The sequence below is a fragment of the Streptomyces fradiae ATCC 10745 = DSM 40063 genome (assembly GCF_008704425.1).
GTDB classification, from domain to species: Bacteria; Actinomycetota; Actinomycetes; order Streptomycetales; family Streptomycetaceae; genus Streptomyces; species Streptomyces fradiae.
In genome coordinates, this window is record NZ_CP023696.1 from 792,501 (window position 1) to 1,021,391 (window position 228,891).

The window sequence follows — 228,891 nt, forward strand, 5'->3', positions numbered from 1 at the left end:
AGGAGGCGGAGCGGGAGCAGGGTCGCGCCCGCAAGGCGGTCGAGGCGGTGGCCGCCGACCTCATAGCGCGGGGCAACCTCGCCGGCGGTGAGGCCCAGCACGTGCTGGAGGCCCAGGCCATGATGGCGCAGGACCCCGAGCTGATGGCCGACGTGGAGCGTCGTATCGCCGTGGGGTCCACCGCCGAGCGGGCCGTGTACGACGCGTTCGCCGCGTACCGGGCGCTGCTGGCGAGTGCCGGGGAGTACCTGGCGGGGCGGGTCGCGGACCTCGACGACGTGCGCAACCGGATCGTGGCGCGGCTGCTGGGTGTGCCGATGCCGGGTGTGCCGGACAGTGACGAGCCGTACGTGCTGATCGCCAGGGACCTGGCGCCGGCGGACACGGCGCTGCTGGACCCCTCCCTGGTGCTCGGTTTCGTCACCGAGGAGGGCGGGCCGACCAGTCACAGCGCGATCCTCGCGCGGGCGCTGGGCGTGCCGGCCGTGGTGGCGCTGCCCGGTGCGTGCGAACTGGCCGAGGGCACCGTGATCGCGGTGGACGGCAGCACGGGCGAGGTGTTCGTCGAGCCGGGCGAGGAGCGGCGGACCGAGATGGAGCGTGCCGCGCGGGAGCGGAAGGCGGCGCTGGCGGCCTCGACCGGTCCGGGTGCCACGTCGGACGGTCACCGGGTGCCGCTGCTGGCCAATGTCGGCGGGCCCTCGGACGTGCCGGCGGCTGTCGAGGCCGGGGCCGAGGGCGTCGGGCTGTTCCGTACGGAGTTCCTGTTCCTCGACGACAGTGAGCGGGCGCCGTCGGAGGAGAAGCAGGTCGAGGCGTACCGCAAGGTCCTGGAGGCGTTCCCGGAGGGCCGGGTCGTGGTGCGGGTGCTGGACGCGGGGGCGGACAAGCCGCTGGCGTTCCTGACACCGGCGGACGAGCCGAATCCCGCGCTGGGCGTGCGGGGGCTGCGGACGCTGCTGGACCACCCCGAGGTGCTGCGGACGCAGCTGACCGCGCTGGCGAAGGCGGCCGAGGGGCTGCCGGTGTACCTCGAGGTCATGGCGCCGATGGTGGCGGACCGGGCCGACGCGAAGGCGTTCGCGGACGCGTGCCGCGAGGCGGGGCTGCGGGCGAAGTTCGGCGCGATGGTGGAGATCCCGTCGGCGGCGCTGCGGGCGCGGTCGATCCTGCGGGAGGTGGAGTTCCTCTCGCTGGGGACGAACGATCTCGCGCAGTACACGTTCGCGGCGGACCGGCAGGTGGGGGCGGTGTCGCGGTTGCAGGACCCGTGGCAGCCGGCGCTCCTCGACCTGGTGGCGATGGCCGCCGAGGCGGCGCGGGCCGAGGGCAAGAGCTGCGGGGTGTGCGGTGAGGCCGCGGCGGATCCGCTGCTGGCGTGTGTGCTGACGGGTCTGGGGGTCACCTCCCTCTCGATGGGTGCGGCGTCGATTCCGTATGTGCGGGCGACGCTGGCGAAGTACACGCTGGCGCAGTGCGAGCGCGCCGCCGCCGCCGCGCGGGCCGCGGACTCGGCCCAGGAGGCGCGGGTCGCCGCGCAGGCGGTGCTGTCCGGCGAGTGAGGCCGGTGTGCCGCCGCTGAGCCGGTGGTGAGTGGGGCGTGAGGGGCCTTCCCGGCGGGAGGGCCCCTTCGCCGTGTCCGCGGGTCAGTGGTGGGTGGGGTGGCCGTCGTCGGGGGTGAGGTCGAAGCCGGGGCGGTACTCGACGCCGGGCTCGGGTGGCAGTGGTTCGCCGGTGCGGGCGTCGGTGCAGTACGCGTCGAAGACCTCGGCCTCGGTGAGGGGGACGAGGCGGCCGTGGTCGAGGCGCCATCCGCGAAGGCGGTCGGGGTGGCCGGGCGTGCTGGTGCGCAGGACGAGGCCGCCGGGGGTGGTGCGGGCGATGCCGGCGGCGAGGACGGTGAGGAACTCCGTGCCCTCGGCGGAGTCGAGGGGTGCGGAGCCGGTGGGTGCCGTGTCCGGGTGGTCCGGGTCGGCCGTCTCCGGGTGGTCGGGGTGCGGGGTGTCGGTGCGCAGGGCTGCCAGCAGGTGCTCGTCGGCGGCGGGGACGCTGCAGACGAGCTGGTGCCTGCCGGGTCCGGCGAGGTGGAGGATGCGCAGGACCGTGTCGGCGGCCTGGTCGAGGGCGGCGCGGCCGATGTCCTGGCCGCAGTCGGCGCACGGGCCGGCTTCGTCGAGGAGGAGCGTGGCGTACGCCCGGGTGGTGTGGCGGACGGCGGCGTCGACGAGGAGCGCGAGCAGTCGGCCCATGGGCTGGCCGGTGTAGGGGACGCGGGCGCCTCGGGCGGCGGACTCGGCGGTGTAGCGGGTGCGGCTGGTGCGCGAGTCGGGGTCGATTCCGGTGTCCGCGCAGTACGCGGCGTAGTCCTCGGGGTCGAAGAGGGTGACCGTCGTGTGGATGCCGTCGGCGGCGAGGGTGCGCAGGAGGCGCTCGGTCGCGCGGAGGTAGGCGGGGTGGTCGTCGAAGGGGAAGCTGGCGTAGCGGCGCATGGCCGCGAAGTCCTGCTCGTCGGCGAGGACGCCGAGGGTGGCCGGGACTTCGCGGCGCAGGGCGTGCCGCAGCGCCGTGGTGTTCCTGGTCGGGTGTGCCATGGGTCCCCCTGGTGATCGGCTGGTGCTCGATGCTCACTCAGCGTAATCAGGGGGACTGACAGTGGCGGTGGGCCGGTCAGTCGGCGCGCTTGCGCGCCCGGTCGTGGGCGAGGTTCTCGTAGAAGCGCAGCAGGTCGAGGTTGTCGACGGAGCCGGGGTTGACGGCCTTGTCGAGGGGGGTGCCCTGGAGGAGGCGCTTGACGGGGACCTCGATGCGCTTGCCGGTGAGGGTGTGGGGGACGCCGGGGACTTCGATGATCTCGTCGGGGACGTGGCGGGGGGAGAGTTCGGCGCGGATGGTGCGCTTGACGCGGTCGACGAGCGCGTCGTCGAGGGTGGCGCCGTCGGCGAGGTGGACGAAGAGCGGCATCCAGTAGCCGCCGTCGGGCTCCTCCAGGCCGATGACGAGGGATTCCCTGATCTCGGGGAGGCGCTCGACGGCTTCGTAGATGTCGGCGCTGCCCATGCGGACGCCCTGGCGGTTGAGGGTGGAGTCGGAGCGGCCGTGGATGACGACGGAGCCGTGGTCGGTGACGGTGATCCAGTCGCCGTGGCGCCAGACGCCGGGGTAGGTGTCGAAGTAGCTGTCGTGGTAGCGGCTGCCGTCGGGGTCGTTCCAGAAGCGGATCGGCATGGACGGCATGGGGTTGGTGACGACGAGTTCGCCCACCTCGCCGACGAGGGCCTTGCCGTTCGGGTCCCAGGACTGGAGGTCGGTGCCCAGGCAGGGGGCCTGGAGTTCGCCGATGTGGACGGGGAGGGTGGGGACGGCTCCGGCGAAGCAGCTGCAGACGTCGGTGCCGCCGCTGACGGAGGCGATCCACAGGTCGTGGCCGGCGTCGGCGAACTCGTCGTGGAGCCAGCGGAAGCCGTCGGGCGGCAGTGGCGAGCCGGTGGTGGCGACGCAGGTGACCTTGGACAGGTCGTGGTCGCGGGCCGGGTGGACGCCCGCCTTGCGGCAGGCCATCACGTAGGCGGCCGAGGTGCCGAAGAGGGTGGCGCCGGTGCGTTCGGCGACGCGCCACTGGGCGTCGACGGACGGGTGGCCGGGGCTGCCGTCGTAGAGGACGACGGTGGTGCCGGTGAGGAGGCCGGACACCAGGAAGTTCCACATCATCCAGCCGGTGGAGGTGTACCAGAAGAACACGTCGTCGGGGCCGAGGTCGCAGTGGAGGCCGAGCTGCTTGAAGTGCTCCAGGAGGATGCCGCCCTGGGACTGGACGATGGCCTTGGGCAGGCCGGTGGTCCCGGAGGAGTAGAGGATCCACAGGGGGTGGTCGAAGGGGACCTGCTCGTAGCGGGGCTCGGCGTCGGTGGAGGTGAGGGCGTCCCAGGAGAGGGCGCCCTCGGGGGCGTCGGTGCCGAGGAGGGGGATGTGGACGACGGCGCGGAGGGTGGGCAGTTCGCGGCGGAGTTCGGCGACGGTGTCGCGGCGGTCGTGCTCCTTGCCGCCGTAGCGGTAGCCGTCGACGGCGAACAGGACGACGGGCTCGACCTGCTGGAAGCGGTCGAGGACGCTGCGCGCCCCGAAGTCGGGGGCGCAGCTGGTCCAGACGCCGCCGACGGCCGCGGTGGCGAGGAGGGCGGTGACGGCCTGCGGGACGTTGGGCAGGTAGCCGCTGACGCGGTCGCCGGGGCGTACGCCGATGGCGCGCAGCTCGGCGGCGAGGGAGGCGACCTGGCGGCGCAGTTCGGCCCAGGTGACGGGGGTCGGCTCGTGGGTCTCGTCGACGTGGAGGAGGGCGGGGGCGTCCGCCCGCTGGTCGGCGGCGCGCAGGGCGTGCTCGGCGTAGTTGAGGGTGGCGCCGGGGAACCACTGGGCGCCGGGCATGGCGCGGTCGCCGAGTACGCGTGTGGAGGGGGTGGCGAAGCGGACGTCGAACCATTCGGTGACGGCCTGCCAGAAGGTGTCGAGGTGGTCGGTGGACCAGCGGTGGAGTGCCGGGTATCCGCCGTTCGCGGGGGCCCCGTGGCGCTCCGCGGCCCAGGCCTGGAAGCGGGTGACCGCGGCGGAGGCGATGCGGTCCTGGTCCGGCTGCCAGAGCGGCTCGGCTGGCTCGGAGTGCGCTGTCGCTGACGTCGATGTCATGGGGGTGTGCTCCCTGGCTGTACGCGGATCTGCGTGTGGTCCGCGCACGTGCTGGGTGTGCGCGGACGCGGCTCACAGGGACGATGCCACGGGGAGGGGTTTCGCACCAGGTCTGCCCACCCATGGTCGGCTTGTTGAACATGTGGTGTCACCACGGGTGAACGGTTGCTGAACGCCTCCCGCCGGCGGCTCGGCGGGTGGCAGGGTGAGCGCCATGAGCGGTCGTGAGCTGGTGCGTTCCATGTGGGTGTTCGGCAGGGTGCGGGGTCCTCGGGCGCTGCGCTCGGTGTGGCGTCAGCGGCGGGCGGATGCCGCGGGGCTGCCGCGGCGGGGGCCCGAGCGGGCGCGGGTGCCGGGTCGGGTGGTGGGGGCGGAGCCGCTGCCGGGCGGGGGGATCGTGCGGTTCGCGCGGTCGGAGCTGCGGGTGTGCGTGACGGCGGGGGCGGCGGTGTTCTGGGGGTGGGACGGGGCGGAGCCGCTGCCGTCGTACGCGCTGGCGGGTGAGGTGCCGGAGCCGGACGGGCGCGTGGTGCTGGAGCCGGACACGGAGGGCGGCTGGCGGGTGGTGGCCGAGCGGGTGACGGTGGCGGTGTCGCGCAACGGCGCGGTGGAGGTGCGGACGCCGGGCGGGGTGGTGCTGCGGCGGGAGCTGCCGCCGCGCTGGTGGGAGCCGGTGGGCGGGGGCGGGGCGCGGTGGGTGCAGCGGTCGGAGGTCCCGGCGGACGCCCGGTTCTTCGGGCTGGGCGGGCGGGCGGCGGGGCCCCGGCTGCCGGAGGGGACGTACCGGCTGTGGAACTCCGATCCGCGGGGGGCGTTCGGGCCGGGGACCGATCCGCTGTACCTCACGATGCCGGTGCAGTGGGTGGTGGCGGACGCGGGGACGCACCTGGCGTTCTACGACAGCACGTGGGACGGGCGGGTGTCGCTGCGGGAGGGCGGTGAGGGCGCGGGGTCGGGGCACGACCGGCCGGGGCTGAGCGAGGTGCGGATGGACGGGGGGCCGCTGCGCTGCTGGGTGGTGGTGGGGTCGCCGGCGCGGATCGCGCACGGGTGGGCGCAGCTCACGGGTGCTCCGGCGGTGCCGCCGTCGTGGGCGCTGGGGCCGCAGCACGCGCGGTGGGGGTTCGGGAGCGCCGAGGAGGTGCGGCGGGTGGTGGCCGGGTACCGGGAGCGGGGGCTGCCGTTGTCGGCGGTGCACCTGGACATCGACCACTACGAGGGGCACCGGGTGTTCACGGTGGACCGGGAGCGGTTCCCGGATCTGCCGGGGCTGGCGGCCGAGCTGCGGGAGCGGGGGGTGCGGCTGGTGTCGATCGTGGACCCGGCGGTGAAGGCGGAGCCGGGCGGGGCGGTGTACGGGAGCGGCGCGCGGGTGGGGGCGCGGGGGGCCTTCGTGCGGGACGCGCGCGGGGAGGTGGTGCGGGGGGTGGTGTGGCCGGGTGAGTGCGTGTATCCGGACTTCACCGACCCTCAGGTGCGCCGGTGGTGGGGCGGGCTGTACGCGGAGCGGCTGGAGCAGGGCTTCTCGGGGGTGTGGCACGACATGAACGAGCCGGTGTCGTTCACGCCGTTCGGGGACATGACGCTGCCGCGGTCGGCCCGGCACTCCCTGGAGGGCCGGGGCGGTGACCACCGGGAGGCGCACAACGTGTACGGGCTGGCGATGGCGCGCGCCGGATACGAGGGGCTGGCGCGGCTGCGGCCGGAGGAGCGGCCGTTCCTGTTCTCCCGGTCCGGCTGGGCGGGGATGCAGCGGTACGGCGGCACGTGGTCGGGGGACGTGGCGACGGGGTGGCCGGGGCTGCGGGCGTCGCTGGCCCTGGTGCTGGGGCTGGGGCTGTGCGGGGTGCCGTACTCGGGTCCCGACGTGGGCGGTTTCGACGGCCATCCGTCGCCCGAGCTGTATCTGCGGTGGCTGCAGCTGGGGGCGTGGCTGCCGCTGTTCCGTACGCACTCGGCGATCGACGCGGGGCGGCGGGAGCCGTGGGAGTTCGGCGCGGAGGCGCTGGAGCACGCGCGCGAGGCGATGGCGGAGCGGGAGCGGTTGCGGCCGTACTTCGTGACGCTGGCGCGGCTGGCCCGGCTGACGGGGGCGCCGTACGCGCGCCCGCTGTGGTGGGCGGCGCCGGAGGACCGGCGCCTGCGGGACTGCGGGGACGCGTTCCTGCTGGGGGACGCGCTGCTGGTGGCGCCGGTGCTGGCGCGGGGCGCGCGGCGGCGGGTGGTGCGGCTGCCGCGGGGCCGCTGGTACGACGTGGCGACGGAGCGGGCGTACGAGGGGCCGGGGCTGGTGCTGGTGGACGCGCCGCTGTCGCGGGTGCCGGTGCTGGCGCGGGCGGGGGCGGTGGTTCCGGTGCGGGGTGCCGGCGGGGCGGTGGAGCTGGAGGTGTGGGCGCCGGCTTCCGACCGGGCGGGGGGCGGTCTCCTCGTGCGGGACACCGGTGACGGGTGGGACCCGGCGGAGGTGGAGCGGTACGTGTCGCGGTGGAAGGGCGGCGAGGTGCGGGTGGAGCGTGTGACGGGCGAGGGGACGGTGGCCGTGGGGCCGGAGGGGGTGCGGGTGCGGGGGCTGGGCGGGGCGGGGTAGCGGGGCGGGCGGTGCCGGGCGGGCGGCGCGGGTGTGGGGGCTGCGGGGGGCTGGAACGGTGCGGGTGCGGTGGTTGCGGGGGGGGGGCGGTGCGGGTGTGGGGCGGTCGCTCGTGCGTCGTCGGGCGTTCGTACCGGGCGGGTGGCCGTTCCCGCTTTCCAGGCGGGCGACCGTGCTGGGCGGGCGCTCCTACCGGCTCGGGTGTGCGTAGTGGCCGGCGAACCACTTGCGGGCGGCCTCGGTGTGGAGGGGGAAGGCGAGGCGGGCCGGTGCGTACAGGATGTGGTGGCCGCTGGTCTCGGCGGTCGGCGCGGAGGGCGGCAGCGCGCTCGCGGGGCGCTCCGGGAGCAGGCCGAAGAGGAGGAGGTGCCCGCCGGGCGAGCTCATGGCGTCGGCCAGGCGGACGTCGTGGGCGGGCGCCTCGATGCCGGTCTCCTCGCACAGCTCGCGGACGACGGCGCCGCGCCAGTCCTCGGCGTGGTCGATGAAGCCGCCGGGGAGGGCGACTCCGCCGCGCTCGGGCTCGATGGTGCGGGTGATGACGACGAGGCCGGTGCCGCGCGGTCCGGTGACGGGCAGGAGGGCGACCGCCACGGGGAGGGGGTTGCGGTAGGTGGGGATGGCGCAGGAGGGGCAGGTGCGGGGCCAGGGGCCGTCGGGGTCGGCGAACGGGGTGCCGCAGTGGGCGCAATGGGTGGGGTGCACGGGGCGCACTGTACCGAGGGCCGGGCCGGGGGTAGACGGGGTGGCATGAAGGGAACTGCCGCCGGTGCGCGGGGTGCGGTCGCCGCTGTCGTCCTGGGGGCCCTGGCCCTCGCTCCCCCGGCGGCCGGGACGGTGGCGGGTCCGGCGGCGGTCCGTGAGGCCGCGTCGGGTGGGGGCGTGCTCGGCGGTCGCGCGCTTGGCGGGGACGTGGGCGGTGGGGACGTGGGCGGTGGGAGCGGGCTCGCGGGGGCGGCGGGGAGTGGGGCGGTGCGCGGGGGGACGGCGGGTGGGGTCGTGGCGGAGGGTGCGGGGGCGGGCACGTTCGTGGAGTTGCGGGCGGTGGACCCGACGGTCCTCCAGGAGATGCGGTACGCCACGGCGCACACCTTCGTGGGGACCCCGGTGGACGGGTACCGGGCACCGGTGTGCCTGCTGACGCGGCCCGCCGCCCGTGCGCTGCACCGGGCGCAGGCGCGGCTGCTGCGGCGCGGCCTGTCGCTGAAGGTGTACGACTGCTACCGGCCGCAGCGGGCCGTGGACCACTTCGTGCGGTGGGCGCGGGACCCGGCGGACCAGCGGATGAAGGCCGCCTTCTATCCGCGCGTGGACAAGGCGCGGCTGTTCGCGGACGGGTACGTCGCCGAGCGGTCCGGGCACAGCCGCGGCTCGACGGTGGACGTCACGCTGGTGCGGCTGCCGAGGGAGCCGGCGCGTCCGTACGTACCGGGAGAGCCGCTGGTGGACTGTACGGCGCCGCGGGAGGCGCGGTTCCCGGACGACTCGGTGGACATGGGTACGGCCTTCGACTGCTTCGACCCGCTGTCGCACACCGACGACCCGCGCGTGCGGGGCGCGGCGCGGGCGAACCGGGACCTGCTGCGGGGCGTGCTCGCGGCGGAGGGGTTCGTGAACCTGCCGGAGGAGTGGTGGCACTTCACGTACCGGCCGGAGCCGTTCCCCGACACCTACTTCGACTTTCCCGTCGAGGCGGTCAGGTCGCGGCCGGCTCCGGCGTGGGCTCGGTGAACGTCATCGCGTGCCGCACCACCGCGACGAGGACCTCCTTGACGGCCTCGCGCCGCCGGGCGTCCGTCATCAGCAGCGGTACCTCCGGGTCGAGGTCGAGCGCGGCCCGGACGGCCTCCGGGGGGTGCGCGTCGGCGCCCTCGAAACAGTTGACGGCGACCGCGAAGGGTATGCCGCGCCGCTCGAAGTAGTCGATGCACGCGAAGGAGTCCTCCAGGCGGCGGGTGTCGACCAGGACCACCGCCCCGAGGGCGCCCTGCGCCAGTTCGTCCCAGAGGAACCAGAAGCGGTCCTGCCCCGGCGTGCCGAACAGGTACAGCACCAGGTCGTCGCGGAGGGTGATCCGGCCGAAGTCCATGGCCACGGTCGTCGTGGACTTGGACTCGACACCGGCCAGGTCGTCGACCGGCCGGCTCGCCTCGGTCAGGTTCTCCTCGGTGCGCAGCGGCCGGATCTCGCTCACCGACCCGACCAGCGTGGTCTTGCCCACCCCGAACCCGCCCGCGACCAGGATCTTCAGCGTCACCGGCTCGACCGGCGGCGGACCCTTGCGGCTAGAGCGCCCGAAGGCCATTGATCACCTCACGCAGAATGCTCACGTCCGGCAGCTCGGCCGGCGGAACGGGACGGGTTACGTGGACCAGTTCGTCCTCGACGAGGTCGCCGACCAGGACACGGACCACCCCGACGGGCAGGTCCATCCCGGCGGCGAGCTCGGCGATCGACTGGGGGTACTCGCCGCAGCGCTCGACGATCTCCACGTGTTCCGGGGAGAGTGTCTCGTCGCGGCCCGGGTCGTCGGCGGCGGGCTCGGGCACGACCAGCGCGATCAGGTCGAGCCGGTGACGGGTGGGGCTGGTGGTGCGTCCGCGGGTCATCGCGTACGGGCGCACCACCGGCCCCGCCTCGTCGTCGAACCAGTGGTGCGCGTCGCCGGTGCGGCGTGCGCGTCTCAGCTGTCCGGCCGATGCGTCGCTCACGGCATCCCCCCTCACCCGCCGGTGGTCAGGCCGGAGCGGGGGGCGGTCGCCAGGTGGGCGCCGACGCGCTTCACCATGAGCGTCATCTCGTAGGCGACGAGGCCCACGTCGGAGTCGGCGTCGGCGAGGACGGCGAGGCAGCTTCCGTCACCCGCGGCGGTGACGAAGAGGAACGCCTCGTCCAGTTCGACGACGGTCTGGCGGACCTGGCCCGCGTCGAAGTGGCGGCCCACGCCCTTGGCGAGGCTGTGGAAGCCGGAGGCGACGGCGGCCAGGTGCTCGCTGTCCTCGCGGCTGAGGTCCTTGGAACCGCCCGTGGGCAGGCCGTCGCTGGAGAGGACCAGGGCCTTGCGGATGGAGCCGACCCGCTCGACCAGTTCGTCGAGGAGCCAGTTCAGCTCGCCGGTTGAGTTGGATGCTGCGGTGTTCGGTGCGGTCATCGACCGTCCCCCTCCGGTGTCGTTCCTGGTGCTGTCTCGGTACGGGCGCGCTGCCAGCCTCGCTGCATCGCGGCCATGCGGTTGCGGACCTGCTGGGCGTCGCGCTCCGTGCCGCGGGGCTCCGCCGGGGCGGAGCGCCCCGCGGCCGGTTCGGCCTGTTCCCTGAGCTGCGGGACGAGACTGGCCTGGCGTACGCGGCGGGGCAGGCCGCCGGAAGGCGGGGCGGTCTCGTCGGACGGGGGCGCGGGGGCGGGTGCGGGGGCGCCGGTGTCCGGGGGGCGGCGGTCGCCTCGGCCGGCGGCTCGGGGCGCGGCCGGGGCCGGGGCCGGGGCGCCGTCGGGGGCCTCGCCGGGGCGGTCGCCGCCGTGGTCGGCGCGGTCGCCGGGGACGGGGCGGTCGGCGCCGTTCGGCTGGCGGGTGGCGCGGGCGTCGCGCAGGGGCCCGCCGGGACCGGGGGCGCCGTCGGCGTCCGGGGAGTCCGGAGTGTCCGCGGTGTCCACGCGGCGGCCGTGGCGGGCCACGAGGGCGGGCTTGCGGCGGGGCAGCGGTACCGGCTGGGCGAGGTGCTCGGCCGTGCCGTCGGGCGTCTGCTCCCGCTCGGCGTGGCGCAGGTGCCGGGCGGGCCGGCCGGGCTCCTCGTGGTGGTCCTGGCCCTCGCCGTGCGGGGCGTCGGCGGGCCGCAGCGGCGGGCGGGGGCGGAAGAGTCCGTGGCCGGGATCCTCGTCGTCCCGCCGGTCGTGGCCGAGGGCGGCGGGCAGGTCGTCGAGGAGGTCGAGCGGTCCGTCCAGTTCGATCGGGCCGTCGAGGAGGGAGGACACCTGCGTGAGCGCGGTCCGCCGGTTGGGCGCGTCGGCGGCGCGGCGGTCGGGCGTCTTGCGGTCCAGCCGGAAGCCGGACCCCTGTGTCTCGGGGGCCTCGGTGAGCAGGTCGGCCGGGATGAACACGACGGCCGTCGTCCCGCCGTACGGGGAGGGCTGGAGCGAGACCTTCACGTGCTGGCGCCGGGCGAGGCGGCTGACCACGAAGAGGCCCAGCCGGTCGGTGTCGGACAGCTCGAACTCGGGTGTCTCGGCGAGGCGGAGGTTCGCGTCGAGCAGGTCCTCCTGGGACATGCCGAGCCCCCGGTCGTGGATCTCCAGGGTGAAGCCGTTGGTGACGCGTTCCCCCTGCACCTGGACGGCCGTGTGGGGCGGCGAGAAGACCGTCGCGTTCTCGAGGAGTTCGGCGACGAGGTGGGTGAGGTCCGCGACGGCGGGCCCGGCCACGCCGATGCGCGGCAGGCGCCGCACCTCGATGCGCTCGTAGTCCTCGACCTCCGCGACGGCCGCGCGGACCACGTCCATCAGCTGGACGGGTTTGCGCCACTGCCGGGAGGGCGCGGCGCCGGAGAGGATGACCAGGCCCTCGGCGTGGCGGCGCATGCGCGTGGTGAGGTGGTCGAGCCGGAACAGGTCGGCCAGTTCCCCGGTGTCCTCGGTCCGGCGTTCCATCGCGTCGAGGAGGGTGAGCTGGCGGTGGAGGAGGACCTGGTTGCGGCGGGCGAGGTTGACGAACACCTCGGAGACGCCGCGGCGCATGTCGGCCTGCTTGACGGCGGCTTCCACGGCGGCCCGCTGGAGGGTGTTGAGGGCCTGGCCGACCTGGCCGATCTCGTCCTTGTCGTACTCGAGCCGGGGCACCTCCGTCTCCACGTCGACGTGCTCCCCCGCGGCGAGGCGGCGCATCACGCTCGGGAGCCGGGTGCCGGAGACCTCCTGCGCCTCCTTGCGGAGCCGGCCGAGGTCGCGGACGAGGCCGCGGCCGACGCGTACGGAGACGACCAGGGAGGACAGGACGGCGAGGAAGCCGAGAACGCCCGCGACGCCCGCCTTGAGCAGGACGCTGTACGCGGCGGGTTCGACGCGCTCCTGGTAGCGGTCGCCGGCCAGCCGGTTCTCTGCGGCGAGGCCGCCGAGGACGGTGGTGGTGGCGTCCTCCCAGCGGGCGACGTCGGTGGCCCGGGGGTCGTCGGTGGCCCCGGCGGCGATGAGGGCCTCCTCCGCCTGGCGCAGCGGCTGCGTCTCGGGGCTGTTCCAGTACGCGTGGAAGGTGTCGCGCTCGGACAGCGGCAGGACCTCGAGGCTGGTCTCGTAGAACTGCCGGCGGCGGGCCACCAGGTCGGAGACGAGGCGGACCTCTTCGGCGGTGAGGCGGTCGCTGACCAGTGAGGAGACCACGAGCGCGTCTTCACGGGCGAGCATCTCGCGGGCCCGCGCGAGGCCGACGAGGGCGCGTCCCTGCCGTTCCATCTCGACGTTGTCGATGGCGTGGACGTGGACGAGGAAGCTGTAGCCGGGGTCGATCAGCCGGTTGTAGAACTCCAGCGCCTGGAGGCGGCCGACGGCTCCCGTGTCGACGGAGTGGCGCAGTGTCGCCAGGCCGTCGAAGGCGGTGAGCAGCGACGTGAGCTGCTTCGCGGCGGTTTCGTGCAGGGCGTCCTGCACCCGCTGGTCGCCTGCCTGGGCGCGCAGGGCGGTCAGGGCGCGGTCGGTGGCCTCGCGGTCGCGGCGCAGGGTGGTGAGGGCGTCCGCGGTGCGCGGGTCGGCCAGGTAGAGGAGGCTCTGCCGGCGTTCGCGCTGGATGACGTGGACGGCCTCTTCGAGCGGGTAGCCGACCCTCTGCATGATCTGGGAGACGTCGAGGAGGTGGGTGGCCTCGCGGCCGGTGATGAAGGTGGCGAAACCCCAGAGTCCGGTGAGGGACAGGAGCGGGACGAGCAGCAGCGCCACGATCTTCCTGCGGATCGACCTTCCGCGAAAGCCCATGGCCTCCCCCAGCTCGCCCGGCCGCCCGGCGCGGCGCGAGGTGCACACATCAACTCGGCAACAAACGGCGCGAGCCTACTACTGTCACCAGGCCGACTCGAAGGTGAGCCCAGTCGCTTTTCGGCCGCCTCCCTCGTTCTTGATCATGACTTGTCCTGCTATCAAAGGAGTTGGCGAAGGCGGCCGCGCCGGGCTATGCCTGGCGGTGCGTCATTTTCGGCGATGTGCCGGATGGCTGGAACTGAACCTTCCGGGAATCTTCCCGGGCGGTGGCGCGTCTAGGTGGGTACGGGGGGCGACGGCATCGGCCGGCGCGGGGCGGCGGGCGCCGTCCGCGTGAATCCGTCCAAGGCGGGCAGTCACCCTGGTGTCGGTCGAGTGGTGGGGAGTGACGGTGGATGAGCACGGGGCGGCGTGAGCTGTGGGTGGAGGAGCCGGTCGGGCGGCGCAGACTGCCCGATCCGGTGCGCACGGCGGCGGTGCGGGCCTGGTTGATCGCCGCGCTGACGCTCATACAGGCGGTCGTGGCCTACCTGTTCACGCTCGCCGGGTCCTGGCTGGCGTTCCCGCTGGTGCTGAGCACCATCGCGGGCACGGTGGTGGCGACCTGGTCGGTGCTCGACGTGTGGGTGACGCGGCAGGTGTGGAAGCAGCGCAACGGGGTCGTGTCGGAGCCGAGCAGCACGGCGCGCCAGTTGCGGCGGGAGCGGCGCATGGCCCGGCGGGCCGCGCGGGAGGCGGGCCGGATACGGAAACAGCGGGCGCGGGCGGCCAGGCGGTCGGCGCGGCGCGGTGAGACCGTGCCGGAGGCGGCGCCGGAGACGGCGGGGGACGCTCCGGCGCAGGCGCCCGCCGGGGAACTGGGGGCCACCGGGACGGGTCGGCAGGGCGCGCCCGCCGCGCGTGCGGGGCGGGGTGAGCTCTCCCGGGCTTGAGGGTCGCCGGGCGTGGGACAACCCTGCGCCTGAGGTCCACCGGGCGTGAGGTCCACCGGGCGTGGGTGCCTCTGGTGTGGGGGGGTCCTGGTGTGGAGCCCCGGTGTGTGGCGTCCTGGGCGTGAGGTGCCTTGCGCTGCAGGGCCGCCGGGTGTGCAGCGCGGTCCGGTGTGGCCCCGCTGCTCCGGGGGCTCGGTTCCGGGGGCGGTGGTGCGGCTCGTGCCGGTGGTCGGTCACGGGCCTCGGGTCGGGGGGCCGGGACGGGCGGCGGTCGGCCCGTCGCTGGGTTCGATGGCCGGGACTGGCGGGCGGTGCGCGCCGGGGCGGTGGGTGGCGGCCGCTCGGTGGGGCGGCCGCCACCTCGGGGTCAGCCGGCGTTCTGCCGCTGCGGGACCGGAGTCGTATCGCGTGTGAACACACGGGTCGCCTTGATCTCGCCGTGCACCGCCGGCTCCCCCTCGCGGGCGGGCTGCGGCAGGCCCGGCCGCAGGTGCTCCTCGACGCTGATGTACTTCAGGCCGGCCCGCAGGTCCGCGTCGTTGCGCAAGCGGATGACCAGCGGGAACTCGGCGAGTGCCGTCGTGTCGAACAGGCCCGTCGTGTACAGCAGCTGGACTCCGAGGGCGTCCGAGACGGCCCGCTGCAGCTCCAGCAGGTACGTGGCGTTGGCGCGGCCGATCGGGTTGTCGAGGAACAGCGTGCCCGCGTGCCGGTGCTTGTCGCGGCCCCGGTCGTTGCTGCGGAGCGCCGCCATCGTGCAGTACAGGGCGATGGCGGCGGTGAGCAGCTGGCCGCCGGAGAACACGTCGCCCATCTGCCCCACGGGGACGCGCTCGGCGCGCAGGACCGCGTCCGGCTTGAGGATCTCGACGGCGACGCCCTTCGGCTGGAGGGCCGCGTGGACGCCGCGCAGCAGCAGCGACATGCCGTCGCGGCGCAGGTCCGAGTTCTTCCTGACGGCGGCGCGGGTCGCCTCGTCCACGACCTCGCCGAGCCGCTCGACCAGGGTGGCCTGGTCCGGCTCCTCGAAGCGGATGCGCAGGAACTCCTGGCCGGACCACTCGCCGAGCCCCTCGGGGAGGCGGGACAGCCGCTGGGCCGAGCGGAGCGTGGTCAGCGCGGACTCGACCAGGCCCCGCAGGCGGTCCACGATCGAGTCGCGGTTGCGCTCCAGCTGGGCCAGCTCGTCGGTGAGGACGCGCAGGCGCGGGGCGAACGCCTCGGCCCACCTGGCGGCGTGCTCCGGCAGGGCGGACGCGGGCAGTTCGCGGATCTGCTGCCGGGCCGGGGTGCGGACCTGCTCGTAGCGGGTGGAGTTGGCGTGCCGTACGAGCACGTCGCACGCCTCGCGCACGGCGGCGTCGGCGGCGGACAGGTCGGCGGCGCAGCCGCGCAGGGACCGCCGGGCCTCGGCCGCGGCACGGCGGGCCTCCTCCAGCGAGTCGGCGTAGGGCTGCGGGTCCTGCGGGTCGTCGTCGGCCTGGTCGCGCAGCAGGTCGCGCAGGAGCGCGGCCAGCTCGCCGAAGGCACTGGCGGCGTCCTCGGCGGCGCGGTGGGCGCGCACCAGGTGCGCGTGGGTGGCGCGGGCGGTCTCCAGGTCGTCGGTGCGGGCCGCCAGGTCGCCGGTGGCGGTGCGCAGCAGGGTCTGGGCCTGCTCGGCGCCGGCCGGGACCAGCTCCTCGGGCAGCTCGGTGTGCGCGTCGCCGTCCGCAGGGGCGAGCCGTTCGGCCTCGCCCCGCAGGCGACCCAGCTTCTCGCTGGCCTCCGACGCCCTGGACTCCAATAGCTGGACGTGGGCCTCGGCGCGGGCCACGGCCGCCTGGCGGGACGGCCCGTCGGCGCCCTCGGGGCCGTCGAGGAGCTGTGCGGCGCGGGTGCGGACCTTGTTGGTGAGGCGGTCCAGCTCGGCGAGGGCGGCGCTCTCGTCGGACTCGGCGCGGGCCTGCTCGGCGCGCAGGTCGGCGCCGACGCCGACCTTCTCGTACAGCCGCGAGGCGGCGCGGTACGCCTCGCGGAGGGCCGGGAGGGAGGGGCGGGGGACGCCGCCGTCGAGGAGGGCGGTTCCGTCCGGCTTCTCCTCGGGCAGGTTCTCGGGGGCTCCGGCGATCTCCGCGCGTTCGGCGCGCAGGGCGCGGGCGGTGCGGTGGGCGTCGTCGGCGGCGCGCTGGGCGGCGCGGCGGTCCTCGTCGGCGGCGCGGGCCCGTTCGAGGCAGGTCTGGGCGCGGGCCTCGGCTTCGGCGGCCTCGTCGGCGAGTTCGCGGAGGCGGACCTGCCATCCGGCGCGTTCCCTGAGGCGGTGGGCGAGGCCGGCGAGGGCGTCGGCGGCGCGGCGGGCGCGCTGGGCGGTCTCCTGCCGCTCGTCCCGCACGCGGGCGGTCTCGGCTGCCGTCTCGTCGGCTTCGGCGCGGGCGGTGCGGGCCTCGGCGAGGGCGGTCTCGGCGGCTTCGGCGGCCTCGCGTGCGGTGGTGGCCGCCTCGGCGAGTTCGGCGAGCATGCCGGGCGGGCAGTCGGCCCGCCAGGAGCCGATGCGGGCGGCCAGGGAGCGGTCGCCCGCGAGGCGGGCCGCGAGGGCGCGGATCTCCTCGTCGCGGGCGGCGGCCCGGGCGCGGAGGGCCTGGCGCTCCTCGTCGGCGGCGTGCTCGTCGTGCATGGCCGGGTTCGGCGGGACGAGGAACACCTCGCCGCGCGGGCCGTCCTCGCCGTCGCCGTCGTCGCCGCTCCGGCCGCTGTGGCCGTCGCCGGGTCGGGGCACCGGGGCGAGGAGGGCCGCCGCGGTGCCGACCGCGACGGCGGAGCGCGGGAGGAGGGCGGCGCCGGACAGGGCCTCGCGGGCGCGCGCGTAGGACTGGGGGTCGGTGACGACGACGCCGTCGACCAGCTCGGGGCGGGCGGCGAGGACGGCCGCGTGCTCGGCAGGGTCGACCGACTGGGCGAGGTAGCGCCAGCCGGGCAGTGCGGGGATGCCGTGCTCGCCGAGGAACTCGACGGTGGCGAGGACGTCGGGGCCGGGCGGCAGGAGGCCGCCGTCGCCGAGGGCGCCGAGGATGCGGGCGTCGTCGGCGGCGGCGGTGCGCAGGTCGAACAGCTTGCGTTCGGCGGAGGCGATCTGCTGGTCGAGCAGTTCCCGCAGCTCGTCGGCGTACCGGTCGAGGTCCTCGGCGGTCAGCGCGTCCCGGACGGCGGGGCGGGGGGCCGGCGCCGCGGGCGCCGGGGTGTCCTCGCCGGTGTTCTGCCGGGGCAGCTGGGGGACCCGGGGGGCGGACGGCAGGCCGAGGAGCTCGGTGAGCCGTTCGTCGGCGGCGATGGCCTCGGCGGCGCGGCGCTCCGCCTGGTAGGCGTGGTCGGCGGCCTGGGCGGCGTCGGCGGCGCGGGCGGCGGCCAGCTCGGCGCGGGACTCCTCGCCGGCCGCCTCGCGGGCGCGTTCCGCGGCGGCTCGTGCGGCCTCGCGGGCGGTGTCCCAGGCCGCGACGGCGGTCTTCTCCGCGTCGCTGGCGGCGAGGGCGGCGCGCGCGGGGTCGGCGTCCGGGGCGGTGTCGTCGAGCCAGCCCGCCCGTACGGCCTCGGCGGTCTCCTGTTCGACCTCGGCGAGGCGCTGGCGCAGGTGGCCGGATTCGCTGCGGGCGCGCTGGGCCTCGGTGGCGGCGGTGGTGGCGTCGCGGTGCGCGGTCTCCGCTGTGGCCTGGAGGGTGGCGGAGCGCCGCTCCTCCTCGTCGGCGTGGCGTTCGCCGTCCTCGGCGGCGGCGTGCAGGGCGCGTACGAGGTCGGCGGCGGCCTTGGCGCGGGCGGCCAGGGCGGGCGCGGCGTCCCGTTCGGCCTCCTGGATGGCGGCGGCCACGCGCGCGGAGCGGTCGGCTGCGGCGCGGTGCCGCAGGACGGCTTCGGTGGCCTGCCAGGCGGCGTGGAGGGTGCGGGCGTCGGTCAGCTCGCGGCGCTGGGCGGCGGAGCCCTTCTCGGCGGCGGCGAGGGCCAGCGAGGCGTGCCGGTAGGCGAGCTCGGCGGCGACGAGGGAGCTGCGGGCGCGGGCGCGTTCGGCGTCCGTGACGGTGTCGGCGGCGGCGGCGACCTGTTCGGCCAGGTCGGCGGTGCGGGCGCGTTCCTCGTCGGCGCGGGCGGAGAGGCGGCGGGCGAGGGTGCGGGTGCGGCGCTCCGCGGCGGCGTGGACGTCCCGTGCGCGGGAGCGGGCGTCGGCGGCCTCGACGATGCGGCCGAGGAGGTCGACGGAGCCGGCGGTGAAGTCGCGTTCGGCGGTCAGCTCGGCGCGGCGGCCGAGCTTGCTGCCGAAGCCGCTGACGAGGTCGGCGAGGCCGTCCGTGTCACGGGTGTCGGTGACGGCGCGCAGCAGGAGGTCGGTGAAGTCGGAGTCCTTCTTGACCGCGAAGAGGCCGGCGGCCTCGCCCTCGTCGGCGTTCATCTCCCGCTGGTAGCGGAAGAGTTCGGGGTCGAGGCCCAGGTCGCCGAGGTGCTCGTTCCAGCGGTCGTGGATCTCCTCCCAGTACACCTCCAGGTGCGGGTAGGCCCGGCCCGCCTCGGTCAGGGCGTCGCGGAAGCCCTTCATGGTGCGGCGGCGGCCCTGGGCGCCCGAGGCGCCCTCGGCCTGCGGGCGGACGGCGGTGGACTCGGCGACGGGCAGGTTGTCCAGGCTGAGGCCGGGGCCGGGGCGGAAGGAGTACCACGCCTCGGCGAACTTGCGCGGGTCGTTGGAGACCTGGCGGCCGCGCCACTCGCTGACCTTGCCGACGACGACGAGTTCTCCGGTGAGGGTGTGCTGCCACTCCAGGGCGACGTGTCCGCAGTCGTCGGCGAGGAGGAACTTGCGGAGCACGCCGGAGCTGGCGCCGCCGAGGGTGTTGCGGTGGCCGGGGAGCATCACCGAGAAGATCAGCTTCAGCAGGACGGACTTGCCGCCGCCGTTCTCCAGGAACAGCACGCCTGCGGGGGCGGGGCGGCGCGGCGGGCCGACCGGCTCGTCCTCGAAGAACTCCGCCTGGGTGGGGGCGGGATGGGGCACGGGGGCGCCCACTCCACGCAGGTCCAGGACGGTGTCGGCGTAGCGCGCACCGGCGGGTCCGATGGAGTAGAGGCGGACCCGGGACAGCTCGTACATGGCGGCGGACTCTCGTCGGTGGGGGTGGATCGGAGGGGGCTGGGGGTTCGGTTGCGGGGTCTGGGGCTGGGGCTGGAGTTCGGGGGCGGGGGTCGGTGAGTCGGTGGGGCGGGGTGCTGTGGTGGGCGGGGTGCTGTGGCGGGCGGGTCAGGGGGCCCGTCGGCACGGTGTCCCGGCCGGGCGGTGGGTGCGTGCGGCGGTGCGGAGGGCGGTCGGGTGCGGCTCGGGGCGGGCGTTCCGCGGGGCCCGGGCCGGGGCGGTCCTGCTGCCCGTGGGCGGGCGGCCCGGGGAGCGGGGCCTCCTCCGGTGGGCGGGCTCAGCTGTGGAACGGCAGGCCCGCGTCGGCGGCCAGCTCCAGGTCGTCGCCCTCCGGCGGTGGCAGGAGGGTGGCGGAGCCGTCCGTGACGGGGACGACGCCCAGGTCGAGGAGTTCGGCCATGGCAGCGCTGCCCGCCATGTCGCGGACCTGGAGCTGGTAGCGGGCGGTGGTGCGGTACGTGCCCCCGGCGTCGTCTCCCGTGCGCTGCAGGAACCCGGAGTCGGTGAGGAACGCGGCGGCCTTGCCGATGATGCCGGTGGTGGAACCGGCGAGACGGCGGGCGTCCTTGGTGGCGCCTGTGGCGCTGCGGCGGGTGTAGGTCCGCCAGGCGGCCTCCAGTCCGGGCGCGTCGGAGGCGGGGTCGGTGTTCTCGCCCTCCCGCTCGGCGCGCTCCTCCAGGCGGCGGCAGGCCTGCCGTACGAAGGCGTCGACGCCGTTGACGGTGATCCGGCCGATGTAGCCGTCGTCGGCGAGGTCCTCGGGCCGGGGGAACGCCAGCGCGGCGATGGCCAGGTGGGCCAGGCCGTGCAGGAAGCGGTCGGCCGAGTCGGCGGACGCACGGCGCGCGTAGTCGCCCATGCGGACGGCGAACACGGAGTCCTCGGCCGCCGTGACGGCCATCCCCGCGCGCGGGGACACCTCGAGCACGATCAGGCCGAGGCCGGTGGCGACGGCGTCGGCGAGCCGGGCGAAGGCGGGGTCGTCGCGGTAGCGGCGGAGCAGCTCGGCGTATTCGGCGTCGCGTGCGGGGAGCAGCTTGGGCTGGAGCCCGAAGGAGACGAGCCGGGCGGCGTCGGCCGCGTCGGCGGGGGTGACGCCGCCGGCGGACGGGGCGGCGGGCTCGGGGGCCCGCTCGGCTTCGGGCTCGCTCCACGCGTCGGCGTACTCGGCGTGGTGGTCGCTCACGGCTGGTGCTCCTCGATGCTGCGGGTCGGTGCGGTGGGGGTGGGGGTGGCGGTGGGGGTCTGTGGGCGGGTGCCCGCGGAGGCGCGGGGCCGGGAGGGGGCCGGCGGGTGCCCGCGCGTGCCGGCCGGGACTGCGGGCCGGCAGGCGGCCGGGGGGTGCGGGCGGATGCCCGCGGGGGCGCGCCGGGCGGGCCCGGCCGGGGGGTGCGGGCGGGCGGCGCGGGGGCGGGGCGCGTACGACGGGTGCGGGCGGGTCATGACGCGTCCGCGCGGTCGGCGGCCATGCCCGCGGCGTCGAGCAGGGCCGTACCGACGATCAGGTCGGCGCCGCCGAACTCCGGGTCGTCCAGTTCCACGCCGTCGTCGACGGCGAACAGCAGGCGCTCCTCGCCCTGGCGGTAGGCCGTGCCGACCGGGGGGCTGGCCGCGTGGACGGCGAGCAGGGCGACCAGGTACGGCAGTTCGGTACCGGGGGCGCGGCGGCGGGCTTCGGCGAGGAGGCCGGAGAGGCGGCGGGGCGCGTCGTGCTCCAGGTCCAGCAGCTCCATGGCCATGGCCAGCTGCTCCTCGCTGAAGCGGCTGTCGTCGGGGGTGGCGATCAGGTCGGGCTCGGGCATCTCGGCACCGAGGTGTTCGCGCTCCACGGGCGGGGTGAGGAGCAGGTCGACCAGGTCGCCGACGCGGACGGCGGTGGGCGTGCGCAGCCCCGTGCCGTGCGCGAAGTACGTGTCGGTGACGCGGATGGCCTGCTCGACGGGGAGCGGCAGCAGCGGTGCGAGGAGCTGCCCGTACAGGTCGAGGCCGGTGCGGGCGGCCGGCTGCGCGAACGCCTGCCGGTCCTGCTCGGCTCGGAAGAGGGGGCCGGCCTCCAGGAGGCGGGACTGGAGCTGCGTGTGGCGGCGGATGCAGTCCTTGACTATGTCGACCAGCTCGGCGGCGCGGCGCTTGTTCTCCGGCTCCTCGGCCTCGTCGCGGGCCTTGCGGATGTTGGTGAGGATCGCGTTCTCGTGGCGGTAGCGGTCCGCCACGTGCGCGAGGGCCTCCTCGATCATGTCGGGGACCGTCTGGAGCCAGTCGACGGCGCGGACGTTGCGCCGGGTGGCCTCCAGCGTCTTGCGGAGGGTCTCGGCGTACTGGACCGTGCGGTAGCGGGCCTGCTCCGCCGCGAGCTGGGCGTCCGCGAGGCGGCCCCGGCTGATCAGCACCTCCAGTTTGACCTCGGCGGCGATCTGGGCGCTGGTGACGTCCGTGTCGAGGGCGCCCACCAGGACGTTCACCGCCTCGTCGGTGGTGCGGAGGTAGACGCCGCCGCCGTACCCGGGGACCTCCTCGACGAGCTTGAAGTCGTAGTCCCTGCGCACGTACACGCCGTCGGGGCCGAAGGTGCCGTACACGGCCCGGAAGCCCCGGTCGACGCTGCCGACGTTGATGAGGTTCTCCAGCACCCAGCGGGCGACGCGCTCGTGCTCGGCGGCGGGGCGCTCCGGGGCCTGGGCGGCGACGCGGGGCACGAGGCGGGCGACGATCTGCTCGTGGTCGGCGCCCGTGTCGAAGTCCATGTTGAGGGTGACGAGGTCGATCGCGGCGAGGGCGACCTCGGCCATCGCGTACACCGAGAACTCGCCGGCCAGGTTCGCCTTGCGGACGTCCAGGTCGTGCAGGGGCGCGGTGCAGGCGAGCGCGCGCAGGCGCCGCGCCAGCCCTTCGTCGGCGGCCGGGCCCTGCGCGGGCCGCGGCGCCGCGCTGAGCTGGGGCGACGCGAGTTCCGTCGGTTCCGTCGGGGCAGGCGAAGTCACGTTGCACAGAGTAGGTCCTCGCGGTGACAGCGGTCGAAACGGCGCGGGGTGGTGGGGGTCGTGCGGGCCGGCGGGGCGGGTCGGACGGGTCGGCCCGTGCCCGGTGGCCGGAGGGGCTCGGTGGGCGCAGGGGAAGGGGGCCCGGTCAGGCGCGAGGAGCGGCCGGGCCCGTCAGACGGCGGGTGTACGCCTCGACGAGCCGGGCGCGGGAGTCGTCGAGGTAGGCCGCGAGGAGGCGTTCGGCCGCGGTGCGCTCGCCCGCCCTGAGGGCGTCCAGGATCTCGCGGTTGCGCACGAGGTACGGCTCGTGCAGGGTGCGCGGGTCGTCCACCACGTGGAAGGCGAGGCGGAGTTCGGCGAGGACCCCGCGCATCAGTTCGTCGGTGCGCTCGCTGCCCGCCAGGGCGACGAGCTCCCGGTGGAAGTGGATGTTGGCGGTCGAGACGCCCCTCCAGTCGCTGGCGCGGGCGTGCCGCTCCCCCTCCGCGACGGCGGCGGCCAGGCCGTCGAGGCGGAAAGGCGGATCGCCCAGGTCGTGCAGGACCGCGCACTCGACCAGCTGCCGGGTGCGGTAGATGTCGACGACGTCACCGACGGCCAGCACCCTGACGAAGACGCCCCGGTTGAGTTCGTGGACGAGCAGGCGTTCGTGGGTGAGCAGGCGGAACGCTTCGCGCAGGGTGTTGCGGGAGACGCCGAGGGCGCCGCCGATGGCGTCCTCGGGAAGCCGCGTGCCGGGCGGGAAGTAGCCCTCGGCGATACGGGTGCGCAGGATGTCCGCGACGCGCTCGGCCGTGCTCGTGCGCCCCAGCAGGGGCCGGTCGGCGGCCAGGCCGTCGGCCACGCCCCCGCCTTCGTCCGCTTCCGTTCGCCTGCCGCCCGCACTCACGCGGTCGCCTCGCGCTCGCGGCACGTCGCCGCCTCCCTCCGGTGGATTCCCGCCCCCGCTCGGCGGACGGTCGTCCGCGCCTCCGCTCTCCGTCACCGCCGGCACCTCTCCCCTCGTCCGCGGCCACCGCGTCCGCCCCGCCGCACCGGGACGCCGGGACGCCATGCCGGGACGCCGGAACGCCGGAACGCTCGGCATCGCCCGCGTCGCCGACGGGTCGTGGAGGCCGTCGCGGACATCGTAGAGAACGGGTTATCCACAGGCCTTGTCGGATCGTTCAACGATCCTCTACCTTCGTCGTCACCGAACGTCCCCACTCGAGCACGCTCCTCACCCACTGCGAGGTGCAGATGAGTACGGCCCGGACCGAACCGGCCTCGACGGGGCAGCCGCCGGACCGCGAGCGCCCCTTCGCCTGGCTGCGCGCCCTGGGGCCGCGCGGGAGGCGCGCCTTCGCCGGCGCCTTCGGCGGCTACGCCCTGGACTCCTACGACTTCTTCACGCTGCCGCTGGGCATGGTGGCCATCGCCGCCCACTTCGGGCTGGACAGCGGCCGGACCGGGCTGCTCACCACGGTCACCCTGGTCGTGTCGGCGGTCGGAGGGGCGCTCGCGGGCATACTCGCCGACCGGATCGGGCGCGTCAGGGCGCTGATGGCGACGGTGGTCACCTACGCGGTCTTCACCGTCGCGTGCGGTTTCGCGCCGAACTACGAGACGCTGCTGGTCTTCCGCGCCCTGCAGGGGCTGGGCTTCGGCGGGGAGTGGGCGGTGGGCGCGATCCTGGTCGCCGAGTACGCCTCGGCCCGGCACCGGGGGCGCACGCTCGGTGGTGTCCAGAGCGCTTGGGCGGCGGGCTGGGCGCTGGCCGTGGTCGTCTACACGCTGGTGTTCCACTTCCTGGACGCCGACACGGCGTGGCGGGTGATGTTCTGGACGGGCGCGCTGCCGGCGCTGCTGGTCCTCTACGTCCGGCGGCACGTCCAGGACGCCCCGGAAGCGGCCCGGGTACGGCGGGAGAGCGCCGAGCGCGGCTCCTTCACCGGGATCTTCCGGGCGGGGCTGCTGCGGACGACGCTCTTCGCGGTACTGCTGTCGACCGGTGTGCAGGGCGGCTACTACACCCTCGCCACCTGGGTGCCGACGTACCTCAAGGCGGAGCGGGGCCTGACGGTCGTGGGGACCGGCGGCTATCTCGCGTTCCTGATATCCGGGGCGTTCCTGGGGTACCTGACCGGCGGGTACCTCACGGACCGGGTGGGCCGGAAGGGCAACATCGTGCTGTTCGCCGTCCTGTCCGCGGTGTGCGTGGTGGCGTACACCCACATCCCGGCCGGTGCGAACGGGCTGGTGCTCGTGCTCGGCTTTCCCCTGGGGTTCTGCATGTCGGCCATCTTCAGCGGTTTCGGGTCGTTCCTGGCGGAGCTCTATCCGACGGCGGTGCGCGGCACCGGACAGGGGTTCACGTACAACACGGGGCGGGCGGTGGGAGCCTTCTTCCCGGCGCTCGTCGGCTTCCTGGCGGACGGCTGGGGCGTGGGCGGGGCCCTGGTCTTCGGGGCGGTGGCGTACGGCATCGCCGTGGTGGCCCTCCTCGGGCTGCCGGAGACACGTGGACGGGAGCTGTGGTGAACGGCGGGAGTGACGGGGCCGGCTCCGGCGGCGGGCCGGAGCGGGTGGCATCGGAGGAGACGACGGACGTGACCGGGGTGTCGATCGATCTGAACGCCGACCTCGGTGAGGGCTTCGGCCGCTGGACGCTGACCGACGACGAGCGGCTGCTGTCCGTCATCACCAGCGCCAACGTGGCGTGCGGCTTCCACGCGGGGGACGCGGTCACCATGCGTCGGGTGTGCGCCCTCGCCGTGGAGCAGGACGTCCGCATCGGAGCCCAGGTCTCCTACCGGGACCTGGCGGGCTTCGGGCGGCGCGCCATGGACGTCCCGGCGGACGAGCTCGCGGCCGAGGTGGCGTACCAGATCGGCGCTCTGGAGGTGTTCGCGCGGGCCGCCGGGGCCCGGGTGGCGTACGTGAAGCCGCACGGCGCCCTGTACAACCGGGTCGTCGGCGACGAGGAGCAGGCGCGCGCCGTGGTGGAGGGGGTGCTGCTGGCCGGCGGGCCGCTGCCCGTGCTCGGACTGCCGGGGTCGCGCCTGCACGCGTGCGCCGTGGAGGCCGGGCTGCCGGTCGTGGCGGAGGCCTTCGCGGATCGCGCGTACACGGCGGACGGCACACTCGTGCCGCGGGGGCGGGAGAGCGCGGTCATCCACGACCCGGACACGGTCGTGGAACGGTCCCTGGCCATGGCCCGCTCCAGGACGGTGACCTCCCACTGCGGGCGGACGCTGTCCGTGCGGGCCGCCTCGCTGTGCCTGCACGGGGACACCCCGGGGTCGGTGGAGCTGGCCCGCCGGGTGCGGGCCCGGCTGGAGGAGGCGGGCGTGCGGGTGGAGGCGTTCACATGAGGGCCCTGGAGGTGGGCGAGCGGGCGCTGCTGCTGGAGTTCGAGCGCGGTGAGGAGGCGCGGGCGTTCCACGCCGAGCTGCTGCGCAGGCGCGCCGCGGGCGCGCTGCCGCGCATACGGGAGATCGTTCCGGCCGAGCGGACGGTGCTGCTCGACGGGGTGACCGACCCGGCGCGGCTCGCGGCCCGGGTGGCGGGCTGGGCGGCCCCGCCGCTGGACGCCCGGGAGGGCCCGTTGGTGGAGGTCCCGGTCCGGTACGACGGCCCGGACCTGGACGAGGTCGCGGCGCTGTGGGGCGTGGCCCCCGCGGAGGTCGGCCGGGTCCACGCGGCGATCGAGTACCGGGTGGGCTTCTGCGGGTTCGCGCCGGGCTTCGGGTACCTGACCGGCCTGCCGGAGCGGTTCGCCGTGCCGCGCAGGGCCGCACCGCGGACGGCCGTGCCCGCGGGTTCCGTCGCCCTGGCCGGGCCTTACACGGGCGTGTACCCGCGGGCTTCGCCCGGCGGGTGGCAGCTCATCGGGACGACCCGCGCCGTCCTGTGGGACCCGGCGCGGGAGCCGGCGGCGCTGCTGTCGCCGGGCCTGCGGGTGCGGTTCACCGAGGAGGGGGTGTGACGGACCGGGCGTTCGTCGTCGTACGGGCCGGGGCGCTGACCACGGTGCAGGACCGGGGCCGGTCCGGGCACGCGCACATGGGGGTGCCCCGGTCGGGGGCGCTCGACCCGGACGCGGCCGCGCTGGCCAACCGGCTGGTCGGCAACGGCGTGGAGGCGGCCGTGCTGGAGACGACGCTCGCCGGATGCGCGGTGCGGCCGCGGTGCGCGGTGACGGTGGCGGTGGGCGGGGCGCCGTGCCGGGTTTCCGTGGACGGGCGGCCCGTGGCGTGGGGCGCGGCGGTGCGGGTCGAGGCGGGCGCCGTGCTGGAGGTGGGCGGGGCGGAGCGGGGCGTCCGCTCGTACGTGGCGTTCGCGGGCGGTGTGGCAGCGGGCCCGGTGCTGGGCAGCCGCTCCACGGACCTGCTGTCCGGGCTGGGGCCCGCGCCGCTCGCGGACGGCATGGTGCTGCCGCTCGGGGCGGCGCCGCCGCCGGGCACCGCCCGGTACGAGGTGGCGCCGTGGCGGGGCGTGCCCGAGGAGGTCGTGCTGCGGGTGCGGCTGGGGCCGCGGGACGACTGGTTCACCGCCGGGGCGCTGCGGACGTTCGGCACGGGGGCGTACCGGGTGTCGTCGGCGTCCAACCGGGTGGGGCTGCGGCTGGAGGGGCCGCCGCTGGAGCGGGCCCGTGCGGGCGAGCTGCCCAGTGAGGGCATGGTGCTGGGGGCGGTGCAGGTGCCGCCCGACGGACGGCCGGTGGTCTTCCTGGCGGACCACCCGACGACCGGCGGGTACCCGGTGGTGGGCGTGGTCCGCGAGGCGGACCTGGCGGTGGCGGCGCAGGCGGCACCGGGGACGCGGGTGCGGTTCGTGCGGGTGGGGTGAGCATGGACGGCCGGTACCGCAGGGAGGGGCGGGGGCCGGGCCGGTCGGGCCTGAGCCGATCGGACGGCCGCCGGTCCGCCGAGGCGGGGCGGCTCCGGCCCGGTGAGCGCCGGAGCCGAGCGAAGCCCGGCCGCCCGGCGGCCCGGCCGCCCGGCGGCCTGCGCGCCGGACGCCGGTGCGGCACCGGCCTCCTTTGAACCGTTCCGGGCCGAGCCGGGCCGAGCTCGGGCCGAGCCGAGCCGGACCGAGCCGGACCGAGCCGGACCGAGCCGAGCCGGACCATTGGCCCGGCGATCGGCCGGGGCCGAGCCAAGGCGGTCGGGGCCGGGCCGGGGACCCGGCCGTCGGGGCAGCCGCGCCCGCGGACCCGGCCGTCGGCGTGGTGGGGCGGGGGACGGGCCCCGGCCGGGGAGCCGGCCGTCGGGCGGTGCGGCGGGGCGGGCGGGGCCGGGCTCCGGCGGGGGGGGGGGGGGCAGCCGAGCCCGCGGACCCGGCCGCCGGGCGGTGCGGCGGGGCCGGACCCCGCCCGGCGGGTCAGGTGGACGGGCTGTCGGGGCCCATCCGGCTGCGCACGGCGGTCTGCACCTCGTCCTCCTCCACCGGGTCGGCCGCGAGCCTGCGCAGCCGGTCGGCGACCCGTACGTCCCCGGTCTCGGCGTGCCGGGCGGCGATCTCCCGCGTCGTCTCCTCGCAGTCCCAGAGGCACTCGACGGCGAAGCCCGTCGGGAAGGTCGGGTCGGTCGCGGCGAGGGCGCGCGCCGTGCGGCCCCGCAGCTCCGAGGAGGCGGTCTCGCGGTAGACGTGCCGCAGCACGGGGGCGGCGCAGGCGATGCCGAGCCGGCCGGCGCCGTCGACGAGCGGGTACAGCGACCGCGCGTCCGGGCCGTCCGTCCGCACCGCCTGCCGCAGCGCCCCGAGGACCAGCGGGGCGTCCTGCGCGGCGCCGCGCGAGGCCAGGACCCCGCCGGCGGAGGTGCCGAGCGCGTCCGGCCGGTGCACCCAGCCCCGGGCGCGGTCGACGGCCGCGTCGCCGCACATGCGCTCGAAGGCGGCGACGGCCGCCTCGGCGACGGTGGCGGACGGACTGCTCGCGGCCGCCTCGATCAGGTCGAGGACGGCGGGGTCGCGCCCCTCCGCCAGGTAGTGCAGGGCAGCGCAGCGGGCACCGTCCGAGCCGGTGCGGGCGGCCTCCAGGATCAGCTCGCGGTCGTCCGGCCCGGCGACGGCGGTGAGGCACCGGGCGGCCGGCACGTGCAGGACGCTGCCGCGCTCCAGCCCCTGCTGGGCCCAGTCGAAGACGGCCTGCACGCTCCACCCCGGCCGCGGCCCCGCCGGCCGCATCTGCCGCTGCCAGCGGTCGAAGGAGCCCTGCTCGCGAGCGGCGCGCACCCGGCCGCCCACGGCGTCGCGCGGGTCCTCGCCCCACAGCCGCCAGGGGCGCGGCTCGAACGCGTCGCGCACGGCGGCGGCCAGCGCGGCGTCGCCCTCCGGGTCCGCCGGGAAGCGGGCCAGGACGGCGTCGGCGAGGCCGCGCAGCGCGGCGTCGTCGTCGCGCAGGGCCAGTTCGTCGAGGGCCCATGCCCAGTTGCTGCCGGTCGCAGCATAGCGGCGCAGCAGCAGCAGCGCGTCGCGGCGGCCGTACGAGGCGAGGTGTCCGAGGACGGACAGCGCGAGCCCGGTCCGGCACTCCTCGGTGTCCAGGTGGTCGTCCGCGCCGAAGAGGTGGCCCTCGACGGCGTCGAGGCCGCCGTGCAGGTCCAGGTAGAGGCGCGCGTAGTAGAGGGAGCGGTTCTCGACCTGCCAGTCCCGGCGGGGGTCGTGGAGGACGCAGTGGTCGAGGGCGGCCAGTGCCTCGGCGCGTGGCGCGGCCAGCGCGTGCAGCGTGCCGTCGCCCCTGCCCCTCTGCAGCAGGCCGAGCAGGGTGCCGCTCGGCGCTATGACGGGTTCGAACATGGAAAACGCCTCACATCAAGCTGTCGACTGGGCGGGCGCGGTCGGGTGTCCCGGAAGGACCGGGTGCGGGGACCGCCCGGTGATCGCTAGGCCGCGCGGTGCCATCGGAAACCGCCCGTCGTCCTGTGCTCAATGTCGACCATCTTCCTCTGCCTCTGCCTTCTCGTCGGTGGCCCCCTGTGGGCCCGTCGTCATGATGACCCAGCGTTTTCGCCGCCGCGACCACATTTACGGCACGGTGTCCGTCTGGGGTTCGCCGCCCGTTACCAGGCCGTTCACCGCGTCCCGAAGAGCTCCAGGAGCTCCGTCCTCCCGAACATGCGGGCCGTGTCCAGGGCTGACGGAGTGCCGGCCTCCGGATCGGCGCCGCCGTCGAGCAGGGCGCGGACGACGGCGTCCTCGCCCTTGAAGACGGCACCGGCCAGGGGGGTCTGGCCGCGGTCGTTGACGGCGTCGGGGTCGGCCCCGCGCGCGAGGAGGGCCGCCACGGTCGAGGCGTGGCCGTGGTAGGCGGCGAGCATCACGAGGGTGTCGCCCTTGTCGTTGCCGAGGTTCGCGGGGGCTCCCGCGTCCACGTAGGCGGCCAGGGTGTCGGTGTCGCCGCGCCGCGCGAGGTCGAAGATCCTCGACGCGAGGTCGACGACCTCGGGGTCCGGGGTCTCGCTCATCGGGTCGCCCTTCCTGCCGTTCGCGCTCCGTTGCCGTGCGTACGGCGAGGTCAGCCGTACGAGTGAACCGACAGGGTACTGCCCCGCCCGGTCGGTGTCCGCTGTCCGCCGACCAAGTGAAAAGGGAGCTTATTCACTCGAATGCACCTTTTGTCATATAGATCCTTGCCGTGAGCTTGGAATGACTCATGGTGACTGTCCCCTCAACCAGGAGAAACCGTCATGATCCTGTCCATCTCAGGCGTGGTTCTGCTCGGCATCATCGTCTTCCTCTTCTTCAAGAAGGACGGGCTCAAGGCGTCCCACGCCCTCGTCTGCGCGCTGTTCGGCTTCTACCTCGCGGGCACCGCCATCGCTCCGAGCATCACGGCGGGCGGGCAGAGCCTCGCCGGCCTCCTCGGCGGCATCAACTTCTGACGCCGCCAGGCACCGGCGGCCCCCGCGGCCCCGCGAACCCGGACCCCGCGACCCCGCGGCTTCCACGATCACGATCAGGAGACGACGTGGCACGGCGACCACTCCCCCGCATTCTGAGCAGCGGCAGCGCGTCGATCGCCCGCAGCCGAGAGATCGCGCGCTCGGCCGCCGACGGCGCCACGGACGTCCTGCACCCGCTGATCACGGTCTCGCGGGGGCTGCGGAAGCTTGCGGCGGCCGGGCGCGCCCGCTGGGCGGCCACCCCCAAGGAGCGGCGCGGTCCCACGCTGTTCCTGGCCGCCGCGTGCGTCCTGGGGGTCGTCCTGCTGCCGTACGGGCCGCTGCTGGCGCTCGTGTCGGTGATGGGCGCGGCGGCGTGGAAGGGACGCGAGCGCCCCGCGCCCCGGCCGGGGCCCGACGAGACCGGCAAGGAACGGCTGCGGGTGCTGTACGAGGCGCTGGTGCCGCACTTCTCCGCGCCCGGCGACCCCGACCCGCTCTTCGCCCACGGCGGCGACTGGACCCGCGCCTTCGGCGACCACACGTTCGACGCGGACGGCAGGCCGGTCCGGCTCCGCGTCGCGTACCCGGCGTACTTCCCGGACGGCGACCCGGCCGCGCGGGCCCGGATCGAGCGGCTGCTGCACGCCAAGTCGGGCCGGGGCCGCGAGTACCGCTTCGACTGGGACGAGGAGGGCAACCGGCTGCTGATGACCGTGCCGCCGCCGCTCGCGCCGCCGGTGGCCGCGCAGCGGTTCGTGACGGTGCCCGGGGAGACGGTGCTCGGCTTCACGGACGCCGACGCCGTGCGGCGGACGGTTCCGGTCCGGGACGGCGACACGGTGCGGGACGCCCCCGCCGTGGTGTGGCGCACGGGGCCGCGCTCGACGGAGCCGCACCTGATGGTGGTGGGCCAGCCCGGCGGCGGGGTGAGCACCCTGCTGCGATCCGTGGCGCTCCAGGCCCTCGCCCACGACGCGGAGGTGCTCGTCCTGGAGGGGTTCGGGACGGGAGAGTACGCCTGCCTGGCGGGCCGCGCGGGTGTGCTGGGCGTCGAGTGCGGGCCGACCGGCGCGCTGGACGCCCTGGAGTGGGCCGCGCACGAGACGGAGCGGCGCCTGGCCGCCGCCCACGAGGCCCGGCGGGCGGGCGGGGCGGCGCCGCCGGAGACGCGCAGGCCGCTGTGGATCCTCCTGGACCGGCCGACGGTCCTGGCCGACCTGGCCGCCGCCGAGGGGCGCACGGGCCCGCACGAGCTGCTCCAGGTGCCGCTGCGGCACGGGAGGGCGGCGTGCGTGACGGTGGTGCTGGCCGAGCAGTTCGACACCGTCGACGCGCTGGGCGAGGGCGTGCGGGCCCATCTCCGGGCGCGCGTGGCGCTCGGCTCGGCCCCCGCCGGGCAGCTGGCCGCGGTCCTGGGCGCGCCGCCCCGCACGACGGCGCCGCCCGAGGTCCCGCCGGGCCGGGGATACGCGCGCCTGGGCACCGGCGAGGTCCTGCGCGTCCAGGTCCCGGCCACGCCCGACCCGTACGACGAGGCGGCCCCGGAGGCGCACCGCCGGGCGGTACTGGACCTGCTGCCGGAGCGGCTGGTGCGGGAGGGCGCCCCCGTGGCGGACCCGGCCACCGCGACGGAGGCCGCCTGCCCCGCCGACGGGACGGCGCCCGTGCCGAACTGACCGGCGGCGCCGCCTCCGGGGCGTCCACGGCGGGGCGCCCACCTCGGGGCGCCCCGAAGGCGCCCCGGCCCCGCCCGTCCGCGCCCCGTCGGGCACCGCCCCGTCACGCCCCGCGATACCGGGTGCACCACCCCGCACCACCCCGCACCACCCCGCCCCGTCCCGTCAGGCGCGCCCACCCGCCCCCTACGGCTCCGCCCCGGCGGACCGCGCCACGTCCTGCCCCGCCCCGCCCCGCGCCGTCAGGCGACGAACGTCCGGGGCTCCTCCGCCACCGGCCCGCCTGCCGCCCCCGACCGGACCATGCGGGCGGCGGCGGCCAGCCGGACCGCAGCCTCGTCGGCGACCGCCCCGCCCACGGTGAACGGCAGCCGCACGTACCCCTCGAAGGCGCCGTCCACGCCGAAGCGGGGCCCCGACGGGACGCGCACACCGACCCGCTCCCCCGCCTCCGCCAGCCGCGAGCCGGACAGGCCGCCGGTGCGCACCCACAGCGTGAGCCCGCCGCGCGGCACCTCGAACTCCCAGCCCGGCAGTTCGCGCCGGACGGCCGCGACCAGCGCGTCCCGGTTCTCGCGGGCCTGGGCGCGCCGCAGGGCGACCGCCGCCTCCCAGCCGTCGCCGCCCATCAGCCAGTTGACGGCCAGCTGCTCCAGGACGGGCGTACCCAGGTCGGCGTAGGCGCGGGCGGCTACGAGCGAGCGGATGACGTCCGGCGCGGCGCGCACCCAGCCGATCCGCATGCCCGCCCAGAACGCCTTGCTGGCCGATCCGACCGTCAGCACCGTGCTGCCCGCCGGGTCGAAGGCGCAGACGGGGCGCGGCATCCGGGCGCCGTCCTCCAGGGACAGCTCCGACATGGTCTCGTCGACCACCAGGACGGTGCCCGCCGACCGGGCCGCGTCGACCAGGGCGCGGCGCTGCTCCTCGTCGGCGAGGGCGCCGGTCGGGTTGTGGAAGTCGGCCACGACGTACGCCAGCCGCGGCGCGGCGTCCCGCAGCACCTGCCGCCAGCGGGGCAGGTCCCAGCCGGTGAGCCCCTCCGCCATGGCGACCGGCACCAGCCGGGCCCCGGCCTCCCGCATGAGCTGGAGGATGTTGGCGTACGACGGGGACTCCACCGCGATCCGCTCGCCCCGCCCGGCGAACAGGTGGCAGATGGCGTCGATGGCGCCCATCGCCCCGGTCGTCACCATGATCTGCTCGGGCATCGTGGGGATGCCGCGCGCGGTGTACCGGTCGGCGAGGGTGCGCCGCAGCGCGGGCAGGCCCGCCGGGTAGTCGCCGTGGGTGTGCGCGTAGGGCGGCAGTTCCTCCAGGGCGCCCTGGAAGCCGCGGCTCAGCCACGGCTCGGGCGCGGGGAGCGCCGCGCAGCCGAGGTCGATCATCGAGCCGAGCGACTCGGGCGGCAGCGGTTCGAGGCCGCGGGCGGGCAGCGGGTTGCCGGCGGGCACCGTCGTCCAGCTCCCGGCGCCGCGCCGGGACTCCAGGAAGCCCTCCGCGCGCAGCGCCTCGTAGGCAGCGGCGACCGTGGTGCGGCTCACCGAGAGCGCGAGGGCCAGCTCGCGCTCGGCGGGCAGCCGGGCGGCGACGGGCACGCGGCCCTCCAGGACGAGGAGGCGGATCCCGTCCGCCAGCGCGCGGTACGCGGCGGGCCGGCGCGTACCGGGGCCGGCGGGCCGGGGCTGCTGGGCGGTCAGCTGGCGGGCGAGCTGGGCGGGCCCCACCGCCGAAGTCCACTGGGCCATGACTTCAGTCCACCTTCCTCGGATTGGCCATGGATGACATCCATTGGCACCCAAGAGAGTGTCACAGGCCAGTCCACCACACCACCACTCCGGGGGTCGCCTTGTCCCGATCGTCGTCCCAGGCCGCCGCCTCCCAGGCCGCCGCTCCCGCCGGGCGGGCTCCCCGCTCCGGCCGGGGCCGGGCGTCCCGGCCCCGCCGCGGCCGGGCGTCCCGGCGCATACCGCGCCGGCTCTCCCAGCTCGTCGCCGGCCTGCTGCTGTACGGCGCCAGTTCGGCGCTGCTGGTCCGCAGCGGCCTCGGCCTGGAGCCGTGGAACGTCCTCCACCAGGGCCTGTCGAAGCTCACCGGCCTGTCGATCGGCACCGTCGTGACGATCATGGGCGGCGTGGTCCTGCTGCTGTGGATCCCGCTGCGCCAGAAGCCGGGCCTCGGCACCGTCGCGAACGTCCTGCTGATCGGCGCGGCCATGGACGCCACCCTCGCCGTGGTGCCGGACGCCGGGAACCCGGCGGCGCGCGTCGCCCTCATGATCGCCGGAGTCGTCCTCAACGGCCTGGCGACCGGCCTCTACATCGCCGCGCGCTTCGGCCCCGGTCCGCGCGACGGCCTCATGACGGGGCTGCACCGGGTGACCGGGCGCTCGATCCGCCTGATCCGCACCCTGCTGGAGCTGGTCGTCGTCGCGACCGGCTTCCTCCTCGGCGGCTCCCTCGGGATCGGCACGATCGTGTACGCCCTGGCCATCGGACCGCTCGCCCAGCTGGCACTGCGGCTGTGCGCGATCCCCGGGGAACCCCCCGCCGACGCGGCCCCCGCCCCGGACGCCTCCTCCGCCCCGGAACCCACCCCCACCCCAGGGCCCGCCCCCGCCCCGGCCGCCGGCGGCGCCCTCCCGGACGCGGTGCCCGGCGGCACCCCCGCCACCTAGGGCCGGACCCCCCGCAACACCACCGCCACCCGGAAGTCACCGGATCGGGTGATACTTCCGCGGTGACCCGCCTTCCGGACCCCACCCCGCGCCCCCGCCCCCGTCCCCTCCCGCGTCCGCGCCACCCGTACCTGGACCATCCCTCCCCCATCCCCTTCGCCCACCGGGGCGGCGCGGCGGACGGGCTGGAGAACACCGCCGCCGCGTTCCGGCGGGCCGCGGACGCCGGCTACCGCTACTTCGAGACCGACGTGCACACCACGGCGGACGGCAGGCTCGTCGCCTTCCACGACCCGACCCTGGACCGGGTGACCGACGCGCGCGGGCGCATCGCGCGCCTGCCGTGGAGCGCGGTGCGGCGGGCAAGGGTGGCGGGCCGCGAGCCGCTGCCGCTCTTCGAGGAACTGCTGGAGGAGTTCCCCGACGCCCGGTGGAACGTCGACCTGAAGGCCGAGTCGGCGCTCGAACCCCTGGTGTCCCTGGTCCGCCGGGCGAACGCCTGGGACCGGGTGTGCGTCGGCTCGTTCAACGAGGGCCGGGTGGCCAGGGCGCGCCGCGCGGCCGGCGAGCGGCTGGCCACGTCCTTCGGGGTGCGCGGCGTGGTGGGGCTGCGGCTGCGCTCGTACGGGATACCGGCGGCGCTGCGCGCGGGCGCCGTGGCCGCGCAGGTGCCCGAGGCGCAGGGGGGCGTCCGGGTGGTGGACCGGCGCTTCGTCCGCGAGGCCCACGCGCGCGGGCTCCAGGTGCACGTCTGGACGGTCAACGACCCGGCGCGGATGGAGGCCCTCCTGGACCTTGGCGTCGATGGCATCATGACCGATCATCTGGAGACGCTGCGCACGGTGCTCACGGGCCGGGGGGCGTGGGGGTGACCCGGCGCCGGCCGGGGCCGGGACGAACGAGGGGGCGCGTGTGACCGCCGAGACCGCCGACCGCGGCGAGGACACCGCCGCGCCGCCACCGCCGCCCGACCGCAGGCGTGAACAGCGGGGCTGGTACTTCTACGACTTCGCGTGCTCGGTGTACTCCACCAGCGTCCTGACGGTGTTCCTGGGGCCGTACCTGACGTCGGTGGCCAAGGCGGCGGCGGACGCGGACGGCTTCGTGCACCCGCTGGGCATACCCGTGCGGGCGGGGTCGGTCTTCGCGTACTCCGTCTCCCTGTCGATCGTCCTCGCGGTGCTGGTGATGCCGCTGGCGGGGGCGGCCGCCGACCGTACGGGGCGCAAGAAGCCGCTGCTGGCGGCCGCCGCGTACGTCGGGGCGGGCGCGACGGCGGGCATGTTCTTCCTGGACGGCGACCGGTACCTGCTGGGCGCGCTGCTGCTGGTCCTCGCCAACGCGTCGCTCGCCGTGTCGATGGCCCTCTACAACGCGTACCTGCCGCAGATCGCCGAGCCGGACGAGCGGGACGCGGTGTCGTCGCGCGGCTGGGCCTTCGGCTACGCCTCCGGCGCCCTGGTGCTGCTGCTGAACCTGGCGCTGTACACGGGGCACGCGTCGCTGGGGCTGACGGAGTCGGAGGCGGTGCGGATCTGCCTGGCGTCGGCCGGCCTGTGGTGGGGCGCCTTCACGCTGGTGCCGCTGCGGCGGCTGCGGGACCGGCGGGTCGCGCGGGACGGGGCGGGCGCGGTCGGGTCGGGATGGCGGCAGCTCAGGGCGACGCTGCGGGACATGCGGCGCCACCCGCTGACGCTGGCGTTCCTCCTGGCGTACCTGATCTACAACGACGGCGTGCAGACCGTGATCAGCCAGGCGTCCGTGTACGGCTCGGAGGAGCTGGGCCTGGAGCAGACGACGCTGATCACCGCGGTGCTGCTGGTGCAGGTCCTGGCGGTGGCGGGGGCGCTGGGGATGGGGCGGCTGGCCCGCTCGTACGGGGCGAAGCGGACGATCCTCGGGTCGCTGGCCGTGTGGACGGCGATCCTGGCCGCCGCGTACTTCCTGCCGGCCGGGGCTCCGGTCTGGTTCTACGCGCTGGCGGCGGCGATCGGCCTGGTCCTGGGCGGGAGCCAGGCGCTGTCGCGCTCGCTCTTCTCGCACCTGGTCCCGCGGGGCAAGGAGGCCGAGTACTTCTCGGCGTACGAGATGAGCGACCGGGGCCTGAGCTGGCTGGGGCCGCTGGTCTTCGGACTCGCCTACCAGCTGACCGGCAGCTACCGTGAGGCGATCATCTCGCTGGTGCTGTTCTTCGCCGTCGGGTTCGTGCTGCTGGCGCGCGTGCCGGTGCGGCGCGCGGTCGCGGCGGCGGGCAACCCGGTGCCCGAGCGGATCTGATCGCATGGCGGTCCCGTTTAGACGGCGGACCGAAAGGGCGGTAGTGTACGCCTTTGGCCTGCCAGGCGGACCGTTACTGCGTGCGCAGTATACGACAGCCCTGGGTGACATCTCCTGCCAGATGTGACAAACCGGGCACTGGTGGGTACAAAAGGGGCGGCACGACGGGCGACGCATGACCCGCAACGGGAATCTTCACCGCCGACCGGACGTTGACCGGATGACGACGACAGCGACACCTGTCCTGTGGGCGACAAGCCCGGGAGGCACGATTCATGAGTGAGCGAGCTCTTCGCGGCACGCGCCTCGTGGTGACGAGCTACGAGACCGACCGCGGCATCGATCTGGCCCCGCGCCAGGCGGTGGAGTACGCATGCGAGAAGGGGCATCGCTTCGAGATGCCCTTCTCGGTCGAGGCGGAGATCCCGCCGGAGTGGGAGTGCAAGGTCTGCGGGAGCCAGGCGCTCCTGGTGGACGGCGACGGCCCCGAGGAGAAGAAGGCGAAGCCCGCGCGTACGCACTGGGACATGCTGATGGAGCGGCGCACCCGCGAGGAGCTGGAGGAGGTGCTGGCCGAGCGGCTGGCGGTCCTGCGCTCCGGCGCCATGAACATCGCCGTGCATCCGCGCGACAGCAGGAAGTCCGCGTGACGGTCTAGCACCGGCCCGCGCGCGAGAGCCGCGGGGTGCGGTACGCATCGACGTACCCGCCCCGCGGCTTTCGCACGCCCGGATGCGGGGCCCGCCCCGGGGGGATGGCCGTGCCGGGCGTGCGTCGTGTCGACGAGGACGGACTCCAGGACGGGGCGGGGGCCCGGGAGCCGGTCCGGTGAAGCAGGTCCTCCACACCGCCCCGGTAAGCGATCACGGCGAGGGCCCCTCGGAGGTCGAGCGCTTCGCCGAAGAAGCGAGTGGACTCGTCCTTCCGAGGGCGGTCCCGCGCCGGATCCGCCCGGATGAGCGGGTCGGAGGCAACGGCGTACGCACCGGCCCGCCGCGCCCTGTCCGTGCCCGGGGCCGCCTCCGGGCGGGACGGCGGCCGACGGCGAACGCGGGCCGAGGCGGGGTCAGGGGGTCAGCGGGGGGCGCGGGCCGCGGGGACCCGCCGGGTCCTCGGGGGTGTCGCGGATGACCTCGCCCTGGACGACCTTGCCGTCCGGCCGGTGGACGCGCGCCTGCCGCAGGAGCGTGCCCATGCGCCGGTCGAGGGTCCGCTCCGCGTACCGCGCCGCCGCCGTGCGGACCGGCGGGAGGAGCAGCAGGAGGCCCAGCGCGTCGGAGGCGAGGCCCGGCAGCATCAGCAGGAGGCCGCCGAGCATCAGCATGCCGTTGCCGTCCCCGCCCTTCCCGGGCGCCGCCGGGACACCGCCCGCCTGCTGCCGCTGGAGCGTCTGCGTGAGGGTCGTGAAGGCCCGGCGCCCCGCCCGCTTCACCACGGCCGCGCCGAGGAGTCCGCCGCCCACCAGCAGGGCGAGCACGACGAGGGCGCTCGACGCGTCCGCCACCAGGGTCAGCAGCCAGATCTCCAGCACGAGCCAGGCGGCCAGGCCGAGGGGAACGAGGGTGCGGGCGCGCGAACGCCCGCGGGTCGGAGGCAGCGGTGCACCGGTCGTCATGCACCCCAGTGTGCCTGGGCCCGTGACAAGACCGCGTAAGGGTCCCGCCGCTTCCCGGAGCCCGGGCGCCGGCCGCCCCACAGGACCGCGCCCGCCCGCGGGTGGCGGTCCCGCGCCCGGAAGCCCGGACCCGCGCCCGGCGTTCCCGGACGCGCCCGTGCCCGGCGGGCACGGGGCCGGCCCCGCGCCCGGGTGGTCGTCCGCCCGGACGGCGGGGTCAGCGCCGCTCGCGGCCGTCCAGGGCCCCGTGGCCGGCCTCCCGGCTCTCCCGCGCACCGCGGTCGGCCGGCGAACCGCCCCCCGGCAGCGGCTCGCGGCCCGCCAGCCGGCCGGCGCGGGAGGTCACGCCCCAGGAGGTGACCCGCCACAGCGCCTCGACGACGATGTCCCGGCTCATCTTGGAGTCGCCGTGCTCGCGCTCCACGAACGTGATGGGCACCTCCACCACGTGGAACCCGGCAGCGACCGCCCGGCGCGCGAGGTCGATCTGGAAGCAGTAGCCCTGCGAGGCCACGTCCTCCAGCCCCAGGCCCCGCAGCGTGTCCGCGCGGAACGCCCGGAAGCCGCCCGTGACGTCGCGGATCGGCACGCCCAGCATCAGCCGCGAGTAGACGCTGGCGCCCCGCGACAGGTACTCGCGCGACTTCGGCCAGTTCACGATCCGGCCGCCGGGGATCCAGCGGGAGCCCAGGACGAGGTCGGCGCCCTTCAGCGCGGTGAGGAGCCGGGGCAGCTCCTCCGGCCGGTGGGAGCCGTCGGCGTCCATCTCCACCAGGACTCCGTAGCCGCGCTCCATGCCCCAGCGGAAGCCCGCCAGGTACGCCGCGCCGAGGCCCTCCTTGCCCTTGCGGTGCAGCACGTGGACGTGCGGGTCGCGGGCGGACAGCTCGTCGGCGATCCCGCCGGTGCCGTCCGGGCTGTTGTCGTCGGCGACGAGGATGTGCGCGTCCGGTACGGCTTTGCGTACCCGGGAGACGATCGGCCCGATGTTCTCCGCCTCGTTGTAGGTCGGAATGATCACCAAGGCACTGCCCAGCGGTCCGTACCGCCGCTGACTCTGACCGTCGTCTTTCACTGCTGCCCCTTATGTGTAAGCGCGAGTGCCCACCATAGCGAGCCGGCCGCACGGGCGAAGGCCGCGTCGGAGCGCGGGGGGACGGGGCCCGGAGGACGGGGGCCCGGAGGACGGGACGGAGCGGGGGGCGGGGCGCGTACGGCCCGCACGGGGGCCCGGCGTCCTTCGGGCCGACCTTGGGGCCCGCTGGCTGCGGGTCGTCCGAGAGCCGTTGTCTACTGAACGTCCGGGCCCCACCGGGTCTCACCCCGCCCCGGCTCCCGCGAGCCGGGGGACGCCCGGCCGGGGCCCCGCCCGCCGCGTGGCGCTGGTACTGAACCTGGCTCCCTGCGGTGGTGCGCCGGTGCGGCACACCACCCCGCGATCCAGCGGCGCTCCGCGGCCGGGTCGAGGCTCTGCTCGGCCGGTCGGACGTCCGTGGTGGACCCGCCGAACCTACCGGCCGCTCACCGCTGCCTGTCAACACCCGCGCGACCTGCGGTGTTCGGATGAACGCCCAGGTCAGAGACGAAGATCCGCAGGTAGTGACGGAACGCCCGGCGCGCCGCCCGCCGGCCGCGCCCCGCCCATCTCACTCGTTCGGTCGTACGAACACCGTCCGGCCGCCGACCACCGTGCGCAGGCACACCGGCAGCGGGCCGCCCGGCGTGAGGTCGGGCAGGCCGGGCGTGCCGGAGCGGGGGTCGGTGGACCAGCGGGCCACCCGGTCGTCGGGAGCCTGGACGACCAGCTCGCCGGCGCGCCAGACGGCGTAGTCGGCGGGCGCGCCGGGCACGAGGACCCCCGCGTCGTCCCGGCCGACGGCCCGCCAGCCGCCGCGCGTGTGGGCGGTGAAGGCGGCCCGGACGGAGACGCGGTGCGCGGGCGTCCGGTGGAACGCGGCGGCGCGGACGGTCCCCCACGGGTCGAGGGGGGTGACCGGGCTGTCGGAGCCGAAGGCGAGCGGCACGCCGGCGCGCAGCAGCGCCGCGTACGGATTGAGGGTGCGGGCCCGCTCGACGCCGAGCCGCTCGGCGTACATGCCGTCGTCACCGCCCCAGGCGGCGTCGAAGGCGGGCTGCACGGAGGCGGTGAGGCCCAGTTCGGCGAAGGCGGCGATCGTCTCGGGGGTGAGCATCTCGGCGTGCTCGACGCGGTGCCGGGCGGCGCGGACGCGGTGCAGGCCGGTCTTCTCGGCGGCGGCCCGGACGCCGTCCACGACGGCGGTCACCGCCGCGTCGCCGATGGCGTGGAAGCCGGCCTGGAGCCCGGCCTCGGTGCAGGCGGCCACGTGGGCGGCGACGGCGGCCGCGTCGAGGTGGGCCGTGCCCGTGTGCGCGGCGTCGGCGTAGGGCTCGTGGAGGCAGGCCGTGTGGGAGCCGAGCGAACCGTCGGCGAAGAGGTCGCCTGCGGCGCCGTGCGCGCCCAGCTCGCGGATCCGCCGGACGTCCGCGGGGCCGGCGACGGCCTGCGCCCAGTAGCCGACGACACGGGGCAGCGGCTCCTCGCGCGCCAGCCTCAGCAGGGCGGTGAAGTCCTCCTCGTCGGAGATCTCGGGGCCGCCGCACTCGTGGACCGTGCCGATGCCGAGGGAGGCGGCGTGCCGCAGCGCGGCGCGCTGCGCCTCGGCGCGCTGGGCGGGCGTGATCGCCCCGTGCGCGGCGGCCCGTACGGCGTGGTGGGCCGCACCGGTGAGGGGCGCGTCGGGGTGGTGGCCGTCGAGGGCGGTGACGCCGGGCACGAGGTCGAGCAGGGCGGTGGTGACGACGGCGGAGTGCACGTCGACGCGCGGGAGGTACAGGGGGCGTCCCCCGGTCGCCTCGTCCAGTTCCGCGCGGGACGGGGGACGCCGCTCGGGCCAGCGCGCCGCGTCCCAGCCGTGCCCCAGCAGGACCTTGTCGCCCGGCCGGGCGGCCGCGAACCGCCGTACGAGACCGAGCGCCTCGCCGAGGGTGCGGGCGCCGGACAGGTCGAGGCCGGTCAGGGCGAGCCCGGTCGCGGTGGTGTGCACATGCGCGTCGGTGAACGCCGGGGTGACCAGGGCGCCTTCGAGGTCGACCACCTCGTCGACACCGGAGGCGAAGGCGTCGGCCGCTCCCTCGGAGCCGACCCAGGCGACGTGGCCGCGCTCGACCACCATCGCGGTGGCGAAGGGGTCGGCGGGGCTGTGGACCTCCCCGCCGCGCAGCAGCAGGGTGGGGGGCTCCCCGGCCCGGTCGGGGTCGAGGGCCTGGGGGTCGTGTGCGCGCTCGGTCATGGTGACCAGCGTAGACAGCACCGCGGCCCCCACCCTGCCGGGGGCGGCGGGGCCCTGCCGACCGGCCCGCGCAGCTCGCGCGCACGCCCGCACGCCCGCACGCGCGTGGGCGCGTGGGCGCGTGGGCGCGCGTACGGGGGCGCGTCCGTGGGCGGGCGCGTACGCGCGGTGTATGCGGCATGGGGGCGGCGGCCCGGCCTGGCTCGGTCGAGTCGGCCGACGCGGGGGGGGAGACGCCGGTCACCGGGCTGGAGCCGCGCGGGCGGGGCATGGCGCCGGTCCCGTACGGGGTCGCGCCCCGCGGTTTCGCGGGGCGCGGGCCGACGCGGGACCTCCGCGGCGGAACGGGCCAGAGGCGAACAGGGACGGACGCGGAACGGGGTCAGACGCGCGGGGGCCTCGACTCGTACGGGGTGGAGAGGACGACCGTGGTGCGGGTGGAGACGCCGGACTGCGAGCGGATCCTGGTGAGGAGGTGCTCCAGCTCCAGCGGGGTCGCCACCCTGACCTTGAGGATGTAGTTCTCCTCGCCGGCCACGCTGTGGCACGCCTCGATCTCGGCGATGTCGGCGAGGCGGTCCGCGATGTCGTCCGGGGCGCTGGGGTCGAAGGGTTTCACCGAGATGAACGCGGTCAGCGGCAGGCCGACCGCCTCGGGGTCGACGACGGCGGCGTAGCCGCGGATGACGCCACGCTGTTCGAGGCGGCGGACACGCTGATGCACCGCCGAGGTGGACAGGCCCGTGGCCTTGCCCAGGTCGGTGTAGCTCATGCGCCCGTCCTTGACGAGCAACTCGACGATCTGACGATCCAGCTCCTCCATGCGGTCAACCTATTGCCCCGGCACCCCTCCGGCACAGTCGTCCGGCCGGCGGACGGCCACCCGCCGGGGTGGTGTGACCAAGGCCACACATCCATGGTCGCGGTCGTTCGGAACCGGACGGTTATCCGAGGGTCTCGCAGGGAATTGCTTGGGGTGGTCGGGGCCGCATTGCCTGGTCGGCCCACCTGAGGGGGAGATTCTCCATGCGGGAGCCCGTTGAATCGGTCGAGGCCGACGAGCCCGACGCCTACGACATGTTCGAGATGTTCCGGGTGGTCTGCCCGGACTGCGCGCAGCCCATCGCCCTGCTCGCGGACGAGGAGTTCCTGCCGGAGCACGCGCTGTGCCCGACGCCGTGGAACCCGTTCGTCCTGTCGGTGTGCTCCGGCGCCGGCCGCCCGGTGGACGACGCCCGCCCGGTCGACGAGGAGGGGCCGGAGTCCCAGGAGGGGGAGATGGGCGTCCTGCTGACGCTGCCTCAGGGGATCGACTGGCGCACCCAGCCGTTCTCGCACGTGGGCGGGCCGGGGTCCCGTCCGATCAAGGTGCGGCTCCCGCGCCTGCGCGACGCCGCGCCGCGGCTGGGCCGCGCCGCCTGACACCCGGCCGTCCGGCCGGCCCTCCGCCCCGGTGCGCACGCGCGCGACCGGGGCGCTTCGCTGTGCCGTCGCCGCCGGGCCCGCGGGCGGGCCGGGCCGTACGCCGCGCAGGCCGGACCGCACGCCGTCGGGCCACTGCGACCGGGCCGCCGTGGCCGGGCCGCCGTGGCCAGGCCGCCGTGGCCGGGCCGCCGTGGCCGGGCCGCCGTGGCCGGGCCGCCGTGGCCGGGGTGACCGGCTCACGGCGGCGTCGGCGGCTCTCGGTGTCAGCGGCTCTCGGGGCCCGCGAGGTGGCGGGCGATGACGATGCGCTGGATCTGGTTGGTGCCCTCGACGATCTGGAGCACCTTGGCCTCGCGCATGTAGCGCTCGGCGGGGAAGTCCGCCGTGTAGCCGTACCCGCCGAGCACCTGGACGGCGTCGGTGGTGACCCTCATCGCCGCGTCCGTGCAGAACAGCTTGGCCATCGCGGCCTGCCGGGAGAAGGGCCGGCCCGCGTCGCGCAGCCGGGCCGCCGCCAGGTAGAGGGAGCGGCCCGCCTCGATCTGCGTGGCCATGTCCGCGAGCATGAAGCGCAGACCCTGGAAGTCGGCGATGGGACGGCCGAACTGACGCCGCTCCCCCGCGTACGCGACGGCCGCGTCGAGGGCCGCCTGGGCGACGCCGACGGCGCAGGCCGCGATGCCCAGGCGCCCGCCGTCCAGCGCCGACAGGGCGATCGCGAAGCCCTGGCCCTCGTCGCCGATGCGGCGGGCGTCGGGGACGCGTACGCCGTCGAAGTGGAGCTGGGCGGTGGGTGAGCCCTTCATGCCCATCTTCTTCTCGGGCGCCGCGGCCGTGAGCCCCTCGGCGTCGCCGGGCACGAGGAACGCGGTGATGCCGCGCGGGCCCTCGACGCCGGTGCGGGCCATCACCGTGTAGAAGTCGGCGATGCCGCCGTGGGTGATCCACGCCTTGGTGCCCGTGATGACCCAGTCGTCGCCGTCGCGGACGGCCTTGGTGCGCAGGGAGGCGGCGTCGGAGCCGGAGGCCGGCTCGGACAGGCAGTAGCCGCCGAGGAGGCCGCCGCCGAGCATCGCCGGCAGGTGCTCGGTCCGCTGCTCCTTCGTGCCGAAGCCGGCGAGGCCGTGGCAGGCGAGCGTGTGGACGCTGGCGCCCAGGCCGACGGTGAGGCGGGCGGCCGCCAGCTCCTCCAGGACCTGGAGGTACACCTCGTAGGGCTGGTCGCCGCCGCCGTGGGCGGAGTCGTAGGGCAGGCCGAGCAGGCCGGCCTCGGAGAGGAGGGAGAAGACCTCGCGCGGGAAGTGCCCGGCTTCCTCCTCCTCGGCCGCACGGGGGGCGATCTCCCTCTGGGCGATGTCGCGTACCAGGGCCATCAGCTCCCTGGACTCCTCCGTGGGCAGCTGGCGGTCCACCGGCTGCGGGGCGCGGTCGGGCATTGCGGCGCTCTCCTCCCTGTCGGGCGCTGCGGCGGGCGCGCGAACGGGTGTGGGCGGCGCCGCCGGAACTCACTGCAGCGCCGATGCTGCCCTTCCGGATCACGGAAACGGCAGTTCAGCGGCTGTGGCGGGTCGAGTATGCCCGATCGGGTGCCTCCCGTCACCAGCGGAAAGACACCCTTCGATAACGCTCGTTCACATCCGCGCCGGCCGCGCGAGCGAGCCGGCGCGGAGAGCGGCGGGAGGGCTCACGCAGCTCCGGACGGTGGCCACGGGCACCGGACGGTCACGCGAGCCGGACACCGTGCACGCGTGCCCGGCGGGGCCCACGCGTGCCCGGCGGGTGCACGCGTGCCGGACGGGACCACCGGGGCCGCCGGGGCCGGGCGGCGGGTCAGAGGAGACCGGCGCGGGTGACGAGCATGGCGACGAGCACGACGAGGACCCAGCCGAGGACGTGCTCGAGCAGCTCGGGTCCGTCGTCCTTCGGGCCTCCGGTACGGGCGCGGAGGAGCGGAGCGGCGGCGGCGTTGGCGGTCATGGGCATCTCGCTGTCGTCGTACGGCTGTGGCCGGGGCCGGGGCTGTCCCCGTGCCCCTCCACAGTGCCAGCGGCAAACCTCCCGTGGGGCGAGACGTTGGTCACGCCCCGGCTCGCGGCGCGCCCGCCGTGCGGACGCGTCAGCGGACGCCGACGGCCGCGAGGGCGCGGCGCTGGGCGGGGGTCGCCCCGCCGGGCCGGTACAGGTGGCAGACACCGCCCGTACCACCTCTGACCTTGCCGTTCGCGTCGTAGCGCTTGGTGCGCGACTCGACGACAGCACGGCAAACCCGGACGGCCTGATTCCCTTGCACCCGGTCCTGGCCCAGCACCTCATCGACGAACCCGGCCAACCCACCCGCAAGGTCCTCGACCTCTTCCGCCGACGGCTCCTCGCCCCAACCGAGGTCTCCGGAGCAACCGACCGCTGAACCTTGGTCTCCGCCACTGTGACCATCACCTCAAATCCGCCACCCCACAATCGCCGTCTGCGACAGTCGTCGTGTGACCGATCCTCACCTCGCGGACATCTCTTTCGGCGGAGTACCGGTGCACCGGCAGCTCTCGGCAAACGCCCGTGACCTCGCCAGGCGTGTGGTGGACGAGCTCGTGGGCCAGCTGCCCGCGTACGGCGCGCTGCCTTCGGAGGAGCTGCGCAACGAGACCATGAGGGTGGCGTACCAAAGCATTCACGGCTTCGCCGAGGTGCTGCGCACCGGGGAGCTGCCGGGGCGTGAGCGGCTCGCCGTCATCCGGGAGGCGGCGGCTCACCGTGCCGAGGAGGGGCTGATGCTCGACTCGGTGATCAGTGCCTACCACCTGGGCGCGCAGGTGGTGATCGACACGTTGGCGCCGTCGGTGAGGCCGCAGGACGTACAGGACGTCCTCGCGCTGAACCGGGTGCTGATGCAGTACCTGCAGCGCGTCACGGCGGCCGGCGTGGGAGGTTATTTCCAGGAGCGGCAGGCGGCGTTCGGTGTCGAGCACTTCGCCCAGCAGGCGCTGCTGGAAGCGCTGCTGGCCGGCTCACCCGCGCGGGAAGCGGCCGACCGGGCCGGTATCGCTCTGCCGGCGCGGTTCCTCGTGCTGAGCCTGGCCGTCGACGCGCATCCGGACGAGCGGACGCCCGGCGTGGACCCGGTGATCGCCGGGCGTCGCAAACTGCGGCGGCTGCGGATGGAGCTGGAGCGGCACGTGAGCGGAGTGGTGCTGTCGGCGCTGTCCGTGGACGGTGGTTTGGCCCTGCTGCCGGTTCCGGGCGAGCCGACCGGCGAGGGCGCGGCCGGGTTGGCCGGTGACGTACCGGAGGCCATGGCGGAGTGGGTGGACGGCGTCCTCGGGCACATGATGCGGGTGTCGGGTGCGACGATCACCGCGGGGATCGTGATCGCGGCACCGGACGGTGTGCGCAACGGGGCACGGCTGGCCGACGACGTCCGCAAGGTCGCCCAGGCCGTGGGCCGCCCACCGGGACCGTACCGGCTGACGGACGTGGTGCTGGAGTACCAGCTGACCCGTCCCGGGCCCGCACTGGCACAGCTCTCCTCGCTGCTCGCACCGCTGGCCGGGAAGCCCGACCTGCTGGCGACGCTCAGGGCCTATCTGTCCAGCGGCATGGACCGGCGCGGCGCTGCGGAGCGGCTGAGCGTCCATCCCAACACCCTGGACTACCGGCTGCGGCGGATCACTGCTCTGACGGGCCTCGACGCGACCCGGCCAGCAGATCTGGCACGGGTGCAGGCGGCTATGGCGGCGTATGACGCCCCCGATTCTTTGTGACCTGTCACCAACTCCCCCGAAAACTTTCAACGGTGGAACCAAGCGGATCTCGGCCGACTCGGCCCCATCCTGGAGCGACGACTTACCTGCCGGTAACCCTCGGTTCGCGGGCGGGTAACGAGGCGAGAACCCGTCGGCATCGGGCCCGGCGGGCGTACTTCCGCTGCGTGCCGATCCCCACCTGCCGACGGCACCGAGTCCAGGAGTCGCGTCACATGAGCCGCATCACCCCCACCGCCCCTCTCCGTCCCCACAGATCCCGCATCGCCGTCACCGCGCTGACGGCCGCTATCGTGATGGGAACGGGGATCGGCCTCGCACCCGTCACGCAGGCCGTCGAGGCCCCGACGGCCGCCACCGCCTCCCAGACGCTTCCCACCACGACGCGTTTCGTCGACATCGCCGGCTACGAGGGCGTGACACTCGCCGCGAACGTCGTCGCCCCCACCGACACCAGCCGCGGCTACCCGGTCATCGTGCTCCCCACGAGCTGGGCGATGCCGCAGATCGAGTACATCGCACAGGCGACGAAGCTGGCCGAGAAGGGCTACGTCGTCGTCTCGTACAACGTACGCGGCTTCTGGCAGTCCGAGGGCGAGATCGAGGTGGCCGGTCCCAAGGACGTCGCCGACGCCCGCAAGGTCATCGACTGGGCCCTGGCCAACACCGCCGCGGACCCCGAGCTGATCGGCATGGCCGGAGTCTCCTACGGCGCGGGCATCAGCCTGCTCACGGCCGCCCAGGACGCCCGCGTCGACGCCGTATCCGCGATGAGCGGCTGGGCGGACCTCGTCGAGTCCCTGTACAAGGGCGAGACACAGCACACGCAGGCCACCGCGATACTCGCCAGCCTCGGCTACGCGACGGGCCGGCCCAGCGCCGAGGCCGCCGAGAAGATGGAGATCATGCTCAGCGGGAAGACCGACCGCATCGACGAGGTCATCCCCTGGGCAGAGCAGCGTTCCGTCGTACACCAGGTGGACCGGCTCAACACCAACGACACCGCGATCATGCTGGCCAACGCATGGGGCGACTCGTTCTTCGCCCCCAACCAGTACGCGTCCTTCTACGAGAAGCTGAGCGGCCCCAAGCGCCTGGAGCTGCGCCCCGGCGACCACGCCACCGCGGAGGGCCTCGGCCTGCTCGGGCTGCCCAACGACGTCTGGAACAACACCTTCCGCTGGTTCGACCACCATCTCAAGGGCGTCCAGAACGGCATCGACGCCGAGGAGCCCGTCCAGCTCAAGTCGCGCTCCGGCGGCGAGTACGAGGGCTACGCGAGCTGGGCCACCGTCCCAAGCCGCACGCAGAACCTCCGGTTCAGGGACGACGAGGACATCCTCCCGCAGCTGGAGTCCGGCGCGAACGCCGGCATCTCCTTCCTGTCCAGCATGCTGGACCAGTTCGCCCGGGTCTCCCCCACGGTGTCCATCCCGTTGCTGCCCAGCATCAGCGCGGCCGTCTGGCAGACCGAGCGCTATGACACCGTCCAGAAGGTACGCGGCACGCCGACCATGCGCGCGACCGTCACCAGCAACCGGTCCGACGGCACGGTGGTCGCCTACCTCTACAGCGTGAACGGGCTCGGCATCGGCGAGCTGGTCAGCCACGGCCCCGTGAGCTTCCACGGCAAGACGCCGGGGCAGCCGTTCACCCTCGACGTCGAGATGTTCTCCACCGCCTACGACGTCCCCGCCGGAAACCGGCTCGCCCTCGTCATCGACGGTGTCGACACGCTCTACAACAACTACAACACCGCGTTCCAGGCGATCGACTTCGCGGGCGGCGCGGAACTGAACGTCCCCCTCCGCTGACCGGTGTCGCCGGACTGAGAGGCCTGCAGGCGTGCATCCTGGCCGGACCTGGTCCGGGTGGCCGGAATGCGCGCCTGCGACGGCCCGGGAAGGGCCGTCCTCCGGGTTGGGGGAGTCGTAGAACGACTGGTACGACACGGCCTTGCTGCCGTCGCCACTGTGGCTGCGGACCACCGTGGTCACGTTGGCCGAGGGCCGGCCTGGGCGTCGGTCGAGTCGAGGAGATGGGCGCGGCGCTGGCCGGCACGCCGGAGACATGCGACACGATCCTGCTGGGCCGGGTGACGTTCACCGAAGGGGCCGGGTACTGGCCGACGGTGGCGAACGGCGAGGACGCCGGCTTCGCCCAGTGGATCGACAAGTCGCCGAAGCACGTCGTGTCCTCGACCCTGGACAGCGTCGACGACTGGTCCAACAGCACTCTGCTCAAGGGCGACCCGGCCGCCGCGGTCAAGGAGCTCAAGGCGGGCGAGGGCAAGGACCTCACCGTCGCGGGCAGCCCGACACTGGTGCGTTCCCCGCTTGAACAGGACCTGCTGGACGAGCTGGTCCTGCTGATCCACCCGGTCGTCGCCAGCGAGGGCCGCAAGAAACCGTTCGCCGACGACGCCCGGCTGAAGAAGCTGGAGCCGGTCAGCGCCCAGCCCACCAGCAGCGGCGTGATCATCGCGGCCTACCGATCGGTGTGCTGATCCGGTACGGGCCGCTTTCCGGACCGGATCATGACGCTCGTCGGTCGATCGCAGGGCGCCAGTTCTTCGGGCGGGGAGGTCTACCGCAGGCCGCCAGTCCGCCAGTCCGCCCGGTCGTAGCCTTCCCTCATGGTCCCGATGATCCGCGCCGCCAGCTTGCGCGGCTTCGTCCCGCTCGTCGAGCGACTGGGTGGTGAAGCGGACGCGCTACTCGCCCGGTTCGGCCTCGCCCGGCAGGCGCTGGACTCGGACGAGGCTCTCATCCCCATCACGGCCAACGACCTCGTCCTCGACGCGGCAGCGGCCGAGCTCGGCTGCCCGGACCTCGGCCTGCGCCTGGCGGAGGCGCAGGACCTGAGCATTCTCGGCCCGCTGGCGGGGGTGATCGAATCGTCCTCGACGGTCGCCGAGGCACTGGCCCTCGCGTCGAGGTACATGTTCGTCCACAGCCCGGCGCTCAGCGTCGGGGTCCAGGCCGACCCTCGGGGAAGCCGCGGTGTCGTCGCCCTGACCTATCGGAAGGACCTGCACGAGTCGCCGTACTCGCCGCAGGCCATAGAGCTCGGGCTCGGACTGTTCTACCAGGTCGCGGTGATGCTGGTCGGCAGCCGGACCGGGCTGCGGTCCGTCGAGGTCCCGCACCAGCCGCAGTCCCCGGTCTCCCGCTACACCGGATTCTTCGGAGCCGACGTCACATTCGGCTGCCGCGCAGCCGCGCTCCGGGTGGAACGTCATCTCCTCGACGAGCAGTTCGCCACCGCCGACGAGGCGATCCGGCGCCTGGCGGTGGACTACCTCGCCAGCCACTACCCCGACCCCGCACGCAAGGTGTCCACGCAGGTCCGGCGTGCCCTGACCGGAAGCCTGGGCACCACCTCTCCGGCGATCACGGGCGTCGCCCGCCTCCTCTCCGTGCACCCGCGCACCCTCCAGCGCAAGCTCGCAGCCGAGGGCGCGTCGTTCGAAGCGATCCTCGACGAGGTACGGCGCGACGCGGCTCACCGCTACCTCACCACGACCGACCTCCCGCTGGGGCAGGTCGCGGCGCTTGTCGGGTTCACCGAGCAGTCCACTCTCAGCCATGCCGTCCGGCGCTGGTACGGGGCCAGCCCGCGCGAGCTGCGGCGGACCGCGCAGCATCCTGCCCCTGGCAGCCGTACGGAATTGTCGCGCTGAAACAAGTCTCGGACCCCGTCTCGGCTGCACTCTGAGGGCCGGCAGACCCCCGAGGAGGCACTCATGGTGCAGCCGGCCCAGCAATCCGGCCCGGACCTCACCGAGATCGGCGCCCGCCCGATCCCCGAGTTCGACGGCGTGCACGACGTCTGGCCGCGCGGCAAGCGGCTCGCTGCGGTGCGGCGTGCCGCCGCGGCGTACAAGGAGCGTTTCAAGGCGCAGGGTCAGGTCCGAGCGGTGAAGTCGGTGGACATTGCGGCGGCGCCCTACCCGGTCGCCTACGCCTTCCACAACGCCGTGTCGGTGCCCACGCTCCCGCTGATCTCGATGATCAACCGGATGATCACCGTCCAGTACGACGACTGGAACGGCGCCCCGCGCACGCTCGTGTTCGAGCCCACGGTCCCCGACGGCTCCGCGCAGGCGCCGTTCTACCAGAACCTGCGGAAGTTCATGGACAAGGTGCCGGGCGGCGATCTCATCGGGAAGGCCGTCCTCAAGTACTACAACGAACCCGGCGACGTCCTGACGAAGCTCGGCCTGAGCGCCGACGACATCGACTTCTGCACCTTCGACCACCTGCACGTGCAGGACCCGCGGATGATCCTCGGCTCCACCGAGGCCATCGAGGGCGAGAACACACCACGCCGGCCGCTGTTCGGCGATGCGAGGATGCTCGTGCACAGCCGCGAGCTCGCCACCCTCCAGTCACTGCACCCCATGCAGTGGGCGTGGTACATCGACGGCGGACTCGGCGGCGTCGACCCGGCGAAGTTCGTGACCTTCGACGGCGACATCGAGCTCGGGCCCGGTCTGACCCTCCTGTGGACACCCGGCCACACCGACGGCAACCACTCCCTCGTGATCAACACCCCGGACGGCGTCTGGGTCTCCTCGGAGAACGGCATCTCCCTGGACAACTGGCAGCCGGAACTGTCGAAGATCCCCGGCGTGCGCAAGTACCACGAACGGTTCGGCCGCGAGATCTGCCCCAACGCCAACACCCTGGAAGACTCCCTCGACCAATACGACTCCATGGTCAAGGAGAAGACCCTCGCCGACCCCGGCAAGCGGGATCCGCGCCGGCTTCAGATTCTGCCCTCGACCGAACTCGCCCCGTGGAAGCGGTTCTGGCCCGTCGTCCCCACCCACGTCCACGGCGGGATCGGCTACGGCGAGATCAAAGCGGGGTTGCGATGACCCCTCCGCCCGCCGGCGCCGTCGTCACCGGCGCGGGACGCGGTCTCGGACGTCTGCTCGCGGCACTACTGGTCGAACGCGGGTACCGCGTGCTGGTCACCGACATCGACGAGGCAGCCGCCCGCGCCACGGCACAGAAACTCGGACCCGACGTCCTGTGGGCCACCGTGGACGTACGGGACGAGGAACAGGTCGCCGCCGCGCGCGACCACGTCATGACGGAGGCAGGCCGACTCGACATCTGGGTGAACAACGCCGGCGTCCTCGCCACCGGACCGGCCTGGGAGCAGCCGCCCGAGGCACGCCGGCTGATGCTGGAGGTCAACGCGCTGGGCACGGTCAACGGCACCGTCACCGCGATCGAGGCCATGCGGGACGCAGGCGGACACATCGTCAACATCGTGTCGCTCGCGGGCCTGACCGCAGTGCCGGGCGAAGCCGTCTACGCGGCGTCGAAGCACGCGGCGATCGGATTCAGCCTCAGCACCCTCGCCGACCTGCGCCTGGCCGGCATCGAGGACATCGACATCTCCTGCGTCTGTCCCGACGGCATCTGGACACCGATGCTCCACGACAAGCTCGACGACCCCGCGTCCGCACTCTCCTTCTCCGGCCGGCTCCTCCAGCCTACCGACGTGGTCACTGCCGTACGCAAAGTGCTCGACCGCCCTCGTCCGGTCACCTCGGTGCCGGGCTGGCGCGGACTGCAGGTGCGCCTCGCCGACGCGTTCCCGGGACTCGGCCTGCGCGCCCTGCCCCTGATGGTGGCGCGAGGCAGGCGCGTCCAGCACAGGATGTCGGCACGCCTCCGGCAGGGCGCCTGAGTACCCTCGCCCGAGACCCGTGAAGTCGGCCGCCCACGACGCGGCGCGATCGCTGCCGGGCACGACCGTGGTGCCGGAGCAGAATGAAGCGGAGATCATAAGGCACATCACGGAGGTCCCATGAGGGAGCGGGCGCGGACACCGTCGCGCCTGCCCTTCCGTCGGAACCGGCGGTCGCGGAACCGGACTGGATCCCGACGACGACCATGGCGGCGCAGGCGGTGAGAGCAGGTGGAGTCGGTCGCCGACAGCCTGGTTGGACAGGCCGTCGGCGACCAGGGAGATCACTTCGGCCTCACGCCGGGTCAGGGAGGTGCCGGGGTGCGCAGCCGGTTCATCAGCCGGTCCGCGGCGGCCGGCGCCGGCGTGGTGCGGCCCGCGGCCGCGGTGCGTGCAGCGGCGGCCAGGTCCTCGGGGGCGTCTTTGAGGAGGTAGCCAGTAGTGCCGGCCACGCGGACGACTAGCCAGCGCAGAGGGCTGCTTCCGCGAGCGCCCTGGAGGCGCACGAGCGCATCAACCACGGCCGTCGGGCCGCGCATGCTCACACCAGGCCGAGTGCCCGCAGTGCGCGGTGCTGACTTGGTGCTGACTTGACCGGCCAGAAGATGTAGCAGACCCCGCCCGTACCGCTCCTGACCTTGCCGTTCGCGTCGTACCTCTTCGTACGGAGCCAGATGTTCTCCCACTCGCGCCGCCGGTAGACCCGGCGGACGGCCTGGTTGGTCGGGGAGGCCGGGTCGTTGGCGATGATGTCGCCGCCGGGGGTGAGGCCGATGACGGTCATCAGGTGCCCGGCCGTGCCGTAGCCCGCCCCGGTCAGCTCGCCCTCCAGGAACGACTGGGACGTGATCACCGGGATGCCTGCGTCGATCAGGGTCTCCAGGTCGGTGAGGGAGCGCAGCCGGGTCACCACGGCGTTCATGTCGTCGTAGGTCGCGGCGTACGCGGCGTTGAAGGGCCAGTTGCCGCACCCCGCGTACTGGCTGTCGTAGGTGAAGCGGGCGGCGTGGCAGACCTGCGGGTCGGCGTAGGAGGGGTCGACCCAGGAGAGCTGGCGGGCCGTGGGGCGGCGGCCCCAGAACTCGACGATCATCTGCGAGGAGGTGGGGCTGCACCACGCCTCGCCCCCGTTGTCGTACTCCGGGTACTGCCCGATGTGGGTGTTCTGCGAGTAGCGCGGGACGAGCAGCTCGCGCACGGTGCGGTGCTCGGCTGCGGGGACGGTGAAGCGGTCCGGTACGTCGGAGGCCATCGCGCCGGCCCGCCACACGGTCGGCGTGCGGTCGGTGCCGGGCTCGCGGTGGAGGGTGAGGCGGAGCCGGTACGAGACGGGGCGGTGCCCGCCGTCGGTGCCGGCCGCCGCGACGGTGTCCGTCCAGACGGTGGTCCGGCCGTCCCCCTGGCCGTCGACGGAGGTGCGGCGGATGTCGCCGTCGCCGGCCGCCCAGCGGGCCATCACGTACCAGGGCGAGTCGGTGCCGTCCCCGTACCCGGCCGACAGTTCGACGGTGATCCAGGTACCGGCGGGGGTGTCGGCGTTCCAGGACGCGATCAGCTCGGTCGCGGGCGCCGGCAGCGTGTGGCGCGGCGAGGTCCAGGTGGCGTACTCCCACCGCGCGGTGGTGCCGGTGTGCGGGTCGGTGTGGGCGACACGGCCGGCCGGGGTGTCGATGACGATGCCGGGGCGGGGTCCTGCGACCGCGCGGACGCCGTCGGCGGTGCCGGAGCCCCACTCCGCGAAGGTGGTCCAGAAGCGGTTGTCGACGAGCGGCTCGGCGGTGGCCGCGCCGCCCCGGGCGGCGTCCGGGGCGGCGACGGCGGCGCCCGGTGGGGGCGTGGCGGGGTCGGCGCCCGCGGGGTGGGGCGGGGCGGCGGGGCCGGCCGCCGCCGGGGTGGTGCCGGAGGCGGCGACGGTGGCCGCGGAGGCGGTGGCGAGGGCGGCGGCGAGCACGGTCCTGCGCGAGGCGGGTTCGGTCATACGGGCGGGTCCCCCTTCGGGTCGGCGGCGGGCGGGGCGCGTGGCGATCGCGTGCCCCGCCGGGCGGCGGCCGGGCGCGGGGCGGTCCCGTGCGCCGGTCGGCGCGCCCACTATCGCTGGCCGGACCCCGCTCCGCCAGGCGATCCGCTGCCGGGTCCCCCGGCCGGACGCGCCGCACCCGGCGGGCGGGCGCCGGGCGGGGGACGCACCGGCGCGGGCGCGGGGGCGCGGCGTAGGGTGGGCGCATGTTCGACGGCGGGCGGGAAGACGGCGCGTGCGGCGCCCCGGCCGGTCCGGAAGCCCCGGCCGGTCCGGAAGCGCCCACCGGTCCGGAAGCCCCGGCCGGTCTGGAGGCGCTGGCCGCCGGGCTGCGGGCGCTGCCGCCCTCGTGCGGGCCCGTGCGGCTGGTCGCCGTGGACGGACACGCGGGCTCCGGCAAGTCGACGTTCGCCGCGCGGCTCGCGCGGGCGCTCGGCGGCGCCCCGGTGCTCCACCTCGACGACATCGCCACCCACCGGGAGCTGTTCGCCTGGACCGACCGTCTGCGCGCGCAGGTCCTCGACCCGTTCGCGCGCGGGGAGGCGGCGCGGTACCGCCCGTACGACTGGAGCGCGCGCCGGTTCGGCCCGGCGCGGGTGCTGCCGCCCGCGCCGGTCGTCCTCGTCGAGGGCGTGGGCGCTGGGCGCCGGGCGCTGCGGCCCCGTCTGGCGCGGCTGCTGTGGATGGAGCGCGCCGCCGAGGAGTCCTGGCGCCGCGGGCGCCACCGGGACGGACCCGGGCAGTCCGCTTTCTGGGACGGATGGACAGTGGCGGAGACCCGCCATTTCGCCCATGACCCGTCCCTGCCGTTCGCGGACCTTCTGATACGGGAGTGCGCCGAGGGCTACATGTGGCTTCCGAGGCACCTTCCGGCCGCCGATCCGGAGCCGGTCCGTCACACACGGTGACCGCGACGCGCGCCCGCCCGGGGTTGACGGAAATCAGCCGCCCAGACTGCCCGGACTTCGCTTGACCGGCGGGCCTTACAGGTCTTACGTTCTCAATGTGCGGCTTTCCGAAGTCGCCGCGGACACGAAGCCCCCGGTTGTTCCCCCGTGATCGGGGGCTTCGTTCTGCCTTCCTCACCGCGCCCCGGCCGCCCCGCGCCCGTCCGGCGCTCACCCTGGGTCATCGCCGCAGGCGCGTCGTGAACGCCCCCGACGTGCTGGTCGCGCCCTTAGTCACGCCCCCCGCCCACGGGTACGATGCACCCCGGTGCGGTCAAGGCCCGTTCGTCAGAAGGCGGTTCGGACGGCCCCGGCGGGCGCCCGCCCGGAGGGGCGGCCGGCGGGGACACGTGTGGTGGGGGGACCCGATGGACATCGGCACGCAGGGCACACAGGCCCCCGCCGAGCTGGCCTGGCTGCGCGGGGTCGACGCCTACACGATGGGCGCCTATCCCCAGGCCGAGGAGGAGTTCCGCGCCGCCGTGCGCACCGACCCCGGCATGGCCGACGCCTGGCTCGGGCTGCACGCGCTGCGCGTGGACACGACGACCGCGCTGCTGCGCATGTACCACCACCGCGACCGCTTCGGCGAGCAGCGGCGGCGCCACCGGCGGACGCTCAACTCCTGGTACTGGCTCGGCTGGTGGGTGCAGCCGGTGCTGGAGAGCCCCCGCGACCTGCTGCTCGCCCACGCCTCCCACTGGCTGGACGGCCGGCACGTCCCGGAGCTCGACCGGGCGCTGGCGGGCCTGCCGCCCGTGGACGCCGACCCGCAGGTGCGCTTCCTGCACGCCTGCCGCGCCTACCTCGTCAAGGACTGGGACCAGCTCGTGCGGCACACCGAGCCGCTGGTCGACGACCCGCTGCTGGGCATCGAGGCCGGGCTGTTCGGCGGCATGGCGCGGGTCCGCCTGGAGATGTACGGGCAGGCCGAGCCGCTGCTGTCGGCGGCGCTCATGCGGTGCCGCAGCGAGCAGCCGCAGCGCAAGGAGCTGCGCTACTGGCTGGCGCGGGCCCACGAGGGCACCGGGCGCACGGCGGCGGCGCTGCCGCTGTACCGGGCGGTGCACCGGGTGGACCCGGCGTTCATGGACACGGCGGCGCGGCTGGCGGCGATCGCCGAGTACGACGGCGTGGACGGGATGCCCGAGGAGACGGCCGGGCTCGCCGCGGTGTCCCTCGCGGGCGGCGCCGGGGCCGGCGGGGCGGACGGCGGGCCCGGCGCGGACCTGCTGGACCCGGGCGGCCCCGAACCGGACGCGGTCGCGCCCGTCGTCCCGCAGCAGGCCGGGCCGGCCACCGGGTTCGCCGCGCCGGTCCCCGGGGCGCCGCCCGCGCAGCCGGCGCAGCCCGCGCAGCCCGGCGGCGCGCGGGAGAAGGCCGCCGGGGCCCGGGCCGGGCGGCCCGCGGCGCCGCCGTTCCCGGCCGGCCCGACGGACCCCGCGCTGCTCGCCGAGGCGCTTGCCGAGCTGGAGCGGATGGTCGGCCTCGAGCCGGTGAAACGGCAGGTCAAGGCGTTGTCCGCGCAGTTGGAGATGGCCCGGTTACGGGCGGGCCAGGGGCTCCCCGTGCAGCCGCCGAAGCGGCACTTCGTCTTCTCCGGGCCGTCGGGCACCGGCAAGACCACCGTCGCCCGCATCCTGGGCCGGGTCTTCTACGCCCTGGGGCTGCTCGGCGGCGACCACCTCGTGGAGGCCCAGCGCGCCGACCTCGTGGGCGAGTTCCTGGGCCAGACGGCGGTGAAGGCGAACGAGCTGATCGACTCGGCGCTCGGCGGCGTGCTGTTCGTGGACGAGGCGTACTCCCTGTCGAACTCCGGCTACAGCAAGGGCGACGCGTACGGCGACGAGGCCCTGCAGGTGCTGCTGAAGCGCGCCGAGGACAACCGCGACCACCTGGTGGTGATCCTGGCCGGCTACCCGGAGGGCATGGACCGGCTGCTCGCCGCCAATCCGGGGCTGTCGTCCCGGTTCACCACGCGGGTCGACTTCCCCTCGTACCGGCCGCAGGAGCTGACCGAGATCGGCCGGGTGCTGGCGGCGGCCGACGGCGACGTGTGGGACGAGGAGTCGCTGGAGGAGCTGCGCTCCATCAGCGGCCACGTGGTGGAGCAGGGCTGGATCGACGAGCTCGGCAACGGCCGGTTCCTGCGCACCCTGTACGAGAAGTCGTGCGCCTACCGCGACCTGCGGCTCTCCGGCTACCCGGGGACGCCGACGCGCGACGACCTGGCGACCCTGCGGCTGCCGGACCTCATGCAGGCGTACGGGGAGGTCCTGTCGGGCCGGGGGCCGAGCAGCCGCGGTACGCAGGACCCGCCGCCGGTGTACTGACCGCCGCACGGCCCCGGTGGGTTCCGGAGGGGCGGCCGCGGGTCCTCAGCGCCCGGACGGGAGCCGTGAACGGCCGGGGCCCCGCCCGGATCCGCCCGGCGGGGGCGGCCGGCACGGGGCCCGTGCGGCTCGAAGGGCGCGGTCAGCGCAGCTCGGCGCCCGAGCCGCGGGTCTCGGCGAGGGCGCGCAGGGCCCGCGCGTCGCGGATGGCCTGGGCCTTGCCGATGCCCGGCTGGATGCCGAGGGCGGGCAGGCTCGTGCCGTCGCTGAGGTCGAGGAAGACCCAGGGGTCGCCGACCCGCAGGTTGACGCGGACGATCTCCGCCCAGGCGAGGCGGCGGCTGCGGGTCAGGTTGACGACGGTGACGCCGTCCTCGTCGGCGACGACCTTCGGGCGGCTCAGCAGGATGAGCACGCCGTAGAAGAGCGCGGCCGTGAGGACGAAGCTCATCCGCTCACCGGGGTGGAGCCGTTCCAGTATCAGGGCGACCGCCGTGATGACGACGAACATCGCCGCCCCCGTGGCCAGCAGGACGGCGCGGGTGCGCCGGGGCCGGAAGGTCACGGGGAGGGCGGGGGCTTCGCTGGGTGCGTCGGACATGGCGGTGTGGTCGGCTTCCGGCTCAGAGGCGGCAGGCGTGGATCTCGGTGGTGAGGATGGCGCGGGCGCCCAGGGCGTACAGGTCGTCCATGACGCGCTGGGCGTCCTTGGAGGGGACCATGGCGCGGACGGCGACCCAGCCCTCGTTGTGCAGGGGGGAGACGGTCGGGGACTCCAGGCCGGGCGTCAGGGCGACGGCCTGCTCCAGGTGCTCGGCGCGGCAGTCGTAGTCCATCATCACGTAGCTGCGGGCGACGAGGACGCCCTGGAGGCGGCGGAGGAACCGCTGCACCCCGGGGTCGTCGGCGGGGGCGCCGGTCCGGCGTACGACGACGGCCTCGGAGGTGAGGATCGGCTCGCCGACGACCTCCAGGCCCGCGTTGCGCAGGGAGGTGCCGGTCTCGACGACGTCCGCGATGACCTGGGCGACGCCGAGCTGGATGGCGGTCTCGACCGCCCCGTCGAGGTGGACGACGGAGGCGTCGATGCCCTGGTCGGCGAGGTGCTTGGCGACGATGCCCTCGTACGACGTGGCGATCGTCATGCCGTGGAAGTCGGCCGGCCCGGACGCCGTGCCGGGGCGGGTGGCGTAGCGGAAGGTGGAGCGGGCGAAGCCCAGCTCCAGGATCTCCTCGGCGTTGGCGCCGGAGTCCAGCAGCAGGTCGCGGCCGGTGATGCCGATGTCGAGCTTGCCGGAGCTGACGTAGATGGCGATGTCCCGGGGGCGCAGGTAGAAGAACTCCACCTCGTTGTCCGGGTCGACCAGGACGAGCTCCTTGGACTCCTTGCGCTGCTTGTAGCCCGCCTCATGGAGCATCGCCGACGCAGGTCCTGACAGTGAACCCTTGTTGGGGACGGCGATGCGCAGCATGGGGCGGGCTTCCTTTGCTTCGGAGGTTCTTCGGGGGTGCTTCGGGCTTCGGAGGTGTCTCCGAAGGGGGTTTCGGTGCGGTGCGGGGTGGCTCAGAGGTGGGCGTAGACGTCGTCGAGGGAGATGCCGCGCGCGACCATCATCACCTGGACGTGGTAGAGGAGCTGGGAGATCTCCTCGGCCGCGGCGTCAGCGCCCTCGTACTCGGCGGCCATCCACACTTCGGCGGCCTCCTCGACGATCTTCTTGCCGATGGCATGGACGCCCTTGTCCACCAGCTCGGCGGTGCGGGAGGTGGCGGGGTCGCCGGTCTCTGCCTTGAGCTGGAGCTCGGCGAAGAGGTCTTCGAAGGTTTTGTTCGCCATGATGCCCTCCAGGGTAAGGGGTCGGCGGCGCCCACTCAGCGCCAGGGTTCGCTGACCGTGCGCAGCGTCATGGCGGTGGCGACGGCGGCGGTGACCGCTTCGTGGCCCTTGTCCTCGTTCGACCCCTCCAGTCCGGCGCGGTCGAGGGCCTGCTCCTCGGTGTCGCAGGTGAGGACGCCGAAGCCGACGGGGACGCCGGTCTCGACGGAGACCTGCACGAGGCCCTGGGTGACGCCCTGGCACACGTAGTCGAAGTGGGGCGTGCCGCCCCGGATGACGACGCCGAGGGCGACGACGGCGTCGTAGCCGCGTCCGGCGAGGACCTTGGCGACGACGGGCAGTTCGAAGCTGCCGGGGACCCGCAGCAGGGTCGGCTCGTCGATGCCCAGCTCGCGCAGGGCGCGCAGGGCGCCGTCGACGAGGCCGCCCATGACCTTCTCGTGCCACTGGGCGGCGATGACGGCGACACGGAGGTCGCCGCAGTTCTTGACGGACAGTTCGGGTGCGCCCTTGCCGCTCACGTTTCTCCTCGGGTGCGTGCGATGGCTCGCTCGGTTCTGGGACGGGTGGTGCCGGGGTGGTGCTGGTCCTGCCGGGTGGCGCCCGGCGGTGCCGGGGGCTACTGGGTGACGCAGGGGGACACGTCGGCCGGGCCGTCCAGCCAGGGCAGGTCGTGGCCCATGCGGTCGCGCTTGGTCCGCAGGTAGCGGACGTTGTGCTCGCCCGCCTGGACCGGCATGGCCTCGCGGCCGGACACGACGATGCCGTGGCGGGCGAGGGCCGCGCTCTTGTCCGGGTTGTTGGTCATCAGCCGGACGCTGCGGACACCGAGGTCGGCGAGCATGCGGGCGCCGGCGGCGTAGTCGCGGGCGTCGGCGGGCAGGCCGAGCTCCAGGTTGGCGTCGAGGGTGTCGCGGCCCCGCTCCTGGAGTTCGTACGCGCGGAGCTTGGAGAGCAGGCCGATGCCGCGCCCCTCGTGGCCGCGCAGGTACACGACGACGCCGCGCCCCGCCTCGGTCACGCGGTCCATGGCGGCGTGCAGCTGGGGGCCGCAGTCGCAGCGCAGCGAGTGGAAGACGTCGCCGGTGAGGCACTCGGAGTGGACCCGCACGAGGACGTCCTCGCCGTCGCCGAGGTCGCCGTGGACCAGGGCGACGTGCTCGACGCCGTCGGCGGCGGAGCGGTAGCCGTACGCGGTGAAGTCCCCGTGCGCGGTGGGCAGCCGCACCTCGGCCTCGCGCCGGACGGCCGGGACCTCGGCCGGAGCCGGGACCGGGGCGGGGGCCGGGGCCGTGACCGGGGCCGTCTCACGGTGGTGGCCGGGGAGGACGGCGGGGCCGTTGGCGCGGCGGTAGGCGATCAGGTCCTCGATGGAGATGATCGTCAGGCCGTGCTTGCGGGCGAAGGGCACCAGCTCCGGGAGGCGGAGCATGACGCCGTCCTCTCCGGCGATCTCCACGATGGCGCCGGCCGGGCGGAGCCCGGCGAGGCGGGCCAGATCGACGGCGGCCTCGGTGTGGCCGTCGCGGGTCAGGACGCCGCCGGGCCGGGCGCGCAGGGGGAAGACGTGGCCGGGGCGGACGAGGTCCGACGGCTCGGCGGTGCCGCTCGCCAGCAGCTGGAGGGTGGTGGCGCGGTCGGCGGCGGAGATGCCGGTGGTGACGCCGTGGACCGGGGCGGCGTCGACGGAGACGGTGAAGGCGGTCCGCATGGACTCGGTGTTCTCCTCGACCATCTGCGGCAGGCCGAGCCGGTCCAGCTCGTCGCCCTCCATGGGGGCGCAGACGAGGCCGCGGCACTCGCTCATCATGAAGGCGACGATCTCGGGGGTGGCCTTCTCGGCGGCGACGACGAGGTCGCCCTCGTTCTCCCGGTCCTCGTCGTCGACGACCACGACGGGCCGACCGGCGGCGATGTCGCGGACGGCCTGCTCGACCGGGTCCAGGGTGAGGTCGGCGTCCCACGGGGACGGTCCGGGCGCGAGGGTCATGCCGGGGCTCCTTCCAGGGCCTGGGCCGGGGTGCGCGTACGGAGCCACCAGTCGCGCATGCCCCACAGCACGAGGGCGAAGTAGATCACGTACACCAGGCCGGAGAAGGCGAGCCCGCTGCTGAAGGCGAGCGGGACGCCGACGAGGTCCACGAGGAGCCAGGCGAACCAGAACTCGACCAGCCCGCGGGCCTGGGCGACCATCGCGACGAGGGTGCCGACGAAGATGTACGCGTCGGCCCAGGGGCTCCACGACAGCGACGGGTACAGGGTGAACAGTCCGCCGACGGCGAGCGTGCCGAGGACGGCGCCCGCGGCGAGCAGGCCGCGCTCCTTCCAGGAGGCGAAGCGGACGGCGATGGAGCCGTCCTGGGCCTGGCGGCGGCCGAGGTGCCACTGGCGCCAGCCCCACGCGGCGACGGCGATGACCAGCAGCTGCTTGCCCACGCCGCCGCCGAGCTGCGCGGAGGCGTAGGCGGCGACGAGGACGAGGCCGGAGAGCAGCTGGGCGGGCCAGGTGAGGATGGAGCGCCGCCAGCCGAGGGCGAGCGCGGCGAGGCCGATCGTGTTGCCGATCATGTCGGACCAGATGATGCGCTGGCCGAAGGCGGTGAACGCCTCCGCGCCCAGCCAGTCGAAGGCGTTCACCGGGAGGCCCCCCGCGTGCCGAGGAGGCGCTCGACGTACTTGGCGATGACGTCGACCTCCAGGTTGACGGGGTCGCCGGGCTGCTTGCGGCCGAGCGTGGTGAGGGCGAGCGTGGTGGGGATGAGGCTGACGGTGAAGTGGTCGTCGGCGGCGTCCACGACGGTGAGGCTGACGCCGTCGACGGTGATGGAGCCCTTCTCGACCACGTAGCGGGCGAGGTCCGCCGGGAGGGAGACCCTCACGATCTCCCAGTTCTCGGAAGGGGTGCGCGCCTCGATGGTGCCGGTGCCGTCGACATGCCCCTGGACGACGTGCCCGCCGAAGCGGCCGTCGGCGGGCATGGGCCGCTCCAGGTTGACGGGGGAGCCGACGGTGAGCGCGCCGAGGCTGGAGCGCTTGAGGGTCTCGGCCATGACGTCGGCGGTGAACTCGTCGCCCTCCAGCTCCACGACCGTCAGGCAGACGCCGTTGACGGCGATCGAGTCGCCGTGCTTCGCGCCGTGCGTGACCACGGGGCCGCGCAGCCGGAAGCGGGAGGCGTCGCCGAGGTCCTCCACGGCGGTGACCTCGCCCAGTTCTTCGACGATTCCGGTGAACACTCACGTCTCCTTGGTGGTGGAGGGGCGGACGGGGCGGGCGGTGACGCGCAGGTCGGGGCCGAGGCGGTCGGTGCCGGTGACGCGCAGCCGCAGCGCGTCGGCGAGGGTGGCGATCCCGGCGTCGCCGAGCGCGGCGGGGCCGGCGCCCAGGAGTACGGGGGCGAGGTAGCCGACGACCTCGTCGACGGCGCCCTCGGCGGCGAAGGCGCCCGCGAGGGTCGGACCGCCTTCGAGGAGTACGGAGCGCACGCCCCGCTCGTGGAGGGCGGCCAGCAGGGCCGGGACGGACAGGCCGCGGCCATCGGCGGCCCTGGGCAGCCGGACGACGCCCACGCCGTCGAGATGGCCCGCGGCGGCGTCCTCGGCGACGGCGACCAGTGTGGGCGCGGCGTCGTCCAGCACGCGGGCGCCGGGCTTGACGGCGGTCGCCTCGGTGTCGACGACGACGCGCAGGGGCTGCGCGGCGCCGTCGACGCCGCGCACGGCGAGGTGCGGGTCGTCGGCGCGGGCGGTGCCGGAGCCGACGACGACCGCGTCCGCCTCGGCGCGCAGCCGGTGGACGTCGGCGCGGGACTCGGGCGAGGTGATCCAGCGGCTGGTGCCGTCGGCGGCGGCGACGCGGCCGTCGAGGGTGGCGGCGTACTTCCAGCGGACGTGGGGGCGCCCGAGGCGTACGGAGGTGAGCCAGGCGGCGTTGCCGGCCTCGGCCTCGTCGGCGAGGAGCCCTTCCTCGACCCGGACGCCGGCCGCGCGGAGGGTGGCCGCGCCGCCGCCCGCCCGCGGGTCGGGGTCGGCGACCGCGTAGACGACCCGGGCGATGCCGGCCTCGATGAGCGCCTGGGAGCAGGGGCCGGTGCGGCCGGTGTGGTCGCAGGGTTCGAGGGTGACGTAGGCGGTGCCGCCGCGGGCGAGGACACCGGCCTGGCGCAGGGCGTGGACCTCGGCGTGGGGGCCGCCGGCGCGCTGGTGGTACCCGGCGCCGACCTCGTGGCCGGAGGCGTCCAGGACGACGCACCCGACGACCGGGTTCGGGCTGGTGAAGCCGAGTCCGCGGGCGGCGAGCGCGACGGCTCGGCGCATGGCGGTCGTGTCGGCCGCTGTGGCCACCGGGTCCTCCTGCCTCTTCGGGCACGGACTCCGGGGCCTGTCGGTGAACGACAGGAGCGAGCGGACGGCACCCGCACGGGGGTACGCCGCCACGGCGCCCGCCCGGCCTCCGGGTGTGCCCGGCTGCCGGCAGACGACGGCGCGCCCCTTGAGGGGTCGCCCGCCGCGCACTGCCTCCCATCCGGACTTTCACCGTCGGTCCAGGAGTTTCACCTGGTCAACCGGCCACTGGATGCGGCCGGGTCGCGGACTGTAACCGCCGGTTCGGAATTACACCGACCCCGGAGTGCGCTGCTGCTGATACAGGCCCAGTGTGCCATGGCTCCGCGCCGCCGAACGGGTGATCCCCTGTGGACTGACTCACAACCGGGGGCGCGGCCCGACCCCCGCGCTCCCCTCCGCCCTCGTACGCCACCGTCCCGCGCCGCATGCCGGGACGCGCGCCGCGGGACGCGCGCCGCCCCTGCCCGGTGTCCGTGCCCGGTGTCCGCGCCCCCGGTGTCCGTGCCCGGCACCTCGACACGGCAGCACGGCGGTACCGGGTGCGGTGGTACCCGGTGCGGTGGCGCCCCGGCACGGCGGCCCCCGGCGTGAAGGCGTGCGGCGTGAAGGCATGCGGCGTGAAGGCATGCGGCGTGAAGGCCACGTGGACGGCGGCACCGGGCGCGGGGCGCGACTTCGGGCACCCCACTCCCCCGCGCGCGTACGGCGCCCGCTCCACAGGAGCCCGCGCCCCGCCCCGGAGTGAACCCCCCTGCGCTCCGGGCGCGTTCCGGACCGGGGGGCACGCCGAAACCCTCACCCCCCAATTGGTCCAGACCTATTGACGCTTTGGTCTAGTCCTCTTAATGTCTGCGTCACCTCTCCGCGGAGGAGGCCCCCGGTGTGCGCACACCGGGGCCCGGCACGACCCCAACCCCCTGCCAGAAGCCGCACGTTGTGTGAAGCCCGACTCCCCAGGAGGAGCCGACCGTGCTGTCATCCCCCCGTGCGAGAGCCTCGCTGCTCGCATCCGGCGCCGCCGTCGCCGGACTGCTGCTCAGCTCGCTCTCCGGCGGCGTCTCGTACGCCGCCGACAACGAGGCATGTCGCCCCGACGGCCTGTACCAGACGCCCGGCGTCGACGTCCCCTACTGCTCCGTGTACGACACCGAGGGCCGCGAGAAGATGGGCCCCGACCACCAGCGCCGCGTCATCGGCTACTTCACCGGCTGGCGCACCGGCAAGGACGGCACGCCCGCCTACCTCGCCCACGACATCCCGTGGGACAAGATCACCCACATCAACTACGCCTTCGCCCACGTGGGCGCCGGCAACAAGATCTCCGTGGGCACCGACGGCCCGAACAACGCCGCCACCGGCATGACCTGGCCGGGCGTGGCGGGCGCCGAGATGGACCCGGCCCTGCCCTACAAGGGCCACTTCAACCTGCTGAACAAGTTCAAGAAGCAGCACCCGGACGTCAAGACGCTGATCTCGGTCGGCGGCTGGGCGGAGACCGGCGGCTACTTCGACGACAGCGGCAAGCGCGTGGCCTCCGGCGGCTTCTACTCGATGGCCACCAACGCGGACGGCTCGGTCAACCACGCGGGCATCAACACCTTCGCCGACTCGGCGGTCGACTTCATCAAGAAGTACGGCTTCAACGGCGTCGACATCGACTACGAGTACGCGACGACCATGAAGGACGCGGGCAACCCGCTCGACTGGCCGATCGCCAACGCCCGCCGCGCCGGCCTGGTCCAGGGCTACACGGTGCTGATGAAGACCCTGCGCGAGAAGCTCGACCGCGCCGGCGCCGCCGACGGCAAGCACTACCTGCTGACCGTCGCCGCCCCGTCCTCGGGCTACCTGCTGCGCGGCATGGAGACGTACCAGCAGCAGAAGTACCTCGACTACGTCAACATCATGTCGTACGACCTGCACGGCGCCTGGAACGAGCACGTCGGCCCCAACGCCTCGCTGTTCGACGACGGCAAGGACTCCGAGCTGGCCGCCGCGAACGTCTACGGCAGCCAGCAGTACGGCGGCATCGGGTACCTCAACACCGACTGGGCGTACCACTACTTCCGCGGCTCCATGCCGGCCGGGCGCATCAACATCGGCCTGCCGTACTACACCCGCGGCTTCAAGAACGTCCAGGGCGGCACCGACGGCCTGTGGGGCAAGGCGGCGGCCACCAGCTGCCCGGCCGGCTCCGGCCTGACCAAGTGCGGTGACGGCGCGGTCGGCATCGACAACCTGTGGCACGACAAGGACGACAACGGCAAGGAGTCCCCGGCGGGCTCCAACCCGATGTGGCACGCCAAGAACCTCGAGAAGGGCGTCGCCGGCGACTACCTCCCCTCGTACGGCTTCCCCGCCGACACGAAGCTGACCGGCACCTACGCCCGCAAGTACGACTCCACGCTGGTGGCGCCGTGGCTGTGGAACGCCGAGAAGAAGGTCTTCCTCTCCACGGAGGACGAGCAGTCGGTGGCCCGCAAGGCGGACTACGTGGTCGACAAGGGCATCGGCGGCACGATGGTCTGGGAGCTGGCGGGCGACTACGACTGGAACGCGGCGAAGGGCCAGTACGAGCCCGGCTCCACGCTGACGTCGCTGATGTACGACAAGTTCAAGGCGGCCGCCCCGTACGGCGCGAAGGTCTCGAACAAGGCGCTGCCGACCAAGGCCGTCGACATCGGCGTGCAGTTCGGCGAGTTCAAGCTCGGGGACTCCAACTACCCGATCACACCCAAGGTGAAGATCACCAACAACACGAAGACGACGCTGCCGGGCGGTACGGAGTTCCAGTTCGACTACGCCACCTCCGCACCCGCCAACGCCTCGGACCAGTCCGGCTTCGGCACCAAGGTGATCAGCAGCGACCACACGGGCAGCAACGTGGGCGGGCTGAAGGGCGACTTCCACCGCGTCTCGCTGAAGCTGCCGGCGTGGCAGACCCTCGCGCCGGGCGCCTCGGTGGAGCTGTCGTTCAACTACTACCTGCCGGTCTCGACCCCGTCGAACTGGACGGTGAACATCGCGGGCACGACGTACGCGCTCGCCGGCGACCTCGCCCGCGGCACCACCGTCGTGGAGCCCGGCACGGGCACCGGCCCCTCGCCGGGCCCGTCGGACCCGCCGCTCCCGGGCGAGTGCACGGCCCCGGCGTGGAACGCCTCGGCCGCGTACGGCAGCGGCTCCACCGTCTCCCACAAGTCCCGTACGTGGAAGGCGAAGTGGTGGACGCAGGGCGAGGAGCCCGGCACCACGGGCGAGTGGGGCGTCTGGCAGGACCTCGGCGCCTGCTGACGCGCGAGAGCCGGACCGCGGGGTGATTGACCCCCGGCGGTCCGGGCACGAGGACGGAGACCCGGTGGCGGTGAAGAAAGGCCCTTGCCCGCCACCGGGTCTCCTCCTGTCCGGCGGCACTGGCAGGCTGGGGCCGTGAGCGCCGTGACGAAGTCCGCCGAAGAGTTCGAGTCCCACCGCCCGCGCCTCTTCGGCCTCGCCTACCGGATGCTCGGCTCCGCCGCCGAGGCCGAGGACGTGGTGCAGGACGCCTACCTGCGGTGGAGCGGGGCCGACCCGGACCGCGTCGAACGGCCGGGGGCCTGGCTGGCGACGGTCGTCACCCGCCTGTGCCTGAACCGGCTCACCTCGGCCCGCGCCCGGCGTGAGGAGTACCCCGGCCCCTGGCTGCCCGAGCCGCTCGTCACCGACGACGCCGCGCTCGGCCCGCCGGAGTCGGCCGAGCGGCGGGAGGCCGTCTCCATGGCGCTGCTGGTGCTGCTGGAGCGGCTGACACCGGCCGAGCGGGCGGTGTACGTGCTGCGCGAGGCGTTCGCGTACAGCCACCGCGAGATCGCCGGGGCCGTCGGCGTCAGCGAGGCCAACAGCCGCCAGCTCCACCGCAGGGCGAGCGCGCGGGTGGCCTCCGCCGGGCCCCTGTCCGGCCCCCGGGACGAGCGGCGCCACCGCGAGCTGGTCGATGCCTTCGCCGCCGCCGCCCGCGACGGCGACCTGGCCGCCCTGGAGAAGGTCCTCGCCGACGACGTGACCTGGGTGGGCGACGGCGGCGGCGTCGTACGGTCCGGGCTGCGGCCCCTCGTGGGCCGGGCGAAGGTGCTGCGCTTCCTGGCCGGTGTCCTGCCGCGCCGGCAGGGCGGTGTGCGCTTCGAGCGCGCCGAGGTCAACGGGGCGGCCGCGCTGGTCGCGTGGTCGGGCCCCGCACTGGTCACGGTCGCGTCGTTCACGGTGCGCGACGGGCTCGTGGCCACCGTGCACAGTACGGTCAACCCGGACAAACTGGCCTACGCGGAGCGTCAGCTGTCACATCCGGGAGGTCTCGCCGGTTCTCACCGGTGACATCCACCGGCGGAAAGAGGCGGGCAGGACCATGGGAACGATCGTGGTGACAGGCGGTACGGGGACGCTGGGGCGGCACGTCACCGAGCGGCTGCGCGAGGCGGGGCGGGAGGTGCGGGTGGTCAGCCGCCACTCCGCTCCGTACGCCGTCGACCTGCGCGACGGCAGGGGGCTGGACGCGGCGCTGGCGGGCGCCGGGACGGTGGTGCACTGCGCGACCACGCCGAGCGGCGGCGACGAGCGGGCCGCGCGGCGGCTGATCGACGCGGCCGGGCGGGCCGGGGTCGCCCATCTGGTGTACATCTCGATCGTCGGGGTCGACCGGGTCCCCTTCGGCTACTACCGGACCAAGCTGGCCGTCGAGGGACTGGTCGAGCGGTCCGGGCTCGGCTGGACCATCCTGCGGACCACGCAGTTCCACGACCTGGTGCTGCGCGTACTGCAAGGGGCGGCCCGGCTGCCGCTGCTCCTCCCCGTCCCGGCGGGCGTCCCGGACCAGCCCGTCGAGGTACGGGAGGTCGCGGCGCACCTCGCCGAACTGGCCCTGGGGGAGCCCGCGGGGCGCGTGCCGGACATGGGCGGGCCCGAGGTCCGGACGCTGGAGGACCTGGCGGAGGCCTATCTGCGGGCCTCCGGGCGACGGCGCCGGGTGGTGCGGGTGCCGCTGGTGGGCGCGTCGTACCGGGCGTTCCGCGCGGGCGGGCACCTGGCGCGGGACCGGGCGGTCGGGACAGGCACGTTCGAGGACCACCTGCGGCGGCACTTCGCGCCGGGGGCGCGGGGGTAGGCGGGGCACGCGGCGGGGCGGCACCGGGCGGGGCCGCGCCTGCGGGGCCGCGCCTGCGGGCCCGGCGCACGGGCACCGGCTCGACCCGGGCGCACGGGTCGGCGCGGGCATCGGGGGCGGCGCGGGGCGTCGGGTCGTCACGCGGGCGTCAAGGGCGGCGCGCCGGCGTCAAGGGCGGCTCGCAGTCGTCAGGGGCGGCGCGCAGGGATCGGGCGGCGCGGGGGCGCCCGGCTCAGTGCGCGGGCAGGGGGCCGAAGAGGGCGTCCTGGGCGGCGTCGCGTGCCGTGAGGAGCGCGCCCCTCAGCACCGCCGCGCCGCCCAGGGTGCTCGCCCGGACCTCGGTGCGCAGCGGCGACAGCGCCGCGAGCCGCTCCTCCACCCTGGCCGCGAGCACCGCGCCGCCCGCGTGGCCGAGTTCGCCGCCGAGGACCACGCACCCCGGGTCCAGTACGGCGCCGACCGCCGCCGCGCCCAGGGCGACGCGCTCGGCCAGGGCGTCCAGGAAGGCGCCCGCGGGCCGCGCGTCCCGGCCCCGCGCCGCCAGCCGCTCCAGTGCGTCCCGCACCGCCGACGCCCCGGCCGGCACGCCCTCCGTGTCGCTGCCCCCCGCCTCGATGCCGTACGAGCCGGCCAGCGCCCGCACGGCCCGCGAACCGGCCAGGGCGTGGAAGCCGCCGGAGCAGTCCGCGGCGGACGGCAGGGCGCCGGTGCCGGGCACCGGCAGGAAGCCGATCTCGCCCGCGCCGCCCGACGCGCCGCGCCGCACGGCGCCGTCCAGCACCACGGCGGCGCCGACGCCGTGGCCCAGCCAGAGCAGGACGAACGTGTCCCGGTCGCGGGCCGCGCCCTCACGCAGCTCCGCCACGGCCGCGACGTTGGTCTCGTTCTCCACCAGGACGGCCGCCGGCACCCGCTCGCGCACCACGCCGACCAGTCGGCGGTGCCAGGCCGGCAGGCCGGCCGAGTCGCGCAGGGCGCCGGTCACCGGGTCGATCAGTCCGGGCGCGCCGATGCCCACCGTGTGCAGCCGGGTGGCGCCCGCCTCCGCCGCGGTCCGCTCCAGCAGGGCGGCGGCGCGCTCGACGGCGGGCCCGGTGTCGAGGTCGCCGCCGATGGGCGCGGCCGCCTCCGCGAGCGGGGTGCCCAGCAGGTCGGTGACCGTGACGGTCAGACCGCGCAGCCGTACGTCGAGCGCGGCCAGGTGCGCCCGGTCGGCCGCGATCCCGTACACCTTGGCGTTCGGGCCGCGCCGCTCGGCGCCGGACTCCCCCACGACGCGGACGAGGCCCGCGCCGCGCAGCCGCTCGACGAGGTCGGCGACCGTGGGGCGGGACAGACCGGTCAGGGCCTTCAGCTCACCTGCCGTCAGGGGCCCCTCCTCCTGGAGCAGTCGCAGGGCGAGCCGGTCGTTGATGGCCCGGGCGGTGCTGGGGGACGCGGGGGCGGGGGGCATGCCGTGGATCCTCTCAGATCTTACTTTCAGGCAGGGTTCCTGATAGTTTACGCGCGGCGCGCCGGGCACGGGCCGGCCGCCGCGCGCACGGCAGACCGCAGATCGCGGATCGCAGACCGGGGAGGGCCCAGTGCAGTACAGCCGGGAGAGGGTGAAGCGGGCGCGGTACGCCGTGGCCGCCGTGTTCTGCGTGCACGGCGCGGTCACCGGCAGCTTCGCCACGCGCATCCCCTGGATCCAGGAGCACGCCGGGGTGAGTGCCGGGCAGCTCGGGCTCGCGCTGGCCTTCCCCGCGCTCGGCGCGTCGCTGGCCATGCCCCTCGCGGGCGCCGTCAGCCACCGGCTCGGGGCGCGGACGGCGCTGCGCTGGCTGCTCGCCCTGTGGACGATGTCGCTGGTGCTGCCGTCGCTGGCACCGAACGTCTACGGGCTGTGCGGCGCGCTCTTCGTCTACGGCGCCACGGCCGGGATGTCCGACGTGGCGATGAACGCGCTGGGCGTCGAGGTGGAGAACCGGCTCGGCCGCTCGATCATGTCCAGCCTGCACGGCATGTGGAGCGCCGGGGCGCTGATCGGCTCGGCGGCCGGCACGCTCGCCGCGCACCTGGGCGGCGACGCGCGCGTCCACCACCTGCTGGCGGCGGTGGTCCTCACGGTGCTGGGGCTGGTGTTCTGCCAGGGCGTGCTGGACCTGCGCAGCGCGCCGGACGAGGCCCCGCCGCCGCGCTTCGCGCTGCCGCCGCGCTCGGCGCTGGTCATCGGGGCGATCGGCTTCTGCGGGGTCTTCGCCGAGGGCGCCAGCCTCGACTGGTCGGCGGTCTACCTGAAGGACGAGCTCGGTTCGTCGGCGGGGGTCGCGGCCGCCTCGACGACGGCGTTCGCGCTGACGATGGCGGTGGCGCGGCTGGCCGGCGACCGGGTCGTGGACCGGTTCGGCGCGGTGCGCACCGTACGGGTCGGGGGCCTCGCGGCGACGGCGGGCGGCGTCCTGGTGGTGACCGCGCCGCACCCGGCGGTCGCCATGGCCGGTTTCGGTCTGCTGGGCCTCGGTGTGGCCGTCGTCGTGCCGCTGGCGTTCGCGGCGGCGGGCCGCAGCGGCCCCAACCCGAGCCAGGCCATCGCCGGTGTCGCCACGATCACGTACACCTCCGGGCTGATCGCCCCTTCGCTGATCGGCGGGCTGGCCGACCTGACCTCGCTGACCGTGTCGTTCGCGGTGGTGACGGCGCTGACGTTCGGGCTGGTGGCGGGGGCGGGCGTCCTGGCGCCGGGCCGCCGGGGCGTCGCCACCGCCGGGGCGGGCACGGGCACGGGCTCCGGTGCGGGTACGGATGCCGGCGCCGGAGGCACCGGGGCGGGCGGCGGCAAGGGCGCCTGACCGCCCCCGTGCGGGGGCGGCGAGCGCCCGGCCGCCCGGCGGGCGGCATCGTGACCGATCGGCGTCGGGACCGACCCGGCCCGTGGCCGACCCGGACCGCGAGCGCCCGCCGGACGGGCGCCGCGGCCGGCGGGCGGCCGGGCCCGGCAGCGGCCCGCCGGACGGGCGCCGCGCCCCCGTGGACCGCCCCGTACCATGTCGTTCGATTATTTCCGGCCGACCGGGCGCCGCACAGCCGCCCGCTCCACCCCGCCCGCCGGGCGGTGCGGCCGGCAGAGCCACTGAACTGCGGAACGACAGAACGGGAGCACCCACCCATGAACCTCGGCGTGCGCTGGACCCTGCACGGCGACGGGAGGACCCCCGCTCCCGGAGCCGTGGTGCGCCCCGACGAGCGGCTGTCGTGGCCGCGCACGGCCGGGCTCGGCGCCCAGCACGTGGTGGCCATGTTCGGCGCCTCCTTCGTGGCGCCCGTGCTCATGGGCCTCGACCCCAACCTGGCCATCATGATGTCGGGTGTCGCGACGATGGTGTTCCTCCTCGCGACGCGCGGCCGGGTGCCCAGCTACCTCGGCTGCTCCCTGTCGTTCGTGGGCGTCGCGGCGGCGATCCGGGCGTCCGGCGGCGACAGCTCCACCGTCACCGGGGCGGTCCTCGTCGTGGGCCTCGCCCTGTTCCTCGCCGGTCTGGCGGTGCGGCGCTTCGGGGCGCGGATCATCCACGCGGCGATGCCGCCCGTCGTGACCGGCGCGGTCGTGATGCTGATCGGCTTCAACCTGGCGCCGGTCACCGCGTCGACGTACTGGCCGCAGGACCAGTGGACCGCCCTGCTCGTCATGCTCTTCACCGGCCTGGCCGTGGTCTGCCTGCGCGGCTTCTGGTCGCGCGTGGCGATCTTCCTGGGGCTGGTCTTCGGATACGCCCTGTCCTGGCTCCTCGACCTGGCGTTCGGCAAGATCCACTCGCCGGTCGGCGGGGCGGAGGCGGTCGACCACTGGCGGCTCGACCTGTCGGGCGTGGCCAAGGCCGACTGGATCGGGCTGCCGTCGTTCCACGCGCCGAGCTTCGAGTGGTCGGCGATCCTGGTCGCCCTGCCGGTCGTCATCGCCCTCATCGCGGAGAACGCCGGCCATGTGAAGGCGGTCGGGGAGATGACCGGCGACCCGCTGGACGACCAGCTCGGCACGGCCATCGCCGCCGACGGCGCCGCGTCGGTGCTGTCCACGGCGGTGGGCGGCCCGCCGAACACGACGTACTCCGAGAACATCGGCGTCATGGCCGCGACCCGGGTCTACTCGACGGCGGCCTACTGGGCGGCCGCCTGCTTCGCCCTGCTGTTCGGCCTCTGCCCGAAGTTCGGCGCGGTCGTGGCGGCGATCCCCGGCGGTGTCCTCGGCGGCATCACGGTCATCCTGTACGGCATGATCGGGCTGCTCGGCGCGCAGATCTGGATCAACGCCGGGGTCGACCTGCGCAATCCGCTCAACCTGGTTCCGGCCGCCGCGGGCATCATCATCGGCGTCGGCGGCGTCAGCCTGAAGGTCACCGACTCCTTCGAGCTGGGCGGCATCGCGCTGGGCACGATCGTGGTGATCACCGGCTACCACGCCCTGCGCGCCTTCGCGCCCGCCCACCTGAAGAACCAGGAGCCGCTGCTGGACGCGGGCACCTCCGCGTACGACGAGGGCGTGGAGGGCACGGACGACGAGGGCACGCAGCGCGCCTCCGGCGGCACCCCGCCGGCCGCTTCCTGACCGCCCGGCCTGCCGCCCCGCACGGCGCCGGCCCGTCCCACGGCCACCGGGCCCGGACCTCCGCGGTGGAGGTCCGGGCCCGGTGGCGTGCGCGGGGAGGGCGGCCGGTGTCAGTCCTCCGGCAGCTCGACCGGGGCGATCTCGTCGAAGACGTCGCCCGGGCCCGGGTTGGACGGGTCGGTCCCGCCGCCCAGGTGGTGCATGACGCCCCACACGGCGTTGAGCGCGGTCTGCACGGCGCCCTCGGCCCAGCCGGCCGTCCACGAGATGTCGTCGCCGGCCAGGAAGATGCCGCGCTTGTCCTCGGGGAGCCGGTCCTGCATGAAGTGGGTGTACAGGCGGCGCTGGTAGCGGTAGTGGCCCGGCAGGTTGGCCTTGAAGGCGCCCATGAAGTAGGGCTCGTTCTCCCAGGAGACCGTCACCGGGTTGCCGATGATGTGCTTCCGGATGTCGACCTTCGGGTAGATCTCGCCGAGCGACTTCAGCATGACCTCCATCCGCTCGTTCGCGGACAGCGGCAGCCACTTCAGGCTGTCGTCGCACCAGGTGTAGGAGAGGCAGATGACGGCCGGCTTGTCCGGGCCGTTGTCCAGCAGGTACGTGCCGCGGGTCATCCGGTCGGTGAGCGTCATCGACATGACGTCCCGGCCGGTCTCCTCGTCCTTGTCCAGCCAGAAGGGCCGGTCGACCGGGACGAACAGCTTCGAGGACTCCATGTAGTGGGTGCGCTCGATCGCCGTCCAGTGGTCGATCGGGAAGAGCGAGTCATCGCAGTCGATCTTCGACAGCAGCATCCACGACTGGGCGGTGAAGATCGCCGCGCGGTAGGTGCGGATGTCGCCGTTCGCGTCGGTGACCGTGATGCGGTTGCCGGACGTGCGGTGCAGCCGGGTCACGGCCGGCTTGGGGTCGCCGCCGTGCAGGGACTTCAGGGAGGTGCCGAGCGGCCAGTGGACGATCTTCTGCGGCTCGCGCTCCCACAGCCGCAGCGGGAGCTGCTGGCTGCCGCCGACGATGCCCCGGTGGAAGTCGTCCGCCTCGGTGTAGACGACGCGCAGGATCTCCAGGATGGAGTTGGGGAAGTCGGTGTCCCAGCCGCCGGTGCCGAAGCCGACCTGGCCGAAGATCTCCCGGTGGCGGAACGACTTGAACGCCTCGGACTCGCACAGGAAGCCGTAGAAGGTCTGGTTGTCGAGCTTCTCGACGAGCTTCGCCCAGATCTCGCGGATGCGCGGCACGTCGCGCTCGCGCATCGCGCGGTTCATGTCGGAGAAGTCCGCGCCCTCCTCCAGGCACTTGCTCCACGCCTCGGCGACGTCCCGGTACACCTGGGGCAGGTCCGCGACGGTCTCCGCGTAGTGCGTCTCGCCCTTCAGGTCCACGACGGTGGACGGGGTGGACTCGGCGAGCGGGTTGGGGAACGGCTTCGTCTCCAGCCCGACCAGGTCGATGTAGTGCTGGAGGGCCGTGGAGGACGGCGGGAAGCGCATCGCGCCCAGCTCGCAGTTGAGCTCCGGGTCGCAGCCGTCGAAACCGACGGTGCGCAGCCGGCCGCCGAGCTGGTCGGCCTCGTACACGACGGGCTTGAGGCCCATCTTCATCAGCTCGTAGGCGGCGACGACGCCGGACAGGCCGCCGCCGATGACGGCGACCTCGGTGCCGTGCTCGGTGGCGGGCACCTGGCCGAGGCCGGCCGGGTGGGCCAGGAAGTCGTCGTACGCGTACGGGAAGTCCGGACCGAACATGGTGATCGGCGGCTGGGCGTCGGTGTGCTGGACGGCGGTGGGCACCGTGGACGTCATGGGGTGCGGACTCCTTGCACGGGTGGAGATGAGGGGGGTGCCGGGCGCGGGGGCTCCGGGCGGTACGGGCGGGGTGCGGCCGGACGGGGTCAGACCAGGCCCTCGTAGAGGGCGGGGCGGCGGTCGCCGAGGTACGGGTTCTCGGCCCGGGACCGCTTCAGGAGCTTTGGGTCGGCGTCGCCGGCGACCAGCTCCTCGCCGCGGCCGGCGCGGGCGCGGGCGGTGCCGTCGGGCCCCGCGAGCGCGGACAGGCCGACGAACTCGAAGTCGCCCTCCGGGCCGGTGCGGTTGGCGTACGCGATGTACAGCTGGTTCTCGAAGGCGCGGACCGGTACGACGGACTCGGCGACGATCTCGGCCGGGTGCATCAGCGCGGTCGGCACGAGGAGGAGGTCCGTGCCGGCCAGGGCGTGCGCCCGGACGTTCTCCGGGAACTCCACGTCGTAGCAGATCATGAGGCCGACCCGGAGGCCGCCGACCTCCGCCTGGACGACCGGCTGGTCGCCGGGGGTGAACCAGTCCCGCTCGAAGCCGCCGTACAGGTGGGTCTTGCGGTAGTTCGCCAGGAGGGTGCCGTCGGCGCCGACGAGCAGCGCCGCGTTGTAGACGGCGGCGCCGTCGCGCTCCGGGTAGCCGTAGGCGATCGCCAGGCCGTGGCGCACGGCGATGGCGGCGGCCTCGCGGGCGGCGGGGCCGTCGGCGGGCTCGGCGAGCCGGGCGACGCCCTCGCCGATCGCGTAGCCGGTGAGGAACAGCTCGGGGGCGACCAGCAGCCCCGCGCCGCCGGCCGCCGCGCGGGCGGCGGCCTCGTCGAGGAGCTTCAGGTTCGCGGCCACGTCACCGAGCTGTCCGGAGCTCTGGAGCAGGGCGGTGCGCAGCAGCGGCATGGGTGTACCTCGTCGGGTGCGGAACGGGAGGAGGGGATGCCAAAAAGGTACGGTCCGGGCTTCTCCCCGGACAAGGCGTGACCGTTGCGGACCGACCGTCCAAGCGTTGCGCGCTTGCGGGGGTCGGCGGCGATTCGTTGCGCGGCGGGTGCGGCCGGTGCGCCGGGGCCTGCCGGCGGCCGGGGGCACGGACCTGCCGGGGCGCGAGCGGTCGGCCGGGGCGGGCCGCGCGGGAGGCGGGGGCGCGGGCGGTGGGCCGGGGCGGGGGCGGTCGGCCGGGGCCGGCCGCGCGGGAGGCGGGGGCCGCACGGCGCCGTACGGGTCGGCACAGGGCGAAGACGGCCGCGGGCACCGGTGCGCCCGGCGGCGAGCCGCCGGCCGCGCCGGGGCGGTGGGGCACCGCCGGGCCGGGTCACGCCGGGGCGGCCCGGCGGGGGGCACGACGGGGGCGGTCCGCCGCGGCGGCGGGCGCGACGGGGTGGGCCCGTCCGCGTCGCCGGTCAGGCGGGTGAGCCGGAGGAGAAGCGGCGCAGGAGCGGGGAGAGCACCAGCACCGACTTGGTGCGCTCCACGAACGGCTCCCCCGCGATGCGTTCCAGGACGCGCTCGAAGTGGCGCATGTCGGACGCGAAGACCTGGACGATCGCGTCCGCCTCCCCGGTGACGGTGGAGGCGGACGCGATCTCCGGGTACCGCTCGAGACCGCGCTGGATGGTCTCGGGCGAGGTGTTGCCCCGTGCGTAGATCTCGATGAACCCCTCGGTCTCCCACCCGAGCGCCGCCGGGTCCACCCGGACGGTGAAGCCGGTGATGGCGCCCTCGGCCCGCAGCCGGTCCACGCGCCGCTTCACGGCCGGCGCGGACAGTCCCACCAGTGCGCCGATGTCGGCGTAGCTGCGGCGGGCGTCTTCGGCGAGGGCGTGGACGATGCGTTCGTCGAGGTCGTTCAGTCGCACGGGGCGTGGATCACTTCTCTGCTGTGGCCAGACGGGAGCGGCGCATGCCGTACAGGAAGTAGAACACGAGGCCCGCGGCCATCCAGAGTCCGAAGACCACCCAGGTGACCATGTCGAGGCTGTACATGCTGTAGCCGCAGAACAGGAAGCCGAGGATCGGGAACAGCGGGCCGAACGGCACCTTGAAGCTGCGCTCCAGCTCGGGCCGCTTGGCGCGCAGGACGACCACCGCGACGTTGACCAGCGCGAAGGCGAAGAGCGTGCCGATGCTGGTGGCGTTGACCAGCTCGCCGAGCGGGACGGCCGCGGCGAGGACGCCGCAGAACAGCGAGACGATCAGCGTGTTGTTGCGGGGCGTGCCCGTCTTCGGCTCCACCTTGGCGAAGACCTTCGGCACGAGGCCGTCGCGGGACATCGCGAAGAGGATGCGGGTCTGGCCGTAGAGCACGGTCAGGACGACGCTGGCGATGGAGATGACCGCGCCGGCGGCGAGCAGCGTGCCCCAGAAGCTCTGGCCGGTCACATCGTTCATGATCGCGGCGAGCGTGGCCTCGGAGCCCTCGAACTTCTTCCAGTCCCAGGCGCCGACGGCGACGGCCGCGACGAGGACGTACAGCCCGGTGACGATGACCAGCGACAGCATGATCGCGCGGGGCAGGTCGCGCTTGGGGTTCTTCGCCTCCTCGCCGGCCGTGGAGGCGGCGTCGAAGCCGATGTACGAGAAGAAGAGGATCGCTCCGGCCGCGCCGACGCTGGAGGCGCCGAGCGGCATGAAGTCGGAGTAGTTGCCCGACGAGAAGCCCACGAAGCCGACGGCGCAGAAGAGGACCAGCGCGGCGATCTTCACCACGACCATGATCGTGTTGGCGCGCGCGGACTCCTTGGCGCCGCCCAGCAGGAAGAGCATCGCGAGGACGACGACGATCAGCGCGGGCAGGTTGAATATGCCGCCCTCGCCGGGGGGCGCGGAGAGCGCGTCGGGGAGGGTGACGCCGATCGTGCCGTCGAGCAGCTCGTTGAGGTAGTCGCCCCAGCCGACGGCCACGGCGGCGACGGACACGCCGTACTCCAGGAGCAGGCACCAGCCGCAGACCCAGGCGACGAGTTCACCCATCGTTGCGTACGCGTACGAGTACGAGGAACCGGCGACCGGGATCGTGCCGGCCAGCTCCGCGTAGGAGAGCGCCGAGAACAGCGCCGTCAGGCCCGCGAAGACGAACGCGAGGGTCACGGCGGGACCCGCCAGCGGAACGGCTTCGCCGAGGACGACGAAGATGCCCGTGCCGAGGGTGGCCCCGATGCTGATCATGGTCAGCTGCCACATGGACAGCGAGCGGCGGAGCGAGCCGCCCTCACCCTGCCCACCCTCCGCGACCAGGTCTTCCACCGGCTTGCGACGGCCGAGGGCGGAGAGCGCGGAGGGTCCGGCGGTCTTCGGGGCAGAGGGCTCGGCGGCCGGTGGGGCTGCGCCTTGGTCGAGCACTGCGGGGCTCCTTCATCGCTGCGGGTCGGGGGGTACTGCGGAGACCGGCGGCGGTGCGCGGGCAGCGGGAGCCCACGGGGAACCCACGAGGGGAGGGGGGAACCGCCGAGCCGGCGGTCACCGCCACTCCAGGTACGGGCCCTGAGCCTACGGGGAGAGCTTCGCATTCTGAAATGCAGCGTTGTTGCGCATCGGCGGATGATCATTGCGCGCTTCGGGCGCGGACGGGGAAACATTGCGCTCTGCCGCATGAATCGACATATTGGGGCGTTCGGCGGCGGAATCTGCGGTCAGGCGTACGGAAGGCGTGGGAGACCCCCGAAGCGGGCACGGGAGAGGCCCGGAACGGGGGCGGACCGAGCCCCGCGCCCGGCCCGCCCGCCCGCCCGCGTCGACGGGCGGGACGCGGCGGACGGCTGGGGGGGGGAGGGCGTGACCTGCCGCGCGGGGGCGGGTACGCGGGGCGGGCGGTGGTGCGCGGGCGGGGCCGGGCGAAGGACCCGACGAGGGCCCGGGTGCGGGTCCGGGTCCGGGTCTGCCCGGCGGGGGCCTGTCCGGCGGCGGGGGTCTGTGGGGCGGTGGCCCTGCGACGGTGGGATACGGCGGCGGACGACGGGCTCGGCGGACTCGGCGGACTCGGCGGACTGGCGGACTGGCGGACTCGGTGGACTCGACGGATGAGAACGGACGGCGGATGACGGCTTCGGAGGACGGCGGGCCGATGGCGGCGGGCGGCGGGATCGAGGCCGATCCAGCGGCCGGGCAGGAGACCGCGGCCGGGCAGGGGGCCGGGGCCGGGCAGGAGGCCGTGCCCGGGCAGGAGACCGCGGCCGGGCAGGGGGCCGGGGGCGGGCAGGAGGCCGTGCCCGGGGGCGGGTCGGGGGCCGGGGCCGGGCGGGAGCCGCGGGAGGGGGCCGGCGGGTGGTGCGATCCCGGGCCCTACCTGCGCGGGGTCGCCTGGTGGGACGGTCCCCGGCCGGTGCGGGTGGACCCGTCGGTCGTGGGCGTGCTGCCGTGGGAGCTGGTGGAGCGGGCCGCGCTGCCGGTCGGTGTCCGGCTGGAGCTGACCGCCGCACCGGGGACACGGGCCGTGGAGCTCCGCTACCGGGCGCGGGTGCCCGGACGGGAGGACGGCGGGCCGTCCGTACCGCCGCACCTCTTCGCACTGTGGCGGGACGGGCGGCCCGCCGGGGAGGCGTACGGCGCCCCGGCCGCCGGCGGGGAGGCCGCGGCGGTACTGGACCTGCCCCGGCCGGAGCGGCCGGACGAGGTGTTCACGGTGTACCTGCCCGAGGCCGCCGCGCCCCTGGTCCTGGCGGTGCGCGGGGTGGGCGGCGGGGTCGCGCCGGCGCCGCGGCGGGCGCGCTGGGCCGTGTACGGCGACTCCATCACGGAGGGCTGGTGGGCCACCCGCCCCGCGCACGCCTGGCCGGCCGCCGCCGGGCGGGCGCTGGGCCTGGACCCGGTGAACCTGGGCTACGCCGGCACGGGCCGGGGCGAGCTGCCCGTCGCCCGGCAGCTCGCCGCCCTGCCCGCCGCGCTGATCACGCTGGCGTTCGGCACGAACTGCTGGGAGCCCGTGCCGACGACCCCGGCCCGCCTGTACGCGCTGACGCGCGCGTTCGCCGGGACGGTCCGCACCGGCCACCCGCGCACACCGCTGCTGGTCGTCTCCCCGCTGCTGCGCCCCGCCGCGGAGGCGGCGCCGAACGGCGCGGGGGCGACGCTGGCCGAGCTGCGCGCGGCGCTGGAGGAGGCCGTACGGGACCTGCGCGCCGCCGGGGACGACCGCCTCTTCCTGCTGCCGGGGCACCCGCTGCTGGACCCCGGGCACCTGTGGGACGGGCTGCACCCGAACGACGCGGGGCACGCGCGGCTCGCGGCGGCGGTCGTGGACGCCGTATGGACCCACGTGCGGCCACGGCCGTAGGAGGCGGCGACCGGCCCACCACCGCCGGCCGGAGCCCCCACCGGCCGGAGCCACCCCCGGCCCGCTGGGGCACCCGCCCGCGCCCGCCGTACGGCGACCGGGCGACACCGCGGCATGCCCCGCCCGCGCGCGGGTAGGGGCGCTCGCGGAGCGCCGCGGCAGGCGTGCGGGCGAGGACCGGTTCGCGCCGGCGCAGCGGCGGACCCTACGATTCCGACTGCGTTGTACGAAGGCAGAGGGAACCGGCCAAGTGACCTGCCGAACCGACGTGTTGGCGGCGAGTGGCCCGGCAGCCCCCGCCGCCGAGTGCGAGAGGTACGTGTGAACACCAGCGAATCGAGTGTGCGTGACCGCCTCTGCGAGGCCCTGCGCGACCGGGAGGCGGAGATCGCGGACCGCTGGGTCCGCCTCCAGCTCGAACAGGCCGTGCTCAGCACGGACATGAGCGAGCAGGAGGTGCGCGAGGAGGCCGACCTGCTGATCTCCGCGCTGGCCGCGGGGCTCGCCGGCGACGTGCCGGTGGAGCGGCTGGTGACCTCGCGGAACGACCTGCGGCGCGCGGTCATAGAGCTGTCCCTGCGCAGGGCGCGCGCGGGCGCGTCGCCGACGGCCACCTCGCTCGCCGTCCTGTCGCTGAAGGAGGCGCTGCTGACGGCGGTCCAGCACACCACCCGCGACTCGGCGGAGCTGTTCTCGGCGGCGATCCTCATCAACCGGCTGCTCGACGCGGCCGGGGTGCTGTCCTTCGAGACGTACGTGGAGGGCCGCGAGGAGCTGATCCAGCGGCAGAGCCGGCAGCTCCTGGAGGTCTCCACGCCCGTGGTGCGCCTGTGGCGGCACGTGCTGGCGGTCCCGCTCATCGGGACGCTGGACACGGCGCGGACGCAGGTCGTCATGGAGAGCCTGCTCCAGGCGATCGAGGACAACGAGGCGCAGGTCGCGATCATCGACATCACCGGCGTCCCGGCGGTCGACACGGCGGTGGCCCAGCATCTGATGCACACGGTCAACGCGGTCCGGCTGATGGGCGCCGACTGCGTGATCAGCGGCATCCGCCCGCCGATCGCGCAGACCATCGCGCAGCTCGGCATCGACCTGTCGACGATCCTGACGCGGGCGACCCTCGCGGACGCGCTGGCGGCCGCCGTCCGCCTCACCGACCAGCCCGCCGTCGACACGGGCGCCCGCGCTCCCGCCGACCGGCCGGTGACCGCGTGACGCCGCCGCGCCCGACGGGCGTGCCCATCCTGAGGCTGGGCGACGTGCTGGTCACCGGCCTGCTGAACGAGCTGGACGACACCTCGGCGCTGGCCTTCACCGCCGAGCTGACCGAGCGCATCGCGGCGGACGGGGCCCGCGGTGTGCTCATCGACATCTCCCGGCTGGAGGTCATCGACTCGTTCGTCGCCCGCACGCTCACGGAGCTGACCACCATGGCGCGGCTGCTGGGCGCACGGGTGATCGTCGCCGGGATGCGCCCGGCCGTGGCGATCACCCTGGTGGAGCTGGGGCTGCGGCTGACCGGGGTGGAGACGGCGCTCAACGCCGAGCAGGGGCTGACCGCCCTGGGCTGGCAGCGCATGCCGCGCCCGCCCGGTCCGCTCGCCGAGGGGCGCCCATGACGCCCCGCGACGCCCTGGCGGCGAGCGCACCGGCGGCGGGGCCGGCGCCCGCTGCCCTTCCGTACCCCTGCGCGACGGGGGCTCCGTACCAGGACGCCGGTCCGTACCCGGACGCGGGCGCGCACCCGGACGCCGCTCCGGCCGCCGCGCACCCGGACGCCGGTCCGTACCGCGAGTACCGCGGCGGGGGCGCCGTCCCGGACGCCTGCGCCGCCGGCACCGACACCGACGATGCCGGTGCGGACCCCGCCCGGTGCTCCCGGTACGAGGTGCGGTCCGAGGAGGACCTGCTGACCGTCCGGCACGCGGTGCGGGCGGCGACGGTCGAGGCCGGCTTCGGGATCGTGGACCAGACCCGGATCGTCACCGCCGCGAGCGAACTGGCCCGCAACGCCTACGTCCACGGCGGCGGCGGAACGCTGGAGGTGCGGCTCTTCCCGCCGGGCGGGCGGCGCGGCCTGCGCCTGACCGTCCGCGACGAGGGCCCCGGCATCCCCGACGTGGAGGCGGCGCTCCGGGACGGCTTCACCACGGGCAGCGGTCTCGGCCACGGCCTGGGCGGCGCCCGCAGGCTGATGCACGACTTCCGGGTCCGCACGGCGCCGGGGAAGGGGACGACCGTGGTGGTGACGCGGTGGAACGACCGTTGACGGCGGTCACCGTGCTGGTCCCCGCGCACGACCGGGACGCCGCCGGGACGGCCGCCCGCGCCGCGCGCCGCGCCGCCTCGGAGCTGGGCCTCGCGGGACCGAGGGCGGAGCGGACGGCCGAGTGCGCCGGGGAGCTGGCGCGCGCCCTGGCGGCCCGCGCCGAGCGGGGCGCGGTGTACGTCCAGCCGTCGCCGCTGGGCCGCGGGCTGGACGTCGCCGCCATCGGCTCGGCGCTCCCGGAGGACGGCGGCGCCGGGGCGGAGCGCTGGCCGGACGGCGCCCGCGCGGGCGGTCCGGGCGGCACGCTGCTGGAGGCCCTGCGGGAGCTCGCCGACGACCTGGTCGTGCGGGGCACGCCGGGGCGCGGCACGGCCGTGTGCGCCCGCTGGCGTGCGTCCGGTGTGCCGGGGCGCCCCCCTGGGCCGGGTGCGCGGGAGGCGGTGGCCGGACCGGACGTGGGCGCGCTGCGCCTGCCCGTGGACGGCGAGTCGTCGTGCGGTGACGCCTGGGCGGTGGCGGCCGTTCCGGCGGCGGGTCCGGCCGATGACGGGATCGCGGGGCCGCCCGGCGCCGGGGCCGGGCCCTCGCTCGCCGCGCCGCCGGGTGCCGGTGCCGGGCCGGCGTGCGGGGACGGCAGGGCTGCCGGTGGCGGCCCGGCGGCCGGGAACGCACCGGCGGGCAGGTCCGGGGCCCGGCCGGACGCGGCCACGGCCGCGGTCACCGCCATGGTCGTGGACGGCCTGGGCCACGGCCCGGCCGCCGCGCACGCCGCCGACCTCGCCGTACGGGCGTTCCACGACTCCCCCGCCCTGCCGCTGCCCCGTCTGATGACCGCCGTCCACCAGGCGCTGCGCGGCACCCGCGGCGCGGCGGTCGGCCTGCTGCGTCGGTCCGCCGACGGCTCGGTCGAGCACTGCTCCGTCGGCAACGTACGGGCGTACGTCCTGGGGCGGGACGGGGTGCGCCACCGGTTCGGCGCGCAGCCGGGCGTGGTCGGCTGGAACATGCCGCCCCCGGCCGCGCAGCGGCTGCCGGACGCGCTCGACGGCACGCTGCTGCTGCACAGCGACGGCGTGGACGGCCGGTGGGCCCACTCCCCCGGCCCCGGCCTGACCGGCCTGCCCGCCCCCCTGCTCCCCGTCGTACTGGCCCACGCCCACCGGGCGGCGCGCGACGACGTCACCGCGCTGGCCGTGGCCCCGGCCCGGAGAACACCATGAGAGCCCAGAGCACCACCCACCACTGTCTGGACGAGCTGCGCACGGCACTGCGCAGGGCGGCGTACGGGGCCGGCCTCGACCCCGAGCTGCGCTCCCGCCTGGTGCTGTCCGTGACCCGGCTCGCCGCACCGGACCTGGCCGCCGGCAGGCCCGTGTCCCTGGAGTTCCTGCCGTCCCGCACGGCGGCGTCGCGGGACCCGGCGGCCCCGCCGGCCGCCGCGGAACCGGGCGCCGCGGAACCGGCCGTCGTGCCGCCGCAGCGGGGTGACACGGCGCCCGGGGACGCCTCCCTGACCGTACGGCTGTCCCTGACAGGCGGCGGCACACCCGCCGGACTGGACCAGCTGCCCCTGCCCGCCCGCCCCGCACCGCCCTCCGGGGCCGTCTGGAGCCTCCCCCGGCCGGACCCCGCCCCCCGGGCCCCCGGAGGCGGTGAGCAGGGCGGGAAAGGAGGCGCGCCCGACCCGGTGGCGCTCGCGGAGGAGGAGGCCGCCGCGCTCGCGGACCGGCTGGACCGCCTCTCCCGCGAGCACCGGCGGCTCAAGGACGAGCTGGCCGAGACCAACAGCGGCGTCCTCGCCCTCTACGTCCAGCTGGAGGAGCGCGACGAGCAGCTCCGCCAGGCGCACGGCCGGATGCTGCGCCAGCTCGAGGACGCGCTGCGCCCGCCGCCCGTCCGGGTGCCCGGACTGGAGATGGCCGTGCGGTACGAGCCGGCCGAGAGCCACGCGCCGACCGGCGGCGACCTGTACGACTGGTTCGCGCTGCCCGACGGCACGGTGCACATCACGATCGTGGACGCGCTCGGCCACGGCCTCACCAGCACCCGCGGCGCCCTCAGCGTCACCCACGCCGTCCGCACACTGGCGCTGGAGGGCCATGAGCTGCGGACGCTGGTCGCCCGCGCCGCCCGCGCGCTCGCCGGCCTCGACGAGGAGCTGATGGCGAGCGTGCAGGTGGTGCGGATCGATCCGCGCACCGGCCGGCTGAGCCTCGCCAACGGCAGTCACCCCCCGGCCCTGCTGGTGCGGCGCGACGGGGCGACCCGCTTCCTGGAGGCACCCGGCCGGGGCGTCGGCTTCCCCCTGCCGGGCAGCGAGGCGGTGCTGCGGGACCGGCTCGATCCGGGCGACCTGCTGGTGCTGTACACGGACGGCCTCACGGAGAGCCGCCGCGACCCGCGCGAGGGCGAGCTGCGCCTCGCCCGGGCCGCGCGGCGCCACCGCGGGCTGCCCATGGACCGGGTGCCGGGCGCCATCGCGGAGGAGATGCACACCGTGATCCTCCATCCGGACGACACGGTGGCCCTGGCGGTGCGGCGCACCGGAGAGCTGTCGTGAAGCCCCGGTGAGCGGGTACGCGATGCGGGGAAGGAGGCGTCCGTGCTTGTTCTCGACTCACGTACCGTCGACAGCGCCGAGGTCAGGGAGACCGTCAGCGGCTTCGTAGCCGAGCGCTGCCCCTGGGCCGACCTGAACGCCGTGCGCCTGGTGGTCACCGAACTGCTGGCGAACGCGCTCCACCACACCGAGGGCGGATGGCGGCTGCGGCTGCACGCGCGGGATCACCGGCTCACACTGGAGCTGGACGACGCGAGCACCGAGCCGCCCTCCGCCCGGCAACCGGACTTCGCCGGAGGCGGCGGGTTCGGCTGGCGGCTGGTGGAGCAGCTCGCCGACCGGGTGGACGTCCGCCCTCGCCCGGCCGGCAAGACCGTGCGGGCGGAGTGGTGGGTACCGACGGAGCGGCAGGCGGCATAGCACCGCCGACGGGCTCCAGGCCCCGTTTCCGACCGCCCTCGTGCCGAGCCGTCCCCCGACGCGGGTTCCGGCCCGGCACGAGGGCGGAACCGTGCACGAGGGCGGAACCGGGCCCGAGCACAGTCGGGCACCCCGCCCGCACGCCCACCCCCGACGAATGCCGGACACCCCCCTGCACCGCGCGTGGAGCCGAAGGGGCGCGCGGGTGCCGAGACGACATCCGCGCGCAGCGCCCGACGAAGGAGGGCCGAGCACGGAGGGCGGCTCGGCACCCGCTCACAGCGCCCCGGAGGCGCAACGCGCCGAAGGAGGGGGGTCGGCTCGGCACCCGCTCACAGCGCCCCGGAGGCGCAACGCGCCGAAAAGGAGGGGAGTCGGCGCAACGCGCCTCAAAGAAAGTCAGTCCTCGCGGAGCATGCCCTCGCGCATCCGCTTCGTCATCCGGGCCAGCAGCCGGGAGACGTGCATCTGCGAGACGCCGAGCCGCTCACCGATCTCGGCCTGCGTCAGCTCCTCGCCGAACCGCATCCGCAGGATGGCCCTGTCGCGCTCGTCGAGCTGCGCCAGGAGCGGCTTGAGCGCCTGGACGTCCTCGGTGAGCCGCATGTCGCGGTCCTCCTCGCCGATCATGTCGGCGAGCGTGGCCGAGGCGGGCTCGCCCGACTCGTCGAGGGGCATGTCGAGCGACGCCGCGGTGTAGCCGTTGGCGGCCACCAGTCCCTCGATCACCTCGTCCTCGGTGAGGCCGAGGTGGTCGGCGAGCTCCGCCGCCGTCGGGGACCGGTCGAGCCGCTGGAACAGCTCGTCGGTCGCGCGGGCGATGTCGATCCGCAGCTCCTGGAGCCTGCGGGGGACGTGCACGGACCAGCTCGTGTCCCGGAAGAAGCGCTTGATCTCGCCGACCACGCAGGGCATCGCGAAGGTCGCGAACTCGACCTCGCGGCTCAGCTCGAACCGGTCGATGGCCTTGATCAGCCCGATCGTGCCGACCTGGACGATGTCCTCCATCTGGTCGGAGCGGCTGCGGAAGCGCGCGGCCGCGTACTTGACCAGGGACAGGTTCAGCTCGATGAGCGTGTTCCGGACGTACTGGTACTCCTCGGTCCCCTCCTCCAGGACCGCGAGGCGCGCGAAGAACTGCTTCGAGAGCTCCTTGGCGTCCCGGGGTGCGACCTCGGTCGGGTCGGGGACCCGCGGCAGCGGGGTCGCAGGCGCGGGTGCCGTCGTCTCCGTCGGGGTCGTGATCGCCGTGGACACGTTGCTCTCCCTTCGTCTCGGCATTGCCGGAAGCGCGTCTACCCCCGCGCGCCCGGGACATGCATCCCGTTTTCCCGCCTCCCTGCGGGGCCGCGGACGCCCGCCGTACGAGCGTCCCGCCGCACCCGCGCCCCGCAGGGCCTCCCCGCCCCCGGCCCGCGCACGCGGGTGCGGGGGGCCGGGGGCGGGGTGCGGGGTGCGGACCCGGCGGGCGGCCGGGGGTCAGTTCCAGCTGGAGTGGAGGGGCTTGCCCTCGGCGTAGCCGGCGGCGCTCTGCACGCCGACGACGGCCTTCTCGGCGAACTCCTCCAGCGAGGCCGCACCCGCGTAGGTGCAGGAGGAGCGGACCCCGGCGACGATGGAGTCGATCAGGTCCTCGACGCCCGGCCGGGCCGGGTCGAGGTACATCCGCGAGGTCGAGATGCCCTCCTCGAACAGCGCCTTGCGGGCCCGGTCGTAGGCGGACTCCTCGCTGGTGCGGTTGCGCACGGCGCGGGCGGAGGCCATGCCGAAGGACTCCTTGTACAGGCGGCCGTCGGCGTCCTGCTGGAGGTCGCCGGGCGACTCGTACGTCCCGGCGAACCAGGAGCCGATCATCACGTTGGACGCGCCGGCGGCCAGGGCCATGGCCACGTCGCGGGGGTGCCGGACGCCGCCGTCGGCCCACACGTGCTTGCCGTACCTGCGCGCCTCGGCGGCGCACTCCAGGACGGCGGAGAACTGCGGGCGCCCGACGCCGGTCATCATGCGGGTGGTGCACATGGCGCCGGGGCCGACACCGACCTTGACGATGTCGGCGCCCGCCTCGACGAGGTCGCGGACGCCCTCGGCGGCGACGATGTTGCCGGCGACGATCGGGACCCGCGGGTCGAGGCCGCGGACCACCCGGATCGCGTTGACCATCGACTCCTGGTGGCCGTGGGCCGTGTCGATGACGAGCGTGTCCACCCCGGCGTCGAGGAGCTGCTTGGCCTTGCCGGCCACATCGCCGTTGATGCCGACCGCGGCGGCGATCCGCAGGCGGCCGCGGTCGTCGACGGCGGGCGTGTACAGCGTGGCGCGCAGGGCGCCCTTGCGGGTGAGGATGCCCGCGAGGCGGCCCTCGCCGTCGACGGCGGGGGCGTAGCGCCGGTTGTGGTGGTCGAGGGTGTTGAACGCCTCGATGGGGTCGATGTCCGCGTCGAGGAGCAGCAGGTCCTTCGACATGACCTCGGAGAGCTGCGTGAAGCGGTCCACTCCGGTCAGGTCCCGGTCGGTGACGACGCCGACGGGCTTGTGGTCGGCGTCGACGACGACACCGGCGTTGTGGGCGCGCTTGGACAGCAGCGACAGGGCGTCGGCGACCGTCTGCGCCGGGTCGAGGACGATCGGCGTGTCGAGGACGTGGTGACGGCTCTTGACCCAGGTGACGACGTCGGTGACGACGTCGATCGGGATGTCCTGGGGGATGACCACGAGGCCGCCGCGGCGGGCGACGGTCTCGGCCATGCGGCGGCCGGCGATGGCGGTCATGTTCGCCACGACCAGCGGGATGGTGGTCCCGGTGCCGTCGGGGGTGGCGAGGTCGACGGCGAGGCGGGAGCCCACGGCCGAGCGGCCGGGGACCATGAACACGTCGTCGTACGTGAGGTCGTACGGCGGCTTGAGGTCATTGAGGAAACGCACGTGCAGAACATCCCAGTCGTTCGGAGTCGGCCCCCGGGCATCTCAGCCGGGGGAAAACGCACGTACTTCAGTGTCCCATGCCGACGCGCGTTCGAGCTCCGGGAGAAACCTCCAGGTCACAGCGGGTGACCTGGGAGGTTCCTCCAACGATGCGACGACGCGGCGGCGGGGCGGGGGAACGACGGGGAGCCGGGGTGTCAGTTGTCCGGGTCGAACCGCTCCAGCGCGGGCCGCGGACCGGGCTGCGACTCGGTCAGCAGGTAGTCGGCGGCGGAGGTGTCCGTGACCAGGCTGGTGACCAGGCCGGAGCGCAGGACCGCGCCGATGGCCGCCGCCTTGCGGGCGCCGCCGGCGATGGCGACGACCTCGGGGATGCGGCGCAGCCGGTCCGCCTCGACGGTGATGCACCGCTCGCCCAGATCGCGCCCGACCCTGCGGCCGTCGGCGTCGAAGAGGTGGGCGGACATCTCGGCGGCGACGCCGAGCGACGCGTAGTGGGCGCGCTCCTCGTCGCTGAGCATGTCGTGGACCGTGGAGATGCCCGGCTCCCAGGAGCCGATGGACACCGCGGCGACGGTGACCTTGTCGAAGTACTCGAAGGCGCGGGCGATGCCGGTCTGGTTGCGCAGCGCGGCGGCGGTGGCCGGGTCGGGCAGCAGCATCGGCGCGTAGATCGGGTGGGCCTCGCCGCCGGACACCTGCGCGGCGCGGCGGACGGCCTCGACCGACCCGCGCTCCGCGGTCCCGGCGTCGTACACGCCGGTGAGCTGGACGACCGTGCACGGCGGGAGCCGGTCCAGGGCGGCGGCCATGTGGATGGTGGACCTGCCCCAGGCCAGGCCGAGGACGTCGCCCTCGGCCACGAGCTCGCCGAGCAGGTCGGCCGCGACCTCGCCCAGGTTCTCCGGGTCGGGGGACTCGTCCTCGCCCTCCGGCGGGGACTCGACGACGACGGCGTGGCGCAGGCCGTAGCGGGCGCGCAGCGCGTCGGAGCGCTCCGCGTCCAGTTCCGCGGGCACGCGGATCTCGATCCTGACGAGGTCCCGCTCCAGGGCCGTCTCGAGGACGCGGGCGACCTTGAACCGGCTGACGCCGAACTCCTCGGCGATCTGGATCTTGGACTTGCCCTCGAGATAGAAGCGGCGGGCCATGGCCGCCGCCTGCACCAGCTCCGCGGGTCCCATCCGCAGGGCTGGACGTCCCGCCGACATTGCAGACACCGCGTTCTCCTCACTGCTGTTCACACTCCGGATCGCCATCCTTGCAGATCCGGCGGCCCTGGATCAGTCCTGTCGGTATGCGTTCATCTGCCGGTGACCCTCCGGTGGCTCAGTGTCCGCACGCCCACGCGGCGGACGCGGTCGCCCGCTCCGCGCTCTCGCGCAGGCTCCGCACGGCCGCGGCCGGGTCGTTGGCCCCGTAGACGGCGGAACCGGCGACGAAGACGTCCGCGCCGGCCTCGGCGCAGCGCTCCACGGTGGACGCGGAGACGCCGCCGTCGACCTGGAGCCACAGCTCCAGGCCGTGCTTGGAGATCAGCTCACGGGTGCGGCGGATCTTCGGCAGCATGATGTCGAGGAAGGCCTGCCCGCCGAACCCCGGCTCGACCGTCATGATCAGCAGCATGTCCAGCTCGGGCAGCAGGTCCTCGAACGGCTCGATGGGAGTGGCGGGCTTGAGCGCCATGGAGGCGCGCGCGCCCTTGGCCCGGATCTCCCGCGCCAGCCGTACGGGCGCGGCGGCGGCCTCCACGTGGAACGTGACGGACCCGGCGCCCGCCTCCACGTACTGCGGTGCCCAGCGGTCGGGGTCCTCGATCATGAGGTGGCAGTCCAGCGGGGTGCCGGTCGCCCGGCTGAGCGACTCGACGACCGGGACGCCCAGGGTGAGGTTGGGCACGAAGTGGTTGTCCATGACGTCGACGTGGAGCCAGTCGGCGCCCTCGACGGCCCGGGCCTCCTCGGCGAGGCGGGAGAAGTCGGCGGACAGGATGCTGGGGTTGATCTGGGCCATGTGCCAAGCCTGCCATGCCGCGCGGCCCTTCCTCGCCCCGATCCCCCGGCAGGCGCGGGACGGGACCGGGCGAGTCCGCCCGTACCCCCGCATATCCCCGCAGGGGTGCGGGCGGAGCCCGCCGCGCCGGGACCGCCGGGCTCGTCAGGCGGTACGGCGGAGCAGCGCCAGGTACATGGCGTCGGTGCCGTGCAGGTGCGGCCAGAGCTGCACGTCCGGGCCGTCGCCCAGCTCGGGGACGCCCGGCAGGAGGGGGCGCGCGTCGATCCACTCGGCGGTCACGTCGCGGGCCCCGCCGTGCCCCTTGAGCACGTCGTCCACGACGGCGCGGGTCTCGGCGAGGTGCGGGGAGCAGGTCGCGTACCCGACGACTCCGCCGACCCGCGCCGACTTCAGCGCCTCCGCGAGCAGCGACCGCTGCAGCGGCGCGAACGCGTCCAGGTCCTCGGGCCGGCGGCGCCAGCGCGCCTCGGGGCGGCGGCGCAGGGCGCCGAGGCCGGAGCAGGGCACGTCGACCAGGACCCGGTCGAAGGAGCCGGGCCGCCACGGCGGGCGGGTGCCGTCGGCGGCGACGACCTCGTACGGGCCGGGGTTCCCGTCTAGGGCCCGCTGCACGAGGCGGGCGCGGTGGGGCTGCTTCTCCGCGGCGAGCAGGGCGGCGCCGCGCCGGGCCGCGAGGGCGCCGAGCAGGGCGGCCTTGCCGCCGGGGCCCGCGCAGCCGTCGAGCCACCGGCGGTCGGGGCCTTCGAGGGGCGCGGCGGCCAGGGCGGCGGCGACGAGCTGGCTGCCCTCGTCCTGGACGCCCGCGCGGCCCTCGCGCACGGCGTCGATGGCGCCGGGCTCGCCGCCCTCGGGGAGCCGCACCGCGTACGGCGACCAGCGGCCCGGCTCCGCGGCGCCCTCGCCGAGTGCGTCCAGCAGTTCGCCGGGGGTGGCGCGGCCGGGGCGGGCGACCAGGGTGACCTCGGGGCGCTCGTTGTCGGCCCGCAGGAGGTCCTCGATGCCGGCGCGGCCGCCGCCGAGGGCGTCCCACAGGGCGGAGACGACCCAGCGGGGATGGGCGTGGACGACGGCGAGGTGGTCCTCGGGGTCCTCGTCGTAGGGCGGCGCGACCCGCTCCAGCCAGCCGTCCAGGTCGTGCTCGGCGATCCGGCGCATGACGGCGTTGACGAACTTGGCCCGCCCGTCGCCGAGCACGACGCGCGCCAGCTCGACGGTGGAGGAGACGGCGGCGTGCGGGGGGATGCGGGTGCCGAGGAGCTGGTGGGCGCCGAGCGTCAGCACGTCCAGGACCGGCGGGTCCACCTCGCGCAGCGGGCGGTCGACGCAGGCGGCGACGATCGCGTCGTACGTGCCCTGGCGGCGCAGCGTGCCGTAGACCAGCTCCGTGGCGAGGGCGGCGTCCCGAGCGTCGAAGCCCTCCTGCTCGCGGGCCTTGCGCAGCAGCGGCGGCATGACGAGGTTGGCGTACGCGTCCCGCTCGTCCACGGCGCGCAGCGCCTCGAAGGCGAGGACGCGCACCGGGTCCTTCCGGGGACGCCGGTACGGCTTGGAGGGACGGCGACGGCCTTGCTCGCTCAAAAGGTGCTCCGCTTCGCGATGGTTCGAACCCTCCCAGGGTAGTCCCCCGCCCACGGAGCATCCGGCGGACCGCCGGGGGGCGCCGCCCGCGCACCGGGCCGGGCACCGGGGGATCGCGGCGCGGTACGCCCCGGCGCGGCGCGGCTCCGCCGTGGAACCGCCCGGCTCCGACGGGGCACCGGCCGGAGCGGGCAGCAGCCCGCGCGCGGCGCCGGCCCGCGCCGCCACCGCCCCCGCGCGGGCCGGCGCCGGTACCAGTCCGGCACCGCCCGGCGTGCGCCCCTCGACGGGCGCCGCGCCGCACGCCCCGGGACGGGAGGGCCCCCAAGCGGCCGGCCGCGAGCGGCCGCCCCCAGGAGCGGGGCGACGGGGCCCGGCCCCGGGCAGGGGCCCGCCCCCGCGCACCCCCGCGCGGCTCAGGCGCCCAGGTGCTCGCCGGGGGCGATGCGGACACCCCGCGCCCAGTCGGCCGCCCGCATGGGCTTCTTGCCCTGCGCCTGCACCCAGAGCAGCTCCACCGCGTGCGAGCCGGTGCCGACGTACACGTTGTTCTTGGCGGCCGACAGCTCGCCGGGGCCCAGGTCCGTACGCCCCGGCGCGGGCGCCGCCTGGACCAGCTTCAGGCGCTCGCCCCGGAAGACGGTCCAGGCGCCGGGCGCGGGCGTGCAGCCGCGCACCACGCGGTCCACGCGCATCGCGGGCGCCGCCCAGTCGACGCGGGCGTCCTCGACGGTGATCTTCGGCGCGAGCGTGACGCCCTCGGCGGGCTGCGGCACCGCCCGGAGCGTGCCGTCCTCGATGCCGTCCATGGTCGCGGCCAGCAGTCCGGCGCCGGCGAAGGCGAGGCGCGTCAGCAGGTCGCCGCTGGTGTCGGTGGGGCGGACCTCCTCGGTGACGACCCCGTACACGGGGCCGGAGTCGAGGCCCTCCTCGATCTGGAACGTGGACGCGCCGGTCATCTCGTCCCCGGCCATGAGCGCGTGCTGCACGGGCGCGGCGCCGCGCCATGCGGGCAGCAGCGAGAAGTGCAGGTTCACCCAGCCGTGCGCGGGGATGTCCAGCGCCGTCTTCGGCAGCAGCGCGCCGTAGGCGACGACGGGGCAGCAGTCGGGCCCGATCTCCCGGAGCCGGGCGAGGAACTCCTCGTCGCGCGGCTTCACGGGCTTGAGCACCTCGATGCCCGCCTCGGCGGCCCGCTCGGCGACGGGGCTCGCGACCAGCCGTCGGCCCCGCCCGGCGGGGGCGTCGGGTCGTGTGACGACGGCCGCCACCTCGTGCCGCCCGGAGGCGAGCAGGGCGTCCAGGGCGGGGACGGCGACCTCGGGGGTGCCTGCGAAGACGAGCTTCACTCCGTGTTACCTCGCTTGTTCGTCGGTGCGCCGCCCGGCCGGGTCCGCGCCGCCGTGCGGCCGGCCGTGCGACCGGCCGACGGGCCGGCAGCGGAGTCGCGGCCGACGGCGTCCGCCGGGCCACCGGCGGGGCGCCGGGCAGCGCACCAGTCTAGGCGCTCCCCCCACGGCGTTCCGTCCTGCCCGGACGACCGCGCGACCGGTCGCCGACGGCCGCGGACGCGTTCGCGCGGCGATCGTCGACGCGGCCGCAGGGCACCGTCAGCGGTGGCGAAGCCGGTGATCGGGGCCGCCCGGCCGGTGGGCGTCCGCGTCGTCCGGGGCGTCGCGACCAGGAGCGCGGGGCCGCCGCGACCGGCCCACCCGGCAGCGGGGGCCCCGGCGCCCCGGGGTGAAGGGCCCGCGAACGGCGTCCGGGGCCTGGTCGGGGGGCGTGCGCGGGGTCGTGCGCCTCGCGCATATGCGGATACGCCTCAGCGGCGTGACCCCGGCGACGGCTGGCGCGTTGTCAAAGGAGATTGACCGAAGGCCGCCGTCGACGCGGCCCGCCCCCTTTCAACGCCGGTTCGAGAGGCTTGTCAATGGCCGACCACGCAACCCACGACGCCCAAGCCCGGGCAAGCCTGCACCTGCTGGTGCGGGACATCGAGCGGGTCCGCCGGCAGGTGGACGCTCTGCGCACGCTCACCGCCCAGCTGGGCAACGTCTACCGCCCGCGTCGCTCCGGCCCGTCGACGGGCTTCGTCGTCTACGGCAGGGCCCCCGCGCCCACGGTCCGGCTCGCGCAGGAACTGCGCGACAGCGTGGAGACGCTGGTCACCGCCGCCGTCGACTTCGACCGCTCGCTGGGCTTCTCGTGGGACGCGGTCGGCTCGGCGCTGGGTGTCACCAAGCAGGCCGTGCACCGCCGGTACGGATCGCGCCGCGCGGCGGCGCAGCAGGCGGCCGGGGCGGACCGCGCTGCGCAGCCGCGCACGATGCCCGCCCCGTCGGTCCCGGCGGCGCGGTCGATGCCGCCGCAGCCGTCGCAGGCCCGCGCGGCCGTCAGGGACCAGCCGCACCGGGAGGGCGCCCGCCCCACCGTCTTCCCCTCACCGCGCAACGGCTGATCTCCGCCACCCGCGCACCGCCGCGTACCGCCGCGCACCGGCCGGCCTCCGTGATTCCGCGACACGGCTCGCCCGGCCGGTCCGCCGCCACCGGTACACGGCCCGCCGAGGGGGCGAGCAACCCGACGGCGGGCGGGCCCGCGCCGATGGCGCCCGCCCGCCGTCGGCCCTCTCGCCCCGTCGGACCGCCCGACGGCAGCCCCTGCCCGGTGGTCGCCCCCCTCCTGCCGACGGCGCTCGCCTCGCCGGCGCCGCTCCGTCGGTGGCTCCCGCTCCGCCGGTGCCTCGTCGCCCCGTAGCCGGCCGCCCCGCCGCAGCCGCGGGCCCGCCCTCCACCGGGGCGCCGCCCGAGCGCGCACGCCTCCGGCGGCCGGCGGCACGCGCCGGGGCGCGGCCGGGCGGACCGTCCCCAGGGGCGGCGCGTCCCCCAGGGGCGGACCGTCCCCAGGGGCGGCGCGTCCCCCAGGGGCGGAGCGTCCCCAGGGGCGGCGCTCCCCGGCAGCGCCCGACGGGGCCGCCCGGGATCGGCGGCCAGGGCCTACCCGATGTCCGGCGGGTCCATCCTGACGCGCACCGGCAGGGTGCCGCCGCGGGCCAGCCGGGCCGCCTGGGCCTTCTTGAGGGCGGCGGCCAGGGCCGCGCCCGTGCCGGGCGGCACCCGTACCAGCGCCCGGTCCCACGCCTCGCCCGCGGGCGGGTCACCCGGCCGGCGCGGACCACCGGGAGCGGCCGGCCGGAGCGGTACGGGCCCCAGCACCTCCGCCTCCGGCGGCAGTTCCGCCGCCGCGAGGAACTCGGCGACGGCCTCCGGGCGGCCCGCCACCGCGCCCATCCGCGACACGGGCGGGAAGCCCAGCTCGGCGCGCTCGGCCAGCTCCCGCTGGGCGTGGCCCACCGGGTCCCACCGCACCAGTGCCTGCACGGGCCGCAGCGTCGGCTCGGCGACCACGACGACCGTGCCACCCTCGTCCTGCCCCCGCACCAGGGACGCCGCGTCGATCCAGCGGCGCAGCGCCTCCTCCCCGGCCCTCAGGTCCGGCCGGGCCAGCAGCGCCCAGCCGTCCAGCAGCAGGGCCGCCGCGTACCCGCCCTCGGCGACCGGCTCGGCGCCCGGCGTGCTCACCACCAGCGCCGGGCGGCCCGGCACGGCGTCCAGCACGTGGTCCCGGCCGGAGGTCCGCACGGGGACGGCCGGGAAGACCCGCCCCAGCTCCTCCGCCGTCCGCCGGGCGCCCACCACCTGGGCCCGCAGCCGCGTGGACCCGCACTCGGCGCACCGCCAGTGCGGTTCGTCCCGTCCGCACCAGCCGCACCTCAGGTCCCGCTGACCGGGGGCCTCCAGGGGGCCCGCGCAGTGCCGGCAGCGGGCGGGGGTCCGGCACCGCTCGCAGGCGAGGCGCGGCACGTACCCGCGCCGGGGCACCTGCACCAGCACCGGCCCGGACCTCAGGCCGTCCCGGACGACCTGCCAGGCGAGGGACGGCAGCCGCGCCGCCCGCGCCGCCTCGTCGCGCGCCAGCTCCCCGTCGCCCACGGTCCGTACGAGCGGGGCGGCGGCCCGCACCCGCTCGCGCGGCGCCACCAGCGGCCTGGCCCAGCCGCTCTCCACGAGCTGGGCGGCCTCGACCGTGCAGCTCGTGGAGCCCAGCAGGAATCCGCAGCGGTCGTGCGCGGCGCGCAACAGGAGCACGTCGCGGGCGTGCGGCTGCGGGGCGTGCGGCTCGCTGTGGCTCGCGTCGCCGTCGTCCCAGATCGCGACGAGCCCGGGGTCCCGCACGGGCGCGAACATCGCCGCGCGGGTGCCGACGACGGCCCGTACGGAGCCGCGCCGCACGGCGAGCCACTGCCGGTACCGCTTCTCGGGCCCCGCCTCGGCGGTCAGCAGGGCGTGCCGGCCGTCCCCGAGGAGGGCGGTCAGGGCGGCGTCCACGCGCGCGGCGGCCCGGCCGTCCGGTACGACGACAAGGGCGCCGCGCCCCGAGGCGAGCGTCGCGGCCACCGCGCGGGCCAGCTCGTCCGCCCAGTGCGGGCCGGGCAGGGCGTTCCACACGGCGCGCGGCGCGCCGCCCTGCGCGAGGGCGGCGAGGAACGCCTCGCCGTGCGCGTACCGCGCCCAGGGGCCCGCCTCGGGGGCGGGCGGCGGTGGCAGCGGCTCCGGCGAGGGACGGCTCTCGGCGCGGGCGCTGCGCGGCGGGACGGCCAGCTGGAGGACGTCGGCGAGGCTGCCCGCGTACCGGTCGGCGACCGCCCTGGCCAGGCCCAGCAGCTCGGGGCCCAGGACGGGCTCGGGCGACACGACGTCGGCGAGCGCGGCGAGCGGCCCCGTGTAGTCGGTGTCGGCGCGCCGCTCGACGAGGAACCCGTCGATGAGCCGCCCGCCCTCGCGCCGCCCGCCCCGCACCTGGTGCGCGCCGGCTCCGAACCGGACCCGCACCCGGACGCCGGGGCGGGCCGCGGCGTCGAGCTCCTCGGGGACGGCGTAGTCGAAGAACTGGTCGAGGTGGAGCACGCCCTTGTCGACGACGACCCGCGCGACGGGCAGCTCCTTGGCCAGCGCGGCCCCCCGCCACGTCCGCGGCCTGGCCCGCGGCGCCTTCGCCCGGCGCACGGTCTCGCGGATGAGCGCGAGCTGCTCCGGCGCCTCGTCCGGCCGCCCTCCCGGCTTCTCACTCTCGCTGGTCACAGCCTCATCCCTACCAGACCGCACCGACAGCGGGCGCCCGGCGGCGAAGAGGCCCGGCCGGCCCGTGGCAGGGCCCGGAGGGCCTGGAACGCGGCGCCAGCGACGCCGGGGCGCGGATGACCCGGGGCCGACCACGGCCCCGTACGGCCGGCGGGCGACGGCCGGCGGCCCACCGCAGGACCAGCCGACGGGAGCGGCCGACGGCTCCCCGCCGGGGCCGGCCCCGACGGCAGACGGCAGACGGCAACCAGCAACCGGCAACCGGCAACCGGCAACCGGCCCCGAACGCCGGAAGCCCGGCTCCGTGCGGGACGGAGGCCGGGCTTACCGGTGCGGTGCGCTCGCCGAGCGGGACGGCCCCGCCGGGTGGAGCTCCACGGACCGCAAACCCCCGGCGGCCCCGCGGAGCGGGCCCAGGACCCGCGGGCCCGGCCCGGGGCCCCTACAGGCCGGCGGCCTCGCGGAGGGCGTCGACGCGGTCGGTGCGCTCCCAGGTGAAGTCGGGCAGCTCGCGGCCGAAGTGGCCGTAGGCGGCCGTCTGGGAGTAGATCGGGCGCAGCAGGTCCAGGTCGCGGATGATGGCGGCCGGGCGCAGGTCGAAGACGGCCGCGATGGCGTTCTCGATCCGCTCCACCTCGACCTTGGCCGTGCCGAAGGTCTCGACGAACAGGCCCACCGGCTCGGCCTTGCCGATCGCGTACGCCACCTGCACCTCGCAGCGCGAGGCGAGGCCGGCGGCCACCACGTTCTTGGCGACCCAGCGCATGGCGTAGGCGGCCGAGCGGTCGACCTTGGACGGGTCCTTGCCGGAGAACGCGCCGCCGCCGTGGCGGGCCATGCCGCCGTAGGTGTCGATGATGATCTTGCGGCCGGTCAGGCCGGCGTCGCCCATCGGGCCGCCGATCTCGAAGCGCCCGGTCGGGTTCACCAGCAGCCGGTAGCCCTCGGTCTCCAGCTTGATGCCGTCGTCCAGGAGCTCCTTCAGCACGTGCTCGACGACGAACTCGCGGATGTCCGGCGCGAGCAGCGAGTCCAGGTCGATGTCGCTGGCGTGCTGCGAGGAGACCACGACCGTGTCCAGGCGCACGGCCTTGTCACCGTCGTACTCGATGGTCACCTGCGTCTTGCCGTCCGGACGCAGGTAGGGGATCGTGCCGTTCTTGCGCACCTCGGTCAGGCGCCTGGACAGCCGGTGGGCCAGGTGGATCGGCAGCGGCATCAGCTCCGGCGTCTCGTCCGACGCGTAGCCGAACATCAGCCCCTGGTCGCCGGCGCCCTGCTGGTCCAGCTCGTCGCCCTCGCCCTTCCGGGAGGCACCCTCGACCCGCTGCTCGTAGGCGGCGTCCACGCCCTGCGCGATGTCCGGCGACTGCGCCCCGATCGACACCGACACACCGCACGAGGCCCCGTCGAAGCCCTTCTTCGACGAGTCGTAGCCGATCTCCAGGATCTTCTCCCGCACCAGCGTCGGGATGTCCGCGTACGCCTTCGTCGTGACCTCTCCGGCCACGTGCACCAGACCCGTGGTGATCAACGTCTCCACGGCGACCCGCGAGGAGGGGTCCTTGCGCAGCAGCGCGTCGAGAATGGTGTCGCTGATCTGGTCAGCGATCTTGTCGGGGTGACCCTCGGTCACCGACTCCGAGGTGAAAAGACGACGGGACACAACGCTCCCTGGGTTTGCAGCGGCTGCTGGCTGATCGTTGGTGGACCGGCAGGGGGCTGCGCCCCGCGTCGTTCCGGGAACAGTTTATCGGGCGGTCTCGGCCACAAGACCAGACGTCTCGCGGATCGGAAGCCTGATTGACCACATCAGACCTCTTGCCAAGGGCAAGATCACCTCTTGGTACGGCGGGAGTTGCCCTGCTCGCGGCGGTGCGCCCGCTGTGAGGGGAATCACGTAATTCACCCTCATGGCAGACGGGGCACCACCAGGTCCCACACGGTGTCCGCCAGGATCTCCTTGGGACCGTAGGGGACGGGGGTCTCGCTGCCGTCGGCGGCGAGGACGACCGCCTCGCTCTCCTCCGCGCCGAAGGTCTTGCGCTCCCCCACCTCGTTGACGACGAGCAGGTCGCAGCCCTTGCGGCGGAGCTTGTCGCGGCCGTTGGCGAGAACGTCGTCGGTCTCCGCGGCGAAGCCGACGACGACCTGGCCGGGGCGTGCCCGGGCGGCGGACAGCTCCGCGAGGACGTCGGGGTTGCGGACGAGCGCGACGGGCGCGGGCTCCTCGCCCTCCCGCTTCTTGATCTTGCCCTCGGCGTACGCGGCGGGGCGGAAGTCCGCCACGGCGGCGGCCATCACCACGGCGTCGGCGTCGGCCGCGGCCTTCAGTACGGCCTCGCGCAGCTGGAGGGCCGTGCCCACGGGGACGACGTCGACGCCGGCCGGGTCGGGCAGGGCGGTGTTGGCGGCGACGAGCGTGACGCGGGCGCCGCGCGCGGCGGCGGTGCGGGCGAGGGCGTAGCCCTGCTTCCCGGAGGAGCGGTTGCCCAGGTAGCGGACCGGGTCGAGGGGCTCGCGGGTGCCTCCGGCGCTGACGACGACATGGCGGCCGGTGAGGTCGGGGGCGGCGGCGCCGCGTGCGAGGACCCTGCGGCAGACCTCGAAGATCTCGGCGGGGTCGGGGAGGCGGCCCTTGCCGGTGTCGGCGCCGGTGAGGCGGCCGACGGCCGGCTCGATGACGACGGCGCCGCGGCGGCGGAGCGTCGCCACGTTCTCCCGGGTGGCCGGGTGCTCCCACATCTCGGTGTGCATGGCGGGTGCGAAGACGACCGGGCAGCGGGCGGTGAGCAGGGTGTTGGTCAGCAGGTCGTCGGCGAGGCCGTGGGCGGCCTTGGCGAGCATGTCGGCCGTGCAGGGGGCGACGACGACCAGGTCGGCGCGCTGCCCGATGCGGACGTGCGGGACCTCGTGGACGTCCTCCCAGACCTGGTCGGAGACCGGGTTGCCGGAGAGCGCGGACCAGGTGGCCGCGCCGACGAAGTGGAGGGCGGACGCGGTCGGGACGACCCGCACGTCGTGGCCGGACTCGGTCAGCCGGCGCAGCAGCTCGCACGCCTTGTAGGCGGCGATGCCGCCGCTGACTCCGAGGACGACCTGGGGCTTGGGCTCGGGCACTGCGCCTCCCGCTTCGTGGGTTGGTACGGCGTCCCGGCGTACGGCGACGCGCGGTCACGGGATCGTACGGCTTCGGGACACACCGCAGGCCCGGCGGACGTCCGCCGGGCCTGGGAATGCTGTGGGGGTGCGCTTACTGCGCCGGGCCCTCGACGGCCTCGGAGGTCAGCAGGCCCGCGTTGATCTCGCGCAGGGCGATCGACAGCGGCTTCTCGTGGACGTGGGTGTCCACCAGCGGACCGACGTACTCGAGCAGGCCCTCACCGAGCTGCGAGTAGTACGCGTTGATCTGCCGCGCGCGCTTGGCCGCGTAGATCACGAGGCTGTACTTCGAGTCCGTGGCCTCGAGCAGCTCGTCGATCGGCGGGTTGATGATGCCCTCGGGCGCGGTGATGGAAGAGGACACGCTCTACCTTCCGAAAAAGTGGACAACGACAATTCAGACAACGTCCATCAAGGCTAGCAGCTCACGCGCCACGTCCTCGACGGAGGTGTTGACCAGGGTGACGTCGAACTCGGACTCGGCGGCCAGCTCGACCTTGGCCGCTGCCAGCCGCCGCTCGATGACCTCGGCCGACTCGGTGCCGCGCCCGGTGAGGCGGCGGACCAGCTCGTCCCAGCTCGGCGGGGCCAGGAAGACGAGCTGCGCGTCGGGCATGGACGCGCGGACGAGCCGGGCGCCCTGGAGGTCGATCTCCAGCAGGACGGGCTCGCCGGCATCCAGGCGGTCCTGCACGGCGCGGCGGGGCGTGCCGTAGCGGTTGCCGGCGAACTCGGCCCACTCCAGCAGCTCGCCGTTGGCGACGAGCTTGTCGAACTCGTCGTCCGAGACGAAGAAGTACTGCACGCCGTCCCGCTCGCCGGGGCGCGGCTCGCGGGTCGTGGCCGACACCGAGAGCCAGACCTCGGGGTGGACCTTGCGCATATGGGCGACGACCGTGCTCTTGCCGACCCCGGAGGGGCCGGAGAGCACGGTCAGCCGCGGACGTACGTCCGGGGGCTCGGGGGTCGTCCCCCGGGATGTTGCAGCCATGGGGCGATTATTCCAGCTTCCGGGAGCCCCCCGGACGCCGGGTACCGGCCGTCAGGCCTTGGAGCCGCCGAACTCGCGCTCCAGCGACGCGATCTGGTTGGAGCCGAGACCGCGCACGCGGCGGCTCTCGGAGATCCCCAGGCGCTCCATGATCTGCTTGGCGCGGACCTTGCCCACGCCCGGCAGGGACTCGAGGAGGGCGGAGACCTTCATCTTGCCGATGACGTCGTTCTCCTGGCCCTGCTTGATGACCTCGTGGAGCGAGGCGCCGGAGTGCTTGAGTCGATTCTTGACCTCGGCCCGCTCCCGGCGAGCCGCGGCGGCCTTTTCGAGCGCGGCTGCGCGCTGTTCAGGGGTAAGGGGCGGAAGAGCCACGCCTACGTCACCTCGGATGTCGAACTGTCGGATACGGACCGGTGAGGAACCTAGTCGGCCCACACCAAGGGAGCAACGAGCAACGCAGTGACCGCTGCGAACGCTGACTCTCGTCGGAGACTAGCGGCCAGGGCCGCCCGAGTCAGCGAGAACAGCGGAAAAGTCCTGGTCAGCATCGATCCTGCCAGACAAAGGCGACATAACGCACTGGTTTGGCCGCCGAATCCGTCAACACCCGGCACGGCCCGTTCCGGGGGCGCGCCGCCCGCGGCGGCCACGGGCGCCCGCCATCGGGCGGGCTCCCGTGACGTACGTCACATCAAACAGGCGGTCGGGAGCGGCGCTCAGCCGGCGACGGCGGCCCGCACCTCGTCCGCGTACCGCTCCGCCGCGCCCCGCAGGGCCGCCGCGTCCGGACCGTGCCGCAGGACGGCCCGGCTGACGTTCGGCACGACGTTGCGCACGGCGGCGCCGAACACGGCCGGCAGGTCGGCCGGGGTGGCGCCCTGCGCGCCGATGCCCGGGGCCAGGAGGGGGCCGTCGATGTCCAGGTCGAACGAGGAGAGGTCCCCCAGGGTGGCACCGACGACCGCGCCGAAGGAGCCCATGGGGGTCTCGCCCGCGTTCTCGGCGGCGAGGTGGGCCAGCATCGTCGCCGCGACGGTGCGGCCGTCCTCGCGTACGGCCCGCTGGACCTCGGCGCCCTCCGGGTTGGAGGTGAGGGCGAGCACGAACAGCCCGGCGCCGCTCTCGCGCGCGAGGTCCACGGCCGGCTTCAGCGAGCCGTAGCCCAGGTACGGGGAGACGGTCAGCGCGTCGGAGAAGAGCGGCGAGTCCGGGCACAGGTAGGTCTGCGCGTACGCGGCCATGGTGGAGCCGATGTCCCCGCGCTTGGCGTCCATGACGACCAGGCCGCCGGCGGCCCGCAGGTCGGCGACGGCCCGCTCCAGGACGGCGACGCCGCGCGAGCCGAACCGCTCGAAGAACGCGGACTGCGGCTTGAAGACGGCGACGGTCCCGGCGAGGGCCTCCACCACGGTGCGGGTGAAGGTCTCCAGCCCGTCGACGTCGTCCTCAAGGCCCCAGGCGGCCAGCAGGGAGGCGTGCGGGTCGATGCCGACGCAGAGCGGGCCGCGCTCGTCCATGGCGGCGCGGAGTCGTGCACCGAAGGCGGTCATGCGGTGGCCTTTCCGGAGTGGTCGCGGGTGGCGGCGCCGACGGCCTCGGCGAGGGTGGCGTACGGGGAGGCGGCCAGACGGGCGGCCAGGCCCTTGTGGACGGCGCGGGCGTAGAAGGGGCCCTCGTAGACGAGGGCGCTGTAGCCCTGGACCAGGGTCGCGCCGGCGAGGATGCGCTGCCAGGCGTCCTCGGCGCTCTCGACGCCGCCGACGCCGACGAGGACGAGGCGGTCGCCCACGCGCGCGTACAGGCGGCGCAGGACCTCCAGGGAGCGCGCCTTGACGGGCGCGCCGGACAGGCCGCCGGTCTCGGCGGCCAGCGCCGGGTCGGACTTCAGGCCGAGGCCCTCGCGGGCGATGGTGGTGTTGGTGGCGATGATGCCGTCCAGGCCCAGCTCCAGGGCCAGGTCGGCCACCGCGTCCACGTCCTCGTCGGCGAGGTCGGGGGCGATCTTGACCAGCAGGGGGACGCGGCGGTCGGTGACGGCGCGGTCGGCGGCCTCGCGGACGGCGGTGAGCAGCGGGCGCAGCGACTCGGTGGCCTGGAGGTCGCGCAGGCCGGGGGTGTTCGGCGAGGAGACGTTGACGACGAGGTAGTCGGCGTGGGCGGCGAGCCGCTCGGTGGACTTCACGTAGTCGGCGACGGCCTCGGCCTCGGGGACCGCCTTGGTCTTGCCGATGTTCACGCCGACGACCGTCCGGAAGACGGGCACGCGGGTGCGCAGCCGCTCGGCGACGGCGGCGGAGCCCTCGTTGTTGAAGCCCATGCGGTTGATCAGGGCGCGGTCCGGTACGAGGCGGAAGAGCCGCTTCCTCGGGTTGCCGGGCTGCGGCTCGCCGGTGACCGTGCCGATCTCGACGTGGTCGAAGCCGAGCATCGCCATGCCGTCGATCCCGGCGGCGTTCTTGTCGAAGCCGGCCGCGAGGCCGAAGGGTCCGTGCATCCGCAGGCCCAGGGCCTCGGTGCGCAGCTCCTTGTACCGGGGTGCGAGGACGGCCGCGGCGAGGGTGCGCAGCACGGGGACGCGGGCGGCCAGGCGGATCCAGCGGAAGGCCAGGTGGTGGGCCTTCTCGGGGTCCATCCGCGTGAAGACGAGGTCGAAGAAGAACTTGTACATGCAGGAAGCTCCAGGTCGTGGACCCGGTCGTGGGATCCGGGTCATGAAGAGGGGGACACCGCGGTTGCGCCTTCGGTGTCCCCCTGCTTCGTACGGGCTGCTAGTCGCGGGCCGCGGTCAGGTGCTCGGCGTGCTCCTGGAGGGAGCGGACGCCGACCCCGCCGTGGTTGAGGGCGTCGATGCCCTGGACGGCCGCGGCGAGCGCCTGGACCGTGGTGAGGCAGGGGACGCCGCGCGCCACGGCCGCGGTGCGGATGTCGTAGCCGTCGAGCCGGCCGCCGGTGCCGTACGGGGTGTTGACGATGAGGTCGACGTCGCCCGCGTGGATGAGCTGGACGATGGTCTTCTCGCCGTTCGGGCCCTCGCCCTCGGACTGCTTGCGGACGACGGTGGCGTTGATGCCGTTGCGCTTGAGGACCTCGGCGGTGCCGGAGGTGGCGAGGAGCTCGAAGCCGTGGGCGACCAGCTCGCGCGCCGGGAAGATCATCGAGCGCTTGTCGCGGTTGGCGACGGAGATGAACGCGCGGCCCTTGGTGGGCAGCGGGCCGTACGCGCCCGCCTGCGACTTGGCGTACGCCGTGCCGAAGACCGAGTCGATGCCCATGACCTCGCCGGTGGAGCGCATCTCCGGGCCGAGGACCGTGTCGACGCCGCGGCCGTGGATGTCGCGGAAGCGCGACCACGGCATGACGGCCTCCTTGACGGAGATCGGCGCGTCCAGCGGCAGCTCCCCGCCGTCGCCGGTGGCCGGGAGCAGGCCCTCGGCGCGCAGCTCGGCGATGGTGGCGCCGAGCGAGATGCGGGCGGCGGCCTTGGCCAGCGGCACGGCGGTCGCCTTGGAGGTGAAGGGGACCGTGCGGGAGGCGCGCGGGTTGGCCTCCAGGACGTAGAGGATGTCCCCGGCCATGGCGAACTGGATGTTGATCAGGCCGCGGACGCCGACGCCCTTGGCGATGGCCTCGGTGGAGGTGCGCAGCCGCTTGATGTCGAAGCCGCCCAGGGTGATCGGGGGCAGGGCGCAGGCCGAGTCGCCGGAGTGGATGCCGGCCTCCTCGATGTGCTCCATGACGCCGCCGAGGTACAGCTCCCGCCCGTCGTAGAGGGCGTCGACGTCGATCTCGATGGCGTCGTCGAGGAAGCGGTCGACCAGGACCGGCCGGCTGGGGCTGATCTCGGTGGACTCGGCGATGTACGCCTCCAGCCGCGCCTCCTCGTAGACGATCTCCATGCCGCGTCCGCCGAGCACGTACGACGGGCGGACGAGGACGGGGTAGCCGATCTCGTCGGCGATGGCCTTGGCCTCGGCGAAGGTGGTCGCGGTGCCGTGCTTGGGCGCGGGGAGGCCGGCCTCGGCCAGGACGCGGCCGAAGGCGCCGCGGTCCTCGGCGGCGTGGATGGCCTCGGGCGGGGTGCCGACGACGGGGACGCCGTTGTCCTTCAGGGCCTGGGAGAGGCCGAGCGGGGTCTGGCCGCCGAGCTGGACGACGACGCCCGCGACGGGTCCGGCCTGCTGCTCGGCGTGGACGATCTCCAGCACGTCCTCGAGCGTGAGCGGCTCGAAGTACAGGCGGTCGGAGGTGTCGTAGTCGGTGGAGACGGTCTCCGGGTTGCAGTTGACCATCACGGTCTCGTAGCCGGCGTCGCTCAGCGCGAAGGAGGCGTGGACGCAGGAGTAGTCGAACTCGATGCCCTGGCCGATGCGGTTGGGGCCGGAGCCGAGGATGATCACGGCGGGCTTCTCGCGGGGCGCGACCTCGGTCTCCTCGTCGTACGAGGAGTAGAAGTACGGGGTCTTCGCGGCGAACTCGGCGGCGCAGGTGTCGACCGTCTTGTAGACGGGGCGGACGCCCAGCGCGTGCCGGACCTCGCGGACGACGTCCTCGCGCAGGCCGCGGATCTCGGCGATCTGCAGGTCGGAGAAGCCGTGGCGCTTGGCCTCGGCGAGCAGCTCGGGGTCGAGCTTCTCGACGGCGGCCAGCTCGTCGGCGATCTCCTTGATGAGGAACATCTGGTCGACGAACCACGGGTCGATCTTCGTGGCCTCGAAGACCTCCTCGCGGGTGGCCCCGGCGCGGATGGCCTGCATGACGGTGTTGATGCGGCCGTCGGTGGGGCGGACCGCCTCGCGCAGCAGCTCGGCCTTGTCGCCGGGGTCGCCGGTGAAGGCGAACTGGCTGCCCTTCTTCTCCAGCGAGCGCAGGGCCTTCTGGAGCGCCTCGGTGAAGTTGCGGCCGATGGCCATGGCCTCGCCCACCGACTTCATGGTGGTGGTGAGGGTGGAGTCGGCGGAGGGGAACTTCTCGAAGGCGAAGCGGGGCGCCTTGACCACGACGTAGTCGAGCGTGGGCTCGAAGGACGCCGGGGTCTCCCGGGTGATGTCGTTGGGGATCTCGTCCAGGGTGTAGCCGACGGCGAGCTTGGCGGCGATCTTGGCGATGGGGAAGCCGGTCGCCTTGGACGCCAGGGCGGAGGAGCGGGAGACGCGCGGGTTCATCTCGATGACGATGACCCGGCCGTCGTCCGGGTTGACGGCGAACTGGATGTTGCAGCCGCCGGTGTCGACGCCGACCTCGCGGATGATGGCGATGCCGATGTCGCGGAGGGTCTGGTACTCGCGGTCGGTGAGGGTCATCGCCGGGGCGACCGTGATCGAGTCGCCGGTGTGGACGCCCATCGGGTCGAAGTTCTCGATGGAGCAGACGACCACGACGTTGTCGTTCTTGTCGCGCATCAGCTCCAGCTCGTACTCCTTCCAGCCGAGGATGGACTCCTCCAGGAGCACCTCGGTGGTCGGGGAGAGCGTGAGCCCCTGGCCGGCGATGCGGCGCAGCTCGTCCTCGTCGTGGGCGAAGCCGGAGCCGGCGCCGCCCATGGTGAAGGAGGGGCGGACGACGACGGGGTAGCCGCCGAGCGTCTCGACGCCGCGCAGGACGTCGTCCATGGAGTGGCAGATGACCGAGCGGGCGGACTCGCCGTGGCCGATCTTCGCGTTGACGGCCTCGACGACGCCCTTGAAGAGGTCGCGGTCCTCACCCTTGTGGATGGCCTCGACGTTGGCGCCGATCAGCTCCACGCCGTACTTCTCCAGGACGCCCTGCTCGTGCATGGAGATCGCGGTGTTGAGCGCGGTCTGGCCGCCGAGGGTGGGCAGGAGGGCGTCGGGGCGCTCCTTGGCGATGATCTTCTCGACGAACTCGGGGGTGATCGGCTCGACGTAGGTGGCGTCGGCGATCTCCGGGTCGGTCATGATCGTCGCCGGGTTGGAGTTCACCAGGATGACGCGCAGGCCCTCGGACTTGAGGACGCGGCACGCCTGGGTGCCGGAGTAGTCGAACTCGGCGGCCTGGCCGATGACGATCGGGCCGGAGCCGATGACCAGGACGGACTGGATGTCAGTGCGCTTAGGCACGCTCGGCCTCCATCAGGGCGACGAAGCGGTCGAACAGGTACGCGGCGTCGTGGGGACCCGCGGCCGCTTCCGGGTGGTACTGGACGCTGAAGGCCGGCTGGTCGAGCAGCTGGAGGCCCTCCACCACGTTGTCGTTGAGGCAGACGTGGGAGACCTCGGCGCGGCCGAAGGGGGTGTCGGACACCTTGTCGAGGGGGGCGTCGACGGCGAAGCCGTGGTTGTGCGCGGTGACCTCGACCTTGCCGGTCGTGCGGTCCTGCACGGGCTGGTTGATCCCGCGGTGGCCGTACTTCAGCTTGTAGGTGCCGAAGCCCAGCGCGCGGCCGAGGATCTGGTTGCCGAAGCAGATGCCGAACAGCGGGGTCCGGCGCTCCAGGACGGCGCGCATCACGGAGACGGGGTGGTCCGCGGTGGCCGGGTCGCCGGGGCCGTTGGAGAAGAACACGCCGTCGGGCTCGACGGCGTACACGTCGTCGACGGTGGCGGTGGCGGGCAGCACGTGCACCTCGATGCCGCGCTCGGCCATCCGCTGCGGGGTCATGCCCTTGATGCCGAGGTCGACGGCGGCGACGGTGAACTTCTTCTCGCCGATCGCGGGGACGACGTAGGGCTCCTTGGTGGCGACCTCCGCGGAGAGGTCGGCGCCCTTCATCTCGGGCTGCGCCCGGACCTTGGCGAGCAGGTCGGCCTCCGCGGCGACGGCGTCGCCGGAGAAGATGCCGACGCGCATGGCGCCGCGCTCGCGCAGGTGGCGGGTGAGGGCGCGGGTGTCGACGCCGCTGATGCCGACGACGCCCTGGCGCTCCAGCTCCTCGTCGAGGGTGCGGGTGGCGCGCCAGTTGGACGGGGTGCGGGCGGGGTCGCGGACGACGTACCCGGACACCCAGATGCGGGCGGACTCGGGGTCCTCGTCGTTGACGCCGGTGTTGCCGACGTGCGGGGCCGTCATGACGACGACCTGGCGGTGGTACGAGGGGTCGGTCAGGGTCTCCTGGTAGCCGGTCATGCCGGTGGAGAAGACGGCCTCGCCGAACGTCTCCCCCACGGCCCCGTAGGCGCGGCCGCGGAAGCTGCGGCCGTCCTCCAGGACGAGTACGGCGGGAACCCTGGTTCCCCGGGTGGAGGTCGTCATCGTGCGGCGCCTTCCGTGGTGGTGTTCGCGGTGCTGGGGGTGGTGCTGGGGGTGGTGCTCGGGGTGGTGCTGAGAGCGGTGAGGGCGGTGACCCAGGCGGTGTGCTCGGCCGCGCGGTCGGAGCGGAAGCCGGAGTCGATGAGCCGGCCGCCGTGCTCCCAGGTGACGACGAGCAGGCCGCCCTCGGTGAGGACCTTGCCGGCGATGCCCTTGTCGAGACGGGCGCCGCGCAGCCGGTCGGCGGGGACGAAGAAGTCGGCGGCTCCGGGGCGTACGACCTCCAGCCCGGCGTCGGTGAGGGCCAGCTCGGCGCGGCTGCGGGTGCCGAGCCCGCGGGCTACGATCCGGTCCAGCCACTGCCCTGCGGTGGTGGAGCCGTGGTAGCGGCCGCTCAGGGTGAGGGTGGGCTCGCCGGGGGCCTCGGGGGCGGTGGGGAGCTCCGGCAGGGTGGAGGACTGCACCTTGTCGCGCCACTTCCAGCCCTGGCGCATCAGCCAGTAGGCGAGGACGACGAAGAGGAGCAGCAGGCCGACCCAGCCGAGGCGGGCGGTCCAGTCGGTCACCTCGGCCGAGCGGGGTTCGGCGGCGAGGGGGATCAGTGTTGTCACGCGAGCTTCCCGTCCATGAGCGTTGCCCTGCCCCGCAGGAAGGTGTGGGTGACGCGTCCCGGCAGCTCGCGGCCCTCGTAGGGGGTGTTGCGGCTGCGGGAGGCGAAGTCCGCGGGGTCCACCGTCCCACGGTATGCCGGATCGACCAGCGTGAGGTTGGCGGGCTCGCCAGCCGAGACGGGGCGGCCGTGCCCGGTGGCGCCGCCGATGCGGGCGGGGGCGAAGGACATCCGGTCGGCGACGGCGGCCCAGTCGAGGAGGCCGGTCTCCACCATCGTGTGCTGGACGACGGACAGCGCGGTCTCCAGGCCCACCATGCCCATGGCGGCGGCGGCCCACTCGCAGTCCTTGTCCTCGTGCGGGTGCGGGGCGTGGTCGGTGGCGACGATGTCGATGGTGCCGTCGGCGAGGGCCTCGCGCAGGGCCATGACGTCCCGCTCGGTGCGCAGCGGCGGGTTGACCTTGTAGACGGGGTTGTAGGTGCGGACCATCTCGTCGGTGAGGAGGAGGTGGTGCGGGGTGACCTCGGCGGTGACGTCGATGCCGCGGGACTTGGCCCAGCGGACGATCTCGACGGAGCCGGCGGTCGACAGGTGGCAGATGTGCACGCGGGAGCCGACGTGCTCGGCGAGGAGCACGTCGCGGGCGATGATCGACTCCTCGGCGACGGCGGGCCAGCCGCCGAGGCCCAGCTCGGCGGAGACGACGCCCTCGTTCATCTGGGCGCCCTCGGTGAGGCGGGGCTCCTGGGCGTGCTGGGCGATGACGCCGCCGAAGGCCTTCACGTACTCCAGGGCGCGGCGCATGATCACGGCGTCGTCCACGCACTTGCCGTCGTCCGAGAAGACGGTGACCCCGGCGGCGGAGTCGTGCATCGCGCCCAGCTCGGCGAGCTTGCGGCCCTCCAGGCCCACGGTGACGGCGCCGATCGGCTGGACGTCGCAGTAGCCGTGCTCGCGGCCGAGGCGCCAGACCTGCTCGACCACGCCGGCGGTGTCGGCGACGGGGAAGGTGTTGGCCATGGCGAAGACGGCCGTGTAGCCGCCGCTCGCGGCGGCGCGGGTGCCGGTGAGGACGGTCTCGGAGTCCTCGCGGCCGGGCTCGCGCAGGTGGGTGTGGAGGTCGACGAGGCCGGGCAGCAGGATCCGCCCCTCCGCCTCGACGACGGTCGCGCCCTCGGCGCTCGGACCGGGGCCGCCGAGGGCGATCTCGCCGGGCCGGGCGGTGGCGGCGATCGTCTCGCCGTCGATGAGGACGTCCTGGGCCTCGCCGCCGAGGACCTTCGCACCACGGATCAGGATCTTGCTCATGCTGGGTTACTTCTCCTCGGTACGGGACGACGACGGGGACGACGGCTGGGTGACGGCGGGCTCGTTGCCGCCGAGCAGCAGGTAGAGGACGGCCATGCGGGTGAAGACGCCGTTCGCGACCTGCTCGACCACGGTGCAGCGCGGCGAGTCGGCGACCTCGGCGGTGATCTCCATGCCGCGCACCATGGGGCCGGGGTGCATGACGACGGCGTGGCCGGGGAGCTTCGCCATGCGCTCGGCGTCGAGGCCGTAGCGGCGGGAGTACTCGCGCTCGGTGGGGAAGAACGCGGCGTTCATCCGCTCCCGCTGGACGCGCAGCATCATGACGGCGTCGGACCCGGGCAGGGCGCTGTCGAGGTCGTACGACACCTCGCAGGGCCAGCTCCCGACGCCGACCGGCACGAGGGTGGGCGGCGCGACCAGCGTGACCTCGGCGCCGAGCGTGTGCAGCAGGTCGACGTTGGAGCGGGCGACGCGGCTGTGCAGGACGTCGCCGACGATGGTGACGCGCCGGCCGGAGAGGTCCCGTCCGACGCCCGCGTCGTGGCCGATGAGGCGGCGGCGCAGGGTGAAGGCGTCGAGCAGGGCCTGGGTGGGGTGCTGGTGGGTGCCGTCGCCGGCGTTGATGACCGGGGCGTCGATCCAGCCGGAGGTGGCGAGCCGGTAGGGGGCGCCGGAGGCGCTGTGCCGGATGACGACGGCGTCGACGCCCATGGCGGCGAGGGTCTGCGCGGTGTCCTTGAGGGACTCGCCCTTGGAGACGCTGGAGCCCTTGGCGGAGAAGTTGATGACGTCGGCCGAGAGGCGCTTCTCGGCGGCCTCGAAGGAGATCCGGGTGCGGGTGGAGTCCTCGAAGAAGAGGTTGCAGATCGTCCGGCCGCGCAGGGTGGGCAGCTTCTTGATCGGCCGGTCCGCCATGCGGGCCATTTCCTCGGCGGTGTCGAGGACGAGTACGGCGTCGTCCCGTGTGAGGTCGGCGGCCGAGATGAGGTGGCGCTTCATCTGGGTGTTCTCCGGTGGGTGTGGAGGTCGGTTCCGTGGGCGTACCGGGGTGCGGGGCCCGGGGAGCGGCGGTGGCGGGCGGCCGGGTGAGGTCGCTGGCGCGCGGCCTCGGGCGGGGCTCGGGGCGGCGGGGCCGGTCCCGGTCGCCGCTGGGCGGCCGCCGCGCCGGCCCGTGTGCTGCGCGCCGTGCTCCGGGCCCGTGGGCTCCGGGCCCGTGGGCTCCGTGTCCGTGGGCTCCGTGTCCGTGGGCTCCGTGTCCGTGGGCTCCGTGTCCGTGGGCTCCCGGCCCGTGCGGGCGGTGCCGCGCGGTGGGCGCCTGGTGGCCGCCGTCGTGCGCCGGGGCGCGGGCGGGCGTACGCGGGCGCCTGTGAGCCGGTGCGGGCCGGTGCGCGGGCGGGCGTGCGGGTGGCTAGTTCTCGCCGGCCGGAGCGGGCTCGCGCACACCGAGCAGCACGGCGTCGCGGCCGTCCTCCTCGGCGAGCTGGACCTTGACCGTCTCGCGCAGCGACGTGGGCAGGTTCTTGCCCACGTAGTCGGCGCGGATGGGCAGCTCCCGGTGGCCCCGGTCGACCAGGACCGCGAGCTGCACGGCGCGGGGCCGGCCGATGTCGCCGAGCGCGTCGAGGGCGGCGCGGATGGTGCGGCCGGAGAAGAGCACGTCGTCGACGAGGACCACCAGGCGGCCGTCGACGCCGTCACCGGGGATCTCGGTGCGGGCGAGGGCGCGCGCCGGGCGGAGCCGCAGGTCGTCGCGGTACATGGTGATGTCGAGGGAGCCGACCGGGATGGCGCGGCCGGTGATCTGCTCCAGCTTCTCGGCCAGGCGCCGGGCGAGAAACACGCCGCGCGTGGGGATGCCGAGGAGGACCACGTCGTCGGCGCCCTTGGCGCGCTCGACGATCTCGTGGGCGATGCGGGTCAGGACCCGCGCGATGTCCGGTCCTTCGAGCACGGGACGGGCATCGGACTGCTGAGGGGCGTCCATACGGAACGGACCTCCTTCTCCGCCTCACGGGACGGACCTTAAAGGACGTCGGAATTGCGTCGTCCACGGTACCAGGGCCCGGAAGGTGCTCGGTACGGACCGTTCGGCTTGACGCACCCAAGTAACGCTGCGTAACCTCACAGTGAGTTACCAGCCACGCGGCGGAGCCGCCACGTTGTGACAGTGTCCAGGGAGCCTTATGTCCAGCGAATACGCAAAACAGCTCGGGGCCAAGCTCCGCGCGATCCGCACCCAGCAGGGCCTGTCCCTCCACGGTGTGGAGGAGAAGTCCCAGGGCCGCTGGAAGGCCGTCGTGGTCGGCTCCTACGAGCGCGGCGACCGCGCCGTGACCGTGCAGCGCCTGGCCGAGCTGGCCGACTTCTACGGGGTGCCGGTGCAGGAGCTGCTGCCGGGCACCACGCCGGGCGGGGCCGCCGAGCCGCCGCCGAAGCTGGTCCTCGACCTGGAGCGCCTGGCGCACGTCCCGCAGGAGAAGGCGGGCCCGCTCCAGCGGTACGCGGCGACGATCCAGTCCCAGCGCGGCGACTACAACGGCAAGGTGCTGTCGATCCGCCAGGACGACCTGCGCACCCTGGCGGTCATCTACGACCAGTCCCCGTCGGTCCTGACGGACCAGCTCATCAGCTGGGGCGTCCTGGACGCGGACGCCCGCCGCGCGGTGGCCCACGAGGAGAGCTGACCCCGCGCAGAAACGTTGCCGCCGGCAGGGCGGTCCCGCGAGCCGGGGCCGCCCTGCCGGCGTGTGGCGGGCCTGGCCGCGCGGCGGGCACCCGGTACGGCGGCACGCGGGCGCACGGGCGGCCGCGTGGCCGGGCGGACACGGGGAGGCCGGGACGAACGGCGCACCCACGACCGGACGGCGCTGGGACGGGAAGAGGGCCCGCGGCACATGGGTGCTGCGGGCCCTCTTCCGTGTCCGTCGCGCGTCCGTCGCGCCTCAGTCGCGGCGCAGGCTCGGCTTCAGGTCCTTGAAGCGGGCCAGCATGCCGTTGACGAACGACGGCGACTCGTCCGTGGAGAACTCCTTGGCGAGCTGGACGGCCTCGTCGATGACCACCGGGTCCGGCACGGCGTCGACCCAGACCAGCTCGTACGCGCTCAGGCGCAGGATGTTCCGGTCGACGACCGGCATCCGGTCGAGCGTCCAGCCCACCGCGTAGGTGGCGATGAGCTCGTCGACGCGCTCGGCGTACGAGGCGTACCCCTCGACGAGCTCCATCGTGTACTCGTTGACCGGCGGCTGCCTGTCGTCGGTCCGGGCGTGCCGGATCCAGTCCGCGAGGACCTCCTGCACGGACACCCCGCGCTGGTCGGCCTCGAAGAGGATCTGGAAGGCGCGCTTGCGGGCCTTGTTGCGGGCGGCCACGGTTAGCTGTTCACCCGGCCGAGGTAGTCGCTCGTACGGGTGTCGACCTTGATCTTCTCACCGGTGGTGATGAAGAGCGGGACCTGGATCTGGTGGCCGGTCTCCAGCGTGGCCGGCTTGGTGCCACCGGTGGAGCGGTCGCCCTGGACGCCCGGCTCGGTCTCGGCGACGGTCAGCTCGACGGCGGCGGGCAGCTCGACGTACAGCACCTCGCCCTCGTGGGTGGCGACCGTGGCGGTGAAGCCCTCGACCAGGAAGTTCGCGGCGTCGCCGACGGCGGCGCGGGCGACGTGGAGCTGGTCGTACGTCTGCATGTCCATGAAGACGAAGTAGTCGCCGTCCATGTACGAGAACTGCATGTCACGGCGGTCGACGGTGGCCGTCTCGACCTTGACACCGGCGTTGAAGGTCTTGTCGACGATCTTCCCGGAGAGCACGTTCTTGAGCTTGGTGCGCACGAAGGCCGGGCCCTTGCCGGGCTTGACGTGCTGGAACTCGACGACGGACCAGAGCTGGTCGTTGTCGAGCTTGAGCACCATGCCGTTCTTGAGGTCGTTCGTGGTGGCCACGGTTGCGGAATCTCCTGGACTGACGCTGGTGGACGACCGAGAAGGCACGGTACGCGCTAGAGCGCGAGCAGCTCCTTGGTCGTGATGGTGAGTAGCTCGGGGCCGCCGTCCGCCTCCTGGCGCACGACGAGCGTGTCATCGATCCGGACCCCGCCCCGTCCCGGGAGGTGGACCCCTGGTTCGACGGTGACCGGCACGCAAGCGTCCAGTTTACCCATGGCCGCAGGGGAGAACTGCGGGTCCTCCTCGATTTCCAGGCCGATCCCGTGCCCCAGGCGCGGCCCGACCCGGTCGCCGTACCCGGCGGCGTCGAGGATGTGCCGGGCGGCGCGGTCGACGTCGCTGTACGCGGCGCCCGGCGCGAGCGCCTCGCGGGCGGCCCGCTGCGCGGTGAAGACCAGGTCGTACAGCTCGATCTGCCAGTCGGCGGGCGCGGTGCCGATGACGAAGGTGCGGCCGATCTCGCAGCGGTACCCGCGGTAGCCGGCGCCCAGGCGGACGGAGAGGAAGTCCCCCTCCTCGACGCGGCGGTCGGAGGGGCGGTGGCGTTCGCGCCCGGAGTGCGGGCCGGTGGCGACCGAGGTGGGGAAGGCGGGGCCGTCGGCGCCGTGGTCGACCAGGCGGCGCTCCAGTTCCAGGGCGAGGTGGCGTTCGGTGCGGCCGACGAGGATCGACTCCAGCAGCTCGCCCAGCGCCTGGTCGGTGATCTCGGCGGCGATGCGCAGGCAGGTGAGTTCCTCGTCGTCCTTGACCAGCCGCTCCTGTTCGACGGCGGTGCCGAGGTCGGTGAGGCGCAGCCGCGGGGCGGCGGCGCCGACGGCCCGGTACCGGGCGACGCTCAGGTGCCGCTCCTCCACCGCGAGGGTGTCGGCGCCGGAGCCGAGCGCGAGGCCGGCTCCGGCGACGGCGGGGTCCTCGCCGGTGGGCGGCAGGACGGTGAGGGGCAAGGCTTCGTCGGCGCGGCCCTCGACCGGGTCGCCGGTGGGGGCGTGCGGGCACAGGAGCACGTCGGCCGACGCGTCGGCGCCGAGCAGCAGGACGGCGCCGGGCGGGGCCGCGCCGGTGAGGTAGCGGACGTTGGCGGGGCGGGAGACCAGCGCCGCCGCGGTTCCGGCCACCGCGCAGCGGTCGCGCAGGCGGCCTCGGCGGTCCGCGTACACCTGGGACATGTCCCGAGCGTACGGACGGACGGCCCGCGCGGCAGTTCGGAGGCGTCCGACCGGGGCGCGGCCGGGTGGGCGCGGGCGGACCGGGGCGCCCGGCGCCCGGCGGCGGGTGCGGGCCGACCGGGACGCGCCCGGCGGGACGGTGGCGGGCGCGGCTGCCCGGTGGGGGGCGCGGGCCGGCCGGGGCGCCCGACGGGCGGGCGGGCGTCCGGCAGGGCGGTGGCGTGCGCGGCTGCTCGGCGGGCGGAACGGGCGGACGGGCGCCCGGCGGGACGGTGGCGGGCGCGGCTGCCCGGCGGGGGTACGCCCGGTCGGCGCCGACCGGGCGGGAGCGAGCCGCCCGGAGCCCGACCGGGCGGACGGGCGTCCCGGTCGGACGGTCACCGCCGGGCGGACGCGACTGCCGGGGGCCCGGCCGGGCCACCGGCCGGGGCGGAAGCCGCGTGGGCCGGGTGGAACGGGCGGGCCCGCGCCGCCGGAGGCGGGCCGCGCCGAGCCGGCGCGGGGGAAGGCCGGCCGGGCCACCGGCCGGGGCGGAAGCCGCGCGGGCCGGGTGGAACGGGCGGGCCCGCGCCGCCGGAGGCGGGCCGCGCCGAGCCGGCGCGGGGGAAGGCCGGCCGGGCCACCGGCCGGGGCGGAAGCCGCGCGGGCCGGGTGGAACGGGCGGGCCCGCGCCGCCGGAGGCGGGCCGCGCCGAGCCGGCGCGGGGGAAGGCCGGCCGGGCCACCGGCCGGGGCGGAAGCCGCGTGGGCCGGGTGGAGCGGACGGGCCCGCGCCGCCGGAGGCGGGCCGCGCCGGGCCGGCGCGGGGGAAGGCCGGCCGGGCGGGCGCGGGGGCGGGTCGGCCGGGCGCGGCGGAAGGCCGGGCGCGGGGGCGGGCTACCAGTTCGGGGGGCTCGCCAGGGCGCGGGCCAGGACCTCGTCCAGGGCGCGGGCGGTGGTCTCCACGTCGTACTTGGAGTTGTCGATGATCGGCAGGCCCGAGGCGTGCCAGCCCGCCATGCGGCCGTGGATGCCGGCGACCTCCTCGTCCGACAGCCGCCGGTTGCCGCTGCGCTCGGCGTTGCGCTCCAGGACGATCTCCAGGCCCGGCAGCAGCACCACCGGCAGCAGCCCGGGGCCGACGTGCCGCTTCCAGCCGCCGAGGCCGACGACCGGGCGGTCCGGGAAGACCGCGTCGTCGATGATGCAGGAGATGCCGTTGGCCAGGAAGTTCCGCGCGGCGAAGCCACAGGTGCGGCGGGCCAGGCGGTACTGGGCCTCGGACTGGTCGTTCCACCCGGACTGCGGGTCGGCGAACCCGGCGCACACCCATTCCCGCACGTCGTCCAGGCTGATGTGCGCGGTGGGTACGCGGCGGTGCCGCGCCCAGTACCGGGCGACGGTCGTCTTCCCCGCGCCCGCGGGCCCGATGAGGAGGACGGCGAGGGTGGCCGTGCCCGTGCCGGGTGACGGGACCGCTCCCGGCTCGGCGGCCGGCGGCGCGGTGACCGGGGCGGCGGGCGGGAGGTGGACGTGGCCCGTCGCGGCGTCGCCGACGTGAGCGGGCCGGGCGGGGGGCGCCGGGGCCGGGTGCGGGGCGGGCCAGGCGTGGCCGTGCGGGTGCGGCGCCGGGGCCGGCGGGCCCTGGGGCGGCATCGGCTGCGGAGCGGGCCGGTGCGGCGCCGGGCCGTGTCCGGCGGGGCCCTGCTGCGGGTGGCCCTGCGGGACCGGACCTTGCGGGGCGTGGCCCTGCGGCGGCGGGGCGTGCGGGGGCGGCGGGGGCGGGCCGGGGTGGTGTGCCTGCCGGGGCCAGCCGGCCGCCGCGTTGCCCGACTGGTGGGGCGGCGGCAGCGGGGCCCCCACTGCGTGCTGCATCCGGTGCCACTCCGTCTCGTACGACTCACGTTGACCGGGCGGCCGTTCGACGGCGCGCCGTTGTCGAACCGTACCCTCCCGGCCCGTCAGACGGGGAACGGTCCGGGAGGGTTCCGGCGGCGGCCGTCAGTCCGTCAGTTCGTCGGCCAGCGCGCGCAGCGCGAGCCGGTACGACCCGATGCCGAACCCGGCGACCGTCCCCGTGGCGACCGCGCCGACCACCGAGGTGTGCCGGAACTCCTCGCGGGCGTACGGGTTGGAGATGTGCACCTCGATCAGCGGCGCCGTCCGCTGGGACGCCGCGTCGCGCATGCCGTACGAGTAGTGCGTGAAGGCACCGGGGTTGAGGACGACCGGGAGGGCGCCGTCGGCCGCCTCGTGCAGCCAGCGGATCATCTCGCCCTCGTCGTTGGTCTCGCGGACGTCCACGTCGAGGCCCAGCTCCTCGCCGAGCTTCCGGCAGGCATCCACCAGACCCGCGTACGACGTGGAGCCGTACACGTCGGGCTCGCGCGAGCCGAGGCGGCCCAGGTTCGGGCCGTTGAGCACGAGGACCCGCCGGGTCACGCCGACACCTCCCCGTACGCGGCGAGCAGCACGGCCGGGTCGGGGCCCTCCAGGACGGTCGGCTTGGCGAGCCCGTCGAGGACGATGAAGCGCAGCAGGTCGCCGCGGGACTTCTTGTCGACCCGCATCGTCTCCAGCAGCTTCGGCCACTGGTCGCCGCGGTACGTCAGCGGCAGCCCGACCGCCTCCAGCACCGTGCGGTGCCGGTCGGCCGTCGCGTCGTCCAGTCGCCCGGCGAGCCGGCCCAGTTCGGCGGCGAAGACCATGCCGACGGAGACCGCCGCGCCGTGCCGCCACTTGTACCGCTCGTTCTTCTCGATGGCGTGGGCCAGGGTGTGGCCGTAGTTGAGGATCTCGCGCAGCCCGGACTCCTTCAGGTCGGAGGAGACGACCTCGGCCTTGACCTTGATGGAGCGCACGATCAGCTCGGCCGTGTGCGGCCCGGCGGGCGTGCGGGCGCCCTCCGGGTCGGCCTCGACCAGGTCGAGGATCACCGGGTCGGCGATGAAACCGGCCTTGATCACCTCGGCGAGGCCGCTGACGTAGTCGTGGACGGGCAGCGAGTCCAGCGCCGCCAGGTCGCACAGCACCCCGGCGGGCGGGTGGAAGGCGCCGACGAGGTTCTTGCCCTCGGCGGTGTTGATGCCGGTCTTCCCACCGACCGCCGCGTCGACCATGGCGAGGACGGTCGTCGGCACGGCGATCCAGCGCACCCCGCGCAGCCAGGTCGCCGCGACGAAGCCGGCCAGGTCCGTGGTGGCGCCGCCGCCCACGCCGACGATCACGTCGGTGCGGGTGAAGCCGGTCTGGCCGAGCGCCTTCCAGCAGTAGGCGGCGACCTCGGCGGTCTTCGCCTCCTCCGCGTTGGGCACCTGGATGGCGACGGCCTCGTACCCCTGCTCGGCGAGGTCCGCGCGCAGCGCCTCGCCGGTCTCGGCCAGCGCCTCCGGGTGGATGACCGCGACGCGCCGGGCGCGGTCGCCGATCAGCCCGGCCAGCTCGCCGAGCAGCTGCCGGCCGACCAGCACGTCGTACGGCTCGGAGCCGGCGCTCCCGCCGACGTGGACGCGGGTTGCGGGCGTGTCGGTCACGTGTCCTCCTGGCCGGGTGCACCGGAACCGGCGGGGTCCGCCGCCGGGGTGCTCGGGTCTGCGGGGTGCGGGGTGCTCGGGTCCGCGGAGCGGGTGAGCCCGAGGGCGTCGAGGACCGCGTCGGCGACCTCGTCGGGGGTGCGGTCGTCGGTGGCGACGGTGACGCGCGCCACCTCCGTGTACAGGTGGCGGCGGGCCTCCATCAGCTCGCGCCACTGCCGGCGCGGGTTGACGGCCAGCAGCGGGCGGGCGGCGCCGAGGCCGACGCGCCGGACGGCCTCCTCGACGTCCATCGACAGGTAGACGACGGGCAGCCCGGCGAGCTGGGCGCGGGTTCCGTCGTCCAGGACGGCGCCGCCGCCCAGGGCGAGGACGCCGGTGTGTTCGGCGAGGGCGGCGCGGACGGCCGCCCGCTCCAGCTCGCGGAAGCGCGGCTCGCCGTCCTCGATGAAGATGTCGGAGATCTCCCGGCCCTCGGCGGCGACGATGTCGGCGTCCGTGTCCCGGTAGGGCACGCCCAGGCGCTCGGCGAGGAGCGTGCCCACCGTGGACTTCCCGGAGCCCATCGGGCCGACGAGGACGACCAGCGGTCCGCTGCTCACCGGATGTGGAGCTGGTCGAGGTAGGAGCGGACGTTGCGGCGGGTCTCGGCCACGCTGTCGCCGCCGAACTTCTCCGCGACGGCGTCCGCGAGGACCAGCGCCGTCATGGCCTCGGCGACGATGCCGGCCGCCGGGACGGCGCACACGTCGGAGCGCTGGTGGTGGGCCTGCGCCGGCTCGCCCGTGGCGACGTCGACGGTGCGCAGCGCGCGCGGCACGGTCGCGATGGGCTTCATCGCGGCCCGGACGCGCAGCAGCTCGCCGGTGGTGAGCCCGCCCTCCGTACCGCCGGAGCGGCCGGTGGCGCGGCGGATGCCGTCGGCGGTGGTGACGATCTCGTCGTGGGCCTTCGAGCCGGGCACGCGGGCCAGGTCGAAGCCGTCGCCGACCTCGACGCCCTTGATGGCCTGGATGCCCATGAGCGCGGCGGCCAGCCGCGCGTCGAGGCGCCGGTCCCAGTGGACGTGCGAGCCGAGGCCGACGGGCACGCCGTACGCGAGGACCTCCACCACGCCGCCGAGGGTGTCGCCGTCCTTGTGGGCCTGGTCGATCTCGGCGACCATCGCCTTCGACGCGTCGGCGTCCAGGCAGCGCACCGGGTCGGCGTCGAGCCGCTCCACGTCGGCGGGGGTCGGGTAGACGCCGTAGGGCGCCTTGGCGGAGGCCAGCTCCACGACGTGCGAGACGATCTCGATGCCGGCGGTCTCCTTCAGGTACGACCGGGCGACGGCGCCGAGCGCGACGCGGGCGGCGGTCTCGCGGGCGCTGGCCCGCTCCAGGATCGGCCGGGCCTCGTCGAAGCCGTACTTCTGCATGCCCGCGAGGTCCGCGTGGCCGGGGCGCGGCCGGGTCAGCGGGGCGTTGCGGGCCATCTCGGCGAGCTCGGCGGGGTCGACCGGGTCGGCCGACATGACCTTCTCCCACTTGGGCCACTCGGTGTTGCCCACCATGACGGCGACCGGGGAGCCGAGGGTGAGGCCGTGCCGCACGCCGCCGAGGAAGGTGACCTCGTCCCGCTCGAACTTCATCCGCGCGCCACGCCCGTAGCCCAGGCGCCGCCGGGCGAGGTGGTCCGCCACCATCTCCGTGGTGACCGGGACGCCGGCGGGAAGCCCCTCCAGCGTCGCCACCAGCGCGGGACCATGGGACTCCCCCGCCGTAAGCCAGCGCAACCTGCTCAACGGTGCTCCTTCTCCTGGGGCCGGATCTGCGGACGGCCCGCCCGGTACGCGGCCCGGACCGGCCTCTCCCCCGATCCTCCCACGGCCGGGCGCCCGTCCGGCCGCCGTCCCAGCAATCGGACAGCGGTCCGGGACGTGGACGCCTCGCGCCCCCGCACCGCCGGCGGATCAGGCCCCCGCGGAGCCCCCCAGGGCCGCCTCGCCCGCCGCCCGCATCGCGGCGAGCGGGGCCGGGGAGCGGCCGGTCATCAGCTCGACCTGGAGCACGGCCTGGTGGACGAGGAGGTCGAGGCCGCCGAGGACCGCGCCGCCGCGCGCGGACCAGGCCGCCGCGAGCGGCGTCGGCCACGGGTCGTACAGCACGTCGAAGAGCGTGCCGGGGCCCTCGGGCACGGACCGGGCCAGCTCGTCGGTGGCACCGGCCGGGGTGGTGGCGACGACCAGGGGCGCGGTGAGGGCGCGGGCGGCGTCGGACCAGTCGGCGGTGCGCACGTCGACGCCGAGGCGCTCGCCCCAGCCGCGCATCTCGCCGGCCCGGGCGGCGCTGCGCACGTAGGCGGTGACGGGGCCGGAGCAGACGCGGGCGAGCGCGGCCAGAGCGGAGGAGGCGGTCGCGCCCGCGCCGAGGACGGCGGCCTCCTCGACCTTCTCGACACCGCGCTCGCGCAGGGCGGCGATCAGGCCGGGGATGTCGGTGTTGTCGCCGACGCGGCGGCCGTCGCCGGTGAGGACGACGGTGTTGACGGCCTCGACGGAACGGGCGGTGTCGCTGATCTCGTCCAGGAGCGGGATGACGGCGCGCTTGAGCGGCATCGTCAGGGACAGCCCGGCCCAGCCGGCGTCGAGGGTGGCGAAGAAGCCGGGCAGCCGCGCCTCGTCCACCTCGAACCGGTCGTACGTCCAGCCGGTGAGGCCCAGCTCGGCGTACGCGGCGCGGTGCAGGACGGGGGAGAGCGAGTGGGCGATCGGCGATCCCAGGACGGCCGCCCGGCGCGCCTCAGCTTCCCTGGTTGTCATTGAACTTCGCCTTCAGCTTGAGGAAGTCGGCGTGGTTCTTGGCGAACTCGGTCTTGTTCATGCCGTCCGTCGCCACGAAGTACATCCAGCCGTCGGACGTCGGGGCGAGGGCGGCGGCGAGCGCCTGCTTGCCGGGGTTGCCGATCGGGCCGGGGGTCAGGCCCTTCTGGGTGTACGTGTTGTACGGGTCCCGGTTGCTGTTGATCTCGGACTCGCTGATCTTGATCTCGCTCTGGCCGTTGAGGTAGTTGAAGGCCGAGTCGAACTGCAGGAGCCGGTTGGTCTCCGTGTTGGTGGGCTTGAGCCGGTTGTAGACGACCTCGCTCATCTTGCGGAAGTCGTCCTCGGTCTTGCCCTCCGCCTGGACGAGGCTCGCGACGGTGACCAGCTCCCACGCGTTCTTCAGGCCCAGCGAGGCGGCCTTCGACTCCAGGCCGAGCGCGGCGTACTCGGAGTTGGCGCGGGTGACCATCTTCTTCAGGACGTCCTCGGGCTTGTTGCCCTTGGCGACCGGGTAGTCGGCCGGGAAGAGGAAGCCCTCCAGCGGGTCCTTGACCTTGGGGTGGCCGGTCGCCCAGGCGGGCAGGCCGAGCTTGTCGGCGTTCTCCCGCGCGGTCTTCTCGGTGGTGCCGGCGGGCAGTTCGAGACGCTTGTCGATCTGCTCGTACACCCAGGCGTTGCGCTTGCCCTCGGGGATGATGAGGACGTTGCGGCTCTTTGGGCTGAGCATGGCGTCGACGGCGGAGGCCGCGGACATGCCCTTCTGGAGGGTGTAGATGCCCGGCTGGATGGAGAGGCCCTTGGGGTTCTTCTCCTGGGCGGTGACGAAGGCGTCCACGCTCTTGACGACCCCGGCCTTGACCAGGGCGTTGCCGATCACGCTGCCGGTCGCGTCCTTGGGGACCTCGACGGTGACCGCCTCGCCCGTGCCGGAGCCGGTGAAGTCCGGCGCGGGACCGAACCGGTCCTGCCAGAACTGGTACCCGACGTAGCCGACGCCGCCGAGGCCGCCGGCGAGGACCAGGGCGACGAAGAGGCAGGCGACGCCGTTGCGGCCCTTGCGCTTCTTGGTGCGGCCGCGGCCCGCGCCGCGCCGGGACCCGGCCGGTTCGTCGTCGTACGCGTCGTCGTACTCGTCGGACGCGTCGTACTCGTCGTGCGCGCCGCCGGGGCCGTCGTGGCCGCCGTCGCCGCCGGGGCCCTCGGGTCCGCCGCCGCGCCGCCGGGAGCCGCCGCGCCGTGCGCGGCCGTCCGGGCCGGTGCCGTCGGCGGCGCCCCGGGAGTCGGAGGGGGCGGCGGGGTCGGCCGGGTCGCCCGGATGCGGCCGGGTGTCGCCGTCCGGGGCCTCGGCCTGCCACTGGCCGCCCTGCCCGTGGCCCTGACCGGCCCGGTCCTCGGCGGTGTGGCCCTGCCCGGCGTGGTCCTGGGCGGCCCGGCCGTGGCCGTGCGGGTCGGTGTCGCGCTGCCCCGGCGGCCTCGGGGGCGGGTACGCCTCGGGGGTGCTGTACGGGTCGGGGGCGCCGGCCCCGTACGGCTCGGCGGGCGGCGGCGTCCCGTACGGCATGGCGGTGTGCTGGCCGGTCCCGGTGTCCCAGCCGCCTCCGTACCCCTGGCCGGGGGCCCCGGCGCCGTACTCGTGGCCGTGGCCGCCGCCGTACTGCTGCTGCGGGTCGTGGGCCTGGGCGCCGTACTGCTGCCCGCCGGCGGCCTGGCCGCCGTATCCCTGGGCGGGTCCCGTGCCGTACTCCTGGCCGGGGGTGCCGTAGTCGTGCCCGGCGGCCCCCGCGCCGTACTGCCCGCCCCCCGCGTCGCACTGCCGGCCGTCGTGACCCTGCTGGTACGGGTCCTGGTGGCCGCCGCCGTACTGCGGCTGCTGCTGGTAGGCGCCCGCGGACTGCTCGCCTCCCCAGCCCTGGTCCCCGTACAGGGGGTCCTCGGGGTGCCAGGGCTGGGAGCCGGGGCTCCGGCCATACTCAGTCATCGATCCCCAAACAGCCGTGAGGCTTCCGGGACGTCCGCCTCTACGTCGTACGGCGGCTGTTCGAACGCCACCGCATCGCGCGGAACGTTACCGTATCGCGATCAGATGACCACTTCGACGCCCTCTCCGGGCGGATTACCCGATACCCGTTCGGACTCAAGAGCGTTCTGAAGGATGATCACAGCGGCGGCCTGGTCGATGACGGACCGGCCCTTCTTCGCCTTCACCCCCGAGGCGCGCAGCCCGTGGGTCGCGGAGACGGTGCTCATCCGCTCGTCGACCAGCCGGACCGGCACCGGGGCGATCCCGCGGGCCAGCTCCAGGGCGAAGCCGCGGACCTTGGCGGCGGCCGGCCCCTCCCGCCCGTTGAGGGAGCGGGGGAGGCCGATGACCACCTCGATCGGCTCGTACTCCTCGACGAGCAGGCGCAGCCGCCGGTGGGCGGCCGGGACGTCGCGCCCCGGCACGGTCTCCACCGGCGTGGCGAGGACCCCGTCGGGGTCGCACGAGGCGACCCCGATCCGGGCGTCCCCGACGTCGACCGCCAGCCGGCGCCCGCGCCGCATCCCGCTCATCAGGCGGTCTCGGCGACCAGGCGCTCGACGGCACCGATGGCGTCGCCCACGGCCTCGGGGTTCTGGCCGCCGCCCTGGGCGACGTCCGGCTTGCCGCCACCGCCGCCGCCGAGGGTCTTGGCGGCCGTGCGGACCAGGTCGCCGGCCTTGAGGCCGCGCTCGCGGGCCGCCTCGTTGGTGGCGATCACGGTCAGCGGCCGGCCGCCCGACGTGCTGAACAGGGCGACCACGGCGGGGCGGTCGCCGGGGATGCGGCCGCGTACGTCGAGGACCAGCTTGCGCAGGTCGTCGGCGCCCGTTCCGTCCGGCACCCGGCCGGTGACCAGGGCGACGCCGCGGACGTCCCGGGCGGACTCGGCGAGTCCGGCGGCGGCCTGGAGGACCTTCTCCGCGCGGAACCGCTCGATCTCCTTCTCGGCGTCCTTGAGCTTGGAGAGCATGCCGGAGATCTTCTCGGGCAGCTCCTCCGGACGGCCCTTGACCAGCTCCTGGAGCTGGGCGACGACCGTGTGCTCGCGGGCGAGGAAGTGGTAGGCGTCGACGCCGACGAGGGCCTCGATACGGCGCACGCCGGAGCCGATGGACGACTCGCCGAGGAGCTTCACCAGGCCGAGCTGGGCGGTGTTGTGGACGTGCGTGCCGCCGCACAGCTCCTTGGAGAAGTCGCCGATGGTCACGACGCGGACCTTCTCGCCGTACTTCTCGCCGAACTCGGCGATGGCGCCCTGGCGCTTGGCCTCGTCGATCGGCATGACCTCGGCGTGCACGTCCAGCTCGCGGGCGAGGACCTCGTTGATCTTCTGCTCGACGTCCGTCATGACCGTCTGCGGCACGGCGGACGGGGAGCCGAAGTCGAAGCGGAAGCGGCCGGGCTGGTTCTCCGAGCCGGCCTGGGCGGCCGTCGGGCCGAGGGCGTCGCGCAGCGCCTGGTGGGTGAGGTGGGTGGCGCTGTGGGCGCGGGCGATGGCCCGGCGGCGCCGGACGTCGATGGCGGCGTAGGCGGTGGCGCCCACGGTCACCTCGCCGACCTGCACGGAGCCCTTGTGCACGGAGACACCGGGGACCGGCTGCTGCACGTCGCGGACCTCGATGACGGCGCCGCTGTGCAGCCGGATGCGGCCGGTGTCGGCGATCTGGCCGCCGCCCTCGGCGTAGAACGGGGTGCGGTCGAGGACGACCTCGACCTCGTCGCCCTCGGAGGCGGCCGGCGAGGAGACGCCGTTGACCAGCAGGCCGACGACGGTGGACTCGCCCTCGGTGTTGGTGTAGCCGGTGAACTCGGTGGCGCCGGAGGCGTCGGCGATCTCGCGGTACGCGGTGACGTCGGCGTGGCCGGTCTTCTTGGCGCGGGCGTCGGCCTTGGCGCGCTCCCGCTGCTCCTTCATCAGGCGGCGGAAGCCGTCCTCGTCCACGGTCAGGCCCTGCTCGGCGGCCATCTCCAGGGTGAGGTCGATGGGGAAGCCCCACGTGTCGTGGAGGAGGAACGCCTTGTCGCCGGGGAGGACCCTGCCGCCGGCGGCCTTGGTCTCGGTGACGGCGGTGTCGAGGATGTTGGTGCCGGCCTTCAGCGTCTTGAGGAAGGCGGCCTCCTCGGCGAGGGCGACCGTCTCGACGCGCTTGCGGTCGGTCTCCAGCTCCGGGTACTGCTCGCCCATGGTGCGGATGACCGTGTCGACGAGCTGCCCGACGACCGGGCCGGTGGCGCCGAGGAGGCGCATGTTGCGGATGGCGCGGCGCATGATGCGGCGCAGGACGTAGCCGCGGCCCTCGTTGCCGGGGGTGACGCCGTCGCCGATCAGCATCACGGAGGTGCGCATGTGGTCGGCGACCACGCGCAGGGAGACGTCGCTCTCCTGGGCCTGGCCGTAGCGGACACCGGTGAGCTCGGTGGCCTTGTCGATGACGACCTTGAGGGTGTCCGTCTCGTACATGTTCTGGACGCCCTGGAGGATCATCGCCAGGCGCTCCAGGCCGAGGCCGGTGTCGATGTTCTTGCTCGGCAGGTCGCCGAGGATCTCGAAGTCCTCCTTCGAGGTGCCCTCGCCGCGCTCGTACTGCATGAAGACGAGGTTCCAGATCTCCACGTACCGCTCGTCGTTGACGGCGGGGCCGCCCTCGGCGCCGAACTCGGGGCCGCGGTCGTAGTTGATCTCGGAGCAGGGCCCGCAGGGGCCGGGGACGCCCATGGACCAGAAGTTGTCCTTCTTGCCCAGGCGCTGGATGCGCTCGGCGGGGACTCCCACGACGTCGCGCCAGATCTTCTCGGCCTCGTCGTCGTCCTGGTAGACGGTGATCCAGAGCTTCTCGGGCTCCAGGCCGTAGCCGCCGTGCTCGACCGGGGTGGTGAGCAGCTCCCAGGCGAGCTTGATGGCGCCTTCCTTGAAGTAGTCGCCGAAGGAGAAGTTGCCGCACATCTGGAAGAACGTGCCGTGGCGGGTGGTCTTGCCGACCTCCTCGATGTCCGGCGTGCGCACGCACTTCTGGACGCTGGAGGCACGCGTGTAGGGCGGCTTCTCCTCGCCGAGGAAGAAGGGCTTGAAGGGCACCATGCCGGCGTTGACCAGGAGGAGAGTCGGGTCGTCCGCGATGAGCGACGCCGAAGGGACGACGGTGTGCCCGCGCTCCTCGAAGAAGCTCAGCCAGCGGCGGCGGATTTCAGCCGACTCCATCAGTGGTCCTCATTCCGGTTGTACGGGTGGGTGGGGTACGGGTGCGGGTGGGCGCGGTGCGCGGGGGCGGGGCCGCCCGGTCCGAGCGCCGTGCGCCGGGGTGCGGGAAGGGCCGGGTCGACCGGTGCCTCCAGCCCCAGCGCCTCCTCCAGCTCGGCCTCGCGCTGGAGCATTCCCGCGCGGACGTCGAGGGCGAACTCCTTGAGCCGGTGGCCCGTCTCGACCGCCTTGTCGGCGGCCTGCGCGGCGAGGCTCTCGGGGGTGAGCTGCTTGAGCTTGCGGTTGACCTTGGTGGTGGCCCACACGCCGGCTGCCGCGCCGGCGGTGAACCAGAATGCCCGGCGGAACATGTGTCGCGTCAGCCTTTCCGGTTCCGGCCGCCGCGCGCCCTGGGGACCGTGCGGCCGACGATGACGGTGCGCCGCGGCCCCTGCCGCTCGGCGGGCCGGTCGGTCTTGTCGCGGGTCAGCGCGCGGCGTACGCCGTAGCCGAAGGCCGCGACCTTGACGAGGGGGCCTCCGAAGGTGGAGGCGACGGTGGTGGAGAGCGCGGACGCGTTGGAGGTGACCTCCTGGACGTCCGAGGCGATGGCGTCGACCCGGTCGAGCTGGGTCTGCGCGGAGCGCACGGTCGCGGAGGCGTCGGCCAGCAGCGGGACGGCCTGCTCGGTCACCTCCGCCACGAGCCGGGTGGTCGCCCTGAGCGTCTGGGCAAGCCTCACCAGCACCACGGCCAGGAAGGACACCAGGATCGCCCAGAAGACGGCCACCAGGATCCCGGCAACCTCTCCACCGGTCACTGCGCACCGCTCTCTGTTCGTCGTAGTCCGCCGGTCTCTCGCACCTGCGAAGTCGTCCTCCGAGCCTATCGCGCCCGTGGTGGCTCCCCGAACGGGTTTCGCCCACCGCGGGAGCCGGTCCCGGAGCCTGCCCGGGAGCCGATCCCGGGGCCGGTGCCGAAGCCGGTGCCGAAGCCGGTCCCGGGACGCGGAAGCCCGCCGGCTCCGCCACCGCGTGGGGTGGGGAGGCGGCGGGCTCGAGAACCGCTGCGGTGCTGTCCGTACCGCGCCCGGATCAGCGGGCGTAGTACTCGACGACGAGCTGCTCGTCGCAGATGACCGGGATCTCCTTGCGGTTCGGCTCGCGGTCGAGGCGGAAGGCCAGGGCCTTCAGGTTGACCTGCAGGTAGCGCGGGATCTCGCCGTCGGGGGCGAAGCCGCCCTCGCGGGCCACCTGGAACAGGGCCTTGGCGCGGGAGCGCTCGCGGACCATCACGACGTCGTCGGGGCGGACGCGGAAGGACGGCTTGTCGACCTTCTGGCCGTTGACCTCGATGTGGCCGTGGACGACCATCTGACGGGCCTGGTAGATGGTGCGGGCGATGCCCGAACGCAGGACCAGGGCGTCGAGGCGGCGCTCGAGCTCGACGACCAGCGCCTCACCCGTCTTGCCCTCGGCCTTCTTGGCGCGGTCGTAGGCGCGGGCCATCTGGCGCTCGCTGATGTCGTACTGGGCGCGCAGACGCTGCTTCTCGAGCAGACGGACCTTGTAGTCCGAGTTCTGCTTGCGGCCACGGCCGTGCTCGCCCGGCGGGTAGGGGCGGGCCTCGAAGTACTTGACGGCCTTCGGCGTCAGCGCGATGCCGAGCGCACGGGACTTCTTGACCTTGGGACGCGACTGGTTAGGCACGTTCTCCAGACCTCCGAAATAGGTTAGGTTAGGCTCACCTTACTCAAGGAGATCGCATGTCTCGCCCTGGGAACACCACGCGCATCACAGACAGCAGCACAGAGAACGACGCCTCTCAACAGGGCGTCGATGTGACGGAGGTCCGATCAGCTCATGGTCAGCCGCGTCCCAGCGGACTTGAAACCGCCCGGATGCCGTCAGCAGCCGAGCGCACACGAACTCTCGTACAGGGTACATGCTCCGCGGCACTGCTGATCCCCGGAGCCGCCGCGGCCCATCCCGGGCACCTCGCCCCCGACCTGCGGGTCATCGGCCCCGACGGCGAGATCCTGCTCCTCTACCCCTCCGGCTCCCCCGCCGTGCGCGCCGCCGCCCCCGCCCGCGGCGACGAGCTCCGGGCCGTCCTGGAGCTCACCGACGTGGCCCCGGTCGCCGTGCCGCACCGCGTCCGGGGCCGCGCCTGGGTATCCGGCCGGCTCACCCTCTCCCCCGCCGCCGCCGAACCCGGCCGCGCCCTGCTCCGGCTGGAGGTCGGCGACCTCCACCTCGACGACCTGTGGGGCGCCGGGCCCGTCGACCCCGAGGACTTCGCGCGCGCCGAGCCGGACCCGCTGCGCGCCCACGAGGCCGAGCTGCTCCAGCACCTGGCCGCCGCCCACGACGACCGGATGCTCGCCCTCGCCGCGCTGCTCGGCCACCGCGCCGGGACGGGTCCCGCCGCCGTGCGCCGGGTGACGCCGCTGGCCCTGGACCGCTTCGGGCTCCGCGTGCGCTGCCGGGACGCCGAGGGCCGTACGTTCGACGCGCGCTTCGACTTCCCCGCGCCCGTACGCCACGTGCACGGGCTGCGGCGCGCCCTGCACGCCCTCTTCGAGGCGGCCGGCGAGGCCCCCTAGGAGGGCTGCCGCGGGGTGTCGCCGCCGCGCAGCCGCTCCCGCACCTTCTCCACCACGTCGGCGTACCGCGCCTCCGCGCCGTAGCGGGTCGGCTGGTAGTAGCGCCTGCCCCGCACGGCGTCCGGGGCGTACTGCTGGGCGGCGATCGCGCCGGGCACGTCGTGCGGGTAGACGTACCCCCGCGCGTGGCCCAGGTCGGCCGCGCCCTTGTAGTGCCCGTCGCGCAGGTGCGGCGGCACCGGTCCGGCCAGCCCCGCCCGCACGTCCGCCTGGGCGGCCTGGATGGCCAGCGTCGCCGCGTTCGACTTGGGGGCCAGGGCCAGGGCGATCACGGCGTGGCCGAGGGTCAGCGCCGCCTCGGGGAAGCCGATCATCGCGACCGCCTGGGCCGCCGCGACCGCCGTGGGCAGCGCCGTCGGGTCCGCGAGCCCGATGTCCTCGCTCGCGGAGATCATCAGCCGCCGGGCGATGAACCGCGGGTCCTCCCCCGCCTCGATCATCCGGGCCAGGTAGTGCAGCGCCGCGTCCACGTCCGAGCCCCGGATGGACTTGATCAGCGCGCTCGCCACGTCGTAGTGCTGGTCGCCGTCCCGGTCGTACGTGACGGCCGCCCGGTCGACCGTCTCCTCCAGCGTCGCGAGGGTGATCTCCGGCTCGCCCTTCGCGAGGGCCGCCCCGGCCGCCGCCTCCAGCGCCGTGAGCGCCCGCCGGGCGTCGCCGCCGGCCACCCGCAGCAGATGCGCCTCGGCGTCGCCGGTGAGCGCGACCGCCCCGGCCAGCCCGCGCTCCTCGGTCAGCGCCCTGCGCAGCAGGCCGCGCAGGTCGTCGTCGGTGAGCGGCTCCAGCGTCAGCAGCAGGGAGCGGGAGAGCAGCGGGGAGATCACCGAGAAGTACGGGTTCTCCGTCGTCGCCGCGATGAGCGTGACCCAGCGGTTCTCCACGGCCGGCAGCAGCGAGTCCTGCTGCGCCTTGCTGAAGCGGTGGATCTCGTCCAGGAACAGGACGGTCTCCTTGCCGAAGCCGCCGGCGGCGCGGCGGGCGCCCTCGATGACCGCGCGCACCTCCTTGACCCCGGCCGTGATCGCGGACAGCTCCACGAACCGCTTGTTCGTCGCCTTCGAGACCACGTACGCCAGGGTCGTCTTGCCGATGCCGGGCGGGCCCCACAGGATCACCGACGACGCCCCGGCCGGGCCGCCGGCGCCGTCGCCGACCAGGCGGCGCAGCGGCGAACCGGGCTTCAGCAGATGCCGCTGGCCGACGACCTCGTCGAGCGTGCGCGGGCGCATCCGCACGGCGAGCGGGCTGCTCGCCGGGTCCTTCTCCTGGCGGTCTTCGGCTGCGGCGGTAAAGAGGTCGGGCTCCACGCCATGAAGCCTATGCCAGCCCGCTGACAGCGCCGCCGGGCCGCCGCGGCCCCCCGTCCGCCCGGCCCCGGCGCGGCGCGCCGGGCCCGGCGCAGGCGGGTGGTCCGGTCACCGGAACCAGAAGTCCCACCAGCGGGTCAGGATCAGCATGCCGATGATGCCGATGTGCACGACCGGCAGGACCCAGGTGAACTCGTCGAGGAAGCGCTTCAGGCCGTCGGGCCCGGGGAGCATCCCGGCGCGGACGTTGTGCGAGGTGACGTACCAGAACATGACGATCGTCGCGACCCAGGCGAGGCAGCACCACAGGCACAGGGCGTTGATCTCGTACAGGGACTGGACCATCAGCCAGGTGCAGAAGCCCACGCCGAACAGCGTGCCGGCGTTGAAGCCGAGCCAGTACCAGCGGCGGTAGCGTGCGCCGGCGAGCAGGCCGACGCCGATGAGTATCACCATGCCGTACGTCACGAGGCCGAGCATCGGGTTCGGGAAGCCGAACACCGTCGCCTGGTCGCTCTCCATGATGTTGCGGCACGCGACCACGGGGTTGAAGCTGCAGCCCGGGGTGAACGAGGGGTCCTCGAGGAGCTTGAACTTGTCGAGCGTGATGACCCACGCGGCGAGCAGCCCTGCGGCTCCGGTGACGATCAGCATCCAGGCGAAGGCCCGGCTCGCGCCGTGGGTGCGCGGGTCGGCGGACACGTCGTCAACTTCTGGGGTCGTCGTCATAGCGGCCATTCCGTGGATGGGTCTGCTGCGGTGGCGTGGTGGAACCGTGGTCATTGTGCAGGAGAGGAGCCCGTGCGCGCCGTTCGTTCGGCATAAGGAAGGACCTTCGACCCGCGGGACGGGGCCGGTTTCGGGCCAGGCGGCCCCGTGCGGCGCCCCGCCCGCGGCCGGGGCCCGCCCGCCGGACGGCTCCCGGCCGCACGTGAGGGGCGGGGCGTCCGCCGCGGCGGGCCCCGCCCCTCACCGGGAGCGCGGGGATCAGGCCAGTCTGGCCCGGAGGGTGCTCACCACCGCGTCGAGCGCGACGGGGACCTGCTCGCCGGACTCCATGTCCTTGAGCTGGGCGGTGCCCTCCGCGAGGTCCCGCTCCCCCGCGACGAGCGCGAAGCGGGCGCCGGAGCGGTTGGCGTTCTTCATCGCGCCCTTCAGCCCCTTGCCGCCGAAGGAGAAGTCGGCCGCCACGCCCGCGCGGCGCAGCTCGGTGACGACGCCGAACAGCACGCGCCGCGCCTCCTCGCCGAGCGGCACGGCGTACACGCTGGTCGCGGCCGGGATGTCCAGGGTGACGCCCTCGGCCTGGAGCGCCAGGACCGTGCGGTCCACGCCGAGCGCCCAGCCGACGGACGGCAGCGCGGGGCCGCCGATCATCTCGGACAGGCCGTCGTAGCGCCCGCCGCCGCCCACCGCGGACTGCGAGCCCAGGCCGCCGTGGACGAACTCGAAGGTGGTGCGGGTGTAGTAGTCCAGGCCGCGCACGAGCTTCGGGTCGTCCTCGAAGGCGACCCCGGCGGCCGTGATCAGCTCGCGGACCTCCTCGTGGTACGCCTTGCACGCGTCGCACAGGTGGTCGCGCAGCAGCGGGGCGTCGGCGAGCTGCCGCTGGACCGCCTCCCGCTTGTCGTCCAGGACGCGCAGCGGGTTGATCTCGGCCCGGCGCAGGGTGTCCTCGTCCAGGTCGAGGCCGCGCAGGAAGTCCTGGAGCGCGGCCCGGTAGACGGGGCGGCACTCCTTGTCGCCGAGGCTGTTCAGCAGGATGCGGAAGTTGCGCAGGCCCAGCGAGCGGTACGCCTGGTCGGCCAGGATGATCAGCTCGGCGTCGAGCGCCGGGTCCTCGGCGCCGATCGCCTCGGCGCCCACCTGGGAGAAGTGGCGGTAGCGGCCCTTCTGGGGGCGCTCGTAGCGGTAGTACGAGCCGGAGTACCAGAGCTTGACGGGCAGGTTGCCCGCCTTGTGCAGGTTGGCCTCGAGCGCGGCGCGCAGCACGGAGGCGGTGCCCTCGGGCCGCAGGGCGAGCCGGTCGCCGCCCTTCGTCTCGAAGGCGTACATCTCCTTGGTGACGATGTCGGTGGACTCGCCGACGCCGCGCGCGAACAGCTCGACGTCCTCGAAGCCGGGCGTCTCGATGTAGCCGTAGCCGGAGTTGCGCAGGGGCGCGGCGATGGCCTCGCGCACCGCCAGGTACGTCGCGGAGTCGGGCGGCAGCAGGTCGTACGTGCCCTTGGGGGCCTGGAAGGTACTCACGGGGATTCTCTCGTCACATTCCTCGTCGGGGAGCCGCCTGGCTCCCGAGGCCGCCGGCCACCTGCCGCAGGTACGGGTTGGTGGCGCGCTCGCGGCCGATGGTCGTCTGGGGGCCGTGGCCGGACAGCACCACGGTCGAGTCGTCGAGCGGCAGGCACACGCGGGCCAGCGACGCGAGCATCTCGTCCATGTCGCCGCCCGGCAGGTCCGTGCGTCCGATGGAGCCGGCGAACAGCAGGTCGCCCGAGAAGAAGACCGGCGGGACGTCCGCGGCCTCGGGCATGCCGAAGGTCACCGACCCCTTGGTATGGCCGGGCGCGTGCGCGACGGTCAGCTCCAGCCCCGCGAGCTCCAGCCGCGCGCCGTCGGTCAGCTCGCGGACGTCGTCGGGCTCCCCGACGGTCAGCTCCCCCATGAGCGGCATGCCGATGGAGCGGCCGACGGCCTTCTCCGGGTCGCTCATCATGTACCGGTCCGACGGGTGGATCCACGCGGGCACGTCGTGGGCCCCGCAGACCGGGACGACGGACGCGACGTGGTCGATGTGACCGTGGGTGAGCACGACGGCCACGGGCTTGAGCCGGTGCTTCCTCAGCGTCTCCTCGACGCCCTGGGCCGCCTGGTGGCCCGGGTCGATGATCACGCACTCCTCGCCCGCGGCGGGGGCGACCACGTAGCAGTTGGTCCCCCAGGCCCCGGCGGGGAACCCGGCAATAAGCACGATCGTCCTCGTTGTGTCGTCGGATGGCCGTCCGGCGGAGGGGTCCGGCGGAAGGAATGCAGCAGATCAGAGCCTACCGGCGCTGCTCATTCAGCAGCCAACCCGTATACGGTACGGGGCACACCAGCCCCGGACGGGACACGACGAGCACGACGAGCGACAAGGAGAAGACCCGGTGGTCAGCAGCGATCAGCGGCGGCGGCAGCTCGCCCGGGAGAAGTTCGAGCGCCAGCAGCGCAAGCGGGAGGAGTCGCGCAGGAAGGCCAAGCGGCGCAACGCCGTCGTGGCCGCGGCGCTCGCCGTGGTCCTCGCGGCCGGCGGCGCGGTGTACGCCTCCGTGCAGCTGACCGGGCCGGAGGAGGACCGCGTGGACACCTCCGACCCGGCCGCGGCGGCCTCCCCCGGCGCGTCGGACGCCCCCTCGCCGTCGCCGTCGCCCGAGCCGTCGATGGCGGTGGACGCGAAGAAGGCGTACACGATGGCGCTGTCGACGGACGCGGGCGAGCTGGCGATCGCCATGGACGCCGCGAAGACGCCCCGCACGGTCAACTCCTTCAAGCACCTGGCGGACCGGAAGTACTTCGACGGCACGAAGTGCCACCGGCTGACCACGCAGGGCATCTTCGTCCTGCAGTGCGGCGACCCGCAGGGCGACGGCACGGGCGGCCCCGGCTACACCATCCCGGACGAGAACCTGGGCTCGCTCGGCAAGGCCGGGGCGAGCGGCAAGGTCGTGTACCGGGCGGGCACGGTGGCGATGGCGAACACCGGCTCGCCCGACAGCGGCGGCAGCCAGTTCTTCCTCGTGTACCGGGACAGCGAACTGCCTCCGCAGTACACGCCGTTCGGGACGCTCGACGCGGCGGGGCTGAAGGCGGTCCGGGAGGTGGCGAAGGCCGGCGTCGCGGACGGCACCGGCGACGGCGCCCCGAAGAAGGCCGTCACCGTCGAAAAGGCCACGGTCAGCGAGAGGTGAACCGCTGGATTTCGGTCGCGCTGGGAGCGGACAGCCGGGCGGCCGTTCGCCTAGATTGGCGTTGTGCGGCGTGGACTGGATGCACGCCGTGAAGGGCGGGCGAGGCCTGTCCGGGAAACTGTGGACGATGCCTGGGGGGACCCCCCTTCATCGGCATCATGTGGAGGAGGCGCTGTGAGCAGCGACCCGTGGGGCCGCGTCGACGAGACGGGCACCGTGTACGTGCGTACTGCCGATGGCGAGAAGGTCGTCGGATCGTGGCAGGCCGGCTCTCCCGAGGAGGCACTGGCCTACTTCGAGCGCAAGTACGAGGGCCTGGTTGTCGAGATCGGCCTCCTCGAGCGGCGGGTGCGGACGACCGACCTGTCCGCGAAGGACGCGATGACCGCGATCGACCACCTGCGCCAGCAGGTCGACGAGCACCACGCGGTCGGTGATCTGGAAGCGCTGTCGAAGCGGCTGGACAAGCTGGTCGAGACGGTGGAGTCGCGCCGCGAGGAGCGCAAGGCCCAGAAGGCCAGGCAGGCCGACGAGGCGCGGCGCGCCAAGGAGGCGCTGGTCGCGGAGGCCGAGGAGCTGGCGCAGAGCGAGCAGTGGCGGTCGGCCGGGGAGCGGCTGCGGGCCCTGGTGGACACCTGGAAGGGCCTGCCGCGGCTCGACCGGAAGTCCGACGACGAGCTGTGGCACCGCTTCTCGCACGCCCGGTCGGCGTTCTCGAAGCGGCGCAAGGCGCACTTCGCGGCGCTCGACGCGCAGCGCGAGGAGGCCCGCAGGACGAAGGAGCGGCTGGCCGCCGAGGCCGAGGCGCTGGCGAACTCCACGGACTGGGGGGCGACGGCCGCGCGGTACCGGGAGCTGATGGCCGAGTGGAAGGCCGCGGGCCGGGCGCAGCGCGAGCACGAGGACGAGCTGTGGAACCGTTTCCGCGGGGCCCAGGACGTGTTCTTCGCCGCGCGTGGCTCGGTCTTCGCGGAGCGTGACGCGGAGCAGGCGGAGAACCTCAAGCTCAAGGAGGAGCTCGCCGGCGAGGCCGAGAAGCTGGTGCCGGTGAAGGACCTGAAGGCGGCGCGTGCCGCGTTCCGGGCCATCAACGAGCGCTGGGAGGCCGTCGGGCACGTGCCGCGGGACGCCCGGCCGAAGGTCGAGGGCCGGATGCACGCCGTGGAGCGGGCCATCCAGGAGGCCGAGGAGGCCGAGTGGCGCCGTACGAACCCGGAGGCGCGGGCGCGCGCCGAGGGGCTGACGGGGCAGCTCCAGGACGCCGTGGACAAGCTGCGCCGGCAGATCGACGCGGCGCGCGCCGCGGGCAACGACGCCAAGGCGGAGAAGCTCGCGCGTGAGCTGGAGGGCCGGCAGGCGCTGCTGGACCAGGCGCTGAAGGGCCTGCAGGAGTTCGGCGGCTGAGGCACCGCCGCCCCGGCACGCCGAAGGGGCCGGTACGGAGATCCGTACCGGCCCCTTCGGCGTGCCGGTCTTTCGCCCGGCGTACCGGCCCGCTCGGCGGCGGGGCCGCGGGCCGCCGTCGACGGCCCGCGCGGGGCCGCCGGCCGGGTGCCCTCCGGTTGGGGGTGCCCGGTCGGCGGCGCCCGGTCAGGGGCGCCGGGCCGAGGTGACGCGGTACACGTCGTAGACGCCCTCCACGCCGCGGACCGCCTTCAGGACGTGGCCGAGGTGCTTGGGGTCGCCCATCTCGAAGGTGAACCGGGAGGTGGCGACCCGGTCGCGGGACGTCTGCACGGCCGCCGACAGGATGTTGACGTGCTGGTCGGACAGGACGCGGGTGACGTCCGACAGGAGCCGGGAGCGGTCCAGCGCCTCCACCTGGATGGCGACGAGGAACACCGACGACTGGGTGGGCGCCCACTCCACGTCGAGCATCCGCTCGGGCTGCTGCGACAGCGAGTCGACGTTGACGCAGTCGGCGCGGTGCACGGAGACGCCGCTGCCGCGCGTGACGAAGCCGATGATCGGGTCGCCCGGCACGGGGGTGCAGCAGCGGGCCAGCTTCACCCACACGTCCTCGACGCCCTTGACGACGACGCCGGGGTCGGCCTTGGCGCGGCGCTTGGCCCGTCCGCGCGCGGGCGGGGCCGTCTCGGCGATGTCCTCGGTGGCGGCCTCCTCGCCGCCGAGGGCCTGCACCAGCTTCTGCACGATCGACTGGGCCGTGACATGGCCCTCGCCGATCGCCGCGTAGAGCGAGGAGATGTCGCTGTAGCGCATCTCGTGGGCGAGGGTGACCAGGGAGTCACCGGTGAGGATGCGCTGGATGGGCAGGTTCTGCTTGCGCATCGCGCGGGCGATGGCGTCCTTGCCCTGCTCGATCGCCTCGTCGCGGCGCTCCTTGGAGAACCAGGCGCGGATCTTGTTGCGGGCGCGCGGCGACTTGACGAAGCCGAGCCAGTCCCGGGACGGGCCGGCGCCGGCGGCCTTGGAGGTGAAGACCTCCACCAGGTCGCCGTTGTCGAGGGTCGACTCGAGCGGGACCAGCCGCCCGTTCACGCGGGCCCCTATGGTGCGGTGCCCCACCTCGGTGTGGACCGCGTAGGCGAAGTCGACGGGGGTGGCGCCGGCGGGCAGCGCTATGACGTCGCCCTTCGGCGTGAAGACGAAGACCTCGTTGCGCGACAGGTCGAAGCGCAGGGACTCCAGGAACTCGCCGGGGTCCTCGGTCTCCTTCTGCCAGTCGAGGAGCTGGCGCAGCCACGCCATGTCGTTGACGTGGTCGTCCTTGCCGGCCTTCTTCGGGACGTCGGTGCGCACCTTGGAGGCGCCGGCGACGGCGTCCTGCTTGTACTTCCAGTGCGCGGCGATGCCGTACTCGGCGCGGCGGTGCATGTCGAACGTGCGGATCTGCAGCTCGACGGGCTTGCCGTTGGGGCCGATGACCGTCGTGTGGAGCGACTGGTACATGTTGAACTTCGGCATCGCGATGTAGTCCTTGAACCGGCCGGGGACCGGGTTCCATCGCGCGTGGACGGTGCCGAGGGCGGCGTAGCAGTCGCGGACCGTGTCGACCAGGACCCGGATGCCCACCAGGTCGTAGATCTCCGCGAAGTCGCGGCCGCGGACGATCATCTTCTGGTAGACGCTGTAGTAGTGCTTGGGGCGGCCGGTGACGGTGGCCTTGATGCGGGCGGCGCGCAGGTCGGCCTGGACCTCGTCGGTCACTATGGCGAGGTACTCGTCCCGCTTGGGGGCCCGCTCGGCGACGAGGCGGACGATCTCGTCGTACATCTTGGGGTAGAGGATCGCGAAGGCGAGGTCCTCCAGCTCCCACTTGATGGTGTTCATGCCCAGGCGGTGGGCGAGCGGGGCGTAGATCTCCAGCGTCTCGCGGGCCTTCTTCTCCTGCTTCTCCCGCTTCAGGTAGCGCATGGTGCGCATGTTGTGCAGGCGGTCGGCGAGCTTGATGACCAGGACGCGCGGGTCCTTCGCCATGGCGACGACCATCTTGCGGACGGTCTCGGCCTGGGCGGCCTCGCCGAACTTGACCTTGTCGAGCTTGGTGACGCCGTCGACGAGGAGGGCGACCTGGTCGCCGAAGTCGCGCCGCAGGTCCTCCAGGCCGTAGTCGGTGTCCTCGACCGTGTCGTGGAGGAGGCCCGCCATCAGCGTGGCGGGGTCCATGCCCAGCTCGGCGAGGATCGTGGTGACGGCGAGGGGGTGGGTGATGTACGGGTCGCCGCTCTTGCGCTTCTGCCCCCGGTGCCACCGCTCGGCGACCTGGTAGGCGAACTCGATCTGGCGGAGAGTAGCCGTTTCGATCTTCGGATCGTTGCTCCGCACTATGCGCAGCAGCGGTTCGAGGACCGGGTTGTACGGGGAGGAGCGCTGCACGCCGAGGCGGGCGAGGCGGGCGCGCACGCGGTTGGAGGAGCCGCCGCCGCGGGCGGGCACGGGGGGCGCCGGCTTGGGCGCCGTGACCGGGGCGGGGTGGGCGGCGCGGGGCGGCACGGCGGGGACCGGCTTGGCGTCCGGGGTCGTGCTCGGCGCGTCCTGCCTGGTCTTCGGCGTGACGGAGGGAGCCGCGGCCTGGTCGGCCCGCTGGTCGGGGGTCGCGGCGGAGAGTGGCTGGGCCTCGTCTGGCAAGGGCGCTCCTCGTGCGGGTCCGGGTCCCCCGGTGAGTCCCGGACATCCCATGGTATCCACCTCGGGCGTCCCCCTCGCCCCGGGCGGTACGCGCTGCAACGGGGAACGGGTACCCGTTGTTCCCGGACGCCCCTCCCGTACGTTTTCGGCCGTTCGCGGGCCGCGGGGCGCGGGGCGGGGCCGGACGGGGGCGCGGATCGGCCCGGACCCGGGCGGGGACGGTGTCGCCGTACGCGGAGGGGACGGCGGGGCGGCATGCGGAGGGCGGGCGCCCTCGCGGCACGCGGCGGGGCGGCACGCGGCGGGGCGGCACGCGGCGGGGCCCGGACCGGGTCCGGGCCCCTCCCTCACGGGTCAGCCGGCCGCCGCGCCCGCGCGGGCGGGGCGGCCGGCCGGCGCCGTCACTTCCAGTCGAAGAGGGCGGCGTTCTTGACCTTCATCTCCTTGGCCGCGAGGACGTTGCCCCACGGCACCTTGATGGCCCCGGACTTGCCGCAGCCCGCGTCGTACCACTTGTCCTTGCCGTTGACGAAGCCCCTGACCTTCACGCAGATGGCGCTGCCCTTGTAGACCTTCCAGGTGTAGCCCATCTTCAGGCCCGGCTTGCCGAAGTGGCCGCAGTTGTCGGAGACCTTGCTCCACTTCAGGGGGAGGCTGCCGGCCTTCTTCCAGCCGGTGCAGCTGCCGGAGGCGGCCATGGGGGCCATGACGACCTGCGCGGACCCGGCCTTGGCGGCCACGGCCTGCGGCGCGGCCGAGGGGGCCGCGCCGGCCGGAGCCGCGCCCGCGGCGAGCGCCGCGAGAGAGACGACGGAAACCATCCCCGTGGTGATCTTGTTCGAGATCTTCAATTGGATTCCTTTGGATCGAGATGCCTGGTCAGTGGCATCGCCCAAGATCAAATCAGAGACGGCACCGGGGCGGCACTCATTTGAGGATCTTCTGAGCCTGCCCGTCGCCGGGATACGGGAAGGGGGCGCCCGGCTCGTCGAGCCGGGCGCCCCCTTCCGTGGCACGGTGGGTGTCACCTCACAGGCGGATGACCGCCTCCAGCGGGGCGCCCTTCAGGGCGGACTCCAGCCGGGCGCGACCGCCCAGGAAGCCCAGCTCCATCAGGACGGCGACGCCGACGACCTCGGCGCCCGCCCGGCGGACGAGCTCCAGCGACGCCTCGGCCGTGCCGCCGGTGGCCAGGACGTCGTCGATGACGAGGACGCGGTCGCCGGCGGCCAGGTCCTCGGCGTGGACCTCGATCTCCGCCGTGCCGTACTCCAGCTCGTACGCCTGCCGCAGGGTGGCGCCGGGCAGCTTGCCCGCCTTGCGGACCGGGATGAAGCCGACGCCCGCGGAGACCGCGACGGGGGCGGCGAGGATGAAGCCGCGCGCCTCCAGTCCGACGATCTTCGTGGCTCCGAAGCGGACGCACAGCTCGGCGAAGGTGCCGGTGAGCGCGGTGAACGCCTCGGGGTCCGCCAGCAGCGGCGTGATGTCCTTGAAGACGATGCCGGGGCTGGGGTGGTCGACGACGTCCCGGATGCGGCTGAGCAGCAGGTCGCGGGTGGCGGTGGGGGTCATCGGCGGTTCTCCGTGGAACGCCCGCGGCGGCCGCGGGGACCGACGACGCCGGCGGTGGCGCCCTGCGGCACCCCGCCGAGCGGCTCGCCGTCCGGGTCGCCGTCCTCCTGCGACGACGCGGTCGCGGCGCGCTTGGCGAGGACCCGCTTGCGCAGCGCCTTCATCTGCGGGTCGCGCTCCTTGAGGTCCGCGACGAGCGGCGTGGCGATGAAGATGGACGAGTACGCGCCGGCGGCGAGGCCGACGAACAGCGACAGCGAGATGTCGTTGAGCATGCCCGCGCCGAGGAAGCCGCCTCCGATGAAGAGCAGGCCGGCGACCGGCAGGAGCGCCACGACGGTGGTGTTGATCGAGCGGACCAGGGTGCCGTTGAGGCTGCGGTTGGCGATCTCGCTGTAGGTGTAGCGGGTCTGCTTGGTGATGTCCTTCGTGCTCTCCTTCAGGCCGTCGAAGACGACGACCGTGTCGTAGAGGGAGTAGCCGAGGATGGTGAGCAGGCCGATGACCGTGCCCGGCGTGACCTCGAAGCCGACGAGCGCGTACACGCCGACGGTGATGGTGAGGTCGTGGATGAGGGCGATGAGCGCGGCGACCGCCATGCGCCACTCGAAGGCGATCGCCAGGTAGACGACGACCAGGACCATGAAGACGCCGAGGCCGGTCCACGCCTTGTTGGCGATCTGCTCGCCCCAGCTCGGGCCGACCAGCTCGGCGGTGATGTCCTTCACCGGCACGTCGACGCCGGCGGCGATCTCGTCCTTGAGGGAGTTGGCCGCCTCCGTGTCCAGGCCGGAGACCTGGATGCGCAGGCCGCCCGTGCCGAGCTCCTGGACGATCGCGTCGTGGCCCGCGGCCTCCTCGGCGACCTTCTCCGCCTGGGAGGCGGACACCGTGGTGCTGGGCGTCGTGTAGACGGCGCCGCCCTTGAACTCGATGCCCATGTTCAGGCCGCGCACACCGAGGCCCACGATGGCGGTGATCGTGATCAGGATGGAGACGCCGTACCAGAGCATCCGCTTGGCGACGAAGTCGTATCCGACCTCACCGCGGTAGAGACGGGCGCCGAGATTTCCGAGTCGCGACATCTCACGCCTCCTTCGGTTCGGTCGGGACGGAGACGCGGCGGGTGCGGCGCAGCGGCGGCTGGGCGCCGAGCCGCTTCGGGTCCAGGCCGGACCAGGGGTGCTGGCCGCCGTAGAACCTGCCGCGGGCCAGGATCGTCATGAGCGGCTTGGTGAAGAAGAAGACCACGACGACGTCGAGGAGCGTGGTCAGGCCGAGTGTGAAGGCGAAGCCCTGCACCTTGCCGACGGTGACCACGAAGAGCACCGCGGCGGCGAGGAACGACACGAAGTCGGAGACCAGGATCGTGCGCCGGGCGCGCGGCCAGCCGCGCTCGACGGCCGGGCGCAGCGTGCGGCCCTCGCGGATCTCGTCGCGGATGCGCTCGAAGTACACGATGAAGGAGTCCGCGGTGATGCCGATGGCGACGATGGCGCCGCAGACGGCGGGCAGGTTCAGCGCGAAGCCGATGGCCGGGCCGAGCAGCGACATGATCGTGTACGTGAGGACGGCGGAGACGCCGAGCGACAGGATCGCGATGAGCGACAGGCCGCGGTAGTACACCACCAGGTACAGCACGACGAGGGCGAGGCCGATGGCGCCGGCGATGAGTCCGGCCCGGAGCTGCTCGCCGCCGAGGGCGGCGGTGACGGTGGTGACGGACTGCTCCTCGAAGGTGAGGGGCAGGGCGCCGTAGGAGAGCATGTTGCCCAGGTCCTGGGCGGACTTCTGGTCGAAGCTGCCGGTGATCTCGGCGCGGCCGCCGGGGATCGCGTTGCTCACGGAGGGGGCGGAGACGACCTCGCCGTCGAGGACGATGGCGAACTGGTTCATCGGCGGGGACTGCGAGGCGAGCCGCCCGGTGATCTCGGTGAACTTCTTCGCGCCCTTGTCGTTGAACTCGAGCTGCACCTTCCAGATGCCGCGCTCGGGGTCGAGCACGCCCGCCGCGTCGTCGACGTCCTTGCCGTCCACGTCGGCCGCGCCGAGCAGGTACTTCTCCCAGACGCCGCCGTTCATCCCGCAGGCGACGGTCGGCTCGGTGGGCTTGGCGCCCTTGATGGAGGCCCGCTGCTTGGGGTCGGCGCAGTTCAGCGCGGCGAACCTGCCCTGGAGGCCGGCGTCGGCGGTCGGGTCCGTGCTCGGCGAGAGCGCCGGGGCGGGCAGGGAGGGGCTGGGGGCCGCCGACGGGGCGCCGGACGGGCCGGGGCTGGGCGCCTCGCGCAGCCCGTCGGTGAGGGCGCGGCCCTGCGTGGTGGCGCTCGGCGAGGGCGCGGTGGCCTTCTCGCCCTCCCCGCCGTCCGCGGCGGGGGCGGAGGGCTTCGGCGACGCGCCCGCGGAGGGGGCGGCGGAGGGGCTGCCGGAGGCGGGCGGCGTCGCGGGCTCGCTGACCGCGATCTGCATGACCGGGCGGAAGTACAGCTGGGCGGTGGTGCCGACCTGCTGGCGCGCCTGCTCCTCGTCGGTCCCCTTGGGGATGTTGACGATGATGTTCTCGGTGCCCTGCTTCTGGACCTCGGCCTCCTGGACGCCGAGACCGTTGACGCGGCGCTCGATGATGCCGATCGCCGTTTCCATGTTGGTCTCGTTGACGGCGCTTTCCTTGCCGGGCTCGGCCTTCGCCTTCAGCGTGATGGTCGTGCCACCCGCGAGGTCGATGCCGAGGCGCGGCGCGGTGTGACCGGACCAGAACATGCCGCCGGTGAGCGCGGCCATGGCGATCAGGATCAGGACCAGAGCGCGCCCCGGCCTTCCCTGGCCCCCCGACGGCCCTCTGCCCTTCTTCGGTGCTGCCACCTTGTCGTATCTCCCTGTCCAACCGCCCCGCACCGGGTGTGCGCGGGGCGGCCACGAAGTGTGTGTGGGGACCTGCCCCCGCAGATGTGACGCATCCAGTGACCGCCGGACACCCGTGGGCGTCCGGCGGTCTCCTGTGACCGGCTACTTCGCGTCGGTCCCGCCGTCGGCCTTGCCATCGGCCTTGCCGCCGGTCTTGCCGTCGGCCTTGCCGTCCTCGGGCGCGTCGTCGGCGTCGGCCTTCTTGGTGAGGTCCGGCTTCGCGGCGCCGTCGGTGGCGTCGGTGTCGTCGCCCGCGACGAGCGAGGACGCGTCGTCCGGCACGACCGGGAGGTCGTCGGCCCCGGCGCCGGAGTGCGTGTCGCCGTGGACGATGCGGTTGTACTCGTCGTCGTCCAGGACGGCGCCGATCGCGTTCTTCGCGTAGACGGCGTGGACGCCGGGCGCGACCTCCAGGAGGACGGTGTCGTCACCGACCTCCTTGACCGTGGCGTACATCCCCCCGATCGTCCGCACGCCGGTGCCGGGCTGCATCTGGTTGCGCATTTCCATGGCCTGCTGCTGCTTTTTCTTCGCAGAGCGGGTCATCAGGAACATGGCCCCGATGAGCACGATGAAGGGGAGAAGCACGCCGATGTTATCCACGGGACGGAATTCCTTCGCACGACCGCGCTGGTGAGCGGCCTGATCTACGGGGGTGGGCACGCCGACCTGAAAGGGCGGCATCGGCGGAGTCTAGGCGAGTCCGCATCGATGGAACAACGCCCAGCATCGCACCGTGGTTCCGGGCGGGGCGAGTCTCCGCGCCGTCACGTGCCGAACAGCCCCGGCTGCCCGGCCGCCGGTCCGGCCCCCCTCGGCGGCACCATTCCGAGGTGGGCCCAGGCGGCCGGGGTGGCCACGCGGCCGCGCGGGGTGCGGGCGAGCAGCCCCTCCCGTACGAGGAAGGGTTCCGCGACCTCCTCGACGGTCTCCCGCTCCTCGCCGACGGCGACGGCGAGCGTCGACAGGCCGACGGGCCCGCCGCCGAACAGCTTCAGCAGCGCCTCCAGGACGGCGCGGTCCAGCCGGTCCAGGCCGCGGGCGTCCACCTCGTACACGCCGAGGGCGGTCGCGGCGATCTCGCGGGTGATGGTGCCGTCGGCCCTGACCTGGGCGTAGTCGCGGACGCGGCGCAGCAGCCGGTTGGCGATGCGGGGCGTGCCGCGGGAGCGGCCGGCGATCTCGGCGGCGCCCGCCGTGTCGATCTCCACGTCGAGCAGGCGGGCGGAGCGGTGGACGACGCGCTCCAGCTCGGCGGGGGCGTAGAACTCCATGTGCGCGGTGAAGCCGAAGCGGTCGCGCAGCGGCGGCGGGAGGAGTCCGGCGCGGGTGGTGGCGCCGACGAGGGTGAAGGGGGGCAGCTCCAGCGGGATGGCGGTGGCTCCGGGGCCCTTGCCGACGATCACGTCGACGCGGAAGTCCTCCATGGCCATGTACAGCATCTCCTCGGCGGGCCGGGACATGCGGTGGATCTCGTCGAGGAAGAGGACCTCCCCCTCCTGGAGGGAGGAGAGGATCGAGGCGAGGTCGCCGGCGTGCTGGATGGCGGGACCGGAGGTGATCCGGATGGGGGCGCCCATCTCGGCCGCGATGATCATGGACAGGGTGGTCTTGCCGAGGCCGGGGGCGCCGGAGAGCAGGACGTGGTCGGCGGTGGCCCCGCGGGCGCGGGCGGCCTTGAGGACGAGGTCGAGCTGCTCGCGGACCTTCTCCTGGCCGATGAACTCGTCCAGGTCCCTGGGGCGCAGCGCCGCTTCGACGGCCTGGTCGTCGCGGTCGGCGACGGACCCCACCAGCCGCTCCCCGGCGGGGTCGGCGAGCCGCTCGGGGGCGGTCGCGTCGCTCGTGTCGTCCCAGTTCACTGAACGTCTCCTCGCGGTGGTGGTGGGGGGGCGGCCGGGCGGGGCCGGGTCAGCGGGCGCGGTTGAGGGTCTGGAGGGCGGCCTTCAGCAGGGCGCCGATCTGCGGCTCGCCGCCGGCGGCCTCGGCCTGCGGGGCGACGGCGTCGACGGCGTCGTCGGCCTCGCGGGCGGCGTAGCCGAGCCCGACCAGGGCGGCGTGGAGCTGGTCGCGCCAGCCGGGGGCGCCGGCGGTGGCGGGGCGGGCCGTGCCGACGGGGGCGCCCAGCCGGTCCTTCAGCTCCAGCAGGAGCTTCTGCGCGCCCTTCTTGCCGATGCCGGGGACGGCCGTGAGGGCCTTCTCGTCGCCGGAGGCGACGGCGGCGCGCAGGGCGTCGGGGGTGTGGACGGCGAGCATGGCCTGGGCGAGGCGGGGGCCGACGCCGCTGGCGGTCTGGAGCAGTTCGAAGACCTGCCGCGCGTCGTCGTCGGCGAAGCCGTAGAGCGTGAGGGAATCCTCACGGACCACCAGGGAGGTGTGGAGGCGCGCCTCCTGACCGATCCTCAGCGTGGCGATGGTGTCGGGCGTGCACTGGACGGACATGCCGACGCCGCCGACTTCGACGACGGCGGTGGTGGGGGCGAGGGCGGCGACCGGGCCGGTGACGAAGGCGATCATGCGGTGCGGCCTTTCGGGGCGTTCTGGGCGTGCTGGGCGGCGACCGCCCGCTGGAGCCGGTTCTGCGCGGGGGCGCGCCAGATGTGGCAGATGGCGAGGGCGAGGGCGTCGGCGGCGTCGGCGGGCCTGGGCGGCGCGGCGAGCCGCAGGAGGCGGGTGACCATGGCGCCGACCTGGGCCTTGTCGGCGCGGCCGCTGCCGGTGACGGCGGCCTTGACCTCGCTGGGCGTGTGCAGGGCGACGGGGATGCCGCGGCGGGCGGCGCAGAGCATGGCGACGGCGCTGGCCTGGGCGGTGCCCATCACCGTACGGACGTTGTGCTGGCTGAACACCCGCTCGACGGCGACCAGTTCGGGCCGGTGGGTGTCGAGCCACTCCTCCAGGCCGCGCTCGATGGCGACGAGGCGGTGGCCGATGTCGGCGTCGGCGGGGGTGCGGACGACGCCCACGCCGAGCATGGTCAGCGGGCGTCCCGCGACCCCCTCGACGACGCCGACCCCGCACCGGGTCAGCCCCGGGTCCACCCCTAGCACGCGCACGCGGCCCCTCCTTCGTCCCTGTGCCGGCTCCCGCCGGGCGGTGCCCTCGTGTTCCCGCAGGCTATCGGCTGGGTCCGACAACGCGGCGGGCCGACGGGGTGTCCCGTCGGCCCGTGGGCGCGGCTGTCAGGCGGTGCCGCCGCAGAAGTCCCGCACGCGGCGGATCAGGCGTCGACCTTCGCCATGACGTCGTCGGAGACGTCGAAGTTGGCGAAGACGTTCTGCACGTCGTCGCTGTCCTCCAGCGCGTCGATCAGCTTGAAGATCTTGCGGGCGCCCTCCTCGTCCAGCTCGACCTGCATGGTCGGGACGAAGCTGGCCTCGGCCGACTCGTAGTCGACGCCGGCCTCCTGGAGGGCGGTGCGGACCGCGACCAGGTCGGTGGCCTCGCTGATCACCTCGAAGGTCTCACCGAGGTCGTTGACCTCCTCGGCGCCCGCGTCGAGGACCGCGCCGAGCACGTCGTCCTCGGTCAGGTCGCCCTTGGGGACGATCACGACGCCCTTGCGGTTGAAGAGGTACGACACGGAGCCGGGGTCGGCCATGGAGCCGCCGTTGCGGGTCATGGCGACGCGGACGTCCGAGGCGGCGCGGTTGCGGTTGTCGGTGAGGCACTCGATGAGCACCGCGACACCGTTCGGGCCGTAGCCCTCGTACATGATCGTCTCGTAGTCGGCGCCGCCGGCCTCCTGGCCGGAACCGCGCTTGACCGCCGAGTCGATGTTCTTGTTCGGAACAGAGCTCTTCTTCGCCTTCTGAATGGCGTCGTAGAGCGTCGGGTTACCGTCGGGGTCGCCGCCGCCGGTGCGGGCGGCGACCTCGATGTTCTTGATCAGCTTCGCGAAGAGCTTGCCGCGCTTGGCGTCGATCACGGCCTTCTTGTGCTTCGTCGTAGCCCATTTAGAGTGGCCGGACATCTGCCTGTCTCCTTCGCGTAACCAAATTCCGAGCGAACCCGAGAGATCCTACCGGGATCTCACACGCGGGCGGAGCGCACCATGTCGACGAAGAGGGCGTGCACCCGGTGGTCGCCGGTCAGTTCCGGATGGAACGAGGTGGCGATCGCGTTGCCCTGCCGTACGGCCACGATGTGGCCGTCGTACTCGGCGAGGACCTCGGCGGCGGCGCCGACCGACTCGACCCAGGGGGCGCGGATGAAGACGCCCTGCACGGGGCCGCCGTCGATGCCGGCGACGTCGACGCGGGCCTCGAAGGACTCGTTCTGCCGCCCGAAGGCGTTGCGGCGGACGATCATGTCGATGCCGCCCCAGGTCTCCTGGCCGGACCGGGGGTCGAGGATCTTGTCCGCGAGCATGATCAGGCCGGCGCAGGTGCCGTAGACCGGCAGGCCCTCGGCGATGCGCGCGCGCAGCGGCTCCGCCATGCCGAACAGGTCCGCCAGCTTGGAGATGGTGGTGGACTCGCCGCCCGGTACGACCAGGCCGTCGACCTCGGCGAGCTCCTCGGGGCGCCGGACCGGCCTGGCCACGGCGTCCGCCGCGGCCAGGGCGATCAGGTGCTCCCGTACGTCGCCCTGGAGGGCCAGGACGCCGATGACGGGGGTGGTCATGCCGTTACCAGCCCCGGTTCGCGTAGCGCTCGGACTCGGGGAGGGTGTCGCAGTTGATGCCCACCATGGCCTCGCCCAGGTTGCGGGAGGCGTCCGCGACGATCTTCGGGTCGTCGTAGAAGGTGGTGGCCTTCACGATGGCGGCGGCGCGCTTGGCCGGGTCGCCGGACTTGAAGATGCCGGAGCCGACGAAGACGCCCTCGGCACCGAGCTGGCGCATCAGCGCGGCGTCGGCCGGGGTGGCGACACCGCCGGCGGAGAACAGCACGACCGGCAGCTTGCCGAGCTCGGCGACCTCCTTGACCAGCTCGTACGGGGCGCGCAGCTCCTTGGCGGCGGCGTACAGCTCGTTGTTGTCGTAGCCGCGCAGCCGGGCGATCTCGTTCTTGATCTGGCGCAGGTGGCGGACGGCCTCGACCACGTTGCCGGTGCCGGCCTCGCCCTTGGAGCGGATCATGGCCGCGCCCTCGGCGATACGGCGCAGGGCCTCGCCCAGGTTGGTGGCGCCGCACACGAAGGGGGTGGTGAACGCCCACTTGTCGGAGTGGTTCACCTCGTCGGCCGGGGTGAGGACCTCGGACTCGTCGATGTAGTCCACGCCGAGGGACTGCAGGACCTGGGCCTCGACGAAGTGGCCGATGCGGGACTTGGCCATGACCGGGATCGAGACGGCGTCGATGATGCCCTCGATCATGTCCGGGTCGGACATGCGGGCCACGCCGCCGTCCTTGCGGATGTCGGCGGGGACGCGCTCGAGCGCCATGACGGCGACGGCGCCGGCGTCCTCGGCGATCTTGGCCTGCTCCGGCGTGACGACGTCCATGATCACGCCGCCCTTGAGCTGCTCGGCCATGCCGCGCTTCACACGCGCGGTGCCGGTCTCGGGGGCCTGCGGGGTGGTGGTGGGCGTGGTGGACACGTCAGACCTCACTCGGGGAAACGGGGCGGGTCGAAGGACCCGGGGGAAACGACATTGGTGAGGAAACACGTCCCGACCAGTCCACAGCAAGGGCCAATGAGGAGCCGGTGGCTCGTTTTCAGGTGGCCGGATCTCGCCCATGCAGCCGAGGCCGGGCGGTCGGGCCCCGCTCGCCCGTCCGTCCGCGCCGCCCAGACCTGCCCCGCCCGCCCGTGCCCGCCCGCCCGTGCCCGTCGCTCAGGCCGGGCGGTCGAGCCGGGCGGTCAGGTCGGCGGCTCAGGCCGGGCGGTCCGCCAGCGCGGTCGGCGGCTCGTCGTCCATCTCGAACGCCATCGGGAACGGCGCGTGCCCGGCCAGCCGGAACCACCGCACCTTCCGGTGCCGCCGCAGCGCCCGCGCCGCCCGCACGGCGTCGTTGTGGAACCGCCGCGCCATCGGCACCCTGCGCACCGCCGCGGCCAGCTCGCCGAGCGCCTCCGCCCCGCCGGGCGCCTCCCGTACCGCCTCCGTCTGCTCCGGCTCGCCGAGCACCGCCCGCAGGGCCTGGCTCAGGTCGCTCTCGGCGACCTCCCGCTGCTCCTCCTCGGCCTGCCGCGCGGCGTGCGCGGCCTGGTAGAGCACGATGGACGCCGCCGGGTCGAGCACCCCCGACGTGGCCAGCTCCTGGGCGACCGAGGCGCGCCGCAGGAGCTGGGCGTCCAGCGCGGCGCGCGCGGCGTCGATGCGGGCGTGCAGCCGGTCGAGCCGCCCCGCGGTCCAGCTCAGGTACAGGCCGACGGCGACGAGGGCGACGGCGATCCAGATCAACGTTTCGGTCACGGGCGGCAAGGCTACCGGGGCGCCCCCGAGGTTCCTCCGCCCACCGGCATGGCGCCCTCCCACACCGACCGGTCGTGCGCGAACACCACGCGGCCGGCCCCCAGGGCGGCCAGCCGGTCCAGCCACGGCCGGTACGGGACGGGCCCGAGGCGGCCTCCCGCACCGTCCGGATCGTCGAGCACCGCCCGGCGGGCCATCTCGTCCGACGCGAACCCGGACGCGAGGTCGAACGCCTGCCCCGCCAGCACGGTCACCCCCGCGGGCCCCGCCACGGCCAGCGACTGGTGCCCGTCCGTGTGGCCGGGCGTGGGCAGCACGTGGACGCCCGGCCAGACCTCCGCCTCACCGTCCAGCTCCTCGTACCGCGCCCCGGGGAAGTCCACCAGCGCGTCGATGGTGTACCCGCCCGCCCGGGCCGCCGCCAGCTCCCGCCGCTGTACGAGTACGGGCCGCCCCGCCAGCAGCGGGTTGCCGCCGCAGTGGTCGAAGTGCAGATGGCAGTTGACGACCAGGTCGAGATCACCGGGCGCCACCCCGGCCTCCGCCAGCGCCCCCCGCAGATCGCGGCGCCTGGGCCGGTAGTGGTCCTCCGCCGCGGGGTCACCGCTCCCGACGCCCGTGTCGAACAGCAGCAGACCCGCCTCGTGCCGCACCAGGTACGCCAGCACCGGCTCCACGCGCGGCCACGGCGTACCGGCCTCGTCGGCGGGCCGTGTGAAGTACCCCAGGTCCAGCCTGCGCACCGACGCGCCGTTCCCCCGCCCCATGGGCGCCCCCTCCCGTCTAGTCGCGCCCCAGCCCCCACCGGGCCAGCAGCCCCGTCGTCCGCTCGTCCGTCGCCACCGACGCAGCGCCGTCCGTCACCGTCTCGTACACCGCCAGGATGTCCGCGCCGACCGTCGACCAGTCGAACCGGCACACATGGGCGCTGCCCCGCGCGCGCAGCTCCTCCCGCCGCCGCGGGTCGCCCAGCAGCCGGATCGCGGCGTCCGCGAGGGCGTCGGCGTCCTCGTTGGCGAACAGCTCGCCCGCCTCGCCCTGGTCCAGCACCTGCGCGAACGCGTCCAGGTCGCTGGCGAGCACCGGGGCGCCCGCCGACAGCGCCTCGACCAGGATGATCCCGAAGCTCTCACCGCCCGTGTTGGGCGCCACGTACACGTCCACGCTGCGCAGCAGCCGCGCCTTGTCCTCGTCGCTGACCATCCCGAGGAACTCGACGTGCCGCCGCATGGAGGCCGGCAGCGACGCCACGGCCTCCTGCTCGTCGCCGCGCCCCGCGACCAGCAGCCTCGTGCCGGGGCGGGCCTCGAGGATCTTCGGCAGGGCCCGCATGAGCACCGGCAGGCCCTTGCGCGGCTCGTCGATCCGGCCGATGAAGCCGAGCGTCCCGCCCTCGGGTCTCCCGGCCCCGCCCCCGGAGGCGCCGCCCGCCCCCTCCGTCTGCCAGGCCGCCTTCGGCTCGGCCCGTGCGAAGAAGTCCACGTCGACGCCGTTGGGGATGACGACCGCGTCGCCGCCCAGGTGCTCCACGAGCGTCCGCCGCGCGTACTCGCTCACCGCGATGCGCGCGCTGATCTTCTCCAGCGCCGGCTGGAGGATCGGGTACGCCGCGATCATCGCCCGCGACCGGGGGTTGGAGGTGTGGAACGTCGCCACGATCGGGCCCTGCGCCGCCCAGCACGCCAGCAGCCCCAGCGACGGCGAGGCCGGCTCGTGGATGTGGATCACGTCGAACGTGCCGTCGTGCAGCCAGCGCCGCACCCGCGCCGCCGACAGGAACCCGAAGTTCAGCCGCGCCACCGACCCGTTGTAGGGGACCGGGACCGCCCGGCCCGCCGACACGACGTACGGCGGCAGCGGCGTCCCGTCGTCCGCCGGGGCCAGCACGGACACGTGGTGGCCGAGCCGGATGAGGTGCTCCGCGAGGTCGCGGATGTGGAACTGGACGCCGCCCGGCACGTCCCACGAGTACGGGCAGACGATGCCGATCCTCACTTCGGTCCCTTCGCGGGGTCCAGGTCGGCGAGCCACAGCCGCTGGAGCATGTGCCAGTCCTCCGGGTGGTCGGCGATCCCGCCGGCGAAGGCGTCCGCCAGCGCCTGGGTCATCACGGCCGTCTTCTGCGCGCGGGTACCCGTTTCCGGCGGATCGACCGGCGGGTGCACCCGCCCGCGCATCGTCGCCGTGTCGTCGTACCAGAGCGTGACCGGCAGCAGCAGCGCCCCGGTGTGCTGCGCGAGCAGCGCCGGGCCGGCGGGCATCCGCGCCCGCTCGCCGAAGAAGTCCACCTCCACGCCGGAGGAGGACAGGTCCCGGTCGGCGACCAGGCAGACCAGCCCGCCCGCCCGCAGCCGCCGCGCCAGCGCGCCGAAGGCGGAGCCGCCCGTGTGCGGCAGCACCTCCATGCCCAGCGACTCGCGGTACGCCACGAACCGGTCGTACAGCGACTCCGGCTTCAGCCGCTCCGCGACCGTGGTGAACGGCACGCCCAGCGACCGGGTCGCCCACACCCCGGCCAGGTCCCAGTTGGCCAGGTGCGGCAGCGCCAGCACCACGCCCCGCCCGGAGGCGAGGCCTTCCGTCAACAGGTGCACGTCCTTCACCTCGACGGAGCGGCCCACCCGCTCGGCGCTCCACGACGGCAGCCGGAAGGACTCCATCCAGTACCGCATGTACGAGCGCATCCCGGCCCGCGACAGCTCCGCCAGCCGCTGCGGCGAGGCGTCCGGCACGACCCGCGCCAGGTTCGCCTCCAGCCGCAGCACGCCCTGCCCGCGCCGCCTCCACGCCGTGTCCGCGATCCGCCGGCCCAGGCCCGCGGCCACCGGCTCCGGCAGCTTGCGGACCGTCGCCCAGCCCAGCCCGTACAGGGCGTCCGTCAACCACTCCCCCACCGCGCTCACGACGTGGCCCCGCTCCCCGTGGCCGCGCCGCCGGCCGCCGCGTCCGCCTCCGCCGCCTCACGCCGTACCGTCACCACGCGCTGCCCCAGCGTCACCGCGCTGCCCACGGCCACCAGCCACAGCGCCACCGGCAGCAGCACCTGCACCCACGGCACGCCGAACGCGTGCAGCCCGGCCAGGCCCGCCGCGACCAGCGACACCACCAGCCGCTCGGCCCGCTCCACCAGGCCGTTCACCGCGACCGGCAGCCCGATGGACTCGCCCCGCGCCTTGGTGTACGACACGACCTGGCCACTCGCCAGGCAGAAGATCGACACCGCGCAGAGCACGTTGTCGTCACCGCCGCCCGCGTACCACAGCGCGAAGCCGCCGAAGATCGCCCCGTCGGCGACCCGGTCCAGCGTGGAGTCCAGGAAGGCCCCCCACCGGCTGGAGACCCCGGCCTGACGTGCCATGTTGCCGTCGACGAGGTCCGAGAACACGAACAGCGTGATCACGATCGTGCCCCAGAAGAACTCCCCGCGCGGGAAGAAGACCAGCGCACCCGCCACGACCCCCGCGGTCCCGACGAGCGTCACCGCGTCGGGGCTCACCCCGCGGCGGAGCAGAAACGCGGCGAACGGTGTGAGAACACGCGTGAAGAAAGCACGCGCGTACTTGTTCAGCATGGCCTTCCCGAGGGGTAGGTGTGCCGGGCGGCCCCGTCGGCCACCGGCTGGCCCATCGTAGCCACGCACCGCCCCGCCCCACCCCCGGGCACCCGCCGCACCCCCTCCGACGTCGGCGGACGGGCGCCGTATGGACGCGGCACCGGCGGAGTGGAAAGCTCGAAGGGACGACCGCGGGCACCACCGGAGCCCATCCCCAGGGGCCGCCCCGCCCACCCGCTCCCCCGCGCGCCCGCGCCCCCCACCTCACCGTTTCAGCCGATCGGGAGGAAGAACCATGGGCGACAAGGCGAACACCCACGTCGGAGCCGCCGGCAGGGCCGTGACGGCCGACCGGCCCTCATCCGTCAGGAACGTCGTGCTGGTCGGCCACAGCGGGTCCGGCAAGACCACCCTGGTCGAGGCCCTGGCCCTGACCGCGGGCGCCGTCAACCGCGCCGGACGCGTGGAGGACGGCACCACCCTCTCCGACCACGACGAGATCGAGCACCGCACACAGCGGTCCGTACAGCTCTCCCTCGTCCCCCTCGAATGGGCCGGCTGCAAGATCAACCTGCTGGACGCCCCCGGCTACGCCGACTTCGTCGGCGAGCTGCGCGCCGGGCTGCGCGCCGCGGACGCCGCCCTCTTCGTCGTCTCCGCCGCGCAGGAGGCCGACGCCGTCCCCGGCTCCACCCGCCTGCTCTGGGAGGAGTGCGCCGCCGTCGGGATGCCCCGCGCGATCGTCGTCACCCACCTCGACACCGCCCGCACCGACTACGACCGGCTCACCCGCGTCTGCGGCGAGGTCCTCGGCGGTGACGACCCCGACGCCGTGCTCCCCCTCTACCTGCCCGTCCTCGGCCCCGAGGCGCCCGACGGGCACGCCCCCGCCACCGGCCTCGTCGGGCTCCTCACCCGCGAGGTCCTCGACTACTCCACCGGCGCGCGCAGGGAGAACCCCCCGGACGACACCCAGCTCCCCCTCATCGAGGAGGCCCGCAACCGCCTGATCGAGGGCATCATCGCGGAGAGCGAGGACGAGACCCTCATGGACCGCTACCTGGGCGGCGAGGAGATCGACCTCAAGAGCCTCGTCGCGGACCTGGAGAAGGCCGTCGCCCGCGGCACCTTCCACCCCGTGCTCGCCGCCGCCCCCGCCGCGCCCGGCGGCACCCAGGGCCTGGGCACCGTGGAACTCCTCGACCTGATCACCCGCGGCTTCCCCACGCCCCTGGAGCGCCCCGCGCCCGAGGTCACCACCCCGCGGGGCGACCCCCGGCCCGCCCTGACCTGCGACCCCGAGGGCCCCCTCGCCGCCGAGGTCGTCAAGACCTCCTCCGACCCGTACGTCGGGCGGATCTCCCTCGTACGGGTCTTCTCCGGCACCCTCCGCCCCGACGACACCGTCCACGTCTCGGGCCACGGCCTCGCCGACCGCGGCCACGAGGACCACGACGTCGACGAACGCGTCGGCGCCCTCTTCGCCCCCTTCGGCAAGCAGCAGCGCCCGATGGCCCACTGCGTCGCCGGCGACCTCGCCTGCGTCGCCAGGCTCTCCCGCGCCGAGACCGGCGACACCCTCTCCGCCAAGGACGACCCGCTCCTCATGGCCCCCTGGACCATGCCCGAGCCGCTGCTCCCCCTCGCCATCGAGGCCCGCGGCAAGGCCGACGAGGACAAGCTCTCGCAGGGCCTGGCCCGGCTCGCCGCCGAGGACCCCACCATGCGCCTGGAGCAGAACCAGGACACCCACCAGGTCGTCCTGTGGTGCCTCGGCGAGGCCCACCAGGACGTCGCCCTCGAACGCCTGCGCACCCGCTACGGCGTCCAGGTCGACGCCGTGCCGCACCGCGTCGCCCTCCGCGAGACCTTCGCCGCCCCCGCCGCCGCGCGCGGCCGGCACGTCAAGCAGTCCGGCGGCCACGGCCAGTTCGCCATCTGCGACATCGAGGTCGAGCCCCTCCCGCCCGGCTCCGGCGTCGAGTTCGTCGACAAGGTCGTCGGCGGCGCCGTCCCCCGCCAGTTCATCCCCTCCGTCGAGAAGGGGCTGCGCGCCCAGGCCGCCCGCGGCGTCGCCACCGGGCACCCCCTGGTGGACATCCGCGTCACCCTGGTCGACGGCAAGGCCCACTCGGTGGACTCCTCCGACGCCGCCTTCCAGACGGCCGGGGCCCTCGCCCTGCGCGAGGCCGCCGCCGACACCCCGGTCGACCTGCTGGAACCCGTCGCCGAGGTCCAGGTCCTCGTCCCCGACGAGTACGTCGGCCCCGTCATGAGCGACCTCTCCGGCCGCCGCGGCCGCGTCGTCGGCACCGACCAGGCGGGGCCCGGACGCACCGTCGTCCGTGCGGACGTCCCCGAACTGGAGATCGGCCGGTACGCCGTCGACCTCCGCTCCCTCACCCACGGCACCGGCCGCTTCAGCCGCGCGTACGTACGGCACGAGCCCATGCCGGCGCACATCGCGCAGAAGGTCCGCGCCTGAGGACCACCGGCCCCCGGCCGCACGCCGGCCTCAAGTCCCCGGCCGCGACGGCGCGGCCCGCCCCTCGACGCCGCGCCGCCCGGAGGCCGCGCCGCCCGCCGGTCACCCCGGCGGGCGGCCCGCGGCGGCTTCCCCGTCGTCCTGACGCGCCGCCCCGCTCCCCGATAGGCTGGTGAGCCCGAGTCAGCAGGTGTGCGCCCGCACCCGGTGGGGAAAGGCCGCAGTGCGGGGACAACGGCTGCGGCACATGCGTCGATGGGGGCGGAAGACACGATGGACAGTTTCGGTCCCGGGGCACAGGTCCCGCTCCAGGGCTCGTCGGGGCAGTCGGTGGCCACGAACGCGCTGGCCTCCGCCGCGTACCGCGACAGCCCGCTCGAGGACATCCTCAAGGCCAACAACGACTGGTACCAATCCACGGTCAAGAAGGGGAAGTTCTCCCTCTTCGAGCCCAATCTGGGCGAGGCGTTCTCCCGCGCCGTCGTCGTCCGCATGCTCGGCGGCGGGCGCTCGGCCGTCATCCAGTCCTTCGGCACCGACCCCCAGCCGGTCGTCGAGCACTGCCTCTCCGCCAACCGCATCCGCAAGCAGCGCGACCTGCGCCTCACGCTCATCACCCTGCTGTGCGGCGTGGTGTTCCTGCCCGGACTGCTCCTGTGGCTGGTCCTCTTCCAGATCCGCCGCACCCTCGCGGGGGCCGCCAACAAGCGCGCCGGGGCCGCCGGCACGGCCCTCCTCGCGGGCTTCGCCATCCTCGCCGTGCTCGTCATGGTCAAGCTGCCGTTCGACGGCTTCCTGTCCCTCTACCTGCGCGCCATGATCATCGCTCCGGTGGTCGGCTGGTTCCTCGCCAAGCACGTCTGCGAGACCACCGCCCGCGACCTGCGCGCCCGCTGGGAGGCGCTGCTCAGCGGAGGCGGGGTCGCCGCCAAGATCCCCGAGGCGGTCCCGCAGAGCCCCGGCGAGACCGCCGCCGAGGAGCTGCGCCAGTCCCTGGAGAAGCTCACCGCCGAGCAGCGCTCCAACGTCGTCTTCTACGCCGGGCCGCGCGGCATACTCGGCATGGGCACCCGCTGGGGCGGCTGGCACCTCGCCGAGGAGCTGAAGCCCCGCGACGGCAAGGAGATCCACGCCTTCCGCACCTGGGACGTGGTGCGCCCCATCCACGACCAGCTGAAACTGCTGGAGCGGGGCTCGCTCAAGAGCGGTTTCCCCACCCCGTCGGTCAACCACTGGATCGTCGTGCCCGTCGGCGACGGCGCCAAGGAGGTCTCGCGCCCCGACGGCGAGGACGTCGTCCACTTCCAGGTCAAGCCGCACGAGATCCAGCGCGTCTGCAACGAGAACCAGTTCGGCAAGGGCAACCGCCACTACCTCGGCGTGCAGTTCGTCCTCTGGGACGGCCAGCTCGTCCTCACCATGCTCGTCACCGTCACGGCGCTGCTGCACACCCTGCGCATCGAGGTCTCCGGGCACGCGCTCGGCCCGGTGCACTCCCTCTTCACGAGCAAGCCCGCCGCGAAGACGAAGACGGTCTCCAAGACCATACGGTTCTGGGAGACCCGCGACATCAAGCTGCCCCTGGTGGAGACCAACGAGGTCGTCCGCCTCGCCGTCCGGGCCCCGCTCACCTGGTTCCCGCCGGTCCTCGACTTCCTCGGCGGCAAGCTCGTGCTGCCCGAGCCGTTCGGCCTGCGCCACGCCTGGGCGGAGGCCCCGTGGAAGCACCGCTTCATGGCCGACGACGTGATCCGCGCCTCCACGCCCGTGATGCGCGCCGTGCACGCCGCGACCGTCAAGATGCTGGACGAGCACGGCGTGGACACGACCTCGCTGGCGGGCAGCAACTTCACCGCCGACCCGGCGCCGAAGAAGGCCGACGTGTACGACGCCTGATCAGGCGGCCGGCCAGGCGTCGGCGAGCATGCGGCGCGTGTCGGCCAGCAGCTGCGGGAGCACCTTGGTGTGGGCGGTGACCGGCATGAAGTTGGTGTCGCCGCCCCACCTCGGCACGATGTGCTGGTGCAGGTGGGCGGCGATCCCGGCGCCCGCGGCGGCCCCCTGGTTCATGCCCAGGTTGAAGCCGTGCGCCCCCGACGCCGTACGCAGCGCGGTCATCGCCCGCTTGGTGAAGGCGGCCAGCTCGGCGGTCTCCGCCTCGTCCAGCTCCGTGTAGTCGGCGACGTGCCGGAACGGGACGATCATCAGATGGCCGCCGTTGTACGGGTAGAGGTTCAGCACGGCGTAGACGCTCTCGCCGCGCGCGACGACGAGTCCGTCCTCGTCCGACTTCGCCGGGATCGAGCAGAAGGGGCAGCCGTCGCCGGCCCCCGAATCGGTGGGCTTGTTCTCGCCCTGGATGTACGCCATCCGGTGGGGCGTCCACAGACGCTGGAACGCGTCCGGCGTCCCCACTCCGATCTGCTGTTCCGGCTCATTCGTCATGCGGTTCAGCATATGGCCCGCCCCTGCCCGGGTGCGCCGAGGGGCGGTACCCGGCCGGGTACCGCCCCTGGTGTCCTCGTCACGCCCGCACGCGGCGCTACACCTGTACGCGGCGCTCCACCACGTCGACCAGCTCGGCGAGCGCGAGGTCCCGGGGGATCCCGTTCTTCTGCGAGCCGTCGCGGTAGCGGAAGGAGACCGTGCCCGCGCTCATGTCGTCGTCCCCCACGATGATCATGAAGGGGACCTTCAGCTTCTGGTGGTTCCTGATCTTCTTCTGCATCCGGTCCGAGGACGCGTCCACCTCGACCCGCAGGCCCTTGCGCTTCGCCTCGGCGGCGAACTCGTGGAGGTACTCGACGTGGGCGTCCCCGACCGGGATGCCGACCGCCTGGAGCGGGGCGAGCCAGGCCGGGAAGGCACCGGCGTAGTGCTCCAGCAGCACGCCGAAGAAGCGCTCGATGGAGCCGAAGAGCGCACGGTGGATCATGACGGGCTGCCGGCGCGAGCCGTCCGCCGCCGTGTACTCCAGGTTGAAGCGCTTCGGCTGGTTGAAGTCGACCTGGATGGTGGACATCTGCCAGGAACGGCCGATGGCGTCCTTGGCCTGCACCGAGATCTTCGGGCCGTAGTACGCCGCGCCGCCCGGGTCCGGGACCAGCGGCAGGCCCTGCTTCTCGGCGGCCTGGCGGAGCGCCTCGGTGGCCTCCTCCCAGTCCTCGTCCGAGCCGATGAACTTGTCCGAGTCGTCGCGGGTGGAGAGCTCCAGCTCGAACTCGGTCAGGCCGTAGTCGCGCAGGAGGTCCAGGACGAAGGTGAGGAGCGCGTCGAGCTCCTGCGGCATCTGCTCCCGGGTGCAGTAGATGTGCGAGTCGTCCTGGGTGAAGCCGCGCGAACGGGTCAGACCGTGCACGACGCCCGACTTCTCGTACCGGTAGACGGTGCCGAACTCGAACAGCCGCAGCGGCAGCTCCCGGTAGGAGCGCCCGCGGGCCTTGAAGACCAGGTTGTGCATCGGGCAGTTCATCGCCTTGAGGCGGTAGTTCTGCTCGTCGAACTCTATGGCGGGGAACATGCCCTCCGCGTAGTGCGGCAGGTGCCCGGAGATCTCGAAGAGGCGCTCCTTCGAGATGTGCGGGGTGTTGACGAACTCGTAGCCGGAGGCCTCGTGGCGCCGGCGCGAGTAGTCCTCCATCACCTTGCGGATCACGCCGCCCCGGGGGTGGAACACCGCCAGGCCCGGACCGAGCTCGTCCGGGAAGGAGAACAGGTCGAGCTCGGCGCCCAGCTTGCGGTGGTCGCGCTTCTCGGCCTCGGCGAGGAAGTCCAGGTGCGCCTTCAGCTCGTCCTTGGACGGCCAGGCGGTGCCGTAGATCCGCTGGAGCTGCGGGTTCTTCTCGCTGCCCCGCCAGTACGCGGCGGCCGAGCGCATCAGCTTGAACGCCGGGATGGCGCGGGTGGTCGGCAGGTGCGGGCCGCGGCAGAGGTCCTTCCAGCACAGCTCGCCGGTCTTGGCGTCGAGGTTGTCGTAGATGGTCAGCTCGCCGCCGCCGACCTCGGCGTCCGCGCCCTCGGCGGCCTGCGCGGCGTTGCCCTTGAGGCCGATCAGCTCCAGCTTGTACGGCTCGCCCGCCAGCTCCTCGCGGGCGGCCTCGTCGGTGGTGACCCGGCGCGCGAACCGCTGGCCGCGCTTCTGGATCTCCTGCATCTTCTTCTCGACGGCCTTGAGGTCCTCGGGCGTGAACGGCTTCTCGACGTCGAAGTCGTAGTAGAAGCCGTCCTTGATGGGCGGGCCGATGCCGAGCTTGGCCTCGGGGAACAGCTCCTGGACGGCCTGGGCCATGACGTGCGCGGTGGAGTGGCGCAGGATGGCGAGACCGTCCTCGGAGGAGATCTCGACGCCCTCGACGGCCTCGCCGTCCCTGAGCTCGTACGCGAGGTCCCTCAGCTCGCCGTCCACGCGGGCCGCGACGATGGCGCGCTCGCCGGCGAAGAGGTCGGCGGCCGTAGTGCCCGTCGTCACCACGCGCTCTTCCCGCTCGGAATCGCGTTGGATGATCACACGGACGTCTGACACCGGTCTCTCCTGACTGAAGGGGTGAGCGCCCCGGGGGGCGCGCGCGTAGGAGGGAATGGTACCGAGCCGTCCCGGCCCCTCGCGAAACGGTTCACGGCCGGGCCGGCGCTCCCCTGCCCGCCGGTCGCCCTCGCCGGTCGTCCTCGTCAGCCGTCCTCGTCCAGGGTCTTCGTCAGCCGGTCGCGTTCGGCGTCGTCGACGTGGACCGCCGCCACGTCGTGGGTGCCGGTGAGGTGGTGGCGGCCCCCGCGGACCTCCAGGCGGCCGTGGACGCGCAGCGGCACTCCGGCGAGGTGGGCGTGGACGGCGGTGCGGTAGCCGTCCTCGTCGAGGGTGGCGCGCAGGTGGGTGGTGCCGGCCCCGGCGAGGACGCGGAGCCGGACGGTGCCGGGCCCGCGGGAGCCCGTGCGGCACAGGCGTACGACGGTGCCGGTGACACGGGCGGGCGCGGAGGACCGGGCGCGCCGGTAGCGGGCGCCGGCCTCGCGGAGTGCGGGGAGGTCGCCGGGGGTGAACTCGACGGGTTCCGGGCGGGCGGCGCAGCCGGCGGGGGCCCCGGTCGCGGGGGCCCAGGCGAGGGTGACGGCGGCGCCTTCGGTGCCGTGGACGAGGGCGACGAGGGCTTCGGTCAGTTCGCGGCCGACGCCCGCGGCGACGGCGGTGTCGAACGCGTCGGGGCGGCCGGTGGCGCGCTGGTAGTCGACGGCCTCGCGGGTGGCGTGCAGCGCGTGGTGGAGGCGTTCGGTGACGGGGCGGCCGGGGTCGACGGGGAGGTACGCCGTGAGGGCCGGGGCGTCGCCGGGCGGGGTGGTGAGGAGGACGTGGTCGAGGAGGGAGGGGCCGGGCAGGGCTTGGCCGGGGAGGGTCTCGGCGAGGTTTCGGCCGGGGGGCGCGCCGGGCGTCTCGGCGCGGTCCCGGTCGGGGAGGTCCGGGTCGGGGAGGTCCCGGTCGGAGAGGGCTGCGGGGCGTCGGGGGCCGGTGCGGCCGTGGGCGGCGCGGGCGGCGGCGAGGAGGGTCCTGCGGGCCGCGGTGCGCAGGCGGTCCTGGGCGGCCCAGGGGGCGGGGCCGGCGGTGGCGGGTGCGGCGCGGTGCCAGTGGATCTCGTCGCTGGGGGTGGCGAGGGCCGTGAGGACGGCGCGGGCGGAGGGGGCCGTGGTGCGGGCGAGGGCGGTGAGCGCTTCGGCGAGGAGGTCGTGGCTGTCGGCGAGGTCGAGGCCGGTGGGGACGAGGAGGCTGGGGGCGGCCGCGGGGCCGGGCGGGGTCCAGCGGGTGTAGGGGCCGCTGCCGCCTCCGGTGCGGTGCCAGCCGTGGCGGCCGAGGAGCGCGGTGAGGACGCGCGGGTCGACGCGGGGAGCGCCGGGCGGGTCGGTGGGGGCGTGCTCGCCGGTCGGTCGGCGCATCAGGGGGTGCCTCCCGCTCCTACTCGGCCCATGATCGCGCAGAGCGCGCGGTCGTCGAAGACGCGCGTGGTCGGTATGCGGACGGTCGTGCGGCGGCGGCCGGTGACGGGGTGGCCGGCGAGGTTGGTCCAGTAGCAGCAGTGGCGGAGGTCGAGGCCGTCGTGGCGGGCGCGGAGCCAGTCGTCGCGGGCGCGCGGGACGAGCATGACGACGAGGATCCTGTGCACGGCGACGGGGGTGCGGGCGAGTTTGACGAGGTGGGCGTTGTCCAGGGTGAACGGGAAGGCGGGGCCGGGAGGTCGCGGGGGGATCTGGTAGGTGGCCTTGAGCTGGACCTTGATGGTGACCTCGTCGTCGACGGTGTGGCCGGGGGCGCTGTGGCTGACGTGCCAGTCGATGCCGTTGTCGGGGAAGGGCTGGGAGAGGGTGCAGCCTGCGGCGGCCGCGACCGCGTGGAGGTAGCCGACCTGGAGGGTCTCCATGCAGGCGGTGGTGGCGAGTGCGCCGCGCGGGGACGGAGCCGGGTGGGTGCCGGGATCGGGCTGGGCGGCGAGCGCCATGCTCCTGGTGCCTTCCGGGCTGGTGGTGTGTCAATCATGTCGCCGTATATGCCTGTTGTCACCGTGCGGCGTACGGGGCAAACGGTCCGGGTATCACCGTTGCGGGCAGGGGGCGGTCCATCTGCCGTGGAGCTGCGAGGAGTTCGGGCTATGGCGCGCTGGTTCGAGGGTCCCCTGGCCGCGTTCGACACGGAGACGACGGGGATCGACGTCGAGCGGGACAGGATCGTCTCCGCGGCGCTGGTGGTGCAGGACACGGAGGGCGGGCGGCCGCGGACGACGCGGTGGCTGGTCAATCCGGGGGTGCCCGTGCCGCCGGGGGCGACGGAGGTGCACGGCCTGACCGACGAGCACCTGCGGCACAACGGGCGCTGGCCGGCGCCGGTGGTGGACGAGATAGCCCGGCTGCTGGCGGAGCAGTGCGCGGTGGGCCGGCCGCTGGTGGTGATGAACGCCCCCTTCGACCTGACGCTGCTGGACCGGGAGTTGCGACGGCACCGGGCGTCGACGCTGGCCCGGTACCTGCAGAACGTGCCGCTGTGCGTGCTGGACCCGCGGGTGCTGGACCGGCATCTGGACCGGTACCGCAAGGGCCGCCGGACGCTGACGGACCTGTGCGCGCAGTACGGGGTGGCGCTGGAGGGGGCGCACGACGCCGCGGCGGACGCGACGGCGGCGCTGGAGGTCGTACGGGCGGTGGGGCGGCGGTTCGCGGCGCGGCTGGAGGAGCTGTCCGCGGCGGAGTTGCACGCCCGGCAGGCGGTGTGGCACGCGGCGCAGGCGCGGGGGCTGCAGGAGTGGTTCGCGCGGAACGGGTCGGACGAGGCGGTGGATCCGGCGTGGCCGCTGCGCCCGGAGCAGTCGGCGGCGGCGGCCTGAGCGGGTCTCGGGGCCGGGGCGCGGGTGGGGAGCGCGGCCGGAGGGCGCGGTGCGGACGGCCGGGCAAAGCGCGCGAAGGCCGGTCCGCTGTCGGGACCGGCCTTCTGCTGGTGGGCGATACTGGGTTCGAACCAGTGACCTCTTCGGTGTGAACGAAGCGCTCTCCCGCTGAGCTAATCGCCCGGGAACGCACTGAACCATACAGGCCCCGCGGGGCTCCGTTCAAACCGCTCGGAGGTGCTCGGCCAGTGCGCGCCGGCCGGCCCGCATCATCAGGGCGTGGTTGGCGCGCAGCAGGGGCCGGGCGGGCAGGGCGAGCCGGCGCAGGAGGGGCGCGCGGGCGTGGACGTCCTGCTCGTACACGGCGAGGGTGCGGCGCGGGCCGTCGGGGGTGAGCGTCCAGCGGGCCCAGCCCTCCACGTCCCCGGTGAGGGCGGCTTCGAGGACGCGGGCGGCGGGGTCGCGGCGGCGCGCGGCGAGCGTGACGGTGAGGGTGTAGGGGACCGCCGAGCGGACGCGGGTGGTGACGGTGCCGTCGCCGGCGCGGCGGGCGGCGCGGACCTGCGGCCACCACCGGGGGTAGTGCTCGGGGTGCTCGAGGACGGCGTAGACGGCGGCGGGCGGCGCCGGCAGCGGCCAGCGGCTGCGGAAGCGGTAGTGGTGCCGCTCCGCGCCGGCCGTCCGGCGGGGGCTCTCGGCGCGGGTGCCTGTGCGCGTGCCTGCCGCGCGGAAGGCGCGGGCGGGGCGGCGGGGGCGGCCGGCGGGGGCGCCACGGCTTTCGCGGCCCTCTCCGTGCTCGCGGTCCTGTCCGTCCATGGGGGACGTCTGCCGCGTACGCGGCCGGGTATGCCGAAGGCCCCGGAGATCATCTCTCCGGGGCCTTCGGGCCGGGTGGTGGGCGATACTGGGTTCGAACCAGTGACCTCTTCGGTGTGAACGAAGCGCTCTCCCACTGAGCTAATCGCCCGGGCGCACCGCAAACATTACCCCATGTCAGCGGGTGCCCTGACCAGGGACGGGAGCCCCGCCGTCAGACCGCGACCCTCCACGGCATCGCCAGGCCGAACTTCCACACGTAGACGGCGATCAAGGCGCCGGCGATGACGAGGCCGACGGCGGTGAGGATCATGTTGCGGCGGCGCACGCGCGGGTCGAGGGCGCGCTGCGCGGCTTCGGTGACCTTGCGCTTCGTCCAGCGCAGGACCAGCTGCGCCCAGACGAACTCGGTCGCCCAGATGGCCATCCCGGCGAAGATGACGAGCCAGCCCGGGCCCGGCAGCACGAGCATGAGCACGCCGACCACGACGACCGCGAGGCCGATGAGGAAGACCCCGGCCTGCCAGCCCATGTGCAGGGTGCGCCGGGCCTTGACGAAGGCGGGCGCCCGCGACCCGAGCGGCCGCTCCTCTCCGTTCGGGTAGTGCTCCACGTCCCCCGCCGCGGGCGCTCCGGTCGCCACCTGGGCGACCTTGCCCCGCTCGTCACTCTCCGCGCTCATAAGGCCAAACTTACCCGACGGGCCGCCCGGCCGCCTTTGCTGAAAAAGGTCGGTTACCTGAGGTTACGCACCGCCGTTCGAGGTACCCAAGACACCGTAAAACGGTCAGAGGGGTTTACAACGGCACCGAAGGTGGGATGTCGATTTGGCCGACGTGCGAATCCCCGAGCGCACACTGAGCGAAAGGCCATGGCGCTTATGAACACCACGGTCAGCTGCGAGCTGCACCTGCGCCTCGTTGTATCGAGCGAGTCCTCACTGCCTGTTCCGGCGGGCCTGCGGTATGACACGGCCGATCCCTATGCCGTGCACGCCACCTTCCACACCGGAGCCGAGGAGACGGTCGAGTGGGTCTTCGCCCGCGATCTTCTCGCCGAGGGGCTGCACCGCCCCACCGGAACCGGCGACGTCAGGGTCTGGCCGTCCCGCAGCCACGGTCAGGGCGTCGTCTGCATCGCCCTCAGCTCCCCGGAGGGCGAGGCGCTGCTGGAGGCCCCCGCGCGGGCCCTGGAGTCCTTCCTCAAGCGCACCGACGCGGCCGTGCCGCCCGGTACCGAGCACCGACACTTCGACCTGGACACGGAGCTCTCGCACATCCTCGCGGAGAGCTGAACGGGACACAGGAGCCATCCGGCGCCGTCCGACTCGGGGCGACGGCGCCGGGACACCCTTCCGCGGCCTTCGCACGGTGTGCGGGCGGCGGTCCGGTGGACAGGGTGGACGGGTACGCCGTCATCGCGCGTCGTCGCGGTGGCGGCGTACCCGTGTGCGCGGTCGCGGTCGGCGGGCGGGCGCCGGGTACGTGCCGGGCGGGAACGTGCCGGGCGGGGACGGACGGGCGGGCCGCGACAGGCGGGGCGGGCAGGGATGACGGGACCGGGAGGACCGGCCGGCGGCGGCGGGCGTCCGGCGGGGCCCCGAGGCGGAGCCGCTAGAGTCGACGGAATCCGTCGGGCGCCCGCCCGCGGCAGGCCAGGGAGCGGAAGAAGCGTGCTGATCCCCCACGACACCCGGATCGCCCTCGACACCGTCGTCGACCTGATGAACACCGCGCCGGAGGGCGGCCGCGGCGAGACCCTCGGGGACGTGCCGTCGCTGTACGCGTTCGTGGAGGGCCACCAGGTGAGCGGCGTCGGCGAGCTCGGGCCGCGCGACCTGCGGGCCGTGCAGGAGGTGCGGGACCGGTTCGCGGAGGTGTTCGCCGCGCCGGACGCCCGTACGGCCGCCGGGCTGATCAACCAGCTGGTCGCCGCCGCCGGCACCACGCCGCAGCTCACCGACCACGACGGCTACGACTGGCACGTCCACTACTTCGCCCCCGGCGCCTCGGTCGCCGACCACCTCGCGGCCGACTGCGGCATGGCGCTGGCGTTCATCCTGGTGGCGGGCGAACGGGAGCGGCTGCGCCGCTGCGAGGCCCCCGACTGCCGCCGGGCCTTCGTGGACCTGTCCCGCAACCGCTCGCGCCGCTACTGCGACAGCCGCACCTGCGGCAACCGGCTGCACGTGGCCGCCTACCGGGCGCGGCGCAAGGACGCGGCGGCCGGCTGACCGGACGCGCGGCGGGCGGCCTTCCGGCGAGCGGCCTCACAGCAGGAAGAGGTCGTGCAGCGACGCCATCAGGAGGAGCACGCCGATCACCGTCAGGAAGATCATGAGCGGTGGCTGGGAGAGCGCGAACAGGCAGCCGCGCGCTTCTTCGGTGGGGGCGGGGTCCTGCCCCCGCGAGGTATCGAGCATCTCGGGGCCGATCATGGCGCAGCCGATCGGCCGCCCCGGACGCAACGGCCCCGGCAAACAGGGGCAGTTCACCGCAAACCCCGATCGAGCGCTGCCGCTCCGCCTCCCACCGCCACCCCTCGCGCCACCCTCGGGCCCCCTGGACCGCGCGTGGAGCCGAAGGGGCGCGCGGGTGCCGAGACGACATCCGCGCGCAGCGCCCGACGAAGGAGGGCCGAGCACGGAGGGCGGAGCGCCCGACGAAGGAGGGCCGAGCACGGAGGGCGGCTCGGCACCCGCTCACAGCGCCCCGGAGGCGCAACGCGCCGAACGAGGGGGGTCGGCTCGGCACCCGCCCACCAGCCCCCGGAGGCGCAACGCGCCGAGAGAAGAGAGGGCCGGGTCAGATGCCGTGCTTCTTGAGGATGGCCTCGATCTCGCTGAAGTCGTCGGCGGGCGCGCCCGGGCCCGTGTCCGCGGCCTTGCGGCGCTTGCCGGGGTCCAGCGGCGGTCGAGCGGCTCCGGGCGCGGCCGCCGCCGGCCCCCCGGACCCGGCCGCGGCCGCACGGCGCTCCCGGCCCCCGGCGCCGCCCCGGCGCCGCTCGACCGCCCGCGTACCGGCGAACATCAGCCAGGACGCGCCGAGCAGGCCGAACCCGGCCCACGCCACCGGGCTGAAGGCCGTGCGGGCCAGCCATTCGACCGCCCCCGTCAGCACCAGGCCGAGCGGCACCAGCGCGTAGGCGGCGACGCGGACCGCGGCGAGGAACCGCCTGCGGTACGCGGTGATCGCCGCGATGCCCAGCCCCGCGGCGGCCACCGCGGAGCAGATCGTTTCGGCAAGCATCGGGTCCTCCACCGGCCCTGGACGCCATGTCTCTTCCATCCTGCATCGTCCGGGCGCCCTCGGGCCACGGCCGGAGGCGGGCCGCGCCCGATCTCCGGGAGATCTCCGGGACTTCCCTGGTACTCCCCCAGGGATTCGCCAGGGGGACTCGCCCGGGTGGCCGCGGGTGTGCGAGGGGCGCGCCGGGCGGTGTGCGGGCTTTCGGGGCGCTTGCGGAGGCGCCTCGCGGGCGGCGCCGGTGCCCCCGGCCGGGTTGGGGCGGCGGTGGCGGGGCTGGGAGACTGGCCCCCATGAACGACTCCACCACCGACCCCACCGCCCGCCCCGTCGTCCTCGACGTCTGGTGCGAGCTGCAGTGCCCCGACTGCCGGACCGCGCTGGAGGACCTGCGCGCCCTGCGGGACCGCTACGGCGACCGGCTGGAGGTGCGGCTGCGCCACTTCCCGCTGGAGAAGCACAAGCACGCGTACGCCGCCGCGCAGGCCGCCGAGGAGGCCCTGGCGCAGGGCGCGGGCTGGCCGTATGTGGAGCGGGTCCTCGGGGGCGTGGCGGAGCTGGACGCGCGGGGCGAGGCGTACCTGCTCCAGGTGGCGCGGGAACTGGGTCTGGACGACGAGGAGTTCGACACCGCGCTCATCGACGGGCGGCACCTGCTGGCGGTCGACGCCGACCAGGCCGAGGGCAAGGCCATCGGCGTGACCGGCACCCCGACCTACGTGATCGGCGGCGAGCGGCTGGACGGCGGCAAGAGCCAGGAGGGCCTGCGCGCCCGCGTCGAGGAGATCGCCGACCGGCTGCTGGCCGGCGGCTGACCCGCCGCGCCGGGGGGCGGGCCCCGGGACTCGCGGGGCCGCGCACCCCGGCGCGTCAGTACAGGGTCTTCTCGAGGTCCGTGAGCAGCGGCCGGTAGCCGAGCGACGCGTAGAGCGCGCGGGCCGGGGCGTTGCCCGGGTCCACCCGCAGGACGAGCCGGCCGCCGCCCGCGTCGCGTACGACGCGCTCGGCGAAGCGCATCAGCCGGCGGCCGTGGCCCCGGCCGCGCTCGGACGCGGCGACGGCGACCTCCCACACGTACGGCACCCGCTCCCCCGTCGGCAGGTCGCGCCATCCGGTCCACAGGTGGCCGATCCGGGTGCCGTCGCGCACCGCGACGTGGAGCCGGGTGCCGTCGGTGGCGGGGCCGTCGGGGAGCAGCGCGGCGCGGCCCGGTTCGGCGGCGATCCAGGCGGCGGCCTCCGCGTCCGTCATGGCCCGGATCCCCACCCCGCCGGGCACGGGCCCCTCCGGATCGGCCGGATCGGCCGGATCGGCGCCGTCCACCGGGCCGAGGTCCTTGGCGAGGACGTGGCCCGTCTCGACGTACCCGAGGGCGCCGGCGAGGCGGCGGGCGGCGTGGGCGCCGGCGGGCACGCTGACCCGTATCCGCTCGCAGCGCCAGCCGCGCAGCACCTCCTCGGCGGCGAGCGCGGCGACGGTGCCCCGGCCGCGCCCGCGGTCCGCCTCGTCCACCCGCAGGTCGCTGATGGTGCCGAGGGGGCGGCCGGGCGCGGGGAGCGTGGCGACGCGGACGGCGCCGACGGGACGGCTGTTGACGCACACCTCGTAGGAGCGCGCCAGGGTGCCGTCGTCGGCCTGCTGGAGCGGCCCGGACGGCCGCAGGGTGGTGGTCATCACCGGTTACCTACCCACCGCGCGGCCCCGGACCATCACCGCTTCACATCGCGGCGGCCCGCTCGGCGAAGAGCCGCATGGCCTTGGTGGTGACCGGGCCGGGCGCGGTGCCCAGCTCGCGGCCGTCCACCCGGTGGACGGCCTGGACGTCGCGCAGCGTGGAGGTCAGGAAGACCTCGTCGGCCGTGCGCAGCACGTCCATGGGGAGGTCGGTCTCCTGGGCGCCGGTCCACTCGACGGCGAGGTGCCGGGTGATCCCGGCGAGGCAGCCGGAGGACAGCGGCGGGGTGTGGATCCGGCCGTCGACGACGACGAAGACGTTGGAGCCGGTCCCCTCGCAGAGCCGGCCGACCGTGTTGGCGAACAGCGCCTCGGACGCCCCCTGGCGGTGGGCGTGGGCGAGGGCGACGACGTTCTCCGCGTACGAGGTGGTCTTCAGGCCCGTGAGGGCGCCGCGCTCGTTGCGGGTCCAGGGGACGGTGACGACCGCGGTCGTGTCGGGGCGGGGGGCGGTCTCGCCGAGGGCGACGAAGAGGCTGGGGCCCGCGTCGCCCCGGTCGGAGCCGAGCGGGGAGAGCCCGCCGGTGTACGTGACGCGCAGCCGGCCGAGCCGGACCGGGTTGGCCTCCACGACGGCGGCGCACGCGCGGCGCACCTCGTCCAGGTCCGGGTCGGGCAGGCCGAGCCCGCGCGCGGAGCGGACGAGCCGGTCGAGGTGGAGGTCGAGGGCGAAGGGCCGGCCGTCGACGGTCTTGAGCGTCTCGAAGACGCCGTCGCCCACGGTCAGGCCGTGGTCCAGGACGGAGATCGTCGCAGCGTCCGCGTCCCGCAGTTCGCCGTTGACCCACAGCTTCATCGTCAGATGGTCCTTCCGCTCCCGCTCGCCTCGTACAGGCCCGACGCTACCGCGAGGAGGCGCGCCGCCTTCAGCTCGGTCTCCTCCCACTCCCGCTCCGGGTCCGAGCCCCAGGTGATGCCCGCGCCGGTGCCGAACCGCAGGACGCCCCGGTGCTCGCGCCGGTCGATCCAGAAGGTGCGGATGCCGACGGCCAGCTCGCCGGTGCGCCGGTCGGCGTCGACCCAGCCGATGCCGCCGCAGTACGGGCCGCGGGGCGCCGTCTCCAGTTCGCCGATGATCCGAAGGGCGCTGGACTTGGGGGCCCCGGTGACGGAGCCGGGCGGGAAGGTGGCGGCCAGCAGGCCGGGCCAGCCCTCCCCGGGGCCCAGCTCGCCGCGCACGGTGGAGACGAGGTGGACGAGGCCGGGGTGGGGTTCGACGGCGCAGAGCCTCGGGACGGTGACGCTGCCGGTGGCGCAGACGCGGCCGAGGTCGTTGCGGACCAGGTCGACGATCATGACGTTCTCGGCGTGGTCCTTCTCCAGCAGGTCCTCGGGGGTCCTGCCGGTGCCCTTGATGGGACCGGACTCGACGGTGGCGCCGTCGCGGCGCAGGTACAGCTCGGGGGAGGCGGTGGCGATCTCCACGCCGTGCGCGGGGAGGCGGATCGTTCCTGCATAGGGGGCGGGGTTGCCGCGGGCCAGCAGGGCGGTGAGGGCGTCCACGTCGGCGGTGCCGGCCGGGAGCGGCGCGGACAGGACGCGGCAGAGGTTCGCCTGGTACACCTCGCCGGCCGCGATGTACGCGCGGATGCGGCGGACGCCCGCGGTGTACGCCTCGCGGTCGAGCGACGACGTCCAGTCGCCGGCGGCGGGCCCGCGCCAGCGGCCGGGCACCGGCGCGGGCACCGGGTCGGGGCGGACGTCTCCGAAGCGGGCGCAGGTGAGGCGGCCCTCGAAGTCGGCGGCGACGGCCCAGAACCCGGAGGACTCCAGGGCCTCCGGATCGCTGGTGACGTCCCGCAGGTCGGTGGCGAGGAGCCCGCCGAAGCGGGCCAGAGGAGCGAGGTCGTACACGCTGCGAGTGTAGGGCGGCCGGGGCGGCCCGACCGCCGGGCGGGGGCGCCGGGCCGCGTGGGCCGCCCCCGCCCGCTCCCGCCCGTGACCGTGCGGGGGCGGTATGGCGCGGGGCGGCTCGGGGCGGACCCGCGGTGGGGGCCGGTTCGGCGGCACGGGGGCCGCGGACGCGCCGCGTGAGGGCCACGGGCGGGGGCGCCGCGGGGGGCGGGGGCGGGGCCTGCGGGACGGCGGGTGCAGCACGCTGCGGAAACGCGTTTTTGTGCTGGCCCGGGAATCCGCTAGAGTTCAACACGTCGCCGGGACGCGCAAGCGGACCGGAAACGACAGGCGGACGTGGCTCAGTTGGTAGAGCATCACCTTGCCAAGGTGAGGGTCGCGAGTTCGAATCTCGTCGTCCGCTCGAACGTGGGGGATCTTCCCGACCCCCGCACTCCTGGTGGAGTGGCCGAGAGGCGAGGCAACGGCCTGCAAAGCCGTCTACACGGGTTCAAATCCCGTCTCCACCTCCAAGGACGATTAGCTCAGCGGGAGAGCGCTTCCCTGACACGGAAGAGGTCACTGGTTCAATCCCAGTATCGTCCACTGAAACCGCTGGTAGCAGCGGCTTCCCCGCGCGATTAGCTCAGCGGGAGAGCGCTTCCCTGACACGGAAGAGGTCACTGGTTCAATCCCAGTATCGCGCACGCAGTGCCCACGGATCCGTACGCACCGTCACGGATCGGTGGTCCCGAGGACGATTAGCTCAGCGGGAGAGCGCTTCCCTGACACGGAAGAGGTCACTGGTTCAATCCCAGTATCGTCCACAGACGAGGGAGCCCCCGTCCGCCCGCCGCGGACGGGGGCTCCTTCGTCGTGGGCGCGGGCGGGCAGAGAAGTGGCGGCGGGCCGGCTCCCCAGCCGTCCCGCCGCCACTGCCGTCCGCCGCACCCCCGTCCCCACGGGGTTGGCCGGATGTCCCGGTCCGGGCCGCTCTCCCGGACCCGGGGCGCCCGCTCAGCGCCCCAGCATCACGCCCACGGACGACGCCTGTGTCATGACCGCCTCCCAGCCGCCGAACGCGACGACCAGGAGAGCGGCCAGCGGGAGGACCATCGCCGTCGCCACCAGGGGGTGGCGACGGCCCGGACGGCCGCTGAACGAGGCGATGAACGCCTTCCGTCCCCGCGTACGGACCACCGTCCGCGCTGCCGTGTCCGCCATGGCTCCTCTCCCATCTGTCTGCGGCGGCGGGTGTCGGTTCCTCGGGGGACGAGTGCTGCACCCGCCGCACGAGGACAACCCTAGGAAACGGGGCGCGGCCGGGCGTCATGCCCGCGTACCGATTGGCGGGCCTCCTCCAGGAGGAGGGCCCCGCCCGCGGCGTACTCCCCTGGTTGGAGACGGCGGCTCCGCCGTACGGGTCTTCCCGGAGGGGTCCCGGTCGACGAGCGGGCAGGAGGAGGAGGAGGCGGGGCGGGCGGGGCGGAGTGGAGCGGCGGGGGCGGTGGGGGGCACCGAACCGCGTCCGGGTGACTTCCCTCACGTGCCCGTCCGGGCCGGGGCCGCTCCCCCGCCGGGCCCGTCGAGGGGGTGTGCCGGGCCGTCCGCCGGGCAGGCGGGGGCGGGGCGCCAAAGCCCTTGCGGGGAAAGGAGCTTGATCGCCCGCGGGGCCCGCGGGAGTGGCGGACGCCGCTGAGGCGGGGTCAGTTGCCGCCGCCGCGGCCGAGAATCGACCGTGACGTGAGGGCGCGGCCTATGAGCGCACCCGGTTGCGGGTACGTAAGCTGGGCGGCGTCAGAAGGACCGCGACGGCGGGGTGGGGAGCTCCCCACGGCAGGTAGGGGACGGACATGGCGATGATGCGGCTCCGGCGCGAGGACCCGCGTGTCGTCGGCTCGTTCCGGTTGCACCGGCGGCTCGGCGCGGGCGGCATGGGCGTCGTGTACCTCGGCTCCGACCGGCGCGGGCAGCGGGTGGCGCTGAAGGTGATCCGCCCCGACCTGGCGGAGGACCAGGAGTTCCGGTCCCGCTTCGCGCGCGAGGTGTCGGCCGCCCGGCGCATCCGCGGCGGCTGCACGGCCCGGCTCGTGGCGGCCGACCTGGAGGCCGAACGCCCCTGGTTCGCCACCCAGTACGTGCCCGGCCCCTCCCTCCACGACAAGATCGCCGAGGAGGGGCCGCTGCCCGCGGTCGACGTCGCCGCGATCGGCGCCGCGCTGTCGGAGGGCCTCGTCGCCGTCCACGAGGCGGGGGTCGTGCACCGTGACCTGAAACCGTCGAACATCCTGCTCTCCCCCAAGGGGCCGCGGATCATCGACTTCGGCATCGCCTGGGCGACCGGCGCCTCCACGCTCACCCACGTCGGCACGGCCGTCGGCTCCCCCGGCTTCCTCGCGCCCGAGCAGGTGCGCGGGGCGGCCGTCACCCCGGCGACGGACGTCTTCGCGCTGGGCGCGACCCTGGCGTACGCGGCGATGGGCGACTCCCCCTTCGGGCAGGGCAGCTCCGAGGTGATGCTGTACCGCGTCGTCCACGAGGAGCCGCAGCTGCACGGCGTCCCCGACGCGCTGGCCCCTCTCGTACGGGCGTGCCTGGCGAAGGAGCCCGAGGAGCGGCCCAGCACCCTGCAGCTGTCGCTGCGGCTGAAGGAGATCGCCGCACGCGAGGCGCAGGGGCTCGGCATGACCGCCCCGCCCGCGGAGGCCCGGCCCGTCGCCCCGCGCTCCGGGCGGGCGGAGCGGCCGGAGCGCGCCGACCGGGCCACGGGCGGGCGGCGGGCCGGCCGCCCGGCGCCCCGGCCCACGGAGCGGTACACCGAGCGCACCGCGCAGGGCCGGGCGCAGCGCACCCCGGCGCCCCGCGGGCGCGGTCCGCAGTCCCTGCCGTCGTCCCGGACCGGCGGGGGGCGGGCGCAGGGCCACCCCTCGCAGGCGGGCGCCAGGACCGGCCCCCGCACCGGGCCCCGTCGGCCGGGCGGGGGCACCGGCACCTCACCGGGCCTGCGGCGGCCCGCCAACCCGCGGCTGCTGCGTCAGCGATTGTTCGTGTTCGTCGTCGTGACGCTGGTCGTCCTCGCGGGCATCGCCGGAGCGCAGGCCCTTCAGGGCTGAGGGCGCCCCGAGGTGACGGCGTAGAACGCCACCGCCGCCGCGGCCCCGACGTTCAGTGAGTCGACGCCGTGCGCCATGGGGATGCGCACCCGTGTGTCGGCCGCCCGCAGCGCGCGGGCCGACAGGCCCTCGCCCTCGGCGCCCAGCATCAGCGCCACCCGCTCCAGCCGGTGGGGGGCGGCCTCGTCCAGCGGGACCGCGTCCTCGCCGGGCGTCAGCGCCAGCAGGCGGAACCCCGCCTCCCGCACCGTCCGAAGGTCACGCGGCCAGTCGCCGAGCCGGGCGTACGGGACGGAGAACACCGCGCCCATCGACACCTTCACCGAACGCCGGTACAGCGGGTCGGCGCAGTCCGGGGAGAGCAGGACCGCGTCCATGCCGAGCGCGGCGGCGCTGCGGAAGATGGCCCCGATGTTGGTGTGGTCGTTGACGGACTCCATGACGGCCACGCGGCGGGCCGCCGCCAGGAGGTCGCCCGCGGCGGGCAGCGGCTCGCGGCGCATGGAGGCGAGCGCGCCCCGGTGCACGTGGTAGCCGGTGACCCGCTCGGCGAGGGCCGGATCCACCACGTAGACGGGGGCCGGGGCCTCGTCGATGACGTCCCGCATCACGTCGACCCACTTCGCGGAGAGCAGCATCGACCGCATCCCGTACCCCGCGTTCAGCGCGCGGCGGATGACCTTCTCGCCCTCGGCGATGAACAGTCCCTCCTCCGGCTCGCGGCGGCGCCGCAACTCCACGTCGGTGAGGCCCGTGTAGTCGTGGAGGCGCGGGTCGTCGGGGTCGTCGACGGTGAGGAGTTCTGCCACGGGAGCTGCTGCCTTGTCGGAGGGGGCCTGGTGGAGGGGCCTGGTGGAGGGACGGGGGCGGGGGCGGGGCCGGGGGGAACGGGCGGGGCCGGGTCAGCCGGCGTGCTTGTCGGGGGCCTCGCGGACGACCTCGCCGATGACGATGACCGCGGGCGGGCGCACGTCCTGGGCCCGTACCGTCTCCGCCACCGTGGCGAGCGTCGCGTCGACCCGGCGCTGCGCCGCCGTGGTGCCCTCCTGGACGAGGGCGAGCGGGGTCGCCGGGTCCTTGCCGTGCGCGATCAGCGCCTCGGCGATCTTGCCGATCTTGTCGACGCCCATGAGGATCACCAGCGTGCCCCGCAGCCTCGCCAGGGACGCCCAGTCCACCAGGGAGCGCGGATCGTCCGGGGCGACATGGCCGCTGACCACGGTGAACTCATGGGCGACCCCCCGGTGCGTGACCGGGATGCCGGCGGCGCCCGGCACGGAGATCGAGCTGGAGATGCCCGGCACGACCGTGCAGGCGATGCCCGCCTCGGCGAGCGCCTGCGCCTCCTCCATGCCCCGGCCGAAGACGAAGGGGTCACCGCCCTTCAGGCGGACCACGGACCTGCCCCGCTTGGCGTGGTCGATCAGCGCGTTGTTGATGGCCTCCTGGGCCATGAACCGGCCGTACGGGATCTTCGCCGCGTCGATCACCTCGACGTGCGGCGGCAGTTCGTCCAGCAGGTCGCGCGGGCCGAGCCGGTCGGCGATCACCACGTCCGCCTCGGCGAGCAGCCGGCGGCCGCGCACGGTGATGAGGTCGGGGTCGCCGGGGCCCCCGCCGACCAGGGCGACGAACGGCGCGCGGGCGCGGTGCTGGGGCGCCGCCAGCGTGCCGTCGCGCAGGCCCTCCACGATCGCGTCCCGCACGGCCGCCGAGCGGCGCGGGTCGGTGCCGGTGAGGACGGCGACGGTGACGCCTTCGATCCTGCCGGTCGCCGGGGTCCAGGCGGTGGCCGCCTCGGCGTCGTCGGCGCGTACGCACCACGTCCTGGTCCGCTCGGCCTCGGCGGACGCGCGGGCGTTGGCCTCCCGGTCGGTCGTCGCGACGAGCGCGTACCAGGTGTCGGCGAGGTCGCCCTCCTCGTAGCGGCGGCGCTCCCAGCGGATCTCGCCCGCCTCGGCCATCGCCTCCACGGACGGGGTGGCGGACGGCGAGACGAGGGTGATGTCGGCGCCCGCGGCGATCAGCGCCGGGAGGCGGCGCTGCGCCACCTGGCCGCCGCCGATGACGACGACACGGCGCCCGGCAAGGCGGAGTCCGACGGGGTAGGCGGGCTGCTCGGCGTTCTCGACCATGGCGGTGTGGTCTCCTCGGCGGATGATGCGGGGTGCGGGGCCACTGCGACGGTGAAGTGGCTGGTGAGGCGGGCGTGCGGTGCGCTGGCGACCACGATACGGGGCGGGGGCGCCGCTGTTCCGGGGCGTCCGCGTTGCGGTCGTCACGCTGCGGGGGGCGGATGGGCGGGACGGTGGGGGCTGTTCGGGAGCCGGGGCGCGGGGCGGGGTGCGGTGGGGGTTCGCCCGGTGCCACCCGGTGCGCCGGTTCGGAGGCGTGCGCGGGGCCGCCGGGCCCTCCCGGGGCCTCCCGGGGCGGTGGCGGGGTGTGCGGGGTGTGCGGGGTGCCGGGACGTGCTGTCGTGGCCGACGGGTGGGCGTGGTGTGGCGGCCGGGGGTACGGGTGGGGGCGCCGCCGGCGGGTCCGGCCCCGCCGGGCTGCCCCTGGGGGGCGGCTCGGACCGGGGGGTGGCTCAGGCGGCCGGGAGGCCCAGAGCCGGGCGGAGGTCGTGGGCGGCGGGGCGGGGTGGTGGGGTCCGGCCCCGGCGGGCCGGGGGCTGCCGGGGCCGGACACCGCTACTTCTCGGTGACGCCCGCCGAGTCGAACGTCGCCACCTCGTGCATCGCCCGTGCGGCGCTCTGGACCAGCGGCAGGGCCAGCAGGGCGCCGGTGCCCTCGCCGAGGCGGAGGTCCAGGTCGACCAGGGGACGCAGGCCCAGCTTGTTGAGCGCCGCCATGTGACCCGGCTCGGCGCTGCGGTGGCCCGCGATGCACGCGGCCAGCGACTCGGGCGCCACGGCCCGCGCGACGAGCGCCGCGGCCCCCGCGCTGACCCCGTCCAGGATCACCGGCGTACGGAGCGACGCGCCGCCCAGGATGAACCCGACCATGGCCGCGTGCTCCAGGCCGCCGACCGCGCCCAGCACGCCGATCGGGTCGGCCGGGTCCGGCTGGTGCAGTTCGAGGGCGCGGCGCACCACGTCGACCTTGCGGGCGTGCATCTCGTCGTTGATGCCGGTGCCCCGGCCCGTCACCTCGGCCGGGTCGGCGCCCGTGTAGACGGAGATCAGCGCGGCGGACGCCGTGGTGTTGGCGATGCCCATCTCTCCCGTCAGGATCGCCTTGTTGCCGGCGGCGACGAGGTCGCGGGCCGTCTCGACGCCGACCTCGATCGCGGCGAGCACCTCGTCGCGGGTGAGGGCCGGGCCGGTCATGAAGTCCGCCGTGCCGGCGCGCACCTTGCGGGGCAGCAGGCCCGGTGTGGCGGGCAGCTCGGCGGCGACCCCGACGTCCACCACGCACACCTCGGCGCCCACCTGGTTGGCGAAGGCGTTGCAGACGGCGCCCCCGCCGAGGAAGTTGGCGACCATCTGCGCCGTCACCTCCTGCGGCCAGGCGGTGACGCCCTGGGCGTGCACCCCGTGGTCACCGGCGAAGATCGCCACGGCGGCCGGCTCGGGGATGGGCGGGGGGCACGTCCGGGACAGGCCGCAGAGCTGCGCGGAGATGATCTCCAGCATGCCGAGCGCGCCGGACGGCTTCGTCATGCGCTTCTGCCGCTCCCACGCCTCGCCGAGCGCCTTGGCGTCCAGCGGGCGGATGCCGGCGACGGTCTCCTGGAGCAGGTCGTGCGGCTCCTCGCCGGGCAGGGCGCGCCGCCCGTACGTCTCCTCGTGGACGACCCACGACAGGGGACGCCGCCTGGACCAGCCCGCCTGCATCAGCTCCGGCTCCTCGGGGAACTCGTCGACGTAGCCGACGCACAGGTACGCGACGACTTCGAGGTGCTCGGGCAGCCCGAGGGCGCGGACCATCTCCCGCTCGTCGAAGAAGCTGACCCAGCCGACGCCGAGCCCCTCGGCGCGGGCCGCCAGCCAGAGGTTCTCCACCGCGAGCGCGGACGAGTACGGCGCCATCTGCGGCTGCGTGTGGCGGCCCAGCGTGTGGCGCCCGCCCCGCGTCGGGTCGGCGGTGACCACGATGTTCACCGGGGTGTCGAGGATGGCCTCGATCTTCAGTTCCTTGAACTGCTTGGCCCGCCCCTTGGGCAGCGACCTGGCGTACGCCTCGCGCTGGCGCTGCGCCAGCTCGTGCATCGCGCGGCGCGTCTCGGCGGACCGGATGACGACGAAGTCCCACGGCTGGGAGTGCCCGACGGACGGTGCCGTGTGCGCGGCCTCCAGGACCCGGAGCAGCACCTCGTGCGGGATGGGGTCGCTCCGGAAGCCGTTGCGGATGTCGCGCCGCTCGCGCATCACGCGCAGGATCGCCTCCCGCTCGTCGTCGGCGTAGCCGGGCGCGGGCGGGCCGGCCGGGGCGGGCGCGGCGACGGGGGTGGCCTCCGGGGCCGGGGCGTCCGGGGCGGGGGTGGTCTCCGGGGCGGTGGCCTCCGGGGCGGGGGTGGTCTCCGGGGCGGTGGCCTCCGGGGCGGTGGCCTCCGGGGCGGGGGTGGTCTCCGGGGCGGTGGCCTCCGGGCCGGGGGTGGTCTCCGGAGCCGGGGTGGTCTCCGGGGCGTTGGCCTCCGGAGTGGGGACCTCCGGGGCGGGCGTGGGGTCCGCCTCGGGCGCGGCTTCGGGGGCCGTCTCGGGCGCGGGTTCCGGTGCCGCCTCGGGAGCCGGTGCGGCCGCGGGCGCGGTGTCGGCGGGCTGTGCGTCCAGGGCGGTGGCCGGGGCCGCCGTCTCGGGTGACCCGGTCTCGGTGGGCGCGGCCGGGGCGGGCGGCTCGACGGTGCTCTCCGGCGCGGTGGCGGGCACGGCGCCCGCGTCGGCCGTCTGCGGCTGCGGCTCCTGCCGCGGCTGCCCGGCGGGGGCGGCCGGCGCCCCGGGCTCGGCCTGCTCGGTGCCCGGCAGCTGGGTGGGGGCCTGCTCGGTGGCAGCGGGCTCCACCGGGGCGGCCACCGCGTCGGCGGGCACCTCGGCGGCGGGCACCTCGGTGGCGGGCACCTCGGCGGCGGGGGCCGGGGACTCCTCCTCCGGGGTCGCCACCGGGGCGGGCACGGTCTCGGCCCGGGGCTCGGCGGGGGTCTCGGCGGGCGGTGCGGTTTCCGCGACCGGTTCCGCGACGGGTGCCGCCTCGGGCGCGGGCGGGGCCGCGGGGGCCTCCTGCGCCGGGGCTTCGGCGGGCGCCTCGGCCTCCTGGGCCGCCTCGGGCGCGCCCTCGGCCGGAGCGGGTACGGCCGTCGGCTCGGCGGACTCCGGCTCCGCCGCGGGCTCCACCCGGGCGGGCGCCTCGTCCGCGGGGGCGGTGGCGGTGGCCGGGTCGGCGGGCGCCGCGTCGGCGGCCGGGGCCTCGGGGGCCTCCGGGGCGTTCGGCTCCGCGGGGGCCGGGTCGACGGCAGCCTGGGCCTCGTCCTCCGGGGCCGGGGCGGGGGCGGCGGGGGGCTCGGTCTGGGCGGCGGCCGGTCCGGGCCGCGCCTCGGTCACCGGTTCGGGCTGCGGCTGGGGGGCCACCGTCTCGGGGGCCGGGGCCTCGGTGGGAGCGCCGGCGGGTGCCTCGGCCGGTGCGTCAGCGGCGGGTGCCGCCTCCGCGGGCTCCGTCGGCTGCGCGGGCTGGGCCGGGGCCTCGGGCGTCGCCTCGGCCGGAGCGGGGGCCGTCTGGGCGGCCTCCGGCTCGGGCTGGGCCGCCGTCGCCGCCTCGACGGGCTGGGACGGCTCGACGGGCTGGGACGGCTCGACGGGCTGCGCCTCGGCCGCTTCGGCGGGCGGGGCGTCGACCGGCTGGGCCTCGACCGGCTGCGTGTCGGTGGGCGCCTCGGCGGCGGGCTCCTGGGCCGGGGCCTGCTCCGCCGCCTGGGGCGGGATCGGGGCGTGCTGCGCCGGGACACCGGTGGCCGGGGCCTCGGGCGCGGGGTGCTGCGCCGGAGCGGCATGACGGGGCGCCGGAACGGTCGGCGCGGGCGGCGCGAGCTGCGCGGCCGGCGCGGCGGCCTCGGCCGGCGCGTAAGGGCCGGTCGCCGTCGCGTCGGGGGCGGCCGTCTCCGCAGGGCCGGGGGCCTGGGCCCACGGCTGCGCCTCCGGCGCGGCCGGGACGGCCGCGGTCTGCTGCTCGGGGCCGGGCGCCGGGACGCTCACGGCCGGCATGGGCGCGGGTGCCGGGGCCGGGGCGGCGGGGGCCACGGGGGCCGGGCCGCGGTCGGCCAGGGAGCGGACGACGCCGCCCGTGTCCGGCATGGGCGGGCCCATGTGCAGAGGACGCCGCGGGGCCTGCTGCGGCGGCTGGGCGGGGTGGGGCTGCTGGGGGGTGTGGGCGATGCCGTGGCCGTCCGTCGCCGGGCCCTGGGCGGTCGGGTCCTGCGGGGTGTGCTCGTACGGCGTCTGCTCACCGGGCGGGGCCTGCGGCAGCGGCACGGTGACGGGCGGGGCCGGGGCGACACCGGGCTGCGGCTCCGTCCAGGCGCCCTGGGCGCCCGGCATCAGGAGCAGGTCGTCGTCTTCGGTCGCGGGGGCGGAGGGGTCGAGGTAGGTGTACGCGTCCGGGGCGGGCGTGCCCGGCTGCTCCACCGTGCCTGCGTGCTCCGGCTGCCCCTCGCCCGGGACCTGGCCGGTGTCGGTCATGCGTACCCCTCGCCCATCGGTTGTGCTCCTTCACTTCCGCCCGCATCGACAACGAGCGTGCGCGCCGCGCGGCACGAACGCGTGCGGACATCAGCATTCTCGCCGCGTTCGGGCCCCGTGGCAGTGGCTTTCGCCACGGGCGGCTGTGGACTGCGCCACGTCGCGCGTCCCCCCTGTGGTGTCCGCCCACGGGTGCCCCTGCGGGGCGCCCTCCGGCGGGTAGGGGGCGAACACATCGCCGATTACCCGCCTGTGGTCGAACGGTCGGCCAGCCTACCTGCCCTTCCGTAGCGGGGGGATCACGGGGCGGGCCTGCGCCCGGCGATGAGGAAGGCCAGCGAGCGGTCGCGTTCGGCCCAGCCGGCGGGGTCGAGGTCGACGGACTGGAGGAGGGCGCACTCGACGGCGTAGCCGCCGGCGGCGAGCGCCGCGCAGGCGGCTTCGGCCTCGTCGCGGGTGTCCGCGTGGGTGACGATCCGTTCGGGGCGCCGGTCGGCGCAGGCGGCCACGACCTCCGCTCCCCCGCCGCCGACCCGCACCACGTCCGGCTCCGGGAGGCGTTCCAGTACGTACGGGGCGCGGCCGGCGACGGCTTGGAGCTGCACACCGAGACGGCGGGCCGCGGCCTCGGCGCGGGCGCAGGCGGCCGGGTCGGCGTCGACGGCGATGACGGCGGCGCCGAAGTGGGCGGCCTCGGCGGCGAACGCCCCGGACCCGGTGCCGATGTCCCAGACGAGGTCGCCGACGCGGGGCCCGAGGCGGGCCAGTTGGGCGGCGCGCAGGGCGGGCGACTCGCCGGTTCCGGGGTGGGGGGCGGAGGGCGGGGCGGGGTGGCCGGCCGTGTGCGGCGCGGGGTGCTGCCCCGGGTGGGGGACGGGCCCCGTGTTCGGGGCCGGGGCGGGGGCCTCGTCGTACGTCTCCGGGGTGAGCCCCCAGCCGCGCACGGGTCCGGGGTCGGGGCCCAGCAGCCAGCCGCCGCCCGTGGGGGCGGGAAGGGCGCCGCCGATGGCGATGACGACGTTCGGGTCGCGCCAGGTGAGGTCGGCGGCCTTGTCGGAGGTGAGGACGGTGACCTGTTCGCGTTCGGTGCCGAGGGCCTCGCAGATGACGAAGGTGCGGTGCACTCCGTCGAGCATGAGGGCGAGTTCGGCGGGGCCCGCCCCCGGCGAGGTGAGGACGGCGACCTTCGGGTGGGCGCGGCAGACGTTGACGGCGCGGCGCAGGGTGCGCGTGTGGGCGACGACCACGCGCGCGTCGTCCCAGGGCATGCCGGCGCGGGCGAAGGCGGCGGCGACGGAGGAGACGGCCGGGACGACCTCGACCTCCAGGCCGTGCCGGGGGTCGCGGAGGGTGCGGACGACACCGAAGAAGCCGGGGTCGCCGTCGGCGAGGACGACGGCCGTGCCGCGGTGCCCGGCGATGCGGCGGGCGGCCAGCTCGACGCTGCCCAGGCGGATGCGCTCGGCGGCCTCCGGGACTTCGGGGAGGGCCAGATGGTGGGCGGCGCCCGCGACGAGGGTGGCGGCCGAGAGGGCGGAGCGCGCCGCGGCGGTGAGGGGTGAGCCGTCCCATCCGATCACCGTGACCCGGTCGGCCATCTTCGTCTGTCTCCCTGGGGGTGTCGGTGCGGCTCGGGGCTCTGCGAGCGTACCCGGAAGCGGGGTGTCCGGGCGGGCGGCGCGGGCGGCAGGTGCCGGAGCGCTGCGGGGCGGACGGCAGGTTCCGGAGCGCTGCGCGGCTGGGGCGGGGCGGGGCGGTGCGGGGGTGGGGCGGGGCGGTGCGGGGGTGGGGCGGGGCGGTGCGGTGATGTGCGTGTGGGGGGTGCGGAGGTGGCGGGGCGGGGGTGCGGCGGTGGCGGGGCGGGGGTGGGGCGGTGGCGGGGTGGGGGTGGGGCGGTGCGGGGGGCGAGGGCGGAGGCCGGTACCGGTGCGGGGGGCGAGGGCGGAGGCCCGTGGCGGGGGGACCGGGCGCCGTCGGGCGGGGCGGCCCCGCGGTGCGGGCGTGCGGTCAGGGCGCGGGGCGGCGGGCGGGGCGGGGCCGGGTGCCGGCGTCGTGTGTGCGGGTGGGGGCGTGCGGGCGCGGTGGTCAGGGGCGGTTGCCGGTGTGCCGGCGGAACGCGGTGTACGAGCCGTACTCGGTGTGCCGGCCGGACCGGCCGTACCGCCCGTACGCGGCCTGTCCGGCGTCGGCGTAGCGGCCCTCTTGGTCCTCGGTGCCTTCGAGGTCCTCCGGGAGCAGGCTCCAGACGATCAGGTCGGTGCGGGTGTCGGTCCACGCCCCGTCCTCCGTCTGGGTGCGGGCTATCCAGGCGTTGCGCAGGACGCCCTCGCTGACGCAGCCGATCTTCTGGGCGACCTGCTGGGAGGCGGTGTTGCCGGCGGCGGTGCGCAGTTCGAGCCGCTCGAAGCGCTGGGTGCCGAACAGCCAGCGGGCTACGGCGAAGACGGACTCGGTGGCGTAGCCCTCGCCACGGGCCCAGGGGGCGGTGATGTAGGCGATCTCGGTGGAGCGGGCCCGCCAGTCGGTGTGGCGCAGGCGCACGGCGCCGACGAGGCGCTGGGTGAGGAACTCGGTGACGGCGAGGGCGAGTCCGCGCCCGCCGGTGCGTTCGGCGGGCGCGGTGCGGTGGACCCACTGCGCGGCGTGGGCGGCGGTGTAGGGGTGGGGGGCGGAGGTCCAGGCGACGACGAGCTCGTCGTTCATCATCTCGGTGTGGGCGGGGATGTCCGTCTCGTCGTAGGGGCGCAGCACCAACCGTTCCGTGCTGATGGAGACGTCCGGAAAGGTGGTAGTCATGCGCAACTCCATGCCGGTGGCCGGGGACTGGGTGTGAGTGGGCCGTGAACGCACAGCATGCAGCATGAGGAGCCGGGCGTGCATGGCGGGACGGGAAGGGCCCCGCGCACCGGGTGGTGCGCGGGGCCCTCGCCGGGGCGGGTGCGGCGGGGGTTACCCGGCGGCGCCGAAGGCCGGGATCACGGAGCCCTGGTAGGTGTCCTCGATGTACTTCTTGACCTCGGGCGAGTTGAGGAGGCCGGCGAGCTTCTTCACGCGCGGGTCGTCCTCGTTGCCGTCCTTGACGGCCAGGAAGTTGGCGTACGGGTTGCCCTCGGACTTCTCCAGGGCCAGGGCGTCCTCGGCGGGGGTGAGCTTGGCCTCGATCGCGTAGTTGCCGTTGATGACGGCGGCGTCGACGTCGCTCAGGGCGCGCGGGACGGTGGCGGCCTCCAGCTCCTTGAACTCCAGGCCCTTCTTGTCGGTGATGTCGGAGAGCGTGGCGCCGGCCCCGACGCCGGGCTTGAGGGCGATCAGGCCGTTGTCGGCGAGGAGCTTGAGGGCGCGGCCCCCGTTGGTGGTGTCGTTGGGGACGGCGACGGTCTGGCCGGGCTTGATGTCCTTCAGGGACTTCAGCTTCTGGGAGTAGAGGCCGAGCGGCTCCAGGTGGACGTCGACCACGGGGACGATGGTGGTCTTGTTCTTCTTGTTGAAGTCGTCCAGGTACGGCTTGTGCTGGAAGTAGTTGGCGTCGACCTGGCCGTCCTGCGTGGCGGTGTTGGGCAGGACGTAGTCGGTGAACTCCTTGACCTCCAGCTTGAGGCCGGCCTTCTCGGCCAGGTTGTCCTTGACGTAGGTGAGGATGTCGGCGTGCGGCGTGGGCGACGCGGCGACGACGAGGGGCTTGGACGCGGCGTCGCCGGAGCCCGAGCCGGAGGCGGCCGGGTCGGAGGCGGTGCCGCAGGCGGTCAGGCCGGCGGCGAGGGCGGTGATACCGGTGAAGGCGGCGAGGGCCTTGAGGTTGCTGCGCACGAAGAGTGCCTCTTTCTGGTGGTGCGGATGACGCCCGGACAAGGAGTGCGGGCTCTTTTCTCCGGTGGCGAGCGTGAGGTCGCCCGAAGCTGTGGGTGCGCCGGTCAGGACGCGGTGCGGCCCCGGCGGGCGAGGAGCCGTACGGCTCCGTCGCCGATGAGCTGCACGGCGGAGACGACGACGATCAGGATCGCGACGGTGACGAGCATGAAGGTCGTGTCGAACCGCTGGTAGCCGTAGGTGATCGCCTTGGAGCCGAGTCCCTCGCCGCCGACCGCGCCGGCCATGGCGGAGTAGCCGATGAGGACGATCACCGTGGTGGTGACGGCGGAGACGAGGGAGGGCAGGGCCTGGGGCAGGAGCACCTTGCGGACGATGGTGGGGATGGAGCCGCCCATGGACTGGACGGCTTCCACCAGGCCGTGGTCGACCTCGCGGACGGCGGTCTCGACGAGGCGCGCGAAGAAGGGGATCGCGCCGATGGCGAGGGGCACGATCATCGCGGTGGGGCCGATGAAGGTGCCGACGACGAGCTTGGTGAACGGGATCAGCGCGATCAGCAGGATGATGAACGGCAGTGAGCGGCCGATGTTCACCACGACGCCGACGGCCTTGTTGACGGGTGTGTTCTGGAGGAGGCCGCCCTTGTCGGTGAGGACGAGGAGGAGGCCGAGGGGGAGCCCGCCGAGTACGGAGACGACGGTGGCCCACAGGACCATGTAGAGGGTGTCGAGGGTGCCCTGGACGAGCAGGGGCTGCATCTCCGGCCAGGTCACTTCGCGGCCTCCTCGGCGAGCGGGGTTGCGGTGGGGGCGGGGCTCCCGGTGGTGCCGGGGCCGTCGGCGGTGCCGGGGCCGTCGGTGGTGGCGGGACCGTGGGTGGTGGCGGTCGGCGCGTCGGCGCGGGTGGCGGGGGCGGGCGCGTCCGGGTCCACGACGGCGACCTGGAGGCCCTGTTCGCGCAGGAAGCCGACGGGGACGACGTTCTCGTCGTAGCGTCCGGGCAGCTCGATGCGCATGCGGCCGATCTGCCGGCCGCCGACGGTGTCCATGGCGGCACCGAGGATCGATATGTCGATGTTGTACGTACGGGCGAGCTGGGAGATCACCGGCTGGGTCGCGGCCTCCCCGTGGAAGGTGACGTCCACGACCGTGCGGTCGGGGCCGGTGGCGTGGCCGCTGACCGGGAAGAGCTCGCCGGCGAGCTCGGAGCCGGGGGTGGCCAGGAGCCCGGCGACGGTGCCGGACTCGACGACCCGGCCCTTGCGCATCAGGGCGGCCGAGTCGCAGACCGTCTTGACGACGTCCATCTCGTGGGTGATGAGCAGGACGGTCAGGCCGAGCTGCCGGTTGAGGTCGCGCAGCAGCTGGAGGATGGAGCGGGTGGTCTCCGGGTCCAGCGCGCTGGTCGCCTCGTCGGAGAGGAGGACCTTGGGGTTGCCCGCGAGGGCGCGGGCGATGCCGACGCGCTGCTTCTGGCCGCCGGAGAGCTGGCCGGGGTAGGCCCTGGCCTTGTCGGCGAGGCCCACGAGGTCGAGGAGTTCCAGGGCGCGGCGGGCGCGTTCGGCGCCGGAGACGCCGAGGATCTCCAGGGGCAGCTCGACGTTGTCCTGGACGGTGCGCGACGACAGCAGGTTGAAGTGCTGGAAGACCATGCCGATGCGGCTGCGGGCGCGGCGCAGCTCCTTGCCGGCGCGGTGGCCCCGGCCCGCGAGGGCGGTGAGGTCGGTGCCGTCGACCGTCACGGTGCCGGAGGTGGGGCGCTCCAGGAGGTTGACGCAGCGGATGAGGGAGGACTTGCCGGCGCCGCTCTGGCCGATGACGCCGAACACCTCGCCTTCGCGGACGTGCAGGTCGACGCCGTCCAGGGCGGTGACCTGGCGGCCGCGCGACTCGTAGACCTTGGTCAGGCCCTTGGTGGTGATCACAGGGGTATCCGTCACTGTCGGGTGCGCGGCGCGGTGTCCGCCGGGCACGGGGCATTCGTCGTTCCGACACGGGGGCGTCGAGGGGCGCCGACGGGGGCGTCGCGGCGCCGGGCGCGGCGGCCGCGGGGGCGGGGTGCGCGCGGGGGCGACGCGGTCCTTGACCGGCCGGGCGCGTACCGCCCCGGCTCCGGTGCTCCGCCGTCGGTCTCGCTTCGGGGCGCGAGGCTCGTCAGGGGCCCTCTAGAAGGCGCACATTCGACACATACAACGAGCACCGGGCGTCGTCATCGCCTCGGTCGCGGATACGCGGATGCTCGTCGTGGTCATGGCGCCAGTAAAGCAGACGGGTCGGCGCGCCGATCCGAGCTGTCCGAATAGCGGACACGATGTGCACGGTATGCGGACTCCCGGACGGGTGCGCGGGAGGCCGCCCGCTGCCCGCCGACCCGCTGCGGCCTGCGGGAACGCGGGCCGGCCGCGACGGCGGGCGGAGGGCGCGCCCGAGCCGCGGCCGGCGCGGCCTGTGGTCAAGACCACGCGGGCTCCCCGGTCGGGACCACGTGGGTGCGGGGGCGGCCACGGCCGGGGTTTTCGTCCGTAATAGTCTCGCCCCATGCTCAACGCCCTGACCCTCACGGTGTCCCTCGCCGCGCTGGCCCTCGCCGCGTGGTGCGGTCTCGCCGCGTACCGGGACCAGCCGACGAAGGACTGGCACTTCATCGGCATGGCCGTGGTGACCCTGCTCGCGCTGGCCCAGCTCGTGGTGGGCGTGGTGCGGCTGGCGGGGGGCGGGGAGGCCGACGAGGGCACGGCCATCTTCGTGGCGTACCTGCTGGGCGCCCTCTTCGCGGTGCCCGCGGCGGGGTTCATGTCCCTGGTCGAGCGGAGCCGGTGGGGCTCGGCGACGGTCGCGGCCGGCGCGCTGGTGCTGGCCGTGCTGGAGGTACGCCTCCACGACATCTGGTGGGAGGGCTGAGATGGCCGCCGAACGGCTGGTCAGGGGACCCGGCATGCTGCTGGTGTGGCTGTACGGGGTGATGTCGGTCGGCGCGGTGTCGCGCTCCGCCTACCAGATCGCGACCGAGTTCGACCGGGCCCCGCTCGCGTACACGCTGTCGGGGATCGCGGCGGTCGTGTACGTCTTCATCACCTACACGCTGGTGCGCGGCGGCGAGACCGCCCGCAGGGCGGCGCTCGTGTGCTGCGCCGCCGAGCTGGCGGGCGTGCTCGTCGTCGGCACCTGGACGGTGCTCGACCCGGCGGCCTTCCCCGACTCCACGGTGTGGTCGGAGTTCGGCTACGGCTACGTGTTCATCCCGGTCCTGCTGCCGGTGACCGGGATCCTGTGGCTGCGCCGCGCCCGCCGGGCCGTCCCCGCCGCCTGACGGCTCAGGCCGCCTTCTCCAGCGTGACCACGGTGACGCTCGGTCCGACCTGACGGGTGCTCACCGTCTCGTACCCCTTCCTGCGGTAGAGGCGGAGGTTGCCCTCGCTGCGGTTGCCGGTGAACAGCCGGAACCGCTTGGCCGCGGCCTCCGCGTCGCGCGCGAAGTGCTGCTCGATCGCGTCCAGGAGGCGCCCGCCGAGGCCGTGCCCGCGCAGCCGGGGGTGGACGATCAGCTTGCCGATGCGGGCCGTGCCGGTCTCGTCGACCTCGCCGCGCACGGAGGCGACGACCTCGTTCCCGAGGCGGGCGACGAGGGCGTGCCCGCGCGCGATCTCGGCCTTCAGGTCGTCCAGCGGCTGGGTGAGCGGCTCGATCGAGTAGTCGCCGTACAGCTCGGCCTCGCTTTGGAAGCAGAGGTACTGCAGCTTGAGGATGTGCTCGGCATCGTCCGCGCTTGCCGCTGAGATGGTCACGCTCATGCCCATGTGTGCATGCCTCCGGCTCACCTGATACGCCCTGTCGGTCTACCGCACCCTTCCCGACGGGTGGGAACGGCAACCCCTGCCGGGAGCATTCTGCGCGGGCATCCCAGGCGGCGGGAACGCATTGTCCGCAAACTGCCCTGTGAGATAGCCAACTTCCCTGTGATTACGTGGCCGACGAGGCCCTTCGGTGCCGATAACGAAGCCTGCGGGGATCGGCGGGGGGTGAACGGAGGGTGAGGGAGGGGGTGGGGTGGCGGCGGGGTGGCGTCCGGACCGGCACCGGTACGGACCAGGCGGGAGGGGCGGGGACCGGTGGTGCGGGACGGACCGGGGTGGGCGGTGGCCCGCCCGGCGCGGGGGCCCGCCCGGCGCGGGGGCCCGCCCGGCGCGGGGGCCCGCCCGGCGCGGGGGCCCGCCCGGCGCGGGGGCCCGCGGGAGCGACGCGCGGCCGGACGGCGCGTCGTCCCCGCGGGCGGCGGGTCAGCGGGCGGCGGGTCAGCGGGCGCGGTGGTCGGCGGCGGCGAGCAGGCCCGTGTCGGGCTGGTCGGTGAAGATGCCGTCGATGCCCGTGGCGAAGTAGGCCCGGTACGCGCCGAAGACGTCCCCGTAGGCGTTCGGGTCCGTGCCGCGCCGGAAGTCCGCGGGCAGGAAGCCGTTCTCGTTGCGCAGCGTGTACGGGTGGAGGACCAGGCCGCGCGCGTGGGCGTCCCGCACCAGCGTGGTCGGCTCGCCCAGCCGGCCGTCCGGGCCCTTGGGGACGACCAGGTCGAGGAGCGGGCCGATGCCCTGCGCGAAGGAGGCGATCCAGTCCAGGCCGCCCGGGGTCACCAGGTCGGCGACGGTCCGCGGGTCGCCCGCCTCGACGAAGTCGTACGGGCGGTCGTCGGGCGTCCACAGCAGCACCACGCGCGGGGTGCCGACCAGCCGCGCCATGCGCCGCATGCTCGTCGGCTCGAAGGACTGCAGGAAGGTGGGCGAGTCGGCGCGGTGCCGGCCGTAGCGGCGCAGCAGCTTCGCGAGGCGCTCCTCCAGACCGAGGCCGATCCCGCGGAAGTAGGTGGGGTGCTTGGTCTCGACATGCAGCCACACCGGGTGCCCGCGGCGGCGGCCCTCCTTCTCGGCCCAGCGGAGCACCTCCTCGAAGCTGGGCACGGTCCAGCGGCCGTCGTAGAGCGTGTTGTCCGGGCGGGTGCCGGGGATGCGCTCCTTGGCGCGCAGCGTCTTCAGCTCGGCGAGCGTGAAGTCCTCGGTGAACCAGCCGGTGATGCGCTGGCCGTCGACGGTCTTCGTGGTGCGGCGGGAGGCGAACTCGGGGTGGTCGGCGACGTCCGTGGTGCCGCTGATGTCGTTCTCGTGACGGCACACCAGATGGCCGTCGCGGGTCGGCACGAGGTCCTGCTCGATGACGTCGGCGCCCATGTCGAGGGCGAGCTGGTAGGCGCCGAGGGTGTGCTCGGGGCGGTAGCCGCTGGCGCCCCGGTGGGCGATGACCGCGGGGACGGGCAGGCCCCGGTGGGCGCCGCCGCGCGCGCCCGCGCCGGCGGCGGCGGTGGCGGCGGACCCCGCGGGGGCGGCCACCGCCGCGGCGGCGCCGGCGGTGGAGACGGCGGCCGCGGTGGTCAGCGCCGCCGCTCCCAGTACGGTCCGGCGGGCGGGACTCCTGCGCGCACCCTGAGTCATGAAGGCTCCTCCACTGAACGTTTCCAAGGTTTCGGCCCGGCGGGCGCGGCCGATCGTAGGCGCCCGCGCGTGACGAGCGGCAGACCCCGGGCGAACGCCGGGGAAACGGGGATCGACACCGCGTAGCGGGCGGTCAACCCGATGTGCGGTGGGGGGTGACTCGCGAGTATCGTCCTCACCTGCACAGACATCGTCGGCCGTGTCAGGACCGCGACCGCTCACGACACCGGAGGACTCGTTGTCCCGCTTCGCGCTCATCAAGTCAGTGATCGGCCCGGTCATGCGGCTGATGTTCCGCTTCCGGGTGGAGGGCGCCGAGAGGATCCCCGCGACGGGTCCGGTGATCCTGGCGGGCAACCACCTGACCTTCATCGACTCCATGATCCTGCCGCTGGTCGTGGACCGGCAGGTGTTCTTCATCGGCAAGGACGAGTACGTCACCGGCAAGGGCCTGAAGGGCCGGCTGATGGCCTGGTTCTTCACCGGGGTCGGCATGATCCCGGTGGACCGGGACGGGGCGGGCGCCGCCGTGGCCGCGCTGAACACGGGCCGCCGGGTGCTGGAGGAGGGCAAGGTCTTCGGCATCTACCCGGAGGGCACCCGCTCCCCCGACGGGCGGCTGTACCGGGGGCGTACGGGCATCGCGCGGCTGACGCTGATGACGGGCGCGCCGGTCGTGCCGTTCGCGCTGATCGGCACGGACAAGCTGCAGCCGGGCGGGGCGGGGCTGCCCCGGCCGGGCCGGGTGACGGTCCGGTTCGGCGAGCCGATGGAGTTCTCCCGCTACGAGGGCATGGACCGCGACCGGTACGTGCTGCGGGCGGTGACGGACTCCGTGATGACGGAGGTCATGCGGCTGTCGGGGCAGGAGTACGTGGACATGTACGCCACGAAGGCGAAGGCGGCCTGACCGCCACGCCCGGCCGGGCGCCGGACACCGCGGGCCGGGCGCCCGACAGGTGGAAGGGCCGCGCCCCCCGGCGCTGATCGCCGGGGGGCGCGGCCCTTCCCGCTGCGCTCCGGCCCCGCGGGCGCCGGGGCTCACGGGTGCCCGGCGGCGCCGTCCTCCAGCTTCTGGCCGCGCAGCAGCCGCCAGGCCGCCGCGGCCGTCACCAGCAGGACCGCCGCGCCCACGGCCGCCGCGCCGCGCAGGCCGTCCACGAACGCGTACTGCGCGGCGGTGACGAGCGCCTCGGCGGATCGTTCCGGCAGCGCCGAGGCGGCCTCCACGGCGCCGCCCAGGGACTCCCGCGCGGCGGCCACCGCGTCGGCGGGCACCCCGGCCGGGGCGGCGAAGTCCCGGTACACCCCGGTCACGATGGAGCCGAGCACGGCGATGCCGAGGGCCGCGCCCAGTTCGTACGCGGTCTCGGAGACGGCGGACGCCGCGCCGGCCTGCTCCTTGGGGACGCTCGACAGGATGACGTCGGCGGTCACGGTGAACGACAGGCCCGCGCCGACGCCGACGGCGAGCAGCGAGGCGCCCAGCACCGGGTAGCCGGTGTCCTTGCCCAGCACGGTCAGCGCGGCCAGGGCGAGGCCGACCGCGGCGAGCCCGCAGGAGACCACGGACCGCACGGAGAACCGCCGTGCGGCCGTACCGGCGACGAGGCCCGCGCCGACGGCGCCCAGCGCGGCGGGCAGTTCGGCGAGGCCGGCCTGCAGGGGGCTGCGCCCCTGGACCAGCTGGAGGAACTGGGACAGGAAGAAGATGAGCCCGGCCAGCCCCAGGATGGTCAGCAGGTCGGCGAGGACCGCGCCGGAGAAGCCCCGGTGCCGGAAGAGGCGCATGTCCAGCAGCGGCGCCGGGAGGGTGAGCTGGCGGCGTACGAACCCGAAGAGCGCGCCGGCGCCGACCGCGGCGGCGGCGAACACGTCCGGGCGGGCGCCGTGCGCGGCGGCCTCCTTGATCGCGTAGACGACGCCGATCATGCCGACGAGGGACAGCACGACGCTCGGCAGGTCCCAGGGGCCGGGCGCGGGGTTCTTCGACTCGGGGATGAACCGCACGCCGACGACGACGAGGACGGCCATCACGGGCAGGTTGATCAGGAAGACCGAGCCCCACCAGAAGTGCTCCAGCAGCAGGCCGCCGACGACCGGCCCGACGGCCGCGCCCGCCGACGCCATGGCGCCCCAGACGCCGATGGCGAGGCTCCGCTCGCGCGGGTCGTGGAAGAGGTTGCGGATCAGCGCGAGCGTCGACGGCATGAGGGTCGCCCCCGCGACGCCGAGCAGCGCCCGCGCGGCGATCATCATCTCGGGCGTGGTGGCGTACGCGTTGAGCACGGACACCGCGCCGAAGGCGGTCGCGCCGGTCAGCAGCAGCTTCTTGCGGCCGATGCGGTCGCCGAGGCTGCCCATCGAGACGAGGAGACCGGCGATGACGAAGGAGTAGACGTCGCCGATCCACAGCAGCTGCGTGCCCGACGGCCGCAGGTCCTCGCTGAGGTACGGCGTGGCCAGGCCGAGCACGGTGGCGTCGACGGCGACCAGCAGCACGGCGAGGGCCAGGACGGCGAGCGCCAGCCAGCGGCCCGGCCTGCGGACGGTCTGCGGGGCCTCGGCGGCCCGTACGTCGGGGGTCATCGCTCCACGCTCCTGCGCGCTCCGCCGAGCAGCAGCTCGACGATCATGTACGAGAAGTCCTTGCCGGCGACCCGGCCGTCCTGGACGGCCCAGGCGCAGCCGCCGACGAGGCTGTACAGCGCCTCGGTCAGCCAGGCGGGGGTGAGGTCGATCCGGAACTCGCCCCGCTCCTGGCCGCGCCGGAACAGCGCGGAGACCCGGGCGTCGAGCCGGGCCCAGCCCTCGTTGACGTCGCCTTCGAAGAGCTGGTTCTCGGTGACGAGGAAGGACAGCAGTCCGGCGACCGGCTCCACCCCGGCGACGAGGCGCCGCAGGGCGTCCTCCGCGCGGTCCTCGTCGAGCCGGGCCGCGTCGAGCGCGGCCTCGAACTCCTGGATGCCCAGCTCCTCCAGCGCCCGCACCAGGGCGTCCCGCCCGGCGAAGTGCCGGTGCAGCGTCGCCCGGCCGATGCCGGCCGCGCGGGCGACCTCGTCCATGGTGGCGGTCGCCTTGCGCGAGAGCAGCGCGGCGGCGGCGCGCAGTACCTGGTCACGATCCACACTCATGAGACAACCATAGCCTGAATGAGACATGAACGTCTCACGCAAGTGGCTGACGCCTCACTGCACGGGGGACGGGCGCCGCACGGGAGGGCGGGCGCCGCACGGGGGCGCTGCACGGGGGGGCGGGCGCCGTACGGAGGGGCGGGTAGGCTCCCTGCCGGGCGTGGGGGCGGGCGGGTCCGCTCCGGGCGGTGGCACGGAGACGGTCCGCGCCGGAGGGGCCCGGAAACGCCGGAAGGCCCCGTGGCGGGGCCTTCCGGGAGGGCATGGGGGGCGTGCGTACGGGCCCGCGCGGGCTACTTCCCGCCGGCGTCCGCCCAGGCGTGCTGGATCACCAGGTCGGCCTTGACCTCCGCGAGCTGGACCGCCACCGCCGAGGGGGCGGTGCCGCCGCGGCCGTCGCGGGAGGCGAGCGCGCCGGGCACGTTGAGGACGGTGCGGACCTCGGGGGTCAGGTGCTCGGAGATCTTCGCGAACTGCTCGTCCGTGAGGCCGTCCAGCTCCTTGCCCTCCGCCTCGGCCGCCTTCACGCACTCGCCGGCGACCTCGTGCGCGTCCCGGAACGGCACACCCCGCTTGACCAGCCACTCCGCGATGTCCGTCGCCAGGGAGAACCCGGCCGGGGCCAGCTCCTCCATCCGCTCCCGGTTGACGGTGAGGGTGGCCATCATCCCGGTGAACGCGGGCAGCAGCACCTCCAGCTGGTCGCAGGAGTCGAAGACCGGCTCCTTGTCCTCCTGGAGGTCCCGGTTGTACGCCAGCGGGAGCGCCTTGAGCGTGGCGAGCAGGCCGGTCAGATTGCCGATCAGGCGGCCGCTCTTGCCCCGCGCCAGCTCCGCGATGTCCGGGTTCTTCTTCTGCGGCATGATCGAGGAGCCGGTCGAGAAGGCGTCGTGGAGGGTGACGAAGGAGAACTCCTTCGTGTTCCAGATGATCACTTCTTCCGCGACCCGGGAGAGGTTCACCCCGATCATCGCCGTGATGAAGGCGAACTCGGCGACGAAGTCCCGCGACGCCGTCCCGTCGATCGAGTTGCCCGCGCTGCCGTTCTCGAAGCCCAGGTCGCGGGCGACCGCCTCGGGGTCCAGCCCGAGGGACGACCCGGCCAGGGCGCCGGAGCCGTAGGGGGAGACGGCCGTCCGCTTGTCCCACTGGCGCAGCCGCTCGGCGTCCCGTGAGAACGCCTGGACGTGGGCGAGCACATGGTGGGCGAAGAGCACCGGCTGGGCGTGCTGGAGGTGCGTACGGCCCGGCATCGCGACGTCCGGGTGCGCCTGCGCGAGGCCCACGAGCGCGTCCTGGAGGTCGGCGAGGAGGCCGCCGATGATCCGGGCGTGGTCGCGCAGGTACATCCGGAACAGGGTGGCCACCTGGTCGTTGCGGGACCGGCCGGCCCGCAGCTTGCCCCCCAGCTCGGCGCCGAGGCGCTCCAGCAGCCCGCGCTCCAGGGCGGTGTGGACGTCCTCGTCGGCGATGGTGCCGGTGAACGCGCCGGAGGCGACGTCCCGCTCCAGCTCGTCCAGCCCGGCCAGCATGCGGGTCAGCTCGTCCTCGGTGAGGAGCCCCGCCCGGTGCAGCACGCGCGCGTGGGCGCGGGAGCCGGCGATGTCGTACGGGGCGAGCCGCCAGTCGAAGTGGACGGACGCGGAGAGCCGCGCCAGCGCCTCGGCCGGGCCGTCGGCGAACCGGCCGCCCCAGAGCCGGACGTCACCGTGGTTGCTGCTCACTGTGGGAAGCTCCTCAGTCCTCGGGAGGGAGGGATCGGTGGTGGTGCGGATGCGCGACCGCCTCCCTGCGCACGGGAGGCGGGGAGGCGGACGCGGGTGGTGCCGGCGGGGACCGCGGTGGTGCGGTCGCCGCGGGAGTGCTGGTCGAACGGTCCCCGGTCAGACCAGGTCGCGCTTGGCGGCGATCTTCGCCGACAGGCTGAAGATGTCGATGAAGCCCTGCGCCTTGGACTGGTCGAAGGTGTCGCCGGTGTCGTACGTGGCGAGGTTGAAGTCGTACAGCGACTGCTCCGAGCGCCGGCCCGTGACGACCGCCCGGCCGCCGTGCAGGGTCATCCGGATGTCGCCGGTGACGTGCTGGTTGGCCTCGTCGATGAAGCCGTCCAGGGCGCGCTTGAGCGGGGAGAACCACAGGCCGTCGTAGACGAGCTCGCTCCAGCGCTGCTCGACCTGCCGCTTGTACCGGGCGAGCTCCCGCTCGACGGTGACGTTCTCCAGCTCCTGGTGGGCCGTGATCAGCGCGATGGCACCGGGGGCCTCGTACACCTCGCGGGACTTGATGCCGACGAGCCGGTCCTCGACCATGTCGATCCGGCCGATGCCCTGGGCGCCCGCCCGCTCGTTGAGCTGCTGGATCGCCTGGAGGACCGTGACCGGCTTGCCGTCGACGGCGACCGGCACGCCCTCCTTGAAGCTGATGACGACCTCGTCCGGGTCGCGCGGGACCGCCGGGTTGGAGGTGTAGTCGTAGATGTCCTCGATCGGCGCGTTCCAGATGTCCTCCAGGAAGCCCGTCTCGACGGCCCGCCCGAAGACGTTCTGGTCGATGGAGTACGGGGACTTCTTGGTGGTGGCGATCGGCAGGTCGGCCTTCTCGGCGAAGGCGATCGCCTTGTCGCGGGTCATCGCGTAGTCCCGGACCGGGGCGATGCACTTGAGGTCGGGGCCGAGGGCGGCGATGCCGGCCTCGAACCGGACCTGGTCGTTGCCCTTGCCGGTGCAGCCGTGGGCGACCACGGACGCGCCGTGCTTCTTCGCGGCGGCGACGAGGTGCTTGACGATCGTCGGCCGGGAGAGCGCCGAGACGAGCGGGTACCGGTCCATGTACAGGGCGTTCGCCTTGATCGCCGGGAGGCAGTACTCGTCGGCGAACTCGTCCCTGGCGTCGGCGACCTCGGCCTCGACCGCACCGCAGGCGAGCGCGCGCTTGCGGATGACGTCCAGGTCCTCGCCGCCCTGGCCGACGTCCACGGCGACGGCGATGACCTCGGCGCCCGTCTCCTCGGCGATCCAGCCGATGGCGACGGAGGTGTCCAGGCCGCCCGAGTAGGCGAGTACGACGCGCTCGGTCACGGGTTTCTCCTTAGCGGTGCATTCAACGATGGGTATAACTATGCAGACCTCCGTATGGTTTGTCAACGCGGCCCGTCCCCCGCCCGGTCGGACGCGCCGGGGGCGCGGGTGCGCGCGGGGGCGCCTACGGTCGGGGCATGCGCCGTCCAGGACCCCTGCTCACCGCCGCCCTGCTCACCCTGACCGCCCTGGCCGCCCTCGTCTCGCCGGGCGCCCACTCCCCCGCGCGGGCCCGGACCGCCGGGCCGCCCGGGTTCTCGCCGGCCGCGGCGGGGCCCGGGCGCCAGCTGATCACCGCCGAGGCGCCCTCGCCCCGCTCCACGACCGGCACGGTCACCTGGTGGGAGCGGCGCGGCGGCCGGGGCGCCTGGACCCGCGTGGGGTCGGCCCCGGCGCGGTTCGGGGCGGGCGGGCTGGTGCGGGGCGACCAGCGGAAGCAGGGCACGTCCACCACGCCGGCCGGGGTGTACGGGCTGCCGTTCGCGTTCGGCATCGAGGCCGCGCCGGCCGGCACGGGGTACCCGTACCGGCGGGTGACCCGCGCCTCCTGGTGGTGCCAGGACAACGCGTCCCGGTCGTACAACCGCTGGGTGGAGCCGCTGCCGGCGGACTGCCGGGCGGCGGAGGCGGAGCACCTGATCACCTACCGCGCGCAGTACGCCCACGCGCTGGTGATCGGCTTCAACTACGAGCGCCCCGTGCGGGGCCGGGGCGCCGGGATCTTCCTCCACGCCGACGGCGCGGGCGCGACGGCGGGGTGCGTGTCGGTGCCCGAGGAGGCGATGGAGCGCATCCTGCGGTGGGTGCGCGCGGACGCGCGCCCGCGCATCGCGATCGGATGGACGGGCGCCTGAGCGTCCTCACGGCGGGGCCGGTGGCCCGCGGCTCGCTGGTCCTGCGGCCCGCGGCTCGTCGGGGCCTGCGGCTCGCGGTTCGACGGGGTCGGTGGCCCGCGGTTCGTCGGGGCCGGTGGCCCGAGGCTCGTCGGGTCGGTGGCCTGTGGCTGCTCCTACCGGTGACGGGCCGTCCCGCCGGACGGTGGCGGGCGGCTCGCCGGCCCGGTGGGCCGCGCCCCCGCCGGGGCGGTGGCCCGCGGCCGCTCCCACCGGGGGCGAGGGGGCCCGCCGGGCCGGTGCGGCGGGGTCAGCGGTCCTTCTGCGCGAGGCGCAGCAGGTGGTCGGCGAGGGCCTGGCCGCCCGCCGGGTCGCGGGAGATGAGGAGCAGCGTGTCGTCGCCCGCGATCGTGCCGAGGATGGCGTGCAGCTCCGCCTGGTCGATGGCCGAGGCGAGGAACTGCGCCGCGCCCGGCGGGGTGCGCAGGACGACCAGGTTGGCGGACGCCTCGGCGGAGATGAGGAGTTCGCCGGAGAGCCGCCGCATCCGCTCCTCCTTGGCGGACTCGCCCAGCGGCGCCTGGGGCGTGCGGAACCCTCCCTCGCTGGGCACCGCGTAGATCAGCTCGCCGCCGGTGTTGCGGATCTTCACCGCGCCCAGCTCGTCGAGGTCGCGGCTGAGCGTCGCCTGGGTGACGCTCAGTCCGTCGTCCGCGAGGAGCCTGGCCAGCTGGCTCTGCGAGCGCACCGGCTGCCGGTTGAGGATGTCCACGATCCGGCGGTGGCGCGCCGTGCGGGTCTGCGGTACGGATGGGCCGCCGTGGCCGTTGTCCTGCGCCTCGGTCATCGCTGTGTCATTCTCCGGCTCGTCTCTCCCCGTCGGCCCCGATGGCCTCGTCCAGGACGCCGGGCAGGGCCCGGACGAACGCGTCCACGTCGTCGTCCCCGACGATCAGCGGCGGCATGAGCCGCACGACGTCGGGAGCGGGCGCGTTCACCAGGAGGCCGGCGTCCTGAGCCGCCTGCTGCACGCGGGGTGCGAGGGGCTCGGTGAGCACGATACCCAGCAGGAGGCCGGCGCCGCGGACGTGGGAGACCAACGGGTGCCCCAGGGCCTCGATTCCGCCGCGCAGCCGCTCCCCGACGCGCTTGACGTGGTCGAGCGCCCCGTCGGCGGCGAGGGTGTCCAGCACGGCGAGCCCGGCGGCGCACGCGACGGGGTTGCCGCCGAAGGTGGAGCCGTGGTGGCCGGGCTTGAGGAGGTCGGCGGCCTCGCCGAAGGCGAGGGTGGCGCCGATGGGCAGGCCGCCGCCGAGTCCCTTGGCGAGGGTCACGACGTCGGGCTCGACGCCCTCGGCCTGGTGGGCGTACCAGTGGCCGCAGCGGCCGATGCCGGTCTGCACCTCGTCGAGGACGAGCAGCGTGCCGGTGGCGCGGGTGATCTCGCGGGCGGCCCGGAGGTAGCCCTCGGGCGGGACGACGACGCCGTTCTCGCCCTGGATCGGCTCGATCACCACGAGGGCCGTGTCGGTGGTGACGGCGGCCCGCAGGGCGTCCGCGTCCCCGTACGGCACGTGCGTCACGTCGCCGGGCAGCGGCTGGAAGGGCGCCCGCTTGCCCTCCTGGCCGGTGAGGGCGAGGGCGCCCATGGTGCGGCCGTGGAAGCCGCCGGTGGTGGCGACCATGTGGGGGCGGCCCGTGAGCCGCCCGATCTTGAAGGCGGCCTCGTTGGCCTCTGCGCCCGAGTTGCAGAAGTAGACCCGGCCGGGGCGGCCGGACAGGCGGACGAGCCGTTCGGCGAGGGCGACGGGCGGCTCCGCCACGAAGAGGTTGGAGACGTGGGAGAGGGCGGAGACCTGCTCGGTGACGGCCCGCACGACCGCCGGGTGGGCGTGGCCGAGCGCGTTGACGGCGATGCCGCCGACGAAGTCCAGGTACGCCGTGCCGTCGGCGTCCCAGACGCGGGTGCCCTCGCCGCGGACGAGCGGCAGCCGGGGGGTGCCGTAGTTGTCCGCGAGGGCGGACCGCCAGCGCTCCGTGAGCCGTTCGTTGCTCATGCGGGTACCTCCGCGTCGTCGGGTACGACCATGGTGCCGACGCCCTCGTCGGTGAAGATCTCCAGCAGGATCGCGTGCTGGACGCGCCCGTCGATGACGCGGGCGGTGCGGACGCCGCCCCGCACGGCGTGCAGGCAGCCCTCCATCTTGGGGACCATGCCGCTGGACAGCTCGGGCAGCAGCTTCTCCAGTTCGGTGGCGGTGAGGCGGCTGATGACCTCGTCGCTGTTCGGCCAGTCCTCGTAGAGGCCCTCGACGTCGGTGAGGACCATCAGCGTCTCGGCGCCCAGCGCCGCGGCGAGTGCCGCGGCGGCCGTGTCGGCATTGACGTTGTAGACATGCCCGTCGTCCTCCGAGCGGGCGATCGACGACACGACGGGGATGCGGCCGTCGGCGAGGAGCGCCTCGACGGCGCCCGTGTCCAGGGCGGTGATCTCCCCGACGCGGCCGATGTCGACGGGCTCGCCGTCGATGAGCGGCTGGTGCCGGGTGGCGGTGATGGTGTGGGCGTCCTCGCCGGTGAGGCCGACGGCGAACGGGCCGTGCTGGTTGAGCAGCCCGACCAGCTCGCGCTGCACCTGGCCGGCGAGGACCATCCGTACGACGTCCATCGCCTCGGGCGTCGTGACGCGCAGACCGGCCTTGAACTCGCTGACCAGGCCGTGCCGGTCGAGGGCCGCGCTGATCTGGGGGCCGCCGCCGTGCACGACGACCGGCTTGAGGCCGGCGTGCCGGAGGAAGACGACGTCCTGGGCGAAGGCCGCCTTCAGGGCGTCGTCGACCATCGCGTTGCCGCCGAACTTGATGACGACCGTCTTGCCGTGGTGGCGGGTGAGCCAGGGCAGGGCCTCGATGAGGGTCTGGGCCTTGGGGAGCGCGGTGTGCTTGCGCGGGGCGGACCCGGGCCGGGGCGTGGAAGGGCTCATGAGCTGTAGGCGCTGTTCTCGTGGACGTAGTCGGCGGTCAGGTCGTTGGTCCAGATGACGGCGGACTCCGTGCCGGCGGCGAGGTCGGCGGTGACGGTGACCTCCCGGTACCGCATGTCGACCAGGTCGCGGTCGTCGCCGACGGAGCCGTCGCGGCAGACCCACACGCCGTTGATGGCGACGTTGAGGCGGTCCGGCTCGAAGATCGCGCCCGTGGTGCCGATGGCGGACAGGACCCGGCCCCAGTTGGGGTCCTCGCCGTGGATGGCGCACTTGAGGAGGTTGTTGCGGGCGATGGACCGGCCGACCTCGACGGCGTCGGCCTCGGTCGCGGCGTTCACCACCTCGACCCGGATGTCCTTCGAGGCGCCCTCGGCGTCGCCGATGAGCTGCCGCCCGAGGCTGTCGCAGACCTCCCGCACGGCGTCGGCGAAGTCGTCGTACGCGGGGGTGGTGCCGGAGGCGCCGGAGGCGAGCAGCAGGACGGTGTCGTTGGTGGACATGCAGCCGTCGGAGTCGACCCGGTCGAAGGTGACGCGGGTGGCGGCGCGCAGGGCCTTGTCCAGCTCGGGGGCGTCGAGGTCGGCGTCGGTGGTGAGGACGACGAGCATCGTGGCGAGGCCGGGGGCGAGCATGCCGGCGCCCTTGGCCATGCCGCCGACCGTCCAGCCGTCGCGGGTGGCGACGGCGGTCTTGTGGACCGTGTCGGTGGTCTTGATGGCGATGGCGGCCTTCTCGCCGCCGTGCTCGGACAGTTCGGCGGCGGCCTTCTCGACGCCGGGCAGCAGCTTGTCCATGGGGAGGTGGACGCCGATGAGCCCGGTGGAGGCGACGGCGACCTCGCCCGCGCCGACGCCGAGGACCTCGGCGGCCTTCTCGGCGGTGGCGTGGGTGTCCTGGAAGCCCCGCGGGCCGGTGCAGGCGTTGGCGCCGCCGGAGTTGAGGACGACGGCGGCGAGCTCGCCGGTCTTCAGGACCTGCTCGGACCACAGGACGGGGGCGGCCTTGACGCGGTTGGAGGTGAAGACGCCCGCGGCGGCGCGGCGCGGGCCGTTGTTGACCACCAGGGCCAGGTCCGGGTTGCCGTTCTCCTTGATCCCGGCGGCGATGCCCGCCGCCGTGAATCCCTTGGCTGCCGTGACGCTCACTGTGCTTCTCCGTTTCCGTTCGCCTCTGCGCCCGCGACGCGGGGCGCCGGTGCGGCCGTCGCCGCCGGCCGCGGCCCGGTGCTCACGGTGCTCATGGTGCGATTCCGATGGTGGACAGGCCGGTCTCCTCGGGGAGGCCGAGGGCGATGTTCATGCTCTGCACCGCGCCGCCGGCGGTGCCCTTGGTGAGGTTGTCGATGGCGCTGACGGCGATGACGCGGTCGGCGGCCGGGTCGTACGCGACCTGGACGTGGACGGCGTTGGAGCCGTGGACGGACGCCGTGGCGGGCCAGCGCCCCTCGGGGAGGAGGTGGACGAACGGCTCGTCGGCGTACGCCTTCTCGTACGCCGCCCGCAGGTCCTGCGCGGTGGTGCCCGGCCTCGCCTTGGCGCTGCACGTGGCGAGGATGCCGCGCGCCATGGGGGCGAGGGTCGGCGTGAAGGAGACGGTGACCGGCTCCCCGGCGGCGGCGCCGAGGTTCTGGGCCATCTCCGGGGTGTGCCGGTGGCCGCCGCCGACGCCGTACGGCGACATGGAGCCCATGACCTCGGAGCCCAGCAGGTGCGTCTTGGGCGCCTTGCCCGCGCCGGAGGTGCCGGAGGCCGCGACGACGACCGCCTCGGGCTCGGCGAGGCCGTGGGCGTACGCGGGGAGGAGGGCGAGCGTCACGGCGGTCGGGTAGCAGCCGGGCACCGCGACGCGCCGGGACCCCTCCAGCGCGGCGCGGGCGCCCGGCAGTTCGGGCAGGCCGTAGGGCCAGGTCCCGGCGTGCGGGGAGCCGTAGAACCGCTCCCAGGCGGCGGGGTCCGCCAGCCGGAAGTCGGCGCCCATGTCCACGACGAGCACCTCGTCGCCGAGCTGCGCGGCGACGGCGGCGGACTGGCCGTGCGGCAGGGCGAGGAACACCACGTCGTGCCCGGCGAGCACCTCGGCGGTGGTCGGCTCCAGGACCCGGCCCGCGAGCGGCAGGAGGTGCGGCTGCAGCGCTCCGAGCGGTTGCCCGGCGTTGGAGTTGCCGGTCAGCGCGCCGATCTCGACGCCGGGGTGCGCGAGCAGCAGGCGGAGCAGTTCCCCGCCCGCGTACCCGCTCGCTCCGGCCACTGCCACTCGTACCGTCATGGACCCTCCTTCTGGATGGCATGACTATACGTACCTACGCAGCTTTATGCAAAGGGGTGGCCGAGGTGGGCCGAGGTGGATGTGACCGGGACCATCGGGTCACCGCTGGATGGACCGTGCCCGCGGGTGGCGCGAGCGAAGGACGGTCGGGTACGGAGCGGGCAGTCACGTCTGCTGCGGCCTGCGGAGTGGCTCGCTGTCGAGGCCGGCTGCCAGGGTCACCGGTGGTGCGATGCGGCGTGGCCAGGTCCAGGCGGAGCGCAGGATGAAGGCCAGGAACAGCACCTCGAGTCCGATGGAGAGGCCGTAGAAGTAGAAGTAGGTCCAAGACTCCCCTACCGCGTTGAACATCGAGACGGGGATGTAGAGCGTTGCCACGACGAGGTTGATGCCGCGGTTGACACGGGCGGGCAGCGTCGCGGAGAGCAGGATCATGAGGATCGGGATGGCCATGAGCGTGAGCGCGACGGCGACGAAGGTCGGACCGGCGTCGAACTCGTGGACGATGCCAGCCCGGATGTCGTCGACGAAGCCGGGCTTGTACAGGGCGAGGTAGTCGACGTAGAGGTAGAGGAACATGAAGCCGGTCCATGCCGCTGCGAGCTTGGCCCGCACGGGCATGCGCAGATCTTCCAGCGTGCTCTGCGACGGCGGATCCTCCGGCGCGGTATGGGATTGCGGCGCTCTCATCACAATGCTCCCTGGCTTGACCGGGTGGGTGCTTCCACCTTCACGGATGCCGGCGGTGGGCACATCAGCCGCGGAGCCCGACTCGACCTGGCCGTTGGCACAGCCGGGCTCTTGTACTTTCGGCGGATACACCGAGCACGCGGGCCTCCTAGGCTGATCAGATGGCTACCGACGCACTCCGCTCGCTGTGGGCCGAACCTCGACCCACGAATGCCCCGGACCGGAGGCCGCGGGAATGGGCCTTGATCGCAGCACTGATCTGCTGGTCCCTGCTGGAAGTGGTGCTTCGCCAGGACCTGGCGCCGCGCCCGCTGCTGCTACTCGCGGTGCTCGCGGTCCTCGGCCCCCTGCTGTGGCGACGCACGCACCCGCTCTTCGCGGTTGCGGTCTCCTTCGGCACGTTGACGATCGTCGACATCGTCAGAATCCTCACCGGGTCGCAGGGCGCCCTGCCGAACAGCATCTCCGCGACGCTGATCCTGGCCTACGCCCTGTTCCGATGGGGCTCAGGTCGGGAAGCCGCAAGCGGCCTCGGCGCCATCCTGCTCTGGCTGGCCCTCACCAACATCGCCGACACCACCAGCCTGGCGGATTCGGTCGCAGCATACGGCTTCTTCCTGTTCGCCGCCGTGCTCGGCGCCGCGATTCGCTATCACACGAAGATCCTCATCCGCGACATCGACCAAGCCAAGGCCCGCGAACGCGAACAGCTCGCTCGTGAACTCCACGACACTGTCGCCCACCACGTCTCGGGCATCGCCATCCAGGCCCAAGCAGGACGTGCCATCGCGGCCTCCCAGCCCGAGCGTGCCCTCGAAACCCTGGCCATCATCGAGGACGCAGCGACCCGCACCCTCACCGAGCTGCGCGCCATCGTCGGCGTGCTCCGCGCCACACAGGACACCGAGTTCGCGCCGCAGCCCGGCGTGGCCGAGGTCGAGCGGCTCGCCACCGACGGCCAGACGCGTCCCCGCGTCGAGGTGACGCTGTCCGGCGAGTTCGACGACCTCAGCCCGGCGGTCGAGGCCGCGATCTACCGCCTGGCCCAGGAGTCCATCACCAACGCTCGACGGCACGCCCGCCACGCGACCCAGGTCACCGTCGCCGTCACAGGCGACGCCGACCAGGTACGGCTGACCATCGACGACGACGGCTCCGCCGCCGGCGGCCGCGCCCCAGGAGGCTACGGCCTGGTGGGCATGCGGGAACGCGCCTCACTGCTCGGCGGCACCTTCCACGCAGGCCCCGCCGCCGAGCGGGGCTGGCGGGTAGAGGCGGTCCTGCCCCGAACCGGGACGCCACGATGAGCATCAGGGTCCTCATCGCCGACGACCAGCACATCGTGCGCACCGGGCTGACGATGCTGCTCGACGCCCAACCCGACATCGAAGTGGTCGGCGCGGCCGCGGACGGGCGCGAGGCAGTCCGCCTGGCGCTCCAGCTGCGTCCCGACGTCGGCCTGTTCGACATCCGAATGCCGCTGATGGACGGTATCGAAGCCACCCGACGCCTCGCCGGCCCCGACGTCACCGATCCCCTGCCGATCGTGGTCATCACCACCTTCGATCTCGACGAGTACGTCCACGGGGCACTCAAAGCCGGCGCCCGCGGGTTCCTGCTCAAGGACGCCGGACCCGCCCTGCTGACCCAGGCCATCCACGCCGCCGCCGACGGAGACGCACTGATCGCACCCAGCGTGACTGTCCGACTGCTCGCAGCGTTCGCCCGCGCACAGACCCCACCACCAAGGCAGCCGACAGAACCGCTCACCGCCCGCGAGGAGGAAGTCCTCGTGCTTGTGGCCCGAGGCCGCACCAACAATGAGATCGCCAACGAGCTCCACATCACCCCAAGCACCGTCAAGGCTCACCTCGCCAGCCTCATGCGAAAGCTCGGCGCCCGAAACCGCGTCGAGGTCGCCATGTGGGCCCACGAGACCAGCCGCATCTGACGCCGCATGGGCTCCCGCCGTTTGCCGCGACTCCTCACAGCGAGGTGAACCGTGCGCGGGCCGGATCGCTCGCCGACCCGCGTACCAACGGGGGCGTCTCGTAGGGTCGTTCGTATGACAATCGATAACGAGGCCGCATCGGACTCGCTCTTCGCGTCCCTCCGGAGGAACGCCCTCACCGGCCCGGACCAGCTGCGCGAGCTCTACCCGCAGCCGGGTCCGCACGCGCTCCGCAAGGAGACCGACCGACTGACCGAGGAGACCCGGGCGCTGATCGGCCTCTCCTCTCTCGTCTTCATCGGCAGCGCGGACGCCGAGGGCCGGGCGGACGTGACACCGCGCGGCGGCCCGGCCGGGTTCGTCTCGGTGCTGGACGAGCGGACCCTGGCGATCCCCGACGCGACCGGCAACAAGCGGCTCGACACCCTCCACAACGTGCTGGAGACCGGGCGCGCCGGGCTGCTCTTCCTCATCCCCGGCCGCCCGACCACGCTGCGCGTCAACGGCCGCGCCTGCGTCTCGGCGCGCCCGGAGCTGCTCGCCCGGCTCACCCCGGTCGGCAAGCCGCCGGTCTCGGCGATCGTGGTGGAGGCCGAGCAGGTCTATCCGCACTGCCCCAAGTCGCTGATGCGCGCCCACGCCTGGCAGCCGGATCAGTGGGTGCCCGCCGACGCCCAGCCGACCAGCGCCGAGGTGACCCTCGCCCAGCTGGACCTGCCGGGCCTGACCGTCGAGCAGATCCAGCAGATCGAGCGCGAGTCCCTGCGCCTGCGGTACGAGTGACCCCGGGCCGGCCATGCGCTCCCGGCCACCGCACCTGGGTCCCTTCCCCGTGCTCCGTGCCGGGGCGTTCCACCGCCCTGGGCCCCCTCGACCCGTCGACGCGGTGCATGGGGACACTCGCGGAGCACGGACCCCGAGAGGACGCGACCGCGAGGTGGGGGTGCCGGCGCCGGAGGAGGAGCGGCGGCAGGTGATCCGCCGGCGGGCCTCCTCCCCGCGCCGCGTGCGGTCCCGGCACCACGGGGCGATCGGCCTGAGGGAGTCGCGGTCCACTCCGGAACCGGCCACCCCGCGCCACCGCGACGCCGTGCCCGGCCGCCCGCGCCGGGCGGGGCTCTCCCTCGCCCCGACGGCCCACGCCCTGACGGTCCTGGACAGCTACGTCTACGGATTCGCCCTCCAGGAGAAGGCCCCGCGCTTCACCGCGGACGGGAGCACCGAGCCGGGATGCGCGTACGGGGACGCGTTCGCGTTCGGCCCGGATCCGGTGCTCGGCGGGCTCCGGCGGAGGGCGGTCGACAGGGCGGAGGGCGGTCGCGGGCGGCTGCCGGGCCGGCGGGACGGGGAGCCCGGAGGGGGCGGGGCGGGGAGCCGGGAGGGGGCGGGGTGCGGCCGGGCGGATCGGGCCGGGGCCGGGGCCGGGTGGGGCGTATCGGTGGGATGACCGATGTGCGGGGCCGGGGCGCGCGGCCATAGTCCTCGGGAGATCGCTCGCGGGCCGCCCCGGGGCGCCCGCACTTCGAGAGGAACCCTTCTGTGGACACGTACGCGGACCTGGTGTTCGTCGGCGGCCGGGTGGTCACGGTCGACGCGGACTTCTCCGTGGCCTCGGCCCTCGCCGTGACCGGCGGGGTCATCGCCGCCGTCGGCGGGCGGGACGACGTGGCGCCGCTCATCGGGCCCGGCACCCGTGTGATCGACCTGCGCGGGGCCACGCTGCTGCCCGGCATCAACGATTCCCACCTGCACGGGTGCGCCTACGGAACGGCGACGCCGCCGCTCTCCCTCGACCTCGGCCACCCGGCCGTCTCCTCCCTCGCGGACGTGGCCGACTCCGTACGGGACGCCGTCGCGCGGGCGGCGCGCGGACAGTGGATCACCGGGCACGGCTGGGACACCGGGTACCTCGCCGAGTGCGCCGCCGACCCGTCGCGGCTGCCCTCGCGGCACGACCTCGACGCCGTGAGCCCGGACCACCCCGTCGTCCTGTACTCCTTCTCCGGGCATGCCACCTGGGTCAACTCCAAGGCGCTGGAACTCATCGGCGTCGATCGGCACACCGTCGCCCCGCCCGGCGGCGCCGTCGTCAAGGACGACTCCGGGGAGCCCACCGGCCTGCTCCACGAGGGGGCCCAGGCGCTCGTCCAGAACGCCCTGCCGCCGCTCAGCCGCCGGGAGCGGGCCGACGCGGTCAGGTCCACCCTCGCCACCCTGGCCCGGCTCGGCATCACCAGCTACACCGAGCCCGGCCTCGGCCCCGGCGGCGACGGCATCATGCGGGGCGCGCTCGGCACCGAGACCCTCGACGTCTACCGCGAGCTGCTGGCCGACGGGGAGCTCACCGCCCGTGTCGGCGTCCTCCTGCTGCCCACCGGCATGGCGAGCACCGCCGAGGAGTTCGCCCGCGCCCTCACCGCCCTGGACGAGGCCGGGTACACCCGCACCACCGACCCGCGCCGCCTCGCCGTCCACGGCGTCAAGGTGTTCGCCGACGGGATCGTCCCCAACAAGACCGCCTGGATGAGCGAGCCGTACGTCGGCGGCGGCTGCGGGTCCCTGTGCGTCGGCGGCGAGACCGACGCCGAGCGGACCGCCGAGATCAACGCCATGATCCGCCACGCCCACGCCGCGGGCCACCAGCTCGGCGTCCACGTCACCGGCGACCGGGGCAACGACACCGTCGCGGACGCCTTCGCCGCGGCCGTCGCCGAGCACCCGCGCGACGACGCCCGCCACTACATCATCCACGGGGACTTCCTCACCGCCCATGCCATGAAGGTGCTGGCCGCCCACGACTTCGGCGTCAACATGAACCCCACCATCAAGTGGACCGTCGCCGACATGGAGGAGGACTTCGTCGGCGCCGAGCGGGCCGCGTACGCCTGGCCCTACCGCGACGCCGTCGACGCGGGCGTGCGCGTCGCCAGCGGCTCCGACGCCCCCGTGACCCACCCGGACTGGCGCCAGGGGGTCGCCACCATGGTGCTGCGCGAGTCGAAGGCCGCCGGCCGGGTCAGCGGGCCCGAGCAGCGCATCGGCCTGGCCGAGGCGATCCGCACGTACACCATCGAGGCGGCCTGGCAGGACTTCGCCGACGACTGGAAGGGCTCCCTGGAGCCCGGCAAGGTCGCCGACCTGTGCGTGCTCGACGGGGACCTGCTCGGCGCCGACCCCCGCGACATCCCCGGGATGCCCGTCGTCCTCACCGTCGTGGACGGGCGGATCGTGCACGACGCGCTGCGCGATTGACGCGAACCGGGCACATGATCATCCTGGGGGGATGGCAGCGGAGCGGAGTACGGCGGCGGACATCCTGGACGCGGCCGTACGGGTCCGCGAGGCCGCCCGCGGCGCCGCGGCCGGGGCGGCCGGGACCGACGCGGTCCTGACCGCGCTGGCGGAGGTCGTCCCGTACGACCACGCCTCGCTGGCCCGCTGGGACCCCGTGCGCCGGCGGCACACCACCCTGGCCGGGAGCTATCCGCAGGAGGCCACGGCGTACATCGAGACCCGCCTCCACCGCGACCCGGTCTTCTCCGTGCTGCGCGGCCCGGCCAGGGGCGGCCTCTGGCTCGGGGACGTTCCCCGGCCGCTCCTGGCCTCGTCGCCCGGCTTCCGGGACGTGCTGCTCCCCCTCGGCATCGAGGACGGGGTGGCGCAGTGCCTCTTCGCCGCCGACGGGCGGTACGTCGGCATGCTGAACGTCAGCGCCCGGGGGCCGCGGCGCGCCCCCGAACCGGCCCGCGCCGCGGTCACCCTCCTCACCGAGGCCCTCGCCGCGGCCCTCGACCCGCGCGCCGCCGCCCCTCCGGCGGACGCCCCCGCGCACGGCCCGGCCCGCGCGCCCGGCGGGCTCTCGCCGCGGGAGCGTGAGGTACTGGCGCAGCTGACCACCGGCCGCACCAACCGGGAGATCGCCGAGCGGCTGTACATCACCCCGCGCACGGTCGGCACCCACGTCGAGCACATCCTCGCCAAGCTCGACCTCCCGAACCGCGCCGCCGCCGCGGCACGCGCCGCCGCCTGGGGCATCACCCCGCCCGGCTGAGCGGCATACGCGGCCGTGCAGGGGTGGCGGGGTGGCGGGGTGGCGGGGTGGCGGGGTGGCGGGTCGCTACGATCGCTGGGGCCGGACCTGATCGCGTACTCGGGAGGAACACCGTGGCAGCGTCCCCGGAGGCGAGCGTGCTCGCCCGGATGGCCGAACTCGTACGGGCGATGCCGGCGGAGCGGGGCGGCGCCCTGTGGCGGCTCGCCGAACCCGACCGGCAGCTCGACGCGAACGTGGTGCGGCTGGCACCCGGCGCCGAGGTGGCCGTGCACGTGGAGCCGGACCTCGACGTGCTGGTCTTCGTGGTGAGCGGCCAGGGGCGGCTGGAGACCGGGGAGGGGGCCGGGACGCGGGTCCTGGAGGCGGGGTGCGTGGTGTGGCTGCCGCGCGGCGCCCGGCGCGGCCTGGCCGCGGGCCCGCACGGCCTGGACTACCTCACGGTGCACCGCCGCCGCCCCGGTATGACGATCGGCCGGGCACCGGGTGCGGGGCGCGAGCCGGAGACGCGGCCGGCGGGGGCGGAGCCGCTGGGCGGGGAGCCGGTGTGCCTGCTGGACCGGGTGTGCCCGGAGTGCGGCCGGCTCGCTCCCGAGGGCGCCGAGGTGCGGTTCTGCGCCCGCTGCGGCACCGCCCTCCCGGAACGCTGACTCACGCGGCCACCGCCTGCGCGACCGCGGCAGCCAGCAGGGCGCCCGGCAGCGAGCGCTCCGCGAGGGGCCCCGCCGCCGCCGCGCCCAGCGCGAAGCCGCTGGTCTTGAGGCTGGCCCCGGTCGTGAAGACCCGGCCGCGCAGCCGCGGCGGCGCCTCCCGGTCGCGCACCGCGAACAGCGCCGTCAACTGCGGGCCCTCGCCCGCCCCCGCGAGGGCCACCGCCGCCAGGAGCACGGCGGGGTGCCCGGCCACCGCCACGAGCGGCAGTGCCGCGGCCTGCACGAGCGTGGCCGCCCGGAACACCGCCTCCGGCCCTGGGGCCGTGCGCAGCCGCGCGTACAGGGGGTACAGCGCGTTCGCCGCGAGTGCGGCGGCGGCCAGGACGGCGAGGAGCAGCGCCCCGTGGCCCGCGCCGCCCAGATGGCGCGCGCCGAGCAGGGGGGTGCAGGCGACGAGGAGCCCCTGGGCGGCGCAGGACAGGACGGACGCGCCGGTCACGCGCGCCAGGACCGGTGTCCCGGTCAGCGCCCGGAACCCGGCGGCGAGACGGACGGCGGGCTGCCGAGCGGGGCCTTCGGGGCTGGCTGCGGGCCGGCCGGGGCGGGGTGCGGACCGCTCGGGACGGGGTGCGGACCGCTCGGGACGGAGTACGGACCGCTCGGGACGGGGTGCGGACCGCACCGGGCCGGCCGCCCCTCCGCCGGGGTGCGTCGAGGGCTGGGACCGGTCGGCCGGGAGCCCGTGTCCGGGGCGCACGCGCGCACGAGGGCTCGCGGTGGCCGATGGGCGCGGGGTGGCCGTCGCCGCCAGCGCGAGGAGGGCCGCCGCCGTCAGCACGGCCGCGCCCGCGCCGTGCAGCATGGCCGCGGCGGCCGTCAGGGCGGGGCCGGCCAGGGCCGCCGCGTGGAAGGTCATGGCGTCCAGGGCCGTGGCGCGCGGCAGGTGCGGCGCGACCGCCACGCGCGGCAGTTGGGCGCTCCAGCCGCCGGACAGCGCGGGCGCCAGGAGCCCGGACGCCGCCGCGATCAGGAGCGGTACGGCCACCGGGGTCCGGCCCAGGCAGACCAGTACCGCGACGAGGCCCGCCGCGTAGCCGGCGAGGGCCGCCGCGAGGAGCCGGCCGGGCCGGGGCGAGCGGTCCAGCAGGGCTCCGGCGGCGGGCCCGCCCACGGCCGCCGCCGCGGTGCTCGCGGCCAGGAGGGCGGAGGCGGTGGCGGTCGACCCGGTGGCGGCGAGCCCCGCCAGGAGCAGCGCGGGGCCGGCCATCTCGTCGCCCGTGCGGGCGAGGGCGGCGCCGGCCGCGTACCGGGCTAGGGCGTGGCGTTCTCTCACGGGCGGCACGGTACGTCCGTAACGGAAAACCTCACCAGATGCGTTACGTTCGGGGGATGCACGCCCCAGACGCCGTCGGCCGCGCCGCTTCCGCCGGGCCCGCCGCCCCCGTCCGCGCCGAGGCTCCTCCCGGGCCCGCCGTCCGCCCGTCCGTACGGGCCGTCGCCCGCCGCACCGAGGACCTCGTGAACGCGCTCACCCGCGACGACCCCCTCCCCGCTCCGGAGGGGATCGCCGGGCTGCTGCGGGAGCACGGCGAGGTGGAGCCGGTCGTCGTCACGGTGGAGGACGTGGCCCGGATGAGGGAGGCGGCGCTGGCGCTGCGCGCGGTGTTCGCCGCGGAGGGGCTGGACGCGGCCGTGGCGGAGCTGAACGGGCTGCTCGCGCACGGCTCCGGTCCGCTGCGGCTGACCGCGCACGGCGGGAGCGGCCCGTGGCACCCGCACCTGGACACGTCGGACGACGCCCCGTGGGGCGAGTGGTTCCTGGCGTCCTCGTGCCTCTGCCTGGCGGTCCTGGTGTGGGAGAGGCAGCGCCCGCCGGGCGGGGTCTGCGCGGCGCCGGGCTGCGGGCGGGTGTACCTGTCCCTGGGCAGCGGCGTGCCGCGCCGGTACTGCTCGCGCCGGTGCGCGACCCGTGAGCGGGTGGCGGCGCACCGGCGGGCCCGGGCGGGCGGGGGCCGGTAGGCGGGACCCGCCCGGCACGTGTGCCGGCGCCCGCCGGCGCGACGGCGCCCCGGTCAGCGCTTGACGGCGCGCAGCACCACGAACTTCGGGTCGCTGCCGACGACCTCGCAGTTGCCGAACACCCGGCGCAGGGCCACGTGGTAGCCGAGATGCCGGTTGCCGACGACGCGCAGCTCGCCGCCGCGGCGCAGCACGCGCCGGGCGCCGGTGAACATGCGGCGGGCGGTCGCGTCGGTGAGGGCCTGGTGGCTGTGGAAGGGCGGGTTGTTGAGGACGACGTCGACGGAGCCGTCGGGCACGTCGGCCGTGCCGTCGCCGACGGCGAAGCGGGCCTTGGCGCCGGGCGGCGCGGAGGCGCGGAAGGTCTCCCTGGCGGAGGCGACGGCCATGTACGACTCGTCGGTGAGGATCACCTCGGCACCGGGTTCCGCGACCGCGACGGCGAGGCCCACCACGCCGTTGCCGCAGCCCAGGTCGAGGACGCGGGCGCCGCCCAGGCCGGTCGGCAGGTGCCGGAGGAACAGCCGGGTGCCGATGTCGAGGCGGTCGGCGCAGAAGACGCCCGCGTGGTTGACCACGGTGCGCCCGGCCACGGCCGGGGCGTCGTCGGGCAGGGCGTAGGTGAGCGGCCACGGGTTGGCGGGCCGCCGCAGGGCGGGGTCGGGGGTGCTGTGGATCAGCCGGGCCTTCCGCACCGCGAGGGAGGTGCGGGTCGGGCCGACCAGCCGCTCGAAGAGGGTGAGCGTGGAGGTGTGGATCTCCTTGACCATGCCGGTGCCGACCACGGCCGTCCCCGCGTGCAGGGCGGGCGCCAGCCGGTGGAGCTGGTCCTCCAGGAGGGCCAGGCTCTTCGGGACGCGCACCAGCAGCAGGTCCACCCGCTCCGGCGGGGCGTCCCGCGTGGTGAGCAGGCGCACGCGGTCCTCGGCGTGGCCGGCGCGGGCGAGGTTGGCGCGGGTGGCCTCGCGGCCCAGGTACGAGTCGGTGATCTGCGCCAGTTCCCCGGCGGGGCCCGTGTCCGGGTGGCCGGCCAGGGCGGTGACCAGCGCGCCCCAGCGGTCGCCGGCCACGGCGACGGTCCCGGCGACGGCGGGGGCGCCGGGCTCGGCGAGGTGCCGCAGCAGGTACTCGTCGGCGGCGTCCCAGGCGCGGAGCGGGTCGCGGGGGTGGTCGGGGAAGCGGGTGAGGGCGAAGGTGCCCCAGGCCGTGGTCAAGCGGTTCATCGTGAGGTTCAGGCTAGCGCTTCGCCCGCGCCCCGCCTCCCGCTCCCGCGCCCCCTGGCCCCGGCGCCCCCTGCCCCCCCGGCGCCCCCGGCGCCCCCTGACCCCCGGCACCCCAGGGACCCGGCGGCCCCGGCCTCAGCCGGGAACCACCTCCCGGCGGCGCCACCCCGGGCCCCCACGCCCCGTGGCCCGCCCCCGCGCTCCCCGCGCCCCGCACGCGCCCCTAAGCGCGCCCCTCCGCCGCCTGCGCCTCGGGCGCCGGGGACGACGGGCTGCCGGGCCCGCCGGGGGTGAGGGCCATGAAGTGGTCCGGCCTCGCCAGCGGCGCGAAGCCCAGCTTCTCGTAGACGCCGTGCGCGTCGTGGGTGGCGAGCAGCACGCGGCTCAGGCCGTACGGCTCCAGGTGCTCGCGGACCGCCGCCACCAGGGCCGTGCCGAGCCCGGTGCCGCGCGCGCCGGGCTCCACGTACACGTCGCAGAGCCAGGCGAAGGTGGCCCGGTCTGTCACCACGCGCGCGTACGCCACCTGCTCCCCGCTCCGCGCGTCGTACGCGCCGAAGCCCAGGGAGCCGTCGATGGCCCGGTCCTGCTTCTCCCGGCTGCGGCCGAGCGCCCAGTACGCGTCCGTGGACAGCCACCGGTGGATGCGGACGCGGTCGAGTCGTGCAGGGTCGGTCGAGATCTCATACGAGCCGAAAGCGATTGTCTCCGTCATGGTCGAACGTTCGCAGGCGGAAGGGGCCCTGTCAGTGGCGGGTGCCACGATCGGAGGCATGAACGCGACTGCTGCCGACTACCGCTGGCTCGGCGACCACTGCCCGGACCTCGTGGAGGCGTACTGCGCGACGCTGGTGCACGCGGTCTCGCCCGAGGAGGCGATCGGGCGGCTGCGGGCACGGGCGGACGGGCGGGTGCAGGGCATAGGCGCCCTGGTCGAGGCCGCGGCGCGGGCGTGGAAGGAGTCCGGCGGGGACCGGCACTTCCTGGGCCTGTGCGCGGTCGACGGCTGGACGCTGATGGTGGAGCCCAACGGCTACCTCGGCAGCCTCGACGAGGCGGCGGTGCCGCTGTCGCGCGGCACGGAGCTGGTCGCCCACTTCCGGAACGTGAACGCGGTGGACCACTTCAGCCGGTACGTGGACGGCGAGCTGCGGCTGCACTTCGAGCCGCTGTTCCCGCACGAGCGGGACGGCGCCGACCCGGACGGGGCGGTGACGCTGATGCGGGAGGTCGGTTTCGACCTGCGCGACGACTCGGCCGACGTGGAGGCCACCACGGAGGCGGCGTTCGCGCTGGCGGAGCGGCTGACAGGGGTGCGGCTGACGGCCGGGCTGCTGGACGGCGCGGAGTTCCTGACCGGATCGGTGCCCGTGTTCTGACTCCTTCCCGGGCGCCGCCCGGAAGCGGTCCCGTGACCCGCCGCCGCGCGGCGCGACCGGGCCCTGCCCGGGGCGGAGGCCTCTCGGGTGACATGGAGCACAGGTGCGGACGTAGACTCCCAGATACGGAGAATCCGGCGCGAGGAGGTCACTCCCGATGGAAGCAACCGTGGGCGACAAGCTGCTGGTGCACGGCCGGTTCGTCGGCCAGCACGACCGCACGGCCGAGATCGTCGAGGTCCTCGGCGACCACGGCCACCCGCCGTACCGCGTCCGTTTCGACGACGACGGGCACGAGGCCGTGATGGCCCCGGGCCCCGACTCCGTCGTCCGTCACAAGGAGGAGCCCAAGGCGGGCTGAGCGCGCCCGCGCGCCCCGCCCGTGCGTCTCACCACCCCGGAGGGCGGACCGGCGTCGGGTAGTGGTCGGCCACCACCCTGGCCATCGCCCCGATCCGGTCCGCGACCACGTCCCGCGCGCCGAAGAAGGCGTGGCCGAGCACCCCGTCGTGGTCCGCGGCGAGGGCGAGGTGCCGGGACAGTTCCGCCGGGTCCTGCCACGCGGCCGGCGCGGCCGGGTCCCCCGCGCGGTACAGCGCCTCGCCCACGTAGAGGTGGACGCCCGTGCCGCGCACCACGTCGCTCCACCACGGCACGAGGGCGGCGTAGTCGGCGGCGCCGAAGCCGATGTGCCAGTAGAGCTGCGGGACGACGTAGTCGATCCACGCCTGCTTGACCCACTTGCGGGTGTCGGCGTGCAGGGCGTCGTACGTCTGGAGGCCCCGGGTGTCGGAGCCGAGCGGGTCGGTGGTGGCGTTGCGCCAGATGCCGAAGGGGCTCACACCGAAGGCGACGTCCGGTTTGACGGCCTTGATCCGCTGGGCCGTCTCGCGGATCAGCAGGTCGATGTTGTCCCGGCGCCAGGCCGCCCGGTCGGGGAAGCCGCCGCCGTGCGCCTCGTACGCCGCGTCGTCGTCGAAGGACTCCCCCGCGACCGGGTACGGGTAGAAGTAGTCGTCGAAGTGGACGGCGTCGACGTCGTACCGGCGTACGGCGTCGAGCATCGCGTCCTGCACGAACCGCCGGACCTGCGGCAGGCCCGGGTTGTAGTAGAGCTTGCCGCCGTGGGTGACGACCCAGTCCGGGTTGCGGCGAGCCGGGTGGTCGGCGGCGAGCCGCGCCGGGTCGGCGTGGGTGGCGACGCGGTACGGGTTGAACCAGGCGTGCAGGAGCAGGCCGCGCCGGTGGGCCTCAACGACGGCGGTGCCGAGCGGGTCCCAGCCGGGGTCCTTGCCCTGGACGCCGGCGAGGCACTGGGCCCACGGCTCGTACGGCGAGGGCCACAGCGCGTCGGCGGTCGGCCTGACCTGGAGGATCACCGTGTTGAGGCGGCGCTTGACCGCCTGGTCGAGCAGGGCGGTCAGCTCGGCGCGCTGCTCCGCGGCGGACAGTCCGGGGCGGGAGGGCCAGTCCCGGTTGGTGACCGTCGCCACCCACATGCCGCGGAAGTCCTCGGCGCGGGCCCGGCCGCGCGGCGGCTTGCCGTCCCCGTGCCCGTGCCGCCGCCCGCGCTCCCGCTCCCCGCCGCCGTCCGGGCCGGCCCCCGCCGCGCCCGTCGCGTCCCCGCTGACCAGCAGGGAGGCCACCAGCCCCGCCGCCCCGGCCACCATTCCCCGCCGTCCGAACCCGCCGCCCGCCTGACCCATGTGTCGTCCCAGCCCTTCCTCGTACCCGGATCGCCCCGCACACGCACTTGATCGTTTCGGGCGTTTCGCCCCCTGTGCACTCTATGAGACGGGTGCGGGCGCCCTGGACCGTATGGCCGTCTCCGCAGAGCATGCCCGGCCCGGACGACCGCCGATCCGCGCGAACGGAGTAACGTCGTGGGGTCGGGCGGGGAGTGCCGGAACCATACGGCGGCCCCGCCATCCGGAGATCAGCGAAAGGCACGAGGTGACGGACTCAATGACCGACATTGCACGCGTCGGAGTGGTGGGCTGCGGTCAGATGGGCGCGGGCATCGCGGAGGTGTGTGCCCGCAGCGGCCTCGAGGTCAGGGTGGCCGAGACCACCGGCGAGGCGCTGGAGATCGGCCGTACCCGGCTGTACAACTCCCTCGACAAGGCCGCCCAGCGCGGCAAGATCAGCGAGGAGGAGCGCGACGCGACGCTGGCCCGGCTGAGCTTCACGACCGACCTCGGGGAGTTCGCCGACCGCGACCTGGTCATTGAGGCCGTCGTGGAGAACGAGCAGATCAAGACGGAGATCTTCCAGGTCCTCGACCAGGTGGTGACCCGGCAGGACGCCATCCTGGCGTCCAACACGTCGTCCATCCCGCTGGTGAAGCTGGCCGTGGCGACGTCCCGCCCCGACCAGGTCATCGGCATCCACTTCTTCAACCCGGCCCCGGTCCAGCAGCTCGTCGAGCTGATCCCGGCGCTCACCACGTCGGAGGGCACGATCAGCCGCTCCCAGGCCGTGGTCGAGAAGGTCCTCGGCAAGCACGCGATCCGGGCGCAGGACCGGTCCGGCTTCGTGGTGAACGCCCTGCTGATCCCGTACCTGCTGTCGGCGATCCGGATGTTCGAGTCGGGCATCGCCAGCCGCGAGGACATCGACAACGGCATGGAGATGGGCTGCGCCCACCCGATGGGCCCGCTGAAGCTGTCCGACCTGATCGGCCTCGACACGGTCGCCTCGGTCGCCGACTCGATGTACGCCGAGTACAAGGAGCCCCTGTACGCCGCTCCCCCGCTGCTCCAGCGGATGGTGGACGCGGGCCGGCTGGGCCGCAAGACGGGCTCCGGGTTCTACCCGTACTCCTGAGCCGCCGGGGGCGGCGCCACCGCTCCGGCACCCGTGACCTCCCCGCCCCGCCCGCCTCGGGTCCCGCACACCGCGGCCGGGCCGCCGGGGCAGCCTCCGCACCTTCCGCGTCCTACCGGGGGAACGGCGCGGGGCGGACCGGCCGCGCGGTGCCGGGCTGCGCCGGGACGAGGACGCGCCCGGCGGGCACCCGGTCGTTGCGTACGACGACGAAGGCGACGTCGTCGTCGAGGTGGCCGTCCGTGTGCGCGAGCAGCGCGGCGCGGACCTCCTCGACGAGCGCGGCCGGCGACCGGGGCACCCGTCCCGCGGCCCGGCCGAGCACCTCCTCCAGCGGGAAGAAGCGCCCGCCGGCGTCCCGCGCCTCCGCCGCGCCGTCCGTGTGGAGGAAGAGCGCCTCGCCGGGCAGCAGCCGGTCGCACCGCCGGACGGGCAGGGTGTCCGGCAGCGGGAAGGCGCCGAGCGGCGGCAGCGGCACCCCGGTGGCGAGCGGCTCGGCGTCATGGCCGATCCGGTAGGGCCAGGGGTGGCCGCAGTTGAGGACCAGCACGTCGCCGTTGCGGTGGATGTCCAGCAGCAGGACGGTGACGAAGTCCTCGGCCGAGCCGCCCGGTCCGGCCTGCTGCGCCCCCTCGTCGCGGGGCGGCTCCCCCAGGTACCGCTGGAGGGCACGGTCGAGGCGCCGCAGCAGTCCGCCGAGCCCCGGCTCCTCGTACGCCGCCTCGCGGAAGCTGCCCAGGACCGCGGCGACCGCGCCGAGCGCCGCCAGCCCGTGGCCGCGCACGTCGCCGATGATCACCCGCACCCCGTACGGGGTGGACACCACCTCGTAGAGGTCGCCGCCGACCACGGCGCCCCGTACGGCGGGCAGCTGCGTCCCGGCGAGGGCGAGCCCGTCGAGCCGGGGCGGCAGCGGCCGCAGCAGGACGCGCTGGGCGGCCTGCGCGATGGCCTCGATCTGCCGCAGCTCGCGGCGCAGACCCCGGCAGATGCCGACCACGAGGCCCGTGCCGACGGCGAAGAAGACGGCACTGGTGGCGATCCGCGTCGCCATGTCGTCCTGCCGCGCCAGCGGGCAGGTCAGCTTCCACGTCACGGCGACGGCTCCCCACAGCGTCGGCAGGGCCAGGGGGGCGAGCGAACCGGCGCCACGCCGCCGGGGCCTGCGGGACCACCTACGGATCATGCGGACCGCCCTTCTTCAGGCCCCTTGTCGCGGTCGGGACGATTCTGTCGATCGTCCCGTCTCGCGGGGAACGTCCACCAGGCTTCTCACTCGAATGAGTGAGCAACCCCGTGGACGCCCTCGGCCCCCGCCTCCGGCACCGGAAGGGCCGCGGCCAGGGGCGGACGGCCTTCGGGGCGGGGCCGGGGACCGGGGCCGGGGACGGGGCGGGAGGCACGCGGAAGGGGCGCGTCCGGGATGGGACGCGCCCCTCACACCTCAGGGCCGGAGACCGGTCGGCGGCCCCGCGCGGGGTGCCGGACGGCCGCACGAGGCGGCCCCGCGGCACCCCGCGGCACCCGGCACCTCGCACGAACCGGGCCCCCGGCCCGCCGAGGACCGAGGCCCCCGCCGAGACCGCCACCCCCGCCGGGGTGTCCCGTGGGACCCGCGCCCCCGGCGGGAGGCGGGCGCCGGCCGGTCGTCCCCCGCGCGGCCCGTCAGGCGCCGCGCAGTACCGCCCCGGTGCGCTCGGCGGCCAGCGCCACCGCGGCGTCGCGGGCGGCCGTGGCCTCCTCGACGGTCAGCGTGCGGTCGGCGGCGCGGAAGCGCAGTGCGTACGCCAGGGACTTCCTGCCCTCGCCGATCTGCTCGCCGGTGAACGTGTCGAACAGCCGGATGGACTCCAGCAGGTCGCCGGCGCCCTCGCGGAGCACCCGCTCCACCTCGGCGGCCGGCACGCCCTGGTCGACGACGAGCGCGACGTCCTGCGTGGCCACCGGGAAGGTGGAGATGCGCGGGGCGGCCACCGGACCGGCGGAGGCCCGCTCGACCAGGTCGAGGTCGAGCTCCATGGCGCAGGTGCGCGCGGGCACGCCGAACGCCTTGACGACGCGCGGGTGCAGCTCGCCGGCGTGGCCGACGATCCGCTCGGCGCCGTCCACGACGACGGCCAGCTCGGCGCAGCGGCCCGGGTGCCACGGGCCGTACCGGCCCTGGCGGACGATCAGCTCGGCACCGGCCTCGCGGGCGACGGTCCGGGCGGCCTCGACCGCGTCGGCCCAGTCGGCCGGGCGGCCCTTGCCCCACCAGCCGGCCTGCTCGCGCGCCCCGGCGAGGACCACGGCGGCGTGCCGGGGCTGCTCGGGCAGGACGGCGTCGACCCCGGCCAGTTCCGCGTCGGTCGGGCGGCGGTCGACGGGCAGCCGCACCGCGACGCCGGGCTCGGCGGCCGGGTGGAAGACGAGGCCGGTCTCGAAGAGGGCCAGGTCGTGGCTGCCGCGGCCGTCGTTGCGGCGCAGCGCGGCGAGGAGGCCGGGCAGCAGCGTGGTGCGCAGCGCGGGCTCCTCGTCGGAGAGCGGGTTGACGAGCCGGACGACCCGGCGTGCGGGGTCGTCGGCCGGGAGGTCGAGCTGGTCGAAGACCTGCTCGCCGACGAAGGGGTAGTTCAGCGCCTCGACGTACCCGGCGCCGGCCAGGGCCCGGCCCACGCGGCGGTGGGTGCGCTGGCGCTCGGTGAGCCCGCGGCCGGCGGGCGGCCTGGGCAGGGTGGAGGGGAGGTTCTCGTACCCCTCCAGCCGGATGACCTCCTCGGCGAGGTCGTTCGGCGCGGCGAGGTCGGGACGCCAGGACGGGACGGTGACGACCAGCTCGTCCTGCCCGTACACGTCGCAGCCGATCTCCTGGAGGCGGCGGACGACGGTCTCGCGGCCGTAGGAGACACCCGCGACGCGGTCCGGGTGGTCGGCGTGCATCGCGACCGTGCGCGGGGCGGCCGGGGCGACGATCTCGGTGACGCCGGCCTCGGCCGTGCCGCCCGCGAGGAGGACCAGCAGGTCGACCGTGCGCTGCGCGGCGGCGGCCGCGGCCTGCGGGTCGACGCCCCGCTCGAAGCGCCGGGACGCCTCGGAGGAGAGCTTGTGGCGGCGGGCCGTGCGGGCGACGGAGATCGCGTCGAAGTGCGCGGCCTCGATGACGACCTCGGTGGTGCCCTGGACCTGGCCGGTCTCCGGGTCGGCGACCGCGTCGGCGATCTCGGTGTCGGCGCCGCCCATGACTCCGGCGATGCCGATGGGGCCCCGGCTGTCGGTGATGACGAGGTCGGCCGGGTCGAGGGCGCGGACGGTGCCGTCGAGGGTGGTGATCTTCTCGCCGGGCTCGGCCCGGCGCACGCCGATCGGGCCGTCGAGACGGGCGCGGTCGTAGGCGTGGAGCGGCTGGCCCAGTTCGAGCATCACGTAGTTGGTGACGTCGACGGCGAGGGAGACCGGGCGCATGCCGGCCTTCTGCAGGCGGCGCTGGAGCCAGATCGGCGAGCGGGCCTCGGGGTCGAGCCCGACGACGGTGCGCGCGGTGAAGCGGGAGCAGCCGACGGGGTCGGTGACCTGGACCGGGTAGCCGTACGAGTTCGGCGCGGGCACGTCGAGGAGGGCCGGGTCGCGCAGCGGCAGTCCGTACGCGATGGCGGCCTCGCGGGCGACGCCGCGCATCGACAGGCAGTAGCCGCGGTCGGGTGTGACGGCGATGTCCAGGACCTCGTCGTACAGCTCCAGCAGGGCGGCGGCGTCGGTGCCGACCTCGTGCTCGGGCGGCAGGACGATGATGCCCTTGGTGCCGTCGTCGCCCATGCCCAGCTCGTCGGAGGAGCAGATCATGCCGCGCGACATCCGGCCGTACGTCTTGCGCTCGCCGATGCGGAAGTCGCCGGGCAGGACGGCGCCGGGGAGCGCCACGACGACCTTGTCGCCCTCGGCGAAGTTCCGGGCGCCGCAGATGATCTCCTGCGGCTCGCCGGTGCCGTTGGCGGTGCCGACGTCGACGGTGCAGAAGCGGATCGGCTTCTTGAAGTCGGTCAGCTCCTCGATGGTGAGGACCCGGCCCACCACGAGGGGGCCGGTGAGGCCGGCGCCGAGCCGCTCGACGGTCTCGACCTCCAGCCCGGCCGAAACCAGCTTGGCCTGTACGTCACGGCCGGTCTCCGTCGCCGGCAGGTCGACGTACTCCCGCAGCCACGAAAGCGGGACCCGCATCAGATCTCCATCCCGAACGGCCGGGTGAACCGGACGTCACCCTCGACCATGTCTCGCATGTCTTCGACGTTGTGCCGGAACATCAGCATCCGCTCGATGCCGAACCCGAAGGCGAAGCCGCTGTACTTCTCCGGGTCGACGCCGCAGGCGACGAGGACCTTCGGGTTGACCATGCCGCAGCCGCCGAGCTCGATCCAGCCCTCGCTGCCGCAGGTGCGGCAGGGGCGCTCCGCGTCGCCGACGGACTCGCCGCGGCAGACGTAGCAGAGCATGTCCATCTCGGCGGACGGCTCGGTGAACGGGAAGAAGTTCGGCCGGAGCCGGGTCTTCATGTCCGGGCCGAACAGGGCCTGGACCATGTGGTCGAGGGTGCCCTTGAGGTCGGCCATGGTGAGGCCCTCGTCGATGGCGAGCAGCTCGATCTGGTGGAAGACCGGGGTGTGCGTGGCGTCGAGCTCGTCGGTGCGGTAGACGCGGCCGGGGCAGACGACGTACACGGGGGGCTCGCGGTCCACGAGCGTGCGCGCCTGCACCGGGGAGGTGTGGGTGCGCAGCACGATGCCGGACTCGTCGCCGCGGGTGCCTTCCGGCCCCTCGACGAAGAACGTGTCCTGCATCTGGCGGGCCGGGTGGTCGGGGACGAAGTTGAGGGCGTCGAAGTTGAACCACTCCGCCTCGGCCTCGGGGCCCTCGGCCACCTCGTACCCCATGGAGACGAAGACGTCCGCGACGCGCTCCATGAGGGTGGTCAGGGGGTGGCGGGCGCCGGCCGGGGTGCGGTCGTAGGGGAGGGTGACGTCCACCGCCTCCTCGACCAGCACGCGGGCGTCCCGCTCGGCCTCCAGCTCGGCCTGGCGCGCGGCCAGGGCCTTGGACACCGCGCCGCGCGCCTGGCCGACGCGCTTGCCCGCCTCGGCCTTGGCCTGCGGGGGCAGGGCGCCGATCTCTCGGTTGGCGAGGGCGAGGGGCGAGGTGCCGCCCGTGTGGGCGACCTTCGCCTGGGCGAGCTGGTCGAGGTCGCCGGCGGCGGCGAAGGCGGCGAGCGCCTCGTCCCGCATGCGCTCGATCTCTTCCGGTTTCAGTGCCTCGACCTCGACTGGGTCGTACGACTTGTTGGGTGCCGACATCTCTTCCCGTACTTCCGAATGGGCTGGCTGGGGCCCCCGCTCGACGACCGAGGACGCAAAGGTGCCAAAGCTTGAGTCTAACGGGGTACGGCTGTCCTGCTGGAGCCCGTGGGGGGCGGCCGGGGTCCGGACCGGCGGGTCAGATGCCCTGGGTCACGTACGCCGGGGCTCCCACGGGCAGGGTGAAGCGGAACCGGGCGCCGCCCGAGGGGGCGCGGCCGACGGTGATGGAGCCGCCGTGGGCCTCGACGAGGCCCTTGACGATGTACAGGCCGAGGCCGGTGCCGCCGCGGGTGCTGCCGCGCCAGAAGCGGGTGAAGACACGGCCCATCGACTCCTCGGGGATGCCGGGACCTTCGTCGCTCACGGTGACCGCCGTTCCTTTCTCGCCGTCCGGCATTCCGGTGGGGGCGACTTCGATGGTGACGGTTCCGGCGCCGTGGCGCACCGCGTTTTCCAGGAGGTTGCCGAGGATCTGGTCGATCTTGTCGGGGTCGGCCCACAGGTCGGGGAGCGGGCGGCCGACGCGGACGAAGAAGCGGTCGGGCGGCAGGCCCCGCGCGGTGAGGCCGTGGACGTGGCGGCCGACGGCGGCGGCGATGTCCACGGGCTGGCGGCGCACCTCCAGCCGGCCGGCGTCGATGCGGGAGATGTCGAGGAGCTCGGCGATGAGCCGGGTGACGCGTTTGGCGTCGGCGTCGACGGTCTCCAGGATGAGCCGCTTCTGGTCGTCGGTGAAGCGCTCCCACTTGGTGAGCAGGGTGTGGGTGAAGCCCTGTACGGAGGTGAGCGGGGAGCGCAGCTCGTGGGCGACGGTGGCGATCAGCTCGGCGTTGCTGCGCTCGGTGCGGCGCCGGGCCTCGGTGCCGCGCAGGGTGACGACGACGCGGCGCACGGGGCCGAGCGGCACGTCCCGTACGTACCGGGCGGCGACGAGGACCTCCCGGCCCCCGGGCAGCAGCAGGTTCCGCTCGGGCTGGCCGGTGCGGGTGGCGAGGCCGCCGTACGGGTCGGTCAGCGGCCACCAGCGGTTGCCCTTGAGGTCCTCCAGGGGGAGGGCGTCCTCCAGGCGGGCGCCGACGGCCCGGTCGCGGGGGACGCCGGTGACGCGGGCGGCCTGGGCGTTGAACCGGACGACCCGCCCTTCGGCGTCCGCGACGACGAGCCCGTCGGGCAGCTCCTCGGCCACGCACGGGGGGACGCCCGGGCGGGAGGTGGAGCGGGCGTGGCCGTCCGCCGCCTCGTGGCTGCTGCCGGGTGTCATCCCCGTACCCCCATCCCTCGGTGTCGCGGCGGGCTCCGAGCCCGTCACCCTACTAGCTCCCGGTGACGGAGCGGCACCCTCCGGCCGCGCGCTGCGCACGGGCGGAGGCGTACAGGCACACGGCGGCGGCGGTCGCCAGGTTGAGGCTCTCGGCCCTGCCGTGGATGGGGACGCGCACGACGGCGTCGGCGAGGGCGCGGGTCTCCTCGGGCAGGCCCCACGCCTCGTTGCCGAAGATCCAGGCGGTGGGGTCGCCCATGGTGCCCGCGTCGAGTTCCGCGTCGAGGTCGTCGTCGCCGGCGCCGTCGGCGGCGAGGACCCGCACGCCGGCGTCCCTGAGTCCGGCGACGGCCCGCTCGACGGGGACGCCGACCGCGACGGGCAGGTGGAACAGGGAGCCGACGGAGGCGCGCACGGACTTGGGGTTGTAGAGGTCGACGGAGGCGTCGGTGAGGACGACGGCGTCGGCTCCGGCCGCGTCGGCGCAGCGCAGGACGGTCCCGGCGTTGCCGGGGTCGCGTACGTGGGCGAGGACGGCGACCAGCCTGGGGCGGGCGGCGAGGATGTCCTCGAACGGCGAGTCGAGGAAGCCGCACACGCCGACGATGCCCTGCGGGGTGACGGTCTGGGAGACCTCGGCGAGGACGGCGTCGGACGCGTGGTGGACGCGCGCGCCGGCGGCGCGGGCGGCGTCGACGATGGCGGCGTACCGGGTGGCGGCCTCGGTGGTGGTGAACAGTTCGAGGAGGGTCGGCTCGCCGCCGGGTCCCCGGTGTTCGACGGCCTCGCGGACGGCCTGCGGTCCCTCGGCGATGAACCGGCGCTCCTTGCTCCGGAAGTTCCGCTTGGCCAGGCGCCGCGCGGCGGCGACGCGGGGGGAACGCGGGGAGATCAGCTCGGGGGTGCCCATGGTGCTCGGCGGCTCTTTCTGGCGGCGGGGCCGGGGAGGTGGCGGTACGGCGAACGCGCCGGACCCGCAGGCGCGCGGCCTGCGGGTCCGGTCGGAAGGATCGGCGGCCTGGGGATCAGGCGGCGGCCTTCGGGGCGTTGACGTCGCTCGGGAGGGCCTTCTGGGCGACCTCGACGAGGGCGGCGAACGCGTTCGCGTCGTTGACCGCGAGCTCGGCCAGGATCTTGCGGTCCACCTCGACGTTGGCGGCCTTCAGACCCTGGATGAAGCGGTTGTAGGTGATGCCGTTGGCGCGGGCGGCGGCGTTGATGCGCTGGATCCACAGCTGGCGGAAGTCACCCTTGCGCTTCTTGCGGTCGTTGTAGTTGTAGACCAGCGAGTGGGTGACCTGCTCCTTGGCCTTGCGGTACAGGCGCGAGCGCTGGCCGCGGTAGCCGCTGGCCTGCTCGAGGATCGCACGGCGCTTCTTGTGAGCGTTGACTGCGCGCTTGACGCGTGCCACTTGTTAACTCCTTGTAGCGGGGCCGCGGGGGTGCTCACACGGCCCGGAAACGATTGGGTCCCGGCTTTCGGGGGCTTCGGATCAGGCGATCGGGGTCAGATGCCCAGCATCTTCTTGATCTTGGCGCTGTCACCCGGGGCCATCTCGGCGTTGCCAGTGAGGCGGCGCGTCAGCTTGGACGACTTGTGCTCGAGCAGGTGGCGCTTGCCGGCGCGCTCGCGGAGCACCTTGCCCGAGCCGGTGATCTTGAAGCGCTTCTTGGCACCGCTGTGCGTCTTGTTCTTCGGCATAGCGCCGTTATCTCCTCGTCAGTGGCGCTCCCAGCCGGTCCGGGGACCGGCGCGCGGGAGCGTCAGATGGATCGATTTCGAGTCTCGGGCGGTGTTGCCCGGGACACGGCCTGGGGAGGCTACTGGGCGGACGGGTCCGCCTGGACGGGCTGCTCCGCCTGAGCGGGCTGGTCCGCCTGTGCGGGCTGGCCCTGGCGCTCCGCCTTGCGGGCGGCCTGCGCCTCGCGGGCCTCGGCCATGGCCTCGGTCTTCTTCTTGTGCGGACCGAGAACCATGATCATGTTGCGGCCGTCCTGCTTCGGGTTCGACTCGACGAAACCGAGGTCCTGGACGTCCTCCGCGAGCCGCTGCAGCAGCCGGTAGCCGAGCTCCGGCCGGGACTGCTCGCGACCACGGAACATGATCGTGATCTTGACCTTGTCACCCTGCTTGAGGAACCGGACGACGTGACCCTTCTTGGTGTCGTAGTCGTGCGGGTCGATCTTCGGCCGGAGCTTCATCTCCTTGATGACCGTGTGCGCCTGGTTCTTGCGCGCCTCACGGGCCTTCATGGCCGACTCGTACTTGAACTTGCCGTAGTCCATGAGCTTGCACACGGGCGGGCGGGCGTTCGCCGCGACCTCGACGAGGTCGAGGTCGTACTCCTGGGCAAGCTCCAGGGCCTTGGCAAGCGGAACGATTCCGACCTGCTCGCCGCTGGGACCGACAAGTCGCACCTCGGGAACGCGAATCCGGTCGTTGATGCGGGGCTCGGCGCTGATGGATCCTCCTCGGTAGCACCACGCGACCGCCTGGCGGACGGACGCGTAACGTCTGTTCTGTGAGACCAACCGCGCCGGCGCATAGAAAATGCCCCGGACGGGACACAGGCGGGGCTCCTGGTGATACCGGAGCACCGCCACGGCGAACCGCGGGGCGCTGTCATCGGGCGGGTCCATCGTCCGTACGGAACGATGGGCGCCGCCTGACCGGTGACCCGCCGTCCCGGAGGACGGCCAGGTGGGAGACGGAGCCTCCACTTGTGGGCCGGAGCTCACAGGCTCCAGCCGGTCGTCACACCAGGCTACCAGCCCGCGGCCGATGCGCCCAACCGGGCGGGCGGCGCGGGAGGGCTGCCGGGACCGCCTATCGTGTGGGGCATGAGTGACGCCACGTCCCCCGAGCCCGCGCCCGACTTCGACGCCATGACCCGCGACATCGCGGAGGTCCCCGCGGTCGAGGTGATCGTCACGGTCGCCGTGAACCTGATGAGCGCCGCGGCCGTGAAGCTCGGGCTGACCGAGGAGGGCGACGCCTACAAGGACCTGGACGAGGCCCGCAAGCTCGTGCACGCGCTGGCGGGACTGCTGGACGCCGGGGCGACGGAGATCAGCTCCTTCCACGCGGCGCCGCTGCGGGACGGCCTGAAGTCCCTGCAGCTCGCGTTCCGCGAGGCGTCGCTGGTGCCGGACGAGCCGGGCCAGGGCCCGGGCGAGAAGTACACGGGCCCGGTCTACGGCTGACCCGGCCCCTCCTTCCCGCTCCTCGTCCTCTTCGCCGTTCCCCTCGTTCTCACTCCCGTACGTGCTCCCGCACGTAGAAGGGCTCGCCCGGCGGGGCGGCCTCGGCCGGCAGCAGCGCCAGGTCGAGGCCCCGCACCAGGCGGGCCCTCAGCGTTTCGTCGGCCGCCATGGCCGTCGCCACCCGGCGGGCCGCCTCGGCGGGGGCCGTGTCCGGCGCGAGGACCAGGGCGAGGGTGCCGTCCGCGGTGGCGCTCCGGGCCAGGTGGGCGCGGAGCACCGCCGGTTCGGCGGCGACGGCCGCCCGGACGGCGCCGGTGACGGCGGGGTCCGCCAGGGGGTCGGTGCTGGTGCGGCCCTCGGCGAGGGCCAGCAGCGACCGGCCGGTCAGCTCGAACGGCACGGGGCCTGCCATGTCGAGGACGAGCGTGTCCGCCTTCTCGTGCGCCACCGCCTGGAGCGCCTGCCGGAGCGGTACGGCGACGGGGCGGGCCGCCGGGTCCCAGCGGGCGAGCGTCTCGGTGGACGTGAACGCGGGGAGCGCGCGGCGGTCCCCCGCGGTGAGGGTCGGGACGGCCATGTCGCTGGTCTTCTCGCGGCGCAGGCCGTTCTCGTCCTCCTCGACCTCGCCGAGCACGGCCACGACGGGGACGAGGAGGCGGGCCTCCGTGAGGGCCTCCAGCACGCGCGGCTCGGCGCCGCGGTCCTCGGCCCAGGCCGCGAGGGCCTCGGCGAGTCTCGGGTCGGCGGAGCCGTCGTCGTCGGAGAAGCCGGGGTCGGGGATGTTCTTGAGCGCCACGCACCCGAGCCTATCGGGGTGCCACACCGGCTCCGTACGGCGGCCTCGCTCCCGGCGGGGGTGGGGGTGGGCGGGCCGGCCGGGGCCGGTCAGGCGGGGCGGCGGGCGGTGCGCCAGAGGGCGGCGGCGGTGACGACGAGGAGGGCGCCGGCTCCCGCCGTGACCGGGGCCACGAGGCCGGCGGGGTCCTCCTCGTCGGGTTCGCGGCGCGGGCCCGGCCCGAAGAACTCGCGGACGTAGCCGGCCGTGGCCGCCTTGGGGTCCGCGGGGCGCAGGCGGGCGCCGGCATCGATCGCGGCGGCCGGGTCGACCGTACCGTGCCCCTTGTCGTCGTCGCGCCCTCCGTCGGGCGCGTCGCGGGCGGTGTCGACCAGCACCTGCTTGACCTGGGCCGGCGTGAGGCCGGGGTGGGCGGCGCGGACCAGGGCAGCGGAGCCGGAGACGAACGCCGCCGCGGCGCTGGTGCCCCAGCCCTCGTAGTACTTGCGGTCCGGGTCGGCGATGACCACGTCCACGCCGGGCGCGCTGACCGTGGCGTACCAGCGGCTGGTGGAGAAGGAGGCGTGGGTGCCGAACCGGTCGACGGCGGTCACGGCGATCA

At 74.7% G+C, this 228,891-nt stretch carries 199 protein-coding genes, 7 tRNA genes, 2 pseudogenes and 1 riboswitch (2 of these 209 running past the window's edge); of the genes and pseudogenes, 68 read left to right on the top strand and 140 right to left on the bottom strand.

Features of this window, described 5'->3' with window-relative positions; genetic code table 11:
- On the top strand, positions 1–1,562 hold the 3' portion of the coding sequence (ptsP, locus tag CP974_RS03375) for a phosphoenolpyruvate--protein phosphotransferase (RefSeq protein ID WP_031135118.1). It extends 109 nt beyond the left edge of the window; only the last 1,562 of its 1,671 coding nucleotides appear in the window; the start codon falls outside the window, past its left edge; its stop codon occupies positions 1,560–1,562.
- Between the two features lie 84 nt (positions 1,563–1,646).
- On the opposite strand, the gene CP974_RS03380 is transcribed toward ptsP, so the two are convergent.
- Complete coding sequence (locus CP974_RS03380; protein WP_031135116.1) at positions 1,647–2,591, bottom strand: DUF8829 domain-containing protein; 945 nt, start codon at positions 2,589–2,591, stop codon at positions 1,647–1,649.
- A gap of 76 nt (positions 2,592–2,667) precedes the next feature.
- Positions 2,668–4,680, bottom strand: coding sequence for an acetoacetate--CoA ligase (locus CP974_RS03385; RefSeq protein ID WP_031135114.1), 2,013 nt, complete (start codon positions 4,678–4,680; stop codon positions 2,668–2,670).
- A 214-nt stretch (positions 4,681–4,894) separates the two neighbouring features.
- On the opposite strand from CP974_RS03385, the gene CP974_RS03390 reads away from it, so the two are divergent.
- Positions 4,895–7,267, top strand: coding sequence for a glycoside hydrolase family 31 protein (locus tag CP974_RS03390; RefSeq protein ID WP_150485765.1), 2,373 nt, complete (start codon positions 4,895–4,897; stop codon positions 7,265–7,267).
- A gap of 189 nt (positions 7,268–7,456) precedes the next feature.
- Here CP974_RS03390 and CP974_RS03395 read toward each other — a convergent pair whose 3' ends face one another.
- Positions 7,457–7,972 (bottom strand): NUDIX domain-containing protein, encoded by a 516-nt coding sequence (locus CP974_RS03395; RefSeq protein ID WP_037940382.1) that lies wholly within the window; start codon positions 7,970–7,972, stop codon positions 7,457–7,459.
- A 45-nt stretch (positions 7,973–8,017) separates the two neighbouring features.
- On the opposite strand from CP974_RS03395, the gene CP974_RS03400 reads away from it, so the two are divergent.
- Positions 8,018–8,998: a M15 family metallopeptidase gene (locus CP974_RS03400; RefSeq protein WP_196786099.1), complete on the top strand. Its 981-nt coding sequence runs from the start codon at positions 8,018–8,020 to the stop codon at positions 8,996–8,998.
- Here CP974_RS03400 and CP974_RS03405 read toward each other — a convergent pair.
- From CP974_RS03405 to CP974_RS03420, 4 genes are read right to left on the bottom strand one after another with little or no spacing between them, the layout of a single operon-like run.
- Complete coding sequence (locus CP974_RS03405) at positions 8,964–9,572, bottom strand: GTP-binding protein (RefSeq protein ID WP_031137050.1); 609 nt, start codon at positions 9,570–9,572, stop codon at positions 8,964–8,966. The genes CP974_RS03400 and CP974_RS03405 overlap by 35 nt on opposite strands.
- Entirely contained in the window at positions 9,553–9,978 is a 426-nt protein-coding gene (locus tag CP974_RS03410; protein ID WP_031137048.1) for a DUF742 domain-containing protein, read from the bottom strand. The genes CP974_RS03405 and CP974_RS03410 overlap by 20 nt, the downstream gene beginning before the upstream one ends.
- An 11-nt stretch (positions 9,979–9,989) precedes the next feature.
- Complete coding sequence (locus CP974_RS03415; protein ID WP_031137046.1) at positions 9,990–10,418, bottom strand: roadblock/LC7 domain-containing protein; 429 nt, start codon at positions 10,416–10,418, stop codon at positions 9,990–9,992.
- On the bottom strand, positions 10,415–13,222 hold the full coding sequence (locus CP974_RS03420) for a nitrate- and nitrite sensing domain-containing protein (RefSeq protein ID WP_085921282.1): 2,808 nt from the start codon (positions 13,220–13,222) through the stop codon (positions 10,415–10,417). Before CP974_RS03420 ends, CP974_RS03415 begins: the two co-directional genes overlap by 4 nt.
- A gap of 398 nt (positions 13,223–13,620) precedes the next feature.
- On the opposite strand from CP974_RS03420, the gene CP974_RS29970 reads away from it, so the two are divergent.
- Positions 13,621–14,157, top strand: coding sequence for a hypothetical protein (locus CP974_RS29970; RefSeq protein ID WP_223844540.1), 537 nt, complete (start codon positions 13,621–13,623; stop codon positions 14,155–14,157).
- 367 nt (positions 14,158–14,524) lie between these two features.
- Here CP974_RS29970 and CP974_RS03430 read toward each other — a convergent pair whose 3' ends face one another.
- The 4 genes from CP974_RS03430 to CP974_RS03445 form a co-directional block, all read right to left on the bottom strand.
- Positions 14,525–19,261 (bottom strand): hypothetical protein, encoded by a 4,737-nt coding sequence (locus tag CP974_RS03430; RefSeq protein ID WP_031134988.1) that lies wholly within the window; start codon positions 19,259–19,261, stop codon positions 14,525–14,527.
- Positions 19,262–19,577: 316 nt separating this feature from the next.
- Positions 19,578–20,486, bottom strand: a complete 909-nt coding sequence (locus CP974_RS03435) for a hypothetical protein (protein WP_031137347.1) — start codon at positions 20,484–20,486, stop codon at positions 19,578–19,580.
- A 253-nt stretch (positions 20,487–20,739) separates the two neighbouring features.
- Positions 20,740–22,281 (bottom strand): hypothetical protein, encoded by a 1,542-nt coding sequence (locus CP974_RS03440; protein ID WP_031135705.1) that lies wholly within the window; start codon positions 22,279–22,281, stop codon positions 20,740–20,742.
- Positions 22,282–22,426: 145 nt separating this feature from the next.
- On the bottom strand, positions 22,427–23,125 hold the full coding sequence (locus tag CP974_RS03445) for a GntR family transcriptional regulator (RefSeq protein ID WP_031135703.1): 699 nt from the start codon (positions 23,123–23,125) through the stop codon (positions 22,427–22,429).
- 395 nt (positions 23,126–23,520) lie between these two features.
- Between CP974_RS03445 and CP974_RS03450 the strand changes: the two genes are divergently transcribed.
- The 4 genes from CP974_RS03450 (at position 23,521) to CP974_RS03465 (ending at position 27,111) form a co-directional block, all read left to right on the top strand.
- The gene (locus tag CP974_RS03450; RefSeq protein WP_031135701.1) at positions 23,521–24,801 is read left to right on the top strand and encodes an MFS transporter; all 1,281 of its coding nucleotides are present in this window, start codon (positions 23,521–23,523) and stop codon (positions 24,799–24,801) included.
- Positions 24,802–24,869: 68 nt separating this feature from the next.
- Positions 24,870–25,634, top strand: coding sequence for a LamB/YcsF family protein (locus tag CP974_RS03455; protein WP_031135699.1), 765 nt, complete (start codon positions 24,870–24,872; stop codon positions 25,632–25,634).
- Positions 25,631–26,248 (top strand): 5-oxoprolinase subunit PxpB, encoded by a 618-nt coding sequence (gene pxpB, locus CP974_RS03460; RefSeq protein WP_031135697.1) that lies wholly within the window; start codon positions 25,631–25,633, stop codon positions 26,246–26,248. Before CP974_RS03455 ends, pxpB begins: the two co-directional genes overlap by 4 nt.
- Complete coding sequence (locus CP974_RS03465; protein WP_031135695.1) at positions 26,245–27,111, top strand: 5-oxoprolinase subunit C family protein; 867 nt, start codon at positions 26,245–26,247, stop codon at positions 27,109–27,111. Before pxpB ends, CP974_RS03465 begins: the two co-directional genes overlap by 4 nt.
- Positions 27,112–27,645: 534 nt before the next feature.
- Here CP974_RS03465 and CP974_RS03470 read toward each other — a convergent pair.
- Both CP974_RS03470 and CP974_RS03475 read right to left on the bottom strand, forming a co-directional pair.
- Entirely contained in the window at positions 27,646–29,064 is a 1,419-nt protein-coding gene (locus CP974_RS03470) for a hypothetical protein (protein ID WP_031136519.1), read from the bottom strand.
- Positions 29,065–29,339: 275 nt separating this feature from the next.
- Entirely contained in the window at positions 29,340–29,732 is a 393-nt protein-coding gene (locus CP974_RS03475) for an ankyrin repeat domain-containing protein (RefSeq protein WP_031136517.1), read from the bottom strand.
- Between the two features lie 222 nt (positions 29,733–29,954).
- On the opposite strand from CP974_RS03475, the gene CP974_RS03480 reads away from it, so the two are divergent.
- Positions 29,955–30,149 (top strand): hypothetical protein, encoded by a 195-nt coding sequence (locus tag CP974_RS03480; RefSeq protein WP_031136515.1) that lies wholly within the window; start codon positions 29,955–29,957, stop codon positions 30,147–30,149.
- Between the two features lie 86 nt (positions 30,150–30,235).
- On the top strand, positions 30,236–31,828 hold the full coding sequence (locus CP974_RS03485; RefSeq protein WP_069975559.1) for a hypothetical protein: 1,593 nt from the start codon (positions 30,236–30,238) through the stop codon (positions 31,826–31,828).
- Positions 31,829–32,070: 242 nt separating this feature from the next.
- Here CP974_RS03485 and CP974_RS03490 read toward each other — a convergent pair whose 3' ends face one another.
- A complete protein-coding gene (locus CP974_RS03490; RefSeq protein ID WP_031136993.1) occupies positions 32,071–33,576 on the bottom strand; it encodes an SCO1417 family PLP biosynthesis transcription factor in 1,506 nt (501 codons plus the stop codon).
- A 101-nt stretch (positions 33,577–33,677) separates the two neighbouring features.
- Here CP974_RS03490 and yczE point away from each other — a divergent pair, with 101 nt between their 5' ends.
- The 4 genes from yczE (at position 33,678) to CP974_RS03510 (ending at position 37,432) form a co-directional block, all read left to right on the top strand.
- On the top strand, positions 33,678–34,505 hold the full coding sequence (gene yczE / locus CP974_RS03495) for a membrane protein YczE (protein WP_373276757.1): 828 nt from the start codon (positions 33,678–33,680) through the stop codon (positions 34,503–34,505).
- A gap of 62 nt (positions 34,506–34,567) precedes the next feature.
- Entirely contained in the window at positions 34,568–35,377 is an 810-nt protein-coding gene (locus CP974_RS03500; protein ID WP_051839356.1) for a glycerophosphodiester phosphodiesterase family protein, read from the top strand.
- A 40-nt stretch (positions 35,378–35,417) separates the two neighbouring features.
- Positions 35,418–36,782 carry an MFS transporter gene (locus CP974_RS03505; protein ID WP_031131246.1) on the top strand — a complete coding sequence of 455 codons (1,365 nt, stop codon included), beginning with the start codon at positions 35,418–35,420 and terminating at the stop codon, positions 36,780–36,782.
- Between the two features lie 275 nt (positions 36,783–37,057).
- A complete protein-coding gene (locus tag CP974_RS03510; protein ID WP_010468770.1) occupies positions 37,058–37,432 on the top strand; it encodes an RNA polymerase-binding protein RbpA in 375 nt (124 codons plus the stop codon).
- Between the two features lie 416 nt (positions 37,433–37,848).
- Here the strand turns inward: CP974_RS03510 and fxsA are convergent, their stop codons facing one another.
- The 4 genes from fxsA to CP974_RS03530 form a co-directional block, all read right to left on the bottom strand.
- Positions 37,849–38,397, bottom strand: a complete 549-nt coding sequence (fxsA, locus tag CP974_RS03515; protein WP_031131242.1) for an FxsA family membrane protein — start codon at positions 38,395–38,397, stop codon at positions 37,849–37,851.
- Between the two features lie 217 nt (positions 38,398–38,614).
- A complete protein-coding gene (locus tag CP974_RS03520) occupies positions 38,615–39,418 on the bottom strand; it encodes a polyprenol monophosphomannose synthase (RefSeq protein ID WP_234327564.1) in 804 nt (267 codons plus the stop codon).
- Between the two features lie 625 nt (positions 39,419–40,043).
- Positions 40,044–41,708: an amidohydrolase gene (locus CP974_RS03525; protein ID WP_031131239.1), complete on the bottom strand. Its 1,665-nt coding sequence runs from the start codon at positions 41,706–41,708 to the stop codon at positions 40,044–40,046.
- Between the two features lie 382 nt (positions 41,709–42,090).
- On the bottom strand, positions 42,091–42,531 hold the full coding sequence (locus CP974_RS03530; protein ID WP_031131237.1) for an Lrp/AsnC family transcriptional regulator: 441 nt from the start codon (positions 42,529–42,531) through the stop codon (positions 42,091–42,093).
- 203 nt (positions 42,532–42,734) lie between these two features.
- Between CP974_RS03530 and CP974_RS03535 the strand changes: the two genes are divergently transcribed.
- The gene (locus CP974_RS03535; protein ID WP_031131235.1) at positions 42,735–43,130 is read left to right on the top strand and encodes a hypothetical protein; all 396 of its coding nucleotides are present in this window, start codon (positions 42,735–42,737) and stop codon (positions 43,128–43,130) included.
- Between the two features lie 266 nt (positions 43,131–43,396).
- Here CP974_RS03535 and CP974_RS03540 read toward each other — a convergent pair whose 3' ends face one another.
- From CP974_RS03540 to CP974_RS29425, 3 genes are all read right to left on the bottom strand, one after another.
- Entirely contained in the window at positions 43,397–44,569 is a 1,173-nt protein-coding gene (locus CP974_RS03540) for an acyl-CoA dehydrogenase family protein (RefSeq protein WP_031131233.1), read from the bottom strand.
- Between the two features lie 394 nt (positions 44,570–44,963).
- Positions 44,964–45,110: an SCO1431 family membrane protein gene (locus tag CP974_RS03545; RefSeq protein WP_107067015.1), complete on the bottom strand. Its 147-nt coding sequence runs from the start codon at positions 45,108–45,110 to the stop codon at positions 44,964–44,966.
- Positions 45,111–45,249: 139 nt separating this feature from the next.
- Positions 45,250–45,462: a hypothetical protein gene (locus CP974_RS29425; protein ID WP_031131231.1), complete on the bottom strand. Its 213-nt coding sequence runs from the start codon at positions 45,460–45,462 to the stop codon at positions 45,250–45,252.
- A 151-nt stretch (positions 45,463–45,613) separates the two neighbouring features.
- Between CP974_RS29425 and CP974_RS03555 the strand changes: the two genes are divergently transcribed.
- From CP974_RS03555 to CP974_RS03580, 6 genes are all read left to right on the top strand, one after another.
- Positions 45,614–46,888: a PucR family transcriptional regulator gene (locus tag CP974_RS03555; RefSeq protein WP_031131229.1), complete on the top strand. Its 1,275-nt coding sequence runs from the start codon at positions 45,614–45,616 to the stop codon at positions 46,886–46,888.
- Between the two features lie 215 nt (positions 46,889–47,103).
- Positions 47,104–48,702 carry a CocE/NonD family hydrolase gene (locus CP974_RS03560; protein ID WP_031131227.1) on the top strand — a complete coding sequence of 533 codons (1,599 nt, stop codon included), beginning with the start codon at positions 47,104–47,106 and terminating at the stop codon, positions 48,700–48,702.
- A gap of 224 nt (positions 48,703–48,926) precedes the next feature.
- Positions 48,927–49,394: a dihydrofolate reductase family protein gene (locus tag CP974_RS03565; protein WP_078915572.1), complete on the top strand. Its 468-nt coding sequence runs from the start codon at positions 48,927–48,929 to the stop codon at positions 49,392–49,394.
- A 129-nt stretch (positions 49,395–49,523) separates the two neighbouring features.
- Positions 49,524–50,570: an AraC family transcriptional regulator gene (locus CP974_RS03570; protein ID WP_031131223.1), complete on the top strand. Its 1,047-nt coding sequence runs from the start codon at positions 49,524–49,526 to the stop codon at positions 50,568–50,570.
- Between the two features lie 63 nt (positions 50,571–50,633).
- A complete protein-coding gene (locus CP974_RS03575) occupies positions 50,634–51,770 on the top strand; it encodes an MBL fold metallo-hydrolase (protein ID WP_031131221.1) in 1,137 nt (378 codons plus the stop codon).
- On the top strand, positions 51,767–52,594 hold the full coding sequence (locus CP974_RS03580) for an SDR family oxidoreductase (protein WP_031131219.1): 828 nt from the start codon (positions 51,767–51,769) through the stop codon (positions 52,592–52,594). The genes CP974_RS03575 and CP974_RS03580 overlap by 4 nt, the downstream gene beginning before the upstream one ends.
- 228 nt (positions 52,595–52,822) lie before the next feature.
- Here the strand turns inward: CP974_RS03580 and CP974_RS03585 are convergent.
- Positions 52,823–53,043 (bottom strand): annotated as a pseudogene (locus tag CP974_RS03585) (LuxR C-terminal-related transcriptional regulator); the annotation flags it as partial.
- 92 nt (positions 53,044–53,135) lie between these two features.
- Positions 53,136–54,572 (bottom strand): C39 family peptidase, encoded by a 1,437-nt coding sequence (locus CP974_RS03590; protein WP_150485766.1) that lies wholly within the window; start codon positions 54,570–54,572, stop codon positions 53,136–53,138.
- 245 nt (positions 54,573–54,817) lie between these two features.
- On the opposite strand from CP974_RS03590, the gene CP974_RS03595 reads away from it, so the two are divergent.
- Positions 54,818–55,519 carry a uridine kinase family protein gene (locus CP974_RS03595; protein WP_223844541.1) on the top strand — a complete coding sequence of 234 codons (702 nt, stop codon included), beginning with the start codon at positions 54,818–54,820 and terminating at the stop codon, positions 55,517–55,519.
- A 407-nt stretch (positions 55,520–55,926) separates the two neighbouring features.
- Positions 55,927–57,891 (top strand): AAA family ATPase, encoded by a 1,965-nt coding sequence (locus CP974_RS03600; RefSeq protein ID WP_031132338.1) that lies wholly within the window; start codon positions 55,927–55,929, stop codon positions 57,889–57,891.
- Positions 57,892–58,033: 142 nt separating this feature from the next.
- On the opposite strand, the gene CP974_RS03605 is transcribed toward CP974_RS03600, so the two are convergent.
- The 8 genes from CP974_RS03605 to ribD form a co-directional block, all read right to left on the bottom strand.
- Positions 58,034–58,492 carry a PH domain-containing protein gene (locus CP974_RS03605; protein WP_031132340.1) on the bottom strand — a complete coding sequence of 153 codons (459 nt, stop codon included), beginning with the start codon at positions 58,490–58,492 and terminating at the stop codon, positions 58,034–58,036.
- A gap of 22 nt (positions 58,493–58,514) precedes the next feature.
- Complete coding sequence (gene hisG, locus CP974_RS03610; RefSeq protein WP_031132342.1) at positions 58,515–59,363, bottom strand: ATP phosphoribosyltransferase; 849 nt, start codon at positions 59,361–59,363, stop codon at positions 58,515–58,517.
- Positions 59,364–59,455: 92 nt separating this feature from the next.
- Positions 59,456–59,728, bottom strand: a complete 273-nt coding sequence (locus CP974_RS03615) for a phosphoribosyl-ATP diphosphatase (RefSeq protein ID WP_031132344.1) — start codon at positions 59,726–59,728, stop codon at positions 59,456–59,458.
- Between the two features lie 35 nt (positions 59,729–59,763).
- Positions 59,764–60,249: a 6,7-dimethyl-8-ribityllumazine synthase gene (gene ribH / locus CP974_RS03620; RefSeq protein ID WP_031132346.1), complete on the bottom strand. Its 486-nt coding sequence runs from the start codon at positions 60,247–60,249 to the stop codon at positions 59,764–59,766.
- Between the two features lie 98 nt (positions 60,250–60,347).
- Entirely contained in the window at positions 60,348–61,718 is a 1,371-nt protein-coding gene (locus CP974_RS03625; RefSeq protein WP_031132348.1) for a bifunctional 3,4-dihydroxy-2-butanone-4-phosphate synthase/GTP cyclohydrolase II, read from the bottom strand.
- On the bottom strand, positions 61,715–62,365 hold the full coding sequence (locus tag CP974_RS03630) for a nicotinamide mononucleotide transporter family protein (RefSeq protein WP_031132350.1): 651 nt from the start codon (positions 62,363–62,365) through the stop codon (positions 61,715–61,717). Before CP974_RS03630 ends, CP974_RS03625 begins: the two co-directional genes overlap by 4 nt.
- Positions 62,362–62,964 carry a riboflavin synthase gene (locus tag CP974_RS03635; protein WP_031132352.1) on the bottom strand — a complete coding sequence of 201 codons (603 nt, stop codon included), beginning with the start codon at positions 62,962–62,964 and terminating at the stop codon, positions 62,362–62,364. Before CP974_RS03635 ends, CP974_RS03630 begins: the two co-directional genes overlap by 4 nt.
- Entirely contained in the window at positions 62,965–64,071 is a 1,107-nt protein-coding gene (ribD, locus tag CP974_RS03640) for a bifunctional diaminohydroxyphosphoribosylaminopyrimidine deaminase/5-amino-6-(5-phosphoribosylamino)uracil reductase RibD (protein WP_031132354.1), read from the bottom strand.
- Between the two features lie 163 nt (positions 64,072–64,234).
- Positions 64,235–64,365: riboswitch (FMN riboswitch) on the bottom strand.
- 681 nt (positions 64,366–65,046) lie between these two features.
- Between ribD and CP974_RS03645 the strand changes: the two genes are divergently transcribed.
- The 3 genes from CP974_RS03645 (at position 65,047) to CP974_RS03655 (ending at position 69,211) form a co-directional block, all read left to right on the top strand.
- Positions 65,047–67,368, top strand: a complete 2,322-nt coding sequence (locus CP974_RS03645) for a chitinase C-terminal domain-containing protein (protein ID WP_085921222.1) — start codon at positions 65,047–65,049, stop codon at positions 67,366–67,368.
- Positions 67,369–67,503: 135 nt separating this feature from the next.
- Positions 67,504–68,424 (top strand): RNA polymerase sigma-70 factor, encoded by a 921-nt coding sequence (locus tag CP974_RS03650; RefSeq protein WP_196786100.1) that lies wholly within the window; start codon positions 67,504–67,506, stop codon positions 68,422–68,424.
- A 31-nt stretch (positions 68,425–68,455) separates the two neighbouring features.
- Positions 68,456–69,211, top strand: coding sequence for an SDR family oxidoreductase (locus CP974_RS03655; RefSeq protein WP_031132360.1), 756 nt, complete (start codon positions 68,456–68,458; stop codon positions 69,209–69,211).
- A gap of 232 nt (positions 69,212–69,443) precedes the next feature.
- On the opposite strand, the gene CP974_RS03660 is transcribed toward CP974_RS03655, so the two are convergent.
- Positions 69,444–70,664: an ROK family transcriptional regulator gene (locus CP974_RS03660; protein WP_031132362.1), complete on the bottom strand. Its 1,221-nt coding sequence runs from the start codon at positions 70,662–70,664 to the stop codon at positions 69,444–69,446.
- 130 nt (positions 70,665–70,794) lie between these two features.
- Here CP974_RS03660 and CP974_RS03665 point away from each other — a divergent pair, with 130 nt between their 5' ends.
- On the top strand, positions 70,795–72,042 hold the full coding sequence (locus CP974_RS03665; protein ID WP_037940250.1) for an MFS transporter: 1,248 nt from the start codon (positions 70,795–70,797) through the stop codon (positions 72,040–72,042).
- Positions 72,043–72,359: 317 nt separating this feature from the next.
- Positions 72,360–73,796 (top strand): uracil-xanthine permease family protein, encoded by a 1,437-nt coding sequence (locus CP974_RS03670; RefSeq protein ID WP_031136469.1) that lies wholly within the window; start codon positions 72,360–72,362, stop codon positions 73,794–73,796.
- 110 nt (positions 73,797–73,906) lie between these two features.
- Here CP974_RS03670 and CP974_RS03675 read toward each other — a convergent pair whose 3' ends face one another.
- The 4 genes from CP974_RS03675 to CP974_RS03690 form a co-directional block, all read right to left on the bottom strand.
- Entirely contained in the window at positions 73,907–75,598 is a 1,692-nt protein-coding gene (locus tag CP974_RS03675; protein ID WP_031136467.1) for a flavin monoamine oxidase family protein, read from the bottom strand.
- 89 nt (positions 75,599–75,687) lie between these two features.
- Positions 75,688–76,485 carry a carbon-nitrogen hydrolase family protein gene (locus CP974_RS03680; protein ID WP_031136465.1) on the bottom strand — a complete coding sequence of 266 codons (798 nt, stop codon included), beginning with the start codon at positions 76,483–76,485 and terminating at the stop codon, positions 75,688–75,690.
- A gap of 500 nt (positions 76,486–76,985) precedes the next feature.
- Positions 76,986–77,441, bottom strand: coding sequence for an Lrp/AsnC family transcriptional regulator (locus tag CP974_RS03685; RefSeq protein WP_031136981.1), 456 nt, complete (start codon positions 77,439–77,441; stop codon positions 76,986–76,988).
- 10 nt (positions 77,442–77,451) lie between these two features.
- The gene (locus CP974_RS03690; protein ID WP_031136979.1) at positions 77,452–78,924 is read right to left on the bottom strand and encodes an amino acid permease; all 1,473 of its coding nucleotides are present in this window, start codon (positions 78,922–78,924) and stop codon (positions 77,452–77,454) included.
- A 694-nt stretch (positions 78,925–79,618) separates the two neighbouring features.
- Between CP974_RS03690 and CP974_RS03695 the strand changes: the two genes are divergently transcribed.
- From CP974_RS03695 to CP974_RS03725, 7 genes are all read left to right on the top strand, one after another.
- The gene (locus CP974_RS03695; protein WP_223844542.1) at positions 79,619–80,854 is read left to right on the top strand and encodes a GDSL-type esterase/lipase family protein; all 1,236 of its coding nucleotides are present in this window, start codon (positions 79,619–79,621) and stop codon (positions 80,852–80,854) included.
- A 321-nt stretch (positions 80,855–81,175) separates the two neighbouring features.
- Complete coding sequence (locus tag CP974_RS03700; RefSeq protein ID WP_031134137.1) at positions 81,176–82,072, top strand: STAS domain-containing protein; 897 nt, start codon at positions 81,176–81,178, stop codon at positions 82,070–82,072.
- On the top strand, positions 82,069–82,476 hold the full coding sequence (locus tag CP974_RS03705; RefSeq protein WP_031134140.1) for an STAS domain-containing protein: 408 nt from the start codon (positions 82,069–82,071) through the stop codon (positions 82,474–82,476). The genes CP974_RS03700 and CP974_RS03705 overlap by 4 nt, the downstream gene beginning before the upstream one ends.
- Positions 82,473–83,126, top strand: a complete 654-nt coding sequence (locus CP974_RS30925) for an anti-sigma regulatory factor (protein WP_373276758.1) — start codon at positions 82,473–82,475, stop codon at positions 83,124–83,126. The genes CP974_RS03705 and CP974_RS30925 overlap by 4 nt, the downstream gene beginning before the upstream one ends.
- Entirely contained in the window at positions 83,111–84,346 is a 1,236-nt protein-coding gene (locus CP974_RS03715; RefSeq protein ID WP_140160876.1) for a hypothetical protein, read from the top strand. The genes CP974_RS30925 and CP974_RS03715 overlap by 16 nt, the downstream gene beginning before the upstream one ends.
- Positions 84,343–85,686, top strand: coding sequence for a PP2C family protein-serine/threonine phosphatase (locus tag CP974_RS03720; protein WP_037938615.1), 1,344 nt, complete (start codon positions 84,343–84,345; stop codon positions 85,684–85,686). Before CP974_RS03715 ends, CP974_RS03720 begins: the two co-directional genes overlap by 4 nt.
- Before the next feature lie 42 nt (positions 85,687–85,728).
- Positions 85,729–86,106, top strand: a complete 378-nt coding sequence (locus CP974_RS03725; RefSeq protein WP_031134145.1) for an ATP-binding protein — start codon at positions 85,729–85,731, stop codon at positions 86,104–86,106.
- A 399-nt stretch (positions 86,107–86,505) separates the two neighbouring features.
- Here the strand turns inward: CP974_RS03725 and CP974_RS03730 are convergent, their stop codons facing one another.
- The 6 genes from CP974_RS03730 to fmt form a co-directional block, all read right to left on the bottom strand.
- Complete coding sequence (locus tag CP974_RS03730) at positions 86,506–87,363, bottom strand: RNA polymerase sigma factor SigF (protein WP_031131283.1); 858 nt, start codon at positions 87,361–87,363, stop codon at positions 86,506–86,508.
- A gap of 222 nt (positions 87,364–87,585) precedes the next feature.
- Entirely contained in the window at positions 87,586–89,028 is a 1,443-nt protein-coding gene (locus tag CP974_RS03735) for a GuaB1 family IMP dehydrogenase-related protein (RefSeq protein ID WP_031131281.1), read from the bottom strand.
- Between the two features lie 197 nt (positions 89,029–89,225).
- The gene (locus tag CP974_RS03740; RefSeq protein ID WP_174887786.1) at positions 89,226–90,272 is read right to left on the bottom strand and encodes a sugar-binding transcriptional regulator; all 1,047 of its coding nucleotides are present in this window, start codon (positions 90,270–90,272) and stop codon (positions 89,226–89,228) included.
- Between the two features lie 85 nt (positions 90,273–90,357).
- The gene (gene rpe / locus CP974_RS03745; RefSeq protein ID WP_031131277.1) at positions 90,358–91,041 is read right to left on the bottom strand and encodes a ribulose-phosphate 3-epimerase; all 684 of its coding nucleotides are present in this window, start codon (positions 91,039–91,041) and stop codon (positions 90,358–90,360) included.
- Positions 91,042–91,185: 144 nt separating this feature from the next.
- Positions 91,186–92,622, bottom strand: coding sequence for an RsmB/NOP family class I SAM-dependent RNA methyltransferase (locus CP974_RS03750; protein WP_031131275.1), 1,437 nt, complete (start codon positions 92,620–92,622; stop codon positions 91,186–91,188).
- 416 nt (positions 92,623–93,038) lie between these two features.
- Positions 93,039–93,971 carry a methionyl-tRNA formyltransferase gene (gene fmt, locus CP974_RS03755; protein WP_031130465.1) on the bottom strand — a complete coding sequence of 311 codons (933 nt, stop codon included), beginning with the start codon at positions 93,969–93,971 and terminating at the stop codon, positions 93,039–93,041.
- 581 nt (positions 93,972–94,552) lie between these two features.
- Here fmt and CP974_RS03760 point away from each other — a divergent pair.
- Positions 94,553–95,080 (top strand): hypothetical protein, encoded by a 528-nt coding sequence (locus CP974_RS03760; protein ID WP_031130467.1) that lies wholly within the window; start codon positions 94,553–94,555, stop codon positions 95,078–95,080.
- Between the two features lie 538 nt (positions 95,081–95,618).
- Here CP974_RS03760 and CP974_RS03765 read toward each other — a convergent pair.
- The 14 genes from CP974_RS03765 to pyrR all read right to left on the bottom strand — a co-directional run bounded on the left by CP974_RS03765 (position 95,619) and on the right by pyrR (position 113,033).
- A complete protein-coding gene (locus CP974_RS03765) occupies positions 95,619–97,763 on the bottom strand; it encodes a primosomal protein N' (RefSeq protein WP_031130469.1) in 2,145 nt (714 codons plus the stop codon).
- 442 nt (positions 97,764–98,205) lie between these two features.
- Entirely contained in the window at positions 98,206–99,429 is a 1,224-nt protein-coding gene (gene metK / locus CP974_RS03770) for a methionine adenosyltransferase (RefSeq protein WP_031130472.1), read from the bottom strand.
- 245 nt (positions 99,430–99,674) lie between these two features.
- Positions 99,675–100,883 carry a bifunctional phosphopantothenoylcysteine decarboxylase/phosphopantothenate--cysteine ligase CoaBC gene (gene coaBC, locus CP974_RS03775; RefSeq protein ID WP_031130474.1) on the bottom strand — a complete coding sequence of 403 codons (1,209 nt, stop codon included), beginning with the start codon at positions 100,881–100,883 and terminating at the stop codon, positions 99,675–99,677.
- 133 nt (positions 100,884–101,016) lie between these two features.
- Positions 101,017–101,289 carry a DNA-directed RNA polymerase subunit omega gene (gene rpoZ, locus CP974_RS03780; protein WP_003982715.1) on the bottom strand — a complete coding sequence of 91 codons (273 nt, stop codon included), beginning with the start codon at positions 101,287–101,289 and terminating at the stop codon, positions 101,017–101,019.
- Positions 101,290–101,322: 33 nt separating this feature from the next.
- A complete protein-coding gene (gene gmk / locus CP974_RS03785) occupies positions 101,323–101,916 on the bottom strand; it encodes a guanylate kinase (protein ID WP_051839284.1) in 594 nt (197 codons plus the stop codon).
- A 51-nt stretch (positions 101,917–101,967) separates the two neighbouring features.
- The gene (locus tag CP974_RS03790; RefSeq protein WP_010470436.1) at positions 101,968–102,291 is read right to left on the bottom strand and encodes an integration host factor; all 324 of its coding nucleotides are present in this window, start codon (positions 102,289–102,291) and stop codon (positions 101,968–101,970) included.
- A 344-nt stretch (positions 102,292–102,635) separates the two neighbouring features.
- Positions 102,636–103,469, bottom strand: a complete 834-nt coding sequence (pyrF, locus tag CP974_RS03795; RefSeq protein WP_031130477.1) for an orotidine-5'-phosphate decarboxylase — start codon at positions 103,467–103,469, stop codon at positions 102,636–102,638.
- A complete protein-coding gene (locus tag CP974_RS03800) occupies positions 103,466–104,587 on the bottom strand; it encodes a quinone-dependent dihydroorotate dehydrogenase (protein ID WP_031130479.1) in 1,122 nt (373 codons plus the stop codon). The genes pyrF and CP974_RS03800 overlap by 4 nt, the downstream gene beginning before the upstream one ends.
- A gap of 100 nt (positions 104,588–104,687) precedes the next feature.
- Positions 104,688–107,996: a carbamoyl-phosphate synthase large subunit gene (gene carB, locus CP974_RS03805; RefSeq protein ID WP_031130481.1), complete on the bottom strand. Its 3,309-nt coding sequence runs from the start codon at positions 107,994–107,996 to the stop codon at positions 104,688–104,690.
- Positions 107,989–109,128, bottom strand: coding sequence for a glutamine-hydrolyzing carbamoyl-phosphate synthase small subunit (gene carA, locus CP974_RS03810; protein WP_031130483.1), 1,140 nt, complete (start codon positions 109,126–109,128; stop codon positions 107,989–107,991). Before carA ends, carB begins: the two co-directional genes overlap by 8 nt.
- A complete protein-coding gene (locus CP974_RS03815) occupies positions 109,125–109,736 on the bottom strand; it encodes a PH-like domain-containing protein (protein ID WP_031130485.1) in 612 nt (203 codons plus the stop codon). The genes carA and CP974_RS03815 overlap by 4 nt, the downstream gene beginning before the upstream one ends.
- Entirely contained in the window at positions 109,733–111,046 is a 1,314-nt protein-coding gene (locus CP974_RS03820) for a dihydroorotase (protein WP_031130486.1), read from the bottom strand. Before CP974_RS03820 ends, CP974_RS03815 begins: the two co-directional genes overlap by 4 nt.
- Positions 111,047–111,052: 6 nt before the next feature.
- Positions 111,053–112,048, bottom strand: coding sequence for an aspartate carbamoyltransferase catalytic subunit (locus tag CP974_RS03825; RefSeq protein ID WP_031130488.1), 996 nt, complete (start codon positions 112,046–112,048; stop codon positions 111,053–111,055).
- A 409-nt stretch (positions 112,049–112,457) separates the two neighbouring features.
- Entirely contained in the window at positions 112,458–113,033 is a 576-nt protein-coding gene (pyrR, locus tag CP974_RS03830) for a bifunctional pyr operon transcriptional regulator/uracil phosphoribosyltransferase PyrR (protein WP_031130490.1), read from the bottom strand.
- Positions 113,034–113,232: 199 nt separating this feature from the next.
- On the opposite strand from pyrR, the gene bldD reads away from it, so the two are divergent.
- Entirely contained in the window at positions 113,233–113,733 is a 501-nt protein-coding gene (bldD, locus tag CP974_RS03835) for a transcriptional regulator BldD (protein WP_031130492.1), read from the top strand.
- 258 nt (positions 113,734–113,991) lie between these two features.
- Here bldD and nusB read toward each other — a convergent pair whose 3' ends face one another.
- The 15 genes from nusB to rpsD all read right to left on the bottom strand — a co-directional run bounded on the left by nusB (position 113,992) and on the right by rpsD (position 129,382).
- Positions 113,992–114,420: a transcription antitermination factor NusB gene (nusB, locus tag CP974_RS03840; protein WP_031130495.1), complete on the bottom strand. Its 429-nt coding sequence runs from the start codon at positions 114,418–114,420 to the stop codon at positions 113,992–113,994.
- A 2-nt stretch (positions 114,421–114,422) separates the two neighbouring features.
- Positions 114,423–114,989, bottom strand: coding sequence for an elongation factor P (gene efp / locus CP974_RS03845; RefSeq protein ID WP_031130497.1), 567 nt, complete (start codon positions 114,987–114,989; stop codon positions 114,423–114,425).
- 56 nt (positions 114,990–115,045) lie between these two features.
- Positions 115,046–116,158, bottom strand: a complete 1,113-nt coding sequence (locus CP974_RS03850) for an aminopeptidase P family protein (protein WP_031130499.1) — start codon at positions 116,156–116,158, stop codon at positions 115,046–115,048.
- An 875-nt stretch (positions 116,159–117,033) separates the two neighbouring features.
- Positions 117,034–118,011, bottom strand: coding sequence for an AAA family ATPase (locus CP974_RS03855; protein ID WP_031128941.1), 978 nt, complete (start codon positions 118,009–118,011; stop codon positions 117,034–117,036).
- Between the two features lie 126 nt (positions 118,012–118,137).
- On the bottom strand, positions 118,138–118,578 hold the full coding sequence (gene aroQ, locus CP974_RS03860) for a type II 3-dehydroquinate dehydratase (protein WP_031128942.1): 441 nt from the start codon (positions 118,576–118,578) through the stop codon (positions 118,138–118,140).
- A complete protein-coding gene (gene aroB, locus CP974_RS03865; protein WP_031128943.1) occupies positions 118,575–119,669 on the bottom strand; it encodes a 3-dehydroquinate synthase in 1,095 nt (364 codons plus the stop codon). Before aroB ends, aroQ begins: the two co-directional genes overlap by 4 nt.
- Complete coding sequence (locus tag CP974_RS03870; protein WP_031128944.1) at positions 119,666–120,271, bottom strand: shikimate kinase; 606 nt, start codon at positions 120,269–120,271, stop codon at positions 119,666–119,668. The genes aroB and CP974_RS03870 overlap by 4 nt, the downstream gene beginning before the upstream one ends.
- A complete protein-coding gene (aroC, locus tag CP974_RS03875; RefSeq protein WP_031128946.1) occupies positions 120,268–121,452 on the bottom strand; it encodes a chorismate synthase in 1,185 nt (394 codons plus the stop codon). The genes CP974_RS03870 and aroC overlap by 4 nt, the downstream gene beginning before the upstream one ends.
- Before the next feature lie 168 nt (positions 121,453–121,620).
- Positions 121,621–122,469 (bottom strand): shikimate dehydrogenase, encoded by an 849-nt coding sequence (locus tag CP974_RS03880; protein ID WP_031128947.1) that lies wholly within the window; start codon positions 122,467–122,469, stop codon positions 121,621–121,623.
- A complete protein-coding gene (mltG, locus tag CP974_RS03885) occupies positions 122,450–124,450 on the bottom strand; it encodes an endolytic transglycosylase MltG (RefSeq protein WP_037936652.1) in 2,001 nt (666 codons plus the stop codon). The genes CP974_RS03880 and mltG overlap by 20 nt, the downstream gene beginning before the upstream one ends.
- Before the next feature lie 101 nt (positions 124,451–124,551).
- Positions 124,552–125,025, bottom strand: coding sequence for a Holliday junction resolvase RuvX (gene ruvX, locus CP974_RS03890; RefSeq protein ID WP_031128949.1), 474 nt, complete (start codon positions 125,023–125,025; stop codon positions 124,552–124,554).
- Positions 125,025–127,694 (bottom strand): alanine--tRNA ligase, encoded by a 2,670-nt coding sequence (alaS, locus tag CP974_RS03895; protein WP_031128950.1) that lies wholly within the window; start codon positions 127,692–127,694, stop codon positions 125,025–125,027. Before alaS ends, ruvX begins: the two co-directional genes overlap by 1 nt.
- The gene (locus CP974_RS03900; protein ID WP_031128951.1) at positions 127,694–128,044 is read right to left on the bottom strand and encodes a DUF6167 family protein; all 351 of its coding nucleotides are present in this window, start codon (positions 128,042–128,044) and stop codon (positions 127,694–127,696) included. The genes alaS and CP974_RS03900 overlap by 1 nt, the downstream gene beginning before the upstream one ends.
- Before the next feature lie 8 nt (positions 128,045–128,052).
- Positions 128,053–128,493 (bottom strand): DUF948 domain-containing protein, encoded by a 441-nt coding sequence (locus CP974_RS03905; protein WP_031128952.1) that lies wholly within the window; start codon positions 128,491–128,493, stop codon positions 128,053–128,055.
- Between the two features lie 274 nt (positions 128,494–128,767).
- The gene (rpsD, locus tag CP974_RS03910; RefSeq protein ID WP_031128953.1) at positions 128,768–129,382 is read right to left on the bottom strand and encodes a 30S ribosomal protein S4; all 615 of its coding nucleotides are present in this window, start codon (positions 129,380–129,382) and stop codon (positions 128,768–128,770) included.
- A 191-nt stretch (positions 129,383–129,573) separates the two neighbouring features.
- Between rpsD and CP974_RS03915 the strand changes: the two genes are divergently transcribed.
- The gene (locus CP974_RS03915; RefSeq protein WP_031128954.1) at positions 129,574–130,278 is read left to right on the top strand and encodes a DUF2470 domain-containing protein; all 705 of its coding nucleotides are present in this window, start codon (positions 129,574–129,576) and stop codon (positions 130,276–130,278) included.
- Here CP974_RS03915 and CP974_RS03920 read toward each other — a convergent pair.
- The 4 genes from CP974_RS03920 to CP974_RS03935 all read right to left on the bottom strand — a co-directional run bounded on the left by CP974_RS03920 (position 130,275) and on the right by CP974_RS03935 (position 134,616).
- Positions 130,275–131,645, bottom strand: a complete 1,371-nt coding sequence (locus tag CP974_RS03920) for a replication-associated recombination protein A (RefSeq protein ID WP_031128955.1) — start codon at positions 131,643–131,645, stop codon at positions 130,275–130,277. The genes CP974_RS03915 and CP974_RS03920 overlap by 4 nt on opposite strands.
- A 108-nt stretch (positions 131,646–131,753) precedes the next feature.
- Positions 131,754–132,383, bottom strand: a complete 630-nt coding sequence (locus CP974_RS03925) for a vitamin K epoxide reductase family protein (protein WP_373276772.1) — start codon at positions 132,381–132,383, stop codon at positions 131,754–131,756.
- Positions 132,384–132,632: 249 nt separating this feature from the next.
- Entirely contained in the window at positions 132,633–133,895 is a 1,263-nt protein-coding gene (hisS, locus tag CP974_RS03930) for a histidine--tRNA ligase (protein ID WP_031128957.1), read from the bottom strand.
- Between the two features lie 13 nt (positions 133,896–133,908).
- On the bottom strand, positions 133,909–134,616 hold the full coding sequence (locus CP974_RS03935) for an MBL fold metallo-hydrolase (protein ID WP_031128958.1): 708 nt from the start codon (positions 134,614–134,616) through the stop codon (positions 133,909–133,911).
- Between the two features lie 175 nt (positions 134,617–134,791).
- Between CP974_RS03935 and CP974_RS03940 the strand changes: the two genes are divergently transcribed.
- Positions 134,792–135,592 (top strand): peptidylprolyl isomerase, encoded by an 801-nt coding sequence (locus CP974_RS03940; RefSeq protein ID WP_031128960.1) that lies wholly within the window; start codon positions 134,792–134,794, stop codon positions 135,590–135,592.
- 174 nt (positions 135,593–135,766) lie between these two features.
- On the top strand, positions 135,767–136,996 hold the full coding sequence (locus tag CP974_RS03945) for a DUF349 domain-containing protein (RefSeq protein ID WP_031128962.1): 1,230 nt from the start codon (positions 135,767–135,769) through the stop codon (positions 136,994–136,996).
- Between the two features lie 186 nt (positions 136,997–137,182).
- On the opposite strand, the gene CP974_RS03950 is transcribed toward CP974_RS03945, so the two are convergent.
- The 17 genes from CP974_RS03950 to pgsA form a co-directional block, all read right to left on the bottom strand.
- Positions 137,183–139,684, bottom strand: coding sequence for a RelA/SpoT family protein (locus CP974_RS03950; protein ID WP_031128964.1), 2,502 nt, complete (start codon positions 139,682–139,684; stop codon positions 137,183–137,185).
- A gap of 401 nt (positions 139,685–140,085) precedes the next feature.
- Complete coding sequence (locus tag CP974_RS03955) at positions 140,086–140,535, bottom strand: hypothetical protein (protein WP_031128965.1); 450 nt, start codon at positions 140,533–140,535, stop codon at positions 140,086–140,088.
- A 178-nt stretch (positions 140,536–140,713) separates the two neighbouring features.
- Entirely contained in the window at positions 140,714–141,259 is a 546-nt protein-coding gene (locus CP974_RS03960; protein WP_031128967.1) for an adenine phosphoribosyltransferase, read from the bottom strand.
- Positions 141,256–142,344, bottom strand: coding sequence for a protein translocase subunit SecF (secF, locus tag CP974_RS03965; protein ID WP_031128968.1), 1,089 nt, complete (start codon positions 142,342–142,344; stop codon positions 141,256–141,258). The genes CP974_RS03960 and secF overlap by 4 nt, the downstream gene beginning before the upstream one ends.
- Before the next feature lies 1 nt (position 142,345).
- A complete protein-coding gene (secD, locus tag CP974_RS03970; RefSeq protein ID WP_174887803.1) occupies positions 142,346–144,118 on the bottom strand; it encodes a protein translocase subunit SecD in 1,773 nt (590 codons plus the stop codon).
- 144 nt (positions 144,119–144,262) lie between these two features.
- Complete coding sequence (gene yajC, locus CP974_RS03975) at positions 144,263–144,715, bottom strand: preprotein translocase subunit YajC (RefSeq protein ID WP_051838980.1); 453 nt, start codon at positions 144,713–144,715, stop codon at positions 144,263–144,265.
- A 212-nt stretch (positions 144,716–144,927) separates the two neighbouring features.
- Entirely contained in the window at positions 144,928–146,022 is a 1,095-nt protein-coding gene (gene ruvB, locus CP974_RS03980) for a Holliday junction branch migration DNA helicase RuvB (RefSeq protein ID WP_031128973.1), read from the bottom strand.
- 49 nt (positions 146,023–146,071) lie between these two features.
- The gene (ruvA, locus tag CP974_RS03985; protein WP_031128974.1) at positions 146,072–146,677 is read right to left on the bottom strand and encodes a Holliday junction branch migration protein RuvA; all 606 of its coding nucleotides are present in this window, start codon (positions 146,675–146,677) and stop codon (positions 146,072–146,074) included.
- Positions 146,674–147,216 (bottom strand): crossover junction endodeoxyribonuclease RuvC, encoded by a 543-nt coding sequence (ruvC, locus tag CP974_RS03990; RefSeq protein ID WP_031128975.1) that lies wholly within the window; start codon positions 147,214–147,216, stop codon positions 146,674–146,676. Before ruvC ends, ruvA begins: the two co-directional genes overlap by 4 nt.
- Before the next feature lie 164 nt (positions 147,217–147,380).
- Complete coding sequence (locus CP974_RS03995; protein WP_031128977.1) at positions 147,381–148,133, bottom strand: YebC/PmpR family DNA-binding transcriptional regulator; 753 nt, start codon at positions 148,131–148,133, stop codon at positions 147,381–147,383.
- A 59-nt stretch (positions 148,134–148,192) separates the two neighbouring features.
- A complete protein-coding gene (gene pdxT, locus CP974_RS04000) occupies positions 148,193–148,786 on the bottom strand; it encodes a pyridoxal 5'-phosphate synthase glutaminase subunit PdxT (protein ID WP_031128979.1) in 594 nt (197 codons plus the stop codon).
- 4 nt (positions 148,787–148,790) lie between these two features.
- Positions 148,791–149,705, bottom strand: a complete 915-nt coding sequence (pdxS, locus tag CP974_RS04005) for a pyridoxal 5'-phosphate synthase lyase subunit PdxS (protein WP_031128981.1) — start codon at positions 149,703–149,705, stop codon at positions 148,791–148,793.
- Positions 149,706–149,981: 276 nt separating this feature from the next.
- Positions 149,982–150,524, bottom strand: coding sequence for a LemA family protein (locus tag CP974_RS04010; RefSeq protein WP_031128982.1), 543 nt, complete (start codon positions 150,522–150,524; stop codon positions 149,982–149,984).
- A gap of 11 nt (positions 150,525–150,535) precedes the next feature.
- Positions 150,536–151,291 (bottom strand): N-acyl homoserine lactonase family protein, encoded by a 756-nt coding sequence (locus CP974_RS04015; protein ID WP_051838977.1) that lies wholly within the window; start codon positions 151,289–151,291, stop codon positions 150,536–150,538.
- Positions 151,292–151,307: 16 nt separating this feature from the next.
- Positions 151,308–152,519 (bottom strand): glycosyltransferase family 4 protein, encoded by a 1,212-nt coding sequence (locus CP974_RS04020; RefSeq protein WP_031128985.1) that lies wholly within the window; start codon positions 152,517–152,519, stop codon positions 151,308–151,310.
- Positions 152,516–153,427, bottom strand: coding sequence for a phosphatidylinositol mannoside acyltransferase (locus tag CP974_RS04025; protein ID WP_031128987.1), 912 nt, complete (start codon positions 153,425–153,427; stop codon positions 152,516–152,518). Before CP974_RS04025 ends, CP974_RS04020 begins: the two co-directional genes overlap by 4 nt.
- The gene (gene pgsA, locus CP974_RS04030; protein ID WP_031128989.1) at positions 153,424–154,095 is read right to left on the bottom strand and encodes a phosphatidylinositol phosphate synthase; all 672 of its coding nucleotides are present in this window, start codon (positions 154,093–154,095) and stop codon (positions 153,424–153,426) included. Before pgsA ends, CP974_RS04025 begins: the two co-directional genes overlap by 4 nt.
- 277 nt (positions 154,096–154,372) lie before the next feature.
- Between pgsA and CP974_RS04035 the strand changes: the two genes are divergently transcribed.
- Both CP974_RS04035 and CP974_RS04040 read left to right on the top strand, forming a co-directional pair.
- A complete protein-coding gene (locus CP974_RS04035; protein WP_031131306.1) occupies positions 154,373–156,562 on the top strand; it encodes an elongation factor G-like protein EF-G2 in 2,190 nt (729 codons plus the stop codon).
- A gap of 273 nt (positions 156,563–156,835) precedes the next feature.
- On the top strand, positions 156,836–158,458 hold the full coding sequence (locus CP974_RS04040; RefSeq protein WP_031131304.1) for an AbeC-like domain-containing protein: 1,623 nt from the start codon (positions 156,836–156,838) through the stop codon (positions 158,456–158,458).
- Here the strand turns inward: CP974_RS04040 and CP974_RS04045 are convergent, their stop codons facing one another.
- The 4 genes from CP974_RS04045 to CP974_RS04060 all read right to left on the bottom strand — a co-directional run bounded on the left by CP974_RS04045 (position 158,459) and on the right by CP974_RS04060 (position 163,044).
- Complete coding sequence (locus tag CP974_RS04045; protein WP_031131301.1) at positions 158,459–159,019, bottom strand: HIT family protein; 561 nt, start codon at positions 159,017–159,019, stop codon at positions 158,459–158,461.
- Between the two features lie 85 nt (positions 159,020–159,104).
- A complete protein-coding gene (gene thrS, locus CP974_RS04050) occupies positions 159,105–161,084 on the bottom strand; it encodes a threonine--tRNA ligase (RefSeq protein ID WP_031131299.1) in 1,980 nt (659 codons plus the stop codon).
- Positions 161,085–161,230: 146 nt separating this feature from the next.
- Positions 161,231–162,484 carry a hypothetical protein gene (locus tag CP974_RS04055; protein WP_031131296.1) on the bottom strand — a complete coding sequence of 418 codons (1,254 nt, stop codon included), beginning with the start codon at positions 162,482–162,484 and terminating at the stop codon, positions 161,231–161,233.
- A complete protein-coding gene (locus tag CP974_RS04060; RefSeq protein WP_031131294.1) occupies positions 162,484–163,044 on the bottom strand; it encodes a DUF4365 domain-containing protein in 561 nt (186 codons plus the stop codon). The genes CP974_RS04055 and CP974_RS04060 overlap by 1 nt, the downstream gene beginning before the upstream one ends.
- Before the next feature lie 150 nt (positions 163,045–163,194).
- Between CP974_RS04060 and CP974_RS04065 the strand changes: the two genes are divergently transcribed.
- Positions 163,195–163,923 (top strand): 3'-5' exonuclease, encoded by a 729-nt coding sequence (locus tag CP974_RS04065; protein WP_031131291.1) that lies wholly within the window; start codon positions 163,195–163,197, stop codon positions 163,921–163,923.
- A 108-nt stretch (positions 163,924–164,031) separates the two neighbouring features.
- On the opposite strand, the gene CP974_RS04070 is transcribed toward CP974_RS04065, so the two are convergent.
- The 4 genes from CP974_RS04070 to CP974_RS04085 all read right to left on the bottom strand — a co-directional run bounded on the left by CP974_RS04070 (position 164,032) and on the right by CP974_RS04085 (position 165,421).
- Positions 164,032–164,106, bottom strand: a tRNA-Val gene (locus CP974_RS04070).
- A 39-nt stretch (positions 164,107–164,145) separates the two neighbouring features.
- Complete coding sequence (locus tag CP974_RS04075) at positions 164,146–164,556, bottom strand: SRPBCC family protein (RefSeq protein ID WP_051839359.1); 411 nt, start codon at positions 164,554–164,556, stop codon at positions 164,146–164,148.
- A gap of 259 nt (positions 164,557–164,815) precedes the next feature.
- A tRNA-Val gene (locus CP974_RS04080) sits at positions 164,816–164,890 on the bottom strand.
- Between the two features lie 63 nt (positions 164,891–164,953).
- Complete coding sequence (locus tag CP974_RS04085) at positions 164,954–165,421, bottom strand: TIGR02611 family protein (RefSeq protein ID WP_031131287.1); 468 nt, start codon at positions 165,419–165,421, stop codon at positions 164,954–164,956.
- 198 nt (positions 165,422–165,619) lie between these two features.
- Here CP974_RS04085 and CP974_RS04090 point away from each other — a divergent pair, with 198 nt between their 5' ends.
- On the top strand, positions 165,620–166,033 hold the full coding sequence (locus CP974_RS04090; protein ID WP_003959770.1) for an SsgA family sporulation/cell division regulator: 414 nt from the start codon (positions 165,620–165,622) through the stop codon (positions 166,031–166,033).
- A 378-nt stretch (positions 166,034–166,411) separates the two neighbouring features.
- Positions 166,412–166,972 (top strand): CGNR zinc finger domain-containing protein, encoded by a 561-nt coding sequence (locus CP974_RS04095; protein WP_031131285.1) that lies wholly within the window; start codon positions 166,412–166,414, stop codon positions 166,970–166,972.
- Between the two features lie 36 nt (positions 166,973–167,008).
- Here CP974_RS04095 and CP974_RS29430 read toward each other — a convergent pair whose 3' ends face one another.
- Together CP974_RS29430 and CP974_RS04100 are read right to left on the bottom strand one after the other, a co-directional pair.
- On the bottom strand, positions 167,009–167,161 hold the full coding sequence (locus tag CP974_RS29430) for a hypothetical protein (RefSeq protein ID WP_162887755.1): 153 nt from the start codon (positions 167,159–167,161) through the stop codon (positions 167,009–167,011).
- Positions 167,162–167,543: 382 nt separating this feature from the next.
- Entirely contained in the window at positions 167,544–167,987 is a 444-nt protein-coding gene (locus CP974_RS04100) for a hypothetical protein (protein ID WP_031134147.1), read from the bottom strand.
- A 290-nt stretch (positions 167,988–168,277) separates the two neighbouring features.
- Between CP974_RS04100 and CP974_RS04105 the strand changes: the two genes are divergently transcribed.
- Entirely contained in the window at positions 168,278–168,799 is a 522-nt protein-coding gene (locus CP974_RS04105; RefSeq protein WP_031134149.1) for a DsbA family protein, read from the top strand.
- 55 nt (positions 168,800–168,854) lie between these two features.
- Here the strand turns inward: CP974_RS04105 and CP974_RS04110 are convergent, their stop codons facing one another.
- From CP974_RS04110 to CP974_RS04120, 3 genes are read right to left on the bottom strand one after another with little or no spacing between them, the layout of a single operon-like run.
- Positions 168,855–169,658 carry a GNAT family N-acetyltransferase gene (locus tag CP974_RS04110; RefSeq protein WP_031134151.1) on the bottom strand — a complete coding sequence of 268 codons (804 nt, stop codon included), beginning with the start codon at positions 169,656–169,658 and terminating at the stop codon, positions 168,855–168,857.
- 43 nt (positions 169,659–169,701) lie between these two features.
- Positions 169,702–170,514 carry an aminotransferase class IV gene (locus CP974_RS04115; protein WP_031134153.1) on the bottom strand — a complete coding sequence of 271 codons (813 nt, stop codon included), beginning with the start codon at positions 170,512–170,514 and terminating at the stop codon, positions 169,702–169,704.
- A gap of 2 nt (positions 170,515–170,516) precedes the next feature.
- On the bottom strand, positions 170,517–171,572 hold the full coding sequence (locus CP974_RS04120; RefSeq protein ID WP_031134155.1) for a chorismate-binding protein: 1,056 nt from the start codon (positions 171,570–171,572) through the stop codon (positions 170,517–170,519).
- A gap of 330 nt (positions 171,573–171,902) precedes the next feature.
- On the opposite strand from CP974_RS04120, the gene CP974_RS04125 reads away from it, so the two are divergent.
- From CP974_RS04125 to CP974_RS04145, 5 genes are all read left to right on the top strand, one after another.
- Positions 171,903–171,975: transfer RNA gene (locus CP974_RS04125), tRNA-Gly, on the top strand.
- Between the two features lie 35 nt (positions 171,976–172,010).
- A tRNA-Cys gene (locus CP974_RS04130) sits at positions 172,011–172,084 on the top strand.
- A 1-nt stretch (position 172,085) separates the two neighbouring features.
- Positions 172,086–172,157 (top strand) — tRNA-Val (locus CP974_RS04135).
- 29 nt (positions 172,158–172,186) lie between these two features.
- Positions 172,187–172,258, top strand: a tRNA-Val gene (locus tag CP974_RS04140).
- A 48-nt stretch (positions 172,259–172,306) separates the two neighbouring features.
- A tRNA-Val gene (locus CP974_RS04145) sits at positions 172,307–172,378 on the top strand.
- A 190-nt stretch (positions 172,379–172,568) separates the two neighbouring features.
- On the opposite strand, the gene CP974_RS04150 is transcribed toward CP974_RS04145, so the two are convergent.
- Positions 172,569–172,775, bottom strand: coding sequence for a hypothetical protein (locus CP974_RS04150; RefSeq protein ID WP_031136664.1), 207 nt, complete (start codon positions 172,773–172,775; stop codon positions 172,569–172,571).
- Between the two features lie 629 nt (positions 172,776–173,404).
- Between CP974_RS04150 and CP974_RS04155 the strand changes: the two genes are divergently transcribed.
- Positions 173,405–174,664 carry a serine/threonine-protein kinase gene (locus tag CP974_RS04155; protein ID WP_031136662.1) on the top strand — a complete coding sequence of 420 codons (1,260 nt, stop codon included), beginning with the start codon at positions 173,405–173,407 and terminating at the stop codon, positions 174,662–174,664.
- Here CP974_RS04155 and CP974_RS04160 read toward each other — a convergent pair.
- From CP974_RS04160 to CP974_RS04195, 8 genes are all read right to left on the bottom strand, one after another.
- Positions 174,655–175,473, bottom strand: a complete 819-nt coding sequence (locus tag CP974_RS04160; protein WP_031136660.1) for a TrmH family RNA methyltransferase — start codon at positions 175,471–175,473, stop codon at positions 174,655–174,657. The two genes, CP974_RS04155 and CP974_RS04160, sit on opposite strands and share 10 nt — an antisense overlap.
- Before the next feature lie 93 nt (positions 175,474–175,566).
- Positions 175,567–176,799, bottom strand: a complete 1,233-nt coding sequence (cobA, locus tag CP974_RS04165; RefSeq protein ID WP_031137279.1) for a uroporphyrinogen-III C-methyltransferase — start codon at positions 176,797–176,799, stop codon at positions 175,567–175,569.
- 555 nt (positions 176,800–177,354) lie between these two features.
- The gene (gene cobT, locus CP974_RS04170; RefSeq protein ID WP_150485767.1) at positions 177,355–181,332 is read right to left on the bottom strand and encodes a nicotinate-nucleotide--dimethylbenzimidazole phosphoribosyltransferase; all 3,978 of its coding nucleotides are present in this window, start codon (positions 181,330–181,332) and stop codon (positions 177,355–177,357) included.
- Between the two features lie 299 nt (positions 181,333–181,631).
- On the bottom strand, positions 181,632–182,930 hold the full coding sequence (gene cbiE, locus CP974_RS04175) for a precorrin-6y C5,15-methyltransferase (decarboxylating) subunit CbiE (RefSeq protein WP_031137564.1): 1,299 nt from the start codon (positions 182,928–182,930) through the stop codon (positions 181,632–181,634).
- A gap of 487 nt (positions 182,931–183,417) precedes the next feature.
- Positions 183,418–184,128, bottom strand: a complete 711-nt coding sequence (locus CP974_RS04180) for a GNAT family N-acetyltransferase (protein WP_223844493.1) — start codon at positions 184,126–184,128, stop codon at positions 183,418–183,420.
- Between the two features lie 153 nt (positions 184,129–184,281).
- Positions 184,282–185,139 (bottom strand): MetQ/NlpA family ABC transporter substrate-binding protein, encoded by an 858-nt coding sequence (locus tag CP974_RS04185; RefSeq protein WP_031136080.1) that lies wholly within the window; start codon positions 185,137–185,139, stop codon positions 184,282–184,284.
- Positions 185,140–185,243: 104 nt separating this feature from the next.
- On the bottom strand, positions 185,244–185,915 hold the full coding sequence (locus CP974_RS04190) for a methionine ABC transporter permease (protein WP_031136082.1): 672 nt from the start codon (positions 185,913–185,915) through the stop codon (positions 185,244–185,246).
- A complete protein-coding gene (locus CP974_RS04195; protein WP_031136084.1) occupies positions 185,912–187,066 on the bottom strand; it encodes a methionine ABC transporter ATP-binding protein in 1,155 nt (384 codons plus the stop codon). Before CP974_RS04195 ends, CP974_RS04190 begins: the two co-directional genes overlap by 4 nt.
- 613 nt (positions 187,067–187,679) lie before the next feature.
- Here CP974_RS04195 and CP974_RS04200 point away from each other — a divergent pair.
- Both CP974_RS04200 and CP974_RS04205 read left to right on the top strand, forming a co-directional pair.
- Positions 187,680–188,042 carry a hypothetical protein gene (locus CP974_RS04200; protein ID WP_031136086.1) on the top strand — a complete coding sequence of 121 codons (363 nt, stop codon included), beginning with the start codon at positions 187,680–187,682 and terminating at the stop codon, positions 188,040–188,042.
- A gap of 1 nt (position 188,043) precedes the next feature.
- Complete coding sequence (locus CP974_RS04205; RefSeq protein WP_031136088.1) at positions 188,044–188,451, top strand: hypothetical protein; 408 nt, start codon at positions 188,044–188,046, stop codon at positions 188,449–188,451.
- A 4-nt stretch (positions 188,452–188,455) separates the two neighbouring features.
- On the opposite strand, the gene CP974_RS04210 is transcribed toward CP974_RS04205, so the two are convergent.
- Together CP974_RS04210 and CP974_RS04215 are read right to left on the bottom strand one after the other, a co-directional pair.
- Positions 188,456–188,938 (bottom strand): GNAT family N-acetyltransferase, encoded by a 483-nt coding sequence (locus CP974_RS04210; protein WP_031136090.1) that lies wholly within the window; start codon positions 188,936–188,938, stop codon positions 188,456–188,458.
- Between the two features lie 495 nt (positions 188,939–189,433).
- The gene (locus CP974_RS04215; RefSeq protein WP_069975646.1) at positions 189,434–190,618 is read right to left on the bottom strand and encodes a glycerophosphodiester phosphodiesterase; all 1,185 of its coding nucleotides are present in this window, start codon (positions 190,616–190,618) and stop codon (positions 189,434–189,436) included.
- A gap of 168 nt (positions 190,619–190,786) precedes the next feature.
- Between CP974_RS04215 and CP974_RS04220 the strand changes: the two are divergent.
- A pseudogene (locus CP974_RS04220) lies at positions 190,787–191,528 on the top strand (lysophospholipid acyltransferase family protein).
- A gap of 131 nt (positions 191,529–191,659) precedes the next feature.
- On the opposite strand, the gene CP974_RS04225 reads toward CP974_RS04220, so the two are convergent.
- The 4 genes from CP974_RS04225 to CP974_RS04240 all read right to left on the bottom strand — a co-directional run bounded on the left by CP974_RS04225 (position 191,660) and on the right by CP974_RS04240 (position 196,829).
- Positions 191,660–193,207 carry an MFS transporter gene (locus CP974_RS04225; protein ID WP_031132227.1) on the bottom strand — a complete coding sequence of 516 codons (1,548 nt, stop codon included), beginning with the start codon at positions 193,205–193,207 and terminating at the stop codon, positions 191,660–191,662.
- Positions 193,204–193,752 (bottom strand): TetR/AcrR family transcriptional regulator, encoded by a 549-nt coding sequence (locus tag CP974_RS04230; protein ID WP_031132225.1) that lies wholly within the window; start codon positions 193,750–193,752, stop codon positions 193,204–193,206. The genes CP974_RS04225 and CP974_RS04230 overlap by 4 nt, the downstream gene beginning before the upstream one ends.
- Positions 193,753–194,045: 293 nt before the next feature.
- On the bottom strand, positions 194,046–195,476 hold the full coding sequence (gene argH / locus CP974_RS04235) for an argininosuccinate lyase (protein ID WP_031132223.1): 1,431 nt from the start codon (positions 195,474–195,476) through the stop codon (positions 194,046–194,048).
- Between the two features lie 159 nt (positions 195,477–195,635).
- Positions 195,636–196,829 carry an argininosuccinate synthase gene (locus tag CP974_RS04240; RefSeq protein ID WP_031132221.1) on the bottom strand — a complete coding sequence of 398 codons (1,194 nt, stop codon included), beginning with the start codon at positions 196,827–196,829 and terminating at the stop codon, positions 195,636–195,638.
- A 137-nt stretch (positions 196,830–196,966) separates the two neighbouring features.
- On the opposite strand from CP974_RS04240, the gene CP974_RS04245 reads away from it, so the two are divergent.
- Positions 196,967–197,683 carry a L,D-transpeptidase family protein gene (locus CP974_RS04245; RefSeq protein ID WP_031132219.1) on the top strand — a complete coding sequence of 239 codons (717 nt, stop codon included), beginning with the start codon at positions 196,967–196,969 and terminating at the stop codon, positions 197,681–197,683.
- 289 nt (positions 197,684–197,972) lie between these two features.
- Here CP974_RS04245 and CP974_RS04250 read toward each other — a convergent pair whose 3' ends face one another.
- The 6 genes from CP974_RS04250 to CP974_RS04275 all read right to left on the bottom strand — a co-directional run bounded on the left by CP974_RS04250 (position 197,973) and on the right by CP974_RS04275 (position 203,603).
- Positions 197,973–198,509: an arginine repressor gene (locus CP974_RS04250; protein ID WP_031132217.1), complete on the bottom strand. Its 537-nt coding sequence runs from the start codon at positions 198,507–198,509 to the stop codon at positions 197,973–197,975.
- A gap of 7 nt (positions 198,510–198,516) precedes the next feature.
- Positions 198,517–199,719, bottom strand: a complete 1,203-nt coding sequence (locus CP974_RS04255) for an acetylornithine transaminase (RefSeq protein WP_031132215.1) — start codon at positions 199,717–199,719, stop codon at positions 198,517–198,519.
- A complete protein-coding gene (argB, locus tag CP974_RS04260; RefSeq protein WP_031132213.1) occupies positions 199,716–200,645 on the bottom strand; it encodes an acetylglutamate kinase in 930 nt (309 codons plus the stop codon). The genes CP974_RS04255 and argB overlap by 4 nt, the downstream gene beginning before the upstream one ends.
- A complete protein-coding gene (gene argJ, locus CP974_RS04265; RefSeq protein ID WP_031132210.1) occupies positions 200,642–201,793 on the bottom strand; it encodes a bifunctional glutamate N-acetyltransferase/amino-acid acetyltransferase ArgJ in 1,152 nt (383 codons plus the stop codon). Before argJ ends, argB begins: the two co-directional genes overlap by 4 nt.
- Positions 201,794–201,884: 91 nt before the next feature.
- Positions 201,885–202,913, bottom strand: a complete 1,029-nt coding sequence (gene argC / locus CP974_RS04270) for an N-acetyl-gamma-glutamyl-phosphate reductase (RefSeq protein ID WP_031132208.1) — start codon at positions 202,911–202,913, stop codon at positions 201,885–201,887.
- Positions 202,914–203,078: 165 nt separating this feature from the next.
- Entirely contained in the window at positions 203,079–203,603 is a 525-nt protein-coding gene (locus CP974_RS04275; protein WP_031132206.1) for a DUF6326 family protein, read from the bottom strand.
- A 242-nt stretch (positions 203,604–203,845) separates the two neighbouring features.
- Between CP974_RS04275 and CP974_RS04280 the strand changes: the two genes are divergently transcribed.
- The 7 genes from CP974_RS04280 to CP974_RS04310 all read left to right on the top strand — a co-directional run bounded on the left by CP974_RS04280 (position 203,846) and on the right by CP974_RS04310 (position 210,255).
- Positions 203,846–204,910, top strand: coding sequence for a sensor histidine kinase (locus CP974_RS04280; protein ID WP_196786097.1), 1,065 nt, complete (start codon positions 203,846–203,848; stop codon positions 204,908–204,910).
- Positions 204,907–205,554 carry a response regulator gene (locus tag CP974_RS04285; protein WP_031132202.1) on the top strand — a complete coding sequence of 216 codons (648 nt, stop codon included), beginning with the start codon at positions 204,907–204,909 and terminating at the stop codon, positions 205,552–205,554. The genes CP974_RS04280 and CP974_RS04285 overlap by 4 nt, the downstream gene beginning before the upstream one ends.
- Positions 205,555–205,668: 114 nt before the next feature.
- Complete coding sequence (locus tag CP974_RS04290) at positions 205,669–206,337, top strand: MSMEG_1061 family FMN-dependent PPOX-type flavoprotein (RefSeq protein WP_031132200.1); 669 nt, start codon at positions 205,669–205,671, stop codon at positions 206,335–206,337.
- A 190-nt stretch (positions 206,338–206,527) separates the two neighbouring features.
- A complete protein-coding gene (locus tag CP974_RS04295) occupies positions 206,528–207,001 on the top strand; it encodes a hypothetical protein (protein WP_159311465.1) in 474 nt (157 codons plus the stop codon).
- A gap of 92 nt (positions 207,002–207,093) precedes the next feature.
- Positions 207,094–208,806, top strand: a complete 1,713-nt coding sequence (locus CP974_RS04300) for an amidohydrolase (protein WP_031135739.1) — start codon at positions 207,094–207,096, stop codon at positions 208,804–208,806.
- 31 nt (positions 208,807–208,837) lie between these two features.
- On the top strand, positions 208,838–209,605 hold the full coding sequence (locus CP974_RS04305) for a helix-turn-helix transcriptional regulator (RefSeq protein WP_031135737.1): 768 nt from the start codon (positions 208,838–208,840) through the stop codon (positions 209,603–209,605).
- A gap of 113 nt (positions 209,606–209,718) precedes the next feature.
- On the top strand, positions 209,719–210,255 hold the full coding sequence (locus CP974_RS04310) for a cupin domain-containing protein (protein ID WP_031135736.1): 537 nt from the start codon (positions 209,719–209,721) through the stop codon (positions 210,253–210,255).
- 1 nt (position 210,256) lies between these two features.
- Here CP974_RS04310 and CP974_RS04315 read toward each other — a convergent pair whose 3' ends face one another.
- A complete protein-coding gene (locus CP974_RS04315; protein ID WP_031135734.1) occupies positions 210,257–211,591 on the bottom strand; it encodes an MFS transporter in 1,335 nt (444 codons plus the stop codon).
- 56 nt (positions 211,592–211,647) lie between these two features.
- Between CP974_RS04315 and CP974_RS04320 the strand changes: the two genes are divergently transcribed.
- Positions 211,648–212,277 carry a CGNR zinc finger domain-containing protein gene (locus CP974_RS04320; RefSeq protein WP_078915853.1) on the top strand — a complete coding sequence of 210 codons (630 nt, stop codon included), beginning with the start codon at positions 211,648–211,650 and terminating at the stop codon, positions 212,275–212,277.
- Positions 212,278–212,330: 53 nt separating this feature from the next.
- Here CP974_RS04320 and CP974_RS04325 read toward each other — a convergent pair whose 3' ends face one another.
- Positions 212,331–213,500 (bottom strand): methyltransferase, encoded by a 1,170-nt coding sequence (locus CP974_RS04325; protein WP_031135732.1) that lies wholly within the window; start codon positions 213,498–213,500, stop codon positions 212,331–212,333.
- Positions 213,501–213,723: 223 nt separating this feature from the next.
- The gene (locus CP974_RS04330) at positions 213,724–214,215 is read right to left on the bottom strand and encodes a GNAT family N-acetyltransferase (RefSeq protein WP_051839460.1); all 492 of its coding nucleotides are present in this window, start codon (positions 214,213–214,215) and stop codon (positions 213,724–213,726) included.
- Between the two features lie 58 nt (positions 214,216–214,273).
- Between CP974_RS04330 and CP974_RS04335 the strand changes: the two genes are divergently transcribed.
- Both CP974_RS04335 and CP974_RS04340 read left to right on the top strand, forming a co-directional pair.
- Positions 214,274–214,879, top strand: coding sequence for a DUF6461 domain-containing protein (locus CP974_RS04335; RefSeq protein ID WP_031132016.1), 606 nt, complete (start codon positions 214,274–214,276; stop codon positions 214,877–214,879).
- Positions 214,880–215,036: 157 nt separating this feature from the next.
- Positions 215,037–215,240, top strand: coding sequence for a DUF1918 domain-containing protein (locus CP974_RS04340; RefSeq protein ID WP_031132014.1), 204 nt, complete (start codon positions 215,037–215,039; stop codon positions 215,238–215,240).
- 28 nt (positions 215,241–215,268) lie between these two features.
- Here CP974_RS04340 and CP974_RS04345 read toward each other — a convergent pair whose 3' ends face one another.
- Positions 215,269–216,585 carry a glycoside hydrolase family 10-like protein gene (locus CP974_RS04345; RefSeq protein ID WP_031132012.1) on the bottom strand — a complete coding sequence of 439 codons (1,317 nt, stop codon included), beginning with the start codon at positions 216,583–216,585 and terminating at the stop codon, positions 215,269–215,271.
- 259 nt (positions 216,586–216,844) lie between these two features.
- On the opposite strand from CP974_RS04345, the gene CP974_RS04350 reads away from it, so the two are divergent.
- Positions 216,845–217,705 (top strand): 3-hydroxybutyryl-CoA dehydrogenase, encoded by an 861-nt coding sequence (locus CP974_RS04350; RefSeq protein ID WP_078915615.1) that lies wholly within the window; start codon positions 216,845–216,847, stop codon positions 217,703–217,705.
- Between the two features lie 112 nt (positions 217,706–217,817).
- On the opposite strand, the gene CP974_RS04355 is transcribed toward CP974_RS04350, so the two are convergent.
- The 8 genes from CP974_RS04355 to infC all read right to left on the bottom strand — a co-directional run bounded on the left by CP974_RS04355 (position 217,818) and on the right by infC (position 226,822).
- Positions 217,818–218,891, bottom strand: a complete 1,074-nt coding sequence (locus tag CP974_RS04355) for a PP2C family protein-serine/threonine phosphatase (protein ID WP_031132008.1) — start codon at positions 218,889–218,891, stop codon at positions 217,818–217,820.
- A gap of 479 nt (positions 218,892–219,370) precedes the next feature.
- On the bottom strand, positions 219,371–221,899 hold the full coding sequence (pheT, locus tag CP974_RS04360; RefSeq protein WP_031132006.1) for a phenylalanine--tRNA ligase subunit beta: 2,529 nt from the start codon (positions 221,897–221,899) through the stop codon (positions 219,371–219,373).
- A complete protein-coding gene (gene pheS, locus CP974_RS04365; protein ID WP_031132004.1) occupies positions 221,899–223,026 on the bottom strand; it encodes a phenylalanine--tRNA ligase subunit alpha in 1,128 nt (375 codons plus the stop codon). Before pheS ends, pheT begins: the two co-directional genes overlap by 1 nt.
- 139 nt (positions 223,027–223,165) lie before the next feature.
- Positions 223,166–224,290 (bottom strand): sensor histidine kinase, encoded by a 1,125-nt coding sequence (locus tag CP974_RS04370; protein WP_037937962.1) that lies wholly within the window; start codon positions 224,288–224,290, stop codon positions 223,166–223,168.
- A gap of 52 nt (positions 224,291–224,342) precedes the next feature.
- Complete coding sequence (locus CP974_RS04375; protein WP_031132000.1) at positions 224,343–225,200, bottom strand: TrmH family RNA methyltransferase; 858 nt, start codon at positions 225,198–225,200, stop codon at positions 224,343–224,345.
- Between the two features lie 115 nt (positions 225,201–225,315).
- Complete coding sequence (rplT, locus tag CP974_RS04380) at positions 225,316–225,702, bottom strand: 50S ribosomal protein L20 (RefSeq protein ID WP_017945472.1); 387 nt, start codon at positions 225,700–225,702, stop codon at positions 225,316–225,318.
- Between the two features lie 95 nt (positions 225,703–225,797).
- A complete protein-coding gene (rpmI, locus tag CP974_RS04385; protein WP_010476245.1) occupies positions 225,798–225,992 on the bottom strand; it encodes a 50S ribosomal protein L35 in 195 nt (64 codons plus the stop codon).
- Positions 225,993–226,111: 119 nt separating this feature from the next.
- Complete coding sequence (infC, locus tag CP974_RS04390; protein WP_078915614.1) at positions 226,112–226,822, bottom strand: translation initiation factor IF-3; 711 nt, start codon at positions 226,820–226,822, stop codon at positions 226,112–226,114.
- A 309-nt stretch (positions 226,823–227,131) separates the two neighbouring features.
- Between infC and CP974_RS04400 the strand changes: the two genes are divergently transcribed.
- The gene (locus CP974_RS04400; protein ID WP_031131996.1) at positions 227,132–227,494 is read left to right on the top strand and encodes a DUF1844 domain-containing protein; all 363 of its coding nucleotides are present in this window, start codon (positions 227,132–227,134) and stop codon (positions 227,492–227,494) included.
- 49 nt (positions 227,495–227,543) lie between these two features.
- Here CP974_RS04400 and CP974_RS04405 read toward each other — a convergent pair whose 3' ends face one another.
- Both CP974_RS04405 and mycP read right to left on the bottom strand, forming a co-directional pair.
- On the bottom strand, positions 227,544–228,290 hold the full coding sequence (locus CP974_RS04405; RefSeq protein ID WP_031131994.1) for an SseB family protein: 747 nt from the start codon (positions 228,288–228,290) through the stop codon (positions 227,544–227,546).
- A gap of 89 nt (positions 228,291–228,379) precedes the next feature.
- Positions 228,380–228,891, bottom strand: partial view of a type VII secretion-associated serine protease mycosin gene (gene mycP, locus CP974_RS04410; protein ID WP_078915613.1) — the final stretch only. It continues 781 nt past the right edge of the window; the window shows 512 of its 1,293 coding nt (coding positions 782–1,293); the start codon falls outside the window, past its right edge; it ends in the stop codon at positions 228,380–228,382.

Coding starts and splice junctions, on each gene's coding strand:
- CP974_RS03615 (WP_031132344.1), bottom strand. CDS start 59,728: ATGGCGAACAAAACCTTCGAAGACCTCTTCGCCGAGCTCCAGCTCAAG.
- CP974_RS03430 (WP_031134988.1), bottom strand. CDS start 19,261: ATGTACGAGCTGTCCCGGGTCCGCCTCTACTCCATCGGACCCGCCGGT.
- CP974_RS03800 (WP_031130479.1), bottom strand. CDS start 104,587: ATGTACAAGTTCTTCTTCGACCTCGTCTTCACGCGGATGGACCCCGAG.
- CP974_RS04370 (WP_037937962.1), bottom strand. CDS start 224,290: ATGACACCCGGCAGCAGCCACGAGGCGGCGGACGGCCACGCCCGCTCC.
- CP974_RS04210 (WP_031136090.1), bottom strand. CDS start 188,938: ATGGGCATGAGCGTGACCATCTCAGCGGCAAGCGCGGACGATGCCGAG.
- CP974_RS04330 (WP_051839460.1), bottom strand. CDS start 214,215: ATGACGGAGACAATCGCTTTCGGCTCGTATGAGATCTCGACCGACCCT.
- CP974_RS29430 (WP_162887755.1), bottom strand. CDS start 167,161: ATGCTCGATACCTCGCGGGGGCAGGACCCCGCCCCCACCGAAGAAGCG.
- rpe (WP_031131277.1), bottom strand. CDS start 91,041: ATGGCCCAGATCAACCCCAGCATCCTGTCCGCCGACTTCTCCCGCCTC.
- argC (WP_031132208.1), bottom strand. CDS start 202,913: ATGACGGTACGAGTGGCAGTGGCCGGAGCGAGCGGGTACGCGGGCGGG.
- CP974_RS03960 (WP_031128967.1), bottom strand. CDS start 141,259: ATGACCCCCACCGCCACCCGCGACCTGCTGCTCAGCCGCATCCGGGAC.
- CP974_RS03820 (WP_031130486.1), bottom strand. CDS start 111,046: ATGAGCAAGATCCTGATCCGTGGTGCGAAGGTCCTCGGCGGCGAGGCC.
- CP974_RS03400 (WP_196786099.1), top strand. CDS start 8,018: ATGAAGGGAACTGCCGCCGGTGCGCGGGGTGCGGTCGCCGCTGTCGTC.
- CP974_RS03570 (WP_031131223.1), top strand. CDS start 49,524: ATGGTCCCGATGATCCGCGCCGCCAGCTTGCGCGGCTTCGTCCCGCTC.
- ruvA (WP_031128974.1), bottom strand. CDS start 146,677: ATGATCGCCTTCGTCACCGGCCCGGTCGCCGCCCTCGCCCCCACCACC.
- cbiE (WP_031137564.1), bottom strand. CDS start 182,930: ATGGCCGACCGGGTCACGGTGATCGGATGGGACGGCTCACCCCTCACC.
- CP974_RS04180 (WP_223844493.1), bottom strand. CDS start 184,128: ATGACTACCACCTTTCCGGACGTCTCCATCAGCACGGAACGGTTGGTG.
- CP974_RS03675 (WP_031136467.1), bottom strand. CDS start 75,598: ATGACGTCCACGGTGCCCACCGCCGTCCAGCACACCGACGCCCAGCCG.
- mltG (WP_037936652.1), bottom strand. CDS start 124,450: ATGACTGAGTATGGCCGGAGCCCCGGCTCCCAGCCCTGGCACCCCGAG.
- CP974_RS04245 (WP_031132219.1), top strand. CDS start 196,967: ATGCGCCGTCCAGGACCCCTGCTCACCGCCGCCCTGCTCACCCTGACC.
- CP974_RS03880 (WP_031128947.1), bottom strand. CDS start 122,469: ATGACAACCAGGGAAGCTGAGGCGCGCCGGGCGGCCGTCCTGGGATCG.
- alaS (WP_031128950.1), bottom strand. CDS start 127,694: ATGGAGTCGGCTGAAATCCGCCGCCGCTGGCTGAGCTTCTTCGAGGAG.
- CP974_RS03565 (WP_078915572.1), top strand. CDS start 48,927: ATGGGCGCGGCGCTGGCCGGCACGCCGGAGACATGCGACACGATCCTG.
- CP974_RS04250 (WP_031132217.1), bottom strand. CDS start 198,509: ATGACCGAGGCGCAGGACAACGGCCACGGCGGCCCATCCGTACCGCAG.
- CP974_RS03470 (WP_031136519.1), bottom strand. CDS start 29,064: ATGTTCGAACCCGTCATAGCGCCGAGCGGCACCCTGCTCGGCCTGCTG.
- CP974_RS04085 (WP_031131287.1), bottom strand. CDS start 165,421: ATGAGCGCGGAGAGTGACGAGCGGGGCAAGGTCGCCCAGGTGGCGACC.
- CP974_RS03390 (WP_150485765.1), top strand. CDS start 4,895: ATGAGCGGTCGTGAGCTGGTGCGTTCCATGTGGGTGTTCGGCAGGGTG.
- CP974_RS03900 (WP_031128951.1), bottom strand. CDS start 128,044: ATGTTCCGCCGGGCATTCTGGTTCACCGCCGGCGCGGCAGCCGGCGTG.
- CP974_RS03420 (WP_085921282.1), bottom strand. CDS start 13,222: ATGGGCTTTCGCGGAAGGTCGATCCGCAGGAAGATCGTGGCGCTGCTG.
- CP974_RS04115 (WP_031134153.1), bottom strand. CDS start 170,514: ATGAAGCTGTGGGTCAACGGCGAACTGCGGGACGCGGACGCTGCGACG.
- pgsA (WP_031128989.1), bottom strand. CDS start 154,095: ATGCTGAACAAGTACGCGCGTGCTTTCTTCACGCGTGTTCTCACACCG.
- CP974_RS03720 (WP_037938615.1), top strand. CDS start 84,343: ATGAGAGCCCAGAGCACCACCCACCACTGTCTGGACGAGCTGCGCACG.
- CP974_RS03575 (WP_031131221.1), top strand. CDS start 50,634: ATGGTGCAGCCGGCCCAGCAATCCGGCCCGGACCTCACCGAGATCGGC.
- CP974_RS03380 (WP_031135116.1), bottom strand. CDS start 2,591: ATGGCACACCCGACCAGGAACACCACGGCGCTGCGGCACGCCCTGCGC.
- CP974_RS30925 (WP_373276758.1), top strand. CDS start 82,473: ATGACGCCCCGCGACGCCCTGGCGGCGAGCGCACCGGCGGCGGGGCCG.
- CP974_RS04060 (WP_031131294.1), bottom strand. CDS start 163,044: ATGGCGCTCGCCGCCCAGCCCGATCCCGGCACCCACCCGGCTCCGTCC.
- CP974_RS03510 (WP_010468770.1), top strand. CDS start 37,058: ATGAGTGAGCGAGCTCTTCGCGGCACGCGCCTCGTGGTGACGAGCTAC.
- CP974_RS03915 (WP_031128954.1), top strand. CDS start 129,574: ATGCCGTCAGCAGCCGAGCGCACACGAACTCTCGTACAGGGTACATGC.
- CP974_RS04255 (WP_031132215.1), bottom strand. CDS start 199,719: ATGAGCAACGAACGGCTCACGGAGCGCTGGCGGTCCGCCCTCGCGGAC.
- CP974_RS03405 (WP_031137050.1), bottom strand. CDS start 9,572: ATGGCCTTCGGGCGCTCTAGCCGCAAGGGTCCGCCGCCGGTCGAGCCG.
- CP974_RS03605 (WP_031132340.1), bottom strand. CDS start 58,492: ATGTCCGACGCACCCAGCGAAGCCCCCGCCCTCCCCGTGACCTTCCGG.
- CP974_RS04305 (WP_031135737.1), top strand. CDS start 208,838: ATGGCAGCGGAGCGGAGTACGGCGGCGGACATCCTGGACGCGGCCGTA.
- pheT (WP_031132006.1), bottom strand. CDS start 221,899: ATGCGGGTCCCGCTTTCGTGGCTGCGGGAGTACGTCGACCTGCCGGCG.
- cobT (WP_150485767.1), bottom strand. CDS start 181,332: ATGACCGACACCGGCCAGGTCCCGGGCGAGGGGCAGCCGGAGCACGCA.
- CP974_RS04045 (WP_031131301.1), bottom strand. CDS start 159,019: ATGCTGAACCGCATGACGAATGAGCCGGAACAGCAGATCGGAGTGGGG.
- CP974_RS03655 (WP_031132360.1), top strand. CDS start 68,456: ATGGGAACGATCGTGGTGACAGGCGGTACGGGGACGCTGGGGCGGCAC.
- CP974_RS04215 (WP_069975646.1), bottom strand. CDS start 190,618: ATGACTCAGGGTGCGCGCAGGAGTCCCGCCCGCCGGACCGTACTGGGA.
- pxpB (WP_031135697.1), top strand. CDS start 25,631: ATGAGGGCCCTGGAGGTGGGCGAGCGGGCGCTGCTGCTGGAGTTCGAG.
- pdxT (WP_031128979.1), bottom strand. CDS start 148,786: ATGACCACCCCCGTCATCGGCGTCCTGGCCCTCCAGGGCGACGTACGG.
- CP974_RS04055 (WP_031131296.1), bottom strand. CDS start 162,484: ATGCGCCGACCGACCGGCGAGCACGCCCCCACCGACCCGCCCGGCGCT.
- CP974_RS04065 (WP_031131291.1), top strand. CDS start 163,195: ATGGCGCGCTGGTTCGAGGGTCCCCTGGCCGCGTTCGACACGGAGACG.
- rpmI (WP_010476245.1), bottom strand. CDS start 225,992: ATGCCGAAGAACAAGACGCACAGCGGTGCCAAGAAGCGCTTCAAGATC.
- CP974_RS03480 (WP_031136515.1), top strand. CDS start 29,955: ATGATCCTGTCCATCTCAGGCGTGGTTCTGCTCGGCATCATCGTCTTC.
- CP974_RS04325 (WP_031135732.1), bottom strand. CDS start 213,500: ATGAACCGCTTGACCACGGCCTGGGGCACCTTCGCCCTCACCCGCTTC.
- CP974_RS03450 (WP_031135701.1), top strand. CDS start 23,521: ATGAGTACGGCCCGGACCGAACCGGCCTCGACGGGGCAGCCGCCGGAC.
- CP974_RS04150 (WP_031136664.1), bottom strand. CDS start 172,775: ATGGCGGACACGGCAGCGCGGACGGTGGTCCGTACGCGGGGACGGAAG.
- yajC (WP_051838980.1), bottom strand. CDS start 144,715: ATGTTCCTGATGACCCGCTCTGCGAAGAAAAAGCAGCAGCAGGCCATG.
- pyrF (WP_031130477.1), bottom strand. CDS start 103,469: ATGACCGCCTTCGGTGCACGACTCCGCGCCGCCATGGACGAGCGCGGC.
- CP974_RS04225 (WP_031132227.1), bottom strand. CDS start 193,207: ATGACCCCCGACGTACGGGCCGCCGAGGCCCCGCAGACCGTCCGCAGG.
- argB (WP_031132213.1), bottom strand. CDS start 200,645: ATGAGCCCTTCCACGCCCCGGCCCGGGTCCGCCCCGCGCAAGCACACC.
- CP974_RS03855 (WP_031128941.1), bottom strand. CDS start 118,011: ATGCAGCACGCAGTGGGGGCCCCGCTGCCGCCGCCCCACCAGTCGGGC.
- CP974_RS03660 (WP_031132362.1), bottom strand. CDS start 70,664: ATGCCCCCCGCCCCCGCGTCCCCCAGCACCGCCCGGGCCATCAACGAC.
- CP974_RS03595 (WP_223844541.1), top strand. CDS start 54,818: ATGTTCGACGGCGGGCGGGAAGACGGCGCGTGCGGCGCCCCGGCCGGT.
- pheS (WP_031132004.1), bottom strand. CDS start 223,026: ATGTCGGCACCCAACAAGTCGTACGACCCAGTCGAGGTCGAGGCACTG.
- CP974_RS03590 (WP_150485766.1), bottom strand. CDS start 54,572: ATGACCGAACCCGCCTCGCGCAGGACCGTGCTCGCCGCCGCCCTCGCC.
- CP974_RS03525 (WP_031131239.1), bottom strand. CDS start 41,708: ATGACCGAGCGCGCACACGACCCCCAGGCCCTCGACCCCGACCGGGCC.
- CP974_RS03995 (WP_031128977.1), bottom strand. CDS start 148,133: ATGTCCGGCCACTCTAAATGGGCTACGACGAAGCACAAGAAGGCCGTG.
- CP974_RS04340 (WP_031132014.1), top strand. CDS start 215,037: ATGGAAGCAACCGTGGGCGACAAGCTGCTGGTGCACGGCCGGTTCGTC.
- CP974_RS03560 (WP_031131227.1), top strand. CDS start 47,104: ATGAGCCGCATCACCCCCACCGCCCCTCTCCGTCCCCACAGATCCCGC.
- CP974_RS04290 (WP_031132200.1), top strand. CDS start 205,669: ATGACAATCGATAACGAGGCCGCATCGGACTCGCTCTTCGCGTCCCTC.
- cobA (WP_031137279.1), bottom strand. CDS start 176,799: ATGGTCGAGAACGCCGAGCAGCCCGCCTACCCCGTCGGACTCCGCCTT.
- CP974_RS04090 (WP_003959770.1), top strand. CDS start 165,620: ATGAACACCACGGTCAGCTGCGAGCTGCACCTGCGCCTCGTTGTATCG.
- CP974_RS03490 (WP_031136993.1), bottom strand. CDS start 33,576: ATGGCCCAGTGGACTTCGGCGGTGGGGCCCGCCCAGCTCGCCCGCCAG.
- CP974_RS04335 (WP_031132016.1), top strand. CDS start 214,274: ATGAACGCGACTGCTGCCGACTACCGCTGGCTCGGCGACCACTGCCCG.
- CP974_RS03760 (WP_031130467.1), top strand. CDS start 94,553: ATGGCCGACCACGCAACCCACGACGCCCAAGCCCGGGCAAGCCTGCAC.
- CP974_RS04345 (WP_031132012.1), bottom strand. CDS start 216,585: ATGGGTCAGGCGGGCGGCGGGTTCGGACGGCGGGGAATGGTGGCCGGG.
- CP974_RS03680 (WP_031136465.1), bottom strand. CDS start 76,485: ATGCCGCTGCTGCGCACCGCCCTGCTCCAGAGCTCCGGACAGCTCGGT.
- CP974_RS03530 (WP_031131237.1), bottom strand. CDS start 42,531: ATGGAGGAGCTGGATCGTCAGATCGTCGAGTTGCTCGTCAAGGACGGG.
- CP974_RS04040 (WP_031131304.1), top strand. CDS start 156,836: ATGGACAGTTTCGGTCCCGGGGCACAGGTCCCGCTCCAGGGCTCGTCG.
- CP974_RS04015 (WP_051838977.1), bottom strand. CDS start 151,291: ATGGGGCGGGGGAACGGCGCGTCGGTGCGCAGGCTGGACCTGGGGTAC.
- CP974_RS04200 (WP_031136086.1), top strand. CDS start 187,680: ATGCTCAACGCCCTGACCCTCACGGTGTCCCTCGCCGCGCTGGCCCTC.
- CP974_RS03415 (WP_031137046.1), bottom strand. CDS start 10,418: ATGACCGCACCGAACACCGCAGCATCCAACTCAACCGGCGAGCTGAAC.
- hisG (WP_031132342.1), bottom strand. CDS start 59,363: ATGCTGCGCATCGCCGTCCCCAACAAGGGTTCACTGTCAGGACCTGCG.
- CP974_RS03625 (WP_031132348.1), bottom strand. CDS start 61,718: ATGACCCTCGCGCCCGGACCGTCCCCGTGGGACGCCGACCTCACCCTG.
- CP974_RS03670 (WP_031136469.1), top strand. CDS start 72,360: ATGAACCTCGGCGTGCGCTGGACCCTGCACGGCGACGGGAGGACCCCC.
- CP974_RS03385 (WP_031135114.1), bottom strand. CDS start 4,680: ATGACATCGACGTCAGCGACAGCGCACTCCGAGCCAGCCGAGCCGCTC.
- fxsA (WP_031131242.1), bottom strand. CDS start 38,397: ATGACGACCGGTGCACCGCTGCCTCCGACCCGCGGGCGTTCGCGCGCC.
- CP974_RS03475 (WP_031136517.1), bottom strand. CDS start 29,732: ATGAGCGAGACCCCGGACCCCGAGGTCGTCGACCTCGCGTCGAGGATC.
- CP974_RS03545 (WP_107067015.1), bottom strand. CDS start 45,110: ATGACCGCCAACGCCGCCGCCGCTCCGCTCCTCCGCGCCCGTACCGGA.
- CP974_RS03540 (WP_031131233.1), bottom strand. CDS start 44,569: ATGCCCGACCGCGCCCCGCAGCCGGTGGACCGCCAGCTGCCCACGGAG.
- CP974_RS04320 (WP_078915853.1), top strand. CDS start 211,648: ATGCACGCCCCAGACGCCGTCGGCCGCGCCGCTTCCGCCGGGCCCGCC.
- bldD (WP_031130492.1), top strand. CDS start 113,233: ATGTCCAGCGAATACGCAAAACAGCTCGGGGCCAAGCTCCGCGCGATC.
- CP974_RS04285 (WP_031132202.1), top strand. CDS start 204,907: ATGAGCATCAGGGTCCTCATCGCCGACGACCAGCACATCGTGCGCACC.
- CP974_RS29970 (WP_223844540.1), top strand. CDS start 13,621: ATGAGCACGGGGCGGCGTGAGCTGTGGGTGGAGGAGCCGGTCGGGCGG.
- ruvX (WP_031128949.1), bottom strand. CDS start 125,025: ATGAGCGGGATGCGGCGCGGGCGCCGGCTGGCGGTCGACGTCGGGGAC.
- carA (WP_031130483.1), bottom strand. CDS start 109,128: ATGACGACCTCCACCCGGGGAACCAGGGTTCCCGCCGTACTCGTCCTG.
- CP974_RS04205 (WP_031136088.1), top strand. CDS start 188,044: ATGGCCGCCGAACGGCTGGTCAGGGGACCCGGCATGCTGCTGGTGTGG.
- CP974_RS04275 (WP_031132206.1), bottom strand. CDS start 203,603: ATGAGAGCGCCGCAATCCCATACCGCGCCGGAGGATCCGCCGTCGCAG.
- CP974_RS04230 (WP_031132225.1), bottom strand. CDS start 193,752: ATGAGTGTGGATCGTGACCAGGTACTGCGCGCCGCCGCCGCGCTGCTC.
- CP974_RS04105 (WP_031134149.1), top strand. CDS start 168,278: ATGAACGACTCCACCACCGACCCCACCGCCCGCCCCGTCGTCCTCGAC.
- CP974_RS03925 (WP_373276772.1), bottom strand. CDS start 132,383: ATGGCCGCTATGACGACGACCCCAGAAGTTGACGACGTGTCCGCCGAC.
- pyrR (WP_031130490.1), bottom strand. CDS start 113,033: ATGGACGCCCCTCAGCAGTCCGATGCCCGTCCCGTGCTCGAAGGACCG.
- CP974_RS04350 (WP_078915615.1), top strand. CDS start 216,845: ATGACCGACATTGCACGCGTCGGAGTGGTGGGCTGCGGTCAGATGGGC.
- CP974_RS04035 (WP_031131306.1), top strand. CDS start 154,373: ATGGGCGACAAGGCGAACACCCACGTCGGAGCCGCCGGCAGGGCCGTG.
- CP974_RS04155 (WP_031136662.1), top strand. CDS start 173,405: ATGGCGATGATGCGGCTCCGGCGCGAGGACCCGCGTGTCGTCGGCTCG.
- CP974_RS04110 (WP_031134151.1), bottom strand. CDS start 169,658: ATGACCACCACCCTGCGGCCGTCCGGGCCGCTCCAGCAGGCCGACGAC.
- CP974_RS03695 (WP_223844542.1), top strand. CDS start 79,619: ATGACGGCTTCGGAGGACGGCGGGCCGATGGCGGCGGGCGGCGGGATC.
- gmk (WP_051839284.1), bottom strand. CDS start 101,916: ATGGCTGCAACATCCCGGGGGACGACCCCCGAGCCCCCGGACGTACGT.
- secF (WP_031128968.1), bottom strand. CDS start 142,344: ATGTCGCGACTCGGAAATCTCGGCGCCCGTCTCTACCGCGGTGAGGTC.
- CP974_RS04355 (WP_031132008.1), bottom strand. CDS start 218,891: ATGATCCGTAGGTGGTCCCGCAGGCCCCGGCGGCGTGGCGCCGGTTCG.
- CP974_RS03600 (WP_031132338.1), top strand. CDS start 55,927: ATGGACATCGGCACGCAGGGCACACAGGCCCCCGCCGAGCTGGCCTGG.
- CP974_RS04375 (WP_031132000.1), bottom strand. CDS start 225,200: ATGGGCACCCCCGAGCTGATCTCCCCGCGTTCCCCCCGCGTCGCCGCC.
- CP974_RS04400 (WP_031131996.1), top strand. CDS start 227,132: ATGAGTGACGCCACGTCCCCCGAGCCCGCGCCCGACTTCGACGCCATG.
- CP974_RS03825 (WP_031130488.1), bottom strand. CDS start 112,048: ATGAAGCGCCACCTCATCTCGGCCGCCGACCTCACACGGGACGACGCC.
- CP974_RS03580 (WP_031131219.1), top strand. CDS start 51,767: ATGACCCCTCCGCCCGCCGGCGCCGTCGTCACCGGCGCGGGACGCGGT.
- CP974_RS04100 (WP_031134147.1), bottom strand. CDS start 167,987: ATGCTTGCCGAAACGATCTGCTCCGCGGTGGCCGCCGCGGGGCTGGGC.
- CP974_RS03535 (WP_031131235.1), top strand. CDS start 42,735: ATGCGGGAGCCCGTTGAATCGGTCGAGGCCGACGAGCCCGACGCCTAC.
- CP974_RS03850 (WP_031130499.1), bottom strand. CDS start 116,158: ATGTCCCAGGTGTACGCGGACCGCCGAGGCCGCCTGCGCGACCGCTGC.